Annotated in this window: 215 protein-coding genes, 3 tRNA genes, 1 other RNA gene, 5 pseudogenes and 1 riboswitch (2 of these 225 running past the window's edge); of the genes and pseudogenes, 138 read left to right on the forward strand and 86 right to left on the reverse strand. The window is 71.0% G+C overall.

The genetic code is table 11. The features are described 5' to 3' along the window. Positions 1–1447 carry the 3' portion of a pyruvate, phosphate dikinase gene (gene ppdK, locus AB0B94_RS17960; RefSeq protein WP_357280608.1) on the forward strand. It extends 1289 nt beyond the left edge of the window, so the window shows 1447 of its 2736 coding nt (coding positions 1290–2736); its start codon lies off the left edge, out of view; it ends in the stop codon at positions 1445–1447. Between the two features lie 42 nt (positions 1448–1489). On the opposite strand, the gene AB0B94_RS17965 is transcribed toward ppdK, so the two are convergent. After that, positions 1490–1990, reverse strand: a complete 501-nt coding sequence (locus AB0B94_RS17965) for a roadblock/LC7 domain-containing protein (protein WP_357280612.1) — start codon at positions 1988–1990, stop codon at positions 1490–1492. 254 nt (positions 1991–2244) lie between these two features. Here AB0B94_RS17965 and AB0B94_RS17970 point away from each other — a divergent pair, with 254 nt between their 5' ends. The 3 genes from AB0B94_RS17970 to AB0B94_RS17980 are packed head-to-tail and all read left to right on the forward strand — an operon-like array spanning position 2245 to position 4711. Then, on the forward strand, positions 2245–2592 hold the full coding sequence (locus tag AB0B94_RS17970; protein WP_357280616.1) for a VOC family protein: 348 nt from the start codon (positions 2245–2247) through the stop codon (positions 2590–2592). Continuing rightward, positions 2582–3847 (forward strand): deoxyguanosinetriphosphate triphosphohydrolase, encoded by a 1266-nt coding sequence (locus AB0B94_RS17975; RefSeq protein ID WP_357280620.1) that lies wholly within the window; start codon positions 2582–2584, stop codon positions 3845–3847. The genes AB0B94_RS17970 and AB0B94_RS17975 overlap by 11 nt, the downstream gene beginning before the upstream one ends. 15 nt (positions 3848–3862) lie before the next feature. Then, complete coding sequence (locus AB0B94_RS17980; protein WP_357280625.1) at positions 3863–4711, forward strand: siderophore-interacting protein; 849 nt, start codon at positions 3863–3865, stop codon at positions 4709–4711. 7 nt (positions 4712–4718) lie between these two features. Here the strand turns inward: AB0B94_RS17980 and AB0B94_RS17985 are convergent, their stop codons facing one another. After that, the gene (locus tag AB0B94_RS17985) at positions 4719–5924 is read right to left on the reverse strand and encodes a low temperature requirement protein A (RefSeq protein ID WP_357280632.1); all 1206 of its coding nucleotides are present in this window, start codon (positions 5922–5924) and stop codon (positions 4719–4721) included. A 112-nt stretch (positions 5925–6036) separates the two neighbouring features. Between AB0B94_RS17985 and dnaG the strand changes: the two are divergent. Next, positions 6037–7939: pseudogene (dnaG, locus tag AB0B94_RS17990) on the forward strand (DNA primase). Continuing rightward, positions 7940–8476: a hypothetical protein gene (locus tag AB0B94_RS17995; protein ID WP_357280636.1), complete on the forward strand. Its 537-nt coding sequence runs from the start codon at positions 7940–7942 to the stop codon at positions 8474–8476. A gap of 8 nt (positions 8477–8484) precedes the next feature. On the opposite strand, the gene AB0B94_RS18000 is transcribed toward AB0B94_RS17995, so the two are convergent. Further along, the gene (locus AB0B94_RS18000; protein WP_357280641.1) at positions 8485–9504 is read right to left on the reverse strand and encodes a TAXI family TRAP transporter solute-binding subunit; all 1020 of its coding nucleotides are present in this window, start codon (positions 9502–9504) and stop codon (positions 8485–8487) included. After that, entirely contained in the window at positions 9501–11855 is a 2355-nt protein-coding gene (locus AB0B94_RS18005) for a TRAP transporter fused permease subunit (protein ID WP_357280645.1), read from the reverse strand. The genes AB0B94_RS18000 and AB0B94_RS18005 overlap by 4 nt, the downstream gene beginning before the upstream one ends. Positions 11856–11999: 144 nt before the next feature. Between AB0B94_RS18005 and AB0B94_RS18010 the strand changes: the two genes are divergently transcribed. After that, entirely contained in the window at positions 12000–12932 is a 933-nt protein-coding gene (locus tag AB0B94_RS18010) for an ABC transporter ATP-binding protein (RefSeq protein ID WP_357280650.1), read from the forward strand. Positions 12933–13031: 99 nt separating this feature from the next. Further along, a complete protein-coding gene (locus AB0B94_RS18015; protein WP_357280653.1) occupies positions 13032–13571 on the forward strand; it encodes a hypothetical protein in 540 nt (179 codons plus the stop codon). 22 nt (positions 13572–13593) lie between these two features. Here the strand turns inward: AB0B94_RS18015 and AB0B94_RS18020 are convergent, their stop codons facing one another. After that, positions 13594–13830, reverse strand: a complete 237-nt coding sequence (locus AB0B94_RS18020) for a flavin reductase (protein ID WP_357280656.1) — start codon at positions 13828–13830, stop codon at positions 13594–13596. 267 nt (positions 13831–14097) lie between these two features. Between AB0B94_RS18020 and AB0B94_RS18025 the strand changes: the two genes are divergently transcribed. The 22 genes from AB0B94_RS18025 to AB0B94_RS18130 all read left to right on the forward strand — a co-directional run bounded on the left by AB0B94_RS18025 (position 14098) and on the right by AB0B94_RS18130 (position 40821). Continuing rightward, positions 14098–14886 carry a helix-turn-helix transcriptional regulator gene (locus tag AB0B94_RS18025; protein WP_357280659.1) on the forward strand — a complete coding sequence of 263 codons (789 nt, stop codon included), beginning with the start codon at positions 14098–14100 and terminating at the stop codon, positions 14884–14886. Further along, a complete protein-coding gene (locus AB0B94_RS18030; RefSeq protein WP_357280663.1) occupies positions 14877–15068 on the forward strand; it encodes a DUF397 domain-containing protein in 192 nt (63 codons plus the stop codon). Before AB0B94_RS18025 ends, AB0B94_RS18030 begins: the two co-directional genes overlap by 10 nt. A gap of 247 nt (positions 15069–15315) precedes the next feature. Further along, positions 15316–16104, forward strand: coding sequence for an ABC transporter permease (locus AB0B94_RS18035; RefSeq protein WP_357280667.1), 789 nt, complete (start codon positions 15316–15318; stop codon positions 16102–16104). A gap of 86 nt (positions 16105–16190) precedes the next feature. Further along, positions 16191–17000 (forward strand): ABC transporter permease, encoded by an 810-nt coding sequence (locus AB0B94_RS18040; RefSeq protein WP_357280671.1) that lies wholly within the window; start codon positions 16191–16193, stop codon positions 16998–17000. Between the two features lie 64 nt (positions 17001–17064). Next, entirely contained in the window at positions 17065–18090 is a 1026-nt protein-coding gene (locus AB0B94_RS18045) for a YihY/virulence factor BrkB family protein (RefSeq protein WP_357280674.1), read from the forward strand. A 260-nt stretch (positions 18091–18350) separates the two neighbouring features. Continuing rightward, positions 18351–19529 (forward strand): ROK family protein, encoded by a 1179-nt coding sequence (locus tag AB0B94_RS18050; protein ID WP_357280679.1) that lies wholly within the window; start codon positions 18351–18353, stop codon positions 19527–19529. 133 nt (positions 19530–19662) lie between these two features. Next, on the forward strand, positions 19663–21171 hold the full coding sequence (locus tag AB0B94_RS18055; protein WP_357281403.1) for a sugar ABC transporter ATP-binding protein: 1509 nt from the start codon (positions 19663–19665) through the stop codon (positions 21169–21171). Then, on the forward strand, positions 21168–22295 hold the full coding sequence (locus AB0B94_RS18060; RefSeq protein WP_357280683.1) for an ABC transporter permease: 1128 nt from the start codon (positions 21168–21170) through the stop codon (positions 22293–22295). The genes AB0B94_RS18055 and AB0B94_RS18060 overlap by 4 nt, the downstream gene beginning before the upstream one ends. Before the next feature lie 97 nt (positions 22296–22392). Beyond that, positions 22393–23445, forward strand: coding sequence for a substrate-binding domain-containing protein (locus tag AB0B94_RS18065; protein ID WP_112590389.1), 1053 nt, complete (start codon positions 22393–22395; stop codon positions 23443–23445). Positions 23446–23466: 21 nt separating this feature from the next. After that, a complete protein-coding gene (locus tag AB0B94_RS18070) occupies positions 23467–24675 on the forward strand; it encodes a Gfo/Idh/MocA family oxidoreductase (protein ID WP_357280688.1) in 1209 nt (402 codons plus the stop codon). A gap of 644 nt (positions 24676–25319) precedes the next feature. After that, positions 25320–26483: an inositol-3-phosphate synthase gene (locus AB0B94_RS18075; RefSeq protein ID WP_357280693.1), complete on the forward strand. Its 1164-nt coding sequence runs from the start codon at positions 25320–25322 to the stop codon at positions 26481–26483. After that, the gene (locus AB0B94_RS18080) at positions 26467–27426 is read left to right on the forward strand and encodes an SCO3242 family prenyltransferase (RefSeq protein WP_357280696.1); all 960 of its coding nucleotides are present in this window, start codon (positions 26467–26469) and stop codon (positions 27424–27426) included. Before AB0B94_RS18075 ends, AB0B94_RS18080 begins: the two co-directional genes overlap by 17 nt. Continuing rightward, positions 27423–28382, forward strand: coding sequence for a sugar phosphate isomerase/epimerase family protein (locus tag AB0B94_RS18085; RefSeq protein ID WP_357280700.1), 960 nt, complete (start codon positions 27423–27425; stop codon positions 28380–28382). The genes AB0B94_RS18080 and AB0B94_RS18085 overlap by 4 nt, the downstream gene beginning before the upstream one ends. A gap of 65 nt (positions 28383–28447) precedes the next feature. Further along, a complete protein-coding gene (locus tag AB0B94_RS18090) occupies positions 28448–29056 on the forward strand; it encodes an EboA domain-containing protein (protein WP_357280703.1) in 609 nt (202 codons plus the stop codon). Next, the gene (locus AB0B94_RS18095; RefSeq protein WP_357280708.1) at positions 29057–29914 is read left to right on the forward strand and encodes a TatD family hydrolase; all 858 of its coding nucleotides are present in this window, start codon (positions 29057–29059) and stop codon (positions 29912–29914) included. It begins immediately after the preceding gene. Then, positions 29914–31113 (forward strand): metabolite traffic protein EboE, encoded by a 1200-nt coding sequence (eboE, locus tag AB0B94_RS18100; RefSeq protein WP_357280712.1) that lies wholly within the window; start codon positions 29914–29916, stop codon positions 31111–31113. The genes AB0B94_RS18095 and eboE overlap by 1 nt, the downstream gene beginning before the upstream one ends. Continuing rightward, positions 31110–32525, forward strand: a complete 1416-nt coding sequence (locus AB0B94_RS18105) for a nucleotide pyrophosphatase/phosphodiesterase family protein (protein WP_357280716.1) — start codon at positions 31110–31112, stop codon at positions 32523–32525. The genes eboE and AB0B94_RS18105 overlap by 4 nt, the downstream gene beginning before the upstream one ends. Next, positions 32522–33589 carry a polyprenyl synthetase family protein gene (locus AB0B94_RS18110; protein WP_357280720.1) on the forward strand — a complete coding sequence of 356 codons (1068 nt, stop codon included), beginning with the start codon at positions 32522–32524 and terminating at the stop codon, positions 33587–33589. The genes AB0B94_RS18105 and AB0B94_RS18110 overlap by 4 nt, the downstream gene beginning before the upstream one ends. Positions 33590–33806: 217 nt before the next feature. Beyond that, the gene (locus AB0B94_RS18115) at positions 33807–36662 is read left to right on the forward strand and encodes a PQQ-dependent sugar dehydrogenase (RefSeq protein ID WP_357280725.1); all 2856 of its coding nucleotides are present in this window, start codon (positions 33807–33809) and stop codon (positions 36660–36662) included. 75 nt (positions 36663–36737) lie between these two features. Further along, positions 36738–38846 carry a ThuA domain-containing protein gene (locus AB0B94_RS18120; RefSeq protein ID WP_357280728.1) on the forward strand — a complete coding sequence of 703 codons (2109 nt, stop codon included), beginning with the start codon at positions 36738–36740 and terminating at the stop codon, positions 38844–38846. 251 nt (positions 38847–39097) lie between these two features. Next, on the forward strand, positions 39098–39601 hold the full coding sequence (locus AB0B94_RS18125) for an ATP-binding protein (RefSeq protein WP_357280732.1): 504 nt from the start codon (positions 39098–39100) through the stop codon (positions 39599–39601). Between the two features lie 212 nt (positions 39602–39813). After that, a complete protein-coding gene (locus AB0B94_RS18130) occupies positions 39814–40821 on the forward strand; it encodes a sugar phosphate isomerase/epimerase family protein (protein WP_030488695.1) in 1008 nt (335 codons plus the stop codon). Positions 40822–40885: 64 nt separating this feature from the next. Here AB0B94_RS18130 and AB0B94_RS18135 read toward each other — a convergent pair whose 3' ends face one another. Continuing rightward, positions 40886–41290, reverse strand: coding sequence for a hypothetical protein (locus AB0B94_RS18135; protein WP_269682837.1), 405 nt, complete (start codon positions 41288–41290; stop codon positions 40886–40888). Between the two features lie 261 nt (positions 41291–41551). Between AB0B94_RS18135 and AB0B94_RS18140 the strand changes: the two genes are divergently transcribed. The 4 genes from AB0B94_RS18140 (at position 41552) to AB0B94_RS18155 (ending at position 45432) form a co-directional block, all read left to right on the forward strand. Then, a tRNA-Asn gene (locus tag AB0B94_RS18140) sits at positions 41552–41624 on the forward strand. A gap of 264 nt (positions 41625–41888) precedes the next feature. Then, a complete protein-coding gene (locus tag AB0B94_RS18145) occupies positions 41889–44006 on the forward strand; it encodes an MMPL family transporter (protein ID WP_357280739.1) in 2118 nt (705 codons plus the stop codon). Next, positions 43996–45234 (forward strand): FAD-dependent oxidoreductase, encoded by a 1239-nt coding sequence (locus AB0B94_RS18150; RefSeq protein WP_357280743.1) that lies wholly within the window; start codon positions 43996–43998, stop codon positions 45232–45234. The genes AB0B94_RS18145 and AB0B94_RS18150 overlap by 11 nt, the downstream gene beginning before the upstream one ends. 121 nt (positions 45235–45355) lie before the next feature. Next, positions 45356–45432 (forward strand) — tRNA-Ile (locus AB0B94_RS18155). Positions 45433–45486: 54 nt separating this feature from the next. Here AB0B94_RS18155 and AB0B94_RS18160 read toward each other — a convergent pair. From AB0B94_RS18160 to AB0B94_RS18170, 3 genes are read right to left on the reverse strand one after another with little or no spacing between them, the layout of a single operon-like run. Then, complete coding sequence (locus tag AB0B94_RS18160) at positions 45487–46095, reverse strand: hypothetical protein (protein WP_357280747.1); 609 nt, start codon at positions 46093–46095, stop codon at positions 45487–45489. Positions 46096–46138: 43 nt separating this feature from the next. After that, complete coding sequence (locus AB0B94_RS18165; RefSeq protein ID WP_357280751.1) at positions 46139–46744, reverse strand: GNAT family N-acetyltransferase; 606 nt, start codon at positions 46742–46744, stop codon at positions 46139–46141. 10 nt (positions 46745–46754) lie between these two features. Continuing rightward, positions 46755–47216, reverse strand: a complete 462-nt coding sequence (locus AB0B94_RS18170; RefSeq protein ID WP_357280754.1) for a MarR family transcriptional regulator — start codon at positions 47214–47216, stop codon at positions 46755–46757. 144 nt (positions 47217–47360) lie between these two features. Here AB0B94_RS18170 and AB0B94_RS18175 point away from each other — a divergent pair, with 144 nt between their 5' ends. Continuing rightward, positions 47361–48797: an MFS transporter gene (locus AB0B94_RS18175; RefSeq protein WP_357280757.1), complete on the forward strand. Its 1437-nt coding sequence runs from the start codon at positions 47361–47363 to the stop codon at positions 48795–48797. Between the two features lie 94 nt (positions 48798–48891). On the opposite strand, the gene AB0B94_RS18180 is transcribed toward AB0B94_RS18175, so the two are convergent. Next, the gene (locus AB0B94_RS18180) at positions 48892–49533 is read right to left on the reverse strand and encodes a hypothetical protein (protein WP_357280762.1); all 642 of its coding nucleotides are present in this window, start codon (positions 49531–49533) and stop codon (positions 48892–48894) included. Between the two features lie 56 nt (positions 49534–49589). Between AB0B94_RS18180 and AB0B94_RS18185 the strand changes: the two genes are divergently transcribed. Next, on the forward strand, positions 49590–50300 hold the full coding sequence (locus AB0B94_RS18185; RefSeq protein WP_357280765.1) for a uridylate kinase: 711 nt from the start codon (positions 49590–49592) through the stop codon (positions 50298–50300). Between the two features lie 6 nt (positions 50301–50306). Here the strand turns inward: AB0B94_RS18185 and AB0B94_RS18190 are convergent, their stop codons facing one another. Further along, on the reverse strand, positions 50307–50723 hold the full coding sequence (locus tag AB0B94_RS18190) for a hypothetical protein (protein WP_357280768.1): 417 nt from the start codon (positions 50721–50723) through the stop codon (positions 50307–50309). Between the two features lie 117 nt (positions 50724–50840). On the opposite strand from AB0B94_RS18190, the gene AB0B94_RS18195 reads away from it, so the two are divergent. From AB0B94_RS18195 to AB0B94_RS18205, 3 genes are all read left to right on the forward strand, one after another. Beyond that, entirely contained in the window at positions 50841–51440 is a 600-nt protein-coding gene (locus AB0B94_RS18195; protein ID WP_357280771.1) for a hypothetical protein, read from the forward strand. Between the two features lie 80 nt (positions 51441–51520). Next, positions 51521–52069, forward strand: coding sequence for a hypothetical protein (locus AB0B94_RS18200; RefSeq protein ID WP_357280776.1), 549 nt, complete (start codon positions 51521–51523; stop codon positions 52067–52069). After that, on the forward strand, positions 52059–52613 hold the full coding sequence (locus AB0B94_RS18205) for a hypothetical protein (protein ID WP_357280780.1): 555 nt from the start codon (positions 52059–52061) through the stop codon (positions 52611–52613). Before AB0B94_RS18200 ends, AB0B94_RS18205 begins: the two co-directional genes overlap by 11 nt. 30 nt (positions 52614–52643) lie before the next feature. Here the strand turns inward: AB0B94_RS18205 and AB0B94_RS18210 are convergent, their stop codons facing one another. From AB0B94_RS18210 to AB0B94_RS18220, 3 genes are read right to left on the reverse strand one after another with little or no spacing between them, the layout of a single operon-like run. Continuing rightward, complete coding sequence (locus AB0B94_RS18210) at positions 52644–53096, reverse strand: hypothetical protein (RefSeq protein ID WP_357280784.1); 453 nt, start codon at positions 53094–53096, stop codon at positions 52644–52646. A gap of 57 nt (positions 53097–53153) precedes the next feature. Next, the gene (locus tag AB0B94_RS18215) at positions 53154–53786 is read right to left on the reverse strand and encodes a dihydrofolate reductase family protein (protein WP_357280787.1); all 633 of its coding nucleotides are present in this window, start codon (positions 53784–53786) and stop codon (positions 53154–53156) included. A 9-nt stretch (positions 53787–53795) separates the two neighbouring features. After that, entirely contained in the window at positions 53796–54716 is a 921-nt protein-coding gene (locus tag AB0B94_RS18220; protein ID WP_357280790.1) for a hypothetical protein, read from the reverse strand. 137 nt (positions 54717–54853) lie between these two features. Here AB0B94_RS18220 and AB0B94_RS18225 point away from each other — a divergent pair, with 137 nt between their 5' ends. From AB0B94_RS18225 to AB0B94_RS18260, 8 genes are all read left to right on the forward strand, one after another. Next, positions 54854–57619 carry a BTAD domain-containing putative transcriptional regulator gene (locus AB0B94_RS18225; RefSeq protein WP_357281406.1) on the forward strand — a complete coding sequence of 922 codons (2766 nt, stop codon included), beginning with the start codon at positions 54854–54856 and terminating at the stop codon, positions 57617–57619. A 94-nt stretch (positions 57620–57713) separates the two neighbouring features. Then, positions 57714–58433 carry a hypothetical protein gene (locus tag AB0B94_RS18230; RefSeq protein ID WP_357280795.1) on the forward strand — a complete coding sequence of 240 codons (720 nt, stop codon included), beginning with the start codon at positions 57714–57716 and terminating at the stop codon, positions 58431–58433. A gap of 43 nt (positions 58434–58476) precedes the next feature. Beyond that, the gene (locus tag AB0B94_RS18235) at positions 58477–59361 is read left to right on the forward strand and encodes a hypothetical protein (protein ID WP_357280798.1); all 885 of its coding nucleotides are present in this window, start codon (positions 58477–58479) and stop codon (positions 59359–59361) included. A 91-nt stretch (positions 59362–59452) separates the two neighbouring features. After that, positions 59453–59761, forward strand: a complete 309-nt coding sequence (locus tag AB0B94_RS18240) for a hypothetical protein (RefSeq protein ID WP_357280801.1) — start codon at positions 59453–59455, stop codon at positions 59759–59761. A gap of 111 nt (positions 59762–59872) precedes the next feature. Beyond that, positions 59873–60403, forward strand: a complete 531-nt coding sequence (locus AB0B94_RS18245; protein WP_357280804.1) for a SigE family RNA polymerase sigma factor — start codon at positions 59873–59875, stop codon at positions 60401–60403. Next, positions 60400–61830: a hypothetical protein gene (locus tag AB0B94_RS18250; protein ID WP_357280807.1), complete on the forward strand. Its 1431-nt coding sequence runs from the start codon at positions 60400–60402 to the stop codon at positions 61828–61830. Before AB0B94_RS18245 ends, AB0B94_RS18250 begins: the two co-directional genes overlap by 4 nt. A gap of 100 nt (positions 61831–61930) precedes the next feature. Then, entirely contained in the window at positions 61931–63148 is a 1218-nt protein-coding gene (locus AB0B94_RS18255; RefSeq protein WP_357280810.1) for an Imm21 family immunity protein, read from the forward strand. Between the two features lie 428 nt (positions 63149–63576). Further along, positions 63577–63702 (forward strand): hypothetical protein, encoded by a 126-nt coding sequence (locus AB0B94_RS18260; protein WP_357280814.1) that lies wholly within the window; start codon positions 63577–63579, stop codon positions 63700–63702. A gap of 207 nt (positions 63703–63909) precedes the next feature. On the opposite strand, the gene AB0B94_RS18265 is transcribed toward AB0B94_RS18260, so the two are convergent. Both AB0B94_RS18265 and AB0B94_RS18270 read right to left on the reverse strand, forming a co-directional pair. Further along, positions 63910–65097, reverse strand: coding sequence for an FAD-dependent oxidoreductase (locus AB0B94_RS18265; RefSeq protein ID WP_357280818.1), 1188 nt, complete (start codon positions 65095–65097; stop codon positions 63910–63912). 83 nt (positions 65098–65180) lie between these two features. Then, the gene (locus tag AB0B94_RS18270) at positions 65181–66125 is read right to left on the reverse strand and encodes an RNA polymerase sigma-70 factor (protein ID WP_357280821.1); all 945 of its coding nucleotides are present in this window, start codon (positions 66123–66125) and stop codon (positions 65181–65183) included. Between the two features lie 234 nt (positions 66126–66359). Here AB0B94_RS18270 and AB0B94_RS18275 point away from each other — a divergent pair, with 234 nt between their 5' ends. After that, complete coding sequence (locus AB0B94_RS18275) at positions 66360–66953, forward strand: HD domain-containing protein (protein WP_357280824.1); 594 nt, start codon at positions 66360–66362, stop codon at positions 66951–66953. A 6-nt stretch (positions 66954–66959) separates the two neighbouring features. Here AB0B94_RS18275 and AB0B94_RS18280 read toward each other — a convergent pair whose 3' ends face one another. The 4 genes from AB0B94_RS18280 to AB0B94_RS18295 form a co-directional block, all read right to left on the reverse strand. Next, positions 66960–68180, reverse strand: coding sequence for an MFS transporter (locus tag AB0B94_RS18280; protein WP_357280827.1), 1221 nt, complete (start codon positions 68178–68180; stop codon positions 66960–66962). Positions 68181–68255: 75 nt separating this feature from the next. Next, entirely contained in the window at positions 68256–68735 is a 480-nt protein-coding gene (locus AB0B94_RS18285) for a hypothetical protein (protein WP_357280830.1), read from the reverse strand. After that, entirely contained in the window at positions 68732–69214 is a 483-nt protein-coding gene (locus AB0B94_RS18290; RefSeq protein WP_357280834.1) for a GNAT family N-acetyltransferase, read from the reverse strand. Before AB0B94_RS18290 ends, AB0B94_RS18285 begins: the two co-directional genes overlap by 4 nt. Before the next feature lie 10 nt (positions 69215–69224). After that, entirely contained in the window at positions 69225–69818 is a 594-nt protein-coding gene (locus AB0B94_RS18295) for a TetR/AcrR family transcriptional regulator (protein WP_357281412.1), read from the reverse strand. A gap of 146 nt (positions 69819–69964) precedes the next feature. On the opposite strand from AB0B94_RS18295, the gene AB0B94_RS18300 reads away from it, so the two are divergent. The 4 genes from AB0B94_RS18300 to AB0B94_RS18315 all read left to right on the forward strand — a co-directional run bounded on the left by AB0B94_RS18300 (position 69965) and on the right by AB0B94_RS18315 (position 73585). Further along, positions 69965–70984 (forward strand): aldo/keto reductase, encoded by a 1020-nt coding sequence (locus tag AB0B94_RS18300; protein ID WP_357280839.1) that lies wholly within the window; start codon positions 69965–69967, stop codon positions 70982–70984. A gap of 56 nt (positions 70985–71040) precedes the next feature. Continuing rightward, positions 71041–71835 carry a methyltransferase domain-containing protein gene (locus AB0B94_RS18305; RefSeq protein WP_357280843.1) on the forward strand — a complete coding sequence of 265 codons (795 nt, stop codon included), beginning with the start codon at positions 71041–71043 and terminating at the stop codon, positions 71833–71835. A 443-nt stretch (positions 71836–72278) separates the two neighbouring features. After that, complete coding sequence (locus tag AB0B94_RS18310; protein ID WP_124859437.1) at positions 72279–72548, forward strand: hypothetical protein; 270 nt, start codon at positions 72279–72281, stop codon at positions 72546–72548. Further along, on the forward strand, positions 72548–73585 hold the full coding sequence (locus tag AB0B94_RS18315) for a hypothetical protein (protein ID WP_357280846.1): 1038 nt from the start codon (positions 72548–72550) through the stop codon (positions 73583–73585). Before AB0B94_RS18310 ends, AB0B94_RS18315 begins: the two co-directional genes overlap by 1 nt. 47 nt (positions 73586–73632) lie before the next feature. Here the strand turns inward: AB0B94_RS18315 and AB0B94_RS18320 are convergent, their stop codons facing one another. Together AB0B94_RS18320 and AB0B94_RS18325 are read right to left on the reverse strand one after the other, a co-directional pair. After that, positions 73633–74163, reverse strand: a complete 531-nt coding sequence (locus AB0B94_RS18320) for an SRPBCC family protein (RefSeq protein WP_357280849.1) — start codon at positions 74161–74163, stop codon at positions 73633–73635. Further along, on the reverse strand, positions 74164–74475 hold the full coding sequence (locus tag AB0B94_RS18325; protein WP_238670112.1) for a metalloregulator ArsR/SmtB family transcription factor: 312 nt from the start codon (positions 74473–74475) through the stop codon (positions 74164–74166). 98 nt (positions 74476–74573) lie between these two features. On the opposite strand from AB0B94_RS18325, the gene AB0B94_RS18330 reads away from it, so the two are divergent. Beyond that, positions 74574–75503, forward strand: a complete 930-nt coding sequence (locus AB0B94_RS18330; protein ID WP_357280856.1) for an LLM class F420-dependent oxidoreductase — start codon at positions 74574–74576, stop codon at positions 75501–75503. Between the two features lie 33 nt (positions 75504–75536). On the opposite strand, the gene AB0B94_RS18335 is transcribed toward AB0B94_RS18330, so the two are convergent. After that, positions 75537–75959, reverse strand: a complete 423-nt coding sequence (locus AB0B94_RS18335; protein WP_357280860.1) for a hypothetical protein — start codon at positions 75957–75959, stop codon at positions 75537–75539. 150 nt (positions 75960–76109) lie between these two features. Between AB0B94_RS18335 and AB0B94_RS18340 the strand changes: the two genes are divergently transcribed. Then, complete coding sequence (locus AB0B94_RS18340) at positions 76110–76832, forward strand: hypothetical protein (RefSeq protein ID WP_357280863.1); 723 nt, start codon at positions 76110–76112, stop codon at positions 76830–76832. Continuing rightward, a complete protein-coding gene (locus AB0B94_RS18345; protein WP_357280866.1) occupies positions 76829–78100 on the forward strand; it encodes an FAD-binding protein in 1272 nt (423 codons plus the stop codon). The genes AB0B94_RS18340 and AB0B94_RS18345 overlap by 4 nt, the downstream gene beginning before the upstream one ends. Before the next feature lie 134 nt (positions 78101–78234). Here the strand turns inward: AB0B94_RS18345 and AB0B94_RS18350 are convergent, their stop codons facing one another. Further along, positions 78235–79374, reverse strand: a complete 1140-nt coding sequence (locus AB0B94_RS18350) for a site-2 protease family protein (protein WP_357280869.1) — start codon at positions 79372–79374, stop codon at positions 78235–78237. Positions 79375–79502: 128 nt separating this feature from the next. After that, a complete protein-coding gene (locus AB0B94_RS18355) occupies positions 79503–80357 on the reverse strand; it encodes an alpha/beta fold hydrolase (RefSeq protein WP_357280872.1) in 855 nt (284 codons plus the stop codon). A 140-nt stretch (positions 80358–80497) separates the two neighbouring features. Between AB0B94_RS18355 and AB0B94_RS18360 the strand changes: the two genes are divergently transcribed. Genes AB0B94_RS18360 through AB0B94_RS18375 form a run of 4 tightly spaced genes read left to right on the forward strand, consistent with a single transcriptional unit; the run spans position 80498 to position 83986 of the window. Next, positions 80498–81397: an ABC transporter ATP-binding protein gene (locus AB0B94_RS18360; protein ID WP_357280879.1), complete on the forward strand. Its 900-nt coding sequence runs from the start codon at positions 80498–80500 to the stop codon at positions 81395–81397. 1 nt (position 81398) lies between these two features. Continuing rightward, positions 81399–82199, forward strand: a complete 801-nt coding sequence (locus tag AB0B94_RS18365; protein WP_357280883.1) for an ABC transporter permease — start codon at positions 81399–81401, stop codon at positions 82197–82199. Between the two features lie 27 nt (positions 82200–82226). Continuing rightward, positions 82227–83357, forward strand: a complete 1131-nt coding sequence (locus AB0B94_RS18370; RefSeq protein WP_357280888.1) for a histidine kinase — start codon at positions 82227–82229, stop codon at positions 83355–83357. Beyond that, positions 83354–83986 (forward strand): response regulator transcription factor, encoded by a 633-nt coding sequence (locus AB0B94_RS18375; RefSeq protein ID WP_357280892.1) that lies wholly within the window; start codon positions 83354–83356, stop codon positions 83984–83986. The genes AB0B94_RS18370 and AB0B94_RS18375 overlap by 4 nt, the downstream gene beginning before the upstream one ends. A 16-nt stretch (positions 83987–84002) precedes the next feature. Here the strand turns inward: AB0B94_RS18375 and AB0B94_RS18380 are convergent, their stop codons facing one another. Beyond that, positions 84003–84914 carry a L,D-transpeptidase gene (locus AB0B94_RS18380; protein ID WP_357280899.1) on the reverse strand — a complete coding sequence of 304 codons (912 nt, stop codon included), beginning with the start codon at positions 84912–84914 and terminating at the stop codon, positions 84003–84005. 75 nt (positions 84915–84989) lie between these two features. After that, positions 84990–86435, reverse strand: coding sequence for an alpha-amylase family glycosyl hydrolase (locus tag AB0B94_RS18385; RefSeq protein ID WP_357280903.1), 1446 nt, complete (start codon positions 86433–86435; stop codon positions 84990–84992). Positions 86436–86707: 272 nt separating this feature from the next. On the opposite strand from AB0B94_RS18385, the gene AB0B94_RS18390 reads away from it, so the two are divergent. The 5 genes from AB0B94_RS18390 to AB0B94_RS18410 all read left to right on the forward strand — a co-directional run bounded on the left by AB0B94_RS18390 (position 86708) and on the right by AB0B94_RS18410 (position 94627). Next, positions 86708–88318: a ferric reductase-like transmembrane domain-containing protein gene (locus AB0B94_RS18390; RefSeq protein ID WP_357280907.1), complete on the forward strand. Its 1611-nt coding sequence runs from the start codon at positions 86708–86710 to the stop codon at positions 88316–88318. Next, on the forward strand, positions 88318–89781 hold the full coding sequence (locus AB0B94_RS18395; RefSeq protein ID WP_357280910.1) for an NADH-ubiquinone oxidoreductase-F iron-sulfur binding region domain-containing protein: 1464 nt from the start codon (positions 88318–88320) through the stop codon (positions 89779–89781). Before AB0B94_RS18390 ends, AB0B94_RS18395 begins: the two co-directional genes overlap by 1 nt. A 51-nt stretch (positions 89782–89832) precedes the next feature. Further along, positions 89833–90450: a redoxin family protein gene (locus AB0B94_RS18400; RefSeq protein WP_357280913.1), complete on the forward strand. Its 618-nt coding sequence runs from the start codon at positions 89833–89835 to the stop codon at positions 90448–90450. After that, entirely contained in the window at positions 90447–91334 is an 888-nt protein-coding gene (locus AB0B94_RS18405; protein WP_357280918.1) for a cytochrome c biogenesis protein CcdA, read from the forward strand. The genes AB0B94_RS18400 and AB0B94_RS18405 overlap by 4 nt, the downstream gene beginning before the upstream one ends. Positions 91335–91480: 146 nt before the next feature. After that, positions 91481–94627 (forward strand): discoidin domain-containing protein, encoded by a 3147-nt coding sequence (locus tag AB0B94_RS18410; RefSeq protein ID WP_357280921.1) that lies wholly within the window; start codon positions 91481–91483, stop codon positions 94625–94627. Between the two features lie 91 nt (positions 94628–94718). On the opposite strand, the gene serS is transcribed toward AB0B94_RS18410, so the two are convergent. The 5 genes from serS to AB0B94_RS18435 all read right to left on the reverse strand — a co-directional run bounded on the left by serS (position 94719) and on the right by AB0B94_RS18435 (position 100064). Next, entirely contained in the window at positions 94719–96005 is a 1287-nt protein-coding gene (serS, locus tag AB0B94_RS18415) for a serine--tRNA ligase (RefSeq protein WP_357281416.1), read from the reverse strand. 96 nt (positions 96006–96101) lie between these two features. After that, positions 96102–97184, reverse strand: a complete 1083-nt coding sequence (locus tag AB0B94_RS18420) for a MerR family transcriptional regulator (protein WP_357280925.1) — start codon at positions 97182–97184, stop codon at positions 96102–96104. Positions 97185–97209: 25 nt separating this feature from the next. Continuing rightward, positions 97210–98406 carry a saccharopine dehydrogenase NADP-binding domain-containing protein gene (locus AB0B94_RS18425; protein ID WP_357280929.1) on the reverse strand — a complete coding sequence of 399 codons (1197 nt, stop codon included), beginning with the start codon at positions 98404–98406 and terminating at the stop codon, positions 97210–97212. A gap of 51 nt (positions 98407–98457) precedes the next feature. Beyond that, a complete protein-coding gene (locus AB0B94_RS18430; protein ID WP_357280932.1) occupies positions 98458–99627 on the reverse strand; it encodes an alcohol dehydrogenase catalytic domain-containing protein in 1170 nt (389 codons plus the stop codon). After that, a complete protein-coding gene (locus AB0B94_RS18435; RefSeq protein WP_357280935.1) occupies positions 99624–100064 on the reverse strand; it encodes a hypothetical protein in 441 nt (146 codons plus the stop codon). Before AB0B94_RS18435 ends, AB0B94_RS18430 begins: the two co-directional genes overlap by 4 nt. Positions 100065–100208: 144 nt before the next feature. Between AB0B94_RS18435 and AB0B94_RS18440 the strand changes: the two genes are divergently transcribed. Then, positions 100209–103055 (forward strand): LuxR C-terminal-related transcriptional regulator, encoded by a 2847-nt coding sequence (locus AB0B94_RS18440; RefSeq protein WP_357280940.1) that lies wholly within the window; start codon positions 100209–100211, stop codon positions 103053–103055. Between the two features lie 5 nt (positions 103056–103060). On the opposite strand, the gene AB0B94_RS18445 is transcribed toward AB0B94_RS18440, so the two are convergent. From AB0B94_RS18445 to AB0B94_RS18455, 3 genes are all read right to left on the reverse strand, one after another. Beyond that, entirely contained in the window at positions 103061–103609 is a 549-nt protein-coding gene (locus AB0B94_RS18445) for a DsbA family protein (RefSeq protein ID WP_357280943.1), read from the reverse strand. Then, entirely contained in the window at positions 103606–104103 is a 498-nt protein-coding gene (locus AB0B94_RS18450) for a redoxin domain-containing protein (protein ID WP_357280948.1), read from the reverse strand. Before AB0B94_RS18450 ends, AB0B94_RS18445 begins: the two co-directional genes overlap by 4 nt. 96 nt (positions 104104–104199) lie before the next feature. Further along, a complete protein-coding gene (locus AB0B94_RS18455; RefSeq protein ID WP_357280951.1) occupies positions 104200–104886 on the reverse strand; it encodes a BON domain-containing protein in 687 nt (228 codons plus the stop codon). Positions 104887–105243: 357 nt separating this feature from the next. Here AB0B94_RS18455 and AB0B94_RS18460 point away from each other — a divergent pair, with 357 nt between their 5' ends. Further along, positions 105244–107967, forward strand: a complete 2724-nt coding sequence (locus AB0B94_RS18460; RefSeq protein WP_357280957.1) for a cellulose binding domain-containing protein — start codon at positions 105244–105246, stop codon at positions 107965–107967. Between the two features lie 152 nt (positions 107968–108119). Here AB0B94_RS18460 and AB0B94_RS18465 read toward each other — a convergent pair whose 3' ends face one another. Together AB0B94_RS18465 and AB0B94_RS18470 are read right to left on the reverse strand one after the other, a co-directional pair. After that, a complete protein-coding gene (locus tag AB0B94_RS18465; RefSeq protein ID WP_238670081.1) occupies positions 108120–108518 on the reverse strand; it encodes a hypothetical protein in 399 nt (132 codons plus the stop codon). 175 nt (positions 108519–108693) lie between these two features. Beyond that, a complete protein-coding gene (locus AB0B94_RS18470) occupies positions 108694–108834 on the reverse strand; it encodes a hypothetical protein (protein ID WP_238670080.1) in 141 nt (46 codons plus the stop codon). A 386-nt stretch (positions 108835–109220) separates the two neighbouring features. Between AB0B94_RS18470 and AB0B94_RS18475 the strand changes: the two genes are divergently transcribed. Beyond that, positions 109221–109583: an STAS domain-containing protein gene (locus AB0B94_RS18475; protein ID WP_030330302.1), complete on the forward strand. Its 363-nt coding sequence runs from the start codon at positions 109221–109223 to the stop codon at positions 109581–109583. Positions 109584–109601: 18 nt separating this feature from the next. Here the strand turns inward: AB0B94_RS18475 and AB0B94_RS18480 are convergent, their stop codons facing one another. Next, positions 109602–110429, reverse strand: coding sequence for a 5'/3'-nucleotidase SurE (locus tag AB0B94_RS18480; RefSeq protein WP_112700029.1), 828 nt, complete (start codon positions 110427–110429; stop codon positions 109602–109604). After that, positions 110426–111403, reverse strand: coding sequence for a PfkB family carbohydrate kinase (locus AB0B94_RS18485; RefSeq protein ID WP_357280967.1), 978 nt, complete (start codon positions 111401–111403; stop codon positions 110426–110428). The genes AB0B94_RS18480 and AB0B94_RS18485 overlap by 4 nt, the downstream gene beginning before the upstream one ends. A gap of 188 nt (positions 111404–111591) precedes the next feature. On the opposite strand from AB0B94_RS18485, the gene AB0B94_RS18490 reads away from it, so the two are divergent. Further along, positions 111592–112056: an SRPBCC family protein gene (locus AB0B94_RS18490; protein WP_357280970.1), complete on the forward strand. Its 465-nt coding sequence runs from the start codon at positions 111592–111594 to the stop codon at positions 112054–112056. Positions 112057–112288: 232 nt separating this feature from the next. Here the strand turns inward: AB0B94_RS18490 and AB0B94_RS18495 are convergent, their stop codons facing one another. From AB0B94_RS18495 to AB0B94_RS18515, 5 genes are all read right to left on the reverse strand, one after another. Beyond that, positions 112289–112798, reverse strand: coding sequence for a hypothetical protein (locus AB0B94_RS18495; protein WP_357280975.1), 510 nt, complete (start codon positions 112796–112798; stop codon positions 112289–112291). Positions 112799–112941: 143 nt separating this feature from the next. Further along, positions 112942–113955: a hypothetical protein gene (locus tag AB0B94_RS18500; protein ID WP_357281419.1), complete on the reverse strand. Its 1014-nt coding sequence runs from the start codon at positions 113953–113955 to the stop codon at positions 112942–112944. Positions 113956–114011: 56 nt separating this feature from the next. Beyond that, positions 114012–114143: riboswitch (cyclic di-AMP (ydaO/yuaA leader) on the reverse strand. A gap of 118 nt (positions 114144–114261) precedes the next feature. Beyond that, positions 114262–115179: a cation diffusion facilitator family transporter gene (locus AB0B94_RS18505; protein ID WP_238670076.1), complete on the reverse strand. Its 918-nt coding sequence runs from the start codon at positions 115177–115179 to the stop codon at positions 114262–114264. A gap of 105 nt (positions 115180–115284) precedes the next feature. Further along, complete coding sequence (locus AB0B94_RS18510) at positions 115285–117402, reverse strand: AAA family ATPase (protein ID WP_357280980.1); 2118 nt, start codon at positions 117400–117402, stop codon at positions 115285–115287. A 107-nt stretch (positions 117403–117509) separates the two neighbouring features. Then, on the reverse strand, positions 117510–118481 hold the full coding sequence (locus tag AB0B94_RS18515) for an alpha/beta hydrolase (protein WP_357280985.1): 972 nt from the start codon (positions 118479–118481) through the stop codon (positions 117510–117512). A 170-nt stretch (positions 118482–118651) separates the two neighbouring features. Between AB0B94_RS18515 and AB0B94_RS18520 the strand changes: the two genes are divergently transcribed. Then, on the forward strand, positions 118652–119275 hold the full coding sequence (locus AB0B94_RS18520; protein ID WP_238670073.1) for a carbonic anhydrase: 624 nt from the start codon (positions 118652–118654) through the stop codon (positions 119273–119275). 74 nt (positions 119276–119349) lie between these two features. On the opposite strand, the gene AB0B94_RS18525 is transcribed toward AB0B94_RS18520, so the two are convergent. Beyond that, positions 119350–119679, reverse strand: a complete 330-nt coding sequence (locus AB0B94_RS18525; protein ID WP_030330285.1) for a hypothetical protein — start codon at positions 119677–119679, stop codon at positions 119350–119352. 308 nt (positions 119680–119987) lie between these two features. On the opposite strand from AB0B94_RS18525, the gene AB0B94_RS18530 reads away from it, so the two are divergent. Both AB0B94_RS18530 and AB0B94_RS18535 read left to right on the forward strand, forming a co-directional pair. Continuing rightward, positions 119988–120479, forward strand: coding sequence for a DUF3145 domain-containing protein (locus tag AB0B94_RS18530; protein ID WP_091409261.1), 492 nt, complete (start codon positions 119988–119990; stop codon positions 120477–120479). Positions 120480–120565: 86 nt separating this feature from the next. Further along, complete coding sequence (locus AB0B94_RS18535; protein WP_357280993.1) at positions 120566–122299, forward strand: glycoside hydrolase family 3 protein; 1734 nt, start codon at positions 120566–120568, stop codon at positions 122297–122299. A 30-nt stretch (positions 122300–122329) separates the two neighbouring features. On the opposite strand, the gene AB0B94_RS18540 is transcribed toward AB0B94_RS18535, so the two are convergent. Next, positions 122330–123001, reverse strand: coding sequence for a lipoprotein (locus tag AB0B94_RS18540; protein WP_357280996.1), 672 nt, complete (start codon positions 122999–123001; stop codon positions 122330–122332). Between the two features lie 134 nt (positions 123002–123135). Between AB0B94_RS18540 and AB0B94_RS18545 the strand changes: the two genes are divergently transcribed. Next, positions 123136–123354: a hypothetical protein gene (locus tag AB0B94_RS18545; protein ID WP_357281004.1), complete on the forward strand. Its 219-nt coding sequence runs from the start codon at positions 123136–123138 to the stop codon at positions 123352–123354. 50 nt (positions 123355–123404) lie between these two features. Here the strand turns inward: AB0B94_RS18545 and fabF are convergent, their stop codons facing one another. From fabF to AB0B94_RS18580, 7 genes and pseudogenes are all read right to left on the reverse strand, one after another. Then, complete coding sequence (gene fabF / locus AB0B94_RS18550; protein ID WP_124855678.1) at positions 123405–124631, reverse strand: beta-ketoacyl-ACP synthase II; 1227 nt, start codon at positions 124629–124631, stop codon at positions 123405–123407. 2 nt (positions 124632–124633) lie between these two features. Next, complete coding sequence (locus AB0B94_RS18555; RefSeq protein WP_030330276.1) at positions 124634–124873, reverse strand: acyl carrier protein; 240 nt, start codon at positions 124871–124873, stop codon at positions 124634–124636. 85 nt (positions 124874–124958) lie between these two features. After that, positions 124959–125903, reverse strand: a complete 945-nt coding sequence (locus AB0B94_RS18560) for a beta-ketoacyl-ACP synthase III (RefSeq protein ID WP_238670069.1) — start codon at positions 125901–125903, stop codon at positions 124959–124961. Positions 125904–125917: 14 nt separating this feature from the next. Continuing rightward, a pseudogene (locus tag AB0B94_RS18565) lies at positions 125918–126826 on the reverse strand (ACP S-malonyltransferase); the annotation flags it as partial. Positions 126827–126904: 78 nt separating this feature from the next. Then, positions 126905–128206 (reverse strand): helix-turn-helix domain-containing protein, encoded by a 1302-nt coding sequence (locus tag AB0B94_RS18570; RefSeq protein WP_357281011.1) that lies wholly within the window; start codon positions 128204–128206, stop codon positions 126905–126907. Between the two features lie 48 nt (positions 128207–128254). Beyond that, positions 128255–128956 (reverse strand): response regulator transcription factor, encoded by a 702-nt coding sequence (locus AB0B94_RS18575; RefSeq protein WP_357281014.1) that lies wholly within the window; start codon positions 128954–128956, stop codon positions 128255–128257. Beyond that, complete coding sequence (locus AB0B94_RS18580) at positions 128953–130137, reverse strand: histidine kinase (protein WP_357281018.1); 1185 nt, start codon at positions 130135–130137, stop codon at positions 128953–128955. Before AB0B94_RS18580 ends, AB0B94_RS18575 begins: the two co-directional genes overlap by 4 nt. A 313-nt stretch (positions 130138–130450) precedes the next feature. Between AB0B94_RS18580 and AB0B94_RS18585 the strand changes: the two genes are divergently transcribed. Next, a complete protein-coding gene (locus tag AB0B94_RS18585; protein WP_238670066.1) occupies positions 130451–130780 on the forward strand; it encodes a hypothetical protein in 330 nt (109 codons plus the stop codon). 62 nt (positions 130781–130842) lie between these two features. On the opposite strand, the gene AB0B94_RS18590 is transcribed toward AB0B94_RS18585, so the two are convergent. Beyond that, positions 130843–131493, reverse strand: coding sequence for a hypothetical protein (locus AB0B94_RS18590; RefSeq protein ID WP_357281022.1), 651 nt, complete (start codon positions 131491–131493; stop codon positions 130843–130845). Positions 131494–131745: 252 nt separating this feature from the next. On the opposite strand from AB0B94_RS18590, the gene AB0B94_RS18595 reads away from it, so the two are divergent. Continuing rightward, a complete protein-coding gene (locus AB0B94_RS18595) occupies positions 131746–132363 on the forward strand; it encodes a copper resistance CopC family protein (protein ID WP_357281025.1) in 618 nt (205 codons plus the stop codon). A 173-nt stretch (positions 132364–132536) separates the two neighbouring features. On the opposite strand, the gene gltX is transcribed toward AB0B94_RS18595, so the two are convergent. The 3 genes from gltX to AB0B94_RS18610 all read right to left on the reverse strand — a co-directional run bounded on the left by gltX (position 132537) and on the right by AB0B94_RS18610 (position 136642). Further along, complete coding sequence (gltX, locus tag AB0B94_RS18600; RefSeq protein ID WP_308193523.1) at positions 132537–133946, reverse strand: glutamate--tRNA ligase; 1410 nt, start codon at positions 133944–133946, stop codon at positions 132537–132539. 72 nt (positions 133947–134018) lie between these two features. Beyond that, positions 134019–135296 carry an MFS transporter gene (locus tag AB0B94_RS18605; RefSeq protein WP_357281030.1) on the reverse strand — a complete coding sequence of 426 codons (1278 nt, stop codon included), beginning with the start codon at positions 135294–135296 and terminating at the stop codon, positions 134019–134021. Then, the gene (locus AB0B94_RS18610) at positions 135293–136642 is read right to left on the reverse strand and encodes a GH1 family beta-glucosidase (RefSeq protein ID WP_357281035.1); all 1350 of its coding nucleotides are present in this window, start codon (positions 136640–136642) and stop codon (positions 135293–135295) included. The genes AB0B94_RS18605 and AB0B94_RS18610 overlap by 4 nt, the downstream gene beginning before the upstream one ends. 188 nt (positions 136643–136830) lie before the next feature. Here AB0B94_RS18610 and AB0B94_RS18615 point away from each other — a divergent pair, with 188 nt between their 5' ends. Continuing rightward, on the forward strand, positions 136831–137277 hold the full coding sequence (locus tag AB0B94_RS18615; protein ID WP_357281038.1) for an SRPBCC domain-containing protein: 447 nt from the start codon (positions 136831–136833) through the stop codon (positions 137275–137277). Positions 137278–137524: 247 nt separating this feature from the next. Here AB0B94_RS18615 and aceE read toward each other — a convergent pair whose 3' ends face one another. Beyond that, on the reverse strand, positions 137525–140263 hold the full coding sequence (gene aceE, locus AB0B94_RS18620) for a pyruvate dehydrogenase (acetyl-transferring), homodimeric type (protein ID WP_357281041.1): 2739 nt from the start codon (positions 140261–140263) through the stop codon (positions 137525–137527). A 178-nt stretch (positions 140264–140441) separates the two neighbouring features. On the opposite strand from aceE, the gene AB0B94_RS18625 reads away from it, so the two are divergent. Together AB0B94_RS18625 and AB0B94_RS18630 are read left to right on the forward strand one after the other, a co-directional pair. Continuing rightward, positions 140442–140909, forward strand: coding sequence for a hypothetical protein (locus AB0B94_RS18625; RefSeq protein WP_357281044.1), 468 nt, complete (start codon positions 140442–140444; stop codon positions 140907–140909). 26 nt (positions 140910–140935) lie between these two features. Next, positions 140936–141340, forward strand: coding sequence for a YjbQ family protein (locus tag AB0B94_RS18630; RefSeq protein WP_238670059.1), 405 nt, complete (start codon positions 140936–140938; stop codon positions 141338–141340). Positions 141341–141587: 247 nt separating this feature from the next. Here AB0B94_RS18630 and AB0B94_RS18635 read toward each other — a convergent pair whose 3' ends face one another. Then, the gene (locus AB0B94_RS18635) at positions 141588–142112 is read right to left on the reverse strand and encodes a hypothetical protein (RefSeq protein WP_357281050.1); all 525 of its coding nucleotides are present in this window, start codon (positions 142110–142112) and stop codon (positions 141588–141590) included. A gap of 392 nt (positions 142113–142504) precedes the next feature. Between AB0B94_RS18635 and AB0B94_RS18640 the strand changes: the two genes are divergently transcribed. The 7 genes and pseudogenes from AB0B94_RS18640 to AB0B94_RS18670 all read left to right on the forward strand — a co-directional run bounded on the left by AB0B94_RS18640 (position 142505) and on the right by AB0B94_RS18670 (position 147605). Further along, positions 142505–142909, forward strand: coding sequence for a MarR family winged helix-turn-helix transcriptional regulator (locus tag AB0B94_RS18640; RefSeq protein WP_357281425.1), 405 nt, complete (start codon positions 142505–142507; stop codon positions 142907–142909). Positions 142910–142960: 51 nt separating this feature from the next. After that, positions 142961–143305 (forward strand): annotated as a pseudogene (locus AB0B94_RS18645) (transketolase); the annotation flags it as partial. A gap of 243 nt (positions 143306–143548) precedes the next feature. Further along, positions 143549–145519 (forward strand): annotated as a pseudogene (locus tag AB0B94_RS18650) (thiamine pyrophosphate-dependent enzyme); the annotation flags it as partial. 112 nt (positions 145520–145631) lie between these two features. Then, positions 145632–146069: a DUF3052 domain-containing protein gene (locus AB0B94_RS18655; protein WP_030330240.1), complete on the forward strand. Its 438-nt coding sequence runs from the start codon at positions 145632–145634 to the stop codon at positions 146067–146069. Positions 146070–146156: 87 nt separating this feature from the next. Continuing rightward, positions 146157–146621, forward strand: coding sequence for a peroxiredoxin (locus AB0B94_RS18660; RefSeq protein ID WP_238671480.1), 465 nt, complete (start codon positions 146157–146159; stop codon positions 146619–146621). 76 nt (positions 146622–146697) lie between these two features. Continuing rightward, a tRNA-Val gene (locus AB0B94_RS18665) sits at positions 146698–146769 on the forward strand. A 281-nt stretch (positions 146770–147050) separates the two neighbouring features. Next, complete coding sequence (locus AB0B94_RS18670; protein ID WP_357281056.1) at positions 147051–147605, forward strand: hypothetical protein; 555 nt, start codon at positions 147051–147053, stop codon at positions 147603–147605. 71 nt (positions 147606–147676) lie between these two features. Here the strand turns inward: AB0B94_RS18670 and AB0B94_RS18675 are convergent, their stop codons facing one another. Beyond that, a complete protein-coding gene (locus tag AB0B94_RS18675) occupies positions 147677–148420 on the reverse strand; it encodes an SDR family oxidoreductase (RefSeq protein ID WP_357281061.1) in 744 nt (247 codons plus the stop codon). Positions 148421–148625: 205 nt separating this feature from the next. Between AB0B94_RS18675 and AB0B94_RS18680 the strand changes: the two genes are divergently transcribed. Next, positions 148626–149288, forward strand: a complete 663-nt coding sequence (locus AB0B94_RS18680; RefSeq protein WP_357281064.1) for an HAD-IA family hydrolase — start codon at positions 148626–148628, stop codon at positions 149286–149288. Positions 149289–149301: 13 nt separating this feature from the next. On the opposite strand, the gene AB0B94_RS18685 is transcribed toward AB0B94_RS18680, so the two are convergent. Further along, complete coding sequence (locus AB0B94_RS18685; RefSeq protein WP_357281069.1) at positions 149302–149895, reverse strand: Pr6Pr family membrane protein; 594 nt, start codon at positions 149893–149895, stop codon at positions 149302–149304. Between the two features lie 109 nt (positions 149896–150004). Here AB0B94_RS18685 and AB0B94_RS18690 point away from each other — a divergent pair. After that, positions 150005–150751 (forward strand): annotated as a pseudogene (locus AB0B94_RS18690) (phosphatidylglycerol lysyltransferase domain-containing protein); the annotation flags it as partial. A 16-nt stretch (positions 150752–150767) separates the two neighbouring features. Here AB0B94_RS18690 and AB0B94_RS18695 read toward each other — a convergent pair. Beyond that, a complete protein-coding gene (locus AB0B94_RS18695) occupies positions 150768–152063 on the reverse strand; it encodes a glycosyltransferase (protein ID WP_357281074.1) in 1296 nt (431 codons plus the stop codon). 124 nt (positions 152064–152187) lie between these two features. Between AB0B94_RS18695 and AB0B94_RS18700 the strand changes: the two genes are divergently transcribed. Continuing rightward, positions 152188–152667 carry an N-acetyltransferase gene (locus AB0B94_RS18700; RefSeq protein WP_357281079.1) on the forward strand — a complete coding sequence of 160 codons (480 nt, stop codon included), beginning with the start codon at positions 152188–152190 and terminating at the stop codon, positions 152665–152667. Between the two features lie 92 nt (positions 152668–152759). Further along, positions 152760–153902, forward strand: a complete 1143-nt coding sequence (locus AB0B94_RS18705) for a polysaccharide pyruvyl transferase family protein (protein ID WP_238671475.1) — start codon at positions 152760–152762, stop codon at positions 153900–153902. Positions 153903–153910: 8 nt separating this feature from the next. Here the strand turns inward: AB0B94_RS18705 and AB0B94_RS18710 are convergent, their stop codons facing one another. Next, on the reverse strand, positions 153911–154117 hold the full coding sequence (locus AB0B94_RS18710; RefSeq protein ID WP_030488784.1) for a hypothetical protein: 207 nt from the start codon (positions 154115–154117) through the stop codon (positions 153911–153913). Positions 154118–154199: 82 nt separating this feature from the next. Between AB0B94_RS18710 and AB0B94_RS18715 the strand changes: the two genes are divergently transcribed. Next, a complete protein-coding gene (locus tag AB0B94_RS18715; protein ID WP_357281088.1) occupies positions 154200–154718 on the forward strand; it encodes a DinB family protein in 519 nt (172 codons plus the stop codon). 28 nt (positions 154719–154746) lie between these two features. Here the strand turns inward: AB0B94_RS18715 and AB0B94_RS18720 are convergent, their stop codons facing one another. Further along, a complete protein-coding gene (locus AB0B94_RS18720) occupies positions 154747–155619 on the reverse strand; it encodes a carbohydrate kinase family protein (protein ID WP_357281094.1) in 873 nt (290 codons plus the stop codon). A 191-nt stretch (positions 155620–155810) separates the two neighbouring features. Here AB0B94_RS18720 and AB0B94_RS18725 point away from each other — a divergent pair, with 191 nt between their 5' ends. Beyond that, positions 155811–159269, forward strand: a complete 3459-nt coding sequence (locus AB0B94_RS18725; protein ID WP_357281097.1) for a DEAD/DEAH box helicase — start codon at positions 155811–155813, stop codon at positions 159267–159269. Beyond that, on the forward strand, positions 159266–160195 hold the full coding sequence (locus AB0B94_RS18730) for an SWIM zinc finger family protein (RefSeq protein ID WP_357281103.1): 930 nt from the start codon (positions 159266–159268) through the stop codon (positions 160193–160195). Before AB0B94_RS18725 ends, AB0B94_RS18730 begins: the two co-directional genes overlap by 4 nt. Positions 160196–160240: 45 nt before the next feature. On the opposite strand, the gene AB0B94_RS18735 is transcribed toward AB0B94_RS18730, so the two are convergent. Beyond that, entirely contained in the window at positions 160241–160498 is a 258-nt protein-coding gene (locus tag AB0B94_RS18735) for a DUF3040 domain-containing protein (RefSeq protein ID WP_091409372.1), read from the reverse strand. 431 nt (positions 160499–160929) lie between these two features. Between AB0B94_RS18735 and AB0B94_RS18740 the strand changes: the two genes are divergently transcribed. The 5 genes from AB0B94_RS18740 to AB0B94_RS18760 are packed head-to-tail and all read left to right on the forward strand — an operon-like array spanning position 160930 to position 167193. Further along, on the forward strand, positions 160930–163011 hold the full coding sequence (locus AB0B94_RS18740; RefSeq protein ID WP_357281108.1) for a DUF1800 family protein: 2082 nt from the start codon (positions 160930–160932) through the stop codon (positions 163009–163011). 8 nt (positions 163012–163019) lie between these two features. Next, positions 163020–164402 carry a DUF1501 domain-containing protein gene (locus AB0B94_RS18745; protein WP_357281112.1) on the forward strand — a complete coding sequence of 461 codons (1383 nt, stop codon included), beginning with the start codon at positions 163020–163022 and terminating at the stop codon, positions 164400–164402. Next, a complete protein-coding gene (locus AB0B94_RS18750) occupies positions 164399–165817 on the forward strand; it encodes a ferredoxin reductase family protein (RefSeq protein WP_357281116.1) in 1419 nt (472 codons plus the stop codon). Before AB0B94_RS18745 ends, AB0B94_RS18750 begins: the two co-directional genes overlap by 4 nt. Before the next feature lie 13 nt (positions 165818–165830). Beyond that, a complete protein-coding gene (locus AB0B94_RS18755) occupies positions 165831–166421 on the forward strand; it encodes an FMN-binding protein (RefSeq protein WP_357281121.1) in 591 nt (196 codons plus the stop codon). Between the two features lie 49 nt (positions 166422–166470). After that, positions 166471–167193 (forward strand): FAD:protein FMN transferase, encoded by a 723-nt coding sequence (locus AB0B94_RS18760; RefSeq protein ID WP_357281428.1) that lies wholly within the window; start codon positions 166471–166473, stop codon positions 167191–167193. Between the two features lie 434 nt (positions 167194–167627). Here AB0B94_RS18760 and AB0B94_RS18765 read toward each other — a convergent pair whose 3' ends face one another. Next, the gene (locus tag AB0B94_RS18765) at positions 167628–168299 is read right to left on the reverse strand and encodes a bifunctional DNA primase/polymerase (RefSeq protein ID WP_091409390.1); all 672 of its coding nucleotides are present in this window, start codon (positions 168297–168299) and stop codon (positions 167628–167630) included. A 248-nt stretch (positions 168300–168547) separates the two neighbouring features. Here AB0B94_RS18765 and AB0B94_RS18770 point away from each other — a divergent pair, with 248 nt between their 5' ends. The 7 genes from AB0B94_RS18770 to mctP all read left to right on the forward strand — a co-directional run bounded on the left by AB0B94_RS18770 (position 168548) and on the right by mctP (position 175272). Continuing rightward, positions 168548–169777, forward strand: a complete 1230-nt coding sequence (locus tag AB0B94_RS18770; RefSeq protein ID WP_238680500.1) for a helix-turn-helix domain-containing protein — start codon at positions 168548–168550, stop codon at positions 169775–169777. A gap of 16 nt (positions 169778–169793) precedes the next feature. Continuing rightward, complete coding sequence (locus AB0B94_RS18775) at positions 169794–170366, forward strand: flavoprotein (RefSeq protein ID WP_357281130.1); 573 nt, start codon at positions 169794–169796, stop codon at positions 170364–170366. An 82-nt stretch (positions 170367–170448) separates the two neighbouring features. Beyond that, the gene (locus tag AB0B94_RS18780; RefSeq protein WP_357281138.1) at positions 170449–171321 is read left to right on the forward strand and encodes a Nif3-like dinuclear metal center hexameric protein; all 873 of its coding nucleotides are present in this window, start codon (positions 170449–170451) and stop codon (positions 171319–171321) included. Then, positions 171311–172048, forward strand: coding sequence for a C4-type zinc ribbon domain-containing protein (locus tag AB0B94_RS18785; protein ID WP_357281144.1), 738 nt, complete (start codon positions 171311–171313; stop codon positions 172046–172048). Before AB0B94_RS18780 ends, AB0B94_RS18785 begins: the two co-directional genes overlap by 11 nt. Positions 172049–172051: 3 nt before the next feature. Next, entirely contained in the window at positions 172052–173227 is a 1176-nt protein-coding gene (locus AB0B94_RS18790; protein WP_357281150.1) for a bifunctional RNase H/acid phosphatase, read from the forward strand. Positions 173228–173380: 153 nt separating this feature from the next. Further along, entirely contained in the window at positions 173381–173623 is a 243-nt protein-coding gene (locus tag AB0B94_RS18795) for a DUF3311 domain-containing protein (RefSeq protein WP_238671462.1), read from the forward strand. Then, a complete protein-coding gene (mctP, locus tag AB0B94_RS18800) occupies positions 173623–175272 on the forward strand; it encodes a monocarboxylate uptake permease MctP (protein ID WP_357281156.1) in 1650 nt (549 codons plus the stop codon). Before AB0B94_RS18795 ends, mctP begins: the two co-directional genes overlap by 1 nt. Before the next feature lie 111 nt (positions 175273–175383). Here mctP and AB0B94_RS18805 read toward each other — a convergent pair whose 3' ends face one another. After that, positions 175384–175947 carry a helix-turn-helix domain-containing protein gene (locus AB0B94_RS18805; RefSeq protein WP_357281163.1) on the reverse strand — a complete coding sequence of 188 codons (564 nt, stop codon included), beginning with the start codon at positions 175945–175947 and terminating at the stop codon, positions 175384–175386. Positions 175948–176033: 86 nt separating this feature from the next. On the opposite strand from AB0B94_RS18805, the gene AB0B94_RS18810 reads away from it, so the two are divergent. Continuing rightward, a complete protein-coding gene (locus AB0B94_RS18810; RefSeq protein WP_357281168.1) occupies positions 176034–176924 on the forward strand; it encodes an NmrA/HSCARG family protein in 891 nt (296 codons plus the stop codon). Between the two features lie 165 nt (positions 176925–177089). Here AB0B94_RS18810 and AB0B94_RS18815 read toward each other — a convergent pair whose 3' ends face one another. After that, the gene (locus tag AB0B94_RS18815; protein WP_357281173.1) at positions 177090–177551 is read right to left on the reverse strand and encodes a MarR family transcriptional regulator; all 462 of its coding nucleotides are present in this window, start codon (positions 177549–177551) and stop codon (positions 177090–177092) included. Positions 177552–177605: 54 nt separating this feature from the next. On the opposite strand from AB0B94_RS18815, the gene AB0B94_RS18820 reads away from it, so the two are divergent. Continuing rightward, positions 177606–178838, forward strand: a complete 1233-nt coding sequence (locus tag AB0B94_RS18820) for an MFS transporter (protein WP_357281176.1) — start codon at positions 177606–177608, stop codon at positions 178836–178838. 4 nt (positions 178839–178842) lie between these two features. On the opposite strand, the gene AB0B94_RS18825 is transcribed toward AB0B94_RS18820, so the two are convergent. Then, the gene (locus AB0B94_RS18825) at positions 178843–179604 is read right to left on the reverse strand and encodes a sulfite exporter TauE/SafE family protein (protein WP_357281181.1); all 762 of its coding nucleotides are present in this window, start codon (positions 179602–179604) and stop codon (positions 178843–178845) included. Positions 179605–179730: 126 nt separating this feature from the next. Here AB0B94_RS18825 and rnpB point away from each other — a divergent pair. Beyond that, positions 179731–180146, forward strand: an RNA gene (rnpB, locus tag AB0B94_RS18830) — RNase P RNA component class A. Between the two features lie 551 nt (positions 180147–180697). Here the strand turns inward: rnpB and AB0B94_RS18835 are convergent. The 4 genes from AB0B94_RS18835 to AB0B94_RS18850 all read right to left on the reverse strand — a co-directional run bounded on the left by AB0B94_RS18835 (position 180698) and on the right by AB0B94_RS18850 (position 185403). Then, a complete protein-coding gene (locus AB0B94_RS18835; RefSeq protein WP_350860365.1) occupies positions 180698–182686 on the reverse strand; it encodes a hypothetical protein in 1989 nt (662 codons plus the stop codon). Continuing rightward, entirely contained in the window at positions 182683–183081 is a 399-nt protein-coding gene (locus tag AB0B94_RS18840; protein ID WP_350860367.1) for a hypothetical protein, read from the reverse strand. The genes AB0B94_RS18835 and AB0B94_RS18840 overlap by 4 nt, the downstream gene beginning before the upstream one ends. Positions 183082–183287: 206 nt before the next feature. Then, positions 183288–184535, reverse strand: a complete 1248-nt coding sequence (locus AB0B94_RS18845; RefSeq protein WP_350860369.1) for a DUF4297 domain-containing protein — start codon at positions 184533–184535, stop codon at positions 183288–183290. 445 nt (positions 184536–184980) lie between these two features. Beyond that, positions 184981–185403 (reverse strand): GntR family transcriptional regulator, encoded by a 423-nt coding sequence (locus AB0B94_RS18850; RefSeq protein ID WP_350860371.1) that lies wholly within the window; start codon positions 185401–185403, stop codon positions 184981–184983. A gap of 348 nt (positions 185404–185751) precedes the next feature. On the opposite strand from AB0B94_RS18850, the gene AB0B94_RS18855 reads away from it, so the two are divergent. The 4 genes from AB0B94_RS18855 (at position 185752) to AB0B94_RS18870 (ending at position 188338) form a co-directional block, all read left to right on the forward strand. Next, positions 185752–186282 carry a hypothetical protein gene (locus AB0B94_RS18855; protein ID WP_357281196.1) on the forward strand — a complete coding sequence of 177 codons (531 nt, stop codon included), beginning with the start codon at positions 185752–185754 and terminating at the stop codon, positions 186280–186282. A gap of 91 nt (positions 186283–186373) precedes the next feature. Next, positions 186374–186619, forward strand: coding sequence for a precorrin-4 C11-methyltransferase (locus AB0B94_RS18860; RefSeq protein ID WP_357281199.1), 246 nt, complete (start codon positions 186374–186376; stop codon positions 186617–186619). A 133-nt stretch (positions 186620–186752) separates the two neighbouring features. Further along, positions 186753–187574, forward strand: coding sequence for a GntR family transcriptional regulator (locus AB0B94_RS18865; RefSeq protein ID WP_350860377.1), 822 nt, complete (start codon positions 186753–186755; stop codon positions 187572–187574). Further along, positions 187562–188338 (forward strand): glycosyltransferase, encoded by a 777-nt coding sequence (locus AB0B94_RS18870; RefSeq protein WP_350860379.1) that lies wholly within the window; start codon positions 187562–187564, stop codon positions 188336–188338. Before AB0B94_RS18865 ends, AB0B94_RS18870 begins: the two co-directional genes overlap by 13 nt. On the opposite strand, the gene AB0B94_RS18875 is transcribed toward AB0B94_RS18870, so the two are convergent. Then, positions 188322–188765: a hypothetical protein gene (locus AB0B94_RS18875; protein ID WP_350860380.1), complete on the reverse strand. Its 444-nt coding sequence runs from the start codon at positions 188763–188765 to the stop codon at positions 188322–188324. The two genes, AB0B94_RS18870 and AB0B94_RS18875, sit on opposite strands and share 17 nt — an antisense overlap. 51 nt (positions 188766–188816) lie before the next feature. Then, a complete protein-coding gene (locus AB0B94_RS18880; RefSeq protein ID WP_350860382.1) occupies positions 188817–189701 on the reverse strand; it encodes a DUF4231 domain-containing protein in 885 nt (294 codons plus the stop codon). Between the two features lie 230 nt (positions 189702–189931). Here AB0B94_RS18880 and AB0B94_RS18885 point away from each other — a divergent pair, with 230 nt between their 5' ends. The 12 genes from AB0B94_RS18885 to AB0B94_RS18940 all read left to right on the forward strand — a co-directional run bounded on the left by AB0B94_RS18885 (position 189932) and on the right by AB0B94_RS18940 (position 200069). Further along, positions 189932–190327 carry a transcriptional regulator gene (locus AB0B94_RS18885; RefSeq protein ID WP_238661241.1) on the forward strand — a complete coding sequence of 132 codons (396 nt, stop codon included), beginning with the start codon at positions 189932–189934 and terminating at the stop codon, positions 190325–190327. Positions 190328–190536: 209 nt separating this feature from the next. Continuing rightward, the gene (locus AB0B94_RS18890; protein WP_350860384.1) at positions 190537–192126 is read left to right on the forward strand and encodes a cell division protein FtsK; all 1590 of its coding nucleotides are present in this window, start codon (positions 190537–190539) and stop codon (positions 192124–192126) included. Further along, positions 192126–192368, forward strand: a complete 243-nt coding sequence (locus tag AB0B94_RS18895) for a hypothetical protein (protein ID WP_350860386.1) — start codon at positions 192126–192128, stop codon at positions 192366–192368. The genes AB0B94_RS18890 and AB0B94_RS18895 overlap by 1 nt, the downstream gene beginning before the upstream one ends. Before the next feature lie 5 nt (positions 192369–192373). Then, on the forward strand, positions 192374–192565 hold the full coding sequence (locus AB0B94_RS18900; RefSeq protein WP_350860388.1) for a hypothetical protein: 192 nt from the start codon (positions 192374–192376) through the stop codon (positions 192563–192565). Continuing rightward, positions 192562–193113, forward strand: a complete 552-nt coding sequence (locus tag AB0B94_RS18905; protein ID WP_350860390.1) for a DUF2637 domain-containing protein — start codon at positions 192562–192564, stop codon at positions 193111–193113. Before AB0B94_RS18900 ends, AB0B94_RS18905 begins: the two co-directional genes overlap by 4 nt. Continuing rightward, on the forward strand, positions 193110–194858 hold the full coding sequence (locus AB0B94_RS18910) for a replication initiator (RefSeq protein ID WP_350860391.1): 1749 nt from the start codon (positions 193110–193112) through the stop codon (positions 194856–194858). The genes AB0B94_RS18905 and AB0B94_RS18910 overlap by 4 nt, the downstream gene beginning before the upstream one ends. Further along, on the forward strand, positions 194858–195040 hold the full coding sequence (locus AB0B94_RS18915; protein ID WP_112601013.1) for a helix-turn-helix domain-containing protein: 183 nt from the start codon (positions 194858–194860) through the stop codon (positions 195038–195040). The genes AB0B94_RS18910 and AB0B94_RS18915 overlap by 1 nt, the downstream gene beginning before the upstream one ends. After that, complete coding sequence (locus AB0B94_RS18920) at positions 195040–196257, forward strand: tyrosine-type recombinase/integrase (RefSeq protein ID WP_350860393.1); 1218 nt, start codon at positions 195040–195042, stop codon at positions 196255–196257. Before AB0B94_RS18915 ends, AB0B94_RS18920 begins: the two co-directional genes overlap by 1 nt. 51 nt (positions 196258–196308) lie before the next feature. Further along, entirely contained in the window at positions 196309–196647 is a 339-nt protein-coding gene (locus AB0B94_RS18925; RefSeq protein ID WP_350860395.1) for an Imm51 family immunity protein, read from the forward strand. A 765-nt stretch (positions 196648–197412) separates the two neighbouring features. After that, complete coding sequence (locus tag AB0B94_RS18930; RefSeq protein ID WP_357281234.1) at positions 197413–197778, forward strand: hypothetical protein; 366 nt, start codon at positions 197413–197415, stop codon at positions 197776–197778. Between the two features lie 844 nt (positions 197779–198622). Next, on the forward strand, positions 198623–199363 hold the full coding sequence (locus tag AB0B94_RS18935) for a hypothetical protein (protein WP_357281238.1): 741 nt from the start codon (positions 198623–198625) through the stop codon (positions 199361–199363). A gap of 460 nt (positions 199364–199823) precedes the next feature. Continuing rightward, a complete protein-coding gene (locus tag AB0B94_RS18940) occupies positions 199824–200069 on the forward strand; it encodes an Imm51 family immunity protein (protein ID WP_357281242.1) in 246 nt (81 codons plus the stop codon). Between the two features lie 206 nt (positions 200070–200275). On the opposite strand, the gene AB0B94_RS18945 is transcribed toward AB0B94_RS18940, so the two are convergent. Continuing rightward, entirely contained in the window at positions 200276–201124 is an 849-nt protein-coding gene (locus AB0B94_RS18945; RefSeq protein ID WP_357281247.1) for a helix-turn-helix transcriptional regulator, read from the reverse strand. Positions 201125–201252: 128 nt separating this feature from the next. On the opposite strand from AB0B94_RS18945, the gene AB0B94_RS18950 reads away from it, so the two are divergent. After that, complete coding sequence (locus tag AB0B94_RS18950; protein WP_357281253.1) at positions 201253–202239, forward strand: aldo/keto reductase; 987 nt, start codon at positions 201253–201255, stop codon at positions 202237–202239. Positions 202240–202329: 90 nt separating this feature from the next. Continuing rightward, positions 202330–203040, forward strand: coding sequence for an SDR family oxidoreductase (locus AB0B94_RS18955; protein WP_357281258.1), 711 nt, complete (start codon positions 202330–202332; stop codon positions 203038–203040). 295 nt (positions 203041–203335) lie between these two features. Here AB0B94_RS18955 and AB0B94_RS18960 read toward each other — a convergent pair whose 3' ends face one another. Together AB0B94_RS18960 and AB0B94_RS18965 are read right to left on the reverse strand one after the other, a co-directional pair. Continuing rightward, positions 203336–203527, reverse strand: a complete 192-nt coding sequence (locus tag AB0B94_RS18960) for a DUF397 domain-containing protein (RefSeq protein ID WP_357281263.1) — start codon at positions 203525–203527, stop codon at positions 203336–203338. After that, positions 203514–204320 carry a helix-turn-helix transcriptional regulator gene (locus tag AB0B94_RS18965; protein ID WP_357281266.1) on the reverse strand — a complete coding sequence of 269 codons (807 nt, stop codon included), beginning with the start codon at positions 204318–204320 and terminating at the stop codon, positions 203514–203516. Before AB0B94_RS18965 ends, AB0B94_RS18960 begins: the two co-directional genes overlap by 14 nt. Positions 204321–204649: 329 nt before the next feature. Here AB0B94_RS18965 and AB0B94_RS18970 point away from each other — a divergent pair, with 329 nt between their 5' ends. Together AB0B94_RS18970 and AB0B94_RS18975 are read left to right on the forward strand one after the other, a co-directional pair. After that, the gene (locus AB0B94_RS18970) at positions 204650–204898 is read left to right on the forward strand and encodes a hypothetical protein (protein WP_357281433.1); all 249 of its coding nucleotides are present in this window, start codon (positions 204650–204652) and stop codon (positions 204896–204898) included. A gap of 26 nt (positions 204899–204924) precedes the next feature. Further along, on the forward strand, positions 204925–205158 hold the full coding sequence (locus AB0B94_RS18975) for a hypothetical protein (RefSeq protein WP_357281271.1): 234 nt from the start codon (positions 204925–204927) through the stop codon (positions 205156–205158). A 63-nt stretch (positions 205159–205221) separates the two neighbouring features. Here the strand turns inward: AB0B94_RS18975 and AB0B94_RS18980 are convergent, their stop codons facing one another. Together AB0B94_RS18980 and AB0B94_RS18985 are read right to left on the reverse strand one after the other, a co-directional pair. After that, positions 205222–207861 carry a TIM-barrel domain-containing protein gene (locus AB0B94_RS18980; RefSeq protein WP_357281274.1) on the reverse strand — a complete coding sequence of 880 codons (2640 nt, stop codon included), beginning with the start codon at positions 207859–207861 and terminating at the stop codon, positions 205222–205224. Between the two features lie 343 nt (positions 207862–208204). Continuing rightward, a complete protein-coding gene (locus tag AB0B94_RS18985) occupies positions 208205–208504 on the reverse strand; it encodes a hypothetical protein (protein WP_357281440.1) in 300 nt (99 codons plus the stop codon). Between the two features lie 111 nt (positions 208505–208615). On the opposite strand from AB0B94_RS18985, the gene AB0B94_RS18990 reads away from it, so the two are divergent. Further along, a complete protein-coding gene (locus tag AB0B94_RS18990; protein ID WP_357281278.1) occupies positions 208616–210016 on the forward strand; it encodes a hypothetical protein in 1401 nt (466 codons plus the stop codon). A gap of 51 nt (positions 210017–210067) precedes the next feature. On the opposite strand, the gene AB0B94_RS18995 is transcribed toward AB0B94_RS18990, so the two are convergent. After that, positions 210068–211000 (reverse strand): expansin EXLX1 family cellulose-binding protein, encoded by a 933-nt coding sequence (locus tag AB0B94_RS18995; protein WP_357281282.1) that lies wholly within the window; start codon positions 210998–211000, stop codon positions 210068–210070. A 156-nt stretch (positions 211001–211156) separates the two neighbouring features. On the opposite strand from AB0B94_RS18995, the gene AB0B94_RS19000 reads away from it, so the two are divergent. Next, positions 211157–211966, forward strand: a complete 810-nt coding sequence (locus AB0B94_RS19000; RefSeq protein WP_357281288.1) for a class I SAM-dependent methyltransferase — start codon at positions 211157–211159, stop codon at positions 211964–211966. On the opposite strand, the gene AB0B94_RS19005 is transcribed toward AB0B94_RS19000, so the two are convergent. Next, positions 211967–212569, reverse strand: a complete 603-nt coding sequence (locus AB0B94_RS19005) for a TetR/AcrR family transcriptional regulator (RefSeq protein WP_357281292.1) — start codon at positions 212567–212569, stop codon at positions 211967–211969. Between the two features lie 119 nt (positions 212570–212688). Here AB0B94_RS19005 and AB0B94_RS19010 point away from each other — a divergent pair, with 119 nt between their 5' ends. The 3 genes from AB0B94_RS19010 (at position 212689) to AB0B94_RS19020 (ending at position 215849) form a co-directional block, all read left to right on the forward strand. Then, entirely contained in the window at positions 212689–213525 is an 837-nt protein-coding gene (locus AB0B94_RS19010) for an SDR family oxidoreductase (RefSeq protein ID WP_357281296.1), read from the forward strand. Positions 213526–213680: 155 nt separating this feature from the next. Next, positions 213681–214907 carry an epoxide hydrolase family protein gene (locus AB0B94_RS19015; RefSeq protein WP_357281300.1) on the forward strand — a complete coding sequence of 409 codons (1227 nt, stop codon included), beginning with the start codon at positions 213681–213683 and terminating at the stop codon, positions 214905–214907. After that, positions 214908–215849: a redoxin domain-containing protein gene (locus AB0B94_RS19020; RefSeq protein ID WP_357281303.1), complete on the forward strand. Its 942-nt coding sequence runs from the start codon at positions 214908–214910 to the stop codon at positions 215847–215849. On the opposite strand, the gene AB0B94_RS19025 is transcribed toward AB0B94_RS19020, so the two are convergent. Both AB0B94_RS19025 and AB0B94_RS19030 read right to left on the reverse strand, forming a co-directional pair. Further along, positions 215836–216720: a transglutaminase domain-containing protein gene (locus AB0B94_RS19025; RefSeq protein WP_357281306.1), complete on the reverse strand. Its 885-nt coding sequence runs from the start codon at positions 216718–216720 to the stop codon at positions 215836–215838. The genes AB0B94_RS19020 and AB0B94_RS19025 overlap by 14 nt on opposite strands. 160 nt (positions 216721–216880) lie before the next feature. Beyond that, positions 216881–217471, reverse strand: coding sequence for a GrpB family protein (locus tag AB0B94_RS19030; protein WP_357281311.1), 591 nt, complete (start codon positions 217469–217471; stop codon positions 216881–216883). Between the two features lie 134 nt (positions 217472–217605). Between AB0B94_RS19030 and AB0B94_RS19035 the strand changes: the two genes are divergently transcribed. The 3 genes from AB0B94_RS19035 to AB0B94_RS19045 are packed head-to-tail and all read left to right on the forward strand — an operon-like array spanning position 217606 to position 219790. Beyond that, entirely contained in the window at positions 217606–218478 is an 873-nt protein-coding gene (locus tag AB0B94_RS19035) for a GyrI-like domain-containing protein (RefSeq protein ID WP_357281315.1), read from the forward strand. A gap of 20 nt (positions 218479–218498) precedes the next feature. Further along, positions 218499–218834, forward strand: coding sequence for a helix-turn-helix transcriptional regulator (locus AB0B94_RS19040; protein ID WP_112680179.1), 336 nt, complete (start codon positions 218499–218501; stop codon positions 218832–218834). Further along, a complete protein-coding gene (locus AB0B94_RS19045) occupies positions 218828–219790 on the forward strand; it encodes a hypothetical protein (protein WP_357281324.1) in 963 nt (320 codons plus the stop codon). The genes AB0B94_RS19040 and AB0B94_RS19045 overlap by 7 nt, the downstream gene beginning before the upstream one ends. 3 nt (positions 219791–219793) lie before the next feature. On the opposite strand, the gene AB0B94_RS19050 is transcribed toward AB0B94_RS19045, so the two are convergent. Then, on the reverse strand, positions 219794–220291 hold the full coding sequence (locus tag AB0B94_RS19050) for an NUDIX domain-containing protein (protein WP_357281329.1): 498 nt from the start codon (positions 220289–220291) through the stop codon (positions 219794–219796). 175 nt (positions 220292–220466) lie between these two features. Between AB0B94_RS19050 and AB0B94_RS19055 the strand changes: the two genes are divergently transcribed. The 4 genes from AB0B94_RS19055 (at position 220467) to npdG (ending at position 223946) form a co-directional block, all read left to right on the forward strand. Then, the gene (locus tag AB0B94_RS19055; RefSeq protein WP_030330129.1) at positions 220467–220670 is read left to right on the forward strand and encodes a hypothetical protein; all 204 of its coding nucleotides are present in this window, start codon (positions 220467–220469) and stop codon (positions 220668–220670) included. A gap of 84 nt (positions 220671–220754) precedes the next feature. Continuing rightward, entirely contained in the window at positions 220755–221588 is an 834-nt protein-coding gene (locus tag AB0B94_RS19060; protein ID WP_357281334.1) for a histone, read from the forward strand. Between the two features lie 80 nt (positions 221589–221668). Continuing rightward, positions 221669–223099, forward strand: a complete 1431-nt coding sequence (locus tag AB0B94_RS19065; protein WP_357281339.1) for an RNB domain-containing ribonuclease — start codon at positions 221669–221671, stop codon at positions 223097–223099. 148 nt (positions 223100–223247) lie between these two features. After that, positions 223248–223946 carry an NADPH-dependent F420 reductase gene (gene npdG, locus AB0B94_RS19070; RefSeq protein ID WP_091409546.1) on the forward strand — a complete coding sequence of 233 codons (699 nt, stop codon included), beginning with the start codon at positions 223248–223250 and terminating at the stop codon, positions 223944–223946. Positions 223947–224048: 102 nt separating this feature from the next. Here the strand turns inward: npdG and panB are convergent, their stop codons facing one another. After that, a protein-coding gene (gene panB, locus AB0B94_RS19075) for a 3-methyl-2-oxobutanoate hydroxymethyltransferase (RefSeq protein ID WP_357281344.1) crosses the window boundary here: on the reverse strand, positions 224049–224587 show its 3' portion. 307 nt of this gene lie beyond the right edge of the window; only the last 539 of its 846 coding nucleotides appear in the window; its start codon lies beyond the right edge, outside the window — the gene reads right to left on this strand; the stop codon is at positions 224049–224051.

Genomic DNA, 224587 nt, shown 5'->3' on the forward strand with positions numbered 1-224587 from the left:
GGCCGCCGAGGGCGAGTCGGTGATCCTGGTGCGCCGGGAGACCAACCCGGACGACCTGAACGGCATGATCGCCGCGAAGGGCATCCTCACCTCGCGCGGCGGCAAGACCAGCCACGCCGCTGTGGTGGCCCGGGGCATGGGCAAGACCTGCGTCTCCGGCGCCGACGAGATCGAGGTGAACGTGCCGGCGAAGCGGTTCACGGTGGCCGGGCAGACCGTCACCGAGGGCGATGTGGTGTCCATCGACGGCACCACCGGCAAGGTCTACCTCGGCGAGGTGCCGGTCATGCCCTCCGAGGTCGTGCAGTACTTCGAGGGCAGCCTCGACCCCGAGCACATCGACAACGCGCTGGTCCGGGCCGTACACCGGATCATGACGCACGCCGACGGGAAGCGGCGGCTGGCGGTCCGCACGAACGCCGACACCGGCGCGGACGCGTCCCGGGCCCGGCGCTTCGGCGCCGAGGGCATCGGGCTGTGCCGCACCGAGCACATGTTCCTCGGTGACCGTCGGGAGCTGGTCGAGCGGCTGATCCTGGCCCGGGCCCCGGGCGAGCGGGAGGCGGCGCTGGCGGCGCTGCTGCCGTTGCAGCGGGCCGACTTCGAGGAGATCTTCCGCGAGATGGACGGCCTGCCGGTCACCGTCCGGCTCATCGACCCGCCGTTGCACGAGTTCCTGCCGCCGCTGGAGCAGCTCGCCGTCAACGTGGCTGTCGCCCAGGAACGCGGCGAGGACGTGGCCAAGGAGGAGGCGCTGCTCGCCGCCGTCCGGCGGATGCACGAGGAGAACCCGATGCTCGGGCTGCGGGGCGTACGCCTCGGGCTGGTCATCCCCGGCCTGTTCGCGATGCAGGTCCGCGCCATCGCCGAGGCGGCGGTCAGTTGCGCCCGCAACGGGGGCGTGGCCAAGCCGGAGATCATGGTGCCGCTGGTCGGCGCGGTGCAGGAGCTGGAGACGGTTCGCGCCGAGGCCGAGAAGATCATCGCCGAGGTGGTCGGGGACAGCGGCGTCGAGGTGCTGATCGGCACCATGATCGAGGTGCCCCGGGCGGCGCTGACCGCCGGGCAGATCGCCGAGGCCGCCGAGTTCTTCTCGTTCGGCACCAACGACCTGACCCAGATGGGCTGGGGCTTCTCCCGCGACGACGTCGAGGGCGCGTTCTTCTGGCGCTACCTGGAGTTGGGCATCTTCGGCATCTCGCCGTTCGAGTCGATCGACCGCGACGGCGTCGGTCGGCTGGTGCGGATCGCCGCCGAGGAGGGTCGGGCCGCCCGGCCCGGTCTGAAGCTCGGTGTCTGCGGTGAGCACGGTGGCGACCCGGACTCGGTGCACTTCTTCCACGAGGTCGGCCTGGACTACGTGTCCTGTTCGCCGTTCCGGGTGCCGGTGGCCCGGCTGGAGGCCGGTCGGGCGGTAGTGGAGACCGGCGGGTCGGACAGCCGCTGACGCACGTCGGCGGCGGCCCGGTCACCCGGCCGCCGCCGACGCTCAGATCGGCGGACGACGCCAGGTGGGTCGGGACGAGCGGCGCAACTGCGCCGGCAGGGTCGCCATCGGGGTACGCGTGGCCAGCGGGGCGTGCGCGTCCGGTACGGAGGTCGCGCCGATGCCTGCGCCGCGAACGTCCAGGAACGACCCCGCCCGGCGGGCCACCGCCCGCGCCTCCTCGTGCAGCGCCTCCAGGTCGCCCGCCGCGGACACTGTGACGAGGGTCAGCAGGGCGCTGCGCCCGGCCGGGTAGGTGACCACGCAGCCGGCGCTGGTGCACACCACCGACTCCCGGAACTCGCCCTGCCGAACGGTGTCGGCGACCCGGTGACCGAGCCCGAAACTCGCGGCGGCGAGCGCGGCGAGATGGGTGGCGTCGGTGCTGGGCAGGTCGCTGGAGATGAGCAGGCCGTCGGTGCCCGCGAGCACCGTGCCGGCGATGTCGGGTCGGCGCTGGCGCAGCCCGCGTAGCTCCGTTCCCATCACCGTGTCTGCGTCCACGAGCGTTACCCCTCACCGGTCGGGCTCTGCGTGTCAGTCGGCTGGTCACGTTCCGCGCTGGGAACGCTACCGGTGGCGACTTCCGGCCGCGAGCCCGTAACCCTCGGCGATCGGTTGGCAACTGCGGGCCAATCGGTGGTTGTGTGCCATTCGTCGATGCGTCGTGAGCGGGTCGAGCAGTGGTGGCGGGCGTAATCTTGGTCCGCTCGCACACGGCCGATTGGGCGCCGCGTCGAACGGGAAGAGGTGACTGCATGACCAGTGTCTGGGAGAGCCTGACTGTCGACGCCCGCGATCCGGCCCGACTGGCCCGTTGGTGGGCCGAGGCGCTCGGCTATCAGGTGGTCACCGAGACTCCGAGCGGCGTGGAGATCCGCCAGTCCCCGGACCAGTTGCCCGCCCTGTTCTTCGGCCCGGTGGCCGAGGGCAAGGAGCGCAAGAACCGGCTGCACCTCGACCTGCGCCCCGCCAACCAGGAAGCCGAGGTCGAGCGGCTGGTCGACATGGGCGCCCGGCACGTCGACATCGGTCAGGGCGACGTCGAGTGGACGGTGCTGGCCGACCCCGAGGGCAACGAGTTCTGCGTACTGCGTGAGAAGTGAGCCGGGGGCGGCGGACTCGCGGTGGGTCGAGGAGCCGCCCAAGGACACCGGGCATCGCCGGTCGCCGTACGAGCGCGACCGGGCCCGGGTGCTGCACTCGGCGGCGTTTCGCCGGCTGGCCACCAAGACCCAGGTGCACACCGCCGGCACTGACGACTTCCTGCGTACGCGGCTGACGCACTCGTTGGAGGTGGCCCAGATCGCCCGGGAGATGGGTGCCCGGCTGGGCTGTGACCCGGACGTGGTGGACGTGGCGGGGCTCGCGCACGACCTCGGGCACCCGCCGTTCGGGCACAACGGCGAGGCTGCGCTGGACCTGCTCGCCACGCCGTGCGGTGGTTTCGAGGGCAACGCGCAGACCCTGCGGGTGGTGACCCGCCTGGAGGCGAAGGTGCTCGGCCCGGATGGCTCGTCCGCCGGGTTGAACCTGACCCGGGCGTCGCTGGACGCGATCGGCAAGTACCCCTGGCCGCGCCGGCCGGGGGAGCGCAAGTTCGGGGTGTACGCCGACGACGCCGCTGTCTTCGACTGGATCCGGGCTGGCGCGCCCGGCGACCGGCGCTGCCTGGAGGCCCAGGTGATGGACTGGGCCGACGACGTCGCGTACTCGGTGCACGACGTGGAGGACGGCATCCACGGTGGTTACGTCACGTTGCACCGACTGCTCACCGACGCCGACGAGCGGGCCGCGCTCTGCGCCGACGTGGCCGCCGCCTACTCCGGGGAGTCCGCGGCGGACCTGGCCGAGGTGCTCGTCGATCTGCTGGCCGGTCCGCTGCTCGCCCCGTTCACCGGGTACGACGGCAGCCATCGCGCGCAGGTCGCGTTGAAGGCCACCACCAGCGGGGTGACCGGGCTGTTCGTTTCCGCGGCGGTGGCGGCGACGGAGGAGCGCTTCGGTCCGGGCCCGCACCGCCGCTACGCCGCCGATCTGGTGGTGCCCCGGCTGGTACGCGCGCAGTGTGCGCTGCTCAAGGGCATCGCGCTGCGGTACGTGATGCGTCGCAGTGGCTTCCGGGGCCGCTACGAGCGGCAGCGGACGATGCTGGCGGAGTTGGTCGCCGCGCTGGTCCGGTGTGCCCCGGAAGGGCTCGATCCGATCTTCGCCCCGTTGTGGCGGGCCGCCCCGGACGACCGGGCCAGACTGCGGGTGGTGATCGACCAGGTCGCCTCGCTCACCGACCCGGCGGCGGTGACCTGGCACACCCGCCTGGTCGGCAAGGGGGCACCCCCGACCGAGCACGAGCTAGCTTAGGCTAACCTAACTGACATGACGGAACGCTCCAGGAACGTCACCTCGGCCCAGGTGCTGCGCACCGAGCGGCCCACCCCGCACCTGATCCGGCTCGTCCTCGGTGGGGACGAACTGGTCGGCCTGCCGGTGGGCGAGTTCACCGACCACTACATCAAGGTGGTGTTCCCGCAGCAGGGCGTCGCGTACCCGCAGCCGCTGGACCTCGCCGCGATCCGCCGGGACCTGCCCCGGGAGCAGTGGCCCCGGCTGCGCGCGTACACGGTGCGGCGCTGGGATCCGCTCTCCGGTGAGCTGACCGTCGACGTGGTGCACCACGGCGACGAGGGGTTGGCCGGCCCGTGGGCCGCCGCGCTGCGTCCCGGCGATCCGGTGCACTTCGTCGGCCCCGGCGGCGCGTACGCCCCGAGCCCGGAGGCGGACTGGCACCTGCTGGTCGGTGACGAGAGCGCCCTGCCGGCGATCGCCGCCGCGCTGGAGCGCCTCCCGCTGGGCGCACCGGCCCACGTCTTCGTGGAGATCGCCGACCCGGCGGAGGAGCAGAAGCTGCTCAGCCCCGGGGCGGTCGAGCTGACCTGGCTGCATCGTGGCGAACGCCCGGTGGGCGAGGCGCTGGTCGAGGCGGTTCGGGCACTGGAGTTCCCGGCCGGCCAGGTGCACGCGTTCGTGCACGGCGAGGCCGCCTTCGTCCGGGAGCTGCGCCGGCTGCTGCGTGGCGAGCGGGGCGTACCCCTCGACCGGCTCTCCATCTCCGGTTACTGGCGGCGCGGCATGGACGACGAGGGCTGGCGCTCCACCAAGGCCGACTGGAATCAGCAGGTGGCCGCCGAGGAGACAACGATTCCGCAGCCCGCCGCGGCGGCCTGAGCGCCGCTCACCCCTCGGGGGTGTTCATCTCCCTGCCGGCCCGGGCGAGCCGCCGGCTGACCAGGACGGCGTACCCGACGACGGCCAGGGCGAGCAGCGACAGCATCAGCCTTGGCTGGTGCACGGTCGCGGTGATCAGGCTGACCGAGACCACCCCGTAGACGGCGATCGCCAACCGGGCGCCGCTCGGCCGTGTCCACAGCCAGTACAGGGCAAGACCACAGAGCGTCCAGACCACCATCGAGGCGCCCAGCAGCAGCCGCAGCTCCAGCGGCAGCCGGTTCGCGTTGTCGTCGACCAGCCGGACCACCTGCCCGAGCGCCCAGCCGAGCAGCAACAGGGCACCACCGAGCGGAATGTGCAGGTAGCTGTACGCCTGCCCGCCACGTAGCCGTCGCTGAAGGAGGCGGGTGGTGACGAATGTGGTGTAGACCCACCAGACCGCCGCCGGGATGAGGAAGGCCAACGCGGCGGTGAGGATCATGTGCGGCGGGGGATGGTCCGGCACGGCGAAGAGCAGGCTGGCCAGCGCGCTACCCAGCACGATGATGGTGAACTGGCCGATCCGTTCCGGCAGGTGCCGGTTGTCCACCGGCCAGCGGTTGAGCCAGCGCACCCCGACCCAGGGCGTGGCCAGCTCGATCACCATCGCGACGATCCAGAGGACGGGCCGCAGCTCGGTTGGCACGATCAGCGACACCAGCCAGATCAGCCAGCCCGACCCGAAGCCGATCAGGTAGACAGTCGTCAGCATCCGGGCCATCGGGCTGGTGGGGCGGGCGCGCAGGTACAGCAGGAGCAGCACGCCCCGCACGATCAGGTACCCGATGGGCAGGAGCACGCTCTCCGGGACCTCGTCGACGCCGAGGGTCATCGCTCCCGCGCCGACCAACGCGACAAGCACCAGCAGTCTGTGCAGCGCGTCGTCCGGATCGAACCGGGTGTCGTAGTAGACCTGCCCCATCCAGGCCCACTGGATCACCACGAAGAGCCCGATCACGGCCAGCACGGCGTTCGGCGACGGTGACGGTTCGTTGCCCAGCCGGGCCACCACCGCCGCCAGCGCGTACACGAAGATGAGGTCGAGGAAGAGCTCCAGCCAGGTGGCGTGCCGATGGCCGGCCTCGTCCGTCTGCGGGGTCTGCCCGGGTAGCCCCATCCGATCGGCCAGCCATCTCGGCAGGCGGGGGGCTTGGCTCCGTACCCGGCGCATCTGGTCATGGTCCCGTGCGGACCTGGCCTGCGTGCCGGAACCGCCGAGCCGGCAGCGGCCGCCGCCACACCGGTGTCCCCCGGCCGGCGTGTCGTCGGTCCGGCAGGGCAGGATGTACGGCGAGGGGGTGGCGCATGGCTGGGCGGATCCGGGACGAGGACATCGCACTGGTCCGGGAACGCACCTCGATCGGGGATGTGATCTCCGAGACGGTCACCCTGAAGTCCGCCGGCGGCGGCAACCTCAAGGGTCTGTGCCCGTTCCACGACGAGAAGAGCCCGTCGTTCAACGTGTCCCCGGCCCGCAACGTCTGGTACTGCTTCGGCTGCGGGGCCGGCGGGGACGCGATCAAGTTCCTGATGGACGCCGACCACCTCAGCTTCGTGGAGTCCGTCGAGCGGCTGGCCGGCCGTGCCGGCATCCAACTGCGCTACCTCGAGGACGACAAGGGCACCCCGCGTCCCCGCCCGCAGCAGGGCCAGCGGCAGCGCCTGGTCGCCGCGCACGCCGCCGCCGTCCAGTTCTACAGCGCGCAACTGAGCACCGCCGGTGCCCGGCCGGCACGGGAGTTCCTGGCGCGACGGGGCTTCGACAGGGCCGCCGCCGAGCGCTACGGCTGTGGCTTCGCGCCCGAGGGTTGGGACCCGCTCACCAAGCACCTGCGCCAGCAGGGCTTCACCCACCAGGAGTTGGTCACCGCCGGGCTGTCCCGGGAGTCCCGTTCGGGCACCCTGATCGACCGGTTCCGTCGCCGGCTGCTCTGGCCGATCCGCGACCTCGCCGGCGACGTGATCGGCTTCGGCGCGCGCAAGCTCTTCGATGACGACGACGGCCCGAAGTACCTGAACACCCCCGAGACGCCGATCTACAAGAAGTCGCACGTGCTCTACGGCATCGACCAGGCCAAGCGGGAGATCGCCAAGCAGGGCCGGGCGGTGATCGTCGAGGGTTACACCGACGTGATGGCCTGTCACCTGGCCGGGGTGACCACGGCGGTGGCGACCTGCGGCACCGCCTTCGCCGCGGACCACATCTCCGTCCTGCGTCGGCTCCTGTTCGACAGCGACGAGGTGGCCGGCGAGATCATCTTCACCTTCGACGGCGACGCCGCCGGTCAGAAGGCCGCGCTGCGCGCCTTCGAAGACGACCAGCGCTTCGTCGGGCGCACGTTCATAGCGGTCAGCCCGGACAACATGGACCCGTGCGACCTGCGGCTGGCCAAGGGCGACCTGGCGGTGCGTGACCTGGTCGCCCGGCGCGAGCCGCTCGTCGACTTCGCGCTGCGACACGTGATCAGCCGCTTCGACCTGGACACCGTCGACGGCCGGGTCGAGGCGATGCGCCACGCCGCGCCGCTGGTCGCGCGCCTGAAGGACCGGGAGAAGCGCCCGGAGTACGTCCGCAAGCTCGCCATGGACCTCGGCATGGAGATCGAGCCGGTGCAGCGGGCGGTGCTCGCCGCTAGCAACGCCGCGCCGTCCAACACCCGCGAGGCCGCCCCCGCGGCCCGGCCAACCTCGGCCCACCCCGAGCCGGCGGTGGACAGCCCGCAGTCGATGGTCGAACGGGAGGCGCTCAAACTCGCCCTCCAGCAACCGGTTCTGGCCGGGCCGATGTTCGACGCGGTCGAGGCCACCGAATACCGCCACCCGGTGCACGTCGCGGTACGTGCGGCCATCGCGGCGGCCGGCGGCGCCGCGTCGGCGACCGGCGGCGCGGTCTGGATCGAGTCGGTCCGCGACGCCTGCGACGACCTGGCGGCCGCTGCGCTCGTCGGTGAGTTGGCCGTCGAACCACTGCGGATCGACGGCGAACCGGACCCGCGCTACGTGTCGATCACCATGGCCCGGGTGCAGTTCGGGTCGGTGACCGCCCGGGTCCGGGACCTCAAGTCACGCATCCAGCGGATCAACCCGGTCAACAACAAGGACGAGTACTTCGCCGCCTTCGGTGAGCTGCTGTCCCTGGAGCAGCACGCCCGGGCGTTGCGCGAGCAGGCTGCGGGAGGCCTCTAGATGGGACTGTTCAGCCGCAAGCCGAAGCTGCCGCCGGCCGACCGGCCGCCGCTGGCCGCCGACGAGCGGGTGTTGGCCTGGGCCGCCGCCGGCAACGGCGAGGGCGACGGGGTGGTGGTCGCCACCAACCTCGGGTTGTGGCTGCCCGGTCGGGGGCACCGGTTCGGGTGGCACAGCATCCTCAAGGCGGTCTGGTCCGGCCGGGAGCTGACAGTCACCCCCGCCGAGCCGCTCGTCGAGCGGGACGGCTACACGGTGGTCGCCGACGGTCCGGCTGAGACGTACCTGCTGCTCGACCCGGGGGAGTTGCCGCACCAGGTGCGGGCCCGGGTGACCCGTTCGGTCGCGTACACCGAGCACCAGCCGGTGCCCGGCGGCGCGGCGCGGGTCGCGGCCCGGCGCGTGGCCGGGGTCGACGGTCTGACCTGGACGGTCCGACTCGACCCCGGCACTCCGGCTGACGACGAGGCGGTGCTCGCCGAGACCGACCGGCTGGTCGGTGTGGCCCGCGCCGCCACCGCGCCGGCCGACGTCTGACCGGCGGGTCAGTTCGCCCCCAGGTCGTTCAGCGCCTTCTCCGCGCCGCGGTGCAGCGGCACCGGCAGGGTCCTGCGGGCCTTTTCCAGCGAGATCCCCTTGGCCGCCGGGTTGGCCTGGGCCAGGGCGTCGCGCTTGTCGAACACGGTGCGGGTGATCGCGCAGGCGACGTTGGCGTCCAGGTCCTTGCGGACCAACAGGACGTTGGGTACGACGATGGTCGGGGTGTCGGTCGCCGTCCGGTACGCGTCCCGTCCGATCGTGCCTTCCTGATAGCCGGGGCTCAACGCTGTCATCTTCGGCAGCAACGGTGAGACGTCGACGAGCTTCACGCGGTCGCCGGCAGTGGTGAACAGGTCGGTGAGGCCACCGGTGGGCAGACCACCGGACCAGAAGAAGCCGTCGACGCTGCCGTCCTTGATCCCCTCGACAGTCTTGGTCAGGTCCAGTCGCTGCGCCCGGATGTCAGTGGCCGGGTCGAGGCCGGCGGCCTCCAACAGCCGGTTGGCGATCACCTCCGTGCCGGACTTCGGTGAACCGGTGGAGATCCGCTTGCCCCGCATGTCGGCCACCGAGGTGATCCCGGAGTCGTTGCGGACCACCACCTGGGTGTAGTTGTCGTAGATGCGGGTCAGCGCCTCCACCGGCTGCGGCGCGGTGAAGCTGCCCTTGCCCTCCACCGCGTTGACAGCCGTGTCGAACAGCGAGAACGCCACGTCGTACTGGCCACCGACCAGTTGTTCGACGTTCTGCACCGACGCGCCGGTCTCGGCGGCGGTGCCGGTGAGCTTGCCACCGGTCGCCCCGGACAACTGCCCGGCCAGGGCGTTGCCGACCACGTAGTAGACGCCTGTCGCGTTGCCGGTGGCGATGCCGACGCGGGTCTCCCGGGTCACCTCGCACGTCACAGCACTGGCCGCGTCGTCAGTCGCCGCGCCGCCCTGCTGACCGCCGCAACCCGCGGCACCGACAGTGACGAGGGCGAGCACGCTCAGGCCCGCCGCGAGCCGTACGTCGATTCGTCTCACAGTTGTTCCTCCACAGGATTGGCTGGTGGTCCGGACGGTGACCGGCCGGCGGCGCCGCGTCGGATGAACACGCCCGCCGCCGCGACGACGGCCAGTGCCGCGCCGACAGTGACCGGCACTGGTTCGAGCCAGAGCAATGTGACACCGGCGAGGGCGCCCAGCACCCGTTCCGGTGCGCCGGCCGGGCCCACCCCGGGCAGCCAGCCACCGGCGGCGACGGCGAGCACCGCCACGCTGAGCGCTGTGACTCCGGCGGCGAAGGCGATCCGTTGGACGCCACCGATGCCGAGCAGACCGAGCCCGGCCGGCGTGATGACGAACGCGATCGGGGTCAGGTACGCCGGCAGCGCGTACCGCAGGGTCTGCCACATGGTCGGCACCAGCCGGCCGCCGGTGACCGCGGCGGCGGCCACCGCGGCGAGCGCGGTCGGTGGGGACACCTCGGACAGCACCGCGAAGTAGAAGACGAACATCGCCGCCGCCGGCGCGGTGACGCCCAGGTCGAGCAGGGCCGGACCGACGATCACCCAACCGATCACGAACGACGCGGTGACCGGCACGGCCAGGCCCAGCAGGCTGAGCGCGACGGCGGCGAGCAGCGCGGTGAGCACCAGCACCAGCGTCGGGTCCGACGTGGCCGCCTGCGCCCCACCGATCAGCAGCGCCGCCGCCTGCGGTCCGAGGCCGGTCTTCGTCGTGGTCGCCGTGATGATGCCGGCGGCGGCGCAGACCGCTGTGACGGCGAGGACGCCGCGTACGCCGGTGACGAGCGCTGTCACCAGCCGGCCCGGGGTGAGTCGGTGCGCGCGGTCCTCGTTCCTGGGGGCCAGGAAGGACAACGCGACGGTGAGCACGATGGCGTAGACGACGGCCCTCGTCGCGGACACGCCGACCGCGAGGAGGACGATGATGGCGATCAGTGAGGCGAAGTGGTACCCGAACCGGGTCAGCAGCCGCCAGGGCGAGCCGACGTCGATCACCACCGGGCGTACGCCGGACCGGCGCGCGTCGATCTCCACGGCGAGCAGGATGCCGAGGTAGTAGAGCACCGTCGGCACCGTCGCCCAGCCCAGCACCTGGAGGTACGAGACGCCCAGGTACTCGGCGATGATGAACGCTGCCGCGCCCAGTGTGGGTGGGGACAGGATGGCGCCCACCCCGGCCGCGGCCAGCATGCCGCCGGCCCGCTCCGGCGGGTAACCGGCGCGGCGCAGCAGCGGCCAGGTGACAGCGCCGATGCTCACCGTCGTCGCCGCGCCGGAACCGGAGACGGTGCCGAGCAGGAAACCCGAGGCCACCGCCGTACGGCCGGCGGCGGTACGGGAACGTCGGAACGCCGCCGCCGACAACTCGACGAAGAACCGCCCGGCCCCGGACAACTCCAGCACCGCGCCGTAGATGGTGAACAGCACGATGTACGAGGCGGCCACGTCGAGCGGTGTGCCGTAGAAGCCGCTGTCGGAGTTGTAGAACGCGTCGATCAGTTGACTGAAGTCGAGCCCGGCGTGCGCGACCGGCCAGGACTGCGGCAACAACCCGCCGTAGTAGCCGTAGCCGAGGAACAGCAGGCAGACCGCCGGCAGGATCCAACCGGTGGCACGTCGGCACGCTTCCAGCAGCAGGAGCAGCAGGATGGTGCCGAGCACCAGATCCGTCGGCGTCAGCAGGCCCTGCCGGTCGAGGAACGCGTTGTAGCCGCCGCCACCGCTGCCGATCCGGATCGGCAGGACGGGGTAGAGACAGGCGGCGACCGCCAGGACGACCAGAGCCCAGTCGGTCACTGTGGGCCCCGACGACACGAGTGCCGGGGTGCCCCTGTCGCTGTCGGTGGCCCCGGCGCGACTGGCGCCTCGTCGCCAGGAGCGTAGGCGGGCCGGCAGCCGCAGGTCGGCCGGGTAGGCGAGGAAGACCAGCGGGAGTACGCCGGCCAGGAAGATGATCAGGTAATACTTGCTGCCCTGCGACAGCGGGCGGAACACCTGCCACAGGGCGAGAGCGCCGACCGCCAGCGCCGCCGCGGTGAGGAGCAGGCCCGCCGGCCCGGAGAGCACCCGTCCCGGTTTCTCGTCCTCGAACTGGGCGGCCAGGTCCCGCGTCGCCCGCTCGGCGGCACCGGGCCCGCTCGTGGTGTCGGGCTCGCTCGTGGTGCCGGGCTCGGCCGAGTTGGGCTCGGTCGCGGGGGTGGTGGGGTTGGGCGGGTGGGCGCTGCCGGGTCCGTCGGGCTCTGCCGGCTCGACTCCCGACCGTGGTCGGGGTGGCCCGCCGCCGGGCGTCGCTGCGGGCCCATCAACGGCAGAGTTGGCTGGTCGCGCAGGTGACGGCGAACCATCGGGGGAGCTGATGGGCGACACGAGAGGACGATACACGTCGATCAGCTGACCGGTGGGGCATTGATCGGTGTTTCGCCGTCGGTGGTATGGGCATGTCGGCGGACGGCCGGTCGCCGGCGGATATGTGGGTGGAGGGGTGTCGGACCCGGCGGTTAGGGTCGGGCGGTGACTTCGGGGCGACCACTGATTCAGGCACGCGGGCTGGTGAAGCGGTTCGGCGATTTCACCGCCGTGGACGGCATTGATGTCGAGGTGCTCCCGGGTGAGGCGTTCGGTTTCCTCGGGCCCAACGGCGCGGGCAAGTCGTCCACCATGCGGATGGTCGGCTGCATCTCCCCACCCAGCGGCGGTGAGTTGCGCATCCTCGACATGGATCCGGTGGCTGACGGGCCGGCGATCCGGGCGCGTCTCGGGGTGTGCCCCCAGCTGGACAATCTCGATCCGGAGCTGACCGTCCGGGAAAACCTCACCGTCTACGCCCGCTACTTCGGCATCTCCCGGCGGGCGGCCCGGGAGCGCGCCGCCGAGCTGCTCGACTTCGTCCAGCTCACCGAGCGGGCCGACAGCAAGGTCGAGCCGCTGTCCGGTGGGATGAAGCGTCGGCTGACCATCGCCCGCGCGCTGGTGAACGACCCGGAGATCGTGCTGCTCGACGAGCCGACCACCGGGCTCGACCCGCAGGCCCGGCACCTGGTGTGGGAGCGGCTGTTCCGGCTCAAGCAGCAGGGCGTCACGCTGGTGCTCACCACGCACTACATGGACGAGGCCGAGCAGCTCTGTGATCGCCTGGTGGTGATGGACGGCGGCCGGATCGTCGCGGAGGGCTCGCCCCGGGCGCTGATCGAGCAGCACTCGACCCGTGAGGTGGTCGAGCTGCGCTTCGCCGCCGAGTCGCAGGAACCGTTCGCCGGCAAGCTCGACGGGCTGGGGGAGCGGGTCGAGGTGTTGCCCGACCGGGTCCTGCTCTACGTGCCCGACGGCGACGCGGCGGTCGCCGAGGTCACCGCGCTGGGGCTCCAGCCGGCGAACGTGCTGGTCCGGCGCAGTGGCCTGGAGGACGTCTTCCTGCACCTGACCGGCCGCACCCTGGTCGACTGACGGGCAACGATCACCGCTCGACTGCCTTTGATCTTGGGCGTAACATCGCCGAGCCGAATCAGTGAACTCACCGAGTCGGCTTCCGACCACGGGGGTTTCATGTCTGATCTGGTGACCGCCAACCGACGTCAGGCCGGGCTGACCGCCCTCTACCTGGGCATCTTCGCGATGGTGTGGTTCAGTGTGCCGGCGGCGGAACAACCGCTGCGCGCCCTGCTCGTGGTGGGCAGCATCGTCGCACTGCTCGCCGCCGTGCTGGGCGGTGTGCTGTCCGCCCGACTGCGGGATGCCGGCAGCCCGCGAGACCGGGCCGCCGACCGTCCGTACCTGCTCATCGTCGTGGCCGAGTTCGCCGCCGCCGGGCTGGGTGCCGCCGTGCTGGTCGCGGCCAACTGGTCCGAGTACGTTCCGGTGCTGGTCTGCCTGGTGGTCGGTCTGCACTTCTTCCCGCTCGCCCCGCTCCTGCGGGATCCGTTGCTTCGCCCGCTCGGTGCCGCGCTGTGCCTGGTGGCGGTGGCGGGCCTCGTCACCGGCCTCGCCTCGGCGGTCTCGGCCGGGCTGGTGGTCGGTGTCGGCGCGGGAGTGCTGCTGCTCGCCTACGCCGTGCAGGCGCTGGTCCGCGCGTACCGACCGGCCTGACCGGCTGCCAACGAATCGCCGTTCAACGGGCTCTGGCCCAGGTGAGGAATCGGTCGGTCAGTCGGTCCTGACCGGCCTGGCCGGCGAGATCCCCGGCCGCCTCGTAGAGCAACGCGGCGAGGTAGATGAGCAGGCCGATCCGGTCCTCGCGGTACTCGCCGAGCAGCGCCAGTCGGGCCGGCGAGCAGGGCCACGCCGCGCCGCAGACCCGGCAGCGCCAGGACGGGCGTGCCGCCACGTGCGGGCGGTACCGCGGCATCAGTGCCAGCCGCCGTGATGAGCCGACCAGGTCAGTCGCACGAGCGAACCTCCATCGGGTGGGTGGGAGCGCCCCGGATCGGGGGTCACGGGGCGCTCCCGGCCTGGTTCCGCCCGCCGTCTGGATCCCGTGAGCGGTTCCGCTACGTGACAGTCTGGTGAGGATCCGACTACGGTGGGAGCTTCCGCACGCCGACGACCAGCGCGTACGGCGATCGGCCCGGCACGGTACGGGAATGTACGGGGGTTGTCCGTGGAAGGTTCGTCCATGCTGGAGCACTTCGCCGAGGAGCTGCGACTGGCCCGCGCCGCCAACGGGATGTCGCAGGCGACGCTGGCCGAGGCGTTGAGCTATTCCGGGGCGCTGGTCGCCAAGGTGGAGACATCCGAGCGCCGGCCAAGCCTGGACTTCGCCCGCCGGTGTGACGCCGTGTTCGCTGTCGACGGTCGGTTCGAACGCATCCAGCGGCGGATCAGCCGGGAGGCCGTGGTGCCGTGGTTCCGCGACTGGGCCGGCATCGAGCAGGAGACCACCGCGCTGCGGTGGTATGAGCCGCTCTACGTGCCGGGTCTGGTGCAGACCGAGGGGTACGCCCGCGCCATCCTGGCCGGTGCGGGGCTCTTCGTGGCGGAAGAGGTCGAGCAGCAGGTGACCGCCCGGCTCGATCGGCAGAGCGTGCTCACCCGCGACCGGCCGCCGCTGCTCAGTATGGTCGTCGACGAGTACGCGCTGCGTCGCCACGTCGGCGGGCCGGAGGTGATGCGCGAGCAGTTGCGGCACCTGGTGAAGCTCGGCTCGGCCCTGCCCCGGGTCCGAATCCAGGTCGTGCCGCTGTCGGCAGGTGCGTACGCTGGGCTCGATGGTCCCTTCGTGATCGCCACCGCAGCGAGCGGCGAAGATGTGGTCTTCCTGGACGGGCAGCGCCACGGGCAGGTGATCGACCGCGCCGAGTACGTCCGGCAGATGGTCGAGGTGTGGGAGTCGATCCGCGGTGAGGCACTATCGCAGCAGCAGTCCCTCGACCTGATCGCGGAAGTGGCGGAGACATGGAGCTGACCGGCGCCCGGTGGCGCAAGAGCACTCGCAGCAACGGCAGCGGCGGTGCCTGTGTGGAGGTTGCCAGCAACCTGCCTGGGCTGGTGGCCGTGCGTGATTCCAAGGACCCGACCGGCCCCCTGCTCGTCTTCCCATCTGGGGCGTGGCGCGCATTCGTCGAGTCCGGCGCCGTTCGCCGGTAGATAGCGGCCACGCCGTCAAGATCCACTCGGTTTTCAGGAAATCGGGGCATCAGGGCGGCTCCGACACCGCGACTTCCTGAAAACCGAGTCGATCAACAAGCGGGCCCCAGGGCGACGTGGCGAAACCCGGGCGACGTGGCGAAACCCGGGCGACACGTCGGCGGGGTCGTCGTAGGGTGACCGGCGGTCTGTCGTACCCCGGGGGTAGACAGGTCGTGGTGGCCGGCGCGGTGGGCGGGGTGATCGGGTGAGTGTGGCGGGATCGGCGCGGTTCCCATGGGTGCCGGCGTACGCGGTGTTCGAGCACTACCTGGTGGGGCTGCGGCGCACCTGGCGGGCCGGGGTGTTCTCCTCGTTCCTGCTGCCGGTGCTGACCGTCCTCGGGTTCGGGGTGGGCGTCGGCGCCTACATCGACCAGGGCGTCGACGGGGTTCGTTACCTTGACTGGCTGGTCCCCGGGCTGATCGCCTCGACCGCGCTCCAGGTGACAGTCGGTGACTCGACCTGGCCGGTGTTCAGCAACTTCCAGTGGGTCAAGATCTACTTCGCGCAGGGCGCGTCACCGCTGCGGGTGGGCGACATCGTGGCCGGGCACCTGGCCTTCGTGCTGTTCCGGGTGCTCAGCACCATCGCGGCGTTCCTGCTGGTCACCGGGCTGTTCGGGGCGCTGCGGTCGCCGTGGGCGGTGGTCACCCTGCCGGTGGTGGCGTTGCTCGGGCTGGCCGTCGCCGCGCCGACCTTCGCGTACGCCGCGTCGGTGTCCAGCGACAACTGGCTGGCGATGCTGTTCCGGTTCGCGGTCATCCCGATGACGCTCTTCGCCGGGGTGTTCTTTCCGGTCGAGTCGCTGCCCGAGGCGCTGCGCTGGCTGGCGTACGCGACGCCGTTGTGGCACGCAGTGGACCTGTGCCGCGCGGCCACGCTCGGCGTCGCCCCACAGTGGTCGATCGTCGGGCACCTGCTCTACCTGGCCGCCTGGGCGGTCGCCGGCTGGTTGCTGGCGGTGCGCGCGTTCCGTCGCAAGCTCGTCGTCTAGCCGAGCTGGTCCGGCGGCCGAGCTGGTCCGGCGGCCGAGCGGGCCCCAACTGACTCGTCGTCTGAAGATCAAGCAGAGAGGGTGTCGTGGTCACGCTGATCCTGCCCCGGCTGGTCGACGTCTCCGCCGCGTCCCGGCGGTCGGCGTCGGTGGCCGGGCGCAACGTCGCGGCGCTGAAGTCGGTCTACTGGCTGCTGCTGCTCTCCGGCTTCGTGGAGCCGCTGCTCTACCTGCTCTCCATCGGGGTGGGCGTCGGCGCGCTGGTCGGCGACCTGCCGCTGCCCGACGGGCGGCTGGTCTCGTACGCCGAGTTCGTGGCCCCGGCGATGCTCGCCGCCTCGGCGATGACCGGGGTGCTCGCGGAGACCACATTCAATTTCTTCGGCAAGATGAAGTACATGAAGCTGTACGACGGGATGATCGCCACCCCGGTACGGCCGTTCGAGATCGCAGTCGGCGAGTTGGCCTGGGCGATGATGCGGGGCAGCGCCTACTCTGCGGCGTTCCTCGGCGTGATGGTCGCGCTGAAGTTGACCAGCGTCAGCCGGGCGCTGACCGCACTTCCGGCCGCCGTGCTGGTCGGGTTCGCGTTCGGGGCGCTCGGTATGGCGATCTCCACCTTCATGCGTAGCTGGCAGGATTTTGACCTGGTGGGCTCCGCGCAGTTCACGCTCTTCCTCTTCTCCGGCACCTTCGTGCCGGCACAGGCCTATCCGACAGTGCTGCACTGGCTCGTCGAGATCACCCCGCTGTACCGGTCGGTGCACCTGATCCGGGGGGTCGCGCTGGGCAGTGGTGGTTGGTTCTGGCTGCTCGACGTGCTCTACCTCGTGGCGATGGTGGCGGTCGGCCTGCTGGTGGCTTCTCGCCGAATGGCGAGGTTGCTCTACAAGTAGGGGTTATCCGCGCCCGTCGACGGGGCATGTCCGGAGGTGACACCGCCGACCAGGAGGAGGGGCGATGGCCTCGGACGAGTCTTCCGCCCAGCGTGAGCGGGAGCGTGATCCCGCCACCACGCCGGTCGGGCCCGACGCGGGCCCGGACAGCCCCACCGACCTGCCCGGCAGCGGCTGGAAGGCGGCGATGCGCCGGACGATCACCGAATTCCAGGACGACAGCCTGACCGACTGGGCCGCGGCGCTGACCTACTACGGGGTGCTGTCCATCTTCCCCGGCGTGTTGGTGCTGATCTCCCTGCTCGGCCTGCTCGGCGAGAGCGCCACCGAGGGCGTCAAGGACACGGTCAACCAGGCGGTGCCGAACGACAGCATCCAGAAGATCATCAACGAGGCGATCGGCACCGCGGACCGCAACGCCAGCCTCGCCAGCCTCGCCGCGATCGTCGGTCTGGTGGCGGCGTTCTGGTCGGCCTCCGGTTACGTCGGTGCGTTCATGCGCGCCTCCAACACCATCTACGACGTGCCGGAGGGTCGGCCGATCTGGAAGACGCTGCCGATCCGACTCGGCGTGACAGCGGTGATCGGGGTGCTGCTGCTGGCCAGCGCGGTGATAGTGGTCTTCACCGGCCGCCTCGCCGAATCGGTGGGTGATGTGATCGGCCTCGGCTCGACGGCGGTCGCGGTGTGGGACGTCGCGAAGTGGCCGGTGCTGCTGATCCTGGTCAGCCTGATGTTCGCGATCCTCTACTGGGCCTCGCCCAACGCGCGACACGGCGGCTTCCGCTGGGTCAGCCCGGGCGGGGTGCTGGCAGTGGTGATCTGGCTGGTGATCTCCGGCCTGTTCGCCTTCTACGTGAGCAACTTCGGTTCGTACGACAAGACGTACGGGACGCTCGCCGGGGTGATCATCTTCCTGGTCTGGCTCTGGCTGAGCAACATCGCGATCCTGCTCGGGGCGGAGTTCGACGCCGAGCTGGAGCGCGGGCGCGCCATCGCGGCCGGCCACGCTGTGGACGACGAGCCGTACGTCGAGCTGCGCGACGACCGCAAGCTCCGCAAGAAGCGCAACTCAGCCGACCGCCGCTGACGGTCCCCGCACCGATCGCCCCGCCACCGAGGTTCGGCTGGCGGGGCGTTTGCGTGTCCGTCGATGGAACTGCGGGCGAGGGAGCGCGGGCCGTCCGTGATCCTTTCCTTGATCGACTAGTAGCTTTTGTTCTTTCGGACAAAAGTTGGTCTCGGAACGGTTGAAGCTCTGGACAGGCGGCGTGGAACGCTCCTACTGTGTCGGACACAACACATCGGCATTGCGTCGATGTGAACGCTGCCAAAGAAGAGGGGGCCCGGGTGCGCACCGTCGACCCCCTGCACGTGCGCCTGTTGCGGCTGCTCCGCGACGAGGGTGCCGTGTCCCGGGCCGAGCTGGGCGACCGGCTCCAGATGCCACGTCCACGCATGCTGGCCGAGCTGGATCGCCTGGTGACGCTGGGTTATGTGGCCGAGGCCGGGCTCGCCGCATCTCGAGGTGGGCGTCGCTCGACTCTTGTCGAGCTGAACCCGAAGCTGCGCTTCGCCGCCGTCGACCTCGGCGCCAGTTCGATGGACGTCGAGGTGGTCAACGGCCGCCTCGAACCGGTGGCCCACTACGCCGAGTCAGCCGACATCCGCAACGGCCCGAAGGTGACCCTGCAACGGGTCAACGAACTGCTGCACAAGGCCCGGGTCGACGGCGCGTACGAGCGACTGGACGCGGTCGGCATCGGCGTACCAGGCCCGGTCAGCTTCCGCGACGGCGTTCCGGTCTCGCCCCCGATCATGCCCGGCTGGGACCGGTTCCCGGTGCGTGAGCTGCTCAGCCGGGAGCACGGCTGCCCGGCGGTGGTCGACAACGACGTCAACATCATGGCGATCGGCGAGCGACACGGTGGGGTCGCCCACTCGGTGGACGACTTCCTCTTCGTGAAGATCGGCACCGGCATCGGGTGCGGCATCTACCTCACCGGCGAGGTCTACCGGGGCACCGACGGCTGCGCCGGCGACATCGGGCACATCCAGGTCGACTCGCACGGTCCGATGTGCTCCTGCGGCAACGTCGGCTGCCTGGAGGCGCTGTTCAGCGGCGCCGCGCTGGCCAAGGACGCCGCAGCCGCCGCCCGCAGTGGCACGTCGCCGGCGCTGGCCGAGCGGCTGGCGCTGCGGGGTGTCGTGACCGCGCTGGACGTCGCCGAGGGCGCCGTCGAGGGCGACGTGACCTGCATCCAGTTGATCCGGGACGGCGGACGGCGGGTCGGCGGAGTGCTCGCCGGCCTGGTCAGCTTCACCAACCCGTCCATGATCGTGATCGGTGGCGGGCTGGCCCAGCTGGGCCACATCCTGCTCGCCGAGATCCGCAGTGTGGTCTACCGCCGGTCGCTGCCGCTGGCCACCGGCAACCTTCCCGTCGTCCTGTCCGAGCTGGGCGGCCGTGCCGGTGTCACCGGCGCTGCGGTGCTCGCGAGCGACGTCGCCTTCGGGGAAGCCGCATGAAGCTGTTCGAGATTCCGTCGTGAGCGAGGAGGAGACTGTGGCTCTGCCCGAGGATGACCCCGCCACCGCGTCGGCCGAGGCCGTCGCCGAGGCGCCGCTGGTCGAGGCTCCCGCCGACACCGTCGCGGGCGAGGTGGTCCTGCGCCTCACCGATCTGGTGAAGACCTTCCCCGGCGTACGCGCGCTCGACGGCGTGCAGCTGGAGGTGCGTGCCGGCGAGGTGCACTGCCTGCTCGGGCAGAACGGCGCCGGCAAGTCCACCCTCATCAAGGTGCTCGCCGGGGTGCACCAACCAGATTCCGGGCAGGTGGAGTGGCGCGGTGAGCCGGCCACGTTCGCCAACCCGCAGGCCGCCATGAAGGCGGGCATCGCCACCATCTACCAGGAGCTCGACCTCGTCGAGGATCTGTCGGTGGCGGAGAACGCGTTCCTCGGGCACGAGTACCGCAACTTCGGTTTCGTCCGGCGCGGCCGGATGGCCCGGCACACCCGCCAGATCCTCAGCCGGCTCGGCCACGGTGAGATTCCGCCGGGGCGGATGGTCCGGTCCCTGCCGGCGGCCGGCAAGCAGATCGTCAGCATGGCGCGGGCGCTGTCGCACGAGGCCCGACTGATCATCATGGACGAGCCGAGCGCGGTGCTGGCCCACGACGAGGTCGGCAACCTGTTCCGGATCATCCGAGAGTTGACCGCGCAGGGCATCGCGGTCATCTACATCTCCCACCGCTTGGAGGAGATCCGCGAGATCGGCGACCGGGTCACCGTACTCAAGGACGGCCGGACCACGGCGGCGAACCTGCCGGCGCGCGACACCCCGACCCGCGACCTGGTGAGCCGGATGACCGGCCGCACCATCGAGTACGTCTTCCCGGACCGGCCGACCGACGACTCCGCGGGTGCCGACCTGCTCCAGGTGCAGGGGTTGACCCGCACCGGCGAGTTCGCCGACGTGTCGCTGAACGTGCGTGCCGGCGAGATCGTCGGCATCGCGGGGCTGGTCGGCTCCGGTCGTTCCGAACTGCTGGAGACGATCTACGGTGCCCGCCTCCCGGAGGCCGGCACCGTGCAGATGGACGGAAAGGTCCTGCGGCCCGGTGTCGGCGCGGCGGTTCGCGCCGGCATGGGAATGGCCCCGGAGGAACGCAAGAGCCAGGCGCTGCTGCTCGGCGAGCCGATCTACCGCAACGTCACGCTGGCCACCTTCGGCCGGTACGCGCGGCTCGGCTTCACCAACGCCGCCAAGGAACGCGCCGAGGCGGACCGGATCGCGGAGACCCTTGAGCTGCGGCCCCGGGACGTCGACCGGCCGGTACGCACGCTGTCCGGCGGCAACCAGCAGAAGGTGGTGGTCGGGCGTTGGCTGCTCGGCGGCACCAAGCTGCTGCTTCTCGACGAGCCGACCCGGGGCGTGGACGTGGGCGCCCGGGCCGAGCTCTACCAGGTCATCCGATCATTGGCCGCTCAGGGCGTGGGGGTGCTGCTGGTCTCCAGCGAGGTGCCCGAGGTGCTGGGTCTGGCCGACCGGGTGCTGGTGATGCGGGAAGGGCGGGTCGTCCGCGAAGCCGCGGCCGGCGAACTCGACGAGAACACTGTGCTTGACCTCGTGATGGCGGGGTCCTTGATGGAAGGCGCACCGGCATGAGCGACGCGACTCCCACTCCCACCGCGACACCGGAGCGCCCGCAGCTTCCGGCGCAGTCGCCGCCGGTGGACCCGGCGGAGACGGCGGTGGCCGATAACAAGGCAGGATCCGGGCGCAAGCTCTCCTGGTGGCGGGGTGACGGTGGCGACGGCGCCAAGCGCAACCTCGGCCTGATCGGGGTGCTCGCCGCGCTCATCGTGGTCGGCGCGGTCACCAAGCCCGACCTGTACGGCGACCCGAACTGGGTCTGGAACAACGTCCTGGCCATTCTCCAGTTGGCCTCGGTCGTCGGCGTGGTCACCGTCGGGATGACCTTCGTGATCATCGGCGGTGGCATCGACCTGTCGGTCGGCGCGATCGTCGCGCTGGCCGGGGTCTGGTGCACAACGGTGGCCACCCAGAGCTACGGCGCCGGCGGCATGATCTTCGCCGCCCTCGCGGTCGGCATCTGCGTCGGCCTCGTCAACGGTGTGCTCATCTCGTACGGGCGGCTGGTCCCCTTCATCGCGACGCTCGCGATGCTGGTGGCCGCGCGAGGGCTCGCGGCATCGATCTCCAACAAGCAGACCCAGGTGTCGAGCAGCACCTTCATCAACGACATCGCTGCCCGCAAGGTGATCGGGATCCCGATCCTGGTCTACATCCTCGGCGCTGTCGTGCTGGCCGGTTGGGTGGTGCTCAACCGCACCACCTTCGGCCGGCGGACCATCGCCGTCGGCGGTAACCCCGAAGCGGCCCGGCTGGCCGGCATCAACGTCCGGCGGCACACCATGCTGCTCTACGCGCTCTCCGGTCTCTGCTGCGGTATCGCCGCCATCATGCTCACCTCACAGGCGACCTCGGCGCAGGCGGCGATGGCGAACCTGTACGAGTTGGACGCGATCGCCGCGGCGATCATCGGCGGGACGCTGCTCAGCGGCGGCCGGGGCACCATCGTCGGCTCGCTGCTCGGCGTCATCATCTTCGCCACCATCACGAACCTCTTCGCCATCAACGGCCTCTCCATCGAGGCGCAGAACATGGTCAAGGGCGGCATCATCGTCGCCGCCGTCCTGGTCCAGCAGTTCCAGTTCAAGTCCGTCACTCGGCTCCTCGCGCGGAACAGGGTCACCACCGCAACCTGACGCACCGCACCGTTGTCCTGGCGACGTCGAGAAACTCGACGGTGGCCGGGCCCCGCACACCCTCAATAAGTCAAATCCCGCTCCCAGGAGGTCATTAATGACCCAGCACAGTCGCGACCTGTCGCGCCGCCGGTTGCTCTTCGGTGGAGCCGCAGTGGGCGCTGCCACCCTCCTCACTGCCTGCACCAGCAACGAGACCCCGGCTGCCAGCACCCAGACCAAGGCCGCCGGAAACAGCGAAGGCAACAACGCCCCCGGCAAGAAGGTCGTCATCGGCTTCTCCGCCCCGGCCGCCGACCACGGCTGGATGGGCGCGATCCACGCCAACGCCAAGGCGCAGGCGGCTGCCTACTCGGACGTGGAGTTCAAGGAGGTCGACGGTGGGTCGAACTCCGAGGCCCAGCGCTCCACGCTCGGCACCCTGATCGCCCAGAAGCCGGACATCATCGTCGTGCTGCCGCACGACGGCAAGGAGGTCAACGCTGTTGCCCTCCAGGCGATGCAGGCCGGCATCCCGATCGTGAACCTCGACCGGGCGTTCCCCGACGCACTGGCCTCGCGGCTGGTCATCAAGGGCGACAACTACGGCATGGGCGTCTCGGCCGGGCACTACATCGGCAAGATGCTCAAGGACAAGGGCGTCGCCAACCCGGTCATCGGTGAGATCGCCGGTCTGGAGATCCCGCTGACCGTCGAGCGCAGCGAGGGCTTCAAGGCCGCCCTGGCGACCTACGGGTTCACGGTGAAGAACCGTCGTTCGGCCGAGTTCACCTCGGACAGCGGCCAGCGTGAGGCGTCCCAGCTGCTCCAGGCGCTGCCGAAGATCGACGCCATCTGGAACCACGACGACGACCAGGGCATCGGTGTGCTCGCGGCCATCAAGCAGGCCAACCGGTCGGAGTTCTTCATGGTCGGCGGCGCGGGCTCCAAGCTCGCGATCGACGCCATCAAGGCCGACAACACCGTGCTGAAGGCCACTGTCACCTACAACCCGTCGATGGCCTCCTCGGCGGTCTCGCTCGCGCGGCTCATCGCGCAGGGTCGGGGCCTGGGCGACCTGACGGAGCTGCAGGTGCCCAAGGAAGTGACCCTGGCCTCGGAGACGATCACCAAGGAGAACGCGAGCAGCTACGACAAGCTCGGGTTCTGACATATCGGGGGGAGACCCACCTTGTCCACGACAGACAAAGAACTGCGGGTCGGCATGGTCGGCTACGCGTTCATGGGCGCCGCGCACTCACAGGCGTGGCGCACAGTGAACCGCGTCTTCGACCTGCCGGCGCGGGCCCGGATGGCGTTGATCTGCGGCCGAGACACAGCGAAGGTGGCTGACGCCGCCGACACACTCGGCTGGGACGCGTACACCACCGACTGGCGTGACCTGATCAACCGGGACGACATCGACGTGGTCGACATCTGCACCCCGGGCGACAGTCACGCCGAGATCGCTCTCGCCGCGTTGGCCGCGGGCAAGCACGTTCTGTGCGAGAAGCCGTTGGCCAACTCGGTGGAGGAGGCACGGGCGATGACCGCTGCTGCGGACGCCGCTCGGGCTGCCGGAGTGCGGTCGATGTGCGGGTTCAACTACCGCCGGGTCCCCGCGGTCACGATGATGCGCCAGTTGGTCGCCGACGGACGGCTCGGGGTGATTCGACACGTCCGTGCGACGTACCTGCAGGACTGGATCGTGGACCCGCAGTTCCCGCTGGTCTGGCGGTTGCAGAAGGACAGGGCGGGCTCCGGCGCGCTCGGCGACATCGGTGCGCACATCATCGACCTGACCCAGTTCGTCACGGGTCAGCGGATCAGCGGCGTCAGCGCGGTCACCGAGACCTTCGTCAAGGAGCGGCCGTTGCCGGCCGAGTCGAGCGGTCTGGCGGCCTCGGTGGACGGCCACGCGGCGCCCACCGGGACGGTCACCGTCGACGACGCCGCGGTCTTCGTGGCGCGACTCGACGGTGGCGCTCTGGCCACGTACGAGGCGAGTCGGTTCGCGACCGGCCGTAAGAACGCGTTGCGCGTCGAGATCAACGGCTCGCTGGGCAGTGTGGTCTTCGACCTGGAGCGCCTCAACGAGCTGGAGTTCTACGACGCGACCCGTCCGGCTGTGGAGCAGGGCTTCAGCCGCATCCTGGTGACCGAGGGCGAGCACCCGTACATGTCGGCGTGGTGGCCCCCGGGCCACATCATCGGCTACGAGCACTCGTTCACGCACGAGATGCGCGATTTCATCGAGGCGGTCGCCACCGGTGTCGACCCGACTCCCTCCTTCGCCGACGCGTTGCAGGTCCAGCTGGTGCTGGACGCGGTGGCCCGCTCGGCGGAGCTCGGCTCATCCTGGGCCGAGGTGGAACCGACGCTGACCGCGGCGGCCCTCTGACCATTGACCATCCGCGACGGCGGTGTTCGCACCGCCATCGCCCGACCGGCTTTCCGAAGTCGACCGGCGAGGGACCAGCCACGGATTGCGCCCCGTGGCCGGGACAGAGGTCGGCATCGGAGAGCGTGCAGCCGGGCCACACGGCCCGGTGGCGCACGAGCAGGACGGTCGTCCGGTGCGACCGGACCGGGATTCCCCGGCCGCACCGGAGGACCGCCACCACCGGTGACCTCCGGAGGACCTGATGACACCGCCCGCCGCCGCCCCCACCCGTACCGCATCCGCTCGCCGGTTCCCGGCGGGTAGTGGTTCGGTCGGTGTTCCGGTGGGCGCGGTGGCCTGAGACGCCCGGCCGGGGCATGCCAATGCCCCGACCGGCCGGATGCGGGGGAGGCAGGGTCGAGACGCCGACCCGACCCTGCCTACCAGCCCCGTCTGCTCGCACCTGCCGGGATCCGGTCCGTCGTCGTCGCCGCCGACGCCGACGTCGGAAGCCGGTGCTGTTCCGGTGCGGGGCGAGCGGACGGGGCCCATCCACCCGGCCCGAAAACTTTACGAAACACGGCCGTATCTTTCCGAAACATATTCTGATATTCCTATATTTAGCGGTACCGACGGTTCCTCGTGAATGGGGAAGGAGCACCATGCGAACAGGTGTCTGGCTGGTAGGAGCGCGCGGTTCCGTCGCGACCACCAGCATCGTCGGGGGGCTCGCGCTGCGGGCCGGCCTGGCCGGGCCCACCGGCTGCGTCACCGAGCTTCCCGAGCTGCGCGGCCCGGCCCTGCCGACGTTCGCCGACCTGGTCTTCGGCGGACACGACCTGGCCAGCACTCCGCTGTGCAAGCGCGCCGAGGCCCTTGCTGACGCCGGTGTCATCCCGTGGCGGCTGGTCGCCGCGCTCCGCGACGAGTTGAGCGTGGTCGAGCAGGAGCTGCGCCCGGCGCCGGTCGGCGACACCCAGGCCGACCGGGCCGAGGCCGTGGTCCGCGACCTGATCAGCTTCCGCGAGCGGCACGAGTTGGACCGGGTCGTGGTGGTCAACGTCTCCGCCACCGAGCCGGCCCCTCGACCGCACCCCGCGCACGCCGACCCGGCCGCGCTACGCGCCGCCCTCGACGGCCCGGACGAGGTGCTGCCGGTCAGCTCCCTCTACGCGTACGCCGCGGTGCTCGCCGGCTGCCCGTACGTCGACTTCACCCCGTCCACCGGGCTGCGGCTGCCGGCGCTGGCCGCGCTGGCCGAGGAGGCCCGACTGCCGTACGCCGGGCACGACGGCAAGACCGGGGAGACCCTGGTCAAGTCGGTGCTCGCGCCGATGTTCGCGATGCGCAACCTGGCAGTGGGCTCCTGGTCCGGGGTCAACCTGCTCGGCGGTGGCGACGGCGCCACCCTCGCCGACCCGGCCGCGAACGCGGCGAAGGTGCAGAGCAAGCAGCGGGTGCTCGGCGAGACGCTGGGCTACGTCCCGCAGGGCGGCACCCGCATCGAGTACGTCGAGGAGCTGGGCGACTTCAAGACCGCCTGGGATCTGATCACCTTCAGCGGATTCCTCGGCACCGGCATGCGGATGGAGTTCACCTGGCACGGCTGCGACTCCGCGCTGGCCGCGCCGCTGGTGCTCGACCTGGCCCGACTCACCGCCGCCGCGCACGCCGCCGGGCAGGTGGGGCCGCTGGCCGACCTGGGCTTCTTCTTCAAGGACCCGCTGGGCACGCCCACCCACTCGCTGGGCGAGCAGTGGGCCCGGCTGACCGCCTTCACCCGGCGACTGCACGGTGGGGACGGTGCCCATGACAACGTTGGCTGATCTCGCCGAGCTGGTCCGAGCGCCAGCCGCGCTCTCGGTGCCCGGTGACGTGATCGCCGGGGCCGCGGCGGCCGGCGCGTTGAGCCCGCGTACCCCGGCCCTGGCAGGCGCCTCGGTGCTGCTCTACTGGGCCGGCATGGCCGCCAACGACTGGGCCGACCGGCGTCTGGACGCCGAGGAACGGCCCGAGCGGCCGATCCCGAGCGGGCGGGTCAGCCCGGCCGCCGCCGTCGGTCTCGCGGCGGGCCTCACGGCCGCCGGCGTGGGCCTGGCCGCCGCCGTGGGCGGTCGCCGCGCCGCCGCGCTCGCCGTGCCGCTGGCCGCCACCATCTGGGGGTACGACCTGCTGGCCAAGAACACCGCCGCCGGCCCGGCCGTGATGGCCGCCTGCCGGGGGCTGGACGTGCTGCTCGGCGCGTCCGGTGGCCGGATGACCCGGGCGTTGCCGGCGGCTGCCACAGTCGCCGCGCACACCTGGACGGTCACCGCGCTGTCCCGCCGGGAGGTCACCGGCGCCGACGCCACCCTGCCGATGCGTACCCTCGCCGGCACCGCGCTGGTCGCCGCCAGTGCCGCCGTCGCCGTGCCGGGCGCTCGACGCGCAGCTCTCCGAACGACGAACCAGACCGGGGCCACCGACCGGGCCGAGACCGTCGATGTGACCGGCGTGCGCGCTGGTCGCAGCCGATCGGCCACGATCGCGGCGGCGCTGCCCGCAGTGCTGGCCGGCTGGTACGCCGCCCGGTACGGCGCGGCCCAGGCCGAGGTCGTCCGGGACCCGTCGGCCGGGCGGGTCCGCGCGGCCGTCGGCGCCGGGATCACCGGGTTGCCGGCCCTCCAGGGAGCCCTGACCGCACGGGGTGGAGCGGGTCTGCTCGGGGTGGCCGTCGCGGCGGCCGCGCCGCTGGGTCGACGGCTGGCCCGGAAGGTCTCCCCGACATGAGCGTCCCCGAGCCCCGGCCCGGTGCGTCGGCAGTCGACGCCACCACGCTGCGCCTCGGGTACGGCACCAACGGCTTCGCCAACCACCGCCTCGACGACGCGCTCGCCGTCATCGCCGACCTCGGCTACGACGGGGTGGCGCTCACCCTTGACCACGACCACCTGGACCCGTTCGCGCCCGGGCTCACCCGCCGGGTCGCAGCGGTCGGCCGCCGGTTGGAGTCGCTGGGTCTGGCGGTGGTCATCGAAACCGGTGCCCGCTACCTGCTCGACCCGTGGCAGAAGCACGCCCCGACGTTGCTGCACGACGACCCGACCCGGCGGATCGAGTTCCTGCGCCGGGCCGTGCGGATCGGTGCCGACCTGGGCGCGGAGGCGGTCTCGTTCTGGGCCGGTGTCCGACCCGAGGCGGTGTCACAGCAGTGCGCCTGGGACCGGTTGGTGGCCGGCTGCGCCACAGTGCTCGACGCGGCCGACACCGCCGGGGTCACCGTCGGCTTCGAACCGGAGCCGGGCATGCTGGTGCAGGACATCGCGAACTGGCGTCGGTTGCACGCCGCACTCGGCAACCCGGCCCTTTTCGGCATCACCCTCGACATCGGCCACTGCCGGTGCCTGGAGCCCTGGCCGGTGCCGCAGTGCGTCGCCGAGGTGGCCGACCACCTGGTCAACGTGCAGATCGACGACATGCGCCGGGGCGTGCACGAGCACCTGGAGTTCGGCGTCGGCGAGATCGACTTCCCGCCGGTGCTGGCCGCCCTGGCCGAGGCCGGCTACCGCGGCCTGGTCGCCGTCGAGCTGCCCCGCGACTCGCACGCCGCACCAGACGTGGCCGCCCGGTCCATCGAGTTCCTGCGCGCCGCCGCCGCGACGGCCACCGATTGCCACCCTGCCAGCGTCCTTTGCTCTGCACCCGCCGAGGCGACACCCACTGAAGAGGCCCCGGCGCATATGTAGGTGCAGAGCAAAGGACGCGCTCGGGCACCTACGGAGCCGCACAGCAGCACGAGGGAGGAGACGGGATGACACCGGATTCACTACGGGCCGCGCTGGGAGGCGTACCCGATCCCGATTGGCTGGACACGGCGCTGCGCCGGGTCACCACCGAGCCCACCGCGATTACCCGGCTCTTTCCCGCCGTCGGCCGACGCTGCGGGCGGGCCGCGCTGCCCGACGCCCCCGGCTGGACCGCCGACGACGCGGCCCGGGTGCTGCTGCTCACCAGCCTCCCCGGCGAGCACGCCGGGTACGCCGAGCGCCTCTACCAGCACGGTGACGCGGCCGAACGACGAGCCGTGCTGCGCGCCCTGCCGCTGCTGCCGATCGGCGCCGACGGGGTTCCGTTGCTGCACGACGCGATCCGGACCAACGACACCAGGCTGGTCGCCGCCGCGCTCGGCCCGTACGCCCGGCACCTCGACCAGGCCGCCTGGCGGCAGGCGGTGCTCAAGTGCGTGTTCAGCGGCGTCCCGCTGGCCAACGTGGCCGATCTGGACGCCCGGGCCGACAGCGAGCTGACCGCGATGCTGGCCGCGCTTGCCGCCGAACGGCACGCCGCCGGCCGGGAGTTGCCCGCCGACGCCAACGACCTGCTCCACCGGCTCACCGCCGCACTGCCCCGGGAGGCGTGAATGCGCATCTTCGACCCCCACATCCACATGACCTCACGCACCACCGACGACTACGAACGGATGGCCGCCGCCGGAGTGCGCGCGGTGGTGGAGCCGGCGTTCTGGCTGGGTCAGCCGCGCACCAGCGCCGCCTCGTTCACCGACTACTTCGACTCGCTGATCGGCTGGGAGCCGTTCCGGGCCGGGCAGTTCGGGGTGCGCCACTTCGCCACCATCGCCCTGAACCCCAAGGAGGCCAACGACCCGCGCTGCCGGCCGGTCCTCGACCTGCTGCCCCGCTACCTGGACAAGGACGCGGTGGTGGCGGTCGGCGAGATCGGGTACGACTCGATGACGCCCGAGGAGGACGAGGCTTTCGCTGCGCAACTCGCCCTCGCTGTGGCGTACGACCTGCCGGCGCTGGTGCACACCCCGCACCGGGACAAGGCGCGCGGCTGCGAGCGGACCCTCGCCGTGGTCGCCGAGTCCGGCATCGACGCGGGTCGGGTGGTGGTCGACCACCTCAACGAGGTGACGGTGAAGCTAGTCCGCGACAGCGGCTGCTGGCTGGGTTTCTCCATCTACCCGGACACCAAGATGACCCCGCAGCGGATGGTGGAGTTGCTGCGGGAGTACGGCACGGAACGGATGCTGGTCAACTCGGCAGCCGACTGGGGTCGCTCCGACCCGCTGCTGACCCGGGCCACCGGCGAGGCGATGCTCGCGGCGGGTTTCACCGACGACGACGTCGACAGGGTGCTGTGGCGAAACCCCGTGGAGTTCTACGGGCAGTCGGGGCGGCTCGACCTCAGCGACCTGGACGCAGCCGCCGCGGTGGACCCGCAGACGGGCAACTCGATCCTGCGCGGCGGCAGCTGATGCGGCTGCGACATGCCGGCGGCGAGACCGTCCACCTGAGCTACTGCACGAACGTGCACCCGGCCGAGGACCTCGCCGGCATCCTCGGTCAACTGGACACCTACGCGGTGCCGGTCCGCGAGACGCTCGGCAGCGACCTGCTCGGGCTCGGCCTGTGGCTGGCCGCCCCGGTCGCCGCGGAGCTGGCCGCCGACCCGACATTACGCCGCCGGTTGCGCACCGAGCTGGACGCGCGCGGCCTGGAGGTGGTCACCCTCAATGGTTTCCCGTACGCGGCCTTCCAGGCCCCGGTGGTCAAGCAGGACGTGTACCACCCGGACTGGACCACCGAGCAGCGCCTGACCTACACCCTCAACCTGGCCCGGGTGCTCGCCGACCTGCTGCCCGACGACGCCGCCCGAGGTTCGATCTCCACGCTGCCGCTGGCCTGGCGTCAACCGTGGGACACCGGCCGGGCCGACGCGGCCCGACGCCGACTGGACCAGCTCGCCGCCGGCCTGGCCGACGTGCAGCAGGACACCGGCCGTGAGGTGCGCGTCGCCTTCGAGCCGGAGCCCGGCTGTGTGGTGGAGAGCACCGGTCAGGCGGCCGAGCTGCTGTCCGGGATGGACACCGAACGCCTGGGTGTCTGCGTCGACCTGGCCCACCTGGCCTGCGCCTGGGAGGAGCCGGCCGAGGCGCTGCACCGACTGCGGGCGGCCGGACTGCCGGTGGTGAAGGTGCAGGTCTCAGCCGCTGTCGAGGCCGCCGACCCGGAGGGCGGGGCCGAGGCGTTGCGCCGCTGGGTGGAGCCGCGCTTCCTGCACCAGACCCGGGGCGCCGGTTGCGCCGGCCTGGCCGACCCGGCCGACCCGACGTACGCGGCCGACGACCTGGACGAGGCGCTGGACCGGGCGCTGCCCGGGCCGTGGCGGGTGCACTACCACGTGCCGCTGCACGCCCCACCCGAGGAGCCGCTCGGCTCGACCCTGCCGGTGCTTCGCACGGCCCTGAGAGCGCTCTTCGACGGCCCGACCGCCGGCTGCGACCACCTCGACGTCGAGACGTACACCTGGGGGGTGCTGCCCGCCGCCCGACGGCCCGGCACCGACGCGGAGCTGGCCGCCGGCATCGCCGCGGAGCTGGCCTTCGCCCGGGACGAACTGGTCGGCCTCGGCCTGACCGCAGAGCGAACCGTGAGTATGGGAGTGACGCGATGAGCCGGCGACTGGTGGTCCTCGACGTGGTGGGGTTGACCCCCCGACTACTGGCGCACATGCCTCGGCTGCGGGGGGTCGCCGACGGCGGCTTCCGGGCCGAGCTGGGCACCGTGCTGCCCGCCGTGACCTGCTCGGTGCAGTCCACCTTCCTCACCGGCGAGCAGCCCAGCGGGCACGGGATCGTCGGCAACGGTTGGTACTTCCGGGAGCTGGGCGAGGTGCTGCTGTGGCGGCAGCACAACGCGCTGGTCGGCGGGGACAAGCTCTGGCAGGCCGCCCGCCGGGCCGAACCCGGCTACACGGTGGCCAACGTCTGCTGGTGGTACGCGATGGGCGCCGACGTCAACTGGACGGTGACGCCACGCCCGGTCTACTACGCCGACGGGCGCAAGGAGCCGGACTGCTACACCGACCCGCCGGAGCTGCACGACGCGCTCACCGGGCGGCTGGGCACCTTCCCGCTCTTCACCTACTGGGGGCCGACGGCCGGGTTGCCCTCGTCGCGGTGGATCTGCCAGGCGGCCGAGCAGATCCTCGCCGACGTGTCACCCGACCTGACCCTGGTCTACGTCCCGCACCTGGACTACGACCTGCAACGCTTCGGTCCCTCGTCGGCCGAGGCCGCCGCGGCGGCAGCCGAGCTGGACGCGGTGCTCGGCCCGCTCCTGGACGCCGCCCGAGCCCGGGACGCCACGGTGGTGGTGCTGTCGGAGTACGGCATCACCGACGTGTCCCGGCCGGTGGACGTCAACCGGTTGCTGCGCGCCGAGGGCCTGTTGCGGGTGCACACCCAGGCGGGCATGGAGTACCTCGACCCGTGGACGTCGAAGGCGTTCGCTGTCGCCGACCACCAGATCGCGCACGTCTACGTCAAGGATCCGGCCGACGTTCCGGCGGTGGCGAAACTCTGCGCCAACCTGCCCGGGGTGGCCGAGGTGCTCGACGCCGAGGGCAAGGCCGCACACGGGCTGGACCATCCGCGCGCCGGTGAGCTGGTGCTGGTGGCCGAGCCGGACGCCTGGTTCACCTACTACTACTGGCTGGACGACGCCCAGGCGCCGGACTTCGCCAGGCTCGTGGAGATTCACCGGAAGCCGGGCTACGACCCGGCCGAGTTGTTCTTCGACCCGGCCAACCCCGGTGCCGCGAAGGCCCGCGCCGGGGTCGCCCTGGCCCGCAAGAAGCTCGGCATGCGGTACCTGATGAGCGCGGTCGGGCTCGATGCCGGGGCGCGGGCGGTGCGGGGCTCGCACGGGCGGCTGCCGGACGACCCGGCGGACGGCCCGGTGCTGCTCTGCTCCGACCCGACCGCAGCCCGGGAGAAGATCGCGGCGACCGAGGTCAAGGCGCTGCTGCTGGAGTTGGCCGGGTTGAGCCCCGGCGGTGCCGGCGCGTCGGGGGAGGGCTCATGACGGTCACCGTCGCGCCCACCGACGCCAGCGAACTGCGGGCGCGCTTCGACGCGGAGCTGGCCGGGTTTCTCAGCCGGCAGGGCCCGGACTGGCCGGACGGAGCGCCGCGGGGCGTCTTCACCGCGCTGCAACGGTTCGTGCTGGCCGGTGGCAAACGGTTGCGCCCGCTCTTCTGCTACTGGGGCTGGCGCGGCGCGGGGGCGGCCGACGGCACCCCGATCGTGGTGGCCGCCGCGGCTCTGGAGCTGTTCCACGCGTTCGCGCTGATCCACGACGACATCCTGGACGGCAGCGACCGCCGCCGGGGTGAGCCGTCGGTGCACCGGCTCTTCGCCGACCTGCACGCCCGCTCGTCGTGGCGCGGTGACCCCGAGGCGTACGGCCGCAACACGGCACTGCTCTGCGGGGACCTCTGTGCGGCCTGGTCGGATCAGATGTTCCACGAGTGCGGGCTGAGCACCGAGCAGGTGCACCGGGGGTACGGCGTGTTCGCGCTGATGCGTACCGAGGTGATCGCGGGGGAGTACCTGGACCTGGTCTCCGGTGTGGGTGACGGCTCGGTGGCCAGCGCCCTCACCGTGATCCGGATGAAGGCTGCCCGGTACACGGTCACCCGGCCGTTGCAGATCGGTGCGGCCCTGGCCGGCGCGGGGCAGGAGCTGATCGCCGCGTTGGGCGAGTTCGGTGACCCGCTGGGTGACGCGTTCCAGCTCCGCGACGACGTCCTGGGTGTGTTCGGTGACCCGGCGGTGACCGGGAAGTCGGTCCTGGACGACCTGCGTGAGGGCAAGCCCACGGTGATGATGGCGCTGGCCCGTAGCGCCGCCGACCGGACGCAGACCGTCCGGCTGCGGGAGCTGTTCGGCAACCCGGCCTTGGACGCCGAGGGCGCGGCGGAGCTGCGCGACATCATCGAGGCGACCGGTGCGCGGAAGCGGATCGAGCAGATGATCCGGGTCCGGACCGAGGCCGCGCTCTCCGCCCTGCAGAACGCCATGGTGGCCGATGAGGCCCGCGCGGCCCTGGTTGCGCTGGCCGGGCAGGCGATCGACCGACGCGCCTGACCGGCGACTTTCGATCAGATCGACAAAAGTTGATGCTGAACCGCCGGAAGGTATGGACACATCGACACGTGCGACTTAGTGTCGTGACCAACACGACAATGTTTCGTCGAGGTGAACCGGCGGCGCGGTAACCCATCGACCCCCCTCACCGCTACGGCATCCGGCGCGACGGCGCGCGCCCGGCCTGGCATTCACACGTCAGGAAGGGACAGCACAGATGTCCATGAAGGACGCTCCCAGACAACGGTCCCGACGATGGTTCTCCGCCGGATCCGCGCTGCTGCTGGCGGTCGCCGCCGGCACTGTCACCTTCGCCGCCGGCTCGGCACCCGCCCAGGCACACACGATCGTCGCCAGCGACTTCCAGCAGGTCGAGTTGGCTCGTGGCGTGACCGACATGGGTGAGCCGATGTCGCTGGCGGTGCTGCCGGACCGCTCGGTCCTGCACACCGCCCGCAACGGCACCCTGCGCCGCACCGACGCCAACGGCACCACCTCCGTGGTCGGCACCCTGTCGGTCTACACCCACGACGAGGAGGGGTTGCAGGGCGTCGGGGTCGACCCGGGCTTCGCCAGCAACCGCTACATCTACCTCTACTACGCCCCGCCGCTCTCCACCCCCGGCGGTGACGCGCCGGCCACCGGCACCGACTTCTCGGCCTGGGACGGCGTCAACCGGCTCTCCCGGTTCACCCTCAACTCGGACTTCACGCTCAACCAGTCCAGCAAGGTCGACGTGCTCGACGTCCCGGCCAGCCGGGGCGTGTGCTGCCACGTCGGTGGGGACATCGACTTCGACGCCGCCGGCAACCTCTACCTGTCCACCGGCGACGACACCAACCCGTTCGAGTCGTCCGGCTACTCGCCGCTGGACGAGCGGACCAACCGCAACCCCGCGTACGACGCGCAGCGCAGCGCCGGCAACACCAACGACCTGCGCGGCAAGATCCTGCGGATCAAGGTGAACGCCAACGGCACGTACTCCATCCCGTCGGGCAACCTGTTCGCCCCCGGCACGGCCAGGACCCGGCCGGAGATCTACGCGATGGGGTTCCGCAACCCGTTCCGGATCAGCGTGGACAAGGCCACCGGGGTGGTCTACGTCGGTGACTACGGGCCGGACGCCGGCTCCACCAGCTCCACCCGCGGGCCGTCCGGCCAGGTGGAGTTCAACCGGGTCGCGGCACCGGGCAACTACGGCTGGCCGTACTGCACCGGCACCAACACCACCACCGAGACGTACAACGAGTTCGACTTCGCGACCAGCGCCAGCGGCGCGAAGTACAACTGCACCGGCGGGCCGACCAACAACTCGTTCCGCAACACCGGCCTGACCACCCTGCCGCCGGCCCAGCCGGCCTGGATCCGGTACGCCGGCGACGCCGGCACCCCGACCGAGTTCGGCGGCGGCTCCGAGTCGCCGATGGGCGGCCCGGTCTACCGGTACAACGCCTCCTCGACCTCCACCACCAAGTTCCCCCAGTCGTTCGACGGGCAGTTCTTCGCCACCGAGTTCGGCCGGGGCTGGATCAAGCCGATCCACGTCAACTCCGACGGCTCCCGGGGCACCATCGACACCTTCCCCTGGGTCGGCAAGCAGGTGATGGACTCGGCGTTCGGCCCGGACGGCGCGTACTACGTGCTCGACTACGGCACCGGTTACTTCAACGGTGACGCCAACTCGGCGCTCTACCGCTTCGACTACGTCGGCGGCGGCAACCGGGCGCCCACCGCGAAGGCCAGCGCCAACCGCACCTCCGGGGCGGCCCCGCTCGCTGTGACCTTCTCCTCGGCCGGCTCGTCCGACCCCGAGGGCGGCGCGTTGACCTACTCGTGGGCGTTCGGTGACGGGACCACCTCGACCGCCGCCAACCCGACGAAGACCTACAGCGCCAACGGCACCTACACCGCGACGTTGACCGTGCGGGACCCGCAGGGCGCCACCGGCACCAGCAGCGTGCAGATCAGCGTCGGCAACACCGCGCCCACCGTCACGATCAACAACCCGGGCAACGGTCAGCTGTTCGGCTTCGGGGACACCGTGGCGTACAGCATCACGGTCACCGACCCGGAGGACGGCACCATCGACTGCACGAAGGTCAAGATGACCTACGTGCTCGGGCACGACCAGCACGGGCACCAGATCACCTCGAAGACCGGTTGCTCGGGCTCGATCACCATCCCGGTCGACGGTGAGCACGACGACGCGGCGAACATCTTCGCGATCTTCGACGCCGAGTACACCGACGCCGGTGGGCTGACCACGCACACCCAGCACACGCTGCCGCCGCGGCACCGCCAGGCCGAGTTCTACGGCACCTCGTCGGGGATCAACGTGTTCAGCAAGACCCCGGCCGAGGGCGGCAAGACCGTCGGCGACATCAACAACGGCGACTGGATCGCGTTCCAGCCGTACCGGCTGGGCAACGTGACCTCGTTCAACGCCCGGGTTTCGTCGGCGGGCGCCGGTGGCACCCTCCAGGTCCGGGCCGGTTCGGCCACCGGCACGGTGCTCGGCTCGGCCACGGTGCCGGTCACCGGCGGCTGGGAGACCTTCACCACGGTCACCGGGACGATCAGCAACCCGCCGACCGGCACGACCACGCTCTACCTGACCTTCGCCGGGTCGGGCACCGGGGCGCTCTACGACCTGGACGCCTTCACCTTCGTCACCGGGACGCCCCCGGCCGGTGGGGCCGGGGCGATCAAGGGCCTCGGCGGCAAGTGCCTGGACGTGCGCAACGCCGCCACCGCCGACGGCACGCAGATCCAGATCTACACCTGCAACGGCAGTGCCGCGCAGACCTGGGCGGTCACCCCCAACTCCACGATCAAGTCGTTGGGCAAGTGCCTGGACGTCTCGGGTGGGGCCACCGCCGACGGCACCAAGATCCAGCTCTGGACCTGCAACGGGACCGCCGCCCAGAACTGGGCGGCCCAAGCCGACGGCACGCTCCGCAACACGTCGTCGGGCAAGTGCCTCGACGTCTCCGGCAACAGCTCCGCTGACAGCACGGTGGTCCATCTCTGGACCTGCACCGCCGCCGCCAACCAAAAGTGGACCCTGCCCTGAGCTGGCGGGAGGGGCCCTTCGACAACGCCTAGTGTGATGCGAGGGGCCCCTCCTAACCGCAATTAGGAGAGCGATATGCGCAGACGCCTGCGACCCGTCCTCGGTGCGGCCATGGCCGCACTCGCCGTCATCGCCTGCACCACCCCGGCCACCCCGGCCAGCGCCGCCGACGCCCCGTACGACGTGCTGGTCTTCTCCAAGACCGCCGGTTTCCGGCACGACGCGATCCCGGTCGGCATCCAGACCATCCGCGACCTGGGCGCGGCGAACAACTTCACGGTCACCGCGACCGAGGATGCCGCCGCGTTCACCACGAGCAACCTCAACCAGTACGAGGCGGTCGTCTTCCTCAACACCACCGGCGACGTGCTCAACGCCAGTCAGCAGACCGCCTTCGAGTCGTACATCGGCTCCGGCCGCGGATACGTAGGTGTGCACGCCGCAGCCGACACCGAGTACGACTGGCCGTTCTACGGCAACCTGGTGGGGGCGTGGTTCGCCTCGCACCCCGCGATCCAGCAGGCCAACATGAAGGTGGAGGACCGGGGCCACGCGGCCACCGGGCACCTGCCGCAGACCTGGACCCGCACCGACGAGTGGTACAACTACCGCACCAACGCCCGGTCGAGCGCCCACGTGCTGGCCACCCTTGACGAGTCGTCGTACTCCGGCGGCGGGATGGGCGCCGACCACCCGCTGAGCTGGTGCAAGAGCTACAGCGGCGGCCGGTCCTTCTACACCGGCGCGGGGCACACCCAGGCGTCGTACGCGGAGTCCGGGTTCCGGAACCACCTGCTCGGCGGCATCCGGTACGCCTCCGGTCGGAGCAAGGCCGACTGCCGGCCCGAGACCGGCTACACCCCGCTGTTCAACGGCTCGACGGCCGGCTGGTCACAGGCCGGTCCGGGCAGCTTCACCAACACCGACGCCACCCTGACCTCGGTCGGCGGCATGGGGCTGTACTGGTACAACGCCAAGCAGTTCACCAACTACTCGCTGAAGCTGGACTGGAAGCTGGCCGGTGACGACAACTCCGGCATCTTCATCGGGTTCCCACCGTCGAGCGACCCGTGGTCGGCGGTGGACAACGGTTACGAGATCCAGATCGACGCCACCGACGCGGCCGACCGCACCACCGGGGCGGTCTACACCTACAAGTCCGCCGACATCGCCGCCCGCGACGCGGCGCTGAACGCGCCGGGGGAGTGGAACACGTACGAGCTGCTGGTCGAGGGCGAGCGGCTACAGATCTTCCTCAACGGGGTGAAGATCAACGACTTCACCAACACCAACCCGGTCCGCTCGTTGGCCGGTCACATCGGCATCCAGAACCACGGCACCGGTGACGACGCCTCCTTCCGCAACATCCGGATCAAGGAGCTGGGCACCACGCCGCCGCCCACCGGCACGATCCAGGCCGAGGCGTTCAGCTCGGCCAACGGTGTCTCCGCGTTCACCAAGGCGGGCGCCAACGGTGGGCAGACCGTCGGCTACATCGACCCGGGCGACTGGGCCGCGTACAACGGTGTCAACCTGGCCGGGGTCACCTCGTTCACGGCCCGGGTCGTCTCCGGTGGCGCGGGTGGCGCCATCCAGGTGCGCACCGGTTCGGCCACCGGCCCGGTGCTCGGCACCGTCGCGGTGCCCAACACCGGCAGTTGGACGACCTTTGCCAACGTCTCCACGGCGCTGTCAAACGTCCCGTCCAGCACCCAGAACCTCTACCTCACCTTCACCGGTAGCGGCACCGGGCTCTTCGACCTGGACGACTTCACCCTGGTCAAGGGCGGCGGCGGGGGCACCGGTGTCGGCCCGATCAAGGGTCTCGCCGGCAAGTGCCTGGACGTGCGCAACGCCGGCACCGCCGACGGCACCCAGATCCAGCTCTACACCTGCAACGGCAGCACGGCGCAGACCTGGACCGTGACGCCGAACTCGACGATCAAGGCGCTCGGCAAGTGCCTGGACGTCAACGGCAGCGGCACCGCCGACGGCACCAAGATCCAGCTCTGGACCTGCAACGGCAGCGGCGCACAGAACTGGGCCGCCGCGTCCGACGGCACCCTGCGCAACCCGTCGTCGGGCAAGTGCCTGGACGTCTCCGGCAACAACTCCGCCGACAGCACCGTCGTGCACCTCTGGACCTGCCTCAACGCGGCCAACCAGAAGTGGACCCTGCCCTGACCGACTAGGGCTGGAGGGGTCGACGCTCACGTCGTCGGCCCCGCCCGGCAGCCGGCCCGAGTGCCGACGAAGCCGGCCGGCGTGCCCCGGCGGCCGTCGTGACGGCGCGGGTCAGCAAGCGGTGTCCCTCACGAGCGTGATGCCTCTGAGTCATCTTGATGACTCAGAGGCATCACGCTCGCTCTGATTCGTCCGCCGACCCGCGGACACCCGCGGACCGACCCACAGCCGGCTGCCGTACCTTGACCTGCATGGGGCGGTTCGCGCAGTGGCGCGGGATGGTTTTGGCGCACGGGCACCGGCTGGGTGACGCGTTGCGCCGGGCCGACGAGCCCGACGACCCGTCCGAGCCGGCACCAAGCCTGAACCGTCTCGACGCGCTGGTGGAGGGCTTCACCGCCGGTCAACCGGTGCGGTGGAAGATGGCCGGGCAACCCCGGCCGCTGCCCGGCCCGGTCGACGTGGTGGCGTACCGGATCATCGAGGAAGCGTTGACCAACGCGTGCCGGCACGCGCCGGGCGCGCCGGTCGGGGTCCACCTGCGCTACGACGCCGCGGGCATCACCATCGAGGTTCGCGATGAGGGCACCGGTTCCGCTCCGTCCGGCGGCGGCACCCAGGGCGTCGGTCGGGGTCTGGTCGGGGTACGCAGGCGCGCCGAGCGGCTCGGCGGCACGTTCTCGGCCGGCCCGCGCGCGGGCGGTGGCTTCACCGTACGGGCTGTCCTGCCCGCGCCCGAGGAAATGATCGGATGATCGGCCGACCGCGGGGCTTCCCCGATGGGGCACTGCGGAAATAGGGTGGGGGTCGGCGACCGTGCTGGTGGCCGGTGACCCGGTGGGAGGCGCAACCCGCCGGGCTCAGGTGTGTTCCGCACCCACCGGTGACCGCTCGGGTGCCGCGCACGTCCGGTCACCCTCGCCCCGGTCCGCACAAGGAATCCCCATCACAACAGGGGAGAAGGACAATGGCGCGACCCATCACGCTCTTCACCGGCCAGTGGGCCGATCTTCCGTTCGAGGAGGTCTGCCGGCTCGCCTCCGAGTGGGGCTACGACGGTCTGGAGATCGCCTGCTGGGGCGACCACTTCGAGGTCGACAAGGCGCTCGCCGACGACTCGTACGTCGAGCGCAAGCGGGAGACCCTCGCGAAGCACAACCTTGAGGTCTTCACGATCTCCAACCACCTGGTTGGTCAGGCGGTCTGCGACCACCCGATCGACGAGCGGCACCAGGACATCCTGCCCGGCCGCATCTGGGGCGACGGGGAGCCCGAGGGGGTTCGCCAGCGGGCCGCCGAGGAGATCAAGGACACCGCGCGGGCAGCGGCGAAGCTCGGGGTGAAGACGGTTGTCGGCTTCACCGGTTCGTCGATCTGGCACACCCTCGCGATGTTCCCGCCGGTGCCGCCGTCGATGATCGAGCGCGGCTACCAGGACTTCGCCGACCGGTGGAACCCCATCCTCGACGTGTTCGACGAGGTGGGAGTGCGGTTCGCGCACGAGGTGCACCCCAGTGAGATCGCGTACGACTACTGGACGACGAAGCGGACGCTGGAGGCGATCGGCAACCGGCCGGCGTTCGGGCTGAACTGGGACCCGTCGCACTTCGTGTGGCAGGAGCTGGACCCGGTGAACTTCATCTTCGACTTCGCCGACCGGATCTACCACGTGGACTGCAAGGACGCGAAGGTGCGTACCGGCGATGGCCGGCGTGGCCGGCTCGCCTCGCACCTTCCCTGGGCCGACCTGCGGCGCGGTTGGGACTTCGTCTCCACCGGCCACGGCGACGTGCCCTGGGAGGACTGCTTCCGCGCGTTGAACGCGATCGGCTACACCGGCCCGATCTCGGTCGAGTGGGAAGACGCCGGAATGGACCGGCTGGTCGGTGCCCCGGAGGCGTTGCAGTTCGTCCGCCGGCTCGCCTTCGACGCCCCGAGCGCCGCCTTCGACGCGGCGTTCAGCAGCAAGGACTGACCACACGTCGGACAGACCACGGGCCGGTCGCCCTGCGGCGACCGGCCCGTCGACGTGCGGTTGGTCAGAGCGTGCTGGCGTTCGTGCCCGAGCCGGACGGCTTGGTGCGGGGATTCGTGGACGACGGCGACCCGGAGGTCGTGCCGACCGTGCTGGTGCCCGCCTTGGCACCCACCGTGGCGGGCGTGCCGGCGAACGCGTCGTCGGCGGCGGTCAGCTCCTGCTTGCCGGTGCTGCCGTTGCCGTTGCCCAGCTTCTCGCCCAGTTTGGTCTGGCCGAGCTTGTCCTTGCCCTCGCTGTAGAGCTTGTTGGCCTGGGCCTGCGCGACCCCGGCCGCCTCCTGGACGGTCGGGTGGTCGAGCACCTTGCGGCCCCGGACCACTAGCTCTTCGTACTTTTCCCGGCCGGCACGGGCGCCCAGGACGAATCCCGCAGCCAGCCCGCCAAGAAACATGATCTTTCCGCGCATGGCGGCTCCTTCCGTACCTGACGCGCCGTCACCCCGGCGAGTTGCCCCGTCGGAAGGCGACCTGTTCGCGCCTGCGTCCTCTGTCCGCAGCTAACTACCCATCCTGCTCTCCGCTCAAGCATGGTTGTGCCGGGATGGCGATTTACCCCGATTGTCAATGCGACGGCGGGGAGGGAACCCACTGGACCATCACCGGGGGATGTCCTGTACTCTTGTCCCGTCGCACGGCGTCGGGGAGATCCGAGGTCGCGCGGAGCACGATCCCCTGTAGCTCAATTGGCAGAGCAGCCGGCTGTTAACCGGCAGGTTATTGGTTCGAGTCCAATCGGGGGAGCTTCCCCACAAACGCCCGTCGGCCTGAAGCCGGCGGGCGTTCGTCATACCCACCCCACCCCGACCCCACCCTCGGGTCGATCATGCAGTTGTGGTGCCGGTTGCGTGCTGTTCTGCGCCCTTCATCCCCCACCACAACTCCATGATCGACCCGGGCGGGATGCCGGATTCGCACTGTCTCGGGGGGTTTCGGCGGCAGGATGGGCGATGTTGAGTCGCGTTCAGAGTGCGTCGACTGACGCGTCGATCCTTGGGGTGAGTGCGGATGTCCGGACGAGGCGGCAAGGCCACGCTGATCGCGGTGGCGGTCGTGCTGGCCTGGCTGGTGATCGGCGGCGTCTCCGGCCCGTACGCGGGGCGCCTCAGCGAGGTCGCCACCAACGACAACGCCGCCTTCCTGCCCACCGACGCCGAGGCGACCCGGGCCCAGGACCTCGCCGGCGACTTCGTCGACCGGCAGACCATCCCGGCTCTGGTCGTCTACGAGCGGCCCTCCGGGATCACCGACGCGGACCGGCAACGGGTGAGCGCCGACGCCGCCCGGTTCGCCCAGATCCCCGGCGTGGTCACCCCACTGCCCCCGCCCATCCCGAGCGACGACGGCCAGGCACTCCAGGTCGTCGTACCTGTCGACGACGCCGAGGGCGAGGAGATCGGCACTGTCGTCGAGCAACTGCGCGACATCACCGGCGGTGACCGGGACGGCCTCACAGTGGACGTCTCCGGCCCGGCCGGCCTGCTCGCCGACCTGATCGAGGTCTTCTCCGCCATCGACGGACCACTGCTGCTGGTCACCCTGGTGGTGGTGCTGGTCATCCTGCTGATCGTCTACCGCAGCCCGGTCCTGTGGATCTTCCCGCTGCTCGCCGCCGGGATGTCGTACGCCCTCGCCTCGGTCTTCGTCTACCTGCTCGCCGACGCGGACGTGGTCAAACTCAACGGGCAGGCCCAGGGCATCCTCACCGTGCTGGTCTTCGGCGCCGGCACCGACTACGCACTGCTGCTGATCGCCCGCTACCGGGAGGAACTGCACCGGCACGACCGCCCGTGGGACGCCATGAAGACCGCCTGGAAGGGCGCCGCGCCGGCCATCATCGCCTCCGGCGGCACCGTCATCGTCAGCCTGCTCTGCCTGCTGCTGTCCAGCCTCAACTCCAACCGGGCGCTCGGCCCGGTCGCCGCCATCGGCATCGCCGCCACCCTGCTGGTGATGCTCACCTTCCTCCCCGCGTTGCTGGTGCTCGGCGGGCGGTGGGCGTTCTGGCCCCGACGACCCCGAGCCGACCAGGCCGACCCGCGAGCCGAACACGGCATCTGGAGCCGGGTCGCCGGCTTCGTGGCCCGGCACGCCCGCCCGATCTGGCTGACCACCGCCGTCGTGCTGGCCCTGCTGACCCTCGGCCTCACCCAGCTCGGCGCCACCACGCTCGGCCAGTCCGACCTGTTCACCCAGCGCACCGACTCGGTCGACGGCCAAGAGGTGATCTCCCGGCACTACCCGGCCGGCACCGGCAGCCCGGCCACCATCTTCACCACCGAGCAGACCGCCCGACAGGTCGCCCAGGTGGCGACCGACGTGCCCGGCGTCGCCGACGTCCGCCCCCTCACCACCGGCCCGCAGACCGGCCCACCCGAGGAGAACGCCGCCCCGAAGGTCGTCGACGGGCGGGTGCAACTGGAGGCGACCCTGGCCGACCCACCCGACAGCGACGGCGCCGAACGGACCATCCGCGAGCTGCGGGTGGCCGTACACCAGGTGCCCGGCGCGGACGCTGTGGTCGGCGGCTTCACCGCTATCAACGTGGACACCTCGGACGCCGCGAAGCGCGACCAGAACGTCATCATCCCGGTGGTGCTGGTGGTCATCGCGGTCATCCTGGCCCTGCTGCTGCGCGCGCTGCTCGCCCCGCTGCTGCTGATCGCCACAGTGCTGCTCAGCTTCGCGGCGACCCTCGGCCTCTGCGCGCTGCTGTTCCGCCACGTCTTCGACTTCCCCGGCGTGGACTCGTCGTTCCCGCTGTTCGCGTTCGTCTTCCTTGTCGCGCTCGGCATCGACTACAACATCTTCCTGATGAGCCGTGTCCGTGAGGAATCGGTGAAGCGCGGCGCCCGCGCCGGTGTACTCGCCGGCCTCGCCGTCACCGGCGGGGTGATCACCTCCGCCGGCATCGTGCTCGCCGCGACGTTCTCCGCCCTCGCCGTCCTGCCACTGGTGATCCTCGTCGAGCTGGGTACGGCGGTCGCGATCGGGGTACTGATCGACACCATCATCGTCCGGTCGCTGCTGGTGCCCGCACTCGCGTACGACATCGGGCCGAAGATCTGGTGGCCGGGCCGGTTGTCCCGGGCGAACGGTGAGCGGGAGGCGCGCGGTGCTGGCTGAAACCGATGTGGTCATCGTCGGCGGCGGCCTGGCCGGCCTCGCCGCCGCCCGCCGGTTGCACCGCGCCGGCGTGCCCTGGCGGCTGGTGGAGGCCGAGGGTCGGCTCGGCGGCCGGGTCGCCACCGACGTGGTCGACGGTCACCTCATCGACCGGGGCTTCCAGGTGCTCAACACCGCCTACCCCCGGCTCGGCACGCTGCTCGACACCGACCAGCTCAACCTCGGCTACTTCACCTCCGGCGTGCTGGTCCGCAAGGGCGACAAGCTGCTGCGGCTGGTCAACCCACTGCGCGAACCGACCGGTGGGCCCGGCACCGCGCTCGCCGACGTCGGCTCCCTGCTCGACCGGCTGCGCTTCGCCGCGCTCGCCACCGGCTGCGCCACCCTCCCCGCGACCCGGCTCCTCGCCGCGCCGGAGACCAGCACCGAGACAGCGCTGCGCCGCGCCGGCCTCTCCGACGCCATCATCGAGGAACTGCTGCGACCGTTCCTGTCCGGTGTGTTCATCGACCGGGAACTCTCCACCTCCAGTCACGTGCTGGCGATGGTGCTGCGCTCCTTCGCCCGCGGCCGGATCGGCCTGCCCGCCGAAGGAATGGCCGCGCTGCCCCGGGCCATCGCCGCGCCGCTGCCCGCCGACCTGCTCGACCTGGACACCCCGGTCGCGGAGGTCACCCCGGGCCGGGTCCGCACCCAGGCCGGCGACATCAGCTGCCGGGCCGTCGTGGTCGCCGTCGACCCGCCCGCCGCGGCCGCGCTGCTTCCGGCCCTGGCGACGGTACGCATGCACAGCTACACCACCTACTACCACAGCGCGGCCGAGCCGCCGCTCACCGAGCCGATCCTGCTCGTCGACGGCGACCGACGCGAACTCGTCGCCAACACCGTGGTGCTCAGCAACGCCGCCGCGACGTACGCGCCCGCCGGACGGCACCTGATCGCCACCTCGGTGGTCGGCCCGACCGCCCCACCCGAGCCGACCATCCGGGCCGAGTTGACCCGGCTGTACGGCCGCTCCACCGCAGACTGGACCCACCTCACCACAGTGGCAATCCCCGAGGCGCTACCCGCCGCGCCGCCCCCGCAGGGACGGCTGCGCAAGCCGGTGGCGCTGGGCGAGGGCCTGTTCGTCGCCGGTGACCACCGGGACAGCCCATCGATCCAGGGCGCCCTCACCAGCGGCTGGCGCGCAGCCAGCGCGGTGCTGGACGAGCTGCGCGCCGGCTGACAGGCCTACCCGAGCGCGCTGTTATATTCCTGTAGCCCATCGTGCTGGCGCAGGCGTGGGCACCGGCCGGCTCGATGCTGGCCGCTGGCCGCCGAGCGGGATAAGATCCGGCGCGGTGTTCGGGGCGGTAGCTCAGCCGGTTAGAGCAGGGGACTCATAATCCCTCGGTCGCGGGTTCGAGCCCCGCCCGCCCCACCAGCCGTTTTCCCTGGTCAGCCATGCTCCCGACGACCCGGGCGAAGATCCGCAGTGTCAGCGCCTACCGCTTGGTACATACTCGTTCGCCGAGTAGACCGACAGGCGAAAGCCCATCGGCACCCTCTGGTGACGGGGCAGGCCGAGTACCTCGTAGTCGATCGCGAGATCGTCGAAGAACAGCGACGATCCGGAGGAGAACTCCACGTCCGGGATAGTGATCGTGACGAAGACCGGCAGTTCCGCGCCCGCCGCCACCCGGATCGACCGGAACGGTTCCGCCGCAGCCGGGTCGAACACGGCGTCGGTGGCCTCGTCGGCATGGTTTACCGCCAAGCGGGTGATCTTGAATACTTGCTGATCCGCTGGACGGTCATTGATGCCCGTGATCGTCACCGGCCACGGACCGGGATTGCGGATGGACGCGCCGAACGTGACGTGCCCTCCGGGATTGAAGGCGAACCGCAGCTCCGTCCGCTGCCCTTCCGTGCGGGACTCCGCGTCGCCACCGTGCCACCACGAGCTGCCGTGATCGAGGCGATGGCCGACGGTGGCCGACAGATACCCGGCGCACAGTGCGACAGCCAGCGCTGCGGCGACCAAGAGCCGCCAACGGCGCGCCACATGAGGCATCCGCTTGGCACTCGCAGCGGCGTCATTGCCCATGACAGCGCACCCTAGGCCATGCTGGCAGTGTGATCAGAACACGTCACAGCGGGGCGAGGATCATAAGGATCTCGTCCCGGTCATCGTCCGCGCCAAACCGCAGCGCTGCGGGCCACCGGCCGATTTCCTTCCAGCCAAGTCGACCGTAGAAGTCCTCCAGGCCGGCCCCGCCTCGGGCGCAAAGGCGCAGCTGTTCAAGCCCCATCTCGTCGCGGCCGATCTGCCGGATCCGATGCATCATCGCCGCGCCGATCCTGCGACCTCGGTAGCCGGGATGTGTTTGGACGCGGTTGACGGTGCCCCAGTGAGCCACGAGTGGATCGACGTGGCGGGACAGGTTCAGCCAACCCGCCAGTGCCCCGTCGACCACCGCCAGGAGGAGCCTGCTGCGCTGGGGATCCAGGTCGGCGATGAGGCGCTCGGCCACGGGAGCTACCTGTTCCAATCCGACGGGTGGGAACGCGAAACCTACCGCGCCGCCGGCGTTCGCCACCGCCGTCCAGCACTCGACTAGCTCGCGTGTCTGGCGGGCACCGATCTCGGACGGGTGGGAGATCTGCCTGAACTCCACAAGGCCATGGCGGATCATGACGAGAAGTATCGCGCATAGCGCCGGCAGGAACACCAGCGAGCGATGCGCTCTAGCCACGAACCCCTCGTCATGCCGGTTGCTGCTCGGTGCCCTGCAAGGTTGCGGTGTGCCGGTCGAGGATCGCTGTGGAACGGCGGGAGAACTCGTTGAGCAGCCGCAACTGCTCGTCGGAGTACCCCTCGATGAGGGCGAGGTAGTCGCGGCTGAACTCGTCGAGGGTCTGCTGTAGACGTCCGTACGCCTCGCCGCGCACCAGCTCGATCGTCACTTTCCGCCGATCGCCGGGATCGCGCTGCCTGCGCAGGAAACCTGCCTGCTCCAGCCGGTCCAGTACGCCGGTGATGGCGCCGCCGCGGGTGAGGCCGATCTGGCGGGCGAGGCGGCCCGCAGCCATCGGCCCGTCCTTGTCGAGCACGCCCAGGCAGCTGATGTCGGTAACGGTGATGCCGGCCCGCGCGGCGAGGGCGCCATGGAACAGCACAGCGGCTTGTGCCGACGCGCGCTCCAGGCGGTACAGGTCGGCGACCAATGACGCCCGTGATGACGTTGACACTCGGCGTCCCTCCTCATAAAGTCTCGGAAATAGAGAGAATCTAAAAGCGAGCAGATCGGTGTGCGAGAAGCTCTTTTTTCGTTCATCTGCTCCGATCGTAGCAAGAGTCGGAGGACCGACATGACTACCGATGTCGCGCCCCAGCGGAGTGGCGGCCGCTCATGGCTGGCCTTCGCCGTCGTCCTCGCCGCCGCCTTCATGGACCTGGTCGACTCCACGATCGTCAGCATCGCGCTACCGCGGATTCAAGCCGACCTGGGTGCCGACTACGCCGCCGCGCAGTGGATCCTGGCCGGCTACTCGGTCACGTTCGCCCTGGCCCTGATCCCGGGTGGCCGCCTCGGCGACATCTACGGCCGGCGTCGGGTCTTCCTGATCGGTATCGTGGCGTTCACCGCCGCCTCGATCGTCTGTGGGGCCGCCACGACGGCCCCGATCCTGGTCATCGCGCGCCTGCTCCAGGGAATCGCCGCCGGCCTGATGGTCCCGCAGGTGATGTCCGTGGTGGTCATCCTGTTCCACAATGCCGAACGGGCCAAGGCGTTCGCCCTGTACGGCGTCACGCTCAGCCTCGCCAACGTCAGCGGCCCGCTGCTCGGGGCGCTGTTTACCGAGTACAGCGTCTTCAACCTGGGCTGGCGGGCAATCTTCTACGTCAACGTGCCGATCGGCGTCCTCACGCTGCTCGGCGCGCTGCGCTGGCTGCCGGAGTCGCGCTCCGAGACGCCACTGCGCGTCGACGTGGCCGGCATCGTGCTGATCAGCCTCGCCTCGTTCGCCCTGATGTTCCCAGTGATCCAGGGCCGGGAGGCGGGCTGGCCGATCGGCATGATCGTGCTGGTGGTTGCCGCGGTGCCACTGCTCTGGGCGTTCGGGATGGTGCAACGGCGGCGGGACAGCCGCGACGGCTCCGCGCTGGTCCCGCCAGACCTGGTGCGGCAGCGCTCGTTTGTGGTCGGCCTGATCGTGCTGCTGATCGTCTTCTCCGCGCTGGCGTCGCTGTTCCTGGTGCTCAACTACACGCTGCTGATCGGCTACCGATGGAGCCCGCTGCGTACCGCCCTGACCGGCCTCGGCTTCCCCGTCGGCATCGTCCTCACCACCGGCGTGGCCCAACGGTTCGCCGCCACCCGTGGCCGTGGGCTTATCCAGATCGGCCTGACCGTCATGGCCGCCGGCCTGGCCCTGCTCATTGTCATGTTCACCAGCGACGGCATGACCGTCACTTTCTGGCAGCTCGCCGCGCCGATCCTGGTGATGGGCCTGGGCATGGGTCTGTGCGTCTCTATCGTGACAACGGTCGTGCTCGCCGATGTTCCGCCGCGCAACGCCGGCGCCGGCTCCGGCGTGACCAACGCCGTGCTGCAGTTGGGCGCGGCCGTCGGCGTCGCGGTCGTCGGGGCCATCTTCTTCTCGCTGCTCGACTCCCGAGATTTCCCAGACGCCGCAGCAACGGCGCTCTGCTACAACGCCGGAGCCATCGCCCTGGCCGTCCTGCTCACACCCTTCCTGCCCGCGGCGCAGTCCGCATCCAGTCCGCAGGAGATCGACGAGTGAGGAGGGTTGTTTCCGCTGCACGAGGCGACTTGGCAGATCGCCGGCTCGTCGGCCTTGATGGCGCAGCCCCTCGGTCGCACCTGTGCGCTGAGCGTCAGCGTGTCCGGCTGACGGAGGAGACCCTCGGGTCATCGGAGTAGCGGCGGACGACGTCGTCGGCGTCGTCACCGGTGGCACCGGGATCGAAGAACACTTCCAGGCACGGCGCTTGCGGCCCTTCTGACCCGAAGCCCGCAACCACGTTGTTCGGGTCGAAGCGGTGGCTCTCGCGCACCAGATCCTCAGCGGAACCCCCCTGCGGAACGCAGACCACCGCCTCGGGCTGGCCACCACCCCAGGCCAGTGCCGGAGCCGACACGCCGATGGTGAGCGCCAGCGCCGAACCCACGCCGATCACCGTCGCCCGGCCGAGCCCCGGCCGGCTGGTCGGCGCGACCACCGCCACCAGGGCAGACAGTGCGTACACCCAGAGGGCCCGCTTGTCGGTCGAGTCGTGGAGAGCCAGCGCGACGACGCCGGCTCCGACGGTCTGTGCGACCAGGCTGATCGGCCGGAACCTCGGCGAGTCGACCAACGCCGCTGGTATCGCGGCAAGCGCACCGAGCAACAGGAGCAGCACGACAAGCCCGTACGCACTCCATTCACGGCGCGCGTCCAGGACGAGCAACACCAGGGCAACCAGTTGTCCGCACACGACGAGCGGCGGGCGAAGGTGCGCCAGGATCCGTGCCATCATCGCCAGACCGTACGTGATGTGAACGACTGTGATGGATGTCGTGAGGACGGGGAGTCATGGTTCAAGGCACTCGTGGCGAGCTGCTCGGGCACCTGGCTGAGCTGGTCGGGTCCGTCGCTGTCGCCCACCCGACGCGGGTCGCCATCGACGGGCCGCCCGCCGCCGGGAAGACCACCCTCGCCGACGAGTTGGCCGTCGTCCTGCGCGACCAGGGCCGCGACGTCATCCGCGCCACTATCGACGACTTCCTCTTCCCCCGGGCGCGGCGTTATCCGCGCGGCGAGTACTCGGCCGAAGGTTGCTATTACGACACCCACGACTACGCGGCGCTGAACCGGGTGCTGCTCGATCCGCTGGGGCCGGGCGGAGATCGACGCTTCCAGCCCGCTGTCTACGACCGCAGCGCGGATGCTGTGCTGTCCCCGCCGGTCACGGCCGCCCCGGCCGACGCCGTGCTTGTCTTCGACGGCGTCTTCCTCCTGCGCCCGGAACTGGTTGATCGGTGGGACCTGCGCATCTTCGTGTCGACGGCGCTGGAGAAGACAGTGGATCGTGCCGTGATCCGAGAGCACCGGGTGTCGACCCGGGTAGATATCGAGCGGCGCTGGCGCGAGCGTTACATCCCCTCGCAGCAGCTCTACTTCGCTATGGCTCGCCCCACCGTGCACGCCGACATCGTCGTGCACAACGACGAGCCCCAGCGGCCGGTCTGGGAGACTCCCCGGCGAGAAGACCCGCACTCCGAAGTTCGGGCGGCCGGTGAGTGACAGCGCCTACGGGTGGTCCACATAATCGCCGAACGGCTCGATGGACCCGTCCCAACCGTTCCAACCCTGTTGGGTGATCTGCCCGTCCGCGTAGGCGTAGGACCAGCGGGCGCCGTCCTCGCCCTGGATCTGGACCGTGCCGGAGCGAACGAACGGCGCGATCGCGACGTAGAAGGCCGTGGCCTGGTTCGACCACTTGGGGTCGCCCTCGTCGTCATGATTGAACTCGATCCAGTCCCCGTCACGGGCGATCGAGGCCCTGGCCTCGCATGCTATGTCGACAAGCGTGTCATCCGACGGAGACGCATCGGGTTTGTACCAAACAGAATGTTCAGCCATGGCGGCTTTGGCGGCGGCGACCGCGGCGGTGTCGTCCGACTCCGGTAGATGCAGACGGCCTGACGGCCACACCGTGTATCCCACGGCGGGCATCCTACGACTGTCGATGTCCATCACGTCAAAGGCGTTGGCCGGAGGCATCGACGAGTGGCGTGGTCATGCGATGATCAGCGCGAGTGCCAGGTAGCGGAAGGAAAGAGCGTGACCGATCCGCAGCACGGCTCCGGTCGACGGGAGCCGTTCTGGCAGACGATGGCCGGGATGCTCACCGCCATCGCAGCCCTGATCACCGCGATCGTGGGTGCCGCGGCCTTTGTGCACCAGATCGGCGGCTTCGGCGCGGACGGCGGTCAGCAGACGTCCACCGGGGCGACTTCGACGCCTTCCATCGCGTCCAGTTCAGCGGGGACGACGCCAACGCGTCCCGGTCCGGTCGACCGAGCGGGCGCCGGGCCGTACGAGGTGCTCTTCGCCAACAACGGCGTCGACCTCGACGCGGACCCGCCGAAGGTCGCCACGGCCCCGGACCCGAGCATCGATATCTACGACGCCGGAACTTTGTTGCAGAGCTACCCGGCCTGGTCCGGTCTGGCGAAGTGGGACAAGCCCGGTGCACCGCAGCGGCAGGACTGCATCTCGCAGCTCAACAGCTTCGCGACGAGCAACTCAAGATTCGCCAAGGGGAGTCGGTACTGCGTTCGCACGCAGGGCGACCTGCATGTCGCAGTCGTCGAGTTCGTCGAGCCCATGAGCGGCGGGTGGAGGATGCGTGTCACGGTCTGGCCTGGCACGGCGAGCTGACAGGGTAGGCATTCGGTCTCCCCGAGACGCTGGTGCGTCGGCGCTACCTTGAGTGCGTCACACCCACCGAGGAGCGCCGCATGACCGCCGCACCGCGCAAGGCCGTACGCCGGGGCCTCATCGTCCTTCTCGTCCTGCTGGCGGTCTCCGGCTGGACCTATGTCGCCATCGGTGACCGGTGGAAGAGCAACGTCGCCTTCTTCACCCTCGACGAGGGCGACAACTACCGGCTCCGGGTCACCGGTTCGTTCGATGTCCGATGCGCCAAACTTGAGCGGGAGACGTTCTCCGACCCGTACGTCAACTGGCGGGAGGCGGGCAAGGACTGCGCCTGGCCCCGGGTGGCAGACGGCGACGGCTGGCTGGCCGGTGGGCGGGCCGAGCAGGTCCATTCGGAGCGTCTGGGCCGGCGACTGCCGGAGGCGATCCTCTACGGCATCGTGCCGGCCGCCGCCACGTCAATCCAGATCACCCTCGGCGACGGAACGCCACGCGAGGCGGCCACCATCGCATCGGGTCACGACGCCTACCGGGTCTACGCCGTGTACGTACCCGACGCCGGCGACCGGGTCGAGGTCGTGTCGCTGCGGCTGCACGACTCGCAAGGCGGTGATCTGCTTGTCTACTAGCCGCACCCGCACCGTGGTGGCCATCGTGGTGGTGTTCGGTGGTCTCGCCGTGGTCGGCGGCCTCAACTGGGAGGGCTGGGACGGGCGGCGGCCCACCGTCACCGGTCCCCGGTTACTCACCGAAGGCACGACCGGCGGCGTGAACTGGTCGGTGGTCCAGGTTCGGGAAAGCACCTGGGGCGAGTGTCTCTACCTGCGTCAGGACGGCGCGACAGTGGAACGCGCCTGCACCGAGTCCGGAGTTCTGCAGAACTACGAGCTCAGCGTCCGTACGCTCCGCGGCACCGCCGCACCGATCCTCTTCGGCATGCTCCCCGCCGCGGCCGCCCGAGCCGAGGTGGCCGCGGACGGCGGCGATATGCAGGCCCGCTTCCGCAACGCCGAACTGGTGCCTCTCAAGGTCCACGGCTCCGACGGGTCCAGGCGCTTCGTGGTGCAGGCCGCACCAACCGGGCCGGACTGGTCTGGCAAGAACTCGGTGTCAGTCGCCGTTCAGGACGCGGCCGGTCGGTCCCTCACCCCCCGCGACAGACGGCCCCGGTAGTCGCCGGGCATCCGACGACAGCCGTCGGCCTCAGCCGATGTGCAGCAGCAACACGTCGTCGTCGCGAAGGTCGGAGATGCTGTCGCGCAACAGCCTCAGCGTGTCCAGTCCGACTGTGCCGCTCTCCTCGAAGTCCATCCCCATGTCCTCGAAGTGGGCCGCCAGATCCTCCGCGCGGTGCGCGTCGGGATCGAGCTGATCCAGGAGCCCTGGTGCTGGAGTGATGAGCGTGGTCAGGCCGTACGCGCTGTTGATGGCCTCCGACTCGGCATTCAACTCCGGCGGTTCCAGGTCGATGCCGCGTTCCTCCAGATAGGTCAGGACGTACAGCATGCAGTAGCCGGACCAGTCGTACTCCTGCCGCGCCCTGCTCCCGTGTTCGGCCAGGTACGCGCGGAACGACGACGGCGATGTGCGGGCCAGGCGAGCCAGCTCGGTGATGCTGCCCCGGGGGACCACTGTCAGTGACGCGATAGCAGACAACGCATCCTCCGTCGTACGACTCTGCCCCTACGGCTCTCCGCCGGCTCGTCGGGCAGGCTACCGAGGAGGGGTGACGAGCACGCGGTAGGTGACGTGCAGGACCGTGCTCGCCGCACGCGCCGTCACCTGTTCGAGGTTCAGCGGCGGGACGCCCTCGAACAGCCGGACGCCGGCGCCGAGGGTGCCCGGCACGATGTGCAGCCGCAGCTCGTCGACCAGACCGGCGGCGAGGTACTGGTTGATGGTGGTCGCACCGCCGTGGATCAGGAGGTCGCCGCCACCGGCCGCCGCGCGTGCCTGCGCGAGCGCCGACTCGATCCCGTCGGTGACGAAGTGGAAGGTGGTGTCGCCCGCCATCGGCTGCGGCTCGCGTGCGTGATGGGTGAGCACGAACACCGGCTTGTGGAACGGTGGGTCGTCACCCCACCAGCCGTTCCACTGCCGATCCCATGCGCCGCGCACCGGGCCGAACATGTTGCGGCCCATGATGACCGCCGAGGCGAATGTGATCTGGTCGAGCTCGGCCTTGTTCTCCTCGGCGGCGTCGAACATCCAGGCGTGCAGCCCACGGCCCCAGCCGTCACCGCCGTCGTCGCCGAACGGGCGTTCCTCGCTCTGGTTGAGCCCGGCTGAGTGCCCGTCGGCGAAGATGGTCTGGTCGGCGATCACCTTGCCGTTACGTGTGGTCACAGCGCGCACCTATCGGGGGGACGGGGACGGTTGGACGTTGCGGCCTTCGGCCGTCGGCCACGGCACGACGGGGTCGACGGCAGTCGGACGGTCGGGCTGCGCTCGAACGAACATGAAGAGCAGCGCGGCGGCCATCACCACGGGGACCAGCGCGCACGCGACACTCACCACCACCGCCGTGACCCGAGAGCTGGGGTCGGTCTCGGTCTCGCGTTTCGGGAAGGCATACACGCCGACCAGGAGGAGCACGAGCCACAGGGGCACCAGCAGGGCAGCGAGAGCGGGCCAGACGGGCCAGACCGGGTCGGTGACGATGCCCGGGCCCAGGACTGTCCAGGTGAGGGCGACGCCCGGGAGGAGGCCAGCCGTCACCAGGGTGCACACCAGCAGGCGTACGGGTCGACGTCGCCGTGCCACCCACCCGAACAGCGCCGCGCCGGCCGCGGCGCCGGCGAGGGTGCCAGCGACAGTGCTGGGTAGGAACCTGCCGGGAGCGGCCGGTGCGATGGTCAGCGTCGTTCCGCTCGGCGAGTAGTCGAGCGTGAACGTCAGTTCGTCGCGCTCGGCCCGCCAGCCGTCGCACAGGTAGCCAGGTACGCGGCGGAGGCCCTGCCACCCCTGCGGCACTGCGTTGCGCCGCAGTTGCTCCGAGAGCCCACAGTCGTCACCATCGTGGTACTGGAAGGACGCCTGGCCCGAGCCCAGGTCGTCGGCGGCGAGACTGACGCCCCACCGGTAGCCGTGCGCGACCCGGACCGAGTCGCCCGGCACCGCGCCAGGAAGCAGGTGCGCTGCCAGGCTCCGCGCCTGGTCGTCGCTGGGCGGCGTGACACCGCGACCGCCGTACCAGGAACCGAGGCTCAGGCCGACCGTACCCAGCAACACCGCACCGAGCAGCAGCATCGCGACGCGCCGCAGCCGATGGCCCACTGGCGCACCTCCCTGCCGTTGTGCGCTAGACGGTAGCTCCCGGAGTCCGTTTCCGGTGCCCCGTGGATCGTGTCCATTACGCGACGAATAGATCGAGTTTGCTGGGCTGGGGACGTTAGTTTGATTCGGTGATTTCGATGGTTGGTACGGGCGTGCGGATCAGGCTGCTCGGGCCGGTGGAGGTGGTCGTCGGCGGCAGTCCGCAGGCGGTGAACGGCGTGCGCCGCAAGGCGGTACTGGCCACGTTGGCGCTGCACGCGGGCCGTGTCGTCAGCATCGACCGGCTCATCGACGTGGTCTGGGGCGACCAGCTACCGGCCACCGCGGCGAACACGTTGCAACGCCACGTCTCCTACCTACGCGGGGTGCTCGGCGAGCCCGGATCGATCGTCGCGCGGCAACCCGGATATCTGCTCGACACCGGGCCGGATTCCACTGATGTCCAGGCCGCCGAACGCCTCATCGAGCTGGCCCGGCACTCGACGGACCGCAACGAGCAGGTGAGGCACCTGACGGCCGCGGTGGCACTGTGGCGGGGCCCACCGCTGGCCGACGTGGCCGGGTCGGCCTGGCTTGAGGAGCAGGCCGAACACCTGGCACGCCTACGGTTGGAGGCCGAACGATCGCTCGCCGAGGCCCGGCTCTCCGTCGGTGAGCACGCCAGCCTCGTCCCCGGCCTGGAACGGCTCGTCCGACAGCACCCCTTCGACGAGCACCTGCACGCGCAGCTGATGCTCGCCCTGTACCGCGACGGCCGACAGGGGGAGGCGGTCGCCACGTACCGGCGGCTGCGCGACAACCTGCGGGAGAACCTCGGCCTCGACCCGGGTCCGCGGCTACGCGACCTGGAGTGCGCCATCCTGCGCCAGGACACCGCTATCGCCGCACCGGCCACGGCGGCACCACCGCGGGTCGCGGCGCAGTTGCCTCCCCCCGTACCCACGTTCACCGGACGGGACGCGGAGCTCGCGGCCCTCGACGCGCTGGTCGACCGGGGCGGCGCCGTCGTGGTGTCCGGGACCGCCGGCGTCGGCAAGACCGCCCTCGCCGTGCACTGGGCGCACCGCGCGGCCGCGCGCTTCCCCGACGGGCAGCTCTACGTCAACCTGCGCGGCTTCGACCCGGCGGGCACACCTACCGAACCGGCGCGAGCGCTGCACGGTTTCCTGGAGGCGCTCGGCGTTGCGGTGGCCCGGATGCCCCGCGACCCGGACACGATGGCGAGCTTGTACCGCACGACGGTGGCGGGCAAGCGAGTGCTGGTGGTGCTGGACAACGCCCGCGACGCGGAACAGGTCCGGCCGCTGCTGCCCGGCTCACCTGACTGTCTGGCCATCGTCACCAGCCGCGACCAGCTGATTCCGCTGGTCGTCACCGAAAGCGCCCAACCGGTGCCGCTCGACCTGCTGAGCCCCGGCGAAGCCCGTGACATGCTGGTCCGCCGGCTCGGGGAGCGCCAGGTCGCCGCCGAACCCGCCGCTGCCGACACCATCGCCGACCGGTGCGCGCGGCTGCCCATCGCCTTGGCCATCGTGGCCGCCAGGGCCGCCACCAACCGGCGCTTCTCGTTGGCTTCCGTCGCCGACGAGCTGGGCGACCTGGACGCCTTCCGGGCAGGCGACGAGGCCACCGACGTACGGGCGGTCTTCTCCTGGTCGTGCCGGACGCTCAGCCCAGCCGCGGCGCGGCTGTTCCGGCTGCTGAGCCTGCATCCCGGCCCGGACGTCTCCGCCCCGGCCGTGGCCAGCCTGGCCGGTGTCGACGCGCGGGCGACCGGCTCCCTGCTCACCGAGCTGACCCGGGCGAATCTCTTCACCGAGCACACGTACGGGCGCTACGCGTTCCACGACCTGCTGCGCGCGTACGCCGCCAGCCTCGCCGACGAGGCCGAGCCGCCGGCCGAGCGTCGGGCCGCCATTCACCGGCTGCTCGATCACTGCCTGCACACCGCTCACGCCGCTGACCTGGCACTGCACCCGCACTTCAGCGAGATCAGCCTCCCGCCACCCTCGGCGGGCGTGACGCTGGAGCGCCGCAGGAGCCGGTCGGCCGCCGCGGCGTGGTTCACCACCGAGGTCCCGGTCCTCCTCGCCGCGGTGCCGCTCGCGGCGCGCTCCGGGTTTGAGGGACACGCCTGGCGGCTCGCCTGGACCATCGCCGGTTTCCTGCACCGGCAGGGGCACTGGCAGGACTGGCTCGGCACGCAACGGATCGCGCTGGCCGCCGCGTCCCGCATCGGGGATCAGGCCGGGCAGGGCCACGCGCACCGCAGCCTCGGTCTCGCCTGCTCCCGGCTCCGACGCTACGACGAGGCTGACGACCACCTGCGGCGCGCGCTCGACCTGTTCACCGATCTCGGTGACGACGCCGGACGGGCGCACACCTGCCTGAACCTCGGTCAACTGGCCGAGCGGCAGGGGCAGCACCAGCAGGCGCTGCGCCATTCCCGGCGGGCGCTGACCCTGTTCCGGGGGACCGGAAACCGGGCCGGGCAGGGGTACACCCTCAACGCGGTCGGTTGGCAGGAAGCGCTGCTCGGCGACTACCCCAATGCCCTCGCATCGTGCGGCGAGGCGCTGCGCATGTTGCAGGAGGTGGACGACGTCCAGGGGCAGGCCGACACCTGGGACAGCCTCGGCCACGCCCACCACCAGCTCGGCGACGACCGGCGCGCCATCGCCTGCTACGAACACGCCCTCGAACTCTTCACGCAGGTGAACGACAGGTACGCCGAAGCCAGCACGTACGTCAATCTCGGCGGCAGCCACCGGGCGCTCGGCGACGTCGACGCCGCCCGTGCCGCGTGGCGCCGGGCCCTGACCATCCTCGACGAGTTGGGCGATGCCGACGCCGACTCGATCCGCGCCGACCTCGACCAACTCGACGCCACGCGGCTGCGCTGACGTACCCCGCTTTCAGCGCCGTTTCCGAGCCGCTTCAGCGTGCCCCGCCACTCTTCGGACACCAGTTTCTTCCGCGTCAGGAATGGAGCGTTCGATGAGTCGTTTGGCACACCGCCTCGCGGTGATCGGGGTGGTCAGCGCGACGGTGCTGGCCATGTCCTCCGCCGCAGTGGCCCAGACCGAGAAGCCGCCGCAGAAGGGCGCCGACTGCGTGGTCCAGCATGTCGACGAGCGCGGCGAAGTCGTCCGTACCGACACCGCAGCCGAGGGCCGGGAGTACGGCCAGTTCCGCTGCGTCGCCGGGCAGTGGACGTTCGCCTGGGCGCCGTTCACCGCCGACGACATGATCACGGCCGACGAGATCCGGATCGACCCGGCGGGGGCCGTCTCGGTGCGGCGGTTCACCGGGCCCGCGCTCGGCAACGACCTCACGGTGGGCGAGATGACCGGCATCGCCCAGGCCGTCAGCGGCAGTCGCGAGACGCTGATCGACCGCGCGATAGTGGCGGTCGACGACGGCAAGGAGCGGACCCCGGAGCAGGTCGAGGCGCTGCTGGCCGGCAAGGACACCACCGGGGTACGGGTGCTCGACATCATCGAGAAGCCCGATGTCGCCATGTCGACGAAGGACGTCATCGACGAGGCCGGCGGCACCCCCGAGACGACAGTCGTCTACTTCAGCATCTGGGGCGCGATCAAGTCGGCGATCGCCTGGATCGTCGACACGATCGGTGAGATCGGTGAGTGGATCGACGACCACTGCGACCTGGGATCCCCCAACGACGTCGGCGACATCGTCACGTGCCGCTGGTAGCCCGGCCCACCCCGCCGACACCGATCACCGAGATGAGGACAGGATGACAACTCTGCGGGACATCACCAGGCGCGCGACCATCGTCACGACCGCCCTGATCGTCGGGCTGACCGCCTCGTACGCTCCGTCGCAGGCCGCCGAGGGGGAGGCCCGGACGACGATCACCGACCACCCCGGTGCCCCGGGCACGATGCTTCGACAGTTCGAGGACCTGACCGGCCGACCCGTCGGCGACCTGGACAAGGTGCTGGCCGTCGACACCGGCGGGCGGACCCTCACCGGCGACCAACTCGAAGCGCTCGCCGCCGGTAAGGAGGTCGACGGTGTCACTGTCGTCGGTACGATTCCGGGCGGTCGGGACGTCCTCGGCACCACCATGGCCGACCTCGCCGACGGCGCGCACGACGGCAGCGGCGACAGCGGGACGGCGACGTCACTGCTCTTCTCCTCCTCCACCCCCGACGGCCGGGAGTGGTGCCTGACCATGTGCGTCGCCTCGGGCAAGACCATCTGGCAGTGCCTGTTGTCGCGCCGGACGGGCGATGTGATCTTCACCCTCGACTTCGCCGGCAGCACCACAGTGGGGGAGACGAAGGCCGCCTTCGAGAAGGCCAATGGCGTCGCCGTCGACGGCCCGTACACTGTGGAGACGTTCAGCGGCGACGGCGAGCCCTCGGCGGACGAGATCAAGATGCTGCTCGACGGCAAGGACATCGAATCGATGCGCCGGGTGGCGACACTGGACGGACCGGACCGCGGGTGGGCGCTGGCCGACATCGCCGAGAAGTCCGGCGTTGTGTACGCGAAGACCAGGGGCCACCTCTTCACCCTCAACCTGCCGATCCTCGGCAAGATCCTCGTCTTCTGCGTGTCGCAGGATGGCGGGAAGACCTGGAAATGCTCGGCCAAACAATGGGGCGGGTTCTAACGGGCAACCGTCGACGGTCCCGCTCCGCATCGACCTGTCCGGCCGAGCGGAGCGGGATCCCGCGCTTGAGCGAGCCGCTCATACTCGGCAGGTGATCAGCAATGACCCTCGCGTCAGGTGGTCGACTCGCGCGCCCCACCCGGCAGACAGTTCGACACTGCCGCTCTACATGGTCATCTTCTTCTTCCTCGGCCTCGTTGGCCTCGCGGCGCGCGGAATGGCCGACGGCGGGGAAGGGCTCGTTCTCGCGAGCGTCGTCTCGGGAGTGCTCTTCGCGTGCTTCCTGATCCTCTTCGCGATCTACTGGATCGGATACCTGCTCAAGGGACACGCCATCTGGCTGGCCGAGCGCCAGGCCGGGTCCGACGGGCCGTCGACGGGTCAACAACGGGAGGACTGAGCCGTAGGCGCGAGCCCGGCGTGCGATTCTCCACTCAACCCCGAAGACCGCCGGTGGCGTCTCACTCTGCGTCCGCTCACAGACGCGAGTCGGACGCGACCTGGAGGTGGCGTGAGTCGGCACGACGACGACGAAGAGTTCCGGCTGTTCGTCCAACGGCAGTGGGCATCGCTGCTCCGAACGGCCTACCTGCTCACCGGAGACCGGGGGACAGCCGAGGACCTGACGCAGTCGGCGTTGGAAAAGACCCATCGGCGCTGGGGGCGGGTGCTGCGCCGCGACGCGCCCGAGGTCTACGTACGTCGGGCGATGGTGAACACCGCGATCTCCTGGCGGCGTCGACGGCGGCCGTTGGAGGTGCCGCTGCTGACCTCCGACAGCCAGCCGACGCATGACGCGTACGCACAGGTGGAGCAGCGGCAGCTGCTCCTCGCCGCGTTACGGCGGCTACCGCCCAGGACGCAGGCGGTGCTGGTGCTGCGCTACTTCGAGGATCTCAGCGAGGCGGACACCGCGAAGGTCCTCGGCTGCTCCGTCGGCGCGGTGAAGAGCCAGGCGTCGCGCGGGTTGGCCCGACTGCGCAGCGACTTCGTCCCACCCGCCGCTCAGTCCCCGGCACGGCTCGAGGAGGAACTGGCATGACCGGAAGCTTCGCCAATACGACGCTCGGTCCCGCGCTGCGGCAGGCCGCACACGGCGTCGACGTGCCCGAGGACCCCTGGCCCGGGTTCGCCCGCCGCGAGCGACGGCACCAGCGGACGCGGCTGATCCGCACGGCGTTGGTCGCCGCGGTCGGGGTCACGCTCGTCGGGGTCCAGACCAACGCGGTTCCGCTGCCCGGGTGGGCACCCGGCATCGCTGTCGCCGCCACTCCGAGGGCGCTGCTCGACGCGCCACCGCGGGGCGCACTGGCCGGGGACCGGGCCTGGCTGGACACGCTCCGGACGCGGATCAGCGCCGATCCGCCGGTGCGAATCGACGCCCCGGTGGGTGCCTGGAAGATCGGCGACCGTGACCGGATCCGTCTGATCTACGGCAGTGACCAGCCGGGCCACCGGGTCGCGCTGGTCGCGGTGCCGCTGCGGTTCGGCCTGCTGACCAGGGAGGCACTGGTCTGGTACGTGGGTCCGGCCGGGGCCGATGCCCAACAAATGAGGTACGGCGGCCACAGCGAGGGTGACGACGACCCGGTGATGACGCTGATGCGGGCCTACCCCGACCGGGCCGGGTTCGCGGTCGCCGTCGGCCCGCCCGAATCCAGCGTGACGATCAGCGGCGACCCTCGATACACGTCGAACGGGACTGTGGAGTACCAGGACATCGCCAGGGCGGACGGCGGCGGGGTCGGGCTCGCCGTGCTGCCACCCGAACCCCTGCCGCACCAACCCGTCGTCCGGGTCAGCCGCAGCGACCGGGTGTTCTTCCAGGTCGGTCTGGGCGGCGGCCCGTACGCGGGGATCGATCCGACCGGGCCGGAGATGGACGCCCTACTCGCCGGCGCTCGCCAACCCGCCCGAGGCGCGCCGCTCGACGACGCCAACCTCCGCAACTTCGTCCAGACGGCACTCCAGAACAGCCACCTCCCGGCCGTCGACACCACAGTGCGGGTGCGGTGGTCGGGCCGCGAGCACGGCCAGGCCGCCGCGCTGCTCACCGTGCAGCCGGCCGGCGGTGGAGTGATCGCGTACGCCATGCACGGCGACGACCGGACCGGCTGGTGGATCGACCTGCGGCTGCTGTTGCCAGCCGAGGGCGTCGACAGGCGACCGATCGGCTGGCGGGTCCGGACCGAGGACGGCACCCGGCCTCCCACGGGCGAGGTGCGGGTGATCGCCCCGCCGGACGCGGCCCGCGTCACTGTGACGGTCGCAGGCGCACCCCCGGCCACCGTCGCCCTCGACGCGTCGAATGCCGGCACCACCCGGGTACCGCCGAACCAGGCGGCCACGTTCACCGCGTACTCCACCGACGGCGGCGTCCTCGGGACCACCCCGCTGCCGCCCGTGGAGACCCAGAGCAGCGCAGGAGGTCTGCCCGGCGACAGCCCTGCCACCCGGGTGACACCCTGACGCGACGGCAGGCGGGCCGAGTCGTCCCCGGACGGCTCGGCCCGCGTCGGCCTCTAGGATCGACAGCCTTGACGGCGAAGACGGCCTGCGGGAGCGCGTGGTGACGATCGAGGCAGAACGGCCAGCCGACCCGCTCGCCGACATCGCCGAGCGGGCCGAAGCCGTACTCGTGGACTTCGACGGTCCGATCTGCCGCCTGTTCGGGAGCAAGGCCGCGCCCCGCATCGCCGCCGACCTGCGTCAGCTGATTCTCAGCCGGGGCGTCGTCCTGCCCGACGAGCTACGCGACGGGGACGACCCGCTGGCGCTGTTGCGCGCGACAGCCGCGTTCGCGCCCGAGCTGGTCGGTGTCGTCAGTGCGGCCCTGGCGGCGGCGGAGGTCGAGGCGGCGGCGTCCGCGGAGACCACCATCGGAGCCTTCGACGTGGTCGCCGCATGCCTGGCGACCGGGCGAAGCCTCGCCATCGTCAGCAACAACTCCGCCGCAGCCATCGGCGTGTACCTCGGGCGCCGCGACCGGGCCCGCTACTTCGCCGCCGTCATCGGCCGAGGCGAGCATCCCGATCTGCTCAAGCCCAACCCGGCGCCGGTTGTGCAGGCCCTGCAAGCGCTGAAGGTCGCACCCGATGCCGCTGTTCTGGTCGGTGACTCGATCACCGACATCGCCGCCGCCCGAGCCGCCGGTGTCGCCTGCGTCGGGTACGCCGACAAACCCGGAAAGGCCGAACGCCTCGCCGCCGCCGGTGCCGACGCGACCGTCACCGACATGACCGACCTGGCCGGCGTCCTCGCTCGTACGCGCAGGCCGGTCAGCCAACTGCCGTGGGTCGACTCGGGCGGCGGGCCGCTCATCGTCGTGCCGACGACGGCGCTCGGCGAGTGGAAGGGCGCGTCGGACGACGACGATGACTCCTGGGGCGACTACGACCGGGCCTGCGACGTGGACGGTTACGTGGGGGTGCTGGACGTTGGTGCCGGCCAGGCGCTGGTTCTGGCCGACGAACCGGCGTCCACCACGTACCTCCCGGACCGGCGGATCTTCGTGCGGTGGCTCTACGCCATCTCCGAGGCGGAGGTCGTCCGCCTCGTTCCCCGGGCGGTCGAGATCGCCGACTGGGCGGACGCGGGTACGTGGACGACCAGCGGGTCAGCCGAGTTGTTCGACTCCGGCTACACCGGCGACGGGCTGGAGCACACCACCCACCTCACCGTGGACCTGGCTCGCGGCACGTACCTGATCCGCACCGCTTTCGTGCAACCCGACAAGAGGACGGCGCTGATGCTGGTCCACCTGGTAGAGCAGGCGAGGCCAGCGTGAACGCGCCGACCGGTCGACGTCGGGTCCTCGCACCTCGACGAGCCGCACCCGGGCGGAGCTGCCGGGCCTGGCCCCTACCGCGTACCTGGACGCCCGGCCTTTCTGCCTGAACCGCGCGGATCGTGATCGGCGCGGGGCCGGTGTTGATCAGGGTCAGCTGCCCGTTCAGCAGGACGGTTCCCCTGCTGCTTGCGCCTCCCGAATAGCCCGAATCAGGTACCACACCGATCACGAAGGCGGCGACGAGTTGACGGGGCACGTTCCGCCTGTTCGCGACGTTCCCGTGGGTGATGCCACTCCGTTCGGCCGGCTCATGACCGTGTTCGTCGAGATCGATCACCACATGCTCCGCCGCCATTGCGACAGCCTGGGGCTGGCACATGTCCGGTCAGGAGGCGGCTGTGCGGACCTCTGACACAATGTGATGCGTGGATGGGGAGCAGCGGGAGCGCGCCGTCTTCATCGCTGAAGCCGAGTTGCTCGAGCAGCGGCACGACTCCTGGGCTTCACTTCAGCGCAGGCAAGCCGCGTTCTGGCAACGCTGGAAACCTTGACCACACCAACCGCTGACCGATGTGAGAGCCCGGTTTGCCGAGCTCTCACAGCAACGTGATCAGGCGGTCACCAGCGCAGCGTTGAAGTTGGGCAGGCGGTCGTTGGTGCGGTATCTCCAGAGGAACGCACCTTCGGTCGACCGGTGAGGACGCTCACGCCGCTCGCTGCCGGAGGACCGGAGCCGGGCGTGATGCCCCAGTCACCTGTCAGTAGGTGGCCGTGCGGATCTCCGTTCGGGTCGGGACGACGCGGTGGCGGCGGACCGGGTACAGGACCGGGTGCGCGATGCTCCAGGCGGCGCCCATGCAGACGAACTCCTTGTAGCGGGCCGCCACCTTCCCGGTGAGCAGGGCCGGCCTGGCCCGGTCGTCGGCGGTCACGTACTGGATGATGCCGTCGCGGCGGCCGAGGCTGATGCACTGGTTGAAGTAGCGCAGCGGGGCCTTGGGGAACTTCGCCCGACCGGTCAGGCGTGCGGCGATGGCGTCGGCGGCCTGCCAGGCCATCGGGATGCCGGAGGCGCAGGACATCCGCAGCGGCTTGCCGCCCGGTCCTGCGGCGATCGCGGCGTCGCCCACCGCGTACACCTCGGGGTGTGAGACCGACCGCATGCTGTCGTCGACGATGATCTGCCCGGTGTCGGCGACCGCCACTGTCGTGGCGGCGGCGATCGGGTGCACGGCGAAGCCCGTCGTCCACACCGTCACCTGAGCCGGGATCTTCCGACCGTCGCGGGTGACAGCGCCGTCCGCCTCGACCCGCGCGATGTCGCTGTGCTCGTACACTGTGATGCCGAGCCGGTCGCAGACGCCGCGCAGGTGCTGCTGCGCCTTGCCGCTGAGCCAGTCGCCGAGACCGCCGCGGGCGGCGAGCGCGACATCGAGGTCCGGCCGGGTCTCCGCGATCTCGGTGACCGCTTCGAGGCCGGTGAGGCCGCCGCCGACGACGAGCACGGTCCCGCCGGGCGCGAGGTGGGCGAGGCGGTCGCGCAACCGCAGCGCCGAGGGCCTGCCGGCGATGTCGTACGCGTGCTCGGCGACCCCGGGGACGCCGTGGTCGGCGGTGACGCTGCCGAGCGCGTAGACGAGCGTGTCGTAGGTGATCTCGTCGGTGCCGTTGTCGTCGGCGAGCGCGACGGTCCGGTTGTCGACGTCGACGGCGGTGACCCGCGCCAGTCGGGGCTTGACGCCGGTGCCGGCGTAGACCTCGCTCAGCGGACGTGGTTTGAGGTCCTGTCCGGTGGCGAGTTGGTGCATGCGGACCCGCTCGACGAAATCCGCGTCGGCGTTGACGAGGGTGATCTCGGTGTCGTCGGTGTGCAGCCGCTTGGCGAGGCGCCCGGCGGCCATGGCTCCGGCGTACCCCGCTCCGAGGACGACGATGCGGTGCTTCATGGTGGCACTCCTGTCTCGGTGGGTGGTCGCTTCCTGAACCGGGCAGCGACGCGATTCCTGACAGGAGCCGGCTATGAGCTGGATCACCAGATGCGCAGGGTGGGCTCCTCGTGCCCGGACGCGGACCACTGCCGGGTGGCGCGGACGAGCTTGTCGGGGTTGACCTGGTTGTGGATGGCCGTGACACCCTCGGGCGTCACCTCCAGCGACATCACGCCGATGACCCGGTCGTCGATCACGACCACCACCGCCGGAGCGCCGTTGGCGGTGGTGACGTACATGGCCGGGCTGCCACCGACCAGGTCCCGTTTGACGTCGGCGGGCCTGAACAGGCCACGCAGGAACTTCGCCACCGCCAGCGCGCCGACGATCGGCGCGGCCCGGGCCGGGATCTTGCCGCCGCCGTCGGCGGTGCTCGTCGCGTTGGCGGTCAGCAACTCCACCAGCCGCTGGATCTCGCCATTGTTTGCCGCCGTGAGGAACTCCGCGACGACCTTCCGGGCGGTGGCCTGGTCGACCTCCGCGCGGGCCCGTTCGGCGGTGACGTGCTGCTTGGCACGCCGGTAGGTCTGCTGGCAGTTCGACTCGGTGATGCCGAGGATCTCGGCGATCTCACCGTGCGGGTAGCCGAAGGCCTCCCGCAGCACGTACACCGCGCGTTCGTTCGGCGACAACCGCTCCAGCAGGGTGAGCACCGCCATCGAGACCGACTCGCGCTGCTCGGCGGTGTCGAGCGGACCGAGCATCCGGTCCCCGGCGAGGACCGGTTCGGGCAGCCACGTGCCCACATAGGTCTCCCGCCTGGCCCGTGCCGAGGTCAACTGGTTGAGGCAGACGTTGGTGAGGACCTTCGTCAGCCACGCCTCGGGCGTCTCGACGTGCTGCCGGTCGGCGCCCTGCCAGCGGAGGAAGGTGTCCTGGACGGCGTCCTCCGCGTCGCTGGCCGAGCCCAGCAGGCGGTAGGCGATCGCCTCCAGGCGGGCCCTGGAGTGCTCGAACACCTCGACCTCGTCCGAACTGAGCGGCATGACTAGACACTATCCGCGCGTGTCGCGCCGCCGTCCCGGTGCCCGTCCCCCCGACCGCCGCTGCGGCCGCCCCGACCGCCGGGTGTGGGCTGGCGGGACACCGGGCCGTGGTCAACCCGTCCCACCGCTCACGCCATGATCAAGTGATGAAAAGTAGCCTTGAGCGCCGTTCCTGACCTATTTCCCATCACTTGATCAACGGATCGCACGGCGGTTGGTCGTACCCTTGCCGCGGTGACGTCCGATTTGCTGCGCCGTGCCCTCACCGCACCCGCGGACCCGCCGCTACGGCCCCTGCCCGACCAGGTCGTCGCCCTACTGGAGGCCCTGCACGCGCCGCCGCGCCTCGCCGCGCACCTGCGGGCCGTGCACGACGTGGCCGCGCAGCTCACCGACGCGATGGCGCACCGGTTCCCGCAACTCCCGTTCGACAGCGAGGCGGTGCTCTTCGGCGCCGCCACCCACGACATCGGCAAGGTCCGGCATCCGGAGGAGTTGTCCGGGCCCGGGTCCGCGCACGAGCCCGCCGGTTACGAGTTGCTGCTTCAGCACGGCGTCGCCGAGGCCTCGGCCCGGTTCGCGCGCGACCACGCGTCCTGGCACCGGGACGGCATCGGCGTCGACGACCTGCTGGTCAGCGTGGCCGACAAGGTGTGGAAGGGAAAGCGGGTCACCGACCTGGAAGAGCTGCTCGTGGACCGGCTTGCCGACGCCACCGGCCGCGAGCGCTGGTCGGTCTTCCTCGACCTGGATGACATCCTCGACCGGATCGCCGCCGACGCGGACCGTCGACTCGCCTTCCAGGCGATCCATCCGGTACGCGGCTGACCCCGGTCAGCGGCTCGCCGGACCCGTTCCCGCCGTTCGGCGTGGTGTGGGAGCGGTAGGCGTTTCGTCGGGTGGCGTCGACCGGCGGCGGAACGTGGCCACCACCACGGCGGTCAGGCAGATCACCGCGGCGGCCATGAGCGGCGGGCGGGCGCCGAGGTGGACGGCAGCGGAGCCGAGCGGGATCGCGACGACGAGTGGTCCGAACATCGCGGTGTTGGCCGTCGCGGAGACCCGGCCCAGCAGCGCCGACGGCGTGTGGGTCTGCACGGCGGTCACCGCCGCGACCAGGGTCCAGGGCAGCCCGACGCCGGCCACCACCGCCCCGACGACGGTGGCCGGCCACCACGGCAGGCAGCGCGCCAGGCAGCCGATTGCGAACAGCGCCGTCCCGGCGACACCGACGGCACCGGGACCTCTCGCCGCGATGAGTCGGCCGACGATCAGGCCACCGAGAATGGAACCGACGCCCTGCGCGCTGGCCAGCACACCCAGGAACGTCGTCGGCAGGCGCAGCTCGGTGACGACGATCGCGTAGATTCCCGCTGTCGCGAAGCCGGACATGGCGATCGACACCGCGGCGAGCACGACCGGCAGCCGGGTCGCTCGCTGTCCGAACAGGACCACCAATCCGGTACGCGGCCCGTCGCCGTGTTCGCTGGGCCGGTCGGTGGGCGTCCGGTCCAGCCGAACGAGCGCGTACAGGGTGGCGACCAGGACCGGCATCGCCGCACTGAGGGTGGCGACAGCGTGGCCGCCCCGCCACGCGTAGAGGCCGGCCCCGGCCAGGGGAGCGATGAGCTTCATGCCCTCCTGCGCGCTGGAGCGCCACCCGTTGACGTCGCCGAGTTCGGCCGGCGCGAGTGCCGACGGCAGCAGCGCCGTCTCACCGGCGTCGATCAGCACATAGCTGACGCCGTACGCGCAGGAGACGGCGAAGATGAGCCAGGTCTGCGCCGGCCCGCGCACCGCGAGGAGCGCGAGCAGGGCGGCTGCCAGCATGAGGTTGACGACGATGACCAGCGGCCGCCGGGGTGCCCGGTCGAGCAGACCGCCCAGCCACGGGCCGGCGAGCACCGGGGCGTAGACGCAGAGCCCGGCGAGGGCGGCGAGGCTGGTGGAGCCGGTGAGGTCCAGGATCCAGATGCCGGCGACCAGTGACATGGCGCTGCTGCCGAAGCCGGATAGCAGGGAGATCGCCACGAACAGGCAGGCGTTGCGACGCATGAGCACTCCGAGTTGAGCCGAGGTGACTCACATCCTCAAGCTTGAGCGAGGTGCAGGCAATGCCGCTCGATACTGTCAACAATCCATTGACAGAGCGACGTTGATCTTCGTCGCGGCGCTCCGAGCGGGCGCGGGGAGGCGCTCACCCGCTTCGGCGAGATCGGTGGCGAGGAGCACCGCCAATGCGTGCAGCGAGCCCGGGGCGGCGTCCAACGCGGCGTCCACTGTGCTCCGTACGAGCGCCGCCCGACGAAATCGACTGTCCCACCGCTGATCGGCGCCGATCCACCGGCCGAGATCGGCCACCGCCGCCCGCAACGCCGCGATCTGCGCGGGCATCCGGAGGTCGAGCTGTTGCCGCCGCGACCACCGCGCCGCCACCAGTCGTTGTCGACGCTGTTCGGCGGCCTGCCGGCTGGCGAGGCCGAGGGCTGTCGCGATCTGGGCCCACGTCGCACCGTCGTGGCGCGCGCGATCGATGATCTCCAGCTCCTGCTCGTCCAGGCGGGCGCGGGCAGCGCGGACCTCCGTTAACCGAGCCAGCTCCGACGTCATCTGTCAACGTTACATTGACAGGGCCTCTCGGCGGTGATCGTCCTGGGCGTGCGGACCATGAACACGTCCACCGGATCCTCGGCGTCAACTGTGAAACCGTGCCGCTCGTACAGCCGCCGGGCCCGGCTGCCCCGCAGCACGTTCAGCCGGACCGGCGTGCCGGCGCTGTCGCACCGCTCCAGCAGCTCGCGCAGCACTGCGGTGCCGATGCCGCTGCCCTGAAGCCGCGGGGTCAGGTAGAAGTGCTCCAGCCAGTGGGCGTCCGCGTCGGGCCGCAGCGCCACGCAGCCGGCGAAGGCGCCGCCCACCTCGACGACCCAGCTGTACGCCGGTGCGAAACCGTCCCGCAGGCGCTGCCGCACCCGCTGGTCGTCGTACCGCCCGAGTCGCTCCAGATCGGCCCGCAGCACCACCGCCCGCAACTCGGCCACCGCCTCGACGTCCGCCGCCGAAGCTGGCCGAAGCTCCCAGTCCGTCATGATCAATAAGTTAGCGCGGCCCGGCGCTCTGGCGTTGGCGCAGACCCGCGACGAGGAGTTCGACCATGCGACGCGCGTCGTAGCGGGGTTGAGAAGCGCCGATGCAGAGATTGCCGACACCGCGCAGCAACTCGAAGGCTGTCACGTCGGGGCGGATCTCGCCCGCCGCGGCAGCGGCGTCGAGTAGTTGGGCGCACACCGGCACGAGGCGGTCCAGGAAGTAGGCGTGCAGCGTCTCGAAGGCCGCGTTGTCGGACTGTAGCGCCTCGGCGAGACCGTGCTTCGTGACCAGGAAGTCGACGAAGAGGTTGATCCATTGGGCGAGTGCGGCATGCGGCGTCGCGCTGTCGGCCAGCAGTGTCGGGCCGGCCTGCGCACATGCCTCGACCTGGTGCCGGTAGACGGCGACGATGAGGTCGGCGCGGGTCGGGAAGTGGCGGTAGATGGTGCCCACACCGACGCCGGCCCTGGCGGCGATGTCGCGTACCGGCGCGTCCACGCCCGCGCTGACGAAGGCCGCGGCGGCGGCGTCCAGCAGCGTCACTTCGTTGCGCCGGGCGTCGGCCCGCTTCCGCGGGCTCGGCCGTCCTGATCCGCTGTCGATGTCGGCCACCGCGCCGTTACCCCCGTCACTCACCTTGGCAAGCGGAACTCTGTTCCGTATCGTTCTTAGCGGAACGTGGTTCCACTTGTTCAGGATGCCAGAGCCGGTGGGCCAGCGCCACATCACCCTTCCGTGGAGGAACAGCCATGCAGTACCGCACCCTGGGGCGCACCGGCGTCCAGGTCAGCACCCTCGTGCTCGGCGCGATGAACTTCGGCAAGCTGGGGCACACCAGCCAGCGCGAGGCGACGGCGATCGTCGACGCCGCGCTGGAGGCCGGAATCAACCTGATCGACACCGCCGACATGTACAGCCAGGGCGAGTCCGAGCAAATGGTCGGCACCGCCATCGCCGGCCGCCGCGACGACATCGTGCTGGCCACCAAGGCCGGCATGCCGATGGGCGACGAGCGCAATCAGCGGGGCGGCTCGCGTCGCTGGCTGGTCACCGAGTTGGACAACAGCCTGCGTCGTCTCGGCGTCGACCACGTCGACCTCTACCAGATCCACCGGTGGGACCCGACCACCAGCGACGAGGAGACCCTGTCGGCGCTGACCGACCTGCAACGGGCGGGAAAGATCCGCTACTTCGGCTCCTCGACCTTCCCCGCGTACCGCATCGTGCAGGCCGAGTGGGCCGCGCGGGAGCACCACCTGGGCCGATACGTCACGGAGCAGCCCAGCTACTCGATCCTGCAACGAGGGATCGAGGCCCACGTCCTGCCAGTGACCGAGCAGTACGGGCTGGGCGTGCTCGCCTGGAGCCCGCTCGCCTCGGGCTGGCTCTCCGGCGCGATCCGCGCCGGCCGGGAGATCACCACCAGCCGCTCAGCGATCCTGCCCGCCCGCTTCGACCTCAGCGTCCCGGCCAACCAGGCCCGGCTCGACGCCGTCGAGCGGCTGGCCACCGTCGCCGACGAGGCGGGGCTCACCCTGATCCAGCTCGCACTCGGGTTCGTCACCGCGCACCCGGCCGTGACCAGCGCGATCATCGGCCCCCGCACCATCGACCACCTGCACGCCCAACTCGCCGCCGCGGATACAGTGCTCTCCGCCGACGTGCTGGACGCGATCGACGCCATCGTCGCACCGGGGGTCGACCTTGCCGCCGACGAGAAGTTCGACACCCCGCCGGCCCTGCTCGACCCGGCGCGGCGGCGTTGCTGAGCCAACGGGTGCCGTGGACGGCCTCGGTCAGCAGCCTCCTGTCGTATCGTGCCGGGATGGTGCAGCCGGTGTGGGCGAACGGTGACGCGTACGAGGCGTACGTGGGTCGGTGGAGCCGCCTGGTCGCTGTGGACTTCCTGCGCGGGTTGGCCGTTGCGCCGCGGCGGCACTGGCTGGACGTGGGCAGCGGCACCGGAGCGCTGACCTCGACGATCCTCACCCACAACGATCCGGCCGAGATCACCGGCATCGACCCGTCGGAGGGTTTCGTCGCGGTCGCGCGTACCCGGGTCACCGACCCCCGGGCGGCCTTCCAGGTCGGTGACGCGCGGGCGCTGCCGCTGCCCGATCGCGTCGCGGACGTGGTGGTCAGCGGATTGACGCTCAACTTCGTGCCGGAGCCCGCGCGGGCGGTGGCGGAGTTCGCCCGGGTGGTCCGGCCGGCCGGGGTGGTGGCCGCCTACGTGTGGGACTACGCCGAGGGGATGGCGATGATGCGGCACTTCTGGGCCGCCGCCGCACAGCTCGACCCGGACTCGGCGAAGCTGAACGAGGGGAACCGCACCACGGTGTGCCAGCCCGACGCGCTCCGCACCCTGTGGGAGCGGGCCGGATTACGGGACGTGTCGGTCTGGCCGGTCGACGTACCGACGACCTTCACCGACTTCGCCGACTACTGGGCACCGTTCCTCGGCGGTCAGGGGTCGGCGCCGGGGTACGTCGCGACGCTGACCGAATCCGACCGGGAGTCGCTACGGGAGTCGCTGGCCACCCGGCTGCCGGTCGAGCCGGACGGGTCGATCCGGCTCACCGCGCGGGCCTGGGCCGTACGCGGCACGCCGCCCGAGTAGCCGTCGCGCCGCGCCCTTCCGGGCTCTTGTCGCAATTCGGACAAGACGGTAAAGCCCCTGGTAGAGCACCCTTGGGGCAGGTGGAGGTAGACGGGTGGCGGGCCACATCCCGATCCTCCGGCCCGGTGGGGACAACATCGTCCGCACCGGTGCCGCCCTCACCCAGCCCGGCCTCGAAGCCGTGGCGGTCACGGCACAGCCGCCGTGCCGATCGCGCGTACGACAGGGCGTGGCTGTCACCGACACCCCTGCGGGCGCCCGCAGCGGTGCCTCCGCCCATCGGGACAGGGACGTCAGCACCACAGGCAGTCAGGCAGCGCCGTCCGCCGGTAGTGCCTACCGTCCCCGTGCCCCGCCGGCCTTTCGCACTGTGGACCCCGCCGGGGTCCGGCGTCGCTCGACCGCGCGCCGAGACCCGGCGACCGAGCAAGAAAGGGCCCGACATGGCCGCTCCCACGGCAACCGCAGCCTTGAACGCATCCGTCTTCGCGCCGGGTGACCAGATGCTGCTGACCGTCACCTACTCAGACGCCGACACCAAACCGCTGACCGTCACCATCGTGGTCACCGACGCGCAGGGCAACAGCAGCGCGCCGGTCAAGGTCACGGCGGTCATCGACCCGCTCACCGTGACCGTCACCGACAACTCCGGACGTACCTGGACCCGGGTTTCCGACAACGGCTCCGTGGCCGTGTATCGGTCGGTGGCGTGATGCCCCGGGTAACCGTCCAGGTCCGCGACGCCGCCGGCAACACCGCGACGGCCGCCGCCGACTACAGCCTGGGCCAACCCGTGCTCGGCGGCTACTACCTCTCCGGCGGCGCCGACCCGACCGCCGACATGGCCGGCGGCAACTTCCGGTCGCTCACCCAGTACCGCAGCCTCGCCGACGGCTACATCTTTCCCGGCTACAACCGGCAGTGGCTGGTCAGCCTGGGCAAGGCCGGGGTGCAGATGAACATGGTCCTGGAGCTGAAGCACTACGGCGCTTCGAGCAACGGACCGCAGAGCTTCGTGGTGGACGGCACCAGCTACACGGTGCCGCCGCCGACGATGACCATCCAGCAGCGGCCCGGCGCGACCTGGCCGAAGGCGTACGGCTACGGCCAGGTGGTCAAGGGGCAGTGTGACGGGTTGCTGGCCCGTGCCCTGTCGCAGTACCGGACGCTCGGTTTCGGGGTGAACATCCAGCTCGCCTCGGAACTGGACACCGATCACGAGTTCGGCACCACCGAGGACGGCAAGGCGTACACCTGGGCCGAGTCGGACGCGCGGGCGGTGCTGGCGATGAACTACATCCTGACGTGGTTCAAGGCGCGCACGCTGCCGGCCGGGACGACGTTCTCGGTAGGGCTGGGCGGCTTCGACCGGGCCTGCTTCCAACGCACCCACCCGGAGTCGCTGATGTCACGTCTCGACTATCTCCAGTGGAACGCGTACGCCACCAGCGCCAGCCACACCGCGCTGGCCCGGTTTCGTCGTACCAAGGACTGGGCGGTGGCCGATCTCGGCCCGGTGGCGCTGTCCCGACCGGTGATCATCGCCGAATGGGGGGTCAGGTCGGCCGAGGTCCCGGACCAGGCGGCCTGGATCGCCACGGTGCCGGCGGCGATCGCCCAGCTCAACGCCGAGCGTGGGCCACGGATCGTGCGCACCAACTACTTCAACTCCGGGTGGGGCACCCTGACGCCGAAGGCGGTCGGGTTGGCCGCGCTCCGCGAGGCGTACGCCAAGCGGCCGTACGTCTGACCGGGTTCCGGCGGCTCCGGGCTCCGGGGCCGCCGGAACCGCGCCGGTCAGCCCTCACCGAGCCGTTCGGCGTACGCGTCGCGCAGCTCGGGCCAGCCGTGGTCCTTGGCCTCCGCGCCGCGGATCGGGCCGACCGGGTCGCCGTCGAGCAACCGGTCGGCCACGTCGAGGCAGAGGTGCCAGCCGGCCGCGACCATCGGCAGCATGCCCCGGTCGGCGACTGTGTGCCGCAGGGTGAGCCGGGTGCCGCTGCCCAGCGGGCTCAGCTCCCAGCGCAGCAGGTCGTCGCCCCAGGTGTACTCCAGCAGGTGCGGCGGCTCGGCCCGGCGTACCGTCGCCGGGTCCTCCTGGGTGGTCTCGCCGTCGACGAGGGTGAGCACTGCCGCGCCGGCGGTGCCGAGATCGCGGTCGGCGAGGAACGGCGCCCACTGCGCGAGCTGGGCCGGGTCGGTCAGTGCCGCCCAGACGGTGGCTGGCGGATGCCGCAGGTCGCGGACGAGGACCAATGTCGCGCCGGCGTCGGTGGGCTCGGCGCGCACGTCGGCGGGTGGGCTCGGGCGGAACGCGTCGCTGTCCATTCACTGCTCCTGACTGTCGAGGTGCCGTTCCAGGGCGTCCAGGTGTCGGGCCCAGAGCCGTCGGTACGGGTCGAGCCAGCCGTCGACGTCCCGCAGCGGCCCGGGGTCGAGGCGGTAGATCCGCTGTCGGGCTGCCGTCCGGCAGGTGACGAAGCCGGCGTCGCGAAGCACCCGCAGGTGTTTGGAGACGGCTGGCTGGCTGACCCCGAGCCCGTCGACCAGCTCGCCGACGCTGCGTTCGGCGTCGAGGAGCTGATCGAGGATGCGGCGCCGGGTGGGCTCGGCGAGGACGGTGAAGGCGTCGGTGGACACCTGCCCAATATGCCTTCTCCGTCATATGACTGTCAAAGCATACGACTACAGCCGCCGTCCCGACGCGGTACCACCGATCGGCTCCCTATGCTCGGATCATGGAACTTCGGATCTTCACCGAGCCCCAGCAGGGCGCCAGCTACGACCAGTTGCTCGCCGTCGCCCGCTGCGCGGAGGACGCCGGCTACGGCGCGTTCTTCCGGTCCGACCACTACCTGAAGATGGGTGACGTGAGCGGCGAGCCCGGCCCCACCGACGCGTGGACCACCCTCGCCGGCCTGGCCCGGGAGACCAGCCGCATCCGGCTCGGCACGCTGATGACCGCCGCCACCTTCCGGCTGCCCGGCCCGCTGGCGATCACCGTGGCGCAGGTCGACCAGATGAGCGGCGGCCGGGTGGAGCTGGGCATCGGCACCGGCTGGTACGCCGAGGAGCACAGCGCGTACGGCATCCCGTTCCCGCCGCTGGCCGAGCGGTTCGACCGGCTGGAGGAGCAACTCGCCGTCATCACCGGGCTCTGGGCCACGCCTACGGGGGAGCGGTTCGACCACGACGGCCGGTACCACCCGGTCCGGAACTCGCCCGCCCTGCCCAAGCCCGTGCAGCAGCCGCGTCCACCGATCCTGCTCGGCGGGACGGGCCCGAAGCGCACCCCCCGGCTGGCCGCCCGCTACGCGGACGAGTTCAACCTGCCGTTCGCCTCGGTGCCGGACACCGCGGCGCAGTTCGACAGGGTCCGCGCGGCCTGCGTCGAGATCGGCCGGGACCCGGCCGGGATGGTCTGGTCCAACGCTCTGGTGCTCTGCTGCGGGCGCGACGACGCCGAGGTGGCCCGCCGGGCCGCCGCCATCGGCCGAGACCCGGACGAGTTGCGCGCCAACGGTCTGGCCGGGACGCCCGCTGAGGTGCTGGACACCATCGGCCGGTACGCGGAGATCGGCAGTGAGCGGCTCTACCTCCAGGTGCTGGACCTCAGCGATCTGGAGCACCTGGAGCTGGTCGCCGGCGAGGTGATGGCGAAGCTCTGAGTCGGCCCGGTGGCGGTGGGACGACGCCGCCGGTCAGGCGCGGTGCGCGCCAGTCCCGACCGCGTTCGGGTCGCCCAGCACCGTGTCCAGCCGCCCGTCGCGGTCACTGTCCACGTAGGTGATGTCCGGGATCCCGTCACCGTCCACGTCGATCTGGACGACGTCGGCGACGCCGTCACCGTCGAGGTCGGTGACCACCTCCACCGAGCCGTCCAGGTGACGGGTCACGATCGACTGTGCGCCACTGGCGCGCGGCGGCGGGCCGGGCGCCGGCACCGGCGTCGGGGCGGGCGCCGGCGCCGGTGTCGGTCGAGGACCGGGAGTGGGCGACGGGTGGCTCGCAAACCCGCCGGCCGGCGGCGCGCTGGCCTGCTCGACCTCGGTGCCGGTGGGGTCCAGCTCCTCCTCGGAGGGGAAGACGTCACCTCGTGCGGCCGGATCGCGGTAGCTGCTCATGGGCGTAGGGTTCCCCGACGACGACGAGAACAACCGTGCCCGATCGACCGGTGTCCTGGGTGCCCGGTCTGGCGGAAGATGTCGGGACCGACGCCACGGTCATGAAACGGGGGTCCGAGCGTGGAACTGCGCCGGAATCGGGGGGCCCGTGTGCTCGCCCTGGTGTGCGTACTCGGTGGAGTGCTGCTGTTGGTCTATCCCAGCGATGGCGCCCTGCTACGGACGATCATCGCGGTGGGGGCGATCGGGCTCGGCGCGGTGGCGCTGGTCAGCGCGATGCGGCCGTTCCGATTCGGGATCCACGCGGACGGGCTCACCATCCGGCGGCCCGGCCTGCGCCGGGACGTCCGGTGGGCGGAGGTCGACGCGCTGGTCCTCGACGAGCCGCCCCGGCGCGACGGTCATCCGGAGCCGCCGCGGCTGCTGTTGGTGCCGGTGCCGGGTGTGACGGTTGAGCCGCTCACCGCCCGCCATCCGCTCGACGGCCGGGCGGCGGTCGAGTTGCTCGCCCTCGACCAGGTCCGTGAGCAGCCCGAGCAGGTGTCCGCCGCGCTCACCCGATATGCCGGCGACCGTTTCGTCGACCTGCTCGCGCTGCGGCGCGCCGCCTTCGAGGCCCCGGAGCTCCCGGTCGGCCTGCGTGGCTACCAGATGGACCGGGTCGACCGGTTGATCCGACGCGGCCAGGACGCGCTGATGACCGGGGACGCGTCAGCCCGGCAGGCGGCCCGGGGAGAGATCGAACGCGCCACCACTGCCGGTCTGCCGATCGCCCAACGTGGTTACAGCACATTCCAGACGGATACCGTTCTGGACGCCCTCGTCACCGCGTTGGCCGACCAGCAGAGCACCGATCGGGAGACCGCCACATGACCGCGCAGGGATCGCACGCCGCGCCGACCACCGAGGTTCCGCGCCGCAACTGGGCCGGCAACGTGCGGTACGCCGCGAAGGCGTTCCACCGCCCCAGCTCCGTCGACGAACTGCGGCGGCTGGTGGCCGGCAGCAGCCGGATCCGGGCGGTGGGCAGCGGGCACTCCTTCAACCGTCTCGGCGACACCGACGGTGACCTGGTCAGCCTCGCCGGGTTGCCCCCGGTCGTCGAGGTGGACCACGAGCGGGGGCAGGTCACAGTGAGCGGCGCGCTGCGCTACGGCGACGTCGCCCGACAACTGCACACCCAGGGGTACGCGGTGGCGAACCTCGCCTCACTGCCGCACATCTCGGTGGCCGGCGCGGTGGCCACCGCCACCCACGGCTCCGGCCAGACCCACGGCAACCTGGCCAGCGCGGTCGCCGGCCTGGAGCTGGTCACCGCCGACGGCGATCTGCTCCGGGTCGACCGCGACACCGACACGTTCGCCGGCATGGTGGTCGGGCTCGGCGCGCTCGGCCTGGTCACCCGGGTCACGCTGGACGTCGTGCCGACCTTCGCGCTGCGCCAGTACGTACACCTCGACCTGGACCGGACGGCGTTGGACGAGGCGCTCGGCTCGGCGTACAGCGTGAGTGTCTTCACCGACTTCCGTGAGCCCCGGCTGCGCGAGGTGTGGCGCAAGCAGTTGGCCGACCAGCCGCCACCCCCGGCGGACTGGCTGGGCACCACAGCCGCCGACCAGCCCCGGCACCCGGTGCTCGGGATGCCGGCGGAGAACTGCACCCCGCAGCTCGGTGAGCCGGGCCCGTGGCACGAGCGGCTGCCGCACTTCAAGCTCGGCTTCACCCCGAGCAGCGGCGACGAACTGCAGTCCGAGTACCACGTCGCGCGGACGGCGGCGGCCGACGCGCTCGCCGCGCTGGACGACGTGGCGGACCTGATCGCCCCGGTGCTGCTGGTGTCCGAGCTGCGCACGGTGGCGGCCGACGAGCTGTGGCTCAGCCCGAACTACCGGCGGGACAGCTTCGTGCTGCACTTCACCTGGGTCGACGACACAGCGGCGGTGCTGCCAGTGGTGGCCGCCGTGGAGGAGCGGCTGGCGCCCTTCGCGCCCCGCCCGCACTGGGGCAAGGTCTTCGTCACCGACCCAGCCGACCTGTCCGCCCGCTACCCGCGCTACGCCGACTTCGCCGCCCTCCTAACCAACCTGGACCCAAAGGCCAAGTTCCACACCAACGCCCTGAACCGCCACTTCCCCCGCTAACCGAGCCCCCGTCCCGCCCCCGCCCCCGCCCCCCGCCTCTCCTGCGTTGATCATGAAGTTGTTGCCACCCGGCGCGGCGTGTCGGGGCAATAACTTCATGATCAACGGGGGGTCAGCGGGAGGGGCGCAGGGGGTCAGCGGGAGGGGGTGGGGGTGCGGAGGGTGCTGCGTTGGACGGCTCGGCTGATGTCGCTCGGGGAGACTATGCCGGTCAGGTGGCCGTCGTCGGTCACCACCAGGGCTCGGCCGTCGGCGCACTCCGTCAAGCGGGGAAGCAGATCGTTGAGCTGTTCGCCGGGCTGGGCCAGCACCAGTTCGTCGGCTCGACAGGCCACCTCGGCCAGCGTGGTCGACGCCCGCCGCTCCGGCGGCACGCCCCGCACCCGGTCGACGGTGACCAGGCCGGTCGGCCGGCCGTCCTCGGTCAGCGGCAGCGCCGAATGCCGGTACGCGAACAGGTAGTGGTCGACGAAGTCCGCGACAGTCATCTGCGCCGAGGCGGTCTGCGGCTGCGGGGTCATCACATCGCCCACCCGGATCCCGCGCAGCGCGGTGCCGGTGCGGGCCTGCCGCTCCTCCATCCCGGCCGCCCCGATCAGGAACCAGCCGATCAGCGCCAACCAGAGCCCACCGAAACCGACACCGGACAGGAACTGCCACAACCCCAGGCCGATCAGCAGCACACCCAGCACCCAGCCGGCCCGGGCGGCGACCACTGACGCTCGGGTCCGGTCACCGGTGGCCTTCCAGACCGCGGCGCGCAGCAACCGGCCACCGTCCAGGGGCGCTGCCGGCAGCACGTTGAAGACGGCCAGCAGCACGTTGATCCCGGCCAGCCAGGCCACCGCACCGAACAGCAGCCCGCCCTGCCCGGCCAGCGCGAGCAGCGCCGCGATGGCACCGAAGAACGCCCCGATCAGCAGGCTGACCAGCGGGCCGACGCCCGCGATCCGCAACTCCGCGCCCGGGTCACGCGGCTCGCCCCGCAACTCGGCCACGCCGCCGAACAGCCACAGCGTGATGCCGTCGACAGTCAGCCCGTTGCGCTTGGCCACCACCGCGTGCGACACCTCGTGCGCGAGCAGGCCGACGAAGAACACCACCGCCGCGACCAACCCAGCGATCAGGTACGCCACCGGCGAGCGGTCCGGGTACGAACGGGGGAACTGGTTAGCGGCCAACCCCCACGCGATCAGCGCGAAGATGACCAGCACGCTCCAGTTGACGCCGACCGGCACTCCCGCGACCCGGCCAAGCCGGAAACTGGCCCTCATCCCAGCGAGATACCCCGCCTGGCCGTGGGCATGCTCGGGGACTCCGCCTGATCGGTCGGCGGTGCCCGCGGGACGCCCCAGGCGTTGGGCGGCAAGGTCGTCGCGCCCGCCGAATGGCCGGGCCGAGGTCAGCGGCGGGGGGTTTCGCTGGCGATGGTCATCTCCCGGGGCAGGGCCGCCGCGCGCAGCGCCCAGTCCAGCGCGTAGTCGGCGACCTTCTCCCAGCCGTCCTGCCCGACGGTGAAGTGCGAGCGGCCGGGAAACTCCTCGTACGCGGTGAGGGCCCGGGACTTCTGGTAGAGCCCGGCGTTGGTGCGGACCACCGACGCCGGCACCACGTGGTCGGACCCGCCGGCCATCAGCAGCAGCGGCGCCCGGTCAATACGACCGACGTCGACCCGGGCCGGCGAGCGCGGGTCGAGGTTGGCGAACGCGCCCTCGAAGAAGACCCGCCCGGCACCGGGGACGGCGTAGCGCCGCCAGGCCCGGTCGGAGTCCTCGCGGCTCATCGTGTTGCCGAAGGTGTAGGCGAAGTCGTCCGGGGTGAACGTGACTGCCTTGCCGCGGTTGGCGGGGCTGCGCAGGATGGGGAAGCCCGAGCGCAGCTGACTCAGCGGCACCTTCAGCACTCCCTTGATCGCTGCGGGGTGCACTCCCACCACCGCCGCGCCGAGTCCCCGGTCGGCGAGGACCTGGGCGAACAGGCCGCCGAACGAGTGCCCCATGATGATCGGCGGTCGGGGTAGTGCCCGGATGATCCGGTCGTAGTGCGCCACGATGGTGGCCATGCTCTGCTCCGCGATCGGGCCGGGGTCGTCGCGCAACTCCTTCACGGACCGGTCCATGCCGGGCCAGGCGGGGGCGATGACGTGCATGCCGCGCTCGGTGTACCGCTGGGCCCACCCCTCCCAGCTGCGCGGCGTCATCCAGAGCCCGTGGATCAGCACAATGGTGTCGACCTGACCCTGCGGCGTGGCACCCATCGCGTCCTCCCGGTATCGCGGCTCGGCCCGGCGGTTACCCGCTGTGTCCGTCCGGAATCCGGCTGCCCTGACAAATGTCACGGTCGGAGCGTGACTGCCGCTCCGGGCATCGGGGTACGCGCCGCCGGAGCATCAGTGGCATGACCAGTACGCATCCGGCCGTCGAGTTGGACGGCCTCACCAAGCGCTTCGGCGCGGTCACCGCTGTCGACGGGTTGAGCCTACGGGTGCAGCCCGGCGAGGTGGTGGCCTTCCTCGGCCCGAACGGCGCGGGCAAGACCACCACCATCGACATGCTGCTCGGGCTGTCCCGCCCGGACACGGGCACCGTCCGCGTCCTCGGTGGCACCCCGGACGAGGCGGTGGCCCGAGGCCGGGTCGCCGCCGTGCTCCAGACCGGCGGGCTGCTCAAGGACCTCACAGTGGGCGAGACCGTACGCATGACCGCCCACTTCTACCGGCACACCCGCCCGGCGGCGGAGGTGTTGGAGCGGGCCGGCATCACCGACATCGCCGACCGGGTGGTCGGGCGCTGCTCGGGCGGTCAGCAGCAACGACTGCGCTTCGCGCTGGCCCTGCTGCCCGACCCGGACCTGATGGTGCTTGACGAGCCGACCACCGGCATGGACGTCGAGGGTCGGCGGGACTTCTGGCAGGCCCTGCGCCGCGATGCCCGGCGTGGACGGACGGTCATCTTCGCCACCCACTACCTCGACGAGGCGGACGCGTACGCCGACCGGATCGTGCTGGTCCGGCAGGGGCGCATCGTCGCCGACGGCACCACCGCGGAGATCAAGAACCTGGCCGCCGGCCGTACCGTGCGGGCCACCCTGCCCGGGGCCGACCAGGCCGCGCTCGCCGCGCTGCCCGGGGTGGACGCCGTGGAGGTGCGCGGCGACAGCGTGCTGGTGCGGACCGGCGACTCGGACGCCGTCGCCCGGCACCTGCTGACCCGGACCGCCGCCCGGGACGTCGAGATCACCTCCCGCAACCTCGAGGACGCCTTCCTCGCCCTGACCACAGCGCAGACCGGAGCCTGAGATGACCACCTCCACCCCCACCCGCTCCGCTGTCACCGAGCCGGACCGTCGGCTGCCCGCGCTGGGCGGGTTCGCCCCCGGCGCCCTGCTCATCGAGCTGCGCCGGGTGCTGCGAAACCGCCGCACCCTCGCCTTCACGCTGATCATGCCGGGCGTCTTCTTCCTCATCTTCGGCCTGCCGCAGGGCGGGCAGTCACTGGACAACGGTCGACCGGTGACGGCGTACGTCATGATCAGCCTGGCCGTCTACGCGGCAATGGTTGCCACCACCAGCGTCGGTGGCGCGGTGGCCACCGAACGGGCGCTGGGCTGGAGCCGACAACTGCGACTCACCCCGCTCCGCCCGGCGGCGTACGTGGCGACCAAGCTGATCACCGCGATGAGCCTCGGTCTGCTCGCGGTGGTCATCGAGTTCCTGGTGGGTGCCGTGGCCGGCGTCCGCGTCCCGGCGTACGTCTGGCTGCTGTCCGGGCTCGCCGCCTGGGTCGGTTCGCTGGTCTTCGCCGCGTTCGGTCTCTTCATCGGATACCTGGCGCCGGCCGAGAACGTCATGCAGATCATCGGCCCCGTGCTGGCGGTGCTGGCCATGTTCGGCGGGCTGTTCGTCCCGGTCGAGGTCCTGCCGGACGTGCTCCAGCAGGTCGCGAAGTTCACCCCGGTGTACGGCATGGGTGTGCTGGCCCGCGCCCCACTGACCGGCGACGGGGTGAGCCTGGCGGCGGTAGCGAACCTCGTCGTCTGGGCGCTGCTCTTCGGCGTCGGCGCGGCCCGGCTGTTCCGCCGGGACACCGCGCGGGTCTGACCGGCCGCGACCGCTAGCGTGAACCCGATGGACCTCTCGACCGGGCAGCCCTGGCCGGTGAGCCGCCACTGGCGGGTCACCGGCTGGCTGCTGGCCGCCGTCTGGCTGTTCTTCCTCAACGTGCCGCTCGCCACCGCGCTGCACCAGCCGGAGCCGTGGCGGCGGGTCCTCGGCGTGGTGGCCCTTGTCGTCTTCGGCATCGGTTACGTGCTGCTGTTCCAGTGGGCCCGCAAGCTGCGCCAGTCCCTGCTGCCGATCCCGGTGGGCCGGGCGCGGGCCGGGCTGGCGCTGCTGCTCGCGGTGGGCCTGGCCAGCCTCCCGGGCACCGAGGGGGACTGGCTGGCCACCCTGGTCTACGTGGCCGCGGCGGCGGTGTTCCTGCTGCCGTTGTGGGAGGCGTTGGCCGCCGTGGTGCTCTGCGCGGTGACCCCCGTGCTGGCCTCCTGGCTAGTGCCGGGGTGGGAGGCGGAGAACGGCATCGTCTTCGCGGTGCTGCTCGCCTCGTTCGCCATGTTCGGGGTGTCCCAGTTGGCCCAGCGCAACAGCGAACTCCGTGCGGCCCAACAGGAGATCGGTCGGCTCGCGGTCGCCGAGGAACGTTCCCGTGCCGCCCGGGACCTGCACGACATCCTCGGGCACTCGCTGACCGTGGTGGCGATCAAGGCCGAACTGGCCGGGCGTCTGATCACTGTCGACAGGGAGCGGGCCGCCGCCGAGATCGCCGAGGTGGAGGCGCTGGCCCGGGCCGCGCTGGCCGACGTACGACAGACGGTCGGGGCGTACCGCGAGGTCAGCCTGGCCACCGAGCTGGCCGGCGCCCGCTCCGCGCTGGCCGCGGCGGGCATCGCCGCGGACGTGTCGGCCGAGGTGCCGGAGCTGCCGGAGGAGTGGGACCGACTGTTCGGCTGGGCGGTACGGGAAGGAGTGACAAACGTGGTCCGGCACAGCGGGGCGCGGTGCTGCGCCATTCGGGTGCACCCGGATCGGGTCGAGATCAGCGACGACGGTCGTGGCCCGTCCACACCCGACCCGAGCGGGCACGGGCTGGTGGGCCTGCGGGAGCGGGCGCGGCGGCTGGACGCCGTGGTGACCGTCGGCCGGCGGCCGGCGGGTGACGGTTTCCTGTTGCGGGTGCACGCGCCGGGGGAGGCCCGATGAGCGGCGGCTCCACGCCGATCCGGCTGTTGCTCGCCGACGACCAGGCGCTGGTCCGGGGTGCACTGGCCGCACTGCTGTCGCTGGAGGAGGACCTGACGGTGGTCGCCGAGGTCGGCCGGGGCGACGAGGTGGTGCCCGAGGCCCGACGCAGCGCTCCCGACGTCGCCCTGCTGGACGTGGAGATGCCCGGCCTGGACGGGATCGCCGCCACAGCGGCGTTGCGGGCCGCGCTGCCCAGCTGCCGGGTGCTGGTGGTGACCACCTTCGGCCGACCCGGCTACCTGCGCCGGGCCATGGAGGCCGGCGCGAGCGGTTTCGTCGTCAAGGACACCCCGGCCCGGCAGCTCGCCGACGCGGTCCGCCGGGTGCACGCCGGGCTGCGGGTGGTCGACCCGACGCTGGCCGCGGAGACCCTGGCCGCCGGGGTCAGCCCGCTGACCGAGCGGGAGACCGAGGTGCTGCGGACCGCCCGGGGCGGTGGCAGCGTCGCCGACCTGGCCAGGGCGTTGCACCTCTCCGAGGGCACGGTACGCAACCACCTGTCCGCGGCGATCGGCAAGACCGGTGCCCGTAACCGGGCCGACGCGATCCGGGTCGCCGAGCAGAACGGCTGGCTGCTCGGCGAGTGACGGTGTGTGCCGGTGTTCAGGCGGTCGGCGGTGGGGTGGCCAGTTTGTCGACAACGACGACGCTGCTGCCGGGACGGACCTCGGCGAGCAGTTCCCGCTGACCGCTGCGGGTCAGCCGGATGCAGCCGTTAGTGGTGTTCTCGCCCAGCTCGTCGTCGTGCTGCCAGGTGTGCACCCCGATGTGCGCGCCGCGCAGCCCGGACGGCACCGACTCCGGGTCGTCGGGCACCGAACCGAGGGCGTAGATGTCCACCCCGCCGTAGACCTCCTCGGGCGGTGGGGTGCGACCCAGGATGAAGGTCCGCCCCAGTGGAGTCTCCTGCCCCGACTGGCCGAGGCTGACCTCCCAGGAGCGCACCGCCTTGCCGGCCCGGTACCAGGTGAGCCGGTGGACAGCGCGTTCCACAACGATCTGGTCGCGCAGCGGCACCGTCTCGAAACCGCCCGGCGGCAGCCAGGCGAGCCGGCGGTTTGCCGACGGCAGCAGAACGGCCGTCCAGCCGGCGCGTCGCTGGGCGATCGGCATGGTCAGTTCGACACCGCGGATGGTCGGTTCGAGGAAGGCGCGCGGCCGACCGCCGGGAGCGTCGTACGCGGCGATCCGGCTGGTCGGGTGCAGGCCGTCGGTCAGCGGTGTGACGTCCATGGTAAACGGATCGGCCGGGAATCCTCCGGGCGCGGGGTCGTAGTCGACCACCGGCAGCCCGTCCGGGGCGGGTGCGGCCGGGGGGATCGGCTCCTCCGGGCTCTGCTCCACACTGCTCGGAGTGGGGTCGGCTACCACCACGTTGCGGTCGTCGGGGGCCGTCGAGCTGGGGGTGAGGGCCTGGCCGACCAGCAGCGCGGTCACCAGCAGCGCGGGTACGCCGATCGCGGCGGCCACCCAGACGCCTCGGCGACGGTACGGATTCTTTCGGTCAAACGGCACGAAACCACTCTATGGTGGCGATTGCTCCGGGGCCCCCGGTTCGGCGAGACCCGCCGTCCGGAGGCCCCGACCGAATCAGATTCGTGCGCCGATGTGGATGGCCACGGCGTCGTGCGCCGGCACGTTCGCCGCGAACCAGCCGCTACCGTCCACGGTGATCACCGGTCCGCTGCACGTGCCGTTCGCGTAGGTGCCATGGATGACGTCGCAGTATCGACCGGCGGGCAGCCCCGTGTTGTAGGAGCGGCCGTTCACCGCGGCGTCCTCGTCGTTGACGGTGAGGAAGCCCTTGCCGCTGCGGCTGAACGCGATGTGGTTGTTGCCGTTGTCGTACCAGTTGGCCACACCGGCACCCTCGGTGGCGTTGCGGAAGCCGACCATGTTGGCGATCACCGGCCAACGGTGTTCGCACTCCCAGCCGGAGTAGCAGGTGGTGTTGAGCGTCTTGTTGGCGCCGTCCGACGGAGGGCCGGCGTCCCGGTTGCTGAAGGTGTAGCTGGACATGACGGTCGGGGAGCCGTACGGCCAGGCCAGCATGAAGGCGTTCGCCAGCGCGTAGCTGCCCCGGTCGCGGTAGGTCAGCACCCCAGCGGAGTCGCGTTGGGTGTCGTGGTTGTCCACGAACACCGAAGCCGGGCCGGTGGGCAGGTGTCCCCAGCCCTCGCCGAAGTTGCGCAGGTACGCCAGCCGCTCGGAGCGGAACACCCGGGCCAGGTCCTTGCCGTAGCGGAACTCGTGCACGTCACCGTTGCCGGTGTACTCGGTCGGCTGCACCGGCTCGCCGGCACCGTAGATGACCTCCTGCACGACGTACGCCGAGCGGGAGAGCTTGCCCCTGATGGCGGCGATGTCGGCGGCCGGCATGTGCTTGCTGGCGTCCATCCGGAAGCCGTCGACGCCGAGCGAGAGCAGGTCGTTGAGGTACGAGGCGAGCTTCGTGCGGACGTGGTCCGACTCGGTCCTCAGGTCCGAGAGGTTGACCAGCTCGCAGTTCTGCACCTCGTACCTGTCGTTGTAGTTGGCGATGTCGTCGCCGCCGTTGCGCCCGCAGTGGTGGAAGTCCTGGGTCTGGTAGACGCCCGGGTAGTCGTAGTGCGAGTAGGACGAGCCGGCCCAGCCGGTGCCGCCGATGTCCTGACCGGACATGTGGTTGATCACCGCGTCGACGATCACCTTGACGCCGGCCGCGTGGCAGGTGTTCACCATCGACTGGAACTGGGCGCGGGTGCCCTTGCGGGACTCGATCCGATAGCTGACCGGCTGGTACGCCAGCCACCACTGGTTGCCCCGCACGTGCTCCTGCGGGGGCGAGACCTGCACGTAGCCGTAACCCTTCGGGCCGAGGGTGCTCTGGCACTCACTGGCCACCGAGGGCCAGTTCCACTCGAAGAGCTGGACGATGACCTTCTTGCCGCCGGGCGGGGCGGCGACGGCCGGGGGTGTTGTCACGGTGATGGGGACGAGCAGGTTGGCGATCAGGCCGAGGGCGAGGAGCGCCGAGCCGCGTCGACGTCGGTGCATGGGGACTCCTGACGGGAGCGGGGGGTGGTGGTGCGGTGGGGGAGTGCCGGCTTGCCGGAATCTTGCAAGCCTGACTGAAATTTGCTGAAAGGTTACAAGCGTGTTGCAGCGACTGTCAATGCATGGACACTCATCACTGTCCACGTCGGTGGGTGAGGGGCGTACAACGCACAGCCCCGCCCCTCGGTTCGATTTCCGCCCAGAAATTTCCGTCAGCGGGTGATCCGCGCGCCCCGCCGGTCCGTACTGGATGGGGGAGCAGGGGTCGGCCGGTGGTACGCCGCCGCGAGACGATCGAGGAGCAGATGGCCCGGGCACAGCAGGACAAGAAGGCGGCGACCGTCCGGACCAGCGAGAGCAGTCGGGGGGTGCGGACCCCGTCGCGGCCGGCGAGCGCCCTGCTGATCGCGTCGGTGCTCGCCGCGCTCTGGGCGGCGGTCATGCTGACCGGTACCGGCCAGAAGGCGTACGCGTACGGCTTCTTCTTCACCGAGTTCTTCGCCGGGGTGGTCTCCCTGGTGGCGTTGAGCCTCACCGTGATGCTCGGCCTGCTCGCCACCGACCGGCTGGTGCTGCGCATCCCGCACCGGGTGCTGATGCAGTCGGCGCACCGGGCCACCGGCGTGCTGGGCGTTGCCGGGCTCGGCTTCCACGTCCTCACCAAGATCGCCACCGGGCGGGCCGCGGCGACCGACGCGCTGGTGCCGTTCGTCGGCGGCCGGGGGCTCTACGTCGGGCTCGGCACTGTGGCCGCGCTGCTGATGGTCAGCGTGATCTGGACCGGCATCATCCGGGCCCGCTTCGCCGGCGTCGGTCCGAAGTGGCTGTGGCGCACGCTGCACTCCACCGCGTACCTGGCCTGGCCGTTCGCTGTCTTTCACGGCCTCAACGCCGGTCGGGCCGCCGCGCCCTGGGTGATGTTCAGCTACCTCGGCTGCATCCTGCTGGTGGTGCTGGCCCTGCTGGTCCGGTTCTCGGTCACCATCGGGCGGCGCAGCCGCGAGCAGCACCAGGCATCGGTGCGCAACGCGGTGATGGCCGGCCGGGCCGAGGAGGCGAAGACCGCTCGATCGCTGCTGGCCGGGTTGGGTCGGCGCAGCAAGGCCGCCGACAAGCGTCCCGCCTGGGCGGAAACCACCACCGCCACCTGGGCCGCGCCTGCCGCGCGACGGGACCCCGAACGGTTCACCGTCCCGGTGGTGCCCGAGCCCGGTTCGCTCGTCGAGCCGACCCGGCCCAGCCGGCGTCGGCGCGAGGAGGAGCCGGCGGCCCGCCGCGACACCGAACGGTCCTCACGCGGCCGGCGGGCCGAGGAGACCACTAACAGCCGATCCGCCCGCCGCAGCGTGGAGGACACCGGCACGTTCCGACGCGACGAGGAGGAGCTGGAGCCGGTGACCCGGCGGCGCGGCTCCCGCACCCGCGACGAGGCCGTGCCGACCGGCCGACGACGCGCCGATGAGCCGGCCGCCGAGCGTCGCCGATCCCGCAGCGAGGACGACGGCAGCCGTTACTCGGCGCCGCCGCAGCCGACCCTCGACGAGGCCGAGGAGCCGTGGGACAGCCCACGCCGGTGGCAGGCCGACGAGCCCATCTCCGCCGGCCCGATCTCCAGCAGCCCGATCTCGTCGGCGCCGCGCAGCGGCAGCGGCCGGCACAGCGCCGAGGACGACCTGCCCGAGGAGCCGGACTACTGGCGTCCGCCGGCCCGGTACGTGCCGGACGAGGTCGCGCCGCCCGTCGACGACACCCCGACCCTCGTCGACCTGGCGTCCCGTCGTGCCCGACGGGCAGCCGGCGAGGGCAAGTCCAAGCGCCGCAAGGCCAGCGCCGACGCTGTGGACGGGGCGTACTGGGCCGGGCTGCGGGGTGAGGCGAAGTGATGCGGACCGTCGTGCCACCGGTCGCCTGCGTGGGCGAGCCCCGGCTCACCGCCGGCTTCGCCGAGTACGGCCGACTCGACCTGCTCGCGCACGAGGACGTGCACGGACCGATCGGCCCGATGGAGCCGGCGCAGCTGCTCCAGCTCGCCGAGGGCATGCAGCTCAAGGGCAAGGGTGGCGCGGGCTTCCCGTTCGCCCGCAAGATGCGCGCGGTGCTGGAGTCCTGCGAGCGGCAGGACCTCGCCGCCGTGGTGGTGGTCAACGCCACCGAGGGGGAGCCGGCCAGCTGGAAGGACAAGGTGCTGCTGACCCGCGCCCCGCACCTGATCCTGGACGGGGCGGCGCTGGCCGCGTACGCGCTGGACGCCGACGAGATCGTGATCGGCGTGGCGGACGACGGGGTCGGCCGGGACTCGCTGATGGAGGCCCTCGACGAGCGCCGAATGCCGGTGCAGACGACGATCGTCACGGTGCCGCACCGGTTCATCTCCGGTGAGGGCGGCGCACTTGTCAACGGGATCAACGGTCTGCCGCACATCCCGCCGGGCACCAAGAAACGCTCCAGCGACTCGGGGGTCAGCGGCCTGCCCACCCTGCTGTCCAACGCCGAGACGTTCGCGCAGCTCGCCATCGGTGCCCGACTGGGCCCGTACGAGTACGCGGCGCTCGGCACCGACGACGAGCCGGGGACCGTGCTGCTCACGGTGACCGGCGCGGCGGGCCGACCGGCGGTGGTCGAGTGCACAGCCGGTATGCCGCTGCGCGACGTCCTCGATCTCTGCGAGGTGCCGGACGTCCAGGGCATCCTGATGGGCGGCTACCACGGCAAGTGGATCACCCCGGAGGCGGCGGAGAAGGCCGAGGTCTCCCGCAAGGGGCTGGCCGCCGTCGGCGGCACCCTCGGCGCGGGCATCATCGTCCCGCTCGGTGTCGACACCTGCCCGCTCGGCGAGGCCGCCCAGGTGGTGCGCTACCTGGCCGGCGAGTCCGCCGGTCAGTGCGGGCCGTGCAAGATGGGCCTGCCGGACCTGGCCCGCGCGGTGGACCTGGCCGTCGCCGGCAGCCAACCGGCGGACGTGGTGCGCGCCGCCGCCGGTGAGGTGCGGGGCCGGGGCGCGTGCAGCCACCCCGACGGCACCGCCCGGTTCGCGCTCTCCGCGATCGAGGTCTTCGCCGAGGACCTGCGGCTGCACAGCACCGGCGACGGCTGTGGCCGACGGGTCAAGGGCGTGATGGGGCTGCCGGGAGCACCCGACGCGAACCCGCAGAAGCTCACCCTGGACTGGTCCCGTTGCGACGGGCACGGTCTCTGCGCGCACGTCGTACCGGACTTCATCCGGCTCGACGCGAACGGATACCCCGCCTTCCCGGCCACCCCGGTGCCGACCTGGCTGCGCGAGGGCGCGCTGAAGGCGGTCAAGGTCTGCCCGGAGCTGGCTCTCCGACTCGCCAAGGCCGAATAGCGAAGCGTCAGGCCCAGCAGGGGTCCCTTCCGGACCGGAACGGAGAAGCGGATGCGGATCAGCAGGGCGTGGGCAGGGGTCGGGCGGCTTCGCGGTGCCGCCACCGCCGGGGCGCTCGTGGTGGCCCTGTTCGGTGGTGCCGCCTGTACCGGGACCGCGCCGGGTGGGCCCGCCGCCGCCGGATCGGCCCCGACCTCGACCAGCGCCGGGCCCACGCCGACCGACGGGCCGACCGACGGAACACCTGCCGCCCCGGCGCAGGTCCCGGACGTACTGCGCTTCACCGGGACCACACTCGGTGGGGCCGTGTTCGACGCGGCACAGCTCGCCGGCAAACCGGTGGTGCTGTGGTTCTGGGCGCCGTGGTGCGCCACCTGCGCCAGCCAGGCCTGGACGGTGGCCGAGATCGAACCCCGGTACCGGGACACCGTGCCGATCATCGGCGTCGCCGGGCTGGGCGAGCGGAAGGCCATGAAGGAGTTCGTCACCGAGTTCGACCTCGGCGCAGCGCCGCAGATCGCGGACACCACTGGCGCGCTCTGGAAGCGGTTCAAGGTGACCGAGCAGAGCATCTTCGTGATCATCGACCGGAACGGCACCGTCGTCCACCACGGCTTCCTCGACGGTGAGGCGCTCACCGCCAAGGTCGCCGCACTGGCCGGGGCGTGACCGCCGCACTGCTGCTCGCGCTGACCGCCGGCATGCTCGGCGCTGTCAACCCGTGCGGCTTCGCGTTGCTGCCCGCGTACCTCTCGCTGTTGGTCGCCGGGAAGTCGGACACCCGCGGCGCGGTCGGCCGCGCGCTCACCGCGGCGGCCGGGCTGACGGTGGGGTACGTGCTGGTGTTCGGCGCGTTCGGCCTGGCGCTCGCGCCGCTGGCCGGCTGGTTGCGGCCCCGGCTGCCGTGGCTGACAGTGGCGCTCGGCGTGCTGCTGGTGGTGGCCGGCTGCTGGTTGCTCGCCGGTCGGCGGCTGCCCGCCCCCGGCTGGTCCGCCCGGGCGCCCCGGCTGACCCGGTCCTGGCCGTCGATGGCAATCTTCGGCGCGGTGTACGCGCTGGCGTCGCTCGGCTGCGCCATCGCGCCGTTCCTGGCCATCGTGGTGACCAGCCTCCAGGCCGGCTCGACCGGCAGGGGGTTGGCGCTGTTCGGCGCGTACGCCCTCGGGATGGGTTTGGTGGTAGCTGTCGCCGCGCTCGGGGTGGCGCTGCTGCGCGACGGCCTGGTGGCCCGGCTGCGCGTCGTCGGCGCGCTGGTGCCCCGCCTCAGTGGCCTGGTGCTGCTGGTCGCCGGCGGTTACGTCGCCTGGTACGGCTGGTACGAGCTACGCCTGGCCGCCGGCCGCCGCGATGCCCTCCAGGACCCGGTCATCCGAGCAGCGTCCCAGCTACAACACACACTGGCCACCGCCCTAGACACCATCGGCCCAGCCCTGCTCGTAGCCGCCCTGGCAGCCCTGCTGCTAACAGCAACCCTGACCCGCCCCCGCCGCCCCCACCCCCGCCCTGTTGATCATGAAGTTATTGCCACGACACGCGGAGGTGACGGGCAATAACTTCATGATCGACGGCCCGGAAGGGCGGGGTGTCTTGCGGTACCGGAACCCCCGCCGGCCGAAGCCGTGAGGCAACGACGTGGCCTTGACATCCGGAAACGATCGTCAGAGTCTGTCTGACAACGTTGTCACACCGAAGGACCACCATGCGTATATCCGAATTCGAGTTGAGCAGGCGGCGGCTCCTCATCCTTGGCAGCGCCATCGGCGCTGGACTCGCCATCGCCCGACCCAGCGCCACCGCCCAAGCCGCGCCAGCCGCCACCACGTCGTACGCCGCGGCCACCGGCCCGGTTGCCAACACCTACCACGCGCTGCTGCTCGCCCACACCCGATGGGCCGAGGAGCAATGGGATCCGGCGATCAACGCATACCGCCTCGCGGACTTCAGGTTCGCGGTCGTCCTCGGTAACGCGGTCCTGCTCACCTCGCCCGGGTACGACCCGGCGGCCGCAGGCGTCGACCGGGACACGCTGCACGCCCGTACCGTCGCCACCATCCGCCGATTCGCGGCCACCAACCGGCTCGCCGGCGGCACCGAATGGGGCCGACAGCTCTTCTGGGACAGCACCTTCGAGCTGTACTTTGTCCTGGCCGCCCGACTGCTGTGGTCCGAACTGGACGAGGTGACCCGCACCAACGTTGACCGCATCGCCCGCGGGCAGGCCGCGTACGCCCTTTCCCTCGGCACCGGTAACGACCCGCTGAGTGGTAGTTGGACGCCGAACGGCCTCACCGGTGGCTGGATCGGTGACACCAAGCTCGAGGAGATGGGGGTCTACGCCCAGGCGATCGCGCCCGGCCTGGCCTGGGCGCCGGACGACCCCGCAGCCGCGGCGTGGCGTGAGCGGTTCTCGATGTGGACGCTGAACGCGAGTGGACTACCGGCCGCCGACCGCGCCAACCCCACCGTCGTCGACGGGCGGGCGGTCGCGGACTGGAACACCGCCCACAACATCCACGACACGTTCCTGGTCGAGAACCACGGCTCCTTCGGCCCGCACTACCAGGAAGAGCTGTGGCGCACCGCGGGTCGTACCGCGGCGCACTTCCTGGCCGCCGGCCAACCGCTCCCCGAGGCACTTTCCCGGCAGCCCAGCGGCGACCAGCTGTGGCGGACCATGCGGCTGCTGGCCAGCGATGCCGGCGAACCCTTCATGCCGATGGTGGCGGACCGCTACCACCTGTACGGCCGTGACGTCCTGCCGCTCGCCTTCCTCGCGCAGGTCCAGGGCGACCGGCACGCCGCCCGCGCCGAGGCGGACCTCGCCGACCGGCTCATGCCCTACCTGAACTACCCGCCCGAGAATCGGCTCACCAAGTTCAGCGGCGAGCCGAAGTACGAGCCCGAGGCCCGGGCCGAAGTCGCCATCAGTTACCTCTTCCACTCCTGGCGGGCGGCCAACGGCAGCGTGGTCGAGCCGGTCGCCAGCACCGCGTTCTTCACGGCGGCGGCGGGCACCAGGGACTTCGGGGAGCAGGCCGGGCTGACCGCCCACCAGAGCGCGACCGCCTTCGCCGCGGCGGTCAGCAAGACCGGATTCGTCTCGTTCCAGTGGGCGCCCGCCCACGACAACTGGTTGTTCGACACCCGGGCCGCCTCGCTGCTGCCGAGGCAGTCCGCGCCGGTCCTCGGTCGCACCTCCGCCGCGTACACAGTGGCCCGGGACGGTGTCGACGCCACGGCGACCGTGCTCCGCGTCGCCGGCGGCACCGCCGGATACGTCACGCTGCCCACCGGCACGGTCGTGTACGCCACCACCGGCACCGGTGCCGACGAGGGCACGCTCACCCTGTTCAATCTGGACATGCCCGGCGTACCCGGGCTCACCGGCACCCGTACCTTCACCGGCGAACAGGGGTCCGTCACCCTGGCCGGGCAATCGGGCGTCGGCGACGGCGGAATCGACCAGATCAGCTTCGCGCCTCGTCCGGCCCGGTACGTGCGGATGCTCGGCCGGACCCCCGCCACCCAGTACGGCTACTCGCTGTTCGCCTTCGCCGTGCTCGACGCCGGTGGGGTCGACCGCGCCACCGGCCGGCCCACCACGGCCTCGTCCGCCGACCCCGCCTACCCGGCGGCGCGTGCGACCGACGGCAACCCCGGCACCCGCTGGGCGGTCGCCCGGGAGGAACGCGCACGCGCGGACAGTTGGCTCGCCGTCGACCTCGGCGAGCCGATCGACATCAGCGGCGTACGCCTGGACTGGGAGGCCGCGTACGGCACCCGCTACGTCATCCAGACCTCTCTGGACGGCACCGACTGGAGCGACGCGGCGGTGGTGCCGGACAGCCCGACCATCGCCGGCTCCTGGCTGGACGTCGACGGACGAGCAGGGCTGGTGGTCCACAACGCCCAGAATCCGATCACCGTGACCGCCACCACGGTCACCCTGTCCAGCGGACCGGCCACCGGCAGCACCCGGCTGCTCATCGAGGGGTACGCGGGCGCGAGCAGGTCGGCCCTGGCCGCCGCGGCGTCTCGAACCCTGCCCAGCGGTGGTTCGGAGGCGTTGCGGGTGAGTGACGCGGACGGATATCTCAGCCTGTTCAACCTGTCCGGCGACGACATCACGGGGGCGGCCGTCACCCTGTCGCAGCACGCCACGCTGCGGCTGTACCACGGAAGCCAGGTCACCGGATCGGGGACCAGCACCTACCAGGTCGACCTTGCCGCCGCGAGCGCACGCGTCGAGCCGCCCCGGTTCACCGTGACCGCGGCACAGCCGGAGAAGGCGATCCCCGCCGGTACCCGCTTCGACGTCACCGACTCGCACCACCTGCGAGTCACCGCGCCCGCCGGGCACATCGTGAAGGTGCAGGTGGAATCTGCGGCCGGCGGCGCCCGACAGCGGGTGACGGTCCCCGCCGGACACCGCAAGGACGTCACGTTCGCGGGTGCGACGGTGACGCCGACCAACGACCTGGCCCGGTCCCGGACGATCTACCCGACGTCACCACTCCCGGCCGGCATGACCGACCCATCGGCCGCCGTCGACGGCGACCCGGGGACCGCCTGGCAACCCGGCCCGAACGGCCGAATGGTGATCGACCTCGGATCGCTGCGGGATCTGGCCTCGGTCCGACTGACCTGGACTCCCGGTCGGCGACGGCCGGTCACCGTAGCCACCTCGGCCGACGGGCTCGGCTACGTGACGGTCGCCTCGGTTGCGAAGCCGAAACCCGAGACCACGGTCACGACCACGTCCTCCGGGCGGTACGTGGCGATCACGGTCGCTGACTGGCGGCCCGGTGACGCCCGGCTGACCCACGCGGAGGTGTTCGGTGCCTGAACCGTCGGGATCGACCACGGTCTGACACCCGTGGCCCGAAACGACGACGGCGGGGCTGGTGCGGATCGCACCAGCCCCGCCGCCGACTGATTCAGCGCAGGGGGGTCAGACGGTCGGTGCCTAGGCGGTCCTGGAGGACCTTGGGGATCAGGACACTGCCGTCGGCCTGCTGGTACTGCTCCAGGATGGCCGGGAAGAGCCGGCTGGTGGCAAGCGCCGAGCCGTTGAGGGTGTGCACGAAGCGGGTCTGCTTGCCGCCCGGCTCGCGGTAACGGATGGCCGCCCGACGAGCCTGGTAGTCGCCGGCCCAGGAGACCGACGACACCTCCTTGTACTTGCCGGTGCTCGGCATCCACACCTCGATGTCGAGGGTCTTCTTCATCGAGGCGCTGGCGTCACCGGCCGAGAGCAGCGTGCGCTGGTAGTGCAGACCCAGCCCCTCGACCAGGCTCTCGGCGTGGGCGAGCATCTCCTCCAGCGCCGCGTCGGCCTGCTCCGGCAGGGTGAATTGGAAGATCTCCACCTTGTTGAACTGGTGCCCCCGCACCGTGCCGCGCTCGTCCGAGTGCGAGCCGGCCGACTCCCGCCGGTAGCACGGGGTGTACGCGAACGCCTTCAGCGGCAGCTTCGGGGTCTCCAGGATCTCGTCCTGGTACGCGCCGAGGATCGCCGTCTCCGACGTGGGCAGCAGGAACTGGCCACGCGGGGCGGACGCCGAGTCCAGGTGGTAGACGTCGTCGTAGAACTTGGGGAACTGCCCGGCGGCGAAGCCGGCCGAGTCCAGCAGCAGGTGCGGCGGGAGCAGGAACTCGTAACCAGCCCTGATGTGCTGGTCGACGAAGTAGTTGAGCAGCGCCCACTCCAGCCGGGCACCGACCCCGGTGTAGATCCAGAAACCGGACCCGCCGAGCTTGACCCCCCGCTCGTAGTCGACCAGGCCCAACGCGCGGCTCAGCTCCACGTGGTCGCGGACCTTCTCGATCACCGGAGGCTCGCCGAAGGTCTTCACCACCCGGTTGGCTTCCTTGCCGCCGGCCACGACGTCGTCGCTGGGCAGGTTGGGCAGCTCACTCATCGCGTCGCGCAGCCGGGCCTGCACCTCGTCCAGCTGGGACTCCAGCTCGGCGAGCTGCTTACGCTCCGCCTCCGGCGCGACGGCCTGTGGCTCCTCGCCGGCCCGCTTCGCCTGCGCGTACGCCCGGGCCTCGGCCTTGCGGCGCTGCCGCTCGGCGTCGATCTCCGTGATCAGGGCGCGGCGTTCCTGGTCGAGCCGCTGGATCTCGTCCAGGGCACGGGTGACCTCGGCGGGATCCAGACGCTTCGCCAGCGCGGTCGCCACCGCCTCGCGATCCTTCCGGATCAACTCCATGTCGAGCATGCTGCTCCGTACGCCTCCGTCCGGGGTCACAGGTGAACCACCAGATGCTACCGTCGCGGGCTTTTCCTCCCCGGACGGGGAGTGCTGGCCGCCGGCTCAGAGCCGGATCGGCATGAGCACCGAGTAGGTGTCCGCGTCGTCCGGTCGGCGTACGGCCAGCGGTGCGATCGGCCCATCCAGCTCCAGCACCAGTTGTGGTGCGCCGGCCGCGTTCAGCGCGTCCAGCAGGTAACGACCGTCAACCCCGACCCGCAGCGCGTCGGTGCCCAGGTCACCGGCGGGAAGCAGCCGCACCCCACCCTGGTCGTCGACGCCGAGCACTGTGACCTCCCGGGTCGTGCCGTCGTGGTCGAGGGCGACTGTGGGGGCCGCCGGGTCGGCCAGCGCGGCGCGCAGCGCGGCAACGTCCACCGGGATCCGCCGCGCTGTCGGCCGCTCACCGACGGACTTGCGGAGCAGCCGGCGGTAGTCCGGGAAGTCGTACGGCAGCGCGGCGCCGGTCACAGTGCGGTCGGCCACCCGCACCCGCAGGTCCGCGCCCGCCACCGTCAGCCGTACCGGCCAGCTGTCGGCGGTGTCGAGCAGTGGCCGGAGCTGGTCGGCGAGGGCCACCGGCACGAACACCCGCACCGGCGGCCCGTCGACGTCGGCCCCGGCCCGAGCCAGCGCGAGCCGGTACCGGTCGGTGGCGACGAGCCGGACGCCGTCGGCCTCCACGTCGAACAGCACGCCGGCGAGCATCGGCAACTCCCTGTCGACGCCGACGGCGAAGCGCACCGCGTCGAGCGCGGCGGCCAGGGCGGCGGGGGCGACCAGGAGTGTGGTGGCGGTCGGCGGGGCCGGGTCGACAAGGGCGCGGAGCCGGTCGACCTCGCGGCGGGCGTCGCTGAGCCCGTCGGCCAGCCGGCGCAGGTGCGCGTCGAGCAGTTTGTGCACCACTGCCGGCTCGGCGCGTACCGCGGCGGCGATCTCCGGCACCGGCATGCCGATCCGACGCAGCCCGGCCACCAGCCGGGCCGGGGCGATCTGCCCCTCGGTGTACCAGCGGTAGCCGGTCACCGGGTCGACAAGGGTCGGCTCCAGCACCCCCGCCGAGTCGTAGAAGCGCAGTGCGCTGACGGTCAGGCCGCTGGCCCGGGCCAGCTCGCCGATGCTGTGCAGGTCGCTCACGCTGGGCATCCTGCCCCCTCGACCCGGTCGAGGGTCAAGCCGCGGGCTCCCGCGTCTCCTGGCTGAGCACCCGGAAGGTGAGGCCGGCCCGGACGAGCCGGTCGAGCAGCGCGTCACCCATCGCGGCGACCGGGGTGAGCTGGCCGGCGATCGACGGCAGCTCGTCGAGCGCCAGGCACAGCGCCGACTCGGCCAGCATCTTCGCCGTCTCGTCGTAGCCGGGGTCACCGCCGGTGACCTCGGTGACCACCCGCTGCCCGCCGCCGGTGCCGACGAACCGGACCCGGAACCAGGACGACGCTCGCTGCTGGGCGGTGGGCCCCTGCCCGGACGCGAGCCGGCCGAGCAGCCAGCGTCGGCTGGGCGGCAGCTTCACCAGCCCGATCAGCGCGCCGAGCCCGGCCGCGCCGGCCAGCACCGTGGGCAGCCGCTTCACCGCGGCGAAGTGCCGGTAGCGGAAGTCCGGGCCGTACTCCGGGCGGGCCGCGGCCGAGCGGCGGACCACCTGCGGGTCGATGGTCGGCAGCGGCACCGTCCAGATGCCCAGCTCCGCCGAGCGGGCCAGCCGGCCGGGCACCGCCCGGACCCGGCGGTCGGTGGGGCGCGGCTCGACCGCCCGGCGGTCCCGGGCGGCCCGGCTGGCCTGGCCGGTACGGGAGAACGCGGTGAGCGCCGAGTGGTAGGTGCCGGCGGAGAACCGGCCGCCGGCGCGCACGTACCCGTCCACAGTGATCGGGACGTCGGTGGGCAACTGCTTGACGGTGAACCAGACACCCAGGTCGTGCGGGACGGAGTCGAAGCCGCAGGCGTGCACCAGTCGCGCGCCGGTGCGTGTCGCCTCGGCGTGGTGGCGCACGTACATGAGGTCGACGAACTCCGGCTCGCCGGTGATGTCCAGGTAGTCGGTGCCGGCCCGGGCGCAGGCCGCCACCAGCGGCTCCCCGTGGTGGATGTACGGGCCGACAGTGCTGGCCACCACCCGGGCGTTCCGGGCCACCGACCGCAGGGAGTCGGCGTCGGTCACGTCGGCGGTGAGCAGCGGCAGGTCGGCCAGGCTCGGGTCGATCGCGGCGAGCCGGTCCCGAACGGCGGCGAGGCGCTGCGGGTTGCGCCCGGCCAACGCCCAGCGCAGCTCGGCAGGCGCGTGTCGGGCCAGGTATTCAGCGGTCAGAGCGCCGGTGAACCCGGTCGCTCCGAACAACACCACGTCGTACGTTCGCTCCACGGCCATCCCCGGAGTCTGCCATCCACCGGCGACGATGACGTGATCACCAGTGGGCAGTCAGGGCGTGAACACGGCGCGTACGCAACCGTCGGCCCGGTCCCGGAACAGCGCGTACCCCTCGGGGCCCTGCGCCAACGGCAGCCGGTGGGTGGCCAGGTGTTCGGTCCGCAGCTCGCCACGGGCCATCCGGTCCAGCAGCATCGGCACGTCGCGCAGATCCGGCCGACCGGCGCCGCGCAGCGTGAGCCGCCGTTCGGTCAGCGCGCCCAGCGGGAACGCGTCGACGAAACCGCCCGTCCCGCCGAGCACCACCACCACGCCGCTCTTGCGACACGCGTGCACCGCCTCCCGCAGCGCGTCCGGCCGGTCGGCGTGCTGGCCACCGAACCGGTCGGCCCTCGACCGGGCCGGCGGCGTGCCGACCGCCACCACGCACACGTCCGGCCCGCGCCCACCGCTACGGTCGCGCAGTTCGGCCGCGACGTCGGTGCGGCGGTAGTCGAGCGGCTCGGCGTCGGAGTGCCGCTCGGCCATCCGCAACCGCTCCTCGTGCCGGTCCACCACCAGCACCCGGGCGGCGCCGCGCAGCACCGCCGCCCGGGCGGTCACCTGACCCACCGCCCCGGCGCCCCAGACCGCCACCACGTCGCCGTTACGCACCGCACCCAACTCGGCGGCGAGCCACCCGGTCGGCGCCACGTCCGCGGCGAACACCGCCCCGACGTCGTCGACGGCGTCCGGCACCCGGAAGGCGCTCACGTCGGCGTACGGCACCCGCACGTACTCGGCGTGGCCGCCAGCGAAACCGCCCGCCGCCCGGGGCCGGCCGAAACAGCCGGCGTCGGAGCGGACCCAGTCCGGGTCGGAGCGGAACCAGTCGGGGTCGGCGCTGGGCAGGTCGGCATGGGCGTTGTCGCAGCAGGAGTGCAGGCCCTGGCGGCAGTACCAGCAGCCGCCGCAGGCCACGCTCGCGCCGACCACCACCCGATCGCCGGCGCGGTGTCGGCGGACCCCGGGGCCGGCCTCCACCACCTCGCCCAGGAACTCCGCTCCGAGCACGTCGCCGGGCCGCAGCAGCGGATGCCGGCCGGCCAGCAGCGGCAGATCACCCCCGGCGGTGGCGCTGCGGCGAACCCGGACGATGACGTCACGCTCGTTGCGCAGCTCCGGGTCGGGGACCTCGCGGACGGCCAGTTCGCCGGCTGCCACCCAACACAGGGCTCTCACCCGTGGACCTCGGGGCGGTCCAGCGCGGAGCGGTCCGCGCGGAGCACCTCACCGGCCTCCGCCCGTTGCTTGATCTGGCGCAGGGTCCGGCGGACCAGCAGACCCGGGTCGTCGCCGACCAGGTGCGCGGCCAGCCCGGTGGGTGGGGTGACACCGGCCAGCGGCCGGGCGGCCAGCTCGGTGCCCCGGTCACCGGGTGCCGGGCGCACCCGCACCTCGACCGCCCCGTCGAGGCGGCGCAGCGGCTCCGGCCAGCGGCCCTCCGGCAGCACCTGCTCCGGCGGCCGGTCGACTGTCACCACCTCCCACCGGGCCGGCGCGGCGGCGTCGCCGTCCGCGCCGGGCCGGAAACCCCGACGGGGTACGCGCAGCAGCCGTGCCGCCCCGGCCAGCGCCGCCCCGCCGAGGGCGGGTCCCGCCCGCGCCAGCCGTCCCATCGGTACCACCCGTCCTCCCGGTTCACGTCCCCCGATCGTCTGTCGCACCCGGGTGAAGCGCGCTCGCCCGGAAGGGGTGAACCGGCTTGTGCCGGGTAACCGCTCGCCGACCGGGGGCGGAGCGTGTGGTGGGGGTGGGGCTGGGTGCCGCAACAGGATCACGTACGGGTCGAACCGGCACCGGGGCCACCACTGCTGGCGTCCCGGCTGACGCCGGCGGTGCCGCCGGAGCCGGTGGTCGCTCGGCCCCGCCTGCTGCGGCGGTTGGACGAGGGCAGCGCGGGACCGGTCACCCTGGTGGCCGCCCCCGCCGGCTGGGGCAAGACCACACTGCTCGCCTCCTGGATGCGGTTGGGCGGCGCGCCACCCGACGTGCAGCCGGGCGCGAACGTGCCGGACTCCGGCGACCTGTCGGTCTCGTCGGCTGACGTCCCGGTCTCGGCGTGGATGTCGGTGGAGGCCGGCGACGACTCCGACCGGCTCTGGGCGTACCTCGCCGCCGCGCTGCGCTCGGCGACCGGGGCGACGGAGGGCGGCCCGGTGCCCGACCGGCCGCCGCGCCCCGACCAGTTGGAGGCGCTGGCCGCCACGCTCGCCGCCGCCGACCGGCCGGTGCTGCTGATCCTGGACGACCTGCACCGGGTCGCCGACCCGGCGGCGTTGACCGGCCTGGAGTTCCTGCTGCGGCATGCCGGGCGGCGGCTCCGTCTGGTGATCGGTGCGCGGGCCGGACTGCACCTGCCGCTGCACCGGCTGCGCCTCGCCGGCGAGTTGACCGAGATCGGCCCGGACGAGCTGGCGTTCACCGACGACGAGGTGGCTGACCTGCTCACCGCCCACGCCGCCGCGCTGCCGGCGACCGCCGTGCACCGGCTGCGGGAGCGCACCGGCGGCTGGCCGGCCGCGCTGCGCATCGCCGCACTGGCGGTACGCGGACAGCCCGACCCGGAGCGCTGGGTGGGGCAGTTCGGCGGCGACCAGCCGGAGATCGCCGGCTACCTGCGCGAGGAGGTGCTGGCGACGCTGGACCCGGCCGAGGAGCACCTGCTGCGCCGTACCGCAGTCGTCGACGCAGTCTGCGCCGACCTGGCCGAGGCGTTGACCGGTCGCGCCGACGCCGGGCAGGTGCTGGCCGACCTGGCCGGGACCGGTGGTCTGCTGCACCGGGAGGACACCCGGCCACCCTGGTACCGGTGCGAGTCACTCCTCGCCGACCTGCTCCGCGCCGACCTGGCCCGGTTGCCCACCGACGAGTTGCGCGAGTTGCACGTCCGGTCCGCCGACTGGTACGCGGGTGACGGCCGGCCCGCCGACGCTCTGCGGCACGCCCTGGCCGCTGGCCGCTGGGACCTGGCCGGTGACCTGTTCGTCGCGCACTGGCCGGAGCTGACCCGCTACGACCGGGGCCCGGTGCACGCCTCGGCGCCCACGCCGCCGCCTGCGGAGGTGATCCGCGCCGACCCGGAGGTGGCGTTGGCCTGCGCCGCTGAGCGCGCGTACGCCGGTGACCTGCCGGCCGCCACCGGTCACCTGCGGGCCGCCGCCGAACACGCCGCGGGCCTGCCGGTGCCGCGCCGGGACCGGTTCCTGCGGTTGGTCACCGCGCTGGAGCTGACAGTGGCCCGGCTCGCCGACGACCGTGTCGAGGTCCGGGCCGCCGCCACTCGCCTGCTGCGCACCCGCCCCGCGGAAGCCACGCCGACCCGGCTGTCGAGCGGGGTGACCGGTTCCGCCCCGACGGCAGGTGGCGGGGCCGCCGCCGACGACCTGGACCTGCGGGCGTTCACGGGCACCGCGCTGGGGCTGGTCGAGTTGGCTGACGGGGCGTTGCCGACCGCCCGGTTCGTGCGGGCCCGGGCGGCCGCTCGGGAAGCCGGCCGGCCGCGTACCGAGCTGGTCGCCGCGAGCCGCGCCGCGCTGCTGCTCGCCGTGCGCGGCGAGCTGCGGGCAGCCGAGCAGGCGGCCAGGGACGCGCTCGGCATGCCGCAGTGTCGGGGCTGGTCCTGTCGGCTCGACTGCGCCCACGCGTACCTGGCTCTCGCCGTTGTGGCGCTGCTGCGCGACCAGCCCGAGGAGGCCACGGCGAACCTCGCCCTCGCCCTCCCGGGGCTCGACGTGACCGGCGGCTGGCCCGGCGACGCTGAGGCGGGCGTCGATTGGCCGGCCGCCGCCTCCGACGAACCGGTGGCGGCGGCGGTGGCCGCGCTGTGCCGGGCGCAGCTACGCCGCGACTCCGGTGACCCGGCGACCGGTCAGCGGCTGCTCGTGCGAGCCCGGGAGGCGCTGGCCGACCGGCCGTCCGCCGACGAGCTGACCGGGCTGCTGCGGGCCGCCGAGGCCGACCTGCGGGCCGCGCGCGGCGACCTGGACTCGGCCCGCGACCTGCTGGCCGGCGCCACCGACGAGGGGGCCGACCCGGTGCTCGCTGTGACGTTGGCGAAGGTGCAGCTGCGGGCCGGCGACGCCGCCACCGCCGGGCGGACCCTGCCGGACTGGCAGGCGCCGGCCGCCACCGCCTGGCCGCTACCGGTACGCCTGGACGCCGGTCTGCTCGACGCGGTGCTGGCCCAGCGCGCCGGGGACGGGCGTCGGGCCGGTCGGATCCTGGAGCAGACGTTGGACCTGGCCGGCCCGCAGGGCTGCCGCCGGGTCTTCACCCGCGCCGAGCCGCCGGTGCGGGACCTGCTGGCCGTGCACCTGGACGCGGGCACCGCCCACTTCACGCTGGTCAGTGACCTGGTACGGGGCGCGGGACAGGATGCCGACGGGCCGCCCGCCGGGCCGAGGGGCGTGCTCGACGAGCCGCTCACCGAGCGGGAGCTGACCGTCCTGCGCTACCTGCAGAGCATCCTGTCCAACGTGGAGATCGCCAGCGAGTTGTCCCTCTCGGTGAACACGGTGAAGACCCACGTCCGCAACATCTACCGCAAACTCGACGCGACCCGCCGGCGCGAGGCGGTCCGGCGGGCGCGCGAGTTGCGGCTGATCTGAGCGGGTCAGGCGTTGGCGGCGGAATCCGCCGCGGTCAGCAGGTCGGGCAGGTCGTACCCGCCGTCGTGCCTGATGCCGTTCACGAACAGGGTCGGGGTGCCGTTCACCCCGCTGCGGATGCCCCCCACGAAGTCCCGACGCACCCGGTCCGCGTGCGCACGGTTCTCCACCTCGGCGTTCAACTCGTCCGGCGGCAACCCGACCTGCTCGACGCCGAGCGAGAGGTGCACCGGGTCGAGCTGGTCCTGATGCTCGTAGAGCCAGTCGTGCATCTCCCAGAACCGGCCCCGGACCCCGGCGGCCTCGGCCGTCTCGGCGGCCCGTTCGGCGTAGGGGTGCACGTTGGCGATCGGGAAGTAGCGGTAGACCAGCCGTACGGTGTCGGCCCGCTGCCGCAGCAACTCGTGCAGGTTCGGGTACGCGGCACCGCAGAACTGGCACTGGAAGTCGCCGTACTCGACGATGGTCACCGCCGCGTCGGCCGGCCCCCGGATGTGGTCGTCGGTGGTCACCGGATCTCGAAGTCGGGCGGTGACCTGCAGTGGAGTGCTCATCCGGCCATCACCTTCCGATCGGCGGCGAGTTGGTCCAGCGCGTCGAAGATGCCGTCGGCGCCGGGGTTGACGTCCGGCGGTGACAGGTAGCTCCAGGTCACCTTCCCCGCCGGGTCCAGCACCACCAGCGCGCGGGCCGCCTCACCGTTCGCCATGTACGCGCCGTAGCTGCGGGCCACCTCGCCCTTGGGCTCGAAGTCGGCCAGCAGGGGGAACTCGATGCCCCGGCTCTCCGCGAAGGCCCGGTGTGACCAGATGCTGTCCACCGACAGGCCGAGCACCACCGCCCGGTACTGGGCGAAGACGGGTGCCGCCGACTGGTAGAGCGACATCTGGTCGCCGCAGACCGGACTCCAGTCGGCGGGGTAGAAGGCGAGCACTACCGGCCGGCCACGGAACCGCTCAGGCCCCAGCAGAGCCCCGTCCGGGGTGGCCGGCAGTGTGAAACCGGGCGCGGCGCGCCCCGGCTGGATCAGCCCGTTCGGATCACTCATGCCACCAGCCTGCTCCCGGGGTGGGTGAGACGGACTCACCCACCCCGGGTGGTTGCGCGCCCGTTCAGCGCCCGCCCAGCGGGCGCCCGCCCCCGCTCAGCGCAGTCCCGGGGCGACAGCGATGTGGTTCTGCACCTCCCGGATGCCCGGCGCGGACCAGGCCACCTGCTCGACCTCGTCCCGTTCGGGCATCGAGTGCACCAAGCCGGCAAGTATCGCGGTGTCGCCGTGCACCCGGACGCTGATCCGTTCGGCCTCGGTCGCCCCGGCCCGGGCGAGGGCGTCGACGATCCGGTCGGCCACGTCGCGGGCGTCCGGCGCGGTGGCCGGTCTGACGGTGATGCCGTTGCTCACCCCGCGTACGCCGGCCAGCCGGGCGACAGCGCGTTCGGCGGCTCGGCGTTGGTACTCCCACTCGACGTCGCCGTGCAGCGTCACCCAGCCGGCCGAGACGGTGACCTGGAGCTTCTCGATGGGCACGAACGCGTCCCACTCCAGCCCGTGGCTGGCCGCGGCGGCCAGGTCGCTGTCGGCGCGCTCGGTGCCGTTGGTGAGCTGTACCGCCACGTCGTTGGCGACCGCCCGGACCGAGGCGACCCGGTGGGTGGCCCGTTCGGCGGCCCACTTCTTCGCGTAGCTGTCCACGCGACCGGTCAGGGTGACGACGCCCTCGGCGACTGTCACGCCGATCTCGTGCGGCTGCACCCGCGGTTCCCAGGTCAGCTCGTCGAGAACGGCGGACTGGATGTCCTGGTCGGTGCGGTTGATCTCCGCGATGGCCATCTGTCCCTCCTCCGCTGTTGCGATGGCGGACCGTGTGGTGGCCGCGGCCGGAGTCCGCCGTGCTGCGATGGTGCCGCCGCCCCGGGTGAGCCGCCCTCGCCCGGACCGGGTGACGGCGCGGCCCGACCTGGGCGCCACGGCTGGGGACCGGGAACGAACATCGATGATGGGAGCGCTTCCAAAGCGAGCCGATTTCGGTTACGGTAATCGCGTTCCTCGATCGCGGGAGCCGTCGCGTCGGGTGGTGGAGCCAGGGCAGCTCTGCCCGTCCCCGTCGTCGTGCTCGTCCCCCGGGCCACGGCGTCACCCAGGCGATCGACCCCGTCCCCCGGGGCTCCATCCCGAGAGGAACCGCAGATGCGGAGAAGTCTCGCCGGCACTGTCGTGTCCGTGCTGGCCGCCGCCACAGCCGTCGTGGTGGTCCCGTTCACCGCCGCCGGGTCGGCCCCCAACCCGGCCGCAGCGGAGGCGTACACCTGGCGGAACGTCCCGGTGGGCGGTGGCGGCTTCGTGCCCGGCATCGTCTTCAACCCCACCGAGAAGAACCTCATCTACGCGCGCACCGACATCGGCGGGGCGTACCGCTGGGAACAGAGCAGCCAGTCCTGGACGCCGCTGCTCGACTGGGTCGGCGCCGACCGGTGGGGCTACAACGGCGTGGTCAGCATCGCCACCGACCCGGTGCAGACCAACCGGGTGTACGCCGCGGTCGGCATGTACACCAACGGCTGGGACCCGAACAACGGCGCGATCCTGCGCTCGGCCGACAAGGGCGCCACCTGGCAGGCCACCGAGCTGCCGTTCAAGAACGGCGGCAACATGCCGGGCCGGGGAATGGGGGAGCGGCTCGCCGTCGACCCCAACCGGAACAGCATCGTCTACTACGGCGCCGAGGGCGGCAACGGGCTGTGGCGCAGCACCGACCACGGCGTGACCTGGGCCCGCGTCACCGCCTTCCCCAACGTCGGCAACTACCGGGCGGACCCCAGCGACCCGAACGGCTACAACGGGCAGAACCAGGGCCTGACCTTTGTCAGTTTCGACAAGAGCACCGGCACCGCCGGCTCCACCACGCAGACCATCTACGTGGGAGTGGCGGACAAGCAGAACCCGGTCTACCGCAGCACCGACGGCGGCGTCACCTGGGCACGCCTCCCCGGTCAGCCCACCGGCTACCTGGCCCACAAGGGGGTCGTCGACCCGGTCGGGGGCCACCTCTACATCGCCACCAGCGACACCGGTGGCCCGTACGACGGCGGCAAGGGCGACGTCTGGAAGTTCACCCGGTCGACCGGGGCCTGGACGCGGATCAGCCCGGTGCCCTCCACCAGCGCCGACGCCTACTTCGGCTACAGCGGGCTGACCATCGACAGGCAACGCCCGAACACCCTGCTGGTGGCCACCCAGGTCTCCTGGTGGCCGGACGCGATCTTCTTCCGCAGCACCGATGGCGGGGCGACCTGGACGCGGATCTGGGAGTTCAGCAACTACCCGGAGAGGTCCCGCCGCTACACCATGGACATCAGCTCGGTGCCCTGGCTGACCTTCGGTGTCAACCCGGCACCCCCGGAGGACGCGCCAAAGCTCGGCTGGATGAACGAGTCGGTGGAGATCGACCCACACGACTCCAACCGCATGATGTACGGCACCGGCGCCACCATCTACGGCACCACCGACCTGACCCGGTGGGACACCGGCGGCCAGTTCACCCTTCGACCCATGGTCAGAGGGCTGGAGGAAACGGCGGTCCTCGACCTGATCAGCCCGCCCAGCGGCGCACCCCTGATCAGCGCGCTCGGCGACGTCGGCGGCTTCCGACACACCGACCTGGACACGATTCCGTCGATGCTGTTCACCCAGCCGGTGTTCACGTCCACCACCAGCCTCGATTACGCCGAGAGCAAGCCCGCGGTGCTGGTGCGCGCCGGCAACTTCACCGACGCCGACCGGCCCAACGACAGTCACGTCGCCTTCTCCACCGACGGCGGCGCCACCTGGTTCCAGGGCACCGAACCGTCCGGGGTCAACCTCGGTGGCACGGTGGCCGCCGCGGCCGACGGCAGCCGCTTCGTCTGGGCACCCGGTGACGCGGGCCAACGCGTCGTCCACTCGGTCGGGTTCGGCAACTCCTGGGCAGCGTCAACCGGCATCCCGGCGAACGCCACCGTCGAATCCGACCGGGTCGACCCCACCCGGTTCTACGGCTTCAGCGACGGGCGTTTCTACCTGAGCACCGACGGCGGGGCCAGCTTCACTCCGACCGCGGCGACCGGGCTGCCCAGCACTGACGTACGTTTCAAGGCCCTGCCGGGCCGGGCCGGCGAACTGTGGCTGGCCGGGCCGGGTGGCCTGTGGCGCTCCACAAACGCCGGCACCAGCTTCACCAGGCTGGACGGCGTCAGCGCCTCCGGCAACGTCGGTTTCGGGAAGGCGGCACCCGGGCGGACCAACCCCGCCGTGTTCCTCTACGGCACGGTGAACGGTCAACCGGGCGTGCACCGCTCCGACGACACCGGCGCGACCTGGGTACGCGTCAACGACGACCGCCACCAGTACGGCAATCCGACCGAGGCGCTGACCGGAGACCCGCGGGTCTACGGTCGGGTCTACCTCGGCACCAACGGTCGCGGCATCCTGGTCGCCGACCGCAGCGGCGGCGAGCCCCCGACCACGCCACCCCCGACGACCCCACCGCCCACCACGCCACCGCCGACGACCCCACCGCCCACCACGCCACCGCCGACGACGCCACCCCCGAGCACGCCGCCGCCGGCCGCCGGTTGCGCGGCGACCTACCGGGTGACCGGCTCCTGGTCCGGTGGTTTCCAGGCCGAGCTGGTGGTCCGCAACGTCGCAAGCGCCCCCATCGCCGGTTGGACCCTGAGCTGGACCTTTACCGACGGCCAGCGGATCGACCAGCTCTGGGGCGGCACCCACACCCAGACCGGGGCTGCCGTGTCGGTCCGGGACACGGGCTGGAACGGCGCGCTCGCCGCCGGGGCCAGCACCACCGCCGGCTTCCTCGGCTCGTGGGCCGGTAGCAACACGCCCCCGGCCGCCATCACCTGCACGAGCCGCTGAGCGGGTGATCCGGGGCGGGACCCCGGATCACCACGAAACACCGGTCCGCCGGGCCGCCTGAGGGGTCCGGCACCCGGCGGACCGGTCCATCCCGACGCCACGCCGGGCCCCGCTCGACCTGAGTCGATCGGGGCCCGGCGTGGCGCTGTGTTTCAGACGGCGGGGGAGTTCGGGCGGTCGACGTCGACGAACTCCACGTCGTCGACGGCGCTGTCGTCCCGGCTGCCGGCGGCCCGTGCGGCGGAGCCGACGGCCCAGCCGACCGCCGCGCCGACGAGCGCGGCGCCGATCAGGAGCGTCCAGGGCAGTGCCGGCTGACGGCCGGCGAGCGCGTCGAAGGCCAGCGAGGCGCGGCGTCGCGCCTCCTCGGCGGCGGATCCCACCAGGTCACCTGCCCCGTCGGCGAGGTCGCTGCTGTTCTGGCGGGCCGAGCGGGCGGTGTCCCGCACACTGTCTCCGGCGTAGCTGACGGCTGAGAGCAGGTGCTCCCAGGCCTGGTCCGCGATCCGCTCCGGCTTGCTGCGGCGGTCCAGCAGGTTGGTTCCGAACATCGTGGTTACCTCCTCGGGTGCCGAAGCCGCCGGCCACTTCGGACTTCGGCGTCTTTCCAGCGCGTCACGGTGTCGCCTATCCCGCAGTGCCCCGCGTCAGCCGGACGCAAACCCCGACCTCCGCCGCGCACCGGTAGCCCGGTGCGCTGATTCGGTGACGCACCGGGCTACCGCATCAGCGCACCGCTGACACGGCGACACCTCTGGCGAAGTCGTCGTCATCGTCGTCATCGTCGTCTCCGCCACCGAAACCGCAGGCCAGAACGAGGGCGAGCAGAACACCGACGCCGGCCAGCCCGGCAAGTCGCTTGATCATCGAAGATCCTCTCCGTCGCGGTGGTATCCCGGCCGATGCTAGGGCGCGTCGGCAACCGGGGGCGCGGGTCGCGCCGACCGGGGGTGGGCGACACGCCGACGGCACACGGGGCAGGCGTACGTCATGGGCCGGTTGTCGGGCGCGCCGGGTCCGGACCGCTACCCTGGTTCGGCGGCGGGCCGGTCACGACCGATCGTCGATGGTCAGATAACGAAAAGTCTTGAGTAATCAGATGCTGAAAAGTACGGATATGGGTGCCTTTGTGGGCCCGGATCCGCGAATTGCTCATCCCGAGGGGTGGCGACCGAGGCCGTCGGAGGAATACTCTCGGTCGCGGCCCGCGTACTGATGAGGCGCCCGGGGGACGGGCGGGTGGAGGTGCTCGCGTGAGCCTGTCGATCGTGAAGTCGGTCCTGTCCGGTGGTGTCGTGGAGATCGCCCCACGGGGTGAGATCGACGTCGACACAGCGTACGAGGTGCGCGAAGCGATCGCTGAGGTGCTGGCCAAGGGCCGCCCTCTGCGCATCGAACTCAACATGAGGTTGGTCACCTTCATCGACTCGGTCGGCATCAGCGCGATGGTCGCCGGCTTCCAGACAGCCGAGGTCAGCGACGTCAAGCTGGTGGTCACCGAGCCGAGTCGGTTCGTGCACCGACAGCTCTGGGTGACCGGCCTGCTCGGTCTCTTCGGAGCCCCGGAGCCCTACTTCGCCGGCGCCGCCACCCCCGAGGTGCTGCCCGGCGCCTGAGCGCGCCGGGCGTCCCCGTCAGGGCTGCTCGTCCAGGCCGGTCAGGTCGATGTCGGTCGCCTCGGTGACCGCGCGAATGGCCGTCACCGACGCGTACCCGGCGGCCAGCAGCGCCACGTCCGTGCCCGGCTGTGCGGCCTGCCCCGGCTCCTCCAGCGAGGTACGGACGAACCCGTGGCCGGATTCGGCCACAGTCATCTGCACCTGACCGAAGCTGGCCAGGGTGCCGCGTCGCACCCCGCGCAGTTGCCCGTGCGGCAGGTCCGGGGTGTTCACGTTGAGCACGCTCTCCATGGGCGCGGAGGTCAAGCGGGGGAGCAGGTCCAGGGCGACCCGCGCGGCGGTGCCCCAGTGCCGCTCGGCGTCGCGTACCCGGGCGGCGGCGTCCACGGCGGCGCCACCGCTCGCGGCCGTCGCCTCGCCGGCGGAGAGCACGTCCAGGGAGACCGCCATCGCCCGGCAGCCGTTGGTGGCGGCGGTGAACGCGGCGCCAACGGTCCCGGAGTGCAGCACCGCCCGGCCGGCGTTGGCGCCCCGGTTGACGCCGGAGAGCACCACCGACGGCGGTGGGCCGAACGCCCCGTGCAGGGCGATCAGCGTGATGAACCCGGGGGACCCGGCGACCCCGTACGCCGGCACACCCGCCAGGTCCGGCAGCGGGTGGTCGTTCACGACGACTCGCCCGTCGCGCTCCATGGCGCTCATCGCGGCGCTGGTGCCGCTCGCCTCCTCCATCGGCGCAGCCACCACGACGTCCAGCCCCCGCTGCCGGGCAGCCCAGGCAAGCGCCTGGATCCCCGGCGCGGCGATCCCGTCGTCGTTGGTGATCAACACCCGCACTGTCATCGTTCGACCACCCGGCCGGCCAACTCGTCAGGGGTGGTCCGCTCCTGTTGCCGGCTGTCCGCCGGCACCAGCCGGACCCGGTCCACCAGGCCGGTGATCGAGTCCAGCCGCCCGGTGCCCAGGCCGTGCCGGGTCACGTTCAGCGCGCCAGCGGCGGCACCGGTGCGGATGGCGGTCCGAATGTCCCCACCCCTGGCCACGACGGCCGCCACTCCGGCCGTCATCGAGTCGCCCGCGCCGCGTGGGTCGGCGGCCTCCAGCCGGGGCATCTCGACCTGGAACAGCTCCCCGTCGACGAGCGCCAACGCCGGCTGGTCGGCGCGGCTCACCACCACCGTCTCGGCGCCGCCCGCGTGCAACTCGTACATGGCCCGGGTCAGTTCCTCGGTGTCGTCACTGCGAGCGCGGCCGTCGCGGATCAACTCCTCGTGACTCACCTTGAGGAAGAACACCCCGCTCTCCAGCACCGAACCGAGGTGGTCGCCGGAGAGGTCGACCACCACCCGTCCGCCGTTCGCGCCGAGGTCGGCGGCGAAGCGTCGGTACAGGTCGGCAGGTACGAGCCACGGTTCGTTCGGCCCACTGAGGATGCTCACCGAGGCCCGCAGGCCCTCGCCGAGGGCGAGGTTGTACAGCTCGTCGATCTCGTGCCGACTCAGTGGCTGCCCGGGCACGTCGGCGATCTCCTGCCGGGAGCCCTCGCGGCGATCATGCACGTACCCGCCGCTGCCGGAGTCACGGACCACCACCTTGAGGTCGACGCCCTCGCTGACCAGCAGCGGCTCCAGCACCTGGCCGATCTCACCGCCGAGGGCGGCGCAGAGCACCACGTCGACGCCGAGGGAGATCACCATCCGGGCCTGCCAGACGCCCTGCCCGCCAGGGTGCAGGTGCAGCTCGGGGTGGTCGTTGGGCTGGTCCACAGTCACCGTCAGCTGCGGGGTGGGCGCGAAGACCATCACGTGCCCACTCATCGGTCATCGCCGTTCATGCTGGCCGCCCTCCGGCACTTTCGGAAGATTTCGCACTAACCGACCCTAATGGCGCAGGTGGTGGCGGGTCGTCGCATCGGTCCGCTCCGGCGCGGCGCGGAGAGCCCGGGGCGTTGCCAGCCAGACATCGGTACGGGACGATCGGGCGACAAGCGACGGCGGGAGACGGTGTGCTCAGCAGCGATACCTTCAGCTACACCGTCCAGGCCCGGTGCTCACCCGCCGAGGCGGCAGCGTTGCTCAGCGACCTGACCCGGCAGGGCGAGCTGCATCCGCTGATCGTCAGGGTTCGCCGGGTGCCACCCCGGTCCGGCGCCCAGGCCAGCTACACGATCAACGATCGGTTGGCGGCCGGTCCGCTGCGCTTCCGGACCACGTACCACGCGGACGTGCTGATCAGCGAGGCCGACGAGATCGTCACGGTGGCCCGCCAGTGGCCGGCCACCACGGTGCGAAACCACACCCGACTACGCGCCGAACCGGACGGGCTGGTCCGCATCGACGTCGAGATCACCCTGACCGCACCGACGCCACTGTTCCGGTACGCGTTCCGCCAGGCCCAGGCCGCTCACCTCGCCCTCGCCACCCGGCTGGGCGCCGCCCTCGACCGCACCAGCAACCCCCCGCCCACCTGACCCGCCCCGCCCACCCCGCCCCCGCCCACCCCGCCCCGCCCCGCTGCGTCGATCTTGCAGTTTCGGTTGTAGATATCAGCGGAATGCCCCATGTGTCGGGACACTAAGTGCAAGATCGCGGGGCCGGGCAGGCCACTCGCGGGGCCGGGCAGGCCACTTGCGGGGCAGGGCAGGCTACTTGCGCTTGGCGCTACGGCCTTGACCTGCTGGCGGCGTGCAGCGGAAGAGGAGCCTAGATCGTGGTTGCGGCGCGATCACGGGTTGTGCGGGCCGGTCGGGCGGCGGGACGTCGACCCCACGGCTTGTAGGTGGACAGCACCGTCGCGATGATCATCAGGCTGGTCGACACCGCCGGCGCGATGACCAGGTCGGCGCGATCGCGTGCCGGCAGGGCGGCGCCGACCGCTCCGGCGTGGCGCAGGTTCGGGGTGAGCAGGAACAGCACCAGCCCGACCATCACGGTGGTGAGCACGAGCTTGACCAGCACCCAGCGGTGGCGCAGCAGGCCCCACGGGGTGAGCAGCGAGCTGGCGACTCCGATCAGCCAGACCAGGACGCTCAGCGGCGCGAACAGCACCGTGCCGACCAGGGCCGTGACCGGATAGACCACCGCCGGGTCGGCACCCCGCTGCACGGCGATGCCGAGGGTGAGCAGCACCAGGTCGGCGCCGAGCCAGCCGAGCGAGGTGACGAGGTGCAGGGTGAGCAGCGCCTTGCGGGTGGTGGGTCGGATCCGAGGCATACCGCGATGCTGCCCGCGGACCGCGGCCGGGTCGTCCGACGAGCGACGACATCAGGGGTACGCCCGGCGACGTAGCCCGGCCCCCGGACGCACGTGATGCCTGTGAGTCATCACGATGACTCACAGGCATCACGACGGCTGGGTTAGTAGACCGACAGGTGGACGTGGTTGGTGTGGTCGGTCGACGGGGTCCCGTGCGCCCCGCTGTACGACTTCCACCCGCTGCTGGGCAGCCAGATCTGCCGGTACCAGATCACGTAGAGCACGGCGAGCCGGTCCGCGTTGCGGATGAAGTACGCGGCCAGGTTGTTGCCGTAGGTCTTGTCGCCGCCGGTGGCGTTCCCGCCGAAGCCGCCCTTCTGCGCCGCGAAGTCGCAGGCCCGGCCCTTCGGGTGTTCACCGGAGCCGCTGGGGCGGTGGCACGAGACGTACCGGGTGAACCCCGCGGCCTTGGCCTGGTTGAGCGCGTGCAGGGTGCGGGGGGTGATGCAGCCGCTGGCCGGGGTGGGATCGTTGACGCTGCACGACTCGGAGGGCCAGGAGCCGTCGGAGTTGCGCGGCGCGGCCGTCGCGTTGGCGTTGGAGGTGCCCCGGTTGGAGCCGGCGTCGCCGGTGGTCTGCGGTCTGGGTGTGGTGGCCACGGTCAGGGCCCGTTCGGCCTGCTCCTTGCGCTTGGCCATCACCGCGACCTGCTTGCGCTGTTCGTTGATCTCGCCGTCCAGGGCGACTCGGGTGCGATTGGCCTTGTCCTTGCTGTTCAGCAGGTCGCGCAGCACCCGGTCCTCGTTGGCCGCCACCGCGTCCAGCGCGGCCGCCCGGTCCATGAAGCCTTCGGGGGTGTTGCTGTTGAGCAGCGCCGACATCGCACCGAGCCGGCCGGTGCGGTAGGCCACTTCGGCGATCTCGCCGACCTTGCCGTTGCGCTGGTCGATCTCGACCTCGATGGTCTTCAGTTGGGTGGCCAGCTGCTGCTGCCGTTGCACTGAGGTGTCCAGGGCGCGCTTCGCGTCCAGGTAGCCCTTGCTGGCCGCCTCGAGTTGGGCGCGCAACGCCGGGGTGCCGCCCTCCTCGTCGGAGTCGGGTGCGGCGGCCCGTAGGCCGGTCGGGGGAGCGGCCGAGGCGGTGCCGGCCGGAAGCGCGACGCCGAGGGCGAACATCGCGACGATCAGGGCCGCCAGTCGGGCGGCGGGTGGTCGTGCTGGTGCCACTGCGCATGTCCTTCCGTCAGCCGCCGACCGGGTTAGCTGACGGGTTCGGGACGGAAGATCCCTACCGCTGACGCGGATGCACCCCAGGAACATGGTTCCCCGGTTCGCCCAGCTGGGCGATTAGGCGGCGACCGCCACCGGCGCCGGGAGGGCGCCGCCTGGTGGAGGCCGGGACCGAGCCTACCGGTGCCGGTGGGGCCGGTGCAGCCAATGTGACGGACGGTGCGTGCGTCACCACGGAAAATTACGGCTCCGTCACCATTCGATGGAGCCACAGGCTCCAGAGGCGGCGCCGGGCTCTATCTGCAACGTCGCGTGCTCGATGCGGAAATCGTCGTGCAGGGCCGTACGCGCCGCGGTGAGCACCGCGCCGACCTCCGCGCCGGGTGCCATGGTCAGGTGGGCGGAGGCCACCTCCATGCCCGAGGTGAGCGTCCAGACGTGCAGGTCGTGGACCTCGACGACCCCGGGGACGGCGGCGAGCCGGTCGTGCACGGCCGTCACCTGGAGGTGCTCCGGGGCGGCCTGCACCAGGATGCGGATGGCGGCGCGGGCCAGCCGCCAGGTGCGCGGCAGGATGAACACGCCGATGGCGACCGCGACCAGGGGGTCGGCCCACCACCAGTCGGTGACGGTGATGAGCAGCGCCGCGCCGATGACGCCGAGCGAGCCGAGCAGGTCGCCGAGCACCTCCAGGTAGGCGCCCTGGAGGTTGATGCTCTCGCGGGCCCCGGCGCGCAGCAGCGCGAAGGCGGCGATGTTGGCGAGCAGGCCGAGCACTGCCACCGCGAGCATCGGGCCGGCGATGACCTGGTGCGGGTCACCGAAACGGCGGATCGCCTCGATCACCACGTAGATCGCGACGCCGGAGAGCAGGACGGCGTTGGCCAGCGCGGCGAGCACCTCGAGCCGGTAGAGCCCGAAGGTGCGCTGCGGGTCGCCGGTGGCCCGCCGGGTCGCCGTGATGGCGGCGAGCGCCATTCCGATGCCGAGCACGTCGGTGAACATGTGCCCGGCGTCGGAGAGCAGGGCGAGCGAGCCGGTGTGCAGGGCGACCACCGCTTCGACCACCATCAGGGTGGCGAGCAGGCCGAATGCCGCCCAGAGTCGACCTCGGTGCTGGTGTGCGGCATTGGCGACGGACCCATGGTGGTGGTCATGACCTGCGCCCACGAGAACCACCTTCCGCCGCTGGCCGGGACCCGGTCAAATGTATGCTCACATCGCTATGTGTGCAAGTGTATGCCCAGGATCTTCCCTGGCGGCAGTCCGCACACGTCAGCCGGTCGGGTCGATGGTGGTGAGCCGCTGAGTGGCCCGGGAGAGCGCCACGTACAGGGTGCGTACCCCGGCCCCCGGATCCGCCCGGATCTCGCTCGGGGCGACCAGCACCACCCCGTCGTACTCCATGCCCTTGGCCTCCAGGCTGGTCACCACCTGCAACCTCGGCGCGCCGAGCGCGCCCAACCACCCGGCGACCTCGTCCCGGCGGGGGACCGGCGTGATCACGCCGACCGTGCCCTCCACCTCGGCCAGCAGGCCGGCGGCGGCCTCCACTGTCGCGGTCTCCAACCCCGTCGCGGGCACCACCAGCTCCACCGGCTCGACCCCGGTGGAGCGGACGGCGGTCGGCAGCGGCAGGTCCGGGTAGAGCCGACGGATCTCCGCCGCCGCCACCGCGAAGATCTCCGACGAGTTGCGGTAGTTGGTGGTGAGCGTGAAGTCGTGCCGCTTGCGCCGGCCCAGCGCCTGGTCGCGGGCTCGGGCCAGCTCCTCCGGATCGCCGGTCCACGCGGTCTGGGCGGGGTCGCCCACCACCGTCCAGGAGGCCAGCCGGCCGCGCCGACCGATCATCCGCCACTGCATCGGCGAGACGTCCTGCGCCTCGTCCACCACCACGTGCGCGTACTCCCGGTAGTCCTCCGGGCGCTCCCGGGCCGCCGCGCGGGCCGCCCGCTGCCGTTCACCGAGGGTGCTCAGCTCACGGACGCCGCCGGCGAGCTGGAACGGATCGCGTCGCGCGCGGGCCGGCTGCGCGGGCTTACCGAGCAGCGCGTCCAACTCGTCCAGCAACGCCACGTCGGCGATTGTCAGCCCGGCCGAGTCCAGGTTCCGGTACGCGGCGTTGAGCAGCCGGATCTCCGCCGAGGAGAGGATCCCCCCGGCGTACCGGCGCAGCCGGTCCGGCTGCGCGAGCCAGCCGAGCACGTGCCGGGGGTGCAGCCGAGGCCACCACGCCTTGAGGAACTCCCGAAACTCCGACCGCTCGGCGATCTCTGCCTCGAAGGCCGGTTGCTCCGGCAGTCGACCGCTGCTCAGCTCACGGGCCTGCGTCCAGAGCGCGGCGAACACCCCGTCGAAACCGGCGCGGCGCACCTCGTTGCGTCGTGCGCCACGTTGCAGCGCGCGGTCCCGGATCCGGTCCAACGCGGTCCGGTCCAACCGCAGCAGTGTGCCCCGGTAGAGCAACCGCAGCTCACCCGGGCCGTCCGGCACCGCGTCGCGGGCCGCCCGCTCCAGCACCCGGCGCATCCGCAGCGAGCCCTTCACCGCCGCCACCTCGGGCGGGTCGGGCCGGGTGGCGGTCATCCCCGGAAAGAGGGTGCCCAGCGAGTGCAGGGTCGCGGTGTCCTCACCGAGCGACGGCAGCACGGAGCCGATGTACTCGACGAAGACCGACGAGGGTCCGACCACCAGGATGCCGCCGCCGGCGTAGCGGCTGCGGTCGGAGTAGAGCAGGAACGCGGCCCGGTGCAGGGCGACAGCGGTCTTGCCGGTGCCGGGGCCGCCCGCGACGATGGTCACCCCGGAGCCGGGCGAGCGGATCGCCTCGTCCTGCTCCCGTTGAATGGTCGCCACGATGTCGCGCATGCCCCGGCCGGTGGCCTTGGACAGGGTGGCCAGCAACGCGCCGTCACCGACGACGGTCATCCCCTCCGGAGCGGCCGTCGGGTCCAGCAGGTCATCCTCGATCCGGGTGACCCGCTCGGCGCGGGACTGGATGGTGCGGCGCCGCACCACGTCCAGCGGCTGCGCCGGAGTGGCCTGGTAGAAGGCGGCGGCGGCCGGTGCGCGCCAGTCGACGACGAGCGTCACGGCGTTCTCGTCGCGGATCCCCAGTCGCCCGACGTGCAGCACCTGACGGTCGCGCAGGTCCAGCCGGCCGAAGACCAGCCCCTCGTGCTCGGCGTCCAGGGTGTGCCGCCGCTGCGCCGCGTGGAAGACCATCGCGTCGCGCTCGACCAGGGCGCCGTGCGTGCCCACCCGGGCCATCCGGTAGCCGTCACGCTCGGCCCGGACGGCCGACTGCCGCAGCTCGGCCAGTCGGGCGTACACCCGGTCGAGGTGTCGTTGCTCGACGGCGATCTCCTGCTCCAGGCCGGTCTGGTCGGTCAACGCACGCTCCTTCAGAGGTCGCCGGCAGGCGGCGGGAACCGCGCGGGCCAACCGAGAAGAGTACGGCCCCGGAGCCGACCCGCCGCGCCCGAGGTGCGCGAACGTGCTCAGGCGCCCGTCTCGGCGGGGGCCGCGCCACGGTGAGCCGGCGGCGATGCGCCACGGTGAGCCGGCGACGATTCGGCGAGCACCCGCCGCACCACGCCGGTGAGCGCGGCGTTGACCTCGTCCGGACGTTCCATCATCAGCATGTGCCCGGCACCGGGGCAGACGGTCAGCTCGGTGGCCGGCAGAGCCGCCGCGATCGACTCGGCACACGGTGGCGGGGTCAGCCGGTCCCGGTCACCGACCAGGGCGGCGGCGGGCAGGTGGGCCAACGCGGCGAGGGTGTCCAGCCGGTGCTGGGTGCCGATGGAGGCGCGGAACCCGCCGATCGAGCGCAGCGAGGCCCGAGCCACCGCCGACGTCACCAGGCGGATGTCGGCCGGCTCGCAGCGGTCACCGAAGAGCATCCACCGGATGCTCGGTTGTAGCGCGTTCAGCAGTGCCCGGGGCGCGCGCCACGAGCCACACCGGGCCAGCACACCGGCGCCGGTCGTCTCGGCCAGCCGGATCAACCGGGCGATCCGCGGCGAGAGCCCGTAGACGGTGTGCGTGTGCCCCTCGGCGGTGGTCGAGACGAAGACCAGGCCGGCGGTACGGGCGGCGAAGTGCGCGGGGTGGCGGTGCGCGTACTCCATGATCGTCATGCCGCCCATCGAGTGCCCGACCAGCACCACAGGGCCGCTCGGCGCGACCGCGTCGATCACCGCGGCCAGGTCGTCACCCAACTGGGCCACTGTGGCAGTGGGCAACGCCATGCAGCTGGACCGGCCGTGCCCCCGCGCGTCGTAGGCCACCACCCGCACCGCACCCCCGAACGGCGGTGCCGTGAGCGCGTCGACCTGCCGGTGCCAGGCGCGCCCGTCCAGCGTCCAGCCGTGCAGCAGGATGGCGGTGACCTGGGCGTCCGTCGGACCCGTCGCCTCGACGTTGAGCCGTACGCCGTCCGGTAGACCGACCTCGAACCGCTCCGGCATCGCCACCTCCCCAGGGCCGCCCAGTACCACCAGCACCTCCGATACCCGGCGGTAACACCGGCTACCCGCCATGACACCACGCCAATCGCGGCGTGGCGAACATTCCCGACCTCGCCCCTGCCGGACGGCGGCGGGCCAAGCTGAACGGCATGGGGTCGTCGGGAGCACCCATGGGCGCGACGTCGGGGCAGGGGCGGCAGGCCGGCGGTACGCCCCGCGCCGCGCTTGCCGACCTGCTCGCCGGCAACCGGCGGTTCGTCAGTGGCCAGCCGGTGCATGGACACGACGTCACGGCCGCCGCAGCGGCCTCCGGCGACCAGCAGCCGTACGCAGTGGTGCTGGGGTGCATCGACTCCCGGGTGCCGTTGGAGGCGATCTTCGATCAGACCTTCGGCGCGATCTGCGTGATCCGTACCGGGGGGCACGTGCTCGATCGCGCGGTCTGCGGCTCGATCGAGTACGTGGTCGGGCAACTCGGCGTACCGCTGGTGATGGTTCTCGGCCACGAGCGGTGCGGCGCGGTGCAGGCCACCGTGGAGTCGCTGCGCACCGGGCAGCGTCCCGGCGGGTCGCTGGCGCACCTGGTGGACGAGATCGCCCCGGCGGTGACCGAGGCGGGGCTCGACGATCCGGCGGTGCAGCCGCTGGCGATCCGCCGGCACGTCCGGCGCACGGTGCGCACCCTGCGCGAGGACGATCTGCTGGCCGGGCCGGTGGCTGCCGGCCGGGTGGCAGTGGTCGGCGGCCTCTACGACCTGGCCACCGGCGAGGTTGCCCTGCTCGATCCAGGCTGACCCGGCCTCCGGACACGCGAAACCGCCCGCCGGGAACTCCCGGCGGGCGGTTTCGTTGGTGCGTGGGGGAGGGCTCAGCCCTCGAAGACGCCGGCCGCGACCAGACGCTTCTCGGTGGCCTCCCAGCCGTCACCCGGGTGGGTGGCAGCCAGGTTGTTGATCTCCGCCCGGATCTTGGCGGCGTGGCCGGCGGCGGCCAGAACGCGGATCTCCTCGACGAAGGCGTCGGAGTCCGTGCGCAGGTGCGCGGTCTTGCCGTTGGTCAGGTTCCGCACGTAGGCGTGCTTGCCGCCGTTGAGCGGGATGAGGTACTTGAACTCGCCCAGCACGCTGAGGGCGCCACCCTGGCCAGCCTGGCCGGCCCGGACGGACGCGCGCGCGGTCTTAGAGGTGTTGCTCGCCACGGAGGTACTCCTTGCAAGACGTACGGGAGGACTGGACGTCCGGGGGCTGTGTGCGGGTCGTACGTGACTCGACCCGCGAAGGTGTAACGCGGCATAAGCCGCCGGTGGAACTGTACAGGACCACGACATCATGCTGGTCGTCGCGGTGTCCTGAGGGGCAACGGCGACCACCCGTCCGGCTATTCCACCCGGCGTTTTTTCCGATTCTCTGGCGCACCATGCGTCACAGGAGTCATCATGTGTTGCAGCAGCCACCTGGGTGGACGAGGTCGTAGGGGAAGACGCACCTCGCTCTCCGGGAGGTCACCGTGCCAACGCGTGGCGTCGTATACGTCCATTCGACCCCGCTCGCCGTGTGCTCACACGTCGAGTGGGCGATCGCGCGCGTCCTAGCCGCGCCGGTCAACCTGCAGTGGACGGCTCAGCCCGTCGACCCCGGCGCACGCCGGGCCGAGTGCGGGTGGACCGGTCGTCCGGGGACGGGCGCCGAGCTGGCTGCTGCCCTACGGCAGTGGCCCATGATCCGTTTCGAGGTCACCGAGGAGCCGAGTCCCGGCGCCGACGGTGAGCGCTTCATGTACGTGCCAGCCCGTGGCCTGTTCCGGGCAACGGTGGGCGTGGCCGGCGACATTCAGCTCGGCGAGGACCGCCTTCGGGCGCTGATGGCCGCCTCCCGGGCCCCCGAGGCGCTGGCGCACGCCCTCGATAAGGCGCTCGGCACGGCGTGGGACGCTGACCTGGAGCCCTACCGGTACGCCGGCGACGGAGCCCCGGTGACCTTGCTCACTCGGGTCGGCTGACCGGCCGGCGGGCCGCTGGCCGGACGCCGTCGCAGCGCTGACGACCGGTAAGGTCAAGTTGCCCCGATAAGGGAGAAGCTGGTGGGATGGGCGGCGTGTCGAATCGCCCGTGGCGCGCCAGTGTCGCTGTCGCAGCCCTGACCGCCCTGCTCGTCTCCGGCTGCTCCGGTGACCCGGAGCGCCCCACGCCGACGCCCAGCCCGGCCGGCACGTCCGCGGGCCCGAGCGTCCCGGCAGCGCCGCCGGCCGGCGACCCCGCCAGCCGTGCTGCCGCGCTGGTGGCGACGCTGGCCGACGAAGACCTCGTCGGCCAGGTGCTGATGCCGTACGCCTACGGCGACTCGGCGACGAAGGTCTCCGCCGGCTCGGCGGCCGGTAACCAGGCCCTGGCCGGGGTGGACACCCCCGCCGACATGATCGCCAAGTACCGACTGGGTGGCCTGATCCTGGTCGGCTTCAGCGCCGACGACCCGACCAAGGGCAACCAGGAGACCACCAACGTCGACAACCCCAAGCAGGTGCACGAGCTCACCGCCGGGCTGCGGACCGCCGGCGGTCGGCTCGCCGCCGGTTCGGCGCCGCTGCTCATCGGCACCGACCAGGAGTACGGCGTCGTCACCCGGGTGAGCGACGGGGTCACAGTGCTGCCCAGCGCCCTCGCGGCCGGCGCGGCCGGTGACCCGAAGCTCACCGAGGCGGCCTGGCGGGCCGCCGGCACCGAGTTGGCCGCGATGGGCATCAACATCGACTTCGCCCCGGTGGCCGACGTGCTGGCCACCCGCAGCACCGTGATCGGCTCCCGCTCGTACGGCGCCGACCCGAAGCAGGCAGCCGCGCAGGTGGGCGGCGCGGTCCGCGGCCTCCAGGCGGTCGGGGTCGCTGCCACCCTGAAGCACTTCCCCGGGCACGGCCACAGCGCCGACGACTCGCACCAGGACCTTCCGGTGCTCACGCAGTCCGCCGCGGCGTTGCAGAGCGGCGCGTGGCCGCCGTTCACCGCCGGGATGGACGCGGGCGCGATGGCCGTGATGTCCGGTCACCTGGACGCGCGCGCGATCGACCCGGGAACCCCGGCGACGTTCTCGCACAAACTGCTCACCGACGTGCTGCGCGGCCAACTCGGCTTCAAGGGTGTGGTGATCACCGACGGGATGAACATGCCGCCCGCGATGCGCTGGGCCCCCGGCGAGGCGGCGGTCCGGGCGCTCAACGCCGGTAACGACCTCATCCTGATGACCCCGAACGTCGGTCAGGCGTACGACGGGCTGCTCGCCGCGCTGCGCGGCGGATCCCTGCCCCGGACCCGGCTGGTCGAGGCGGTCACCCGGGTGCTGACCATGAAGTTCCAGCTCGCGGAGCTGCCGGCGGCGCAGATGTCAACGCTCAACACCCCGGCGCACCGGGCGGCGGCCGACGCGCTGGCCGTCGCCGCCGTCACCGTGCTGAAGGGCGCCTGCGGCAAAGCGGTACGCGGACCGGTCACCGTCACCTCGTCCGGCGGTCGGGACGGCACCCGGGCCACGCTCACCGCCGCGCTGACCGCCGCCGGGGTGCAGGTCAAGCCCAGCGGCGGCACGATCGTGCACCTGGTGGGCTACGGCGACGGCGCCAAGGACCTGAGCCCCGACGCGGCGGTGACCGTCGCCATGGACACCCCGTACGTGCTGGCCGACGCGAAGTCACCGACGCTACTGGCGACCTACTCGTCCAGCCGGGCGTCGATGACCGGCCTGGCCGCCGTGCTCGCCGGCAAGGCCCGGCCGGGCGGCCGGTCCCCGGTGACCGTCCCCGGACTGCCCGCCACGACCTGCGGTACCTGACCGTCCGGCACGGCCCGGTCAATGCCCACCTCAGTCGCCCTTCGCGAGCCCCCGCACCGCGAGCCGGTACGCCGGCAGCACGTCGGTCCGTTCGGTGATCAGCCCCTCGTTGACCGCGAAGACGAGCGTCTGCCCCGCCGACTGGACGGCCAGCGCCCAGTTCCGCGACTCATCCTCCTCCTCGACCAGCGGGTTGGTGGCGAGCCAGGTCATCTCGGTGGCGTCGAAGCCGCCGGCGCGGAGGTCACGGAACTGTTGGCCGGCGACCGTCTCGCCGGCCCCGGCGGCGAAACTCTCCAACGCGGCGCGCGGCGTGACAGTCGGTGAGTCCGCCGCCCAGATCCGTAGGAATCCGCCGCCGGCCGGCCGGCCGTCCACCTCGCAGCGGGCGGTGGTGCCGCCGCGCTTGGTGAGGGCTTCGCCGACCACCTCGGCCAGCTCGCCCTTGGGCGGCTCGATCGCCTTCGCCGTCCACCCGTCGGCCAGCGGAAACGTCACCGGTACCGGGCAGGGGGAACCGGTGCCGCCGGTGGTGCCGCCGGGCGACGCCGGGGTCGTCTCGTCGTACCAGGGCTCGCCAGCGGCCTGTGCGGCCGGGCTGCCGGCCGCGGGCCCGGCCGGAGCGTCGGCGTCGTCGCCGCAGCCGGCCAGCAGTCCGAGGGTGAGTGCCGCCGACACGGCGACGCGGGTACGAACGTCCATTGTGGTGATCCCCGTCAGTCGATCTTCAGTCGGCCCATCTAAGCGGTGCGGTCTCTCGACGTCAATCGGCATCGTGCGCCCGGCACGACGGAAATCGGGTCGCCCCCGGCCGGTCGGTCTGACAGCCTCACCCCATGGGAGCGGCAGCAGGATTCCGGCACGTGCAACGGGCGGACGGCACTGTGGTGATCACCCACCACGGCCGGGTCGCCGGCACGCTGCGCGGCGCTCGGGCCGAAGAGTTCCTGGCCGAGGTCGACGACGACCCGCAGTTGGTGATGGCCCGCTGGACCGGCAACTACCGCCACGGCAACGAGCGCACCGCCAAACAGCACCCCCGCAACCGAGGCTGAACGACGAAAGGGCCCCTCCTCTCGACGAAGAGGGGCCCTTTCGCAGGATCTCAGGGGCGGGCGAAGACGAGAGCCACGTTGTGGCCGCCGAAGCCGAACGCGTTGTTCAACGCGGCCGGGATCTCCATGTGGCGGGCCTTGTGCGCGGCGACATCCAGGGTGAGGCCTGGCTCGGGGTCGTCGAGGTTGATCGTCGGAGGGACGACACTGTCGCGGATCGCCAGGATGGTGGCGATCGACTCCAGCGCGCCGGCCGCACCGAGCAGGTGACCGGTCATCGACTTCGTCGCGGACAGCACCGGGTGATCGCCGAGAGCCTTGTGCAGCCCACCGATCTCCAGCATGTCCCCGACCGGGGTCGACGTGGCGTGCGCGTTGACGTGCACGATGTCACGCTTCGCCACGTCCGCGTCGGCGATCGCCTTGGCGATGGCCCGGATGGCGCCCTCGCCCTCGGCGTGCGGCTGCACGATGTCGTACGCGTCGGAGGTGATGCCGGCGCCGGCGAGGCGCGCGTACACCCGGGCGCCCCGGGCCGCGGCGTGCTCGGCCCGCTCCAGCACCACGATGCCGGCGCCCTCGCCGAGGACGAAGCCGTCCCGGCCCCGGTCCCACGGGCGGGAGGCCCGCTCCGGGTCGTCGTTGCGGGTCGACATGGCCCGCATCGAACTGAAGCCGGCGATCGGCAGGGGGTGGATGACCGCCTCGGTGCCGCCGGCCACCACCACGTCGGCCCGGCCGGAGCGGATGATGTCCAGGCCGAGGGCGATCGCCTCGGCGCCGGTGGCGCAGGCGCTGGCCACCGAGTGCACGCCGGCCTTGGCGCCCAGCTCCAGCCCCACCCAGGCGGCCGGACCGTTCGGCATCAGCATCGGGATGGTGTGCGGGGAGACCCGCCGCGGCCCGGACGCCTCCAGGATGTCGTCCTGGGCGAGCAGGGTGGTGGCACCGCCGATGCCGGAGCCGACGCTGACGGCCAACCGCTCCCCGTCCAGGTCGGAACCGGCGAGACCGGCGTCCGCCCAGGCCTGCTGCGCCGCGATGATCGCGATCGCCTCGGAACGGTCCAGGCGGCGCAGGCGGACCCGGTCCAGCACCTCGGACGGCTCCACTGCCAACTGGGCGGCGATCCGGACCGGCAGTTGCTCGGCCCACTCCTGGGTGAGGGCACTCACCCCGGAGCGGCCGGCGAGCATTGCGTCCCAGGTCGACGCGACGTCCCCGCCAAGCGGGGTCGTCGCGCCGAGCCCGGTGACGACGACGTCTGGACGACTCATGATCAGGACTGCGCCGCGATGTAGCTGACTGCGTCGCCGACGGTCTTGAGGTTCTGCACCTCGTTGTCCGGGATCTTGACGCCGAACTTCTCCTCGGCCGCGACCACTACCTCAACCATGGAGAGCGAGTCGACGTCGAGGTCGTCGGTGAAGGACTTCCCCTCGGCCACGTCGTCCGGGTTCACCCCGGCAACCTCTTCGAGGATCTCGGCGAGGCCGGTGGTGATCTCGTCACGGGTCATTGCGGTTGGTTCCTTTCATCGGGGTTCTCCGGCGGCCGGCGTCGCCGACCGCCACTCCTGGACGCGTACGCGCCCGAGGGGGTCATCAGGGGCAGCGGACGACCTGACCGGCATAGGTCAGGCCACCGCCGAAGCCGAACAGCAGCACCGGTGCGCCGGAGGGCACCTCCCGGCGCTCGACAAGCTTGGACAGGGCCAGCGGCACGCTCGCCGCGGAGGTGTTGCCGGACTCGACGATGTCCTTCGCGATGATCGCGTCGGGAATGTTGAGTCGCTTGGCGATGCCGTCGATGATCCGGGCGTTGGCCTGGTGCGGCACGAACGCCGCCAGCTCCGACGGGTCGACCCCGGCCCGCTCGCAGGCCTGTAGCGCGAGCGGCGCGATCGCGGTGGTGGCCCAGCGGAACACCGCCTGCCCCTCCTGCTGGATGTACGGGCGCCAACCCTCGATGCGGACCGCGTCGCTCTTGTCCGGCACCGAACCCCAGACGACCGGGCCGATCCCGGTCGGCTCGTCGTCGGCGGTGGCGGAGACCACCGCGGCACCGGCTCCGTCCGCGAAGATGATGCAGGTGGAGCGGTCGGTCCAGTCGGTGAAGTCGGACAGCTTCTCCGCGCCGATGACGATCGCGTTGCGCGACGCCCCGGCCCGGATGGCGTGGTCGACGGTGCCCAGCGCGTACGCGAAGCCCGAGCAGGCGGTGTTGAGGTCGAACGCGCCCGGCGCGGTGATGCCCAACTTGCCGGCGACCCGGCAGGCCACGTTGGGGCTGCGGTCGATGGAGGAGCAGGTGGCGACCACTACCAGGTCGATGTCGGCGGCGGTCAGGCCCGAGTTGGCCAGCGCCTTGCCGGCAGCCGCGGCGGCCATGTCGGCGACGGTCTCACTGTCGGCGATCCGCCGGCTGACGATGCCGACCCGGTCGCGAATCCACTCGTCGTTCGTGTCGACGAGCTGGGCGATGTCGTCGTTGGTCACCACCCGGGAAGGCTGGTAGTGCCCCATCGAGACGATGCGACTGCCAGTCATGAACGACCTCCGATACGGGCGATCAGGTCCCGTGCGGCCGGCAGGTCGTCCGGGGTGTTGAGGGTGACGATCTCCGGGGCGCCGTCGCCCTTGAGTTCCCGCTTGACCAGGCCGGCGAGGGTGCCGGCCGGGGGCAGCTCGATCACGCCGGTGACCCCGAGGTCGGCCAGCGTCCGCATGCACAGGTCCCAGCGCACCGGCGCGGTGACCTGACGAACGAGGCGCTGCACCATTGCCGCGCCGTTGTCGACAGCGGCGCCGTCGAGGTTCGACAGCAGGGTCCGGGCCGGGTCGGCGGGCGTGATCCCGGCGGCCTCCGCGGCGAGCGCGGTCTCGGCCGGAGCCATGTACGGGGTGTGGAAGGCGCCGGCCACCTGGAGTCGGATGATCCGGGTCCGGGCGGGCGGCGCGGCGGCGAGCTTGTCCAGCCCGTCCAGGGCACCCGCGGCGACGATCTGCCCGGCGCCGTTGCGGTTGGCCGGGTAGAGCCCGTTCGCCTCGATCGCGGCGATCACCTCGTCGGGGTCACCACCGAGCACCGCGGCCATTCCGGTCGGCTCAAGCGCGCACGCGGCGGCCATCTCCCGGCCGCGGACGCCGGCCAGTGTGATCGCGGCGTCGGCCGAGAGCACACCGGCCAGGGCGGCGGCACCCAACTCGCCGACGCTGTGGCCGGCGGTGACTGCGACGCCGTCGAGCGGCAGGTGCTCGGCCGCGAGCAACGCCGCGGCGACCAGCAACGGCTGGGTGCGGGCGGTGTCCTTGATCTCGTCGGCGTCGGCGTCGGTGCCCAGGTGCAGCAGGTCGACCCCGGCCAGCGCCGACCAGTCGCGCAGCCGCGCCTCGGTGCCGGTCAGGTCGAGCCAGGGGGTCAGGAAGCCGGGTTTCTGAGAACCCTGGCCGGGACTAAGTACGGCGAGCACGTCTATGACTCTTCCGGATAAAGGCGGGTAACGCGGTGCCGCCTTCGACCAAACCACACTAGGACCTTTAGAGGTTTCCTACAAAGATCGGCGGGGATCATCCTCTGTTTGGGTGGATTTCCGGGTAGCCGGGGTCATTGTCTGAGTCGGGACCGCCGAGGCCAGCGGGGCGACCGGATCCAACCGACCCACTGTCAGCGCGACCTGGAGGGCGAACGCGTCGCGCGGCGACAGTGGCGAGAACCCGGTCACCTCGGCGATGCGCCGCAACCGGTAGCGCACAGTGTTCGGGTGCACGAACAGTGCCCGAGCCGCGCTCTCCAGCGTGCCACCGGCGGCCAGGAAGGCGTCCAGGGTCGCCAGCAGTTCCCCACCGGCGCGCACCAGCGTCGCGTACACATCGTGACGCAGCCGCCGACGGGCCTCGGCGTCGCCGGCGAGGGCCCGCTCCGGCAGCAGGTCGGCGGCCGGCACCGGCCGGGGCGCGCTCGGCCAGGCCGGTGCGGCCCGAAAGCCGGACAGCGCGGCCCGCGCCGACTCGGTCGCCTCGTCGAGGCTCGGTACGGCGGGACCGACCACCACCGGGCCGTCCCCGAACGCGCTCAGCAGTTTCGCGGTGGCGGTCAGCGGGTCAGGCGCGCCGCCCAGCACGATCACCAGCCGGTCGCCGTGGACGCCGCCGATCACCTCCACGCCGATCCGGCGGGCCTGCCGGTAGACCACGTGCAGCACCGCCGAGACCTCGCCGCCGGGCGACCGGCCGACAGCCACCGCCACCGGCGGGGCGTCCGCCCAGCCGAGCGCGGCGGCCCGACTGGCCAGGACGTCCGGCGAGTCACCGCGCAACAGCGCGTCGACCAGCAGCGCCTGCAACCGGGCGTCCCAGGCGCCGCGCGACTCGGCGGCCCGCGCGTACACCCGGGCGGCGGAGAACGCGATCTCCCGGGAGAAGCGCAGCACCGCCTCGCGTAGCTGCTGCTCCTCACCCTCGGCGGCCAGGTGCGCCACCTGCTCCTCGACCACGTCGATCGTCACCTTGATCAACGCCACGGTCTGCTGGAGGGTGATCGACCGGGCCAGCGCCTGCGGGGCGGCGGCGAAGACCTCGTCCGAGACCTCCTGGGTGCTGTCCGCCGTGCCGCCGCCGTCGCGCAGCCACTGCACCAGCGACCTCGCGCCCGCCTGGGCCACCAGCATCACCCAGGAGCGCTGGTCGGCCGGCAGTGCCCGGAACCAGGGCAGCGTCTCGTCCATCCGGGCCACGCTGGAGGTGGCCAACGCCCCCGCCGATCGTTCGATCCGGCGCAGCGTGGCCGACAGCTCCCCATCGCCCGGCGTGCTCACCGCCCTAGCCTGACACGTCGTGAGCAGGCCAACCACGCCGGCACCGGTCCGCCGAGAACTGTCGGCGCGCCCAGCGGGCCCGTCTCACCGCTGCGGGGGAGCGGGCAGGCCCACCTCCTGGGCCAGGATCGCGGCCTGCACCCGGCTGCGCAGGTCCAGCTTCGCCAGGATCCGGCTCACATGAGTCTTGGTGGTGCTCTCCGCCAGCACCAGTCGATCGGCGATCTGCTGGTTGGACAGGCCCAACCCGAGGCAGGCCAGCACGTCGCGCTCACGCGGAGTGAGGGTGCCCAGCGCGGCCCGGGCGTCCGCCGACGCGCCCGGCGCGGTGGCCGCGAACGCGGTGATCAACCGGCGGGTGACAGTGGGTGCGATGAAGCCGTCACCCCGCGCCACCGTCCGCACCGCGCCGACCAGGCCGTCGGCGTCGGTGTCCTTGAGCAGGAACCCGGCCGCGCCGGCCCGCAACGCCCCGAAGACGTACTCGTCGAGGTCGAAGGTGGTGAGCACCAGCACGTCGGCGAGCCCGTCGCTGACGATCGCCCGGGTCGCGGAGATCCCGTCCCGGCGCGGCATCCGCACATCCAGCACCGCCACGTCGGGGCGCAACTCCCGGCACAGGCGCACAGCGGCGTCGCCGTCGGCCGCCTCGCCGACCACCTCGACGCCCGCCGAGCCGTTCAGGATCATCGCCAGTCCGGCCCGTACCGCCGGCTGGTCGTCGGCGAGCACCACCCGAACCGTCGCCGGGCCCGCGTCGTCCGGTGGCCCTGCCGGCCCGGTCACCCGCCCTCCCCGGTGGGCAGGGTCGCCCGCACCTGCCAACGGCCGTCGTGCGGTCCGGCAGTGAACCGGCCGGCCAGCAGCGTGGCTCGCTCCCGCATGCCGATCAGCCCGGCCCCGGCGCCCGGCAACCCGGCCCCGCTCCAGCGCACCGGGTTCTCCACGGTCAGCACCACCTCGGCCGGCCGGTACGCGATCGTCAGCTCCGCCTCACCCGTACCGTGCTTGAGCGCGTTCGTCAGCGACTCCTGCACGATCCGGTACGCGGCGAGGTCCACCCCCACCGGCAACGCGCCCGGCGTGCCATCGGTTCGGACCCGCACCGCGAGGCCGGCCGCCCGGACCCGGTCGACCAGTCCGTCCGCCTCGGCCAGCCGCGCGGTGACCACCTCCGGAGTGGCCGGGTCGGCGCTCGTCCCGGGCTCGCGCAACACCTCGATCATCTGACGCATCTCGGCGAGGCCCTGCACGCTGCTCTCCCTGATCACCCGCAACGCCGACTCCACCTGAGCGCGATCCAGGCCGGGCACGGAGAGCACGGCGGTGGCGTGGATGGCCACCGCGCTGAGGTGGTTCGCGACCACGTCGTGCAGCTCCCGGGCCATCCGGGCCCGTTCGGCGCTGACCGCCTGCCGACGGTCCAACTCGACCAGCCGGGCGGTCTGCTCGGCCCGCGCCCGCTCGGCGGCGGCCTGATCGCGGTACTGCCGCACACTGATGCCGGTCAGGACCGGCAGCAGCCCGGCGAGCACCACCAGCACCCCGAGCGCCGCGCCGCGCCACTGGCCGTACCCGAGCACGCCGACGACCACCCCGACCAGGCTCAGCGCCACGGTGATCCGCAGCAACCACCGCCACAGCCGGGGCGGACCGTACACGCAGGCGTCGTAGAGCACCTGGGTGTAGACCAGGACCGTGCCCAGCGAACTGCCCAGCGCCGTGTCGACCACCAGCGCGCCGGTCCCCACGGCCAGGCTGGCGCGTGGTGCGACCCGCCGTAGGCCGACGGCGACGCAGACCGCCACCAGCGGCGGCAGGAACAACGCCGACGGCACGTTCGCGTCCGGACGGACCTGTGGCTGCCAACCCAGGGCGTACAGCACCAGGCCACCGGCCAGTGACGCGCAGGCCAGCACGAGGTCGCGGCCGAGGGTGCCGGAGTCGAGCCACGGTGGCGCACGCATGCTCCGATCCCACCACAGCCGTCGCCCGTCGTACTCCCACCGAGGGAGGACCTCGACCGCACCGGCATGCGCCGAAAGGGGTACGCGGACCCGTACCGACCGTCGGAGCGCCCGCGGCCGTGACGCCCCTGGTGAACGGCGCCAGAAGAAGCTGTGAACTGGGTAACCGGCTCTCCCGCTCAGCGGCGTCTGGCAGGACCGGCCGGTCCGGACCCCGGGTACGCTGCGCGCGGCCCGTCGGTCCCGGCCAGTACGGTGACAGGGCACCTCGGGGAGAGCACCCGAGGGTGAGGCGAGCGTGAGGAGACCGGGGATGGCGCACGGGGAGGCCGAGCACGGCTGCGCCCAGGGCGAGCCCTGCCGGCCGGGGCACCACGACCCGCAGGCGGCTGGCAAGCACCGCCGGCCGGTCGGCGGCGCACCATCGCACCCGGTGGAGCCACTGCACGGGCGCGTCGATGACGAGCCCGTGCTGCCGCGTCAGCGCTCTGCCGAGCCCACCGGCCTCGCCGAGCCCGACTCGGACGTTCCCGCTGGTTGCCTCAGCGAACTTCCCGGCTGGGCCGGGGCACACCGGCACGGCGCGGTCCGACCGCGGCCGAGGGCCATCCGCCGGGAGCGCCCACCACGCCGCTGGTGCTGAGCACCGTCGACGTACTCGCTGATCAGCGAGTACGTCGACGTCAGTTCAGCGGGTACGTCAGCTCAGCGCGTGCGGCGGCGGATCAGCAGGGCGATCCCGGCGAGGCCGACAGTGATGGTCAGCATCACGCCGACGTTGAGCAGCAGCAGGTGTTGCAGGTCACCGAGCGCCTCGTCGAGGTCCTTCGCCGGGTCGAGCGTGTCCTCCGGGAGGACTCGCTCGCCACCGCCCGCGCCGCCGCTGACCGTGTCGAACTGCCGCTCCAGCGGCACACCGGCGGTGCGCAGTGTCTCGGACATGCTGAGCCGACCCAGGAACCAGCCGGCGCTGGTCTTGCGACCGTCCGGCTGCTTCGCCGGCCGGAAGACGCGGGGGCCGCCGATCGCCTTGGGATAGAGGTCGTAGGTCTGCTTCGGCGTCTCGCCGGCGAGCACCACGACTGTGTATTTCGGACCGAGGTTGGCTGCCTTCGGACCGGTCGGCATGCCGGTGCGGGCGAGGAAGTTGACCTGGTCGATGACCGCGCCCACGAGGGCGGGCTCCTTGTCCGCGTGCAATCGCAGCGGCGCGGACAGCCCGGTGCCGGTGATGTCCACTCCGGCGGGTGCCGGCTTCGGCGCCGCCGAGGCCGAGCCGGCGGTGCCAAGCGCCAGCAGTGCCACCGCCAGCGCGCCCGCCAACGCGGCGACCAAGCGCCTCATGTGTCGGAGCATCCCGCCTCCTCGCCCCGTTCGATGGATGGCTTCGTCGTGACGTCTGGACCGATCTGCCGGTGCGGCATCGACCGGATGGTCGCGTCCACTCCTACAGACTCCGCAGAACGTCGATGAGTTGCAGCTTTCAGAACAGTAATTGGAACTATCTGCGATCTCTGCTCGACTAATGAGGAGCCGTTTGATCAGCGGGCGGATCGTACCCTTACGGAGGGGTTCATGGGGGGCAGGGTTACACGTACGGTGCGGGTCATGCCAGTGGTGTTCGGCGTGGCGTTCGGTGTGTCGTTTCTGGTGCCGGCGACTCCGGCCGCCGCCCACAACCAGCTGACCGGCAGCAACCCGCGCGACGGCGCCCGCGTGGCGTCGGCACCAGCCCGGATCGAGCTGCGGTTCCTTGCCAAGCCGTCGCCGACTACGACGAAGATCACAATAACCGGACCGGACAATGTGGTCGCTGGCGGGACTCCCGCCTTCGACGGCAGTCGGGTGCGGGTGCCGTTCAAGCCGGCCGCCGCCGGGCTCTACATCGTCGGCTACCAGCTCGCCTCGTCCGATGGGCACCCGGTGAAGGGCGAGGTGCGGTTCACCCTCACCACCGGCACCGCCGCCGACCCGTCCGCCTCGCCGTCGGCCGCTGCCAGCACCAACCCGGCCGGCTCGCCCTCGGCTGCCGCGTCGGCCGTGGGCGCACCCTCCGCCGGGCCCGTGTCGGCGACGCCCGCCAGCTCGACGGCCGCAACGGTGCCGGCGGCGTCGGAACAGTCCGACTCGGGTGGCCGCTGGTGGCTCTGGCCGATCGGCGGCCTGGTCCTGCTCGCCGCCCTCGCGGCCGGCCTCGTGTTCCGCCATCGGCGACGGGTTCGATGACCCTCTGCTGCCACCGCTCCCGGTGGCTCAGGTACTACGCGACTCATCCTTTGCTCTGCACCCGCGGAGGCGACGGTTACGGTCTGCGACCGGTGCCTATTGGGGTGCAGAGCAAAGGCGGGTGATGTGGAGTGACGCCGGCGACGCGCTCGTGACGCGTCGACGGGCGACAGTCAGACCAGGCGCAGGCGGGCGGCGCGGATCCGGGTCAGGGTGCGCTCGCGACCGAGCACCTCCAGCGACTCGAACAGCGGCAGACCCACGGTGCGGCCGGTGACCGCTACCCGCACCGGCGCCTGCGTCTTGCCGAGCTTGAGGCCACGCTCGGCGCCGACCGCCTCCAGCGTCGACTTCAACGACTCGGCGTCCCAGGACTCCAGCGCCTCGAACGCCGCGACGGCGTCGTCCAGCAGCTCGGCGGAGCCGTCCTTCATCGTCTTGGTCCAGGCGGCCTCGTCGATCAGCGGTGAGGCCAGGAAGAGGAAGTCGACGTTCGGCACGATCTCGCTGAGCACCGCGATCCGCGTCTGAGCCAGCGGCGCCACGGCGGCGAACGCGTCGGCGTCGAACTCCTCCGGCTGCCACGGCGGCGGCGCGATGGTCCCGGTGCCGGTCAGCCACGGCTGGCAGGCGTCGATGAACTCGGCCACCGGCAGCGCACGAATGTACTCGCCGTTGAACGCGCGCAACTTCTTCTCGTCGAAGAACGCCGAGGAGAGATTGACCTCGTCCAGCCGGAACTCGTCCTCGATCACCGACCAGGGAACGATCTCCCGGTCGCCGGAGGGGGCCCAGCCGAGCAGCATGAGGTAGTTGCGCATCGCGCCGGCGAGGTAGCCCTCGTCGCGGTACGCCTCCAGGGCGACCTTGTCCCGGCGCTTGGAGAGCTTCTGCCGCTTCTCGTTGACCACCACCGGCACGTGCGCCCAGATCGGCGGCTTGACCCCGAGCGCCTCCCACAGCAGTTGCTGCTTGGGAGTGTTGGGCAGGTGCTCCTCGGCCCGGATCACGTGCGTGATCCCCATGGTCATGTCGTCGACGACGTTGGCCAGCAGGAAGACGGGTGAGCCGTCGCCCCGGGCGATGACGAAGTCCTCGATGAGCTTGTTCTCGAACGTGGGCTCACCACGGATCAGGTCGACCACCACCGTCGCGCCCTCGTCGGGCGTACGGAAGCGCAGCGCGTGCCCCGGGCCGGGGCCGAGGCCACGGTCGCGGTGGTAGCCGTCGTAGCCCTGGTACTGCGAGCCGGTGCGGGCCTGCACGTCCTCGCGGGTGCAGTCGCAGTAGTAGGCGCGGCCCGACTCGAACAGGCGCGCGGCGGCAGCCCGGTGCTCGCCGGCGTTCGCCGACTGGAAGTACGGGCCCTCGTAGCTGCCCCGGGAGATCCCGATCCAGTCCAGCGCGGAGAGGATGCCCTCGGTCCACTCGGGCTTGTTGCGCGCCGCGTCGGTATCCTCGATGCGCAGCACGAACACGCCGCCCTGCTGCTTGGCGTAAATCCAGTTCTGCAGCGCCGAGCGGGCGCCGCCGACGTGGAACATGCCGGTCGGGGAAGGGGCGAAGCGCACACGTACTGTCACGTCCCCCAGCCTACGGCGGTACGCGACTGCTTTCCGCCACGGCCCCCCAGGGCGTGCGTCAAAGCCCCTGGCTCACCGGACCGAGCGGATCTTGACGACCAGCGCGCTGCCGAGCAGGGTGACCACGGCGGTGACCGCGTAGAGCGTGGGATAGCCACCCAGGTACACCACGAGCGGGGCGGAGAGCGCCGGGCCGAGCACCTGCGGCGCCGAGTTGGCGATGTTGATGACGCCCAGGTCCTTGGCCCGGTCGGTGGCCCGGGGCAGCACCTGGGTGATCAACGCGGCGTCCACCGAGAGGTAGACGCCGTAGCCGGCGCCGAGCAGCAGCGCCGCGACGATCGCCATCGGCCAGACCGGCGCGACAGCGAGCAGCAGCGCCGCCACCGCCATGATCAGCCCGGAGACGATCACGTAGATCTTGCGGCGGCCGGAACGGTCGGACATCCGGCCGGCGACCACGGCGGTCAGCATCATCCCGAGCGTGTAGAGCAGGATCAACACCAGCAGGCCGCCCTCAGGGTCGGGGTGGCGCACCCCGTCGCTGAGGAAGTACAGCAGGTAGAGGGTGCCCAGGGCGTTGCCCAACTGGACCAGGAACCGGGTGATCCAGGCCCAGGCGAAATCCGGGTGCCGGCGGGGGCTGATCCACATCGAGGCCAGCAGCGCCCGCGTCCGGAGCGCCGGCCGATGGGTACGCGGCAGCGGTTCGTCGGGGGTGAGCAGCGCGAAGGGCAGCGACAGCAGCAGAATGGCCACGGCGATGGCCAGGTAGCCGGCGGCGTTGCCGGTGACAACGGCGGTGACCAGCACCGCGCCGAGCACCAACCCGAGCGCCTGCGGGATGCCCACCCACCCGGAGACCCCGCCGCGCTGGCGCACCGGGACCCGGTCCGGGATGGCGGCGGTGAGGCTGGCCAGCATCGCGTTGAAGCAGACCTGCGCGGCGACCCAGCCGAGGGCGACGCCGAGGATGGTCCGTTGCTGGGCGAGCAGCACCAGGGCCGCCGCGCCGAGCACTGCCCCGCCCGCCGTCCAGACGTGCCGACGACCGAACTCGCGGCCGGCGATCCGCAGGCAGGTCCGATCGGAGAACGCGCCCGCCAGGGGGTTGGCCAGCACCGCGGCCAGCGCGCCGAGGCCGGTGACCACGGCCAGCATGTTCTCCTTGTCGCCGGGCGCGATCTGCTCGATCTGTTGCGGCAGCAGCACCTGGATGGGTGTGAAGAACGCCATCCACACGCCGAGGTTGGCCGCGAAGATCAGGCCGATCCAGCCGCGCCGCACCGGCACCGTCGGCTCGGCGAGCGCCGCCGGCAGCGACGACGGCGTCGGGTCGAGGGTGGTCACCGCGCCGACCCGGGCCGGCTGGCCGCGATCACGTCCCGCAACCAGGTGTACGACGACTTCGGCGTACGGGTCTGGGTGGCGTAGTCGACGTGCACCAGACCGAAGCGCTTGGTGAACCCCTCGGCCCACTCCCAGTTGTCCAGCAGCGACCAGACGAAGTACCCGCGGACGTCCACCCCGTCGTCGATGGCGGCTCGGACGGCCCGCAGGTGTCCGTCGAGGTACGCGATCCGCTCCGGGTCGGCCACCTGCCCGTCGGTGTCGGGAGCGTCGTCGTACGCGCAGCCGCTCTCGGTGATCTCGATGGGCGGCAGCGCGTCGCCGTAGGTGTCGCGCAGCCAGCCGAGCAGCTCGCGCAGCCCGTCGGGGTCCACCGGCCAGTCGAAGGCGGTGCGCGGGTAGCCGTCCAGCGGCACGAGGTCGAACGGCAGGGGAGAGCCCTCCTCGGCAGCCCGTACCCCGGTGGGGTTGTAGTAGTTCACGCCGAGCACGTCGATCGGCGCGGCGATCGTGTCGAGGTCGCCGGGGTGGATGACGCTCGGGTCGAAGCCGGGCAGCTCCGGGTAGCCACGGCCGAGCAGCGGGTCGGTGAAGAGCCGGTTGTGCAGCGCCTCGTACGCCGCCCCGGCGGCCCGGTCGGCGTCGTGGTCGCCGAGCACCCGCACCGGCGAGTAGTTGTTGGCGATCGCCACCGGGCTGGCGGTGTGGGTCCGCAGCGCGGCGACCGCGAGCCCGTGCCCGAGCAGTTGGTGGTGGGCAACGGGGAAGGCGTCGAACAGCAGCATCCGTCCGGGGGCGTGCACACCCATGCCGTAGCCGAGGCTCATGTGGATGAACGGCTCGTTGAGGGTGATCCAGAGCCGGACCCGGTCGCCGAGGCGGGCGGCCGTCTTCTCGGCGTACTCGGCGAAGCGGGCGGCGGTGTCGCGGTGCATCCAGCCGCCGGCGTCTTCGAGGGGTTGCGGCAGGTCCCAGTGGTAGAGGGTGGCCACCGGGTCGACGCCGGCGCCCAGCAACTCGTCCACCAGGCGGTCGTAGAAGTCCAGGCCGGCCGGGTTGGCCGGGCCGGCGCCGGTGGGCTGGACCCGGGGCCAGGCGATGGAGAACCGGTACGCGGTGACGCCGAGGCCGGCCAGCAGCGCCACGTCCTCGGTGTGTCGGTGGTAGTGGTCGCAGGCCACCTCGCCGCTGCTGCCGTCGCTGATCCGCCCGGGGGAGCGCGCGAAGGTGTCCCAGATGGACGGAGCTCGGCCGTCGGCCGTGGTGGCGCCCTCGATCTGGTGGGCCGATGTGGAGACGCCCCAGCGGAAGCCGGTGGGGAACTGGGGCATTGGTGCGGTTGACATGCGCCCTCCCGGTCAACGTGAAACGTGCTCGGGACTTTAGGGCGCTCTCGATGAATGCGCCATAGGCCGGCCTGAGGCAATGCGCAATGGTTGATCGGCGTGTCTTTTTCCGAACCCGTCCAGGTAAGTCCGATTTAGCGCATAGAGTGCCGATATCGTGGGATGTCCTCACCGGAGGAAAGACGGAAATGATCCTCGTGGAACGCAGTGCGCACGTGGCGGCGCCAATTGAAGTGGTCTGGGATGTCGTGCAGCGGGCCGAGCAGTTGCCGGCCTGGCTGGCCGGGGTCCGAGCGGCCGAGGTGCTCTCGGGAGAGGGCTTCGGGCGGCGACAACTCGTCCAGGCGGGGCGCGGCTCGGCGCATGAGGCCGAGGTGATCGCCTACCAGGAGCCGACGCTGATCGGCTGGCGGGAACGGGCCAAGGGCGCTGGCTCTCGGGCGGAGGCGCGCACCGAGATCTACGTCCAGCTCACCGGGGACGAGGAGGAGGGCGGAACCGTCGTGCGCCTCATAGTGGTCCGCTGGCCGGCCGGCCCGGTCAAGGCGGCCATGCTGCGCCTCGGACTGCGTCGGGTCGGCGCCGACCTGGAGGACTCGCTGGCCCGGCTCACCGACCTGGCCGCCGTCGGCTGACGAGCGCCCATCCTCCCGGCGTCACCCGCGACGGCGGTGGTCCGGATCCCCGCCAGGGCCCCCGGACCGCCGCCGCTCCCGTCCCTTGTAGGCGTCGATCATGGACTTGTGGTGCCTGGTGCGCGGTGATGTGCCCTCCTTGTCCACCAGCACAACTCCTTGATCGACCCGGTACGGGTGTGGTGTGGGGAAGCAGCCAGAAGGGCCCGGCGCGTCAGCGCCGGGCCCTTCCGGGGTCGTGCCCTGTCTAGCTGTCGCCGCCGGTCTCGCCGACCGGGGCGGCGTTGACGTCGTCGATCGCGTACTTCTTGGCGGCCTCGGCCGGCACCGTCGCCGCCACCGCGCCGCTGCGGGCGAGCTGCCGCAGCGTGGCCACCACGATCGACTCCGCGTCGACGTGGAAGTGCCGGCGCAGCGCGTGCCGGGTGTCCGACATGCCGAAACCGTCGGTGCCGAGCGACGTGTAGTCGCCGGGTACCCAGCGGGCGATCAGGTCCGGTACCGCACGCATGAAGTCGCTGACCGCGATCTTCGGCCCGTCCGCCTCGGCCAGCTTCTGCTGGATGTACGGAACCTTCGCCTCGGAGCCCGGGTTGAGCAGGTTGTACTCCTCGGTCTCCACCGCGTCGCGGCGCAGCTCGGTCCAGGAGGTCACCGACCAGACGTTGGCGCCCACCCCCCAGTCCTGGGCGAGCAGCTGCTGGGCCTTGAGCGCCCACTGCATCCCGGTGCCCGAGGCGAGCAGGTTGGCCTTCGGGCCGTCGACCTGCGGCGCCGGCGAGTAGCGGTAGATGCCCTTGAGCAGGCCCTCCACGTCCACGTCGGCCGGCTCGGCCGGCTGCAGCGTCGGCTCGTTGTAGACCGTCAGGTAGTAGAAGACGTTCTCCTGCGCGTCCCCGTACATCCGGTGCAGACCCTGCTCCAGGATGTGCGCGATCTCGTACGCGAACGCCGGGTCGTACGCGACCACTGCCGGGTTGGTGGCGGCGATCAGCAGCGAGTGCCCGTCCTCGTGCTGAAGGCCCTCACCGTTGAGCGTGGTCCGACCCGCTGTGGCGCCGAGCAGGAAGCCCCGGGCCATCTGGTCGGCCGCGGCCCACAGCCCGTCGGCGGTCCGCTGGAACCCGAACATCGAGTAGAAGATGTACATCGGGATCATCGGCTCGTCGTGCGTGGCGTACGCCGAGCCGGCCGCTGTGAACGAGGCCACCGAACCGGCCTCGTTGATCCCCTCGTGCAGGATCTGCCCGGTCGTCGACTCCTTGTACGACAGGAACAGCTCGCGGTCGACCGAGGTGTAGCGCTGGCCGTGCGGCGAGTAGATCTTCGCGGTCGGGAAGATCGAGTCGAGACCGAAGGTGCGGGCCTCGTCCGGGATGATCGGCACCCAACGCTTGCCGAACTCCTTGTCCTTCATCACGTCCTTGAGCAGACGGACGAAGGCCTGCGTGGTGGCCACCTTCTGCTTGCCCGAGCCGCGCTTGATGTCGGCGAACCGCTCCGGGCCGGGAATGGCCAGCCGCTTCGTGCTGGTCCGCCGGGACGGCAGGTACCCGCCGAGCTGCTCGCGCCGCTCCTTGAGGTACGCCATCTCGTCGGACTTCTCGCCCGGGTGGAAGTACGGCGGCAGGTAGGGGTTGTCCTCCAGCGCCGAGTCCGGGATGTCCAGGTAGAGCCGGTCGCGGAAGGTCTTCAGATCCTCCAGCGTCAGCTTCTTCATCTGGTGGGTCGCGTTGCGGCCCTCGAAGTGCGAGCCGAGCGTCCAGCCCTTGATCGTCTTCGCCAGGATGACAGTGGGCTGACCGGTGTGCTCGGTGGCCGCCTTGTAGGCCGCGTAGAGCTTGCGGTAGTCGTGCCCACCCCGCTTGAGGTTCCAAATCTCGTCGTCGCTGAGCGGCTCGACCATCTTGCGGGTCCGGGCGTCCCGGCCGAAGAAGTGCTCGCGCACGTACGCGCCCGACTCCGCCTTGTAGGTCTGGTAGTCGCCGTCGGTGGTGGTGTTCATCAGGTTGACCAACGCGCCGTCGGTGTCCGCGGCGAGCAGCGGGTCCCACTCACGACCCCAGACCACCTTGATCACGTTCCAGCCGGCACCCCGGAAGAACGCCTCCAGCTCCTGCATGACCTTGCCGTTGCCCCGGACCGGGCCGTCCAGCCGCTGCAGGTTGCAGTTGATCACGAAGGTGAGGTTGTCCAGCTCCTCGCGGGCGGCGACGCCGATGGCGCCGAGCGTCTCCGGCTCGTCCATCTCGCCGTCGCCGAGGAACGCCCAGACGTGCTGCTGGGAGGTGTCCTTGATGCCGCGGTGCTGCAGGTACCTGTTGAACCGGGCCTGGTAGATCGCGTTCAGACCGCCGAGACCCATCGAGACGGTGGGGAACTCCCAGAAGTCCGGCATCAGCCGAGGGTGCGGGTACGAGGGCAGTCCACCACCGGGGTGCGACAGCTCCTGGCGGAACCCGTCGAGCTGGTGCTCGCTGAGCCGCCCCTCCAGGAACGCCCGCGCGTACATGCCGGGGGAGGCATGGCCCTGGTAGAAGATCTGGTCGCCACCGCCCGGGTGGTTCTTGCCCCGGAAGAAGTGGTTGAAGCCCACCTCGTAGAGCGACGCCGAGCTGGCGAAGGTGGAGATGTGCCCGCCGACGCCGATCTCCGGGCGCTGAGCCCGGTGCACCAGCATGGCGGCGTTCCACCGGACGTACGCCCGGATCCTCCGCTCGACGTGCTCGTCACCCGGGAACCAGGGCTCGCGCTCCGACGGGATGGTGTTGATGTAATCGGTGGTGGTCAGGGGCGGAACCCCGACCTGGCGCTCACGGGCGCGCTCCAGGAGGCGCAGCATGACGTAGCGGGCGCGTTTGGCCCCGCGTTCGTCGATGACACCGTCAAGCGACTCGACCCATTCGCTGGTCTCTTCAGGGTCGATGTCCGGAAGCTGGCTCGGTAGGCCGTCGCTGATCACCGGGCGCTTGCGTTCCGTAGCCACAGGCGTTCCCTCGGTTGTGTGTGGGATAGGTCTCTAGCGCCATCCTGCCCCCTGGTGGCACCCGTCGTCACGTCTAGGTGCCCCCGACGCGATGCTGAACACAGGTACTCACCAGTAACTTAGCGCGACGGCCCGGTGAAACCCGAGCGGTTTGACCGCTACTCCTACCGTTACCGCCATGAACGGACGCCGTGTCGCGGTCGCCGCGAGCATGATCGTTGTCGGGGTGGTTGGCCTGGTCATTGGCGCTGTCACGCTCGCCTCCGGCAACCTGCCGATGGTCGGGTTGGTGGCCCTCGGCGCCCTGGTGGCCGTGCTCGGCGCTGGTCTGCTGCGCGACGCGATCCGCGCAGCCCGTCTCAACGGCCACGATCGCCGCCGCCGTCCGGACTCGGACGCCGCCGGGTACGGCGTCTACCCCATGCCCGCCGGAGACGCCGGGAGCGGGCACGTCGGCCACCAGCGCGACGGCGACCACGACCGCTCCGACGATACGGAACCAGCCGGCGGCAGCGGCGACTCCGGGGGAGGCTGGTCCGGCTGGGGCTGGTCCAGCGGTGACTCCGGCGGCGGCTGGTCCGGCGGTGACTCCGGCGGCGGCTGGTCCGGTGGCGGCGACTCTGGTGGCGGTGGCGGCAGCTCCTGACCTGACCCTGCGGCAGAATGCGACGTATGCGCAGCGACGTGATCACCGTCCAGACCGGGTCCCGGCCAACCGTCCGGGACATCACCGCGGAGGCCCAGCAGTTCGTCTCGGGCGAGGGCGACGGCCTGCTGCACGTCTTCGTGCCGCACGCCACCGCCGGCCTGGCGATCATCGAGACCGGGTCGGGGTCCGACGACGACCTGCTCAGCGCCGTGAACGACCTGCTCCCCACCGAGGACCGCTGGCGGCACCGACACGGCTCGCCCGGCCACGGCCGCGACCACGTGCTGCCGGCGTTCATCCCGCCGTACGCCACGCTGCCGGTGCTCGGCGGTCGGCTGGCGCTCGGCACCTGGCAGTCGATCTGCCTCGTCGACACCAACGGCGACAACCCAACCCGCCAGGTCCGCTTCTCCTTCCTCCCCGCCTGACCTCGACCGCACCTCCCACGCCCGCGCCCCGCGCTGCCCGCGCCCCGCGCTGCCCGCGCCCCGCGCTGCCCGCCACGCCAAGATCGTGCTCGATCCTGGATCTAGTGGTGTGCGGTTCGCGGGATGCCACTACAACCAGGATGTTGCGCGATCTTGAGAGTTGACCTCGTCGACCTCGTCGACCTCGTCGACCTCGTCGACCTCGTCGGGCGTCAAACATCGGACGTCGGGTGTCGGGCGCGTCGGGTCACCGCCTGCGGAACAAGCCCTGGCTCCGCATGCCGGTCAGGCTGCGGGTCGGTGCGTCCCGGTAGCGCAGGCGGACCGTTCGTTGACTGGCGGCGATGAACTGCCGACGCGCGGCCCAGACCTCCTCGTGAACCAGGCTGATCTTGGCGGCGGTCGGGATCGGGTGCGCCGATCCGAGTCGGGCGAAGCGGTAGTCGGCTTCGTGGAGGCCGACGGCAGCGTCCACGGCCCGCCCGGGCGCGAGGAGGCGGATCTTCGTGAGAGCCGCCATCTTCTGCCGGTGCGCGGTCTCGACCCGTGCCACCCAGTCCGGGGCGTCATCTGCCGCCGCTCCTTCGAGGTGGTCCCGGACCGCCCGGGACGAGTCGAAGCTCGAATCCAGGAAGGTCACGAGCACGTCGACCAGCACGTCTCTCGCCCAGCGTTCCCGCTCGCGCTGCCCGGAGTAGTAGATGTTCAGCGCGGCCAGCACCGCGGCGAGCGCCGCCGCGATCGCCGAGACGAAAGAGGCTTTGTCTGCCACAGCACCTCCTCGTGCCCGCCGCCGACTCTCGCCGGTCGCAAGGCATCGGGGTCACGACGATCGCCCGGCGGCGCGGGGCGACGTGGGCATCGACAGCCTGCCTGACGCATCCCGGACAGGGCAATGGCAGAGCGGTGCCGGCCGGCGGCGGCATGACCGGCGGCGGGGCGTGGACGTGGGCTTGGCGCCCGCAGGTCGGGCCGGGCCGGTGTTGCCCGTCCGGTCGGTGTGCTGGAACTGCGCAGCTCCGGCGGCCAGACCCGCCCCGGACCTGATCGGTGAGCTGCCGCAACGGGTGTGCGGCGTACGATGTGGTCGTGACGCGGCAGGTGGGTTCCGCTGTGGGCGGGCCGGCGGATCGGGCCGGTCTCGCCGTCGATGTGGTGCGACGGATGGCACACGTCACCGCCGCGCTGCGGCACCGGCAGGGCTCCGCGTTCGCCGAGTTGGGGCTCACCCCGGCGGCGGCCCGGGCGCTGCGGGAGTTGGACCCGGACCACCCGCTGCCGGCCCGGGAGCTCGCCGGTCAGTTGGGTTGTGACCGGTCGAACGTGACGGTGCTGGTCGACAAGCTGGAGCAGGCCGGGCTGGTCGAGCGCCGCACCGACCCGGCGGATCGGCGGCAGAAGACGCTGCTGGTGACCGAGGAGGGTCGCGTCGTGCGAGCCCGGGTGGTCGAGGTGATGTCCGACTCCCGACTGCTGTCCGGGCTGAGCGACGATGAGCTGAGCACCCTTCGTGACCTGGTCTGGAAGGTGTCCGACGGCGGCTGTCCGGAATCCTTCGGCCCGGAGTGAGCGCACCCCTGCCAGCCGTGTCCCACTGGGCGAGCAGGGCTTCCGTCGGTAATGCTGTCCGACGTGACCACCCCGCAAGATCTCGACGACCGGTTCCGGGAGACGCTGGCGGCGCTGCCTGCCGCCGAGCGGCGGCGTGACCCCGCCGACCCGGTCACCGATGACGCCCCGCTGACCGGCGCGCAGGTGCTGGACCTGTTCGACGCGCAGGTGACCAGCCGGCAGCTCGACCTGGCCGGCCGCTGGTTGCGTAGCTTCGGGGAGGGTTTCTACACCATCGGCTCGGCCGGGCACGAGGGCAACGCCGCGGTCGCCGCCGCGCTGCGTCCCACCGATCCGGCGCTGCTGCACTACCGCTCGGGCGCCTTCTACTGCCTCCGGGCCGCCCAGGTCGCCGCCGACCCGACGCTGGCCACCGACTCCGAGCCGTCCGGCGACCCGTCCCGGACCGCCGACCCTGACCAGGACGCCGACCGATCCCGGGCCGTCGCCGCCGAGCGGTCCGAGCCTGAGTCGACAGTCGACGGCCCATCGACACGTGACACCGAGCCGAACGGCGATCCGCAGGTGTCCGAATCGGAGCCTGCCGTCGACGGCGCATCGACACCGGCGACCGGGGTCGGCAACGGGTTCGGGGCGTACGCCGACGCGGCCCGGGACGTGCTGCGCGGGATGGTCGCGTCAAGCCTTGAGCCGATCGCCGGGGGCCGGCACAAGGTGTTCGGCCGGGCCGACCTGGCCATCGTGCCGACCACCTCGACCATCGCCTCGCACCTGCCCCGCGCGGTCGGGATGGGACTGGCTGTGGAGCGGCTGCGCCGGTTGGACAGCGCCGGTCGGCGTGCCGGGGCCGGCGTGCGGGTGGGCAGCGGCGCGGGCGCCACGCACGCCCCCTGGCCACCGGACGCCATAGTGGTCTGCTCCTTCGGCGACGCCTCGGTCAACCACGCCAGCGCCACCGCCGCCTTCAACACCGCCGGGTGGTACGACCACGCCGGGCTGCGGATCCCGGTGCTCTTCGTCTGCGAGGACAACGGGCTGGGCATCAGCGTCCGCTCGCCGGAGGGCTGGGTCGAGGCGAGCCTGCGGGCCAAGCCGGGCATCCGCTACTTCAGCGCGGACGGAGCCGACCCGGTGCGGACGTACGAGGTGGCGGCGGAGGCCGCGGCCTGGGTACGCCGCAATCGGCGGCCGGCCGTGCTGCACCTGCGCACCGTACGGCTGATGGGGCACGCCGGGGCGGACGCGGAGTCGGCGTACCGGAGCCCGGCCGAGCTGGCCGAGGACCTGGACCGGGACCCGGTGGCCGCCACCGCGCGGCTGCTGGTCGACGCCGGCGTGGCGACCGGTGAGGAGCTGCTGGCCCGGTACGACGAGACCGGCTGGCAGGTACGCCGGCTGGCCGAGGAGGTGCTGGGCGAGCCGAAGCTGGCGTCCGCGGCCGACGTGGTGTCGGCGCTGGCCCCACGTCGTCCGGTGCGGGTGGCGCGGGCGGTGGCCGACGCCGCGGCGCGGGCCAGCGGGCCGGGCGCGGGCGCCCGAGCGGAGGCGTTCGGCGGCAAGCCGCCGGAGTTGGCCGGGCCGATGACCCTGGCGCAGAGCATCAACGCGGCACTCGCCGACGGGATGCTCGACCACCCGCAGATGGCGCTCTTCGGTGAGGACGTGGCCGCCAAGGGCGGCGTGTACGGGGTGACGAAGGGGCTGCGCGACCGGTTCGGGGCGGCCCGGGTCTTCGACACCCTGCTCGACGAGACGTCGGTGCTCGGGCTGGGCCTCGGTGCCGGGCTGGCCGGGATGCTGCCGGTGCCGGAGATCCAGTACCTGGCGTACCTGCACAACGCCGAGGACCAGTTGCGCGGCGAGGCGGCCACCATGCGGTTCTTCTCGCAGGGGGCGTTCCGCAACCCGATGGTGGTGCGGGTGGCGGGCCTGGCGTACCAGGAGGGGTTCGGCGGGCACTTCCACAACGACAACTCGGTGGCCGTACTCCGTGATGTGCCCGGTCTGGTGGTCGCGGTGCCGGCGCGGCCGGACGATGCCGCGCCCATGCTGCGGACCTGTCTGGCGAGCGCGGCGGTGGACGGCAGCGTCTGCGTGTTCCTGGAGCCGATAGCGCTCTACCACACCCGCGACCTGTACACGGACGGTGACGGGGAGTGGCTGGCCGGCTATCCGGAGCCGGGTGGGTGGGTGGCCGGGCACGTGCCGATCGGGCGGGCCCGGGTCTACCGGGTCGGCTCGGCGGACGACCTCACCATCATCACCTTCGGTAACGGGGTGCGGATGTCGCTGCGGGCCGCTGCCGTCCTCGCCGAGGAGGGGGTGGGCACCCGGGTGGTGGATCTGCGCTGGCTGGCTCCGCTGCCGGTGGCGGACATCATCAGGGAGTCCTCGGCGACCGGCCGGGTGCTGGTGGTGGACGAGACGCGCCGCTCCGGCGGGGTCGGCGAGGGCGTGATCGCCGCGCTTGTCGACGCCGGATATGTCGGTGCGGCGCGTCGAGTGGCGGCAGTTGACTCGTTTGTACCATTAGGTCCGGCAGCACGTCACGTACTGGTCTCCGCGGAAGCCATTACCGACGGTGCCCGTACGCTGCTGGCACGGTAAATTCCGTTCCACCCGGTGCGCCACTTGCGCGCAGACCAACAACTGTGTGGACTTTGCCTGACGGCGTCGCACCGACGCCGCGAGCAGGGACGAGATGAGGAGGCACGCGACAGTGAGCGCGACCGCTGGTCAGGCCGCCGACGGGGTACGCAGCCTGGCGGACCGGTTCGGGATCGAACCGGGGATGGTCGTCATGGAGATGGGGTACGACGACGACGTCGACCAGGATCTCCGAGACGCCCTGACCGACCGCTGTGGAGATCTTGTCGACGAGGACACCGACGAGGTGGTCGACGCGGTGCTGGTCTGGTACCGGGACGGCGACGGTGACCTTTTCGAGCTGCTCGTCGATGCCCTCGGCCCGCTGGCCGACAACGGCGTCGTGTGGCTGCTCACCCCGAAGGCGGGGCGCGAGGGGCACGTCGAGCCGAGCGAGGTCGCGGAGTCCGCGCCCACCGCCGGCCTTCAGCAGACCTCGACGGTCAACGCCGGCCGGGACTGGAGCGGCGCCCGTCTGGTGCTGCGCCGAGGGGCCAAGGCCAAGAAGTAGCCAGCGCCGCTCCGCTCGCCCGACGGTCCGCCCACCGCCGGGTAGCAGACTGACGCCGTCACCCGACTCGACGCGAGGAGAGTTCGTATGCTCATCGAGGTTGGTGCCGAAGCACCCGACTTCGTGCTCAAGGACCAGAACAACCAGGAGGTCCGTCTCTCGGACTTCCGGGGCAGACGTACCGTGCTGCTGGTCTTCTACCCGCTCGCCTTCACCGGCACCTGCCAGGGCGAGTTGGGCGAGGTGCGCGACAACCTCGGCGAGTACGTGAACGACGACGTCCAGGTGCTGACCGTCAGCGTCGACTCGGCCTACAGCCACAAGATCTGGGCTGACCGTGAGGGCTACCAGTTCCCGATGCTCGCCGACTTCTGGCCGCACGGTGCAGTCGCCCAGGCGTACGGGGTCTTCAACGAGGTGGCCGGCTTCGCCAACCGGGGCACCTTCGTCATCGACAAAACCGGAGTGGTCCGCTTCGCCGAGATGAACGGCCCGGGCGAGGCCCGCGACCAGCAGGGCTGGCGCAAGGCCATCGCCGAAGCGACAAACTGACCGGGGTACGCCGTGCGCCCGGGTCGGTGGCGGGCAGGTAAGCTTGCCAGCCACCGGCCCGCCACACCGGCGATCCGGGCGCGTAGCTCAGTGGGAGAGCACCCGCCTTACAAGCGGGGGGTCGCAGGTTCGAAACCTGCCGCGCCCACACTTTGATCAACAAGCGACAAGGGGCCACCGGCGGTCAGCGCGGCTTCGATCCGCCGTGGTGCCTCGTCGTGCGGGACACAGACGTCGACGTGGAGGCGATTCCGCTACCACGACACAGGGGCTGCGATCCACTGCCGTCGTTCCTCCGCCTTTCGATGCACGCCCCGGCGGGCGACGCTGTCACGCGGAACTTCACCATCGAGCCGACCGATTGGAACGCCGCGCGGGAAACGGGAAGGCCGGGGCGGGCCGGACGGCGGGCACCGCCATGATGGGCGGGTGCAGGACACCGTCGCCGTCGCGCTGATCACCTCACTGTCCACCTTGGCCGCCGCCGCCCTGACCGGGCTGGTCGGCGCGCTCAGTGCCCGTCGACAGTTGGCCCACCAGCTCACCGTCGCCGGGCAGGAGAGTGCCGAGCGACGGGAAACGCGTCGGGATGAGCTGCGGCGGGACGCGTACGTCGGGTTCCTGGGCGCTTGCGACCAGGCGTACCGGCAGTTGGACCGGCGGTGGCTGGACGCCGGTGGGGGTGAGCCGGTGCCCGGCTACGACGAGGCGTACGCGGCGATGCGTGCCGTGGACGAGGCGTACAACCTGGTGTTGCTGGCGGGCCCGGCGGAGGTCGCGGCGGCCGGCCGGGCCGTGTTGACCAGCCTCACCACTGAGTACGCCGACCAGCGCCGCCTCGGCGACGAGCCGGGCGACCGGGGTGTGCCGCTGCGCGACCGGCACCGGGAGCGTTGGCTGGCGGCGATCGAGGTACGGACAGATCGCCGGCTCTCGTTCGTCGACGCGGTACGCCCGGTGTTGGATCCCGACGCCTCTCAGTAGCCGGTGACGCGCGCCCGCCGATCGTCGGGCCACCGCCGAGTCCGTTCCCGAGGCGGCACCCCCCGGACTGCTCAGCTGGTGAAGCCGCCGTCCACGTTCACCACCGCACCGGTCAGGTAGCCGGCCTCGGGGCTGGCCAGGTGCGCGACGGTGGCCGCGATATCGGCCGGGCGAGCGTACCGGCCGACGGCGGTGAATCCGCGGATCGTCGCCGCGTTCGGTCCGTCCGCCGGGTTGGCGTCGGTGTCGGTGGGCCCGGGGTTGACCAGGTTGACGGTGATGGCCCGTGGGCCCAGCTCACGGGCCAGGCCCCGGGTCAGCCCGACCAGAGCGGTCTTGCTCATCGCGTAGAGCGCCAGCCCGGGAAAGACCGCCCGTTCACCGACGTTGCTGCCGATGCTGATGATCCGTCCGCCCTCGCCCAGGTGCCGCAGCGCCGCCCGCGCGGCGACGTACGGTGCCCGGATGTTGACCGCGACCGTCTGCTCCACCTCGGCGGCGCCAAGGTCGTCCACGGCGCCGACCGTGAACACGGCGGCGTTGTTCACCAGGATGTCCAGCCGACCCAGTTCGGCTGCCGCCCGGTCGACAGCGCCCTGCACAGCGGCCGGGTCGGCGGCGTCCGCCTGGATGGCCAGCGCCCGCCGGCCCAGCGCCCCGATCTGCTTCACCACGGTCGCGGCCCGTTCGGCGTCCTGCCGGTAGGTCAGCGCCACGTCGGCTCCGTCCTGTGCCAGGCGCAGGGCGATGCCGGCCCCGATGCCCCGGGAACCCCCGGTCACGAAGGCGACCTTGTCGTTGAGTGTCGTCGTCATGCGAACGATCATCTGGCGGCGCCGACCTCCCGTCTGGCGGCTATCGGACCCCTCGCTCCGACCTCCAGGTCCGATAGCCGCGATCCTCGACGGCCTCCCGAACCTCTGCCGACACCCGGGATCCGCGCAGCGGGTCCTGCTGCCTCACCCGGCGACGAGACAGCAGGATCACCGAAGTTGCGCGGATCTTGCCAGGTGGGGGAGGGTGGCCGCGTCAACCTGCGAGGGGAGTGTGCTGGTGGAACTGGCGGGCATTGGCGCGGTGCTGTTCGACATGGATGGCACCCTGGTCGACTCCGACGCCGCGGTGGAGCGGGCCTGGGAGCGGTGGGCGGGTGAGTACGCCGTCGACCCGGAGGCGGCGCTGGCGATCGCGCACGGCAGCCCGGCCGACCGGACCATCCGCCGCCTGCTGCCCGCGCTCGACGACAGCGCGGTGGCCACCGCTGCGGCACGACAGCTCGCGTTGCAGTACGACGACCTGTCCGACGTCGCGGCCACCCCGGGGGCGCACGAACTGTTGAACGTGCTGGCCCGACTGGGGTTGCCGTGGGCGGTGGTGACCAGCGCCGACCTGCGGCTCGCCGAGGCCCGGCTCGGCGCCGCCGGCATCAAGCCGCCGGTGCTCGTCACGGTGCAGGACGTCCGCGTCGGCAAGCCGGACCCGGAGGGCTACCTGCGCGGGGCGGCGCTGCTGGGCGTACCGGTGGCGCGGTGCCTGGTCGTCGAGGACGCCGAGGTCGGCCTGGCGGCCGGGCGGGCGGCCGGGGCGATGACCGCCGCGCTGAAGGGCCTCGACGGCGACCTACGCCTCGACGACCTGGCGCAGCTGGCACGGCAACTGGAGTCGACGCGGACGGCACCCTGACCCGCCGGCAGGGTCAACCGGTGCTCCGCCTGGTCAGGCGGACGGCGGCCAGCGCGATCAGCAGCAGGATGCCGCCGAAGAGCACGGCGTTACGGGTCACCGTGGGGTACCCGAGTCGGGGCACGTCGAGGAACGGGTAGAGGTAGCGGTCCGCGGCCCCGCCGAAGGCGCCCCGGACCAGGATCACCGTCAGCCACAGCAGCGGGTAGCCGAGCAGGCTGACCGCGTACGCCGGTCGCAGGGCGGCTCGGGGGCGGCGGTTGAGCCACTGGGCGGCGGCCAGCGGCGGCGCCACGGCGTGCAACAGCAGGTTGCCGGCGTCGGAGACGGCCCCCCGAGCCGCGGCGGTCGCCACCATGGCGTAGCCGCTCCACGGGTTGGCCAGCACGAGGACGAAGACCACCGCGGCGCCGACGAGGTAGACGGTGAGCGCGGTGCGCAACCGGTCACCGCAATCGGCCAGCAGCACCACCAGGTAGGCCAGGTTGACCTGCACGGTGAAGTAGAACAGCAGCTCCACGGGCTCGTCGCGAGCGGCGACTCCGGCGAGGACCAGCCCGACGGCGACCACCACCGCGCTGCTCACCCGCAGGACCCGGTCGGCCACCGGCGGACGCTACCATCGCCGTATCGATGAACGCCACGACGACCAGCTGCGCCGGGTACGCCGGATCCTGACCGCCGACGCCGACCGGGAGCCGGATTCGGCGCTCGCGCTGCTCGGCGACAAGCGGTTCCACTTCTCGCCGTCGGGGGCCGGCTTCCTGATGTACGGGGTGTGCGGCCGGTCGTGGATCGCGTTCGGTCCACCGGTGGGTCCGACCGCCGAGCGCTACGAGCTGCTCGCCGACTTCTGTGCGACGGCGCGCCGGGCGGGCCGCCGCCCGGCGGTGTACCACGTCGGCGATTCGCTCCTGCCCGACCTGCGCCGGTTGGGTCTCGCCGTGCACAGGGTGGGGGAGTCGGCGAGTGTGCCGCTGGCCGACTTCGCCCTCACCGGGCCGGCGCGCGGGGCGCTGCGCCGCAACTGGCGGCGGTTGGCCCGGCGCGCCGACCTGTCGTTCGCGGTGCTGCCCGGCGTGGGCCTGCTCGACGAGCTGCGCCCGGTCTCCGACGCCTGGTTGGCCGGTCGGTCCGACATGTCCTTCTCCCTCGGCGGGTTCGTCCCCGGCTACCTGGCCGGGTTGCCGGTCGCGGTGCTGCGCCGGCGCTCCCGGGTGGTGGCCTTCGCCGCGCTGCTGCCGACGCCCCGCCGGTGGGGCGTGGACCTGCTGCGCTACCACCCGGACGCGCCGCCGACGGTGATGGACCATCTTCTCGTCGAGGTGCTGCACGCGGCCCGGGATCGGGGGCTGGCCAGCGTGGAGCTGGGGTTGGCCCCGCTGGCCGGGCTGACGGGTGCGGACCCACTCTGCCGTCTGGGTCGGGCGGTGTACACGTACGGCGAGCGCTGGTACCGCTTCCGGGGACTGCGCCGGTTCAAGGCGAAGTTCGCTCCGACCTGGTCTCCGCGTCACCTCGCCGCGCCCCGGGGATGGCAGCTCCCGCTGGTCCTGGCCCAGGTGGGCCGGTTGTCGTCGCGTCCGCCGGACGGACGGGCGGCAGCGTCGCGTACAGCGTGACGAGCTCGGCCAGGTAGCGCTCGGCGGACCAGTCCGCCACCGCCGCGAGCCCTTCCCGGATCACGGCAGTGCGCAGCTCCCGCTCGGTCAGCAGCCGGGCGAGCAACGCCCCGAACGCCGCCGGGCTGGGCTCGGCGACCGGCCGGGTGGTGCCGGTGCCGGGCCGCTCGGCGAGCAGAGCGTCCACCATGGCCACCGGCAGTCCGTACGCCTCGGCCTCGGCGAGCACCAGGCCCTGCGTGTCCGTGGTGGAGGTGAACGCGAGCACGTCCGCGGCCCGGTAGTGGGCGCCGACCCGGTGGCGTGGCACCGGGCGGAGCAGGTGCAGCGCGCCGGTGACGCCGTACCGGCGGGCCATCCGGCGGACCGCGAGCCGGTGCCGCCGGGCCCCGAGCAGCACCAGCCGGGTAGCCGGCAACTCGCGGCGGACCTGGGCGAACGCGGCCAGCAGCAGCTCGGGGTTCTTCTCCGGCGTGGCCCGTCCCACGGCGAGCAGCACCGGCGCGTCCGCTGGGATGCCGAGCCGGGCCCGCAGCCGCCGCCGGTCGTCGGCGTCGGCGTGCGGTGCGGCCGCCGGGGTCGGCAGGACCACGATCGGGGTACGCCCCGCCATCGTCGCCATCATCGCCGCGGTCTTCGTCGAAGGGGCGATCAGGACGGTGGTGTGGGCCAGGAGGGTTCGCCCGAGCGCCAACAGTCGGGCCTGTCGACCCGGTCCGGGGTGGGCGAGCGCCCACAGGTCGCGTGTCCGCCAGCGCAAGCCCAGCCGCAGGCCGGCGTACGCAGCCCCGATCGGGATCTCCGGGTAGTGCGCGGCGTACGCGACGAGATCGGTGTGCCAGGTGAGCACTGTCGGTACGCCCCGGGTGGCGGCCCACCGCAGGCCGGCGACGCCGAGCGGGCCGGTGGTGTGCACGTGCACCACGTCGACCGGTGCGCTGGGCGGCCGGGGCAGCGCCAACCGGTAGGGCCGGGTCGGCACCGACAGCGAGGGGACCTCGTCCGGCCGGCGGCGACACCGCGACAGCGGGCCGGGGCAGTGCAGCACCACCCGGTGCCCGGCGGCGCGCAGCAGCGCCACCGTGGTGGCGACCGAGGTGGCCACCCCCTCCGGGTTGGTGAGGTGACTGTCGCTGACGTGGGCGATCCGCACGTTGCCATCGTCGCCCGCCCGCGCACCCCGGCCGTTGCGTCCGGCCCCGGGCGGGGAAACGGTTGGCGTCTCCGGACCGGCTCTGCTGCACTACCCGCTTGGCGACGACGAACGGGGAGACGCTGTGGAGCTGACGCTGACGCCGATGACGGCACAGGAGCTGGACCGCCTGCGGGGGCCACTGGTGCAGGGGTACGCCGAGGACCTGGTGGCGCACCGGGGGATGACCCCGCAGGCGGCCATGGAACGGTCGGTCGACCAGATCCGGGAGTCGCTGCCGTCCGGCGTGGCCACCGAGGGTGCGCTGCTGCGGCTGGGCCGGGTCGGCGACGCCGAGGTCGGCTGGATCTGGGTGACCCTGCCGACGACCGCCGCCCCCGACCAGGCCTGGATCCACAACATCGAGGTGCACGAGGAGCACCGGGGACGCGGATACGCGCGGCGGATGATCCAGCTCATCGAGGCCGAACTCGCCCAACGCGGTGTGCCAGAGCTGGGTCTGAACGTCTTCGGTACGAACACCGTGGCGATCGGCCTCTACCGCAGTCTGGGCTTCGAGGTCACCTCGCAGCAGATGGCGAAACGCCTCACCCCGGGGAGCTGAGCCGGCGGCGGCCCGGGACGGGTCCCCTCGGCAGGACTGTTCACAGGCCCAGCGGGAAACCGGCGCGGACCGCACCTGGGGAGGAGCGACGGATGACGCACGGCGCCGGACTGACCATCGGTGTGCTGGGCTCGTACGGTGGGCGAAACCTCGGCGACGAGGCGATCCTCACCGGCCTGCTCACCGATCTGCGTACGCAGGAACCGAACGCCCGGATCATCGTCTTCTCCCGGAACCCGGAACACACCAGGGCCGCCCACCCGGATGTCGAGGCGGTGCCCTGGGAGGGCGTGAGCCGTACCGACTCGGCACTGGTCCTGGCCCAGCTGGACCTGCTCATCCTGGGCGGCGGCGGCATCCTGTACGACCGGGAGGCCCGCCGTTACCTGCGGGTGGTCCGGGTGGCCCAGGAACGCGGCCTGCCGCTGATCACGTACGCGGTGGGGGTCGGTCCGCTCAGCGACGCGGTGGACACCGGCATGGTCCGGGAGACGCTCTCCAGCGCGACCCAGGTGACAGTCCGGGACCAGGAGTCCCGGATGGTGCTGGAGGAGGCCGGCCTGCTCAACCCGATCACGGTCACCGCGGACCCGGCGTTCCTCCTGCAACCGGAGGAGTTCCCGGCCCACCTGTTGGCTGAGGAGGGTGTGCCGGTCGGTAAGCGCCTCGTCGGGATCAGCGTGCGGGAGCCGGGCCGGGCCGCCGAACGCCTCGACGTGGACGGCTACCACCGGCTGCTGGCCCAGATCGGTGACTTCCTGGTGCACCGGATCGACGCGTACGTGCTGTTCGTGCCGATGGAGCGCGACGACATCCGGCACTCCCACGGGGTGCTGTCGCACATGGTCGCCGCCGAGCGAGGTCGGATCCTGCACGGCACCTACTCTCCGCAGCAGGTGCTGGGGTTGATGCGCCACTTCGACCTGGCCGTCGGCATGCGCCTGCACTTCCTGATCTTCGCGGCGATGGTCGGTACGCCGTTCCTGCCCCTGCCGTACGCCGGCAAGGTCTTCGACCTGGCCCAACGACTCGGCGTGCCGGCGCTACGCGGCGTGGAGCGGGAGGTCGAGGGGCCGCTGCTGGCCGAGGTCGACCGACTCTGGGACGAGCGGGAGCAACGCGCCGAGGCCACCGCACGGCGGGTGGCGGAGGTGTGCGATCAGGCGCGGGGCACCTCGGAGGTCACCCGAGGCGTGTTGGAGAGCCTGCGCAGCCAGACCCTCACCCGGGTCTGAGCGGGCGGTCACACCGCCGGGCCGGTCCACCGGTAGCGCCACTCGCGGGCCTCCTCGCGGGCGGTTTCCAACTCGTAGATCTGCGCGTCGGCCAGCCCACCGGAGCCGAGGTGATGGTGGGTCAGTGGCGGACGGCCGTTGCTGTCCAGTTCGACGGTGATGGTCTGCCCGTCCGCCGTGCCGCCGACGAGAAGGATCTGCACGGATGAAGCCATGCGCCCATCCTGCCCGGCCCAGCGCCCGCCCGCAGCGGATAGCGGGGCAGCGGGGCGCCCGGCCCGTGGCTACTGTCGGCGGATGGAGCAGACGATCGATCCCACGCTCGGTCCGGTGCTCGCCCGCACCGGCGACGAACGCGCTGTCCTGACCTCGTTCCTCGACTTCCACCGGGCCGTGCTGCTGCGCAAACTGCGCGGTCTCTCCGACGCCGACGCCCGACGCCGGCTGGTGCCGTCGGCGACCACACTCGCCGGGCTGGTCAAGCACCTGACCGTTGTCGAGCGGAACTGGTTCCCGACCCTGTTGGCACCCGAGCCCGGCGACGTCTACCTGACCTCCGAGGAGGACGCGGTGGCCAGCTTCACGCTGAGCGACCAGGACACCATCGTCGGTCTCATCGAGGCGTACGAGCGGGCCTGCGCCCGTTCCCGGGCGGTCGCCGCGAGCATCGACCTCGACCACGTGGTGCCGCACCCGCAGCTCGGTGAGGTGTCGCTGCGCTGGATCCTGGCGCACATGATCGAAGAGACGGCCCGGCACGCGGGTCACGCCGACATTCTGCGCGAGCTGACCGACGGTGAGGCCGGCGCGCTCTGAGCCAGGGGTCGCGGCACTCCGTCGGCCGTCAACCGGTGGGCAACAGGCCCGGTGGGTACTCCATCCCGTCATGCGTGCAGGCCGCAGCGGCAACTCGCGCCGCGTACCGGGCGGCACGCGCCAGTGGCTCACCGCGCAGCCGGGCGGCGATCAGGCCGGCCGCGAAGGCGTCGCCCGCTCCGTTGCTGTCCACCACCGGCTTTCCCGGTACGGCGGGCGGCACGGATACCGCAGTGCCGTCGCCCGGGTACAGGTCGGCGCCGTCCGCGCCACGGGTCACCACCACCGTCCGGGGCGCCAACGCGCCGGCGAGCGACGCGGCCCGGTCGCCCAGCCGCACCCCGCTCAGCAGAACCAGGTCGGCGACCTCCGCGAACGGCTGATGGTAGGAGTTCTCGCCGTCCCAGTCGTGCAGGTCGGTGGAGAGCGCCACGCCCGTCGGAACCGCAGCCCGCACGGCGGGCAGCGACGGCACCGTCCAATCCATGATCGAGAGGTGGACGTGCCGGGCGTCGCGGACCAGTGCGGCCAGCTCGGTGGCGGGAAACGGTGGATCACCCTGCCATGGGCGCGGGTCGTACAGCGACGTGCGCCGCCCGCCCGGGTCCACCAGGTTCACCGACCGGCGGGTGCCGCCCCGGTGTTCGGCCAGCAGCGCCGGCACCTCGGCCCGGGTCAACGCCGCCCGGACCAGCTCACCGGCCGGATCCGCACCGAGGGTGTCGACCACCAGTACGTGCAGGCCGAGCGCCCGGGCGGCCAACGCCACCCCGGCGCCGGTGTTGCCGATCCGCAGCTCGATCGGCTCGACGGTGTGGGAATCGGCAGCCGGGAGGGGCAGCGCGGGCACCCGAACCCGTACGTCCACCCCAAGCCCGCCCAGAACCAGAAGATCGACCACAGCGCCGACGCTAGCCCGTTGCCGCACCCACCTCCAGTCCCCGCGATCTTGCGCTTTCTGCTGCGACAAAACGTGCACTCTTCGCCGAACGTCGACACAAACTGCAAGATCGCGCAGGTGGGCCGGTGGGCGCGGACGCCGGGCCGGGTGGGCCGCCTAAGCTGGGGGCGGGCGGCGACTAGGGGGAGCAGGTGCTGGTCATCCACGGGCTGTGGTTGCCCAGCGGCAGCTCGACCGGCGGCCTCGCCGTCTGGGCCGAGGACAGCACCGCACCGATTCCCGCTGCACGTTCGGGCCGGCCGGCCCGGGAACGCCCGCACCCCTTCGCGGCCGGGCACACCGACCTGGCCGCCGTCCTCGCCGATGCCGCCGAGCCGAGCCGGTCGGACACCGCGCTACTCACCCTGCCCACCCTGGCCGGCGCGCCGACCGACTCACCCGAGCTGATCCGGACCACCGTCGCACCCGCGGCCCGCGGCCGGCTCACCCTGGCCGGGTGGCGGGTCCCCACCCTGGTGTACGCCCCGGACGACGCCCTTTCGCTGCTGCGAGCCCTGGACGACATCCCGGCGGTGCCCGGGGCCACCCTGCGGCACCTCGCCGAGCTGGTCGACTTCGCCGCCGACCTGGTGACCCGTGGCCGTGTTCTCCCCGGCGTGCGCACGATGACGGCCGATCGGATGCCCGGCGCTGATGCGACGGCGGCCGACCAGACGCGCGGCGCTGGCGCGGCGGCGGTCGACCAGACGCCCGGCGCTGGCGCGGCGACGGCCGACCAGACGCCCGGCTCTGGCGCGACGGCGGTTGACTGGACGCCCGGCGCTGGCGCGACGACGGCGTCGGGCGGGCAGGTGCTCGCGCAGGCGGTCTGGCGTCCGCTGCTGACCGGCACCGACGCCGCCTGGGCGCGCGCGCTGGCGCTGGCCCTGCCACCCGCCGCCCGCGCTGCCGTCCTGCCGTCCGCCGCCGCGTTGCCGTCCGCCGGGTTGCCGTCCGCCGGGTTGCCGCCGTCCGCCGGCGCCGCTCAGGGGCCCACTGGGAACGCCGCCACCTTCGCTGCGGCGATTGTTGGTTCGGGCGGGTCTGAGCTGACCGCTGCCGCCCTGGTCGCGGATGCGCTCGACGCGTTCACCGATGCCGCCGCGCGGGCCGCGTTGGCGACCACCACGCTGGCACGAGGGCTGCGCCCTGGGGGTCCGGCGCCGGCCTGGCTGGCCGCGCTCGCCGGCCCGCAGCGGGACTTCACCATCGACCCGGCCGGGCTGGACAGCCTCTGCACCGAACTGGACGCCTGGCAGCGCGACGCCGCCGGTGGCCCGGTGCGGGCCAGTTTCCGCCTGGTGGAACCAGCCCCCGACGAGGTCACCGAACCGATCCTGGCCACCCGGGTGAGGTCCGCCGACAGCGCGCCCGCGTCGGTGTCCGCCGACGACGCGCCCGTGTCGGTGTCCGCCGACAGCGCGCCGGTGTCGGTGGGGTCGATCGGTGCCGGGCGCTGGCGGTTGGAGTTCGGGTTGCAGGCCGCCGACGAGCCCGGCCTGCACGTGGACGCCGGGGACATCTGGCGGGCGCCGCAGACCCTCGGCGGCCTGGTTGGCCGGACGACCAACCCGCAGGAGACGCTCCTCGCCGAGTTGGGCCGGGCCAGCCGGCTCTGGCCGGACCTGGACGCCGCGCTGCGTACCGCCGCCCCGGAGGCGATGGAACTCGACGTCGAGGGGGCGCACCGGTTTCTCAGTGCGGGCGCACCGGTGCTGCACGCTGCCGGTTTCGGGGTGCTGCTGCCGTCCTGGTGGCAGCGCCCGTCGGCGCGACTGGGCGCCCGGTTGCGGGCGCGCAGCCGCACCGCGCCGGGCACCGTGGGTGGCACCGATGCCGGAGTCGGCCTGGACGCCCTTGTCGACTACCGCTGGGAGATCGCACTCGGTGACCAGCCGCTCTCCGCCGAGGAGTTGGCGGCGTTGGCCGAGACGAAGACCCCGCTGGTACGGCTGCGCGGCCGGTGGGTGGAACTGGACCCGGGGCGGCTCGCGGCCGGGTTGCGCCTGCTCCGCTCCGCGGGCGAGCTGACCGTCGCCGACCTGCTCCGCCTCGGGCTGGCCGACGGTGAGGCCACCGGCGAGCTGCCGGTGCTGGAGGTGACCGCCGACGGGGCGCTGGGCGACCTGCTCGCCGGCGCGGTCGAGCGGCGACTCACCCCGCTGGACCCGCCACCGGGCTTCCGCGGGACGCTGCGGCCGTACCAGCAGCGGGGGCTGGCCTGGCTCGCCTTCCTGCGCTCACTCGGTCTGGGCGGTGTGCTCGCCGACGACATGGGGCTGGGCAAGACGGTGCAACTGCTCGCGCTGCTCGCCGGGGACCCACCGGAGGCCGGGCCGACCCTGCTGGTCTGTCCGATGTCGCTGGTCGGCAACTGGCAGCGGGAGGCGGCCCGGTTCACCCCGCAGCTGCGGGTGCACGTACACCATGGTGCCGAGCGGGCGCGGGGGGCGGAGTTCACGGCGGCCGCGCACGGCGCGGACCTGGTCCTCACCACCTACTCGGTGGCCGCCCGCGACGCCGTCGACCTGGCCGGCATCGACTGGCACCGGGTGGTGGTGGACGAGGCGCAGGCGATCAAGAACGCGTCGACAAGGCAGGCCGAAGCGGTTCGCGCGCTGCCCGCCCGGCAGCGGGTGGCGGTGACCGGCACGCCGGTGGAGAACCGCCTCGCCGACCTCTGGTCGATCATGCAGTTCGCCAACCCGGGTCTGCTCGGGCCGGCCGCGACGTTCCGCAAACGGTTCGCCGAGCCGATCGAGCGGCACGGCGACGTCGAGGCCGCCGAGCGGCTGCGCCGGATCACCGGCCCGTTCGTGTTGCGCCGGCTCAAGACCGACTCGTCGATCATCTCCGACCTGCCGGAAAAGCTGGAGATGGAGGTGCTCTGCAACCTCACGGCGGAGCAGGCCGCGCTGTACCGGGTGGTGGTCGACGACATGCTCGCCCGGATCGAGACCAGCGACGGCATCGAACGACGCGGCCTGGTGCTGGCCACCATGACCCGCCTCAAGCAGGTCTGCAACCACCCCGCCCAGTTGCTGCGCGACGGCTCACCGCTGGAGGGCCGCTCCGGCAAGCTGGCTCGGCTCACCGAGATCCTTGAGGAGGTGCTGGCGGCGGGGGAGCGGGCACTGCTCTTCACCCAGTACGCCGAGTTCGGTGCGATGTTGCGCGGTCACCTGTCAGCGCGGTTCGGCCGGGAGGTGCTGTTCCTGCACGGTGGCCTCGGCAAGGCCGAGCGGGACGCCCTGGTGCAGCGTTTCCAGTCTGCGCAGGGTCCGCCGCTGTTCGTCCTCTCCCTCAAGGCCGGCGGCACCGGGCTGACCCTTACCGCCGCGAACCACGTGGTGCACGTGGACCGGTGGTGGAACCCGGCGGTCGAGGACCAGGCCACCGACCGGGCGTTCCGGATCGGGCAGCGTCGACGGGTGCAGGTGCGCAAGTTCGTGTGCGCCGGCACTGTCGAGGAGAAGGTGGCCGCGATGATCGCCGACAAGCGCAGCCTCGCCGAACGGGTGGTCGGCACCGGCGAGCAGTGGATCACCGAGTTGTCCACCGGCCAGTTGCGGGACCTGTTCGCCCTGGAAGCCGGCGCGGTGGTGGAGTGAGCGAGCGGAGCGCCGACGTGAGCACCGACCGGTTCGCCGACTACGGGCGTCCGCGTCGGGTCGACGGGGGTCTGCGGGCGCGCAGTGCCCGGGGCGCGATCGGCAGGTCCTGGTGGTCGCGGCGTTTCCTGGAGGTGCTGGAGTCGTTCGCGCTCGGCACCCGGCTGACCCGGGGCCGGTCGTACGCGCGAGCCGGTCAGGTGCTCACGCTCGACATCACCCCCGGGCGGGTCGACGCGGTGGTGCAGGGCTCCCGGCCGCAGCCGTACCAGGTGTCGATCGCGCTGAAGCCGTTCCCGGCGGCGCTCTGGTCCCGAATCGAGGACGAGCTGGCCGGGCAGGCGTTCTTCAGCGCCCGGCTGCTCGCCGGAGACCTCCCCGACGAGTTGGAGGAGCTGTTCGCCGCCGCCGGCGCGCCGCTCTTCCCGGCCGCCGTGGACGAGTTGACCCAGCGCTGCAACTGCCCCGACTTCGCGGTGCCGTGCAAGCACCTCGCGGCGACGTTCTACCTGCTGGCCGAGGCGTTCGACGCGGACCCGTTCGAGCTGCTGCACTGGCGCGGTCGGTCCCGGGCGGAGTTGCTCGGCGAACTGCGCGCCCGGCGGGCCGCGACCACCGGCGCCACCTCGGCGCCCCCACCGCTCGACCCACCGTCCGGACCGGACGGTGCGGTGTCGACAGTGGACGTCGTGGCGCCGGTCGGCGCCGCTCGGGCGCTGGCCGGGCTGTCGGCGACGCCGCTGGCGGATACGGCGGACCGGTTCTGGTCAGCGCCGGTGCCGCTGCCGGATCGGCCGCCCCGGCTGGTGACCGGCACCGACCTGCTGCTGCGCCAGCTCGGAGCGCCGGCCCCGGCCATCGGTGGGCCGGGACTGCTCGAACGGTTGCGCCGCGCGTACCGGGCGTTCGGTCCGGCCGACAGGTGAGTGTCACGTCCACCTGTTGAGCCGTCCCGTCGAGCGGTTGAGCGGTCACGTCCAGCGGCGGCGGAACCGCCACATGATCGCGGCATTGGCCACCAGCACCACCGCGCAGATCGCGCCGGTGAGTCGACCGGCGAACACGGCTATCGCCGGCAGCGACGCCCACAGCACGATGGTCAACAACATCAGGTAGCGGCCCCTGCGGGCTCGGGCCCGGTGGTCCAGCCGGTTGAAGAAGGCCGGGTCACTTTCCCGGAGCTGACGGGTGATCTGGTCGAATCTGCGCTGATCCTCTTTGCTGAGCATGGCGCTGCCTTCCCCTCACGCGTTCAGCGGTTCGGCGGCATACCCGCTGCGGTGGCGGCTCACGCTCGCCCGCTGCTGCTACTTTCCCTGCACGCGAGCGCGCTTCATGTCCGACTTACCTGAGCCTTAAGTTTGCCTTTGGTGGTGAACGAGGCCGAAACTGTCGCGTACGGCGGCGCGGTCCGATCCGTACTCGGCTGCCGCACGTACGCCCTGCTGGGAAGGTCTGCGGGCGGGTCCATCCCGCAGCCCGCCGCCGCTGTCGCGCTGAGCGCTGTCTTAAGTGCCCTCACGAGTGGGTTCCGGCCACCTTGAAGGGCCCTGGGGCCTTGGTTACCTTGCCGTAGCAACCCCCTCAGGCAACAGTCGCCGCACCTGCCGCACCTGTCCGGTAGCAGCTTCCGGCGCTCATCAGAAATCGGGATTGGTACATGGCCGACCAGAATGTGCCACCACGTCGACCGCGGGACGACCGCGGTTGGGACGGACATCAGCACCCCAGCGCTGACGGCTACGGCGACCCCCACACGCCCGCGCCCTACGGCTACGACTCGCCCCACCCCTACCAGGGCGGCTACGCCGCGCAGGCCGACCCGCGTGAGCAGTACGCCGGGCAGCCCGCGCCCGCCCCGCGCGGTCCGCAGTGGGTCGGCCCGGAGGGCCTCGGCCGTCCGGCCCCGGCACGACCTGCCGGTACCGGACTGCCCACCCTCGACGATGACAACGAGCCGGGTCGCAAGGTCGGCCGACGTAAGGCGATGGTGGCCCTCGGCGGCACCGCCGCCGTCGTCGCCGGTGGCGCCGCGCTCGCCATGACCCCGCAGATCCGTGGCCTCTTCGGCGACGAGGCGGCGGCCGGCGACGCGACAGGCAGCACGGTTACCGACGGCACCGCGGCGCGCCCCAGCGGCCAGCAGCCCAGCACGGTGCGTACCTACACCGAGCAGAACGAGAGCTACATGGGCTCGCGGGCCGGTGAGGCGCTGAAGAAGAACGCGCCGGCCGGCGGGCGGACCTTCTCCGGCCCGGCGGCGGCAGCGGCGGCGACCACTGTGACAGTCAAGACGGTGCTGGCCAAGGACCCGATCCTGCACCTGGCCCGGCGCGCCACCTTCGGCGCGACGCCCGCGGTGGTCGCCGACATCAAGCGCGAGGGCATGGACGCCTGGATCCGCGCCCAGCTGGACCCGGAGAAGTTGGAGCCGAGCAAGGGTGAGCTGAAGCTCGCCGAGCTGCCGACCCAGAAGCTCTCCGTGCAGCAGCTACGCGACCAGCGGGACAAGCTCAACGAGCAGGACGCCCACCCGGAGCGGGAGATGGTCGACGCCACCATCGCCCGACAGATCTGGTCCAAGCGCCAACTGTTCGAGGTGATGGTCGACTTCTGGAACGACTTCCTGCACGTCGCAGCGGACTTCGACGGCGGCGAGGTGTACCGCAACTCGTTCGACCAGGACGTCGTGCGCAAGCACGCGCTGGGCAGCTACCCGGAGATGCTGGTCGCCGCGAACAAGCACCCGGCGCTGCTGATCTACCTGAACCAGAAGGACTCCCGCAAGGACGCGATCAACGAGAACCTCGCCCGGGAGAACCTCGAGCTCTACTCGGTCGGCGTCGACGGCGGCTACAAGGAGCCGGACGTCCGGCAGGCCGCCATGTTGCAGACCGGCCGCGGTGTCGACGACAAGGGCAAGTACGTCTTCCGCCCCGAGCAGCACTACGTCGGCAAGGTGAAGATCCTCGGCTTCACCCACGCGAACAACTCGGCCGACCCGAAGAAGGCCGAAGCGGCGATCGACGCGTACATCACCTACATCGCGACGCACCCGTCGACGGCGAAGTACGTGGCGCAGAGCCTTGCCACCCGGTTCGTCTCGGACACCCCGCCGAAGTCCCTGGTGGACCGGCTGGCCAAGACGTACACGACGAACAAGGGCATGATCAAGCCGGTCCTGATGACGCTGTTCTGCTCCTCGGAGTTCTGGGCCGGCGTGGGTCAGAAAGTGCGCCGGCCGATGGAGTACCTGGTCGCCACGTACCGCACCCTGGGCGTCTCGCCGGAGGCGTCGCCGAAGCACAACAACGGCGACAGCAAGCGCACCGCGTACGCCCGGGGGCTGCGCCAGATCCACGACAAGATGCGCGAGCTGGGCCAGTCCCCGATGGGTCATCCGACCCCGGACGGCTACCCGGATGTCTACGTCGCGTGGACCTCGGCCGGCACCATGGTCAACGGCTGGAACGAGGCGGGCGAGATCCTCGCCGGTTACCGCACCACCTTCACGTACACGGCGCCGGAGAAGCTGGTCGCCAAGCCGCCGGCGACGGCCGGGGCGTACGTGGACGCGCTCTCCCTGCGGCTGGTGGGCCAGAAGTTGAGCACGCGGGAGAAGAACCTCATCCTCGGCGTGGCCGGTGTGGCGGCGACCACCAAGGTCGACGCCACGTTCAACGGGGCCATCACCGCCGTCGCGCGGGCGATCCTCGCTTCCCCCCAGCACCACCTCCGGTGAGGCACCCGATGGAGAAGACTGTGTACAACTCTTTCCCCCTGCACCCCGAATGCCCCGACGTGCGACGGCTGGCCGACAACCCGGCCGAGGCGTTGCTGCGCGCCGAGGCGGACATCGTCGCCGCCGAGAACGCCGCCGAGTTCGACAGGTACCGCACCCTGGAGGACCTGGAGGAGGCCCAGCAGGACGGTCGCGGCGTGACCCGGCGGACCTTCGTCGCCGGTGCCGCGGCCACCGCCACCGCGCTGGCCACCGCCCAGTTCGTCACCACCTCGGCGTCGTTCGCGGCGACCAAGACCGGCACCCTGATCCACGTCTTCCTCTACGGCGGGCTGGACGGCCTGAGCCTGATCGCGCCGGACAACGACGCGGTGCTCAACAAGGCCCGGCCCGACCTGCTGCTCGGCAACGACTCGCTGGCCCTGGGCCGTGGTTTCAAGCTGACCAGCGCGTTCAAGCCGCTGGAGAAGTGGCTCACCGCCGGTCAGCTGGGCTTCATCCCGGCGGTCTCCGACGAGCGGCTGTCCCGCAGCCACTTCCAGGCCGCCGACGCCTGCAACCTGGGCGGGCTGCCCAACGAGACCGGCGGCCGGGGTTGGCTCGACGGTCTGGTCGACAACCTCGGCAAGGGCACCGCGTTCCGCAGCGTCGGCATCGGCAGCACGTTGCCCCGTTCGCTGGTCGGCAACAACGGCGCGCTCTCGCTGAACAACGTCGGCTCCCTGCGGCTCAACGGTGACGAGCGGTTCCGGGCCGCCACCGAGAAGGCCATCAAGGGCCTCTTCACCGGGATCAACCACCCGGTCGAGGAAGCCGTGCAGGAGGGCATGGGCGCGCTGGCCACCGCCCAGAAGCTCGCCGCCAAGCCGTACCAGCCCGCCGAGGGCGTCAAGTACGAGGGCGTCGGCAACGCGTTCCAGCAACTCGCCCAGTTGATCAAGGGCGGCGCCAACGTTCGGGTCGCCACCGTCGGCATGGGTGGCTACGACACCCACGAGAACCAGGGCACCCGCGAGGGCGGTCAGCTGCACCGCCGCCTCAACGAGTTGGCCAGCGCGATGGCCGCCTTCTTCACCGACCTCGGCCCGAAGGCCGCCGACGTGACGATCATGGTGTCCAGTGAGTTCGGCCGTCGGGTCGGCTCCAACAACAACGGCACCGACCACGGGCACGGCGGCGTGGTCACCCTGCTGTCCGGCAAGAAGCTGGCCGGTTCGCTGCTGGGCACCTGGAACGGTCTGGACAAGCTGGACTCCGGTGACGTGCCGGAGTACAACAACATGTTCAACGTCTACGGCGCTGTGGCGCAGGGCCGGTTCGGGCTCACCAACGCGGAGGTCGACAAGGTCTTTCCCCGCCAGAAGTACGCCCCGATGAAGCTGTACGCGTGACGTATTCGCACACCCACGCCGCCGGCCGTCGTACCGGGACCTCGTCCCGGCACGGCGGCCGGTCGGCGGTACCCGTACCCCCGCAGATCCCGGACCGGCGCGGGCCCGGCGGCCGACGGCTGCTGGGCGTGCTGCTCCTGGTCGGCCTGCTCGCCAGCGTGCTGCCCTGGTGGTTGGGCACCCCGGCCGGATCGTTGCGGAGCACAGCGGCCACCGTCACCGCGGCCGGCCGGATCACCGGCCTGGTCGCCGGCTACCTGCTGCTGGTGCAGGTGCTGATGATGAGCCGACTGCCGGTGCTGGAACGGTGGATCGGCGGCGAGCACACGGCCCGCTGGCACCGGGACATCGGCGCCACCCTGCTGGTCACCGTGCTGGCACACGTGTCGCTGATCCTGGTCGGCTACGCCGACCTGCGTAACCAGTCGATCCTCGCCGAGGTCGGCACGTTGCTCGGCGACTACGAGGACATGGTCTCGGCGTTCGTCGCCGCCGGCATCATGATGCTGGTCGGCTTCAGCAGCATCCGGGCGATCCGGCGGGCGTTGCCCTACGAGATGTGGCACCTGCTGCACCTGTCCAGCTACCTCATCCTGCTGCTCGGCTTCGGCCACCAGTTCACCCACGGCGCGCAGCTGTACCGGCCCGGCCCGGTGCGCACCGGCTGGATCGCGCTGTACGTGCTGGTGGTCGCCGCCCTGCTCTGGGGCCGCGTGATCGCGCCGCTGGCGTTCAACCTGCGCTACCAGCTGCGGGTCGCCGACGTGGTCGCCGAGAGCACCGACACCATCTCCATCTACCTCACCGGGGAGCGGCTCGGCCGGCTGGCGATGCTCGGCGGCCAACACTTCCGCTGGCGGTTCCTCACCCGGGGCTGCTGGTGGCAGTCACACCCGTTCTCCGTCTCCGCCGCCGCCAACGGCCGCTGGCTGCGGGTCACCGTCAAGGTGGTCGGCACCCACACCGCCGACCTGCGCGACCTGGAACCGGGCACCCGGGTCTGGGCCGAAGGCCCGTCGGGCACCTTCACCGCCGCGCACCGGCTCGGCGAGCGGGCGCTGCTGATCGCCGGTGGCAGCGGCATCACGCCGATCCGGGCCATGCTTGAGGAGTTGCCGCCGGGCGTCGCGCTGATCTACCGCGCCCGCACCCCGGCCGACGTGCTGCTCAGCCGCGAGTTGGACTGGCTGGCCCAGGAACGCGACACCTCCGTCTGGTACGTCATCGGCTCCCGCGACGACCCCGGCCCCCGCCAGCTGATGAGCCCGGACGGGCTGCGGCAACTGGTGCCCGACGTGGCCCGGCGCGACGTCTACCTGTGCGGGCCGCCCGGGTTGGTGGAACAGTCGGTGCGGGCGCTGCGGCGGGCCGGCGTGCCCCGACGGCAGATCCATCTGGCCACGTTCGAGCTGTAGGAAGGGCATCCCCATGCGTCGCGCGCTCCTCGCGATCACCGGCCTGGCCGCCAGCACCACGGCGCTTGTGGTGTTCAAGGGCTCGCCAGGCACCAGCCAGGTCGCCCAGAACCTGCCGACCGCGCAGCCGGTCAACCCCTCCGGGCCGGGCACCGAGCCGGGTGCGCCGGGCACCGACCCGACCGCCGGCACGCCGACACCATCGGGAAGCGCCAAGCCGTCGACGTCGCCCAAGCCCGGCAAGAGCACCGCGCGCCCGTCGGGCACCAGGACGACGAAGGCCCCCAGCGCGCCACGGACCACCACCAAGGCGCCCCAGTCGACCACCCGCCGGGTCACCGGCAACGGCTTCGAGAACGAGTACGGGTACGTGCAGGTGCAGATCGTCGTCTCGGGTAGCCGGATCGTCGAGGCCGTGGCGCTGTCGCTGCCCAGCGGGGGTGAATCCGACATCCACAGCGGCGACGTCCGCAACAGTTACGACGGCAGGGGCGGCGAGGTGGTGCGGAAGCAGAACGCGAACCTGAACACCGTCTCCGGGGCCACCGAGACCAGCAACTCCTACAAGCAGTCGCTGCGGTCCGCCATCGAGCAGGCATTCTGACGTGCGGGCCACGCTGACCCGACCCGGGCTGTGCCGGGTCGAACAGATCATGGGTACGACGATCACCCTGGATCTCGCCGACGACCTGCCACCGGCGACCCTGCGCGAGCTGGCGGACGAGGTCTTCGCCTGGATGCACGAGGTGGACGGACGGTTCAGCACCTACCAGCCGGACAGCGAGGTGTGCCGCTTCGACAGGGGTGAGGTGCTGCTCTCCGAGGCGTCCGCGGACCTGCGGTACGTGCTGGAGACCTGCGCCGACCTGTGGGGCACCACCGACGGGTTCTTCGACGCGTACGCCACCGGTCGGCTCGACCCGTCCGGCTACGTCAAGGGCTGGGCGGCCCAGGTCGCCTCGGACCGCCTCGTCGCCGCCGGTGCCGTCAACCACTGCGTGAACGCCGGTGGCGACGTACGGGTGCGGGGTCTGTCGCCGTCCGGGGAGCCGTGGCGCATCGGCATCCGGCACCCGTGGGACGCGATGGCGGCCTGTCTGGTGCTCAGCGGGACCGACCTGGCGGTGGCGACGTCAGGCGTGTACGAGCGGGGCCGGCACGTGCTGGACCCGCGCCGCGGCGCACCGGCCAGCGGGCTGCGCTCGGTGACCGTTGTCGGCACCGACCTCGGGTTGGCCGACGCGTACGCCACCGCCGCCCTCGCCATGGGCACCCCCGGCCTCAACTGGCTGGCCCGCCTGAACGACCACACCCACGCGGCGATAACCGACACCGCCCGCGAGTACCACTCCGCCGCCCTCCCCCTAACCGCCTAGCCCCTCACGCGCCCCCCGCGCTCCCCGCGCTCTCCGCGCCCCCTTCGCTCCCCGCGATCTTGCAGTTTCGGTTGCTGGTTCGTCCCGTTAGGTGCAGTTTGTCGGGACAGCAAGTGCAAGATCGCCGAGAGCGGGGTGGGGGTGGGGGAGCCGAGAGCGGGGTGCTGCTAGCGGATGGGGCGGTGGGTGCCGGCTGGGCGGGAACCGGTGGGGCGTGGGCGGCCGGGGCGGGACCCGGACGGTCGGGTGCCGGCCCAGCGGCGCCCCGGGTGGCTGCGCCGGGGCGGCTCGGTGCCGCCGGGGTGAGGCGCTCTGTCGTTGGTGGACATCGTTCCCCCGTTCGTGGCGCGCGTTCGCACCGTCCCCCTGTCAACGAGGACCGACACCTCGGCGACGCTGTCGGGCACCGGATCGAATCGTCGACCGGGCCGGTTTCACATGCCTCGGCGAGGCAGCGGCAGGTGACCGGGGAGCAGGTCGGGGGCGAGCGTCACCCCGGCGGCGCGCAGCGCCCCGATCAACGTGTTCTGCACGAGGTACGAATCCGGAAGCTGCCAACGCGCCTGTTCCGGGGCGACCGCCCAGCGGACCGTGCCCTCCGGCAACCGGGTGGGCGGCGCGGGGATCCACGAGCCCGGCCCGTGCCGGACCACGTGGAAGCAGTGCTCCAACTCCGGTCGGAGCGGGTCGCCGGGGCGGACCAGGAACATCCACCGGCCGGTGGGCGTGACCAGCACCGGCCCGCGTACGCCGGTGCCGGCCGGGTGGATCTGGACCGCGTCGAGCACGTGCCGGCCGAGGTGGGCGGGCACCTCCAGCACGTCGAAGGCCCGGCCGGTGGGCAGCAGCACCCCGTGCGGTCGGCTCCGCCACCAGGTGGCCACCCGGGCCGGGTCGGCGCTGGCGGCCAGTTCCCAGTTCTCCAGGGCGGGGTGGCAGCCCACTGTGGGGCAGCCGGCCCGCCCGCAGACGAAGCGGCTGCGGGCCAGACAGGCACCCGGGGTGACCTCCCAGCCGTGTACCGCGTACCGGATGGCGACCCGGCGCAGCCGGACCCGTTCCAGCGGCGACAGTTCGGCAACGCGCGGTACGACATTCCCCCACATGTGTGCCAACTCCTCTCGTCGGGCCCGGCGTTCGCCAGGTCGCATGTCGAGCACCGTCACTGCCGTAACCCACGATCGTTGAGGTTGACGAACGGCCCGTGCAACTTGCACGAAAACTACGAGGACTACCTGTACGGCTGACGTACATCCTGTGCGACCAGCGCAAACCTGAAAATGAACGGCAGTCGCCGCACCCGCGGACATCGCCCCGACTCGATTGGTTGTCGGTGGCAGGGGAGGATGGGGAGATGGACGAGCTACCCATAGGACGGCGAGTTGCCTACTGGCGGGGGCGACGCAAGATGTCGCAGCAGGTCTTCGCGGACCGGCTGGGCAAGTCCAAGAGCTGGGTGGACAAGGTCGAACGCGGCGTCCGACGGTTGGACAAGTTCTCCGTCCTCTACGAGATCGCCGACATCCTCCAGATGGACGTGCAGCTGCTGATGGGCAAGGATCCGGAGCGGCGTGCCGACGCCCTCAACTGCATCGACCAGGTCGAGGTGCAGGAGATCCGGGCGGCGCTGGAACGCTACGACTCGATGAGCGCGTACTTCGACGCGGCGCCGTACCCGCCACCGATGGACGACATGCGCAAGGCCGTCAACCACGCCTGGCTCACCTACCAGTACGGCCGCTACGGGATGCTCACCCGGGCGCTGCCGAAGCTGCTGCGCGACGCCCAGGCGGCCGACGCCGCCTACGGCGGTGAGCAGGCCGCCGAGGCGGCCCACCTGCTCGGCCAGGTCTACCAGATCGCCTCCTCGGTGCTGCGCAAGCTCGGCGAGTGCGAGCTCGCCTGGTTGGCCGCCGACCGGTCGATGGCGGTGGCCCAGCGGGCCGACGACCCGCTGCTCGCCGGGATCGCCACGACCCGGGTGTGCAACGCCCTGGTCGCGATGGGTCGGGCCCGCCCCGCGCTGGAGCTGAACGTCCAGATCGCCAACCGGCTGGCGCCGGGTGGCAGCAACGAGGTCTCGCCGGCCCGGCTCTCCGTCTACGGGATGCTGCTGCTCCAGGGGGCGATGGCCGCGTCCCGCATCGGTGACTCGGCCAGCGTCGACGACCTGATCAACTGCGCGCAGGAGGCCGCCACCCTGCTCGGCGGCGACCACAACCACTACTGGACGTCGTTCGGCCCGACAAATGTCGAGCTGCACCGGGCCGCCGCCGCCGTGGAGCTGGGCGACGGGGGGCGGGCCGTGGAGGTGCACCAGCTGCGCATCGCGGAGCCCTCCTTCAACGCGCTGCTGCCCGAGCGCCGCGCCCACCACCTGCTCGACATCGCCCGCGGGTACGCCCAGATAGGCGACGTGGCGAACGCCGGCGAGATGCTGCTGCTCGGTGATCGGCTCGCCCCGTCGGAGATCCGCTGCCGGCCGATCGCGCACGAGGTGATGTCCGACATCCTCCGTCGCACACGTGGTGCGCCGCCTTCTCCGGTAGCGGAGTTGGCTGAGCACATGGGAGTAGGGGTATGAGCGCGGAGCCGGTCTGATGGCCGGTGCAGCGCGCAACAGTGGGCACCGCGAGGTGCTCTACGTCATCGCCTGCGGTTCGCCGCTGGCTCGGCACGTCGGTCGTCTGGTCGACCTCGCCCAACGCGACGGTTGGGACGTCTGCGTGGTCACCACGCCGGACGGCGCGAAGTTCGTCGACCAGTCGGCCCTGATCCGGCAGACCGGCCACCCGGTGCGGACGCACTACAAGAACCCCGGTGACCCGGACGTGCTGCCGCCCGCCGACGCCATGATCGTCTGCCCGGCCACCGTCAACACCGTCAACAAGTGGGCCGCCGGGATCACCGACACGCTGGCGCTCGGGCTGTTGGTCGAGGCCCAGGGCAAGGGCGTCCCCATCGTGGCGGTGCCATACACAAACGCGGCGATGGCCTGCCACCCGGCGTTTCGTGCCGGGGTGGCCCGGTTGGCCGAGTGGGGCGTCACTGTGCTCTTCGGCGACGATGTCATCGCTCTGCATCCGCCCGGAACGGGGGAACAGCACCTGCACGCCTTCCCCTGGGCGATGCCGCTGGCCGCACTGCAGACCGTCTCCTGGAGCGCCGCCTAGCGCGTCCGGCAGATCTTCCACCCGACGCGGCCCGGCCGGGTGTCACCGCCCGGCGGCCCCGACGCCGGTAAGCTGGCCCGCCGTGAGCACAAGCGGATCCGCCCCCACAGTCAGCGACGTGGTGGCCGCGCTGGAACGGCGCTTTCCGCCGGTCTGGGCGCAGGAGTGGGACCGGGTGGGCCTGGTGCTCGGTGAGCCAGCGGCCCCGGTCCGCCGGGTGCTCTGCGTGGTCGACGTGGTGCCCGAGACGGTCGAGGAAGCCCTCGCCGCCGACGCGGACATGATCGTCGCGCATCACCCGCTGCTGCTGCGCGGGGTGTCCTCGGTCGCCGCGACGACCTTCAAGGGGCGGATCATCCACCAGTTGATCCGGGCCGGGGTGGCGCTCTACGCGGCGCACACCAACGCCGACGTGGCCTGCCCGGGGGTCTCCGACGCCCTCGCCGCCCGCTTCGGGCTCACCGGCCTGCGCCCACTGCAACGACCCGCGCCCGGCTCGCCCGTTCACGGCGACGACACTGGTTTCGGCCGGATCGGCGAACTGCCCCAGCCGATGACCCTCGCCGAGCTGACCCGGCACGCGGCGGCGGTGCTCCCCGTCACGTCCTGGGGAGTTCGCGCGGCGGGGGATCCCGGGCGTATGGTTCGTACCCTCGCCGTCAGCGGCGGGTCGGGGGACAGCTTCCTCGGCGCCGCGACCGCCGCCGGGGTGGACGCGTTCCTCACCGCCGACCTGCGGCACCACCCGGCCGGCGAGCACCTCGCCGCCGATGGTCCCGCCCTGATCGACGCCGCCCACTGGGCGACCGAACGACCGTGGCTGGACGACCTGGCCGCCTTCCTCCGGGAGGCGCTGGACGTCGAGACGCTGGTGTCCGACCTGGACACCGACCCGTGGACCGTGCACGCCGCCGCACCCGCTGTGGACGACAAGGAGCCCGACCGTGAAGGCTGACCCCAAGGTGCAGCGCCGCCTGCTCGACCTCCAGGCGATCGACACCAACCTCGCCCAGCTCGCCCACCGTCGGCGTTCGCTGCCTGAGCGGGCCGAGCTGGAGTCGCTGGCCCGGGAGTTGTCGTCGATGGAGGACGAGCGGGTCCGCGCCCAGGTGGCGGTGGACGACCTGGACCGGGACATCGCCCGGTTGGAGAAGGACGTCGAGCAGGTCCGGGCCCGCAAGGAGAAGGACGAGAACCGGCTGGCCGCCGGCACCGGCCCGGCCCGTGAGCTGGAGGCGCTCCAGCACGAGCTGGTCTCGCTCAAGCGCCGCCAGGGCGACCTGGAGGACGCCGAGCTGGAGCTGATGGAGCAGCGGGAAACCGCGCAGGGCGTACTGGACGGCGTGGAGCAGCGGCTGGCCGAGACCCGGGACAAGCGGGCCGCGACCGAGCAGCGCCGCGACGAAGCGCTGGCCGAGATCGCCAAGGAGGAGGAGTTCAAGCGGGGCGCCCGTCAACCGCTCGCCGCCGACCTCCCCAGCGATCTGGTCAACCTCTACGACAAGGTCCGCGAGGACACCGGGTTGGGTGCCGCGCTGCTCACCGGGGGTCGCTGCGGCGGATGCCGCCTGGACCTGTCCGGCGCCGACCTGGCCCGGATCCGCAAGGCCGCCCCCGACGACGTGGTCCGCTGCGAGGACTGCCGACGGATCATGGTCCGTACCAACGAGTCGGGTCTGTAGGTCGTGGCGCCGCGCCTGGTCTCCATGGAGGCCGACGGTGGGTCCCGGGGCAACCCCGGCCCCGCCGGCTACGGGGCGGTGGTCCGCGACCCGGAGACCGGCGAGGTGCTCGCCGAGCGCTCCGAGTCGCTCGGCACGGCCACCAACAACGTCGCCGAGTACCAGGGCCTGATCGCCGGGTTGACCGCCGCCGCCGAGCTGGGTGCCGCCGAGGTGGACGTCCGGATGGACTCCAAGCTGGTGGTCGAGCAGATGTGCGGCCGGTGGCAGATCAAGCACCCCGGCCTGCGGCCCCTCGCCGCCCAGGCCGCCGCGCTGGTGGGCCGGTTCGCAGCGGTCCGGTTCAGTTGGATTCCGCGCGAGCAGAACAGGCACGCCGACGCCCTCGCCAACGCCGCCATGGACGCCGCCGCGGGTCGTCCGTCGGCGACTGCGGCCCCCGGTCGCCCGGCGCCAACGCCGACCACCGGCCAGCCCTCGACGACGCCCGCCACCCCGATCGTCGGCAGCGATCCGGCGACCGCTCCGGCCTCCTGGGAGCCACGGCCGACCTTCACCGCCACCCGGCTGATCCTGGTCCGCCACGGCGAGACCGCGTACACCGAGCAGCGGCGCTACTCCGGGCGCGGCGACGTTCCACTCTCCGAGCGCGGCCGGGCCCAGGCCCGCGCCACCGGCGCCCGGGTGGCCGAGCTGGCCCCGTCCGTCGCGGCAGTGCTCAGCTCACCGTTGTCCCGGTGTACGGCCACCGCGGCGTCGATCGCCGGGGCGCTCGGTGACGTGCCGGTCCGCACCGAGGACGACCTGATCGAGTGCGACTTCGGCCAGTGGGAGGGGCGCACCTTCGCCGAGGTGCGCGAGCAGTGGCCGGGGGAGATGGACGCCTGGCTCGCCTCACCCCGGATCGCGCCGCCGGGCGGGGAGTCGTTCACCCAGGTCGCCGAACGCGCGCACCGCGTCATCAGCGGGCTGCTGACCGCGTACCCCGGTGAGACAGTGGTGGCCGTCTCGCACGTCTCGCCGATCAAGCTGGTGCTGCGCGACGCCCTGGCGGCCGGCGACGGTTTCCTGCACCGGCTCTTCCTGGACGCGGCAGGCATCTCGGTGCTCGACATGTGGGCGGACGGCGGCGTGGCGGTACGCACCGTCAACGACACCGCCCACCTCACCACTCTCTGAGTCGATTTACTCCCGGCCGGTCGGCCGCGCCGTTCGGCGCAGCCGACCGGCCGTTCGGCGCAGCACCCTTCGGACGGGTCAGGTGACCGCCGTCACAGAGTCGTAGCCTCCGGCCGTTACATCGGAAGCCACGACTCCCCGGAGGTGTGTCAGATGGCTGCACCCGAACCGGAGGCGCCGCCCACGGTGCCGACCAGGGCGAAGGACCACAGCCCCTGGAACTGGTTGCTCTTCATCCCCATCGTGGTGCCGCTGATCCCGGCGTTCTTCAATGGCGACTCGCCCCGGGTCTTCGGCTTCCCGCGCTTCTACTGGCTGCAACTGGCCTTCATCCTGCTCGGCGTCGGCACCACCACGTTGGTCTACCAGATGACGAAGAAGCGGGGAGGCCGCTGATGTGGCGCGACCATCTCACCGAGATCATCGTCTTTTCCGTGCTGTTCCTCCTGGTCAGCGTGATGGGCTTCGTGGCCGCCCGGTGGCGGGCGCCGAAGGACATGGCGCACCTGGACGAGTGGGGGCTGGGCGGGCGCAGCTTCGGCGGCTGGATCACCTGGTTCCTGGTCGGCGGTGACCTCTACACCGCGTACACCTTCGTGGCGGTTCCGGCGTTGATGTTCGGTGCCGGCGCGGCCGGGTTCTTCGCCGTGCCGTACACCATCGTCATCTACCCGCTGGTCTTCCTGGTGCTGGTGCGGCTCTGGTCGGTGTCGCACCGGCACGGGTTCGTCACGCCGGCCGACTTCGTCCGCAACCGGTTCGACTCGCCGGTGCTGGCGCTGCTGATCGCGATCACCGGCATCGTCGCCACCATGCCGTACATCGCATTGCAGTTGGTCGGCATCGAAGCGGTGCTCAAGACGATGGGCGTCACCGGCGACAACGCGCTGGCCCGACACCTGCCGATCATCATCGCGTTCGCCATCCTGGCCGCCTACACGTACCAGTCGGGGTTGCGTGCGCCCGCGCTGATCGCGTTCGTCAAGGACAGCCTGATCTACATCGTGATCCTGGTGGCGGTCGTCTATCTGCCGTACAAGCTGGGCGGCTGGGGTGACATCTTCGCCGCCGCCGACGCGAAGTTCGACGCCTCACCCAATCCGAACGACGGCATCCTGCTCAACGGCAGCAACCAGCTTCAGTACGTGACGCTGGCGCTCGGCTCGGCGTTGGCGCTGTTCCTCTACCCGCACAGCATCACCGGTGTGCTGGCCAGCAGGAACCGCGACGTGATCAAGCGGAACATGTCGGCGCTGCCCGCGTACAGCCTGCTGCTCGGGTTGATCGCGCTGCTCGGCTACATGGCCATCGCGGCCGGCGTGAAGCCGCTGCCCGGTGCTTCGGCCGGCAGTGTGGACAACAACACCGTCGTGCCGCTGCTGTTCGACCAGCAGTTCCCGGACTGGTTCGCCGGTGTCGCGTACGCGGCGATCGGCATCGGCGCGCTGGTGCCGGCGGCGATCATGTCGATCGCGGCGGCGAACCTGTTCACCCGCAACATCTACAAGGAGTACCTGAAGCGGGACGCCTCCCCGGCCCAGGAGGCGAACGTCTCGAAGATCACCTCGCTGGTGGTGAAGGTCGGCGCGGTGGCCTGCATCGTCTTCCTCGACCCGCAGTTCTCCATCGACCTCCAACTGATCGGTGGCGTGATCATCCTTCAGACGCTGCCAGCGGTGGCGCTGGGCCTCTACACCCGGTGGTTCCACCGCACCGGCCTGATCGTCGGCTGGGTGGCCGGCATGGGGTTGGGCATGTGGATGCTCTACCAGGTGGCCAGCCCGACCCGGAAGCACTTCGGCGGCTCGGCGTTCCCGCTGTCGGAGTTCGGGTTCGACACCACCAGGACGATCTACGTCGGCATCGTGGCGGTGGCGGTCAACCTGGCCGTGGCGGCTCTGGTGACGCTGGCGCTGCGGGCCGCGAAGGTCGAGGAAGGAGTCGACGGCACCGAGCCGGACGACTACTTCGCCGACGAGGGCGACCCCCGTATCACCCCCGGCCCCGACCGCGACGCCGACCCGGCCCGCGAACCGGTCGCCTGACCTCGGGCCCGGCGCGCGTTTTCGCGTCGATCATGGAGTTGTGGTGCCTGGTTGATGGCTGTTCACGGCAGTCGTCCCGCACCACAACTCCATGATCGACGAAGTCTGGGCCTACGAGCCCTTGTGGACCGACTCGCGCCGGTCCGCTGACCCGATCCCCCGGAGGGCGAGGGTCAGCAGTTGTTCCGCCTTGGCCGCACCCGTCGGTTGCGCCGCGAGTGAGATGCCGTTGGCGAGGATCATCAGGTCGGCCATGGTGATGTCGGGCCGTACCGAACCCTCGTCGACGGCTCGGCGTAGCAGTGGTTCACCGGCGGCGACGAGCGTCGCGCCGCAGGTGTCGGACTCCTGGGCGGGCTCGTTCAGGAGCGAGTCCGCGAGGCCGCGGGTTGTCGTGGCGTACGCGGTCACCTCGTGCAGCCAGGTCGTCAGCGCGTCGAGCGCGTCCGGCGCGGCGAGTAGCTCTCCGGCGCGCGCCGCCAGGTTGCGGACACACCCGCCGAAGACCGCCTGGAGCAGCGACCACCGGGTGGGGAAGTGCCGGTGCAGGGTCGCCGAACCGACCCCGGCGGATCGGGCGATCTCCTCCAGCGAGGCGTACGCGCCGTCGCGGGCGATCGCCTCGGACGCCGCCGTGACGATGAGGTCGTAGTTGCGCTGCGCGTCCGCTCTCATGGCCCGCCTTGCAGAAATGGGGTAGTCCCCCGTATCGTAGCCGACGAAAAGTGGGGGGCCACCCCATTTGTTTCTCAGGAGGCATCGTGGCTGTTCTCGTCATCGGCGCGACGGGTAAGCAGGGCGGGGCAACAGCCCGAGCGCTGCTGGACCGTGGCGTCCCGGTCCGCGCCCTGGTCCGCGATCCCGGCACTGACAGCGCCCAGGCTCTGCGGGAGCGGGGCGCCGAACTGGTCACTGGCAACCTGGACGACGCCGACTCGCTGCTCGCCGCGGCGGACGGGATGGACGGCGTCTTCTCCATCCCGTATCCCGATGTGACGGACATGCAGGGCGACGCCGAAGTGATCCGCGGCCGCAACGTCGTCGAGGCGGCGCGACGGGCCGGCGTGTCGCAGTTCGTGCACAGCAGCGTCTCGGGTGCCGGCGACTTCCACCGCAACCAGCCCGGCTGGGCCGAAGGTCGGTGGGACAGGCACTACTGGGAGAGCAAGGCGGCAATCGACGAGCTGGTGCGCTCGGGTGGCTTCGCGCACTGGACGGTCCTGAAGCCCTCGACCTTCATGGAGAACCTGGTCGGGTGGTCCTACCTCTTCGGCGACTGGTCCAGTGGCACGATCATCACCGGCTTCGCCGAAGACACGCGCATGCCGTGGATCGCCGTCGACGACATCGGCGAAGCGGCGGCGATCGCGTTCACGAACCCGGGCAAGCTCGACGGCCTGGACGTCGAACTCGCCGGCGACCTGCTCACCATGACCGAGGTCGCGGCCATCCTGAGTGAGGTCACCGGTCGGGCGATCACCGCGCCCGTGCTCACCCCACAGGAGGCCGTCGAGCGCGGCCTGCTGCCCGCCATGGTCAAGGCGGTCGAGCAGATCAACGAGAACGGAAGCCCCGCCCGTCCGGAGATGACCCGCGCCCTCGGCCTACCGACCACTGACTTCCGCACCTGGGCGCGGCGAACGTTCTCCTGAATCCCGGCGGGTTCGCCGCAAGATCGTGCTCGATCGTTGTTGTAGTGGTGTCGGAGCGCGCGGGATGCCACTACAACCAGGATCTTGCGCGATCTTGGCGGTGGAAGGGCTTCTTCGCGCGACTGGATGGCGCGGTGAGCCACGCCACGACACCCCGACGCGGGGTCAGCGGGAGCGGTTGCGGTTCACCAGGGCCTGGTTGAGGCGTCCCAGCAGCCGTGCCAGGGTCTCCCGGTCATCGGTGGTCCAGTCGGCCAGCATGTCGCCGTAGAGCCGGGTGCGGGCGGCCTGGACGGCGGCCATCCGCTGGAGGCCGGCCGGGGTGGGGGAGATGACGGTGCCGCGGCCGTCGGACGGGTCCGGGGTGCGGGTGATCAGGCCGTCGCGCTGGAGCGCGGAGACCTGTCGGGTGACTGTCGAGCCGTCCAGGTTGAGTCGGGCGGCGAGCGCCGAGACGTTCTGCGGGCCGGCATCGGCCAGGTGGCGGAGGATGACGTACGCCGCGCGGTCCAGCACCCGGTGCTCGGCCGTGCCGGTGGCCCGCCGGGTGGCCTCGCCGAAGCGCATCAGCAGGGCCACCTCGGTCTCGATCTGGCCGAGGGTGCTCTCGTCACTGTCGTCGCTCATAGCTGTATGATACAGAATAAATACCTGTACGATACAGCTATCTGAGGAGTCGGAGTGGATCGGCGTTCCGAACCGAACCGCAGTGCCATCTACGCCACCACACTGGTGGCCTTCCTCGCCATCGCCGGCATCGCCGTCGTCGACCCGATCCTGCCCGCCATCGGCGAGGCGATCGGGGTCACCGCCTGGCAGGTCGAGCTGCTGTTCACCGCGTACATCGCGGTCATGGCTCTCGGCATGATCCCGGCGACGCTGGCCAGCGGGCGGTTCGGCTTCAAGCCGGTGCTCATCACCGGCGTCTCGGTTGTCGGCCTCGCCGCGATCCTCGCCTCGTTCAGCGACAACATCGTGCAGCTCTCCGTGCTGCGCGGCGTCTGGGGGCTGGGCAACGCGATGTTCTTCGCCACCGCCATGGTGGTGCTGGTCAACCTGGCCGTCGACCGGGAATGGGTGGTGGGCCTCTTCGAGACCGCCCTCGGCCTCGGCTTCGCCGTCGGACCGCTCATCGGTGGCCTGCTCGGCCAGGTCAGCTGGCGGCTGCCGTTCTTCGTCTGCGGCATCTTCATGGTCCTCGCCCTCGGCGTGGCCTCCCGCAAACTGCGCGAACCCACCAACCGGCAGGCCCCGGTACGCGTCGGCCAGATCTTCACCACCTACCGCCGACCGGCGTTCATCGCCCTCTGCGTGGTCACCGCCGCGTACAACTTCGTGTTCTTCGTGGTGCTCGGCTACACACCGCTCTTCCTCGGCCTGGACGTCATCCCGCTGGGGCTCGCGTTCACCGGCTGGGGCCTCGGCCTGGCCGCCGGCATCATGGTGATCGGTCACCGGCTGGCCCACCGCATCGGCGCGGTACAGACCGTCGGCGTGGCCATCGCCGGGCTGCTGGTCTGCATGGTCCTCTTCGCCACCTCCACCAGCACCGCCGAGGCGCTCGTGGTGCTGGTGCTCGCCGGACTCTGCATGGGGCTGGCCAACGCCAACCTCACCGACCTGGCGCTCGGCCTCGGCTCCAGCGACCGGCGCGTCGCCACCGGAGCGTTCAACCTGGTCCGCTGGGGTGCCGCCGCGCCAGCCCCGATCATCTCCGGCAAGCTCGCCGAGCAGTCGCTGTCGCTGCCGTTCTGGGTCGGCTTCGGGGTGCTCGCCGTCGGCGTACTCGTCTACCTGGCCTTCGCCCACCTGATGGCCGCCGGCTACGGCGAGCGGGTGCTCTGGTCCCGCTGGAACCGCGCCGCCGCCAGCGCCGAGAACACGGCCGAGGAGCCGGTCGGCGAGGCGTACTGACGCGTCAGTTCAGGGCGCGCCAGAGCAGGTAGAGGCCGATCGTCGTGCCGAACACCACGATCACCGTCTTGAGCACCACCGGCGGCAGCCGACGGACCAGGCGGGCGCCCGCGTACCCCCCAATCAGGGTGGCCGGCGCGACCACCGCGACGGCCGCCCAGTTCAACGGGCCGAACACTGCGAACACCACGAGCGTCGTGCACCCCACCACCGCGGAGAGCAGATTCTTGATCGCGCTCACCCGGGCCAGTGTCGCGTCCAGCACCAGGGCCAACCCGGCCACCAGCATCACCCCGAGGGCCGCACCGAAATAACCGCCGTACACCGCACCGAGCGCAACCATCGTCTGCACCGTCACCGTCCGCCGGCGTGGCGTCAGGTCCCGGGGGTGACCGACCAGGCGACGCAGCGGGTCCTGGAAGGCCAGGACCGCTGTCGCGCCGAGGACCAGAAACGGTACGACCAGCTCGAACGCGCGGGCCGGAGTCGCCAGCAGCAGCAACGCCCCGAGGATCGTGCCCACAATGGTGGTAGGCACCAGCGTGGCCAGCGCGCGGGGGCGCGGCAGATCCTGCCGGCTACCCGCCACGCTGGCCAGGTAGCCAGGGAACACCGCGACGGAGTTGCTGACGTTCGCCGGCACCGGAGGCAACCCGATCGCGATCATCGCCGGAAAGGTGATCAACGAACCGCCACCGGCCACCGCGTTGACAGTGCCAGCGGCGAGACCGGCGGCGAGCAGCAGCGCGGCGTGGGAGAGATCCATAGCCCCACGAGGCTAGCCGTCGCCTCACGGGACGAATTCGCCGGATCGTTCTGAGCTGCGCGATCTTGCCCAGGCGGGGCGGCAATACCGGCAGCACGCTCGTCGTTAGGATGAGAGCGCGACGGACGAGTCGACCGGGCGGCCGCGTCGGCGGGCTTCGGCCCGCCGCCGAGGAACGTCCGGACTCCACAGGGCAGGGTGGTTGTTAACGGCAACCCGGGGCGACCCGCGGGACAGTGCCACAGAAAACAGACCGCCGACCCCAACGGGGACGGTAAGGGTGAAACGGTGGGGTAAGAGCCCACCAGCACCCCGGGTGACCGGGGTGGCTCGGTAAACCCCACCCGGAGCAAGGCCAAGCAAGGGCCGTCACCGCAAGATGACGACCCGGCGCAGACGCTTGAGGGCTGCCCGCCCGATGTCTGCGGGTAGGCCGCTGGAGCCTGCCGGCAACGGCAGGCCGAGATGGATGGCCGCCGCCGGCGCAAACCCCTCGGGGTACGCGCCGCGCACAGAATCCGGCGTACAGGTCGACTCGTCCGTCGCCCACCAGCTCAGAGCCGCGATCAAGGCTCTGAGCTGGTTCTATGTTCGGGCGTCGATGGTCGTAGTTGGTCAACTTTGGCCGGCGTTTGACGCCCTGACGACGTCCTGACGCCCTGGAGACGCCCTGAGTCTTGGGTCAGTAGACCGCCAACTCGGCGCGGCACATCGCCTCGTCCTGGCGGCCGTTCGGTGGCTTGGTAGGGCTCCTGCGCGGTGCCGTTAGCTGTCGTGTGCCCGGCACGTCCTGGCGGCGGTGCTCCTGGCGAGGCTCGGAGACGCGGTGGCAAGCCAGTCCCGGGGTTGGACTGGCGCGGCAGCCGGAAGCCCCGTCCACGCGATCAGGCCGACCCATCGGCTTCCGTCACGGGCTCGTTGGAGCTGGTCCCCTTCCGATTGGCGGGGCGGTGTCCCGGCGGCTGTCGGTGGCTCACCGCCCCGGTGCCGAAGGCGACCGGGGCGGCTTGCCGCCGGCCGGGCTTGCCGCCTCGCACCGCGCGGAGCGCGGTGCCTTGATCCGAAACAGAGAAATTCGGCAAGACTCCCTCCCTTACGGCCCGACGTCGTCCGGCTCGGATCTTGGTGGAGGATCTGGAATTCGAATGAGACGATCCTCTTGGGTCAGCTCAAGGGCGACACGTTCAACGAGCTCAACGATAATTTCGCGGGACAGCTCATTGTCAACCGCAACGATTTGTAGTGCGCCTCGATATAGGTCGTCAGCCGCTACCTTGCTGAGAAGTCGGTAGGCGTCACGAATGCGGTCGAAACTCAAACCCTCTTGTCCGCTGTTTGCTGAGATCCCATCCAGAATGAGAAGCCCGGGCAGTGGGAGATTTCGGTCGATCGCCACAGTGTGGTGAGCGAGCGCGTGTGCAATGTTGACAAGTGTCTTGAGGCCTTGACTGGATAGTTCGTCGAAGCTGCGGCCGGATACCTCGGGCAGGTACGTTTTCCGGTTTATTTTGACCGTAAGTTCTTGGCCGAGGTCTGGGATGCGCAATTGCTGGAGATATTCGAGCATCCGTTTCTCGAGGGCTTTAACGTTCTCTTCCGCATCGTATCGAGAGAGTTCACGCTCACTTATGCGAAGCCTGATATCTTCTTGCTGAGCCTCAAGTTCATCGCGGCTGGCGAGTTGTTGTGTGTGCCGTCGGATGAGGTCGGCATATTCACGGAGGCGTTTGATATCGGCCTCAAGCTGAGCTTGGCGGCTGGCTAAATACTCGATCTGTGTAGCGCGATCGGAGACGAAGGCTTGGGTGAGTTGGTCGAGGTCGTCGGCCAGCTCGGCGATGAGCTGGTCGAGCCGGGTTGCCTCGTACGCCAATCTGTCGAGAGCGCGCTGGCGTCCTTCGAGGACCTCGTTGGTTTCCGTAATCTGACTCGCGATGCGGTCCTGCTCGCTCAGTAGCTCGGCTTCGGAGGGCGCAGGCCGCGGCTGTTGCAGGCACAGATAGCATAGGTGCGGATCGGTCCTTGCTGGTTCGATATCGTTACCGCAACGCGGACAGACTACGAAGTCGAAGTCTACAAGCCATTCGCCGGCTACGATAGCGCGAGTGAGTCGGGCGGACTGACTATTCAGCTGCCTGACCAGATCGCTGAGATCCTTGATCTGCGCCTGGAGTCGAGACATACGATCCGCGAGGTCGGCACGACGGCTGCGTGCGGCGAGCAGGTGTTCTCGCGCCTGCTGGACGCCAGGCACGTCGGCTACTTCGCTTCCGATAGCTCGGCGTTGTTCAACGACGTGATCGAGCTCTGTCGTGCTGGCCGCCAGTTGCAAGTCAAGGGTGGCGAGGTCCGCGAAGGGGGTGTCCTTGAGAAAGTGGGTGCGGACCTCAGCATCGTGTTCGAGGGAGTCCAGTTGTCGTTGCAAGTGGCGCAGTTGGGAGTTGAGGCGGGCGACTTCGGGTTCGTAGTAGCCGTAGGCGATCTCGAAGACCCAGCGCCGTTTGACGTCGCGGTAGTGTCGCTTGTGTCCGAAGACCTCAGTGTCGAGTTCGTCGCCAGTGATGATGCAGTATCCAAGCCAGTCGGTCATGGTGACTGGGCTCTGCACACCGGTGGGGTCAGTTCGGGCTTGAGGAACGCTGATTACTGGAATGTTGAGTCGGTCGAGCAGAAAGGTGCTGTAGGTGTGAGTCGAGCGGGCAACGGGGAGCCGTATTGATAGGGCTTCACGACCGGGCTCGTTCTCGTCTTCGCTGATCTCGACGAGTGCGTCACTGGTAGTGGTGCGGGGCCGATAGATCTTCCATGCGCGGTCGCCGAGCATGACGTGCCCACGGATGGCGTCGACGTAGTCGACTTCGGGTGGTAACTCCTTGGGCATGGTGCCGAGCAGCGCTCGGATCAGGCGGATGAAGGTGGTCTTGCCGGTGGTGATGTCGCCGACGATGTGGTTGAGGCCTGCATTGAAGGTGACTTCACGGCCACCACCTACAAGATCTACTTGCAATAGTTCGAGGCGATTTGGGTGAACCGGTTGGCGCTCGGTTTCCGGTTCTGGCGGGGTCGTGATGGGTCGGCTCACGTCAGATCCTCGTGCCATGCGGCGTCAGCGATCTCGGGTAGTTCGTACAGGTAACTTTTGAGTGTGTTTCCGGATTTGTCGAGGTGGCGGCGTAGGAGGGCTAGGCGTTGGTTGATGTCGTCGAAGCTGCCGTCGGCGCGCAGGTTGGCTGCGAGTTCCGCGCCGGTGTTAGTGGTGCGGTAGCCGAAGCCGTTGCCTAGGGGGGCTACTACGACGAGGCTACGGCCGATGAGGGATCCGAGGACAGCGTAGTAGGAGGGATCCCATGGGCCGTAGCGGTAACGCATCATGCGGGCGTCGAGAGGCGCTTCGTTGGGATCGAGTTGCTCGATCTCGTCAGCACTGACGCCCCGGGAAAGCAGAACGCGGCGTAGTTGGCGCGGATAACGGAGCAAGAAGTCAAGCTTGGCTAGCTTGACCCGGCCCTCGAGGTATCGGGATTGGCCTCGGGCTTTGCGACTGAAGGAGTCAATGAGCAGGAGGACTCGCGCCTCGGCTTCGCGTGAGGGCCGGAACCGGGCGCGCGGTGATTGGTCCGGGTACAGCGCCGACGGTCCTCCGCGCCTGGGCGGGGCGCCGGCCGCAGATCTCGTGCTGGGAATCACGAGAGACCCCAGTCGAAGCGGCAGAGGTCGGACAGGTGGCCGAGGTACCCGAAGATGAGTTCTTCGTCCTGGTGGAGCAACGGTTTCCGGTCGCATTGGGCGAGATCGTGGGGGCGGGCACGCAAGTCAGCGGCGATAAATTCGGCGGGGCGGCCGGCAGCGACGGGGTTCCCAACGGCAGAGAGCTTGATGCGAGTAGAGGTAGCTTGGGCCATCCGCAGCACGCGACGGGCTAGATCCTCTAGTTCGGGCTCTGCACTGTCGCGACTGGCGAGTAGGAGTTGACGCTCGACTTCCACGGTGGCTCGCAGTTCCTGAACATCTTCGATGAGCGTTGTGCTGGCACCTGCAGCTCTCATCTTCAGTTCCATTAGCGATGTTGCGGTTCCATTAGCCATGCGCGCGAGGAGTTGGTGTTGTCGTTCGCCGGGTAGGGGCGGGGTGAGTGCGGTGAGCATGCTGCGACTAAGAGTTTGGTTGTGTATAGGCTCAATGTCTGACCAGCCGGGCTCTCCTGGACGCGGGAGGTCGTGACTCACGTGCGGGAGCGTTCCGGCCAAGATCGCTTGTATGGATGCCGGCTGACTAGTGCCAGCAGTTTGTGCTGCGCTTGCGGCGCTGAGAAGCCGTTCGTAAAGGTGCTGCACTTCCTGATGAGACAGCGCGGGCCACAGGGCTGACATCTCCCACATCGCCACCTTGTCGATATACATTTGGGTGGGCTGCCCGGGCTCGATGACTAGGCGCTGCAGGAAGTCGTCCACCCAGGCTCTAATGAGGCCGTGTGCGACGAGGCGGCCGCGGACGTCGTTGCTTGCTGTGGTGGGGTCACGCACGAAGCTAGCGGTGTCCGCCTTCGGTGCCGTCGTGCCTTCAAGCCAAAGTTCGTAGCTGTAGAGTTCGTGGCACTTGGCTTTGCGCGCGTTGACGTACGACCGGACAAGCGCGTCAAGTCCGCTTTCGCACATGGCGACGACGCTCCACGAGCCCTTGTCACGGGTCTTGAGCTGGATGAGGCGGACCCTGTCGGAGTGGACAAGGGCAAGGTCCTCGATCTGCTCACAGACGGCAAAGGCAGGCCCGTCTTGTTCCCGCAAGCAGGTCAGCCACTGTCGCACTACTTGCTTTGCCTGCCAGATGTAGCGGGCGAAGGTATCGAGTCCGGTGGGGTCGTTCGTGACTTTGGCGATCGCGGCGAGGTTGCCAAGGCCGGGAGTGGGCTCTTGCTTCGTTGCGTCGGTCACCCGAAAGACACTCCCACCTAGACGACGTCGAGGGCCAAACCCGTATCACGGGGGGTGGTGGTCCTACTACTCAGGGAAACGATGTTAACGGATGTGTTCGGTGCGGGTCGACCCGTCGTGCCCGGTCTGTTCGGCTGGTCTTGTGCATGCCGGGCCGGTCCTCGACGAGCCGTTTAGATGACGGTTCCTGGCTCGCCGTTCTGGTAGCCACGCTGAATCGGTCCTTTAAAGCAGCGCCCTACCGGTCGCTGCCTGCCATCCCGTCTGCACGGACCCGCACTCCTGTGGAGTGGTCTGCTGAGTCTGCTGCACCGATGGGTGACAGTTGACCTGCTCGGCTTGCCTGGGTCGGTGGCAGGCGGGATGGCCTAACGCAACCGCCCGCGGACCGCGATCCGCCGACGGAGCTGCAGCCATCTCGAAGGTAGAGAAGGTGCGCGCTGTCCTACTGCCCCGAGCGGCGTAGCCGGTAGCTTCTGACGACTGATTCGACAACTCCGTTGCGTCGGTTGACGCGCTGCTGTCCGATCAGCGTCGCGCCGACCTCAACGCCGAAGAGGGCTGCGAGCTCCGGGTCTGCGGCGATCTCGCATTGGCCGGTGTCTGGCTCGACGGTCCGTTCCGGGCCGTGCTCGTTGGCGATTGGTCTCGCGGATGTGCCACGCCCGTGCTCGGTGGTCGCTAAGCCTTCCTCGCGTAGGACGGCTATGGCTTGACGGACGGTGCCACGACTCGCCCGGAACTCAAGCGTGAGGGCACTCTCCGTCGGCAGAAGCGCGCCCGGCGGGATGCTGCCGCTTTCGATGCGTTTCCTGAGTTGGTCCGCGATGACGCGGTAACGGGGCTGTCCGTAGTGCGGGGTGGGCACCGGGTCACCGTACCTGGCACTTGTCGTATCAAGTGTCAACCAGGAGGCACGTTTCGATGTCTAGACAACTCATCCACTTGTAGGTACGTTTCCGAATGTGCGGCTGGGGTGACGGCTCGTATCAGGGGTGGTGTTGCGCTGCTCCTGGTCGCACGTGATGCGCGGCGTCCTGTCGGACCGGTTGCGGTAGCTGCGCGTACAACCTGGCTCGGCGATACCCGACCCGTCTGCGTCGGACGGTGCGCCGTGCCCTCATCCGGACCGGTGGCCGGCTGCGTGCCTGCGTTGCTGACCACCGGTCCGGCCTATCCGTGGAGGTGCGATGTCTGGCTCTCATCGTCGGCGGCGTTGGTTCTCGATCTGGAGGTCCCGCAGGCGTCCGCCGTCCAGTCCCGGCGGGAACGCGGCTACCTCGGGCCGCTGTACGCCCTGCCTGACGCCGTTGCAGGCGTGGGCCAACGCGCCGACCCGGAAACTGCCGGTGCTGAGAAGTGCGCCGCTGATGACACCGGCCCAGATCTACCGGGGCAACGGTGGGCGGTGGGTGCGGTGAGCAACGCGGGCAAGCTGACCAGTGGCAGCCACCCGGCATGGTGTGCTCCCGACCGATGTGGCCACCTGGTGCCGCCGCTGATGGCCCACATGCCGCGTCGTCACCGTGGCGCGATGCACCGCCTCGGCGAGAGTCGGCAGAGCGGCCAGGTCGTCACGTACCTCGTCGGCTCCGACGCTCGCGTGCCCCTGGTCGCGGTGCACGTGACGAGCCGGGGCGGGATCGCCTGGGTGGAGCTCTCCCCTTCGCAGGTTGCCCAGCTGATCGGGCAGCTTCGTTCCTTGTTGGTGCAGGCCGGTACCCGAATGGAGGCCATCGGTGACTGAGCCCGAGGCCACGAACGAGCGGGGACCGACTCCGTCCGCGAATACCGCAGACTGCCCGAGCTGGTGCCGGGGCTGCGGCCAGAACGATCCGATGCATCGCGGGCTGCTGCGGACCATCGGCCGGGAGCGAACCGGCTGGATCAGCGTTCAACTGCTGGCCGACCGGTTCCTGCGCCGCGACCTGGCCGTGAAGCTCGACGCCAGCCGCAGCGGCGTCACCGAATCGATCCTGCTCTCCGGAACTCAGCTCGACCGGCTCATCTACGAGCTGACCTATGCCCGCCTGGTGATGATGACCAAGGGGCAACCTCTGGAGGGGTGCCATGAACACCGCTGAGCGTCGGCCCGTCGGACGGATGCCCTCGCCGAGCGCCCGGCCCGTGAAGCGGCCAGCGGCCGTCGTGCCTCCGGTGCCGGAGCGGCCCGCAGGGGGGACCGCCTGGCAGACGTTGGAACGTCTAGGGGGTACGGTGACCGGTGTGCAAGGCCGGGACTGGCGCCCTCGTTACCTGCAACTCGCGGAAGAGTTGCGGGCAAAGATCGTGGCCGGAGAGCTGGCCCCCGGCACGCTAATGCCGAGCGAGACCGAGCTGGCCGACTCGTCCGGCCTGTCGCGCACCAGCGTCCGCAACGCCATCCGACAGCTCCGCGAATGGGGCCTGGTCCGCGCGGAGCAGGGGCGCGGTACCTACGTACGGGCACCCCGTCAGCGGGTACGGCGTCGCAACGCCGAGCGCTACCAGTGGGAGAAGGACCGGGCGCTGCTCGACGAGTCGGAGCGGCTGAAGACCGGGGCCACCGAGCACGACACCGGCCTGACCGTCGATGACCTGAAGTTCCACGCCGAGTACGCCCGCGTGGAAGCGGATTCGGACATGGCGGCGGCCTTGCAGGTCGAGCCCGGTACGCCGTTGCTGCGCCGTGTGTACTGGACCACCTCGCGGCACGAGAACGCGCCGCTGACCATGTCGTACTCCTATCTGCCGTACGACCTGGTGGCCGCGAACCCGGACCTACTCGACGCGGGCAAGGAGCCCTGGCCGGGCGGCACTCAGCACCAACTGCACACCCTCGGTGTAGAGGTGGACCGGATCGACGACGAGATCCGTGCGCGCCCGCCGTCGCCGGACGAGGCCGAGTTGCTGGACATCGACCCGGGCGTCTCGGTGCTCACCGTGCGCAAGACCTCGATCGACACCAAGGGCCGCGTCGTCGAGGTTGCCGACGTGGTGATGCCGGGGGACCGGACGGAATTGGTCTACTCCCACAAACTGCAACGGTGGAAAACTTGACGCAGCTCGTCTCGGTCATCACGCCAGTCCACGCGCCCAGCATCGAACACCTGACCGGCGCGTATTACTCGTTGGTCAAGCAGGAGATGCCTGACGGGTGGGACTGGCAGTGGCTCGTCCAGGAGGACGGGCAGACCGGCGCGCTGAACGGTGTCCTGCCGGACGACCCTCGCATCAGCATTGGCGGTGGTCGTCCCGGCGGGCCAGGTGTTGCCCGTACCTCCGCTCTTTCCCGTGTCGCCGGGCAACACGTCAAGGTGCTGGACGCGGACGACCAGCTGACTCCCGGTGCCCTCGCCCGGGACATTGCCGCTTTCGAGGCGCATCCGCACATCGGCTGGACAACTTCCCGCGTCCTGGACCTGATGCCCGACGGGTCTACTCTCGGCTGGGACAAGGACCCGGAAGGCGGAACCATCGCCCGCGGTGCCGTCCTGGCCTTCTGGCAGGCGAACGGTTACCGCTCCCAGGTTCACCCCGCCACCCTGTGCATCCGCCGGGATCTGCTCCTGGCCCTCGGCGGCTGGATGGCGCTCCCTGCCTCCGAGGACACCGGCCTGCTCCTGGCGGCGAGCGCGATCAGCGACGGCTACTTCACCCGTGAACACGGCCTGCTCTACCGCAAGTGGCCTGGCCAGGTCACCAGCCAAGCCGCCCACCGCGAACCCGTCGAGTACGAAGGCCGGATGAAGATCATCGAGGCCAGAGCCGAAGCCCTGGCCTCGATGCTCCCGAACGGGCTGCCGGTCACTCCTGCGGCGTAGCCTCGTGCCCCGGCATCCCATGGGTGCGCCGTCGCTCCTTCATCTCCGCCTCGTAGATATGCCGCCGACCGCCGGCTAACTTGTCCCGGGCGTACCGCTCGACCTCCTGAAAAGCCGCGTAGTAGCCGTCGTCGAACTCCTCCATGATCTGGAAGGTCCAGCGGCCTGGTAGGACGTTCCGGCCTAGCAACTCCCGCTCTACCCGGTCGGCGACCTCGTCGTGCCCCGCCTGCCGGAGCAGCTCGACGACACGGTCAAGGGTGAGGTCCGCCCCGCCGACGAGCTGATGAGCGGCGTATAGGTGACCGCGCACCCGGTGGATTGTCTCCAACGCCTTACTCAGTTCGCCTAGCCCCTCGACTGTGGCGTCATCAAGGGAGTCTGGCCGTGAATGCAATTCATCGACAGATACGCGTGTCGCTTCCATAGGTCTCCTCTACCCCTGTGAAGGGTCTTGCTAACCCGACATCGGCCGATGCTAGCGCTCCTCGCGTTGGCCGGGGGATTGTTCAAGCTGCAACTCACGCTTACGCTGCTCATCCCGCAATCGTTCGACATTCTCGGCAAATAGCCGCAGGCGTGCCGCTTCTGCTTTGGTGCCTGCGTCGGATTTCGGATCTCCGGTTTCGGCGTCGCCTGCGCCGTATTCGCCTAGGCGGAACTGGGTTGCGTTGTAGTGCTTCTCGATCTCGTCTGCTGTGGATTGCAGGTTGTATCCACGCTCCCGGAACTTGAAGTAGGCCGCGAGTCCTGCCGTAATGCTGATGAAGGCTGTAAGGCCGGTAGAAACCCAGCTCAGCGGGTGCTCGCCTGCCATTAGGGCAGTTGTAGTCGAAGCGCTGATAGAGCCGATGATAATAATTGCCTGGACCGTATTGTGTGCTCGCAGATTCCGGGTTGCCCGTCCCCGGAATTGTGTAACGATGTCTTGGGATGCTTCGCGATAGATTCGCAGTGATTCGAGTGAGTCGGAGGGTATTCTGGCAGCGGCACTTTGGCGATCATGGTTTAGGTTCCGTACCTCCACGTCGAACTCGACGATCCGTCGACGGTTTTTGACTGCGAGATTTCCTGCTGCAATGCATAGCACGAGAAGCGCTATGAGTCCGACGTATCTGGTCACGACAGGTTGGTCGCGCCAAAGTCCGATAACCACAGAATAGGCGAGGAGTGCTACTAGCGTGAATGCGGAGAGTAAGACCAGCAAGTAGGCGAACTGCGCGGATCTGGCTGAACGCAGCCGGTCGACAGCTAGCTCGTATTCCTTGCCGAGTTGCCGGTACTCCTCTTGGGTGTCGGCCGGGCTTTCGTGGTACTCGCTCCTGCTTGCCTGATCGTTTGAGTCGCCTTGAGGGGTGGTCACGGGCTCTCCGTACTCTCTGCGTTGCTAACCGTGATGAGCCAGGCAGTATCGCTCGGTCCACTGTGGCCTACCAAGACTTTGTCGCCTTCACGTCGATGCGTCGCCGGGTATCAGGCGCTCCGAAGCGGCCTGTCTCTGCCGCTCCAGGCAAAGTTGTTGACTTGTCTGCCAAGTGCCGTCTACCTTGGATCGCAACTTGGCAGACAAGTTAACAAGTTGGAGGTTGAGCGATGGCTCTGCGAGGCGGAACGCGGTTCGCTGTGCGGTTCGAGGACGTGTTCCCGGCTGGGTGCGCGCTGGTGCCCGAGTCCCTGGGCGAGGTCGAGGACTACGACGAGAAGACGGGCCGACGGTCGCCGGCCAAGGACAAGGTGACCGGCCAGCGGGTGTGGCAGGTCCGGGTGATGGACCTCGACCCCGAGCTTGGCAAGCGGTCCCGGGAGACGACGGTGAAGATCTCGGCCGATTACCAGCCGGTGCCGCCCACGGGTGGCCTGTTCGAGGCGGTCGAGTTCGACGGGATGACTGTCACGCCGTATGTGGCGAACAACGGTCGGATGGCGTACTCGCTGCGGGCGACCGGGCTGCGCGCCCCGGCGGGCGTCAACCAGAAGGCGTCGGCGTAACCGGTTCTGGTCAGGGCGGGGCTGTCAGGTCTTGGCGGACGGCAGCCCCGCCCCGGTGTCTCTTCCCCCTGCTCTGTCGAGAGAGGTGCAGACGTGTCCAAGGGTAGGCGTCGGGCTGGCCATGGCTGGCCCCGGTGCGGTGTGTGTCAGACCCGATCCAACCTGGCCGGTGGTGCCAAGTGATCGGGCGGCCTCGGGGTGAGGTGTTGATGACCTCGGCCGGGGATCTGCTGGTGATCCGGCCGAAGAAGCTCAAGCTGCCGTTCTGGATGGTGCTGCTCGGCCTGCTGCTGAGGTGGTCCGGGCGGGTCCTCTGGTGGTGCCTGCGGCACCCGGTGGCCACGGCTTCGGTGGTGCTGACGCTCTGGCTCTACGTCGAGTTCGACTGGCCCGGCCTGTTAGTGCCGCTCGTGTTGGCGGCTGCGGCGTCGGCGGTGTGGCGGTGGCGTGACGAGCCGTCCTGGTGGACCTTCTTGGCGGGTCCGCTGCTCGGCTCGTGGCGGCGGGCGTTCGTCTACCGGCGGGCGTGGCGTGAAGCCATGACCCTCTGCGGACTATCCGAGATGTACGACCATCGTCCGGTCCTGCCCGAGCTGCTGCGGGTGCGCTCGGATCAGGCGCTCGACGTGCTGACCGTCCGCCCGGTCCGGGGACAGACGCCAGAGCAGTTCCAGTCGGTGAGCGCCAACCTGGCATACGCGTTCGGGCGGCGGCACGCGCGGGTCTACTCCGAGCGTCCGGGCGACCCGCCGACCCGCACCGGCCGGGGCGCGTGGTTGCTGCGGCTCGTCGACCGGGTGCGGAATCGGGATCGTCCGACGCTGGTCTACCTGGCGCTGGTCCGTACCGATGCGCTGCGGACTGTGGTCCCGCCGTTCGCGGTGCCGGCGGTGCCGGACTTCACCGCGCTACCGCTGGCGCGGCGGGAAGACCTGCGTACCTGGTCGCTGCACCTGCTCGCCACGCATGTCCTGGTGGGCGGCGCGACCCGGTCCGGTAAGGGCTCTGTGCTGTGGTCGCTGGTCCGGGTGCTCGGTGGTGGGATCGCCTCCGGCCTCGTCCGACTCTGGGTGATCGACCCCAAGGGCGGGATGGAATTCGCGCTCGGCCGACCGATGTTCGCCCGGTTCGCGTGCAAGTCGTTCGAGGCGATGGCGGACCTACTCGACGAGGCCGTGACGGTGCTGCGGGAGCGTCAGACCCGCCTGGCGGGAACGGTTCGGGTGCATACGCCGACCGAGGCTGACCCCCTGGTCGTGGTCGTCATCGACGAGATGGCCGCGCTGACCGCGTACCTGCAAGACGTCGAGCTGCGCAAGCGCATCGCGTCGTCGCTGGGGCTGCTGCTGTCCCAGGGCGCCGGCGTCGGCGTCCTGGTGGTCGCCGCGTTGCAGGACCCGCGCAAGGACGTACTGCCGTTCCGGGATCTGTTCCCGACCCGGATCGCGCTGGGCCTGACCGAGGCGTCACAGGTCGACATGGTTCTTGGCGACGGTGCCCGCAAGCGGGGAGCGCTCGCGGACCAGATGCCCCGGTGGGCAAAGGGCGTCGGGTACGTGATCCTCGACGGCACTCCCGACCCGATGCGGGTCCGGTTCTCGTACGTCAGCGACGACGACATCCGCGACATGGCCCGGCAGTATCCGGCCCCGGCCGAAGCGGCGGACATCCTCGCCCAGGTCGGCCGGGAAACCGCCACCGAACCGGTCCGGCTCCCGCTGCCCCGTAAGCCGTCCGGGCCGTTGCTCCCGGAGTCCCTGCGCAACCTGCTCGACCGGGACGCCGGGGGTGATGCCTGATGACCGGCCGTCGCTTCTACCGGCTGCGTACCCCCGAACCGGTCACCGCGGTCTCCGTTCGCGTCGACCCGGAGCGACCCGACGCGTACCCCGTCTATCTGGCGGTCGGTGCCGGCCAGCGACGGATGGCCCTGACCCCCGACGAGGCGTGGGCGCTGTGGCGCTGCCTCTCCGAAGCTGTCGCCGCGCTCGGCACCCCACCCGACTACATCCGCACCGACATTCGACCGGCCCGGAGGTAACCGCCGTGAACCCCTTCACCCGCCTCGTCGACCGGCTCCGGCGTCCGCTGCGCATCCGGCTCGTCGGCCCCTCCGACCAGACCTCTGCCGCCCTGCACGGCGTGGCGCACATGGTCAACCGCCGCCCCGACATGGACGGCCGGCGCATCCGCATCGACCTGACCATCCGCGAGAAGCCGTTGGAGGAGTGGCGATGAGCAAGGGCACCGAATCGGCGGTACGCCTGGTGATCCTGCTCGCCATCGGCACCATGGCCGGTGCCGCCGCCTTCACCCACGTTCACGACCTGTCCGTTGCCCACGGCCAGCCCGACTGGATCGGCTGGGCCAACGCGGTAGCGGTCGAGCTGATGGCGATCTACCTCGGGTTGGAGATCCGTGCCCGCCGGCGTGCCGGTCGCCCGGTCGGCCTGGTCGGGTCGCTCCTGGTGGCGTTCGCGTTGCTGTCCCTCGCGGCCCAGGTCGCAGAAGCCCAAGCGTCGGTGTGGGGCTGGATCGTGGCGGCGGTGCCGTCGTTGGCGTTCCTCGCACTGGTCAAGGTCGTCTTGTCCAACGCGCCGGTCCACACGCCGGCCGACGAGCCGGACCAGCCCTCCGCCTACCAGTACGAGGAACCCGAGCGTCCCACCACCGCCGTCGAACCGGTCCGCTCGGCAGAGCCGACGCCGTCCAGCGCCCCGGCGGTGGTGCCTCCGCGCGCGGTCGTCCCGTCCAACCGGCCGCACGTCGTCGGGATCATCCGATGACCGCTCCGACCCTGCCCGGCCTCGAACCCGCCCCGACCCCGGATGCACCTCGCCCAGGGTCGCGGGCGGCCCGCATGGCGCTACCTCGCTCCGTCGACGTACTCAAGGAGATTGCGGCCGAGTACGGCGTCTGCGTCCGACCGCTCGCCATGCGCCGCACGGACCTGAACACCGGGCTGACCGAGGTCATCGACCTGCCCTGTGGGGCGACCCGGGAGGACAAGTGCGCCCCGTGCGCCAAGAAGAACCGCCGGCTGCGGCAGGCGCAGATCCGGGAAGGCTGGCACCGCGACGACGAGCCGCTACCGCCACCAGAGCCGGCGACCGAGGAACAGAAGGCGCTTGTCCTGCTGCGCGGGCACCTGGAGTTCTCCCGTGACGAGGCGTCCCGGGCGAGCCAGTGGGACCAGGTCACCGACCTCGACGAGGCGATCCAGGAGGTGGAAGAGGCGATTGCGGCTGAAGGACTCCGGGGCCGGGTCGCGCCGCCGCACTCGACCGGCGACGAGGACCAGGGCGACGAGGACAGCGGCCGGCGCCGCAAGCGCTCCACCCGGCGGCGGCAGGATGCCCCGGACCTGCCTCGGCGTAAGGTCGAGCGCCGCACGGTCGGAAGGACCTACACCGCGCCGGACGGCTCGACCTACCGGCCGTCGATGTGGCTGACGCTCACTCTCGGCTCGTACGGCCCGGTCCGCCCGGACGGCACTCCGGTCAACCCCAACCGGTACGACTACCGCCGCGCCGCCTGGGACGCGGTGCACTTTCCCCGGCTGCTGGACCGGTTCTGGCAGAACCTGCGCCGCTGCGAGGGCTGGAACGTCCAGTACGCGGGCTGTGTCGAGCCGCAACGCCGTCTCGCCCCACACGCTCACTTCGCGATCCGGGGCACCATCCCGCGTGACGTGCTGCGGACGGTGGCGGCGGCGACCTATCACCAGGTGTGGTGGCCCTCGGTCGGCGTGCAGCGGTACACCCTCGACCGGCTCCCGGTCTGGGACGAGCGGGCAGCGGCGTGGGTCGACCCGGACACCTGTGCGCCGCTGACCACTTGGTCGGAAGCACTCGACGCGATCGACGACGACCCGGACGCCGAACCGGTGCACGTGGTGCGCTTCGGCTCCCAGGTCGACGCTCGCGGCGTCATGCCCGGCACCGAGGAGGCCGAGCGGACTATCCGGTACGTCACGAAGTACATCACCAAGCACACCGGCGACGTTCACCAGATCACGAGCGGTCGGCAACGGGCGCACCTGGACCGGCTGTGGCAGGAACTCCAGCTCACCCCGTGCACCGACCGGTGCGCGAACTGGTTGCTTTACGGCGTCCAGCCGCGCAAGACACACGCGAAGCTCAAGCCGGGCCGGTGCAAAGGCAAGGTCCACCAGCGGGACACCCTCGGCATCGGCGGCCGGCGCATCCTCATCTCTCGCGACTGGTCCGGCAAGACGCTCAGCGACCACAAGCACGACGTGCGGGCCTGGGTGCGGACCCTGCTCGGCGTGAGCGTCGGCCTGGGTGGCGTCGACGACCAGGGCGCGACCGTCGAACCAGTCCGGCACGCCTGGGAACTCGCCCGACCCGACGACCCCGACGTGCCGGCCATGGCCCACCGGCTGCTGCGGTCGATCAGCGAACGTGCCCGCTGGCGCTCCGAACTCCTCGCCGCGAAGGACCGTGCCGCGCAGCTCTCCGAGGCCGAACCAAGGACGGGAACGGACGGCACGACGGGGGAGAGGCTTTGATGGCGGCGAACGATGGGCTCTGGACGATCCGGGACGTGGCGGCGTACTTGCGGGTGCCGACCGAGACGCTGTACCGCTGGCGGAAGGTCAAGTACGGCCCGCCTGCGGCTCGGGTCGGCAGACACCTGCGGTACGAGCCGGAAACGGTCCGGTCCTGGGTACGCGAGCAGGCGGCGGCCTGATGGGGCACGTAGAGGACCGCTGGCACAAGACGCTGCGCCACCCAGGAGGGCGAACGGAGCGGGTCAAGACGGAACTGTTCGGCAAGGGCCTGCGCTACCGGGTGCGGTACATCGGCCCGGACGGCAAGGAGCGCAAGAAGTCGTTCCCGGACCGGGCCAAGCGGGAGGCTGACGCCTTCCTCGTGTCCACCGAGTCAGACAAGCTGCGTGGCACATACGTCGACCCGCTCGCCGGCCGGATGACCTTCGCCGAGTACGCCGAAACCTGGCTCCGGACCCGCTCGTTCGACGAGTCGACCCGGGAGAGCACCGAGTTCCGGGTACGCAAGCACCTGCTGCCGTTCTTCGGCTCGCGGAAGCTGGCCGAGATTAAGCCGGGCCACATCCGGGAGTGGGACGCCGCAATGGTCGGCAAGCTGGCCCCGGCGACACGGGCCGTGGTCTTCGCGCACCTCCGGACCATCCTCGGCGCGGCCGTCGACGACGAGCGGATTGCCAAGAACCCGTGTTCGGCAAAGTCGGTCAAGCCCCCGCGACCGGTTCAGCGCCGGGTCGTGCCGTGGCGGTACGACCAGGTTTCGGCAATCCGCGGTGGCCTCGCTCAGCGGTACCGCGCGATGGTCGACCTGGGTGCCGGCTGCGGGCTGCGCCAGGGCGAGATCCTGGGGCTCGGCATCGACGACATCGACCTTGACGCGGGATGGGTGCACGTCTCACGTCAGGTCAAGCTGGTCCGCTCCCGGCTCGTCTTCGGCCTGCCCAAGAACGACCGGGACCGCCGGGTGCCGCTGCCGGACTCCGTCGCCTTGGTGCTGCGGCAGCACATCAAGGACTGCGACCCGGTGATGCTCACGCTGCCGTGGGAGAACCCGGCCGACGACGAGCGGGTCAGCGTGCCGTTGCTCTTCACCACCACGCGGCGAGGTGCGATCAATCGGCGCACCTTCGACAACAAGAGTTGGCGTCCCGCCGTGCTGGCGGCCGGCATCACGCCGACCCGGGCCACCGGGATGCACGCGCTCCGCCACTTCTACGCCTCGTCGCTGCTCGACGCGGGGGAGAGCATCAAGGCGCTCGCGTCGTACCTCGGCCACGCTGATCCCGGGTTCACCCTTCGGGTCTACACGCACCTGATGCCGGCCAGCGAGGAACGCACCCGGCAGGCTATTGACCGCTTGTTCGAGCCTGCGGCTGGAGACCCGGGACTGCGCGCGTGACGTCGAGTGCTGGATCTTGCCCCGGTCCCCGAGCGGTGCCAGGCTTCGCAGATGACCTTGCTTAGCCTGATCGAGACGACTCCAGAGCAGTATTCGCTGCTGCTGGAAGCGGGGACCACGCCGGTTGACGACCTGATTAGGGAACTCGGTCACGAGCCCAACGGGTACTTCTGGGAAGGCGTCGCACAACTTCTCGTCAGCACCGAGGCCCAGACGCTCGAAGGCCGGTTCGACTATGACTCCGAGGCCGGCATGTTCTGCGCTGACGGCACCGATCGAAGCGCGCTGGAAGAGTTGGCAGTTCAGATGAACGTGGTCGTGACCGACGGCGAACGCTTGCGGCGGCTCGTCTTGGAGGCCAAGGCGAGCGGGTTCGAGTTCGACGACTGACAGCCGTTCAGCCAGCGGCCTTCCGCACCCGCAGAGCCCGGACGCCCTGGCGACGCCCTGAGCGGGTCTCTGGCAGACGGAACGCCTGCTCAGGGCGTGTTTCACGTTCATAATCCGGCGTACAGGTCGACTCGTCCGTCGCCCACCAGGCCAGCCGCCCCGACATGGAGGGCTGACCTGCTGTCTCTTCGGGCGCTGCTGGTCGTCCACGGTCGTTATTGGTTGACGTTTGACGGCCGGTTGACGGCCCAGGCGGCCCAGCTCAGCGACGCCGCGGCGGCGGCGGCCTGTAAATCCGTCGCGAAAGCTTCAGAGGCTCGAATCCTCTACCCGCCACCAGGTGCAGACACGGCCCCTGACCAGCAGAGATCCTGAGCAGGGGCCGTTCTCGTTGTGCCAGCCAAGTTCGGTGAATCCCGCCTCCTACGGCTCCCAGTGGGCACATGGTGGGCAGGTTGATCTAGCCGGCCGAGCGGCCCGCTGAAGGCTCAGAGATCGACCGAGGGCCCTGGGTAGTGGGTACGCCCTACGTCGTGTTGGAACGGGCGTCTCGGGCGTGCCCCGTGGTCGTACGCCTGGCGGTGGTTGGCCCTGGGAGTCAGGCCGAGGGCAAACCAGTCCGGGTTGTGGACCGGCGCGGCAGCCGGAAGCCCTGACCGGGACCAGATCAGCCCCGCCGGCTTCCGTACCGCCTGACGGCGGTCGAACTCGCCCGAGCCTGGTGCCTCCCGGCTTGGTCGTCGAACCGACCGGCAGGATGGCCGCGTGGAGCGAGACACCCTGATCGCCCTTCTCGGAGCTGAGGACGGCGAGGTCTATGAGTCATGTGGCAACGCTTTACGAGCGGGCTACGACTTCAAGGTCTTGGACGGGGCGGCGTCGGTTGGGGCTCTCGTCGCCATCTATCGGCGTCGAGAGCGTCACACCCGCACGCGCGGTATCCGGACGCTCGGATTCGTGCAGGCGGTGGAGCGGCTGGCCTCGGCCGAAGGACTGGAAGAGTTGCAGCTCGGGCAGGTTGGCAACGCCGGGACGGCCTGGTTCTATCAGCTCTTCCTCGCGCCTGACGGCTCCTGCGTCGTTGCCTGCCTCGCAGTCCATCAGGTCAAGGGAGACACTTCACGCCCGTAGCTCGGCGGCTCGCTGTCCCATCTCGGCACGAGGGCGGCCTCCCGGCGGCTGTCGATGGCTTCCCGCCCCGGCGCCCTAGGCAGCCGGGGCGGCTTGCCAGCGGCCGGGCTCGCCGCCCCGCACCGCGCGAAGCGCGGTGCCTTGATCTAGAAGAGAACTATTCGGCAAGTTCGCTAGGTCGGGCGCACATCAGCTGTTGATCACACACTGCCACGTCGGCATCGGGGCCGCCAACACGTGGAACAGCCGGCGCTGGCTCCTCCACCCTCCTCGCGTGCGCGGCTGAAGCGGCGGTAGTTCTCTGACCAGTGGTAGTTGGCACGAACACCGGCGATGACCACGAGCACGCTGCCAAGGACCGCGGTGATCGCCGCAGATTGGGCGCGATCACGGCGACGACCAGGATGGACGCCGAGATCACCACGGCGCCGACGTCGGCGATCCGGTGCGCCCGCCGCGGCCGCCGCCCGCGGTCGGCGGCATGAGCGGGCACCTGATCAAGCGGTGGTGGCAACAAGCTGACAGTACGGCTGGAGTTAAGACAAGGTGCCTCACAATGCCAACAGCGATGTCAGGGGTAGCAGCCTTGTTCTGCCGGTAGGGGCAGGTTTGATCTGATGTCGGCGTCGGCGCCATTCGAGCACGGCCACGACCAGCGGAGATTTCGCCGTGGTTGTCGTCAGCAATAACGCGCGATTGCGGTCTTGCCCGCCCTTAGTAAGCTGTGGTCCACACTACTGTCGGAAGGGATCCGTATGCCGGTTTGTAATGTGCTCCCCTTTCCGGTATCTCGGCACCAACTCGCGCCCACCCGGCCCGCCACCAACGTCAGACCGAAGGCATAATGGACGACAAGGAAGATGTCGAGCTAACGCCGATAAATGAGAAAGTTAATCCGCACTCGTTCAAGTTCGTTATTGGCGCAAGCACCACGAGCGCCATCGCTGGGGCACTCGGTCTTGTGGCGGACGCGGGTCAGTTCGCCTCCCTCGCCCTCGACATCACGCTCGTTTGCGTCGGCGCCGTTTCGGCGGCCTTGTGCGTCGTGGGCCTTTTGCGAAAGGGGTTCACTGATTCCAGGCGGCGAGTGACTTTTGTAGTGACGATATTGTTGATCTCCGGCGCAGCTATAGAGGTCGGGATAAAACAAAGATTCGGAAGCGACCCCGAGCCTCTGCCGGCGAGTGCCGCACAAGTCGGACCTGAACGGGTGATGAGCCCCATTGCCGACGGGCACTTTCTAGAACCGCATGAACCCTTGTTGGCCTGCGCTCTGGCAAAGATCTACATCGAGGGCGGTGCCCCGAAGACCGGATGGGTATACGTCGTGGGGCACCGGGACCATGGAACCAGTCGCATATATTTCGTTGCGGTCGAGAGAGTTTCAAATGACAGGTGGGCCAGCAGGGTTCCCACTGGCAGCAATGCGGCGGAAGTGTGGCTCCTTGCCGTGGCGGCCGACTGGGTCAACTACCTCCCAGAGTTGGCACCGTCAGCTCAGTCAACTCAATGGTCCTCCGAGGATTTACCGCCGGGATCTACGTCACTTGACCACGCAACTTTTCCGCTGGCTTCCGGTTGTTAGCATTTGCGGCGGCTCGATCGGGTATCACCAATTCGTAGTTCCGGATCATCCGCGCTATGAAGCTTCTATATTGAGTGAAATGCCTAATCCTGTGTATTCATCTCAGCGTGATCGAGTGCGCTGGCATCGGCATGAGCGGACGTCTCGCCAGCGCGGCACCGCAGACAAGCGCTCGCGGTCAGACCATCGTGACCATGTGAAGGATCAGGTGAACCGCCCTCTTCGAGGTAGGTGGCACGGGCCTGCTCCCGGGCCTGCATGCTCGCTCGTAGTCGTCGAGCGAGTCTGGGGGGATGGCCAGCTCGTCAAGCTGCTGGTCTTCCACGAACGCCCATCTGCGATCTCGCCATCCCGGAAGGCGGCGAGTTGGTCAGCCGTGAGTGTGCCTCGTCTACCGCATCCTCCTTGCTGGCGGCGAACGCTGAGGCGTTCCTTGTCTCGACGGAGACGGACAAGCTCCATGCTCCTACGTCGACCCGCTCGCCGGCCGGATGGCCTTCGCCGGTCTGGGAAGGGGGTCGCGCAGGTGTTGGTCGGCATCGAGGCTCCGGCGTTCGATGGGCGGTTTACGTACGATTCCGAGGGTGCGATGTTCTGCGCCTACGGCGCCGACCGACGCGTTCTGGAGGAGCTTGCCGCTCGGATGGGCGCCGTTGCGACGGACGGCGAGCGTACGCGGCGGCCGAGGTCAACGGCTTCGAGTTGACGACTGAGGTCCGCTGTCCCGTGTGAGACCCGCATTAGGCGCGCCATCGACTGCCCGCTGACGGACACCGAGATGCCCTGACGCCCTCCGGTGTGCAGGTCGAGTCGTCCGTCGCCCGCCGTGCCGCCTGGGACGCCGTGCACCCGGATTTATGACTAAGCACTAGCGCATGGCCGCGTAGCTCGGTGGCAGTTTGCGACAAAGGGTCAGTGAGGCACACCGGCCGGAAACTCCTCGACCCCCAGCACGCGCAGCAGCTCAAGCTTCTCCCGGGCCTCGGCGTCGGCCGGTGTCAGCACCAGCAACTGCTGGCCGAGGTCGGGGGTGACCAGGGTTTCGCAGTCCATCGTGATGCGGCCCACGCGCGGGTGCATGAACGTCTTGCGGTCGGCCCGGCGCACTGCCACCTCGTGCTCGGCCCACAGCCGGCGGAAGACGTCGCTCGCAGCCCGCAACCGTTCGATCAGGCCGGTCACGGCCGGGTCGCCGGGCCGCCGGCCGGCCACCGCGCGCAGGTCGGCGACCTGTTGGCGGGCGTGCCGCTGCCATTCGTCGGGGCCGTGGAGGTCGCGGATGACCGGGTCGGTGAAGTAGCGGTAGGCGACGTAGCGGCGGTCGCCGGTCAGCCCGGTGTGGTCGCCGGTCAGCAGGATCGACATGCGGTTCTGCGCCAGGACCTCGCCGAGGTCGGACAGGACCATGGCGGGGGTGTCGCCCACCAGGTCGAGCAGGCGGACCAGGCCGGCCCGGGCCAGGCGGGCGATGCCGTCGGCGGGCGGCGGCTGGTGGCCGGCCAGGTGGAACAGGTGGCTTCGCTCGTCGTCGGTCAGGCGCAGGGCCCGGGCCAGGGCACCGAGCAGTTGGGTCGACGGCTGGCTGCTGCGGCCCTGCTCGAGGCGGATGACGTAGTCGACGGACATGCCGGCGAGCATGGCGACCTCCTCGCGGCGCAGGCCGGCGGTGCGGCGGCGGGGGCCGTCGGCGATGCCGACCTCGGCGGGGCGGATGGCCTCGCGCCGGCGCCGCAGGAAGTCGGCGAGCTGCTCACGCTGCATGCCTCCATGCTGCCCCGGCACTGGGCACCGAGCCAGGGAGCGGCGCTCCCACGATAAGCGCTCCGCTGCCGGCAGGCCGGGAAGTGGCGCACTGTGGAGCCGAGATCGACCGATGAGGGAGAGTTTCGATGCAGACACGCACTCTGGGCAACACAGGCCCCAAGGTTTCCGCAGTGGGGCTGGGGGCGATGAGCATGTCGGGCACCTACGGCCCGGCCGATCGCGAGGAGAGCATCGCCACCGTACGGGCCGCGCTGGACGCGAGGGTCACGCTGGTCGACACCGGTGACTTCTATGGCATGGGGCACAACGAGCTGCTGCTGTCGGAGGCGTTGCGGGGACGCGACCGGGACAGCTATCTGCTGAGTGTGAAGTTCGGGCAGCAGGTGGGGCCGGGCATGCGGTTCGCCGGTCAGGACTCCCGTCCGGCTTCGGTGCAGAACTTCCTGAGCTACTCGCTGACCCGGCTCGGCGTCGACCACGTGGACATCTACCGGCCGGCCCGGCTCGACCGGTCGGTGCCGATCGAGGACACGATCGGCGCGATCAAGGAGATGATCGACGCCGGTTACGTGCGGTATGTGGGGCTCTCCGAGGTTGACGCGGAGACCGTCCGGCGGGCGCACGCCGTACATCCGATCGCTGATCTTCAGATTGAGTATTCGCTGCTGTCGCGGGCGGTCGAGGCCGACGTGCTGCCCACGCTGCGGGAGCTGGGCATCGGGCTGACCGCGTACGGGGTGCTGGGCCGTGGCCTGCTCTCGGGGACCTGGGTGCCGGGGCGGGCGGACGACCCGCGTAACCACAGTCCCCGCTTCTCCGCCGAGAACGCGTCGCACAACCTCGCGCTGGTGGAGGCGTTGCGCCGGGTCGCCGACGCGAAGGGGTGCACGGTGGCGCAGTTGGCGATCGCGTGGGTGGCGGCGCAGGACCCGTCCATCGTTCCGCTGGTCGGTGCGCGTACCCGCCAGCGGCTGGCCGAGGCGTTGCCGGCGCTGGAGGTGAAGCTGTCGGCCGGTGATCTCGAAGAGATCGAGGCGGCCGTGCCGAAGGGTGCCGCGCGCGGTGACCGTTACCCGGCGGCGTTCATGTCGAGCCTGGGCGTCGGTAACTAGTGCCTCGGTTGCCGCGTCCCCGATCCGCACAGTGACCCGCCTCGCAAACATTTGCCTCTGACGTTAACGTGAGGTTCTAGCGTGGGGGGCATGCAGATCAACGGTACCAAAGCCCTCGTAACAGGTGCCAACCGTGGGCTCGGCAAGGCCTTTGCCGAGGCGCTCGTCGCCCGCGGTGCCACCACCGTCTACGCCACCGCCCGCCGCCCCGATCGCATCGACATCCCCGGCGTCGTCCCGCTCCAACTGGACATCACCGACCCGACGTCCATCGAGGCCGCGGCGGCCGAGGTGGGCGAACTCGACATCCTCATCAACAACGCCGGCATCTCGACGAACGCGCCGCTACTCGGCCCCTCCACGGAAAACATCCGCCGCGAGTTCGATACCAACTTCTGGGGCACCCTCAACGTCGTCCGCGCCTTCGCTCCCCGGCTTGGCGGGGGTGCCATTCTCAACGTCATCTCAGCGCTGAGCTGGTATACCTTCGCTCCTGCCAGCAATGGCTACGCCGCTTCCAAAGCCGCCGAATGGTCTCTCACCAACGGCATCAGACTTGAGCTTGCCGACCAGAAAACCCAGGTCACCGCCCTCGCCCTGGCGATAGCCGACACCGACATGATGGCCGCCTACGACATCCCTAAACTGCCACCCCACGAGGTGGTCGCCATGGCGTTGGACGGCCTGGAAGCGGGCAAGCTCGAAGTAATCGCCGACAGCCCCACCGCCAAGGTCAAGGCCTCGCTCTCCCGCGACCCGGCCCTCTTCTACGCCGACATCTCCGCCGCCCTCTTTGGCTGACACCACCACCGCCTGTCGTCAGGGAATGTGAGGCGGCTCAACGTTGCAGCAAGAGAGCTGTTGTGAACTGCGGTGACGGTGTCGTTTGTCCGTAGACATTGCAGCAGCCACCGCCGAGTCTCGAAGGTCGCGTGGACCCAGGACGAGGCGGTGGCTGCCGCCGCTACGAAAACCGCAGTTGGCGGGCCAGCCGATGTGCGTGAGGCGTCCGGCAACTGCATAGGGGATCTCGACAGTGCGCCAAGTGGGCATGCCAGCCCAATGCACCACGCCCAATCCGCCTCGGGGGCGGGCGCTACGGCCGCTTGGTGACCTGGGCGACGAACGCGGCCCAGGCGGCCGGGGGGAAGGCCAATGCTGGTCCGGCGACGTCCTTCGAGTCGCGGACGGCCACAACACCGGGCAGGTTGTTTGCCACCTCGACGCAGTTCCCGCCGCTCGCGCCGCTGCGGGTGGACTTGCGCCACCGGGCGTTACTGAGGTCCATGATGGCTCTCAACTTCCTTCAGCAGGTCAATGGACTGCCGGCGCGGTAGAGCCTCGTTCCGGACGCTCTCCCACCTTGCCTGAAGCGTAGCCACCTCATCGTCCTTGTCGATGACATCCCCGCCAAGCTGGTTTTCGAGGTGTCCCACCCAGACGCCCTCGCTGGACCGTGCCAGCGCGAACGGTCCGGACAGCCCGATGTGCAGGCCGCTAGCGATCGGGATGACGTGTACGTGAACGTGGGGGAGTTCGGCCATCGCGACCAGGTGGGCGACTTGCTGGGCCATGATCCCGCCCAGACCATCACCCGTTCGCCGGATCGCGGCTTCGTCCAGCACTGCGACAAACTGTGGCCGGCGCTCGCCGGTCAGGATCGCCTGCCGGCTCATGCGCCCCTGCACGCGCTGCTCAACCTCGTCATCGGTGAGGCTTTCGACTGTTCGCAGGACCGTGCGGGCGTAGTGCTCCACCTGTAGCAGCCCGGGAATCAGGTTCGGCTCGAAGTAACGAAGCTGTGTCGCTTCGCGCTCGGCGTCCAGCCAGGGCAGAAACCACGACGGTGCGCCGAACTTCGTCGCCAGGCGCTCGAAGAGCCCGCCGTTGTTCAGCGCCCGGTCGGCGCCCCGGATGAAGTCCATCGTGAGTGCTCGGGTGCCGCTTTCCACGGCGCTGACGTGTGAGGCGCTGAAGCCCGCTGCCCGGCCGAACGACTCCTGCGTCATCCCGGACGCACCGCGAGCGCGGCGGATCTCGCTCACGATGAAATCCGCGAGGGGACTCGGCACGTCAGCCATTCACCGCTCCTCAAATCGGAGATCGACTACCCGAGGTGCCACAGGTCGGGACCCCGTTAGGCCAGGTCAGCCCGGACGCCGGAAGCACCTTCCCAGCGTAGTGGCCTCCACAGCAGAGTGTCACCAGGCGGCGCGGCTGGTGAGGACCACGAAACCCGGCGGTCGCGTTCGTAGCGGGGCCGCTCCCGACGGGCGAGCACTCACGGGAGCGGCCCCTTCCCAACGGCACCAGAGGGGGAGACCGTGCCCGACGACAAACCCGAGAAGCCGACCCCGGAGCCGATCAGCGCGCCGGGCGCGTACCCGTGGGGTTTGTGGTGATCGGAAAGATGAAGGCCGGGGACGTGGTCTGTCTGACCACCGCGGCGAGCGTGCAGTTCCTGCGCCCGATCTTCGTGCGCGTCATCCGCGAGTTGCCCGAGCGGCACACGTACCACGGGTGGGTCTGGATTGAGGGCTACGAGCTGAACGCGGCGGGCGACGCGGTGGCGCGGCGCGAGTTGTACGTGATGCGTGCGGGCGTGCGGAAGCAGGCCCCGCCAACCAGACACCAGCGGCGTCCGGTGCGGGTCGGATGATCGCGCGCCCTCGCCCGCACCTGCCGATGCGCCCTGCGTGGCTGTGCCGCAACTGCGCCGCGCCCTGGCCGTGCGGCCCGGCTCAGCTCGCCCTCATAACCGAGTTCTACGGCCATTCGATCGCGCTGGCGTTCTATCTCGCCGCATCGATGCAGGAGGCGATCGACGACGTGTACGGCCTGGGGCTGCGCCCGAACTCGGCCGCGATGCACGCCAGGTTCCTCGGCTGGCTGTCGCTGGCCCGCCGGCCACAGCGATAGCCAGGAAACGAACCGGCCGGGCGGGGTTGCCCCCACCCGGCCGGCGTCTTGATCCCTGAAACGTCAGTGCTTCTTGAACACCGGCATGGTGTCCAGCGTGGTGGTGATGTTCTGCGTGGTGCCGCCCCGGTACGTCTTCCCGGTGAAGATGTCGGTCCAGGTGTCGCCCGGCGGGAACCACACCGACGTGGTCGCGGTGGTTCCCGGCGTCGTCACCGGTGCCACCAGGTAGTCCGGGCCGTAGAGGTACTGGGAACCGGCGGTGGCGTACGCGGCCTGCTCATTCGGGTACGCCAGGTACATGGAGCGGACGATGGGCGTACCCGTGCGGGTGGCCTCCTTGGCGGCGGCGTAGGTGTACGGCTGCAGTTCCTTGCGCAGGTTCAGGAACTTCTTGGCCGACTTGTTCGCCTCCGGGCCGTACTGCCAGGGCAGCCGGTCGCTGTGGTTGGAGTGCAGCCTGTCGATGGGCTGGAACGTGCCGAACTGCACCCACCGGGCGTAGAGGTCATCGGGCAGTTTGGTGCTGCCCGGTTCGGTGCCCGGCTCCTGGAGGCCGCCGGTGTGCCCGCCGATGTCGTGGCTGACAGCGGCCAGCCCGGTCGCGGCCGACTCGCCCGGCGTGTAGCCGACCTCCATCTGGAGCGTTGACCAGTCGGAGGTGGTGTCGCCGGTGAAGTGCAGCGTGGTGCGCTTGTCGGCCCATGGTCCGGTCGAGACCGAGGTCGGGCTGCTGTAGCCGCCGGCCTGCAACGAGCCGTACGCCCGGGAGAACGCGAAGCCGGTCTTGTCGGCGTACTGCTTGTTGATCCACGCGTCGGCTGTCACCCCGGCGAGCGAGGACTTCGTGTTGTCGCAGCACCAGTCCAGCCACCACAGGTCCGGGCCCTTGCTGCCCTTCGGGATCATCCCGTCGTGCAGCTGCATGTACGCCTTGAGCTGGTCCGGGTCGCCGAAGTCGAAGGCGTAGCAGTCGGGACCGCCGTTGCAGCCGACGCGTTGGAGCTTGCCCTTCGCAGTGGCCTGCGCCTGCGCGAACTTCGGGTCCGAGCCGAGGATGCTGGGGTGGATGTTGATGCCGGTGTGCAGGCCCTGCTTCTTGGCCCAGTCGAAGAAGGCCTTCGGGTCGGGGATGCGGGTGGGGTCGATGCTCCAGCCGTTCCACTTGTCCGGCGCCTTGACGTCGGTGTCGAGGACGAGCACGTCCAGCGGCACACCCTCGGCCTTGGCCCGGGTCACCAGGTTCTGGAACTCGGTGGCGGTGCGGTCGTAGTACTCGGAGTACCACACCCCGTACGCCCACTTGGGCAGCAGTTTCGTGGGCCCGGTGAGGGTCGACAGGTCCTTCAGGGCGCGGGTGAAGTCCTGCCCGTACGCGAAGACGTAGCCGTCCTGCTCGGCGGCGGGCCGCGGCTTGGTGGTGCTCAGGGCCGAGGCCGAGTCGTCGAGCAGGTACCAGCCGTCCTGGTAGAGCAGGCCCGGAGCGGTGAGGGCGGAACCGGTCACGCCGTCCAGGCCCCGGCGGTAGCCGCCGAGCGGCGCGTGCGGGGCGAGCAGCGGGGAGTTCTTGCTCGTGACGGCGACGGTGTCGACGTTGACGTTGCAACTGGCGTCCGTGGGGCAGCCCAGGGCCACTGTGTTGGTGCCTCGGTTGAGGTGGACCGGGACGGAAACGGTGTTCCAGTAGTCCCATCCGCTGGTCGGCGGAAGGGTCGCCGTGACCGGCGCCGCCGTTCCCGCCGTGACCGACATGGTGCGCGTCTGGCTCGGCTGGGCACCGGCCCGGCCGTTGGCGTAGCGGATCTGCACCTGGTAGTCACCGGCGGACGGAACGTCCGTCACTGTCAGCGTGTCGGCTGAGCTGGTGCTTTCCAGGCCGGCCAGGAATCCCGTACCGGATGCGCCGTTGTGGTCGTTCGCGGGCCTCGCGCCGCCGGTCAGCGCGCCGGTCTCGGCCTCTGCCAGCGTGCCGAAGCGCAGAGGCTGCGGTTGGGGCGGGGTCGGCGCCGGGAACGAGTCACCCGGGTTGACCACCGCGAGGCTGTCGACGTTCACGTTGCCGGAGTCGTTGGGACCCCGCACGATGCTGATCTCGTGCCGGCCGGCGGTGAGGTCGACCGGCGCGCTGGCCAGGCCCCAGGTGTCCCAGTTGGCGGTGGGCGGCAACGCCAGCGTGTGGCCGGCGTCGCCGTCGACCCGAATCGTCAGGGTGCGGTCCACGTTCTGGCCGTCGCCGCCGGTGCTGTTGGCGTAGCGGACGGCGAGCTGCTTCGTGCCGCCCTCCGGAGCGTCGAGCGCGAACGTGACCGAGTCGCCGGACGAGGCGAAGCCGGCCGCGAAGCCGCGTCCGGTGAATCCCTGGTGGTCGGTGGCCACGCCAGGGCCGTTCAACTGCAGCGCTTCGGCTTGGCAGAGTGCGCCGAACGCGCAGGTCGGGGCGGTGTGACCGGCCCAGGGTTGGCCCTGGACGGTCTGCTTGCCGGCAGTGAGCCGCACGGTGAGGTTGTCGGCGGTGAACGCGCCCGACCCGACCCGGTACCGCAACGTCATCGCGCCGGTGTCGATGGTGAGCCAGCCGTGGTCGACGTGCTTGGTGAAACGCGTACGGGGGAAATCATCGCGCCCGATGGCGTTGAACGTGGCGGCGTCGGTGAACCTGCCGTCCTTCTGGTACTCGGTGCGGATCAGTGTCGGGGACAGCACCTCGAAACGTGCGTCACCCGACCGTACGGCTCCGTCTTGCGCCCGGTGGTGGCTGGCCTGGGCCGGCGCGGACGGAGCGAGCGCCAGTCCCGTGATGAGAATGCCGACTGCGGCGACTGCTGTCGCGCTGCGGCGCGGTGAGTTCCGATAGAGCAAGATGCGCTCCTCGTCTCAAATGGAGGAAATGAGTCGATGACAACGCTGTCACTCGCTCGAAACGCATGTCAACGGGCCTCCGAGGGTGTCGCTTCTCTCTTTCCCGTACTGCCAGCGGCTCAGACGTACGGCGACCAGGGCTCGGGCCGTTCGGCGTCCCAGCCCAGCTCGTCGAGTGCGCGGTAGGTCAGCCCGCCACGACGAGCCGGCGCGCGAGTCGCAACGCGCCCGCGACGCGCAACCGACGCAGCAGGTCCAACCCGCCCCGTACCGGCGGGAAGGGCGAGGTGATCGCCTCCAGCATCGGCTCGGCCACGTCGAGCCGCTCGAACCCCACGGCCTCCGACATCGTGATCTCTTGAACGAACGGCACCGCCCGTTCCGGCAGGACGAACGACACCGGTACGGCGTTCCGCCGGGTCGCCTCGGCGTCGCCGCGCGAACGCTTCGTCCACGAGGTACGAACCCACTGCACCACGGCATCCACCCGGCGATGCTCGGTCGCTACGGGTCCTGACGCAACCGGGATTCACACCGGCACCGATCCGGCGCACGGTCGACGCGTCTGCGGCTTGACCTCCTGCCGCACGATGAGCCGGTGAAGGTACGGCACTCGTACTTCGACCGTCTCGTGCTCCTGGTGTTCGGGATGCTGCTGCTCACCGGAGCCGTCGGTATCGCGTACGCGATGATGGACATCGCCTGGGTCGGCCTGTTCCTGAGTGCGGCTGCTGTGGCGTTCGGCCTGGCCACAGGTGGCCGGCTCGTGCGCGACGCGGTGTTGCCGTTCCGCGTCGACGTCGACGCGCACGGCTTGTCGGTGCGGATTCCGAAGCTCAAGCGCCACCTGCCGTGGGATGAGGTCGCTGCGGTCGTGCTCGCCGACGCTCCCGCGACCGCTGACGCTCCCGCGACCGACGTCCGACGCATGCTGCGGCGTCCACGTCTGCTCCTGGTGCCTGCGGCCGGGGTGAGCCTGGGCGTCCCACTGCCCGAGAAGAGCCCGGTGGACGGCCGGGCGGCCATCGAACTGTTCGCGCTCGCTGAGGTGGCCTACGGGGAGGACCAGTTCGCGCGGGACCTGGCGGCGCTGGCGGGTGAGCGCTTCCACCATCTGTGTCAGCAACCGAGCCAGCCGACCAGCGGGGTCCCCCTGCGGCGCTTTCCGGGCCAGCCCGACCGTGCCCGGCTCAAGCGGTGGCTGGACCGGCGCAGGGCCCTGCTGTTCGTCGGCTGGTACCTGCTCGTCCTCGTTCCGTCGCTGTCGCTCACCATCGTGGCGACACAGCACAACGAGCTGCTCGGCGGCGTCGTGCTGGTCGTATCCCTGGTGGTGGTCGGCACCATCACCACGGTCGTTCGGCACATCACCGAGAATTGCCGGGACCTGCTCGACGACGAAGCGATGATCGACGGCACTGATCTCGTCATCGGTGCTGGTCTGGAGTCGCCCCGGATCAGCCTGGTCTCCGGGATCGTCACGGTGCTGCAACCGGGGCAGCTCAAGGGCTTCGGCGAAGCGTGGGTGCTGGCCCGCTCGACAGGCGAGGAATCCCCCGTTCCCCTGCTGCTCCTCGCTGACCCGCGTAGCGGACTGCTCCGCGACCGGGACGACCTGCGTGCCCTGGAGGCGGTCCTGCGTGGCTCTGCCTCCGAACGGGACCACGCCGCGGCTCGGCAACTCGACGAACTGGCGAAGCAGGAACCGGCATCCGTCGCCTCGCCCGCCATGCCCTCAGCGGGAGCCCGGCCGGCCCTCGTGCACGCGACAGCCCTGTGGCAGGCGTCAAAGGGAGTGGGGCGTGCTGTCGTGCTGCTCGGCGTCGTGGTCACAGTGATGATCGCGGGCGGATGGGTGGTCGAGGAAACGACAGTCGTGGGGCCCGCCCTGATCGTCACCGCCATCACCATGTTCTGCGTGTGGCTCATATACGCGGTGTACCGGGTAGCGGTGCTGCTCAGGGCGCTTCTGACGCTTGTCGCGCGCGCGTTCCGCTGAGGCGGATTCCCGGTGCACGGCGAGGCTGGCGATCCTGCCGCCACGGCTGGGTCAGCAGCGGGGGCGGTCGAGGGGAGCAGCGGCACCCGCCAGCGCTTCGACTGTCGCCGTCGGTGCGGCCGATTCGGTCGCGGTCGGCGAGGGCGGCGCAGCACTGGGGCTCGGCGGGGCCGCGGGTGAGCTGCTGGGCGTGGGGGAGGTGCTGGCGAGGGTGGCCGTGCTGCGTTGCACCTGCTTGGTGACCAGCCGGATGCCGGTGGCTGTCGCCTGGCGTCCGTACACGTCGGTGACCCTGATGCTGTACGGACCGGGGCCGATCCCGCCCTCGATGGTCCAGTGGTTGTCGCTCTGCCGGGCGGCCTTGCGGAAGCCGCCACCGGCCCCTTGCGCCTCGACCGAGCGGAGTGGGTTGCCGTGGTTGCCGACCTGCACCGCGAACCAGTATTTCGAGGTGCCGCCCTTCATCCGGAAGGTGAGCCCTCCGTTGAGCGGTGGGTTCACCACCGCCCGGTACGTCACTGACGCGATGCCCTGTGACCGGTCGGCGATCTTGGTGAACGCCTCGGTGGAAAGGTCGATCTTGCTGGGTCCGCAGCCGCCGCACTGGTCCATCACCATGACCCGGACCGTGCCCTTCGGGCCGCTCACCTCCAGATAGCTGCCGCAGGCCGCCGATCCGGAGTACTGGGATGCGCCGAGGGCCGCGTAGAGCCGGTCCGCTGGCGGGCCGGGGAAGGAGCAGTTGCCGCCCGAGCGGCCCGCGTCGTAGAAGCTGGCCTTTCCCTTGTGGACGGCGTTGCCCGTCGGCGGTGCGGCGCAGGCCGGGGCGGCGCCGCCGCGGATGGCGAGGGTGATGCCCAGGACGGCGGCCAGGGCGGTGACCCCGGCGCCGGCCACCCAGTGCCTGATCCGCCGACCCGACCGAGGTGTGCCGTTGTCGCCGGCCGGGATGTCGTTGTCGGGGGCCGTGCCTGGTGCCGTCACGGCGCCTGATGTTGCCGCACCCTGCTGTGGCAGCGCAAAGCCGTCCCACCGATCGTCACTCGCCGGATCGACGCCGCCGCACTCCGTTGAAGGCGGTGGTGGCGGCGATCGATCCCGCTGGTTCATCATCGTCCCAGCCGAGGAAAGGGGCACGAGGTGACGCACCCCATCTCCGATGTGCGGGAGTACCTCTCACTGGAGCCGCTGACCACGCGGATCCAGACACATCAGCGCTACAGCGAAGTCCCGGACGACGTCGAAGGTACGGTCCGGCAGGCGGTGTCGCTGTCCATTGACGCGGATCTGCTCGATGTCGGCTGCGGCACCGGCGCCTTTCTCCGCAATCTCGCGGAGCGGGGCCATCGCGGCCGGCTCGTGGGGCTGGACACCTCACCCGCGGCCGTACACGCGCTCTCTGACGCCGCAGGCGTGTCGGCGCAGCTCGGCAACGCGATGAACCTGCCGTATGACGCGGCGGCCTTCGACGTCGTCACAGCGCGGCACATGCTCTACCACGTTCCGGATGTGCGGCGGGCGTTGGCCGAGTGCCGGCGGGTGCTCAGGTCGGACGGGGTCTTCGCGGCCGTGGTGAACTGCCCCGGCACGATTCCTCGGGTGTCCGCGCTCGTCGCCGAGCTGGTTACCTCGGCGGGGATCGACATACCGGTCGTGCCCAACTCGCGGGTCAACAGCGACAATCTGCCCGAGATGATCGAGTTGACCTTCGGCGCGGTCGCCGTACACCGGTTCGACAACGCCCTCGTCTTCGACAGTCCGGAGCCGGTCATCGCGTTCGCTGCGGCCCAACTGTCGTTCTACGGCGTCGAGCCCGACTCGGCCCTGCGCCCGGAGTTGACGCGTGCCATCGGCGCGAAGGTGCGCGCCTGGTTCGCCTCCGAGGCGGGGCCGTGGCGCGACCCCAAGGGCTACGTGATCTGTACGGCGCGTCGGGGCCGGCAGGGCTAGTCACTCGCCGGACCGGCGGGGGCGCAGTCCGTTGAGGGCGGTGGCGACGACGAGGTCGGCGTACTCGGCGGTGAGCGGGCCGCTGCGGTGCAGCCACCGGTTGAGTATCGGCCCCCAGATCATGTCCACCGCCACGGCGAGGTCGACGTCCTCGGCGATCTGGCCTGCCCGCTGGGCGCTGCGCAGGCGCTGCCGCTTGGCCTCCCTCAACGGCCCGTCCAACCGTTCGGCATACGCCGCCGCCAGCACGGGGTCGAGCGCGATCTCGGTGGCCAGCGCGCGCATCGGCTGCTCGTACCGGGGGTCGTTCATCTCCTCGACAGTCGCGTGCAGCACCACTGTCAGGTCCGCCGCCAGGTCGCCGGTGTCCGGCAGCGTCGGCGGCCCACCCTCGGTGGCCTCGCTGAGCATGAGGAAGGCGTCGAAGATGACAGCGCCCTTCGACGGCCACCAGCGGTAGATGGTCTGTTTGCCGACGCCGGCCCGCGCGGCGATGCCCTCGATGCTGAGCTTCGCGTACCCCGTTTCCTGAAGCAGGTCGAAGGCCGCGGTGAGGATGGCGCGTCGGGAGGTCTCTCGCCGGCGGGCCGTGTTGGGCGTCATGGGCAGAAGGATATCAGTCGACGAGACGAACCGTCTCGTCTTGACGCAGATGCTGTGGCGGGCCTAGTCTCGGCACATCACGAGACGGACCGTCTCGTCTTGAATTGCTGGGAGAACACATGCGTACCTGGTTCATCACCGGTGCCAGCCGCGGCCTGGGCCGCGCCTTCGCCGACGCCGCGCTCGACCGGGGTGACCGGGTGGTCGCCGCCGCCCGGACCATCAACCAGGCCGACTTCGACGAGAAGTACGCCGACCGGCTGCTGGCCCTGACCCTCGACGTGACCGACCGCGCCGCCGTCATCGCCGCCGTGAACACCGCCGTCGAGCACTTCGGCCGGCTCGACATCGTCATCAACAACGCCGGCACCCTGTCCATGGGCATGATCGAAGAGTTCACCGAGGCCGAGGCGCGGGCCCAGTTCGAGGTCAACCTCTTCGGCGCGCTCTGGGTCAGTCAGGCAGTGCTGCCGCACCTGCGCGCCCAACGGTCCGGCCACATCGTGCAGGTCTCCAGCATCGCCGCGCTCGGCGGCTTCCCGAGCACCGGCCTGTACAGCGCGAGCAAGTTCGCGCTGGAGGGCATGAGCGAGGCGCTGGCGATGGAGGCGGCGACCTTCGACATCACTGTCAGCATCGTGCAGCCGGGCGGATACTGGACCGACCTCTACACCAGCGTGCGCGCCACCACCCCGATGGACGCCTACGCGCCACTGCGTGCCGAGTTGGAGCGCCAGTGGGCGCAAGGCTCGATCGACAGCGAACCGCGGCTCGCCGCCGACGCGCTGCTGCGCCTGGTCGACAGCGACGAGCCGCCGCTGCGGCTCCTGCTCGGCAGCATGGTGTACGACCTCGCGTTCGACATCGCCCGTCGACGGATGGACACCTGGGCGAGCTGGGAGCAGGTCAGCCGCGCCGCCGAACACGCCGTCGCGGCCCCCGGAGCCGACACATGAGAGGGCTGCTCGTATCGCCACGAGCAACCGGTGCGGCGTTCTAGGCTCCGAGATATGGCGGCGGCGTGCCCATCGTTGGCACATGAGTCCGGGCAGAGCCTTTCACCCATGATTTCTCCTCGCGAGGCGCAAACCGAGACGGAGAGGAAACACGCATGGCTGTCAAAACCAAGACTCGTCCGGGCACCACGGAGATTCGGCCGTTCTCGGTCGACATTCCGCAGGCCGACCTCGATGACCTGAAGAGGCGCATCAAGGCCACCCGCTGGCCGGACAAGGAAACGGTGAACGACCAGTCGCAGGGCGTGCCGCTCGCGACCATTCAGGCCGTCGCCCGCTATTGGGAGAAAGAGTACGACTGGCGCAAGATCGAGGCGCGGCTGAACGCCGTACCGCAGTTCATGGCCACCATCGACGGAGTGGACATCCACTTCATCCACGTGCGCTCGAAGCACGAGGACGCGCTGCCGCTCATCGTCACCCACGGGTGGCCGGGCTCGGTGATCGAGCAAATGAAGATCATCGAGCCGCTGACCGATCCGACGGCGCACGGCGGAAGCGCGTCGGACGCCTTCCACCTGGTCATCCCGTCGCTGCCCGGCCACGGCTTCTCCGGCAAGCCGACCGAGTCCGGGTGGAACCCGCAGAAGATCGCGACCGCCTGGACGGAGCTGATGAAACGGCTCGGCTACAACAGGTTCGTCGCGCAGGGCGGCGACTGGGGCGCTGTCATCGTCGACCAGATGGGCATTCAGGCGCCCCCGGAACTGCTGGGCATTCACACCAACATGCCCGGCGCCATCCCACCCGAGATCGACCTGTTGTTCCAGGGCGACACCACCGGGGCGAACAACGCCATGGGCTCGCTGCCAGCAGGGCTCTCCGACGACGAAATGCGTGCCGCCGAGGAAGCCAACTACGTCTGGAAACACGTCGCCTACGCCCTCATGATGGCGACACGTCCGCAGACGCTGACCGGGCTGGCGGATTCTCCGGTCGGTCTGGCGTCGTTCCTGCTCGACCACGACGCGAAGAGTCTGGCCCTGATCTCGCAGGTCTTCGACGGGGCCAAAGCGGGCCTCACCCGCGACGACATCCTGGACAACATCTCGCTCTACTGGTTGACGAACACGGCGATCTCCGCGTCCCGGCTGTACGCGGAGAACAAGCTCTCGTTCTTCGCCGCCAAGGGCGTGAAGGTCCCGGTCGCCGTGAGCGTCTTCCCCGACGAGCTGTACGAGGCGCCGCAGAGCTGGGCCGAGCAGGCGTACTCCAACCTCATCTACTACAACAAGCTCGACGTGGGCGGGCACTTCGCGGCCTGGGAACAGCCGAAGATCTTCTCCGAAGAGCTTCGTACCGCCTTCCAGTCGCTGCGCTAGATGGGCGTGCACCTGCCCCCGCTGAACGGGGCGGCCGAGTGGCTCAACTGCGAGCCACTCGGCCCCGCCGACCTGGGTGGGCGCGTGGTCCTGGTCAACTTCTGGACACTGACCTGCATCAACTGGTTGCGCCAGGAGCCGTACGTGCGGGCCTGGTCGCAGGCCTACCGCGACGACGGGCTGGTCGTCATCGGGGTGCACACGCCGGAGTTTCCGTTCGAGCACGAGGTCGACCGGGTGCGGCGCGCGGTGGCGGCCCGATCGATCGACTACCCGGTGGCGGTCGACAACGACTACACGATCTGGCGCGCCTTCGACAACCACTACTGGCCGGCGCTCTACTTCGTCGACACCGACGGCGTCATCCGCGACGAACACTTCGGCGAGGGACGCTACGAGCAGTCCGAGCGGGTGCTCCAGCACCTGCTCGGTGTCGAGCGCGAACCCGTACCCGTCAAGGGGCTCGGCCCGGAGGCGGAGGCCGACTGGGACAACCTGCGCACGCCCGAGACGTACCTCGGTTTCAGTCGCGGCGAACACTTCGCGTCGCCGAACGGCCCGGCGCTCGACGAACGCCGCGCCTACCAGGTGCCGGAGAGCCTCGACCTCAACCAGTGGGCGCTGGCGGGGGAGTGGACGATCGGGTCGGAGAACGTCGCGTTGGACCGGGCCGGCGGCGGCATCGCCTTCCGGTTCCACGCCCGCGACGCGCACCTCGTGCTGGCCGCCGGGGTGGGAGCGTCGATTCCGTTCCGGGTGCTGCTCGACGGTGACGCTCCCGGCCCGTCACACGGCGTCGATGTCGACGAGGACGGCAACGGCGTACTCCAGGACGGCCGGCTCTACCAGCTCGTCCGCCAGGACGGCGCGGTCCGTGAGCGGACCCTCAAGATCACGTTCGGCGGGCCGGGCGTCCAGGCGTACGCCTTCACCTTCGGCTGACGCGCAGATCGACAGTGCGCACAGTGCCGGAGACCGGTGAGAAGCTGCGTATTTGAGCGCCGGGACGTAGCCGACTGTCGGTCGCGTACCTTGCGGCGAGCGCCTTCTCCGCCGCCTCGTCGCCGTCGTCGGCTTCGAGCAGCAGGGCGGCGATCTCATCGGCGAGCGTGAGGTCGGCGGCGGCGAGGTCGTCGGTCATCGCGCCGAAGCTGTCCCACAGCAGCAGCTCGTCCTTCTGCCGGTGGGCCAGTTCGTGCAGGACGTAGTTGTAGATGAACCAGGCGCCGTGGACCGGCAGGCCGGGGGCCACGCCGTAGACGTCGGGATCGATCGTCCCGGCCCGGTACGCCGACCACACCCGCGCCGCCGAGTCGAAGAGCCCCGCCCCCGGGTCGATGTCGTAGCCGTCGAACCGCCAGTCGCCGGCCGGGTCGAGCTCCGGGTCGGCCCAGACCCAGCGCTCGCCGTTCCAGTACTCCATCACCACGTGATCGTGGTGCCAGCCGGGAGTGAAGTAGGAGGCGAAGCCGACCCGGCTGCGGCTGGGAATGCCGTGCTGACGGAGGATCGCGATCGATAGCAGCGTGTGGTCCCGGCAGCAGCCGGCCACCCGGTCCACGGCCGGGCGCTCAACGCTCAGCGGCAGGGGAAAGCGGGACTGGTCGGTGTCGAGGACGCGGTCCACCCAGCGGTGGTTCACCTCGTCCAGCCGGTCGACAGGCAGGTCGACGCCGCCGGCCCGGTAGTGGACGATCACGTTGCGGGCGGTCGCGGCGACTGTGGGGACGTCGGAGGCCACGGCGTCGAGGAGCCCGCCGTGCCGACCGGGGTCGCTGTAGGGGGAGTGTCCCCGGTAGTCATCAAGGTCCATGGAGCCAGTCTCCAGCCCGCCGCCGTGTCAGGGTCAAGGCGCTTTTCCGGACAATGTCGACTGCCCGGCCGGCGGCCGGCGGCCAGATCTTGGACAGTTTCCGTTAGCTGATAACGGAAACTGTCCAAGATCTGCGTGTTGCCGTCGACTGCGCGGGGCGTCAGGCGGCGAAGATGCGCGCGTAGATCTCGTCGATGACGTCGTTCTTCGCGAGGCTGTAGTCGCGGGGCTGGTGCGCGGTGTCTCGTGCGAGGCGGCGCTTGGCCGCGGCGTACCGCTCCCGGTCGTGCGGATGCGAACGCAGCCAGTCGCGGAAGAGTCGGTGCCGCACGGGTTCCGGCGCACCCGGCGGCCAGACGTGCAGGTTGACGTCCTCGCCGGGGCTGACGAGCATCCGATGCCCGTGCCACCAGGGCTCGCGCAGGACGAGCCGGTATCCGAGCCGCTCCAGCGCGGGGAGGTAGGCGGCCTCCTCGGCGGTGTCTTCGACGATGAGGTCGATGTCGATGATCGGCTTGGCCGCCAGCCCCGGCACCGCCGTGGACCCCACGTGTTCCACAGCGAGGGCCAGGTCGCCCAGCGCCTCGACGATCGACGTGCGGAGGGCGACGAATCGCTGCGCCCGGCCCCTGTCGTACTCCTCAATGACGACTGACGCCCAGGTCCGTGGCGGCTCGCCGACCAGGCCGGCGTCGACCTGCTCGGGGGTGCCGTGGAAGCGCTGCACGACGTCCTGCGGATACTCGGCCACGTCGACCTCCTCGGGAAGCAAAGCTACGACATGACGATCGGTGCGGCCGCACCCGACCGATGCGGGCATCGGATGTCGGGTGGGCCACCGGCCCCGCGACCTAACGTCGGTGCTCGAAAGGGAAGGAGGCCCGGGTGCTGGATCGGCTCAACGAGGCCATGGCGTACATCGAGCGCCACCTCGACCAGAAGATCGAGGTGGCCGAGCTGGCGCGGATCGCGCTGACGTCGGAGTACCACTTCCGGCGGCTGTTCTCCGCGCTGGCCGGGATGCCGCTGTCGGAGTACATCCGTCGGCGTCGGCTCACCGTCGCCGGTGCGGACGTGCTGGCGGGGGAGCGGACGTTGCTCGACGTCGCGGTGCACTACGGCTACGGCTCGGCGGAGGCGTTCGCCCGGGCGTTCCACGCCGTGCACGGCGTGGGCCCCGGAGAAGCTCGGCGTACGGGGGCAGCGCTGCGAGCCCAGCCCCGGATGTCCTTCCGACTCACAGTCGAAGGGAGCGGCAGCATGGAGTACCGGATCGTCGACAAGGACGCGTTCGCGCTGGTGGGGCGCAAGGCCCGGGTCCCGCTGGTGCACGAGGGGATGAATCCGGCGATCGTCGCGTTCATCCGGAGCATCGACAAGGGAACGACAGAGCGGATCGAGGCGCTCTCCGATCAGGAGCCGAAGGGAATCGTCAACGTCAGCGACAACCTCGCCGACAGTCGGCAGGAGGGCACCGAGCTGGACTACTGGCACGGGGTGGTGACCAGCGTCGTGCCACCGGAGGACCTTGACGCGTTGCCGGTGCAGGCGGGGTCGTGGGCGGTGTTCACCACGTCCGGTGCGTTTCCGCAGGCGGTGCAGTTCCTGTGGCGTGACGTGTTCACCCAGTGGTTTCCGTCCAACCCGTACCGCAGCCGACCTGGACCGGAGATCTCCCGGGTCCGGGTGTCGGCGGACGGCGCCCAGGCGGACGCCGAGCTGTGGATTCCCGTCGAAAGGGTACCCACCCCTATGTAGAGTTCCGATACAGTGGCCGGATGCGGATGACCATTCCGGTCGCGAAGGTGCTCGCGGCGCTGCTCGCCGAGCCCGACGAGCAGCGCTACGGGCTCGACCTGATGCGAATGACCGGCCTGCCCAGCGGCACCCTCTACCCGGTGCTGCACCGCTTGCAGGGGGCCGGCTGGCTGGCCGCCGACTGGGAGGCGATCGACCCCGTCGCGGCCGGCCGGCCGGCCCGCCGCTACTACCGACTGACCGCCGTCGGGGTGACGCAGGCCCGGCAGGCGCTCGCCGACCTGCGGGCCGCGATCCCCGACGGCGGCCGTCGCTCGTGGGGCGGCACCGAGCCCACCGGAGCACCGGCGTGGTGACCCGCCGGGTTGTCGAACTGCTGTTGGAGTTGGCAGCGCGTCGCTGGCCGGCCGAGGTTCGCGACGACCTGCGCCGCGAGTGGGCCGCCGAGCTGCACGTGCTCGCCGGGAGCGGCCGCCGGACGAAGATGGTCGGCTTCGCGGTGAGCCTGGCAGTCAGTCGCGCCGGCGCCCCGATCGTCGACAGCACAGTGCTGCGTGGTCGGACCGGTCGCACCGTCGCCGCGCTGCTGCTGTCCCCGATCGCCTGCGTCGGAATCGTGCTCGCCAGCGCGGTGGCCCTCATGCCGATCGAGCGCATGGTGACCCAGGGCTGGTCCGAGCGGGTGCAGCAGCCGATCTGGACGGCGCTCACCGTCGGGCTGGCGGTGCTGCTGGCGGTGTTCGCCGCGCGCTGGGCCCGGCACGCCGCACTCGACGGCCCACTGCGCATCGCGCTCGGCGTGGTGCTTCCCATCGGTGCGGTCGCTGTCGTGTTTCTGTCAGCCATCGCCCCGGACGACATGGTCACCTTCGTACCCGGGCTGCTGCTCTGGTTGGCCGGCCTGACGCTTGCCCTCTGGGCCGCAGCGAGCCTCGCAGGCCGGAATCGACTCCGCGCGGCCTGGTGGGTGGGCGTCCTCGGCGCACTCGCCGCCGCCGACCTCGCGGTGATTCTCGCTGTCGTCGACGTCATCGCGGCGGGCGGTCGCGCCGGCCCGGTCAGCAGTCCGACGCCACTGGGCGGCCTCGACTGGATCTCCGCGCCGTTGTGGCTGCCCGCCACCTGGACGGAATGGAACATCAGCCTGCCCCGACCCGCCATCTCATGGGAGATCTTCCACATCGTCACCAACGAGGTGCGGGCGGAACCCATGCTCTACCTGGCCTGCATGCCGTACGCGCTCGCGTACACCATCCGGGCGGCCCGGTCGGCGCCCGCCGAGCCGGTGGCCCTCGCGCCGACCCCCGTGTAGACCTCAGTCGGGTACGTCGTCCCACGTCGTACCCGGCTCCAGGTAGCCGGCCAGCTGGTTCTCCCGCAACGCGTACGCGATGACCAGCAGGGCGTGCTTGTCCAGCTCGGGCAGCCGGTCCAGCGCAAACCACCGCACGGCCAGCGACTCGTCGTCGTTGACGCGGGCCGTGCCGGCCACCAACCGGCACAGGAACCCCAGGTTGAGGTATTCGCAGCGGTCCCCGTTCGGGTACGTGTGCGGGTGTGACACGGCGCTGGACATCCGCACCGGCGCCACCTCAAGGCCCGTCTCCTCACGCACCTCGCGGACCAGCGCTGTGGCCGGCTGCTCGCCCGGCTCGACGAAACCGCTGATCACCGACCAGCGCCCGTCGTCGGCGCGCTGGCCGAGCAGCAGCTCACCGGCGTCGTTGCGGACCACCGCGCTGACGCTCGGCAGCCAGAGCAGGTCGTGGCCGATGTGCTTGCGCAGCCCCACGATGTAGTCCGGTGTCGCCATCCGGCGATCATAGAGGTGCCCAGCAGGGATGCTCACCTGCGCATCTTCTGGAGTTCCAGTCCCACGCGTTTCGCCATTTCGGCCCGACGAACGCGATGCGTATCTACTGTGGAGATCGTCGGCGACTTGTGCGATCCGGTGGCGGCCGGCCGGTTCGCGGTGCACAGTGATTCCCATGAGCGACAGCGAACGTGGTGGGCAGTTCTACTGGTGCACCCGGCATCACCGGGTCGAGACGGACGCCAACGTGTGTCCGGCGAAGCACGTTCTCGGCCCGTACGACTCGGCAGCCGACGCGGAGAACGCCCTGCAACGAGTGCAGGAGCGAAACGAGGCGTGGGATGCCGAGGACGCTCGTTGGGCCGGGGACGACAGATAGGCGGCGCGGGACGGGCTCGCGCCGAGGTATTCCGTGCTCCGCGAGGACGCACGCGAGAGCACGTCCCCCGAGGAGGGAACCACGATGGCCGAAGCACAGCAGGCCACCAAGCGCCCGGCCGCCCGACGCACCACCGCGAAGAAGACCGCCGCGGCGGAGCGGAACACGGCGGCGAGCCGGACCACCCCCGTGCGCAAGTCCACCGCGGCCGCCGCTAAGGCGCCGGCCCGCAAGGCCGCCGGCGGGGCGGGCCGCGCTCCGGCCAAGAAGACCACCACTGCGGCCACGAAGGCTCCCGCGAAGAAGGCCACCACCAAGACCACCGCCGCGGCCAAGAAGGCCCCCGCGAAGGCCTCGACCACCACCCGCAAGACGACCGCCGCCGCCAAGCGGGCTCCGGCGTCCACCGCACGCAGGACCACCACCGCCGCGAAGAAGACCACCGGTACGGCGAAGAAGACGGTTGGCGCGGCGAAGAAGACCACCGCCAGCGCGACGAAGAAGACCACCACCGCGGCGAAGGCCCCGGCGCGCAAGACCACCACCGCGGCGAAGGCCTCGGCGCGCAAGAGCACCAGCGCGGCGAAGGCCCCGGCGCGGAAGGTGGCGACCAAGGCGTCCGCCGCCAAGAAGACAGCGACGAAGAAGACGGCAGCGGCGAAGAAGACAGCGTCCACCCGCCCCAGCGGCGGCGCGCGCAAGGCTCCGGCCAAGAAGGCCCCCGCCGCGAAGGTGACGGGTACCTCGTCGACCACCGCCCGCAAGGCGGCGGCGAAGAAGGCCCCGGCGAAGAAGACCGTCGCGGCCAAGGCACCGGCCCGCAAGGTGACCGCCCGCAAGTCTCCGGCCCGCCCGGTCGCCGCCCGAGCCACCGCCCCCAGGGGGGCCCGCAGCGCCGCCCGCAAGGCGACCGGCTGAACGCGGAGCATCCCCTCACCGGGCGGATTTTCGGCCGGTCACCGGAAGCGGATCACCCGTGGCGCTGTCAGGATTGACCCGTGGTCATTCGACGCGTACTCGCGCCCCGCATCGACTTCGGCGCGTTGCGCCGCGAGCTCGGCCTGCCGGAGGAGTTCCCGGCCGACGCCCAGCGTGAAGCCGACAAGGCGGCTGCGGCACCGCCGCAGCCGCCCGTCGACCGCACCGACATCCCGTTCGTCACTGTCGACCCCGCCACCTCGCGGGACCTGGACCAGGCGATGCACCTCAGCCGCCGCCCCGGTGGGGGTTACCGGGTGCGGTACGCGATCGCCGACGTCGCCGCGCACGTCACACCGGGTGGGGCGTTGGAGGCGGAGACCTGGCGGCGGGGGCAGACCATCTACCTGCCCGACGGCAACGTGCCGCTGCACCCGCACACCCTCAGCGAGGGGGCGGCCAGCCTGCTGCCCGACGACGACCGCGCCGCTGTGGTCTGGACCATCGACCTGGACGCCGACGGCGGCACCGTCGCCGTCGAGCTGGAACGCGCACTGGTCCGCAGCCGCGCCAAACTGGACTACACCGGCGTGCAGGCGGCAGCCGAGGCCGGCCGGCTACCCGACCCGATCGCGCTGCTGCCGGAGATCGGCGACCGACTGACCGCCCGTGGGCTGAGCCGGGGCGCCATCAACCTGCCGCTGCCCGAGCAGGATCTGGAGCCCGACGGTGAGGGCTGGCGGCTGGTGCTGCGCGCGCCGGTGCCGATGGAAGAACACAACGCGCAGATCTCCCTGCTGACCGGGATGGCTGCCGCCGACATCATGCTGGCCGGCCGGGTGGGTCTGCTGCGGACGATGCCGGCGCCCAAACCGGAGGCGGTGCAGCGGCTCCGGGCCGCCGCCGCGCCGCTGGGCGTGCACTGGCCGGACGACGTGGGTCCGGGGCAGGTCATCGCCGGTCTGGACGCCGCCCAGCCACGCGCCGCCGCGTTCATCGACCAGGCGGCCGAGCTGATGCGCGGTGCCGCGTACACCGCCTTCGACGGGGAGCTGCCGGAGCAGCCGGAACATGGTGGCGTGGCGGCCGCGTACGCCCACGTGACGGCGCCGTTGCGGCGGCTGGCCGACCGGTACGCCACAGAGGTCTGCCTGGCCCTGCACGCGGGCCAGGCGGTGCCCGACTGGGCCCGTGCCGCGTTGCCCCGGCTGCCTGAGGTGATGGCGAGCACCGACCGGGTCGCCTCGGCGGCCGCTCGTGGCGCCGTCGAGTTGGCCGAGGCGGCGGTGCTGGAGCACCGGGTGGGGGAGACCTTCGACGCGGCGGTCCTCGACGTCAACGCCCCGCCCAACGGTAAGTCCCGGCCCCGACCGCCCGGCGGCACCGTCGCGCTGGACGCCCCGCCGGTACGCGCCCGCTGTCTCGGTCAACTGCCGCTCGGCGAACGGGTCCGGGTCCGCCTTGTCACCGCCGACCCGGCGGCCCGTACCGTCCTGTTCGAGCTGGCCTGAGCGGGCCGCCGGCCCGGGCCCGATCCTCGCCCGTGGGCGTGGTCGCCGGTCTTGGCCCGGTCCTCGGCGGCGCTGTCGCTCTTGGCAGCGGGGATTCTCACAGCGCTCGGCGCTGCTGACCGGCCGAGCGGTTTGCGAGGATGAGGCCATGGCATACGACGCGAGCACCCTGCCCGACGTGTCCGGGCTGACTGTCGGCATCATCGGCGGCACCGGCGACCAGGGGCGGGGCCTGGCCTACCGGTTCGCGCGGGCCGGCCAGACGGTGCTGATCGGATCCCGGTCGGCGGAGCGGGCCGCCGAGTCCGCGGCCGAGATCGCCGCCCTGCCCGGGGTGCCGGCCGGCGGCAGCGTCACCGGCGCGGCCAACGACGAGGTGGCCCGACGCAGCGACGTGGTGATCATCGCGGTGCCGTGGGACGGGCACGCCGCCACCGTCGCCGCCCTCGCCGAGCCGCTCGCCGGCCGGATCGTCGTCGACTGCGTCAACCCGCTCGGCTTCGACAAGCAGGGCCCGTACGCGCTGACCGTCGCCGAGGGCAGCGCCGTGCAGCAGGCCGCCGCGCTGCTGCCCGACTCCCGGGTCTGCGCCGCGTTCAACCACGTCAGCGCTCCGCTGCTGGCCGACCCCGAGGTCGACCGGATTGACCTGGACGTGCTGATCTGCACCGAGGACCGCGAGCTGGTCGACATCGTCGGCGCGCTCGCCGCCCGGATCCCCGGCATGCGGGGCATCTACGCCGGCCGGTTGCGCAACGCCCACCAGATCGAGGCGTTCACCGCCAACCTGATCGCCATCAACAAGCGCTACAAGGCGCACGCCGGCATCCGCGTCACCGACCTGTGAGCCGAGCGGCGCGATCCACTCCGGTTTCATGAAGACGGGGTGTCCCGGTGCCCGGGACACCCCGCTTTCGGCGCAGCCGAGCGGATCACGCCGTGCCCGGTCCTAGAAGGTGTGTTCGGCGGCGGGGAACTCGCCGCCGCGGACCTCGTCGGCGAAACGGCGGGTGGCGTCGGTGAGAGCGCCGGCCAGATCCGCGTACCGCTTGACGAAACGGGGCGCCTTGCCCGTCCGCAGCCCGGCCATGTCCTGCCAGACCAGCACCTGCGCGTCCGTGTCCGGGCCCGCGCCGATGCCGACAGTGGGAATCGGCAGCTCGTGGGTGATCCGCTTGGCCACCTCGCCGGGCACCATCTCCAACACCACAGCGAACGCGCCCGCCTCCGCCACCGCCCGCGCATCGGCCAGCACCTCGTCGGCGGCGTCGCCGCGACCCTGCACGCGGTAGCCACCCAGGGTGTGCTCGCTCTGCGGGGTGAAGCCGATGTGCGCCATCACCGGGATGCCGGCGCCGACGATCGCGGCGATCTGCGCGGCGTTGCGGCGGCCACCCTCCAACTTCACCGCGTGACAGCCACCCTCCTTCATGAACCGGACAGCGGTGCGCAGCGCCTGGGCCGGGCCCTCCTCGTACGAGCCGAACG

The organism is Micromonospora sp. NPDC048986, from assembly GCF_040649335.1.
GTDB classification, from domain to species: domain Bacteria; phylum Actinomycetota; class Actinomycetes; order Mycobacteriales; family Micromonosporaceae; genus Micromonospora; species Micromonospora alfalfae.

What these genes read in the sequence shown, in the direction of transcription:
- AB0B94_RS17970 (WP_357280616.1), top strand. Translation starts at nt 2,245, where the DNA reads ATGACCAGTGTCTGGGAGAGCCTGACTGTCGACGCCCGCGATCCGGCC.
- AB0B94_RS17980 (WP_357280625.1), top strand. Translation starts at nt 3,863, where the DNA reads ATGACGGAACGCTCCAGGAACGTCACCTCGGCCCAGGTGCTGCGCACC.
- AB0B94_RS17985 (WP_357280632.1), bottom strand. Translation starts at nt 5,924, where the DNA reads ATGCGCCGGGTACGGAGCCAAGCCCCCCGCCTGCCGAGATGGCTGGCC.
- AB0B94_RS17995 (WP_357280636.1), top strand. Translation starts at nt 7,940, where the DNA reads ATGGGACTGTTCAGCCGCAAGCCGAAGCTGCCGCCGGCCGACCGGCCG.
- AB0B94_RS18015 (WP_357280653.1), top strand. Translation starts at nt 13,032, where the DNA reads ATGTCTGATCTGGTGACCGCCAACCGACGTCAGGCCGGGCTGACCGCC.
- AB0B94_RS18020 (WP_357280656.1), bottom strand. Translation starts at nt 13,830, where the DNA reads ATGCCGCGGTACCGCCCGCACGTGGCGGCACGCCCGTCCTGGCGCTGC.
- AB0B94_RS18025 (WP_357280659.1), top strand. Translation starts at nt 14,098, where the DNA reads ATGCTGGAGCACTTCGCCGAGGAGCTGCGACTGGCCCGCGCCGCCAAC.
- AB0B94_RS18030 (WP_357280663.1), top strand. Translation starts at nt 14,877, where the DNA reads ATGGAGCTGACCGGCGCCCGGTGGCGCAAGAGCACTCGCAGCAACGGC.
- AB0B94_RS18045 (WP_357280674.1), top strand. Translation starts at nt 17,065, where the DNA reads ATGGCCTCGGACGAGTCTTCCGCCCAGCGTGAGCGGGAGCGTGATCCC.
- AB0B94_RS18060 (WP_357280683.1), top strand. Translation starts at nt 21,168, where the DNA reads ATGAGCGACGCGACTCCCACTCCCACCGCGACACCGGAGCGCCCGCAG.
- AB0B94_RS18065 (WP_112590389.1), top strand. Translation starts at nt 22,393, where the DNA reads ATGACCCAGCACAGTCGCGACCTGTCGCGCCGCCGGTTGCTCTTCGGT.
- AB0B94_RS18075 (WP_357280693.1), top strand. Translation starts at nt 25,320, where the DNA reads ATGCGAACAGGTGTCTGGCTGGTAGGAGCGCGCGGTTCCGTCGCGACC.
- AB0B94_RS18080 (WP_357280696.1), top strand. Translation starts at nt 26,467, where the DNA reads ATGACAACGTTGGCTGATCTCGCCGAGCTGGTCCGAGCGCCAGCCGCG.
- AB0B94_RS18085 (WP_357280700.1), top strand. Translation starts at nt 27,423, where the DNA reads ATGAGCGTCCCCGAGCCCCGGCCCGGTGCGTCGGCAGTCGACGCCACC.
- AB0B94_RS18090 (WP_357280703.1), top strand. Translation starts at nt 28,448, where the DNA reads ATGACACCGGATTCACTACGGGCCGCGCTGGGAGGCGTACCCGATCCC.
- AB0B94_RS18095 (WP_357280708.1), top strand. Translation starts at nt 29,057, where the DNA reads ATGCGCATCTTCGACCCCCACATCCACATGACCTCACGCACCACCGAC.
- eboE (WP_357280712.1), top strand. Translation starts at nt 29,914, where the DNA reads ATGCGGCTGCGACATGCCGGCGGCGAGACCGTCCACCTGAGCTACTGC.
- AB0B94_RS18105 (WP_357280716.1), top strand. Translation starts at nt 31,110, where the DNA reads ATGAGCCGGCGACTGGTGGTCCTCGACGTGGTGGGGTTGACCCCCCGA.
- AB0B94_RS18110 (WP_357280720.1), top strand. Translation starts at nt 32,522, where the DNA reads ATGACGGTCACCGTCGCGCCCACCGACGCCAGCGAACTGCGGGCGCGC.
- AB0B94_RS18115 (WP_357280725.1), top strand. Translation starts at nt 33,807, where the DNA reads ATGTCCATGAAGGACGCTCCCAGACAACGGTCCCGACGATGGTTCTCC.
- AB0B94_RS18120 (WP_357280728.1), top strand. Translation starts at nt 36,738, where the DNA reads ATGCGCAGACGCCTGCGACCCGTCCTCGGTGCGGCCATGGCCGCACTC.
- AB0B94_RS18125 (WP_357280732.1), top strand. Translation starts at nt 39,098, where the DNA reads ATGGGGCGGTTCGCGCAGTGGCGCGGGATGGTTTTGGCGCACGGGCAC.
- AB0B94_RS18130 (WP_030488695.1), top strand. Translation starts at nt 39,814, where the DNA reads ATGGCGCGACCCATCACGCTCTTCACCGGCCAGTGGGCCGATCTTCCG.
- AB0B94_RS18135 (WP_269682837.1), bottom strand. Translation starts at nt 41,290, where the DNA reads ATGCGCGGAAAGATCATGTTTCTTGGCGGGCTGGCTGCGGGATTCGTC.
- AB0B94_RS18145 (WP_357280739.1), top strand. Translation starts at nt 41,889, where the DNA reads ATGTCCGGACGAGGCGGCAAGGCCACGCTGATCGCGGTGGCGGTCGTG.
- AB0B94_RS18160 (WP_357280747.1), bottom strand. Translation starts at nt 46,095, where the DNA reads ATGGGCAATGACGCCGCTGCGAGTGCCAAGCGGATGCCTCATGTGGCG.
- AB0B94_RS18175 (WP_357280757.1), top strand. Translation starts at nt 47,361, where the DNA reads ATGACTACCGATGTCGCGCCCCAGCGGAGTGGCGGCCGCTCATGGCTG.
- AB0B94_RS18180 (WP_357280762.1), bottom strand. Translation starts at nt 49,533, where the DNA reads ATGATGGCACGGATCCTGGCGCACCTTCGCCCGCCGCTCGTCGTGTGC.
- AB0B94_RS18185 (WP_357280765.1), top strand. Translation starts at nt 49,590, where the DNA reads ATGGTTCAAGGCACTCGTGGCGAGCTGCTCGGGCACCTGGCTGAGCTG.
- AB0B94_RS18200 (WP_357280776.1), top strand. Translation starts at nt 51,521, where the DNA reads ATGACCGCCGCACCGCGCAAGGCCGTACGCCGGGGCCTCATCGTCCTT.
- AB0B94_RS18225 (WP_357281406.1), top strand. Translation starts at nt 54,854, where the DNA reads ATGGTTGGTACGGGCGTGCGGATCAGGCTGCTCGGGCCGGTGGAGGTG.
- AB0B94_RS18230 (WP_357280795.1), top strand. Translation starts at nt 57,714, where the DNA reads ATGAGTCGTTTGGCACACCGCCTCGCGGTGATCGGGGTGGTCAGCGCG.
- AB0B94_RS18235 (WP_357280798.1), top strand. Translation starts at nt 58,477, where the DNA reads ATGACAACTCTGCGGGACATCACCAGGCGCGCGACCATCGTCACGACC.
- AB0B94_RS18250 (WP_357280807.1), top strand. Translation starts at nt 60,400, where the DNA reads ATGACCGGAAGCTTCGCCAATACGACGCTCGGTCCCGCGCTGCGGCAG.
- AB0B94_RS18265 (WP_357280818.1), bottom strand. Translation starts at nt 65,097, where the DNA reads ATGAAGCACCGCATCGTCGTCCTCGGAGCGGGGTACGCCGGAGCCATG.
- AB0B94_RS18270 (WP_357280821.1), bottom strand. Translation starts at nt 66,125, where the DNA reads ATGCCGCTCAGTTCGGACGAGGTCGAGGTGTTCGAGCACTCCAGGGCC.
- AB0B94_RS18280 (WP_357280827.1), bottom strand. Translation starts at nt 68,180, where the DNA reads ATGCGTCGCAACGCCTGCCTGTTCGTGGCGATCTCCCTGCTATCCGGC.
- AB0B94_RS18285 (WP_357280830.1), bottom strand. Translation starts at nt 68,735, where the DNA reads ATGACGTCGGAGCTGGCTCGGTTAACGGAGGTCCGCGCTGCCCGCGCC.
- AB0B94_RS18290 (WP_357280834.1), bottom strand. Translation starts at nt 69,214, where the DNA reads ATGACGGACTGGGAGCTTCGGCCAGCTTCGGCGGCGGACGTCGAGGCG.
- AB0B94_RS18300 (WP_357280839.1), top strand. Translation starts at nt 69,965, where the DNA reads ATGCAGTACCGCACCCTGGGGCGCACCGGCGTCCAGGTCAGCACCCTC.
- AB0B94_RS18305 (WP_357280843.1), top strand. Translation starts at nt 71,041, where the DNA reads ATGGTGCAGCCGGTGTGGGCGAACGGTGACGCGTACGAGGCGTACGTG.
- AB0B94_RS18310 (WP_124859437.1), top strand. Translation starts at nt 72,279, where the DNA reads ATGGCCGCTCCCACGGCAACCGCAGCCTTGAACGCATCCGTCTTCGCG.
- AB0B94_RS18315 (WP_357280846.1), top strand. Translation starts at nt 72,548, where the DNA reads ATGCCCCGGGTAACCGTCCAGGTCCGCGACGCCGCCGGCAACACCGCG.
- AB0B94_RS18320 (WP_357280849.1), bottom strand. Translation starts at nt 74,163, where the DNA reads ATGGACAGCGACGCGTTCCGCCCGAGCCCACCCGCCGACGTGCGCGCC.
- AB0B94_RS18330 (WP_357280856.1), top strand. Translation starts at nt 74,574, where the DNA reads ATGGAACTTCGGATCTTCACCGAGCCCCAGCAGGGCGCCAGCTACGAC.
- AB0B94_RS18335 (WP_357280860.1), bottom strand. Translation starts at nt 75,959, where the DNA reads ATGAGCAGCTACCGCGATCCGGCCGCACGAGGTGACGTCTTCCCCTCC.
- AB0B94_RS18345 (WP_357280866.1), top strand. Translation starts at nt 76,829, where the DNA reads ATGACCGCGCAGGGATCGCACGCCGCGCCGACCACCGAGGTTCCGCGC.
- AB0B94_RS18350 (WP_357280869.1), bottom strand. Translation starts at nt 79,374, where the DNA reads ATGAGGGCCAGTTTCCGGCTTGGCCGGGTCGCGGGAGTGCCGGTCGGC.
- AB0B94_RS18355 (WP_357280872.1), bottom strand. Translation starts at nt 80,357, where the DNA reads ATGGGTGCCACGCCGCAGGGTCAGGTCGACACCATTGTGCTGATCCAC.
- AB0B94_RS18360 (WP_357280879.1), top strand. Translation starts at nt 80,498, where the DNA reads ATGACCAGTACGCATCCGGCCGTCGAGTTGGACGGCCTCACCAAGCGC.
- AB0B94_RS18365 (WP_357280883.1), top strand. Translation starts at nt 81,399, where the DNA reads ATGACCACCTCCACCCCCACCCGCTCCGCTGTCACCGAGCCGGACCGT.
- AB0B94_RS18370 (WP_357280888.1), top strand. Translation starts at nt 82,227, where the DNA reads ATGGACCTCTCGACCGGGCAGCCCTGGCCGGTGAGCCGCCACTGGCGG.
- AB0B94_RS18375 (WP_357280892.1), top strand. Translation starts at nt 83,354, where the DNA reads ATGAGCGGCGGCTCCACGCCGATCCGGCTGTTGCTCGCCGACGACCAG.
- AB0B94_RS18385 (WP_357280903.1), bottom strand. Translation starts at nt 86,435, where the DNA reads ATGCACCGACGTCGACGCGGCTCGGCGCTCCTCGCCCTCGGCCTGATC.
- AB0B94_RS18395 (WP_357280910.1), top strand. Translation starts at nt 88,318, where the DNA reads ATGCGGACCGTCGTGCCACCGGTCGCCTGCGTGGGCGAGCCCCGGCTC.
- AB0B94_RS18400 (WP_357280913.1), top strand. Translation starts at nt 89,833, where the DNA reads ATGCGGATCAGCAGGGCGTGGGCAGGGGTCGGGCGGCTTCGCGGTGCC.
- AB0B94_RS18410 (WP_357280921.1), top strand. Translation starts at nt 91,481, where the DNA reads ATGCGTATATCCGAATTCGAGTTGAGCAGGCGGCGGCTCCTCATCCTT.
- serS (WP_357281416.1), bottom strand. Translation starts at nt 96,005, where the DNA reads ATGCTCGACATGGAGTTGATCCGGAAGGATCGCGAGGCGGTGGCGACC.
- AB0B94_RS18420 (WP_357280925.1), bottom strand. Translation starts at nt 97,184, where the DNA reads ATGCCCAGCGTGAGCGACCTGCACAGCATCGGCGAGCTGGCCCGGGCC.
- AB0B94_RS18425 (WP_357280929.1), bottom strand. Translation starts at nt 98,406, where the DNA reads ATGGCCGTGGAGCGAACGTACGACGTGGTGTTGTTCGGAGCGACCGGG.
- AB0B94_RS18435 (WP_357280935.1), bottom strand. Translation starts at nt 100,064, where the DNA reads ATGGGACGGCTGGCGCGGGCGGGACCCGCCCTCGGCGGGGCGGCGCTG.
- AB0B94_RS18445 (WP_357280943.1), bottom strand. Translation starts at nt 103,609, where the DNA reads ATGAGCACTCCACTGCAGGTCACCGCCCGACTTCGAGATCCGGTGACC.
- AB0B94_RS18450 (WP_357280948.1), bottom strand. Translation starts at nt 104,103, where the DNA reads ATGAGTGATCCGAACGGGCTGATCCAGCCGGGGCGCGCCGCGCCCGGT.
- AB0B94_RS18455 (WP_357280951.1), bottom strand. Translation starts at nt 104,886, where the DNA reads ATGGCCATCGCGGAGATCAACCGCACCGACCAGGACATCCAGTCCGCC.
- AB0B94_RS18460 (WP_357280957.1), top strand. Translation starts at nt 105,244, where the DNA reads ATGCGGAGAAGTCTCGCCGGCACTGTCGTGTCCGTGCTGGCCGCCGCC.
- AB0B94_RS18465 (WP_238670081.1), bottom strand. Translation starts at nt 108,518, where the DNA reads ATGTTCGGAACCAACCTGCTGGACCGCCGCAGCAAGCCGGAGCGGATC.
- AB0B94_RS18470 (WP_238670080.1), bottom strand. Translation starts at nt 108,834, where the DNA reads ATGATCAAGCGACTTGCCGGGCTGGCCGGCGTCGGTGTTCTGCTCGCC.
- AB0B94_RS18480 (WP_112700029.1), bottom strand. Translation starts at nt 110,429, where the DNA reads ATGACAGTGCGGGTGTTGATCACCAACGACGACGGGATCGCCGCGCCG.
- AB0B94_RS18485 (WP_357280967.1), bottom strand. Translation starts at nt 111,403, where the DNA reads ATGAGTGGGCACGTGATGGTCTTCGCGCCCACCCCGCAGCTGACGGTG.
- AB0B94_RS18495 (WP_357280975.1), bottom strand. Translation starts at nt 112,798, where the DNA reads ATGCCTCGGATCCGACCCACCACCCGCAAGGCGCTGCTCACCCTGCAC.
- AB0B94_RS18500 (WP_357281419.1), bottom strand. Translation starts at nt 113,955, where the DNA reads ATGTTCGCCCTCGGCGTCGCGCTTCCGGCCGGCACCGCCTCGGCCGCT.
- AB0B94_RS18515 (WP_357280985.1), bottom strand. Translation starts at nt 118,481, where the DNA reads ATGCCGGAGCGGTTCGAGGTCGGTCTACCGGACGGCGTACGGCTCAAC.
- AB0B94_RS18520 (WP_238670073.1), top strand. Translation starts at nt 118,652, where the DNA reads ATGGGCGCGACGTCGGGGCAGGGGCGGCAGGCCGGCGGTACGCCCCGC.
- AB0B94_RS18535 (WP_357280993.1), top strand. Translation starts at nt 120,566, where the DNA reads ATGGGCGGCGTGTCGAATCGCCCGTGGCGCGCCAGTGTCGCTGTCGCA.
- AB0B94_RS18540 (WP_357280996.1), bottom strand. Translation starts at nt 123,001, where the DNA reads ATGGACGTTCGTACCCGCGTCGCCGTGTCGGCGGCACTCACCCTCGGA.
- AB0B94_RS18545 (WP_357281004.1), top strand. Translation starts at nt 123,136, where the DNA reads ATGGGAGCGGCAGCAGGATTCCGGCACGTGCAACGGGCGGACGGCACT.
- fabF (WP_124855678.1), bottom strand. Translation starts at nt 124,631, where the DNA reads ATGAGTCGTCCAGACGTCGTCGTCACCGGGCTCGGCGCGACGACCCCG.
- AB0B94_RS18555 (WP_030330276.1), bottom strand. Translation starts at nt 124,873, where the DNA reads ATGACCCGTGACGAGATCACCACCGGCCTCGCCGAGATCCTCGAAGAG.
- AB0B94_RS18560 (WP_238670069.1), bottom strand. Translation starts at nt 125,903, where the DNA reads ATGACTGGCAGTCGCATCGTCTCGATGGGGCACTACCAGCCTTCCCGG.
- AB0B94_RS18580 (WP_357281018.1), bottom strand. Translation starts at nt 130,137, where the DNA reads ATGCGTGCGCCACCGTGGCTCGACTCCGGCACCCTCGGCCGCGACCTC.
- AB0B94_RS18585 (WP_238670066.1), top strand. Translation starts at nt 130,451, where the DNA reads ATGGCGCACGGGGAGGCCGAGCACGGCTGCGCCCAGGGCGAGCCCTGC.
- AB0B94_RS18590 (WP_357281022.1), bottom strand. Translation starts at nt 131,493, where the DNA reads ATGCTCCGACACATGAGGCGCTTGGTCGCCGCGTTGGCGGGCGCGCTG.
- AB0B94_RS18595 (WP_357281025.1), top strand. Translation starts at nt 131,746, where the DNA reads ATGCCAGTGGTGTTCGGCGTGGCGTTCGGTGTGTCGTTTCTGGTGCCG.
- AB0B94_RS18610 (WP_357281035.1), bottom strand. Translation starts at nt 136,642, where the DNA reads ATGTCAACCGCACCAATGCCCCAGTTCCCCACCGGCTTCCGCTGGGGC.
- AB0B94_RS18615 (WP_357281038.1), top strand. Translation starts at nt 136,831, where the DNA reads ATGATCCTCGTGGAACGCAGTGCGCACGTGGCGGCGCCAATTGAAGTG.
- AB0B94_RS18625 (WP_357281044.1), top strand. Translation starts at nt 140,442, where the DNA reads ATGAACGGACGCCGTGTCGCGGTCGCCGCGAGCATGATCGTTGTCGGG.
- AB0B94_RS18630 (WP_238670059.1), top strand. Translation starts at nt 140,936, where the DNA reads ATGCGCAGCGACGTGATCACCGTCCAGACCGGGTCCCGGCCAACCGTC.
- AB0B94_RS18640 (WP_357281425.1), top strand. Translation starts at nt 142,505, where the DNA reads ATGGCACACGTCACCGCCGCGCTGCGGCACCGGCAGGGCTCCGCGTTC.
- AB0B94_RS18660 (WP_238671480.1), top strand. Translation starts at nt 146,157, where the DNA reads ATGCTCATCGAGGTTGGTGCCGAAGCACCCGACTTCGTGCTCAAGGAC.
- AB0B94_RS18675 (WP_357281061.1), bottom strand. Translation starts at nt 148,420, where the DNA reads ATGACGACGACACTCAACGACAAGGTCGCCTTCGTGACCGGGGGTTCC.
- AB0B94_RS18705 (WP_238671475.1), top strand. Translation starts at nt 152,760, where the DNA reads ATGACGCACGGCGCCGGACTGACCATCGGTGTGCTGGGCTCGTACGGT.
- AB0B94_RS18710 (WP_030488784.1), bottom strand. Translation starts at nt 154,117, where the DNA reads ATGGCTTCATCCGTGCAGATCCTTCTCGTCGGCGGCACGGCGGACGGG.
- AB0B94_RS18715 (WP_357281088.1), top strand. Translation starts at nt 154,200, where the DNA reads ATGGAGCAGACGATCGATCCCACGCTCGGTCCGGTGCTCGCCCGCACC.
- AB0B94_RS18735 (WP_091409372.1), bottom strand. Translation starts at nt 160,498, where the DNA reads ATGCTCAGCAAAGAGGATCAGCGCAGATTCGACCAGATCACCCGTCAG.
- AB0B94_RS18740 (WP_357281108.1), top strand. Translation starts at nt 160,930, where the DNA reads ATGGCCGACCAGAATGTGCCACCACGTCGACCGCGGGACGACCGCGGT.
- AB0B94_RS18745 (WP_357281112.1), top strand. Translation starts at nt 163,020, where the DNA reads ATGGAGAAGACTGTGTACAACTCTTTCCCCCTGCACCCCGAATGCCCC.
- AB0B94_RS18755 (WP_357281121.1), top strand. Translation starts at nt 165,831, where the DNA reads ATGCGTCGCGCGCTCCTCGCGATCACCGGCCTGGCCGCCAGCACCACG.
- AB0B94_RS18760 (WP_357281428.1), top strand. Translation starts at nt 166,471, where the DNA reads ATGGGTACGACGATCACCCTGGATCTCGCCGACGACCTGCCACCGGCG.
- AB0B94_RS18765 (WP_091409390.1), bottom strand. Translation starts at nt 168,299, where the DNA reads ATGTGGGGGAATGTCGTACCGCGCGTTGCCGAACTGTCGCCGCTGGAA.
- AB0B94_RS18770 (WP_238680500.1), top strand. Translation starts at nt 168,548, where the DNA reads ATGGACGAGCTACCCATAGGACGGCGAGTTGCCTACTGGCGGGGGCGA.
- AB0B94_RS18775 (WP_357281130.1), top strand. Translation starts at nt 169,794, where the DNA reads ATGGCCGGTGCAGCGCGCAACAGTGGGCACCGCGAGGTGCTCTACGTC.
- AB0B94_RS18795 (WP_238671462.1), top strand. Translation starts at nt 173,381, where the DNA reads ATGGCTGCACCCGAACCGGAGGCGCCGCCCACGGTGCCGACCAGGGCG.
- mctP (WP_357281156.1), top strand. Translation starts at nt 173,623, where the DNA reads ATGTGGCGCGACCATCTCACCGAGATCATCGTCTTTTCCGTGCTGTTC.
- AB0B94_RS18805 (WP_357281163.1), bottom strand. Translation starts at nt 175,947, where the DNA reads ATGAGAGCGGACGCGCAGCGCAACTACGACCTCATCGTCACGGCGGCG.
- AB0B94_RS18815 (WP_357281173.1), bottom strand. Translation starts at nt 177,551, where the DNA reads ATGAGCGACGACAGTGACGAGAGCACCCTCGGCCAGATCGAGACCGAG.
- AB0B94_RS18825 (WP_357281181.1), bottom strand. Translation starts at nt 179,604, where the DNA reads ATGGATCTCTCCCACGCCGCGCTGCTGCTCGCCGCCGGTCTCGCCGCT.
- AB0B94_RS18860 (WP_357281199.1), top strand. Translation starts at nt 186,374, where the DNA reads ATGCATCGCGGGCTGCTGCGGACCATCGGCCGGGAGCGAACCGGCTGG.
- AB0B94_RS18875 (WP_350860380.1), bottom strand. Translation starts at nt 188,765, where the DNA reads ATGGAAGCGACACGCGTATCTGTCGATGAATTGCATTCACGGCCAGAC.
- AB0B94_RS18885 (WP_238661241.1), top strand. Translation starts at nt 189,932, where the DNA reads ATGGCTCTGCGAGGCGGAACGCGGTTCGCTGTGCGGTTCGAGGACGTG.
- AB0B94_RS18890 (WP_350860384.1), top strand. Translation starts at nt 190,537, where the DNA reads ATGACCTCGGCCGGGGATCTGCTGGTGATCCGGCCGAAGAAGCTCAAG.
- AB0B94_RS18895 (WP_350860386.1), top strand. Translation starts at nt 192,126, where the DNA reads ATGACCGGCCGTCGCTTCTACCGGCTGCGTACCCCCGAACCGGTCACC.
- AB0B94_RS18905 (WP_350860390.1), top strand. Translation starts at nt 192,562, where the DNA reads ATGAGCAAGGGCACCGAATCGGCGGTACGCCTGGTGATCCTGCTCGCC.
- AB0B94_RS18910 (WP_350860391.1), top strand. Translation starts at nt 193,110, where the DNA reads ATGACCGCTCCGACCCTGCCCGGCCTCGAACCCGCCCCGACCCCGGAT.
- AB0B94_RS18915 (WP_112601013.1), top strand. Translation starts at nt 194,858, where the DNA reads ATGGCGGCGAACGATGGGCTCTGGACGATCCGGGACGTGGCGGCGTAC.
- AB0B94_RS18920 (WP_350860393.1), top strand. Translation starts at nt 195,040, where the DNA reads ATGGGGCACGTAGAGGACCGCTGGCACAAGACGCTGCGCCACCCAGGA.
- AB0B94_RS18925 (WP_350860395.1), top strand. Translation starts at nt 196,309, where the DNA reads ATGACCTTGCTTAGCCTGATCGAGACGACTCCAGAGCAGTATTCGCTG.
- AB0B94_RS18935 (WP_357281238.1), top strand. Translation starts at nt 198,623, where the DNA reads ATGGACGACAAGGAAGATGTCGAGCTAACGCCGATAAATGAGAAAGTT.
- AB0B94_RS18940 (WP_357281242.1), top strand. Translation starts at nt 199,824, where the DNA reads ATGCTCCTACGTCGACCCGCTCGCCGGCCGGATGGCCTTCGCCGGTCT.
- AB0B94_RS18945 (WP_357281247.1), bottom strand. Translation starts at nt 201,124, where the DNA reads ATGCAGCGTGAGCAGCTCGCCGACTTCCTGCGGCGCCGGCGCGAGGCC.
- AB0B94_RS18950 (WP_357281253.1), top strand. Translation starts at nt 201,253, where the DNA reads ATGCAGACACGCACTCTGGGCAACACAGGCCCCAAGGTTTCCGCAGTG.
- AB0B94_RS18955 (WP_357281258.1), top strand. Translation starts at nt 202,330, where the DNA reads ATGCAGATCAACGGTACCAAAGCCCTCGTAACAGGTGCCAACCGTGGG.
- AB0B94_RS18960 (WP_357281263.1), bottom strand. Translation starts at nt 203,527, where the DNA reads ATGGACCTCAGTAACGCCCGGTGGCGCAAGTCCACCCGCAGCGGCGCG.
- AB0B94_RS18965 (WP_357281266.1), bottom strand. Translation starts at nt 204,320, where the DNA reads ATGGCTGACGTGCCGAGTCCCCTCGCGGATTTCATCGTGAGCGAGATC.
- AB0B94_RS18970 (WP_357281433.1), top strand. Translation starts at nt 204,650, where the DNA reads ATGAAGGCCGGGGACGTGGTCTGTCTGACCACCGCGGCGAGCGTGCAG.
- AB0B94_RS18975 (WP_357281271.1), top strand. Translation starts at nt 204,925, where the DNA reads ATGCGCCCTGCGTGGCTGTGCCGCAACTGCGCCGCGCCCTGGCCGTGC.
- AB0B94_RS19005 (WP_357281292.1), bottom strand. Translation starts at nt 212,569, where the DNA reads ATGACGCCCAACACGGCCCGCCGGCGAGAGACCTCCCGACGCGCCATC.
- AB0B94_RS19010 (WP_357281296.1), top strand. Translation starts at nt 212,689, where the DNA reads ATGCGTACCTGGTTCATCACCGGTGCCAGCCGCGGCCTGGGCCGCGCC.
- AB0B94_RS19015 (WP_357281300.1), top strand. Translation starts at nt 213,681, where the DNA reads ATGGCTGTCAAAACCAAGACTCGTCCGGGCACCACGGAGATTCGGCCG.
- AB0B94_RS19020 (WP_357281303.1), top strand. Translation starts at nt 214,908, where the DNA reads ATGGGCGTGCACCTGCCCCCGCTGAACGGGGCGGCCGAGTGGCTCAAC.
- AB0B94_RS19025 (WP_357281306.1), bottom strand. Translation starts at nt 216,720, where the DNA reads ATGGACCTTGATGACTACCGGGGACACTCCCCCTACAGCGACCCCGGT.
- AB0B94_RS19040 (WP_112680179.1), top strand. Translation starts at nt 218,499, where the DNA reads ATGCGGATGACCATTCCGGTCGCGAAGGTGCTCGCGGCGCTGCTCGCC.
- AB0B94_RS19050 (WP_357281329.1), bottom strand. Translation starts at nt 220,291, where the DNA reads ATGGCGACACCGGACTACATCGTGGGGCTGCGCAAGCACATCGGCCAC.
- AB0B94_RS19055 (WP_030330129.1), top strand. Translation starts at nt 220,467, where the DNA reads ATGAGCGACAGCGAACGTGGTGGGCAGTTCTACTGGTGCACCCGGCAT.
- AB0B94_RS19060 (WP_357281334.1), top strand. Translation starts at nt 220,755, where the DNA reads ATGGCCGAAGCACAGCAGGCCACCAAGCGCCCGGCCGCCCGACGCACC.
- npdG (WP_091409546.1), top strand. Translation starts at nt 223,248, where the DNA reads ATGGCATACGACGCGAGCACCCTGCCCGACGTGTCCGGGCTGACTGTC.